Raw genomic sequence first — 227,031 nt, 5'->3', positions numbered from 1 at the left:
AGTCCGGCATCCACGGGCCCACCGACATCTCTCCCGTCGGCATGGCTGCGGCGCTGCACCTCGACCTCGCCATCCACAACTTCGGCATCCAGGAGTACATGCCGCACAGCGAGACGACGCTGGACGTGTTCCAGACCTCTTTCACGTTCGAACGCGGCTTCCTGCACCCTGGCGACACACCGGGCCTCGGTGTCGAGCTCGATGAGGAGGCGGCCTCCGCCTTCGAGTACACGAAGGCCTACCTGCCCGCGAACCGGCTGACCGACGGCACCGTCCACGACTGGTGAGCGGAGCGGATGCCGGCGGGCGAGGCAGGCATCCGCTCAACCCTCGGCGAGCACCGAAAGGACGTTGCCGGCCGGGTCCGTGAACCAGGCGATGTCCGGCCCTCGGCCCGGTCCTCCGCGGACGATGCCCTTCTCGTCGGTGCCGAGCTCGGGGTATGACGCCATCGTGACTCCGCGCGCGGCGAGATCGTCGACGGCCGCCTCCACGTCGGCGACCGGGAAGTTCAGGATCGTGAAGCTCGCCGGCGTGTGGTTCGGCTTCGAGTACACGAGGATCGAGCCGCCCTGCGGCAGCGCGATGTCGAGGAAGCCCATCGGATTGTCGGAGACCTTCAGACCGAGAGTCTTGCCGTAGAAGTCTCTGGCCTTGTCGATGTCGTCGACGCTGAAGCCGCTGTACGCGTGGGTGATCTGGAATGCGCTCATGGGTCCAGCCTGCGCTCCTCGCGCCGGAGTTTCCAGGGGACGCGGCGTCAGAGCCCGGTGACGAGGGCGAGCGAGGTGTCGCCGCAGGACAGCACCCGCACGTCCCCGGGGAGCGCGATGTCGACGGCGCCGGGCTGTGCCTCGCGCAGCGGGGCCAGGGCGTCGGCGAGGCCGTCGAGCCGCAGGATCGCCCCCGTCTCCAGGCGGGCGTCGGTCGCCGTGACGACGCGGCTCGAGGCGTTCACGATCGCGGCGCCGCCGTGCGCGACGATCGGCGGCCGCAGCTCTCGCTCGAGCCGGTCGACGAGGCAGTCCACGCCGACGACGCCGAGCATCTCCCCGTCTTCGATGACGGGGGAGGTGATCGTCACCGTGTAGTCGTCGGTGCACACGTAGTCGACGTACGGTCCGGTGAGGTGCCGTGCGTGCGTGCGCGCGGGCACCCGCCACCACTCCAGCGCGGTGTGGTCGCGGAACATGTCGCTCGACGGATCGGACACCGTCGCCAGGCGGCGAGGGCCGGATGCCGCGGCATCCGCCAGCCACCAGGCGAGATGCCATTCCGCGTCGGAGAGCAGGCCGGGAGCGGCGACGAAGCCGGCGCCGGTGATCAGCCCGTCCTCGAGCGCAGGGAGCACCAGCCGATGGGTGATCGGGTCGGTGAGCTCGGCCGTCCGGGCCGCCGGGTCGGCGAGCGCCTCGTGCAGACTGTCGCGCCAGCCGTCGATGACGGCGAAGATGCGATCGAGGGTGGCGGCGACGCCGTCGGCGATCTGCGGCGCGGCCGTGGCGGTTGTGGTCATCTCGGTGTCTCCTTCGACACGGCGGAGGCGGGTGCTGCGGGTGAGGACTCGAGGCGCAGCTTCTGATCGACGAGCCATGCCAGGGCGTCTTCGATGGGGGCGACGGCCGCCGCACGGGCGCCGGCCGGGTCGACGTCGCGGATGGCGTCGATGACCCGGCGGCGCGCGCCCGACTGGCGTTCGCGCATGTCAGGATCGCGCAGCGACATCCACAGCAGGGGGCCGGCCTCGGCCTGGAGGCGCACCTCCTCGCGGACCAGCCGCGGCGACTGGCTGACCGCCGCCACCTCGAGCTGGAACTGCCCGGCGGTGCGGCGCGCGCCGCCCACGGTGGAGAGGTCCGCTCCTTCGTGCAGCTGTTCGAGGCTCTCCAGGTCGTCTTCGCTCGCCCGGTCCGCGGCGACCTCTGCCGCCATGCCGGCGATCGCCGCCGCGTGCAGGGCGAGGTCGCGCAGCTCGATCCGGGAGTGTCCGTGCAGCCTCTGGTCGAGCAGCCGCGCCGCGGTGTCGCGGTCGTAGGTCACGAAGCTGCCGCCGTCGCGGCCGCGCCGGGTGCGTACGAGGCCGTGGCTGCGCAGCGCGTCGAGAGCCTCGCGCGCCGTGACGAGCGCCACGCCGAGGCTCCGTGAGAGCTCGGACTCGCTGGGGAGCCGCTCGCCGTCGTGCAGGACGCCGCTCACTATCGCGTCGGTGAGCCGCTGTTCGACGAGCTCCGCTCGCCCGGCTCCCTCCAGGGGGGCGAACACGACGGAGCGCGCGGCATCCCGATGACCTGATGCGCGACGTGGCACGGTGCTCCTTCCCGACCCTGCGAAGAGCCTGCCGATCCGGGGGCGATCGGCCGTGACAGAACCGTAACACGATTACCCCCTTTTGAACATATGGATCCATATGATTAAATGCCATCGGCATCGAAGGAGATCCCATGGCAGAGCAGAGCAGCACCAGACCACCCGCCATCCGGCTGACCGGACTCACGAAGGAGTTCGGCTCCGTGACGGCCGTCGACCACGTCGACCTCGAGATCGCCGAGGGGGAGTTCTTCTCCATGCTCGGCCCGTCCGGATCGGGCAAGACGACCGTCCTCCGGCTCATCGCCGGGTTCGAGCAGCCCACCAGCGGCACCATCGAGCTCTTCGGCGAGGACGTCACCGCCAAGGCCCCGTTCGACCGTCAGGTCAACACGGTCTTCCAGGACTACGCACTCTTCCCGCACATGAGCGTGCTCGACAACGTCGCCTACGGCCTTCGGGTGCGCGGCGTCCCGCGCGCCGAGCGCCGGGAGAAGGCGATGAAGGCGCTCGCCGCGGTCCGGCTCGAGCAGATGGCGGGGCGCCGCCCCTCGCAGCTCTCCGGCGGCCAGCGGCAGCGGGTCGCCCTGGCCAGGGCCACCGTCGTGCAGCCGAAGGTGCTGCTGCTCGACGAGCCCCTCGGCGCCCTCGACCTCAAGCTCCGCGAGCAGATGCAGGTCGAGCTCAAGCAGCTGCAGCGCGACCTCGGCATCACCTTCATCTTCGTCACGCACGACCAGGAGGAGGCGCTGACGCTCTCCGACCGCATCGCCGTATTCAGCAACGGGCGGATCGAGCAGCTCGGCACGCCCCAGGACCTCTACGAGCGTCCGGCCTCCCGGTTCGTCGCGGACTTCGTCGGCACCTCGAACCTCTTCTCGGATGCCGAGTCCGCCGCGATCCTCGGGCGTGCAGGCGAGAACTCGATCCGTCCCGAGAAGCTCTCGCTCGCGGGTCTCTCCGCCGCTGCGCCCGGCGCCCGCTCGGCCCGCGGCGTGGTCGTCGAATCGATCTACGTCGGCAGCGGCATCCGCCGTGTCGTCGACCTCGAGGCCGGCCCCCGCGTGACGGTCCTCGAACGCAACGACCGTTCCGGCTCCGGCGACGCCGAGCGCGGACGGGTCGTCGATGTGACGTGGCACGACGACGACGTCGTGTCGCTGACCCCGCCCGGCGCATGACCGGGTCGGAGGCCGGGCGCGCCCGGCCGCTTTCTCCGCAGTATCCACAGCAGAACCGAGAGGAATCCTCATGTTGAATCTCACCCGCGGACGGCGTGCTGTCGCAGGCGCCGCCCTGGCGATCGGATCGATCGTCGCCCTGTCCGCCTGCGGCACCTCGTCCGGAGGCGGCGGCGCCCCCACCCCCGAGACCGAGGAGCTCGGCGAGTTCGAAGGCTCGGTGTCGATCCTCGCGTGGCCCGGCTACGTCGAGGACGGCAGCAACGACCCCGAGGTCGACTGGGTCAGCGGCTTCGAGGAGCTCACCGGCTGCGAGGTCGTCTCCAAGTCGTACGGCACCTCCGATGAGGCCGTGAACCTGATGAAGACCGGCGACTACGACGTCGTCGCGGCCTCCGGAGACGCGACGCTGCGCCTCATCGCCGCCGAGGATGTCGCGCCGGTGAACACCGACCTCATCCCGAACTACGACGGCATCTTCGACTTCCTCAAGGACAAGGCGTGGAACTCCGTCGACGGGCAGTCGTACGGAGTCCCCCACGGCTACGGCGCCAACCTCCTGATGTACAACACCGATGTCTTCCCGGAGGCGCCCACCTCGTGGAGCGCGGTCTTCGACGACGCCGCCGCGAACACCGGCAAGGTGACCGCCTACGACTCGCCGATCTACATCGCCGACGCCGCGCTGTACCTGATGAAGCACCAGCCCGACCTGGGCATCGAGAACCCGTACGCGCTGGACCAGGAGCAGTTCGACGCGGCAGTGGCCCTGCTCAAGGAGCAGCGTCAGCACGTCGGCGAGTACTGGTCGGACTACCTGAAGGAGATCCAGGCGTTCGAGAGCGGCGACTCCGTCGTCGGCACCACCTGGCAGGTCATCCAGAACGTGCTCGAGGGCTCCGGCGCCAAGACCGCCGTCACCCTGCCCGAGGAGGGCGCGACCGGATGGTCGGACACCTGGATGATCGCGTCCGAGGCGAAGAGCCCGAACTGCGCCTACGCATGGCTCGACTGGATCGCAAGCCCCGAGGCGAACGCCCAGGCCACGTCGTACTTCGGCGAGGCGCCTTCCAGCCAGGAGGCGTGCGACTTCCGCGACGACTGCGAGGCCTACCACGCCGGTGACGCCTCGTACGCCGAGCAGATCTGGTACTGGACGACGCCGATCGCCGAATGCGTCGACGGTCGCACCGACGTCGAGTGCGTCGACTACGCGAAGTGGACGGAGGCCTGGCAGGAGATCAAGGGCTGATGCACGACGGATGCCGGGGCGGAGCCCCCGCCCCGGCATCCGCTGCCCGCCCCTCCTGACCCGGCATCCGCTCACTCCGTCCGCCAACGAGAGAGAACCATGAACGCCATCTCCGTCCCCCCGGCCACCCGCGCGGTGCCCGTGCCGAAGCGCACGCCGGCCCGCCAGGTGTCGTCCTTCCTGACCACGCACCCGCGGGCGCGCCTCGCGCTGCTCCTGAGCGCGCCGCTGTTCTGGCTCGTGCTTGTCTACATCGTCGCGCTCGTGCTGCTGCTGATCACCGCCTTCTGGACCGTGGACAGCTTCACGGGCGAGATCCGGATCGACTGGACGCTCGACAACATCGTCACGGTGCTCACCGGATCGCTGTATCAGGCGGTCACCCTGCGCACCGTCGGCGTCGCCCTGCTGGTCACGCTGGTCGACGTGGCGCTCGCGCTGCCGATCGCGTTCTACATGGCCAAGGTCGCCTCGCCGCGGATGCAGCGGATCCTGCTGATCGCGGTGCTGATGCCGCTGTGGGCGAGCTACCTCGTCAAGGCTTACGCCTGGCGGAGCGTGCTGTCGCAGGACGGCATCCTGGAGTGGCTGCTGTCGCCTCTGGGCCTGCACACCCCCGGCTACGGACTCACCGCCACCGTGATCACGCTGTCGTACCTGTGGCTCCCGTACGTGATCCTGCCGATCTACGCCGGTCTCGAGCGGGTGCCGGACTCGCTGCTCGAGGCCTCGGCCGACCTCGGCGGCAAGACCTGGCGGACCCTGGCCAGCGTCGTCTGGCCGCTCGCCTTCCCCGCCGTGATCGCCGGCACCATCTTCAGCTTCTCGCTGTCCCTCGGCGACTACATCACCGTGAACATCGTCGGCGGCGCGAGCCAGATGCTCGGCAACCTCGTCTACACGAACGTCGGTGCCGCCAACAACCTGCCGCTCGCGGCGGCCATCGCGCTGATCCCGATCCTCATCATCTTCGGCTACCTCGCCCTCGTGCGTCGCACGGGTGCGCTCGACAACCTCTAGGAGCACCCGCATGCGACTCTCCCGTGGCGCACGGCTCACGCTCGCCGCCCTGACCGGCGTGATCCTGGTGGCGGTCTACCTGCCGCTCGTGGTCGTGCTGCTGAACTCGTTCTCGACCTCCACCTCGCTGTCCTGGCCGCCACCCGGCTTCACGCTGGAATGGTGGGCCCGCGCCTTCCAGAGCCAGGGCGCACTGAACGCGATCGGCACCAGCGTGCTGGTGGCGGTGATCTCGACCGTGATCGCGCTGGTGCTCGGCACGCTCATCTCGCTCGCGCTGCAGCGGTTCGCCTTCTTCGGCCGGGATGCCGTCTCGCTGCTGGTGATCCTCCCGATCGCGCTCCCCGGCATCATCACCGGCATCGCCCTGAACAACTTCTTCCGCACGATCATGGGCGTGCCGCTGTCCATCTGGACGGTCGTGATCGCGCACGCGACGTTCTGCATCGTGACGGTGTTCAACAACGTGATCGCCCGGCTGCGCCGGATGGGGCTGAATCTCGAGGAGGCCTCCGCCGACCTCGGCGCCGGCGTCTGGACGACGTTCCGGCTGGTGACCTTCCCGCAGCTGCGCTCGGCGCTGCTCGCCGGCGGGCTGCTCGCCTTCGCGCTCAGCTTCGACGAGATCATCGTCACCACCTTCACGGCCGGATCCGGAGTGACGACGCTGCCGATCTTCATCCTGAACAACATGTTCCGGCCGAACCAGGCGCCCATCGTCGCCGTGATCGCCGTGGTGCTCGTCATCGTCTCGATCGTGCCGATCTACCTCGCACAGCGGCTCTCCGGCTCGGAGCAGACCCGGCGCTGACCGCGATGCGGCATCCGCTCTCCGACGCGAAGAAGGTGAGCGGATGCCGACGCGAGTAGGGTCGTAGGCATGTCCTCAGCGACCTCTCAGACTCCCCAGCGCGAGGCGTTCGGCTCCCGCAACGTGTTCATCCTGTCCGCCATCGGCTCGGCCGTCGGGCTCGGCAACATCTGGCGCTTCCCGTACGTCGCTTACGAGGGCGGCGGCGGCGCGTTCCTCATCCCGTACCTGTGCGCGCTGCTGACGGCCGGCATCCCGCTGCTGTTCTTCGACTACGCGATCGGCCACCGCTTCCGCGGCTCGGCTCCGCTCGCCTTCCGGCGGCTGCACCGCAGGGCCGAGCCCCTGGGCTGGTGGCAGGTGCTGATCTGCGTCGTGATCGCCGCCTACTACGCGGTCATCATCGCGTGGGCGGGCATGTACACCTGGTTCTCCGCGCAGCTCACCTGGGGGCCGGGCAACGAGAACGACTTCTTCTTCACCGACTTCCTGCAGATGGCCGACGTCGCCGAGGCCGGGCTCTCCACGGCCTTCGTGCCGCAGGTCGGAATCCCGCTCGCCGTCGTCTGGGTCGTCGTCATCGTCATCATGGGTCTCGGCGTGAAGCGCGGCATCGGCCGGGCGAACATGATCCTCATGCCGCTGCTGACGGTGATGTTCGCGATCCTCGTCGTGCAGTCGCTGTTCCTCCCGGGGGCGCTGGACGGCCTGAACGCGTTCTTCACGCCGAACTGGGAAGCACTCGCGGACCCTGCCGTCTGGGCATCCGCCTACGGGCACATCTTCTTCTCGCTGTCGGTCGCCTTCGGCATCATGGTGACCTACGCCTCGTACCTGAAGCGAAAGACCGACCTCACCGGCTCCGGACTCGTCGTGGCCTTCGCGAACTCCGGCTTCGAGATCCTCGCCGGCATCGGCGTGTTCGCCGCTCTCGGATTCATGGCGCAGGCGCAGGGCACCGAGGTGTCCGGCGTCGCGTCCTCCGGCATCGGCCTCGCCTTCATCGCCTTCCCGACGATCGTCTCGCAGGCGACCGGCGGCTCGATCATCGGCGTGCTGTTCTTCGGGGCCCTGGTGTTCGCCGGCGTCACCTCGCTCATCTCGATCCTCGAGGTCATCGTCGCGGCCCTGCAGGACAAGCTCGGCTGGGGGCGCATCCGCACCACCCTGATCGTGTCGATCCCGCTCGCGGTGATCTCGATGGCGCTCTTCTCGACGACCACCGCGCTGGCAGTGCTCGACACGACCGACGCGTTCGTCAACGCCTTCGGGATCATGGCCGTCGCGCTCGTGGCGGTGATCGTCGTGGCGTGGCTGCTGCGCCGTCTGCCGGCGCTGCGGGAGCACCTCAACCGGCGTTCGAGCTTCGGCGTCGGCCGGTTCTGGATGCTGCTGGTCGGGGCGCTCGCTCCGCTGGTGCTCGGCTATCTCTTCGTCAGCGAGCTCATCTCGAAGCTCTCCGAGCCCTACGGCGGCTATCCGTCCTGGTTCCTCGGGGTGTTCGGGTGGGGCATGGTCATCGCCCTCGTGATCCTCGCGGTGCTGCTGTCGCTGCTGCCGTGGGGCGGGCGCTCCCACGCGAAGGACGATCCCGACTACGACGCCTTCCTCGCGTCCGAGCACTATGACGCGGATCCGGAGACCACGGCGACGCCGGTCGTCGGCGGCGAGCAGAGGGGAGCAGGCGCATGAGCACCACCGCCGTCATCATGATGATCATCGCGATGGTCACGGTCTGGGGCGGCCTCGTCGCCGCGATCGTCAACCTCGCCCGCCATCCCGAGGTCGCCGACGCCGAGCCGCAGCCGCCGGTCGAGCTGTAGCGGCCGCATCCGCTGGTCCCTGACGCTTCGAAGGAGAAGGTGTGGGCATGACCGCGAACGGCGGGGTGTCGTTCTGGTGGCAGCAGCTCGGGATGCCGGAGCCGCGCACGGCGCTGCCCGGCGACCGTGACGCCGACGTGGCGATCGTCGGCGGCGGGTACACGGGACTGTGGGCCGCGTACTACCTGAAGAAGGCGCAGCCCGACCTGCGGGTCATCGTGCTCGAACGGCGGTTCGCCGGGTTCGGCGCGTCCGGCCGCAACGGCGGCTGGCTCACGAACTCCGTCACCGGCGGTCGCGCCCGGTACGTGCGGACCCACGGCCGTGACGCCGCGATCGCCCAGCAGCGCGCGCTCGACGCGACGGTCGACGAGGTCATCGCGGTCGCCGCGGCCGAGGGCATCGACGCCGGCATCGTGAAGGGCGGAGAGCTCGAGGTGGCACGCACCCCCGCGCAGCTGGCCAGGGCGCGGGCGTTCGCCTCGGCGGAGCAGGCCTGGCCGGACTCCGGTGTCGAGCTGCTGGATGCCGCGGCGACGCGGGCGCGCATCGGCGTCGTCGGCGCGCTGGGCGGCACCTGGCATCCGCACTGCGCGCGGGTGAATCCGGCTCGGCTCGTGCGCGGGCTCGCCGCCGCGGTGGAACGGCTGGGCGTCGTGATCCACGAGGACACCGAGGTGCTCGAGATCCGGCCGGGACAGGCCCGCACCGCCCGCGGCGTGGTCCGTGCCGCCCACGTGCTGCGCGCCACCGAGGGATTCACCGCGGACCTCCGCGGGGAGCACCGCACCTGGCTGCCGATGAACTCCTCCCTCATCGTCACGGAGCCGCTCGACGACGCGACCTGGGCCGAGATCGGCTGGGAGGGCAGGGAGACCCTGGGCGACCACGCGCACATCTACATGTACGCGCAGCGCACCGCCGACGACCGCATCGCCTTCGGCGGGCGCGGCGTGCCCTATCGGTACGGCTCGCGCGTCGACTCCGACGGTGCGACGCAGCCGCGCACGATCGAGAGCCTCACCGCGCTGCTGCGCGACTTCTTCCCCGCCGCGGCGCGTGCGGAGATCGCGCACGCGTGGTCGGGCGTGCTCGGTGTCCCGCGGGACTGGGCGGCCACGGTCGGACACGACCGGACCACGGGGCTCGGCTGGGCGGGCGGCTACGTCGGCACCGGGGTCACCGCCACGAACCTCGCCGGCCGGACGCTGGCGGATCTCGTGCTCGGCCGCGACACCGCCGTCACGCGGCTCCCGTGGGTCGGACACCGCGCCAGGCGCTGGGAGATCGAACCGCTGCGATGGCTCGCCGTGAACGCGATCTACGCGGCATACGGCGCCGCGGACCGGGCGGAGGCGCGCACCCGCCGGGAGAGCACGGCGCCGGTCGCCCGGCTCGCCGATCTCGTCGCAGGGCGCTGACCGGGCCGCGCATTCCGGGCGTTCGGGCGCCGCTCGCGCCTCTGCCGTCGTGTCGCGCGAAGCGGTGTTCGCCGCGCCCGGAAGAAAATACTTCCACATGGAGGTTTTCTCCGCTAATCTGGGAACGGGCAGCAACGGATGCCCCTCGTCAGGATGTGGAAGGAAGCAACGTGGCCCTGCCGGAAACCTCGGTTCAGCTGTACACCCTCGCGGCGGAGTTCTCCGCCGACATGGGGAGTTCTCTCGACAAGCTCGCGGCGATCGGCCTGCGCAACGTCGAGGCATTCGACTTCGTGCGCCGCCCCGAGGAGATCCGCGCGGCCCTCGACGCCGCAGGCCTCGTCTCGCCCACCGGCCACGCGCCGCTCCTCTCGGACGAGCTGTGGACGCCGGACGGCTCCATCCCGACCCCTGCTCCCGAGGTCGTCTTCGAAGCCGCCGCGACCGTCGGCATCAAGACCGTCATCGACCCGTTCGTGCCGACCGAGCGGTGGCTGACCCTCGACGGCGTCACCGACATCGCCGACCGCCTGAACGCGCTCGCCGACACGGCGGCCACCTTCGGTCTCGAGGTCGGCTACCACAACCACGCGCAGGAGTTCATCGCGGACTTCGACGGGCAGAGCGCCTACGAGCGCTTCGTCGCCCTCACCGACGAGCGCGTCGTGCTCGAGCTCGACCTCTACTGGGCGCTCGTCGGCGGGCAGGACGTGCCCGGCCTCGTCTCGCGCCTCGGAGACCGTCTCGTCGCCGTGCACGTCAAGGACGGCATCGCCCCGGCGAGCAACCCGTTCGCCCCCGACGCCGGCGAGTTCGGCTCCGACAGCCTCGATCAGCGCCACGCCGGCACCGGCGACGTGCCCCTGGCGGACGCGCTGCAGGCGGCATCCGCTCTGCAGTACGCGATCATCGAGTACGACAACGCGCCCGGCGACGTCTTCGCCGACATCGCGGCGAGCTACGCGTTCCTCACCGAGAACGGCCTCGCCCGATGAGCGCCGTCGGCATCGGGATCATCGGCGTCGGCGTCATCAGCGACACCTACCTCGAGAACCTCTCCGCGTTCCCCGACGTGGAGGTCCTCATCGTCGGCGATCTGCTGCTCGACCGGGCGCAGTCCCAGGCCGAGAAGCACGGCGTCCCGGCGTTCGGATCCGCCGACGACGTCCTCGCCCACCCGGGCGTCGACTTCGTCATCAACCTGACGACGCCGGACGCGCACATCGAGGTCTCGCGCGCGGCGGTCGCCGCCGGCAAGCACGTGTGGACGGAGAAGCCGCTCGGTCTCGACCGGGACGCCGCCGCCGAGCTGCTGCGCGAAGCGGAGGCGGCGGGGGTCCGCATCGGCTCCGCACCCGACACGCTGCTCGGCCCTGGCTTCCAGGCCGCACGCCGCGCCATCGAGGACGGCATCATCGGCCGGCCCCTCTTCGCGCAGACCGTGTTCCAGACGCAGGGTCCCGACATGTGGCACCCGAACCCGGGGTTCCTCTTCGCCAACGGCGCCGGCCCGCTGCTCGACATGGGCCCGTACTACTTCTCCGCGCTGGTGAGCCTGCTCGGTCCGGTCGACCGCGTGGCCGCGGTGGGCACGAAGGCGCGCGAGGAGCGCGAGATCCGCACCGGTCCGAACGCGGGGACCACGTTCCCCGTCGAGGTGCCGTCCACGATCCAGATCGTGACCGCCTTCGAGCAGGGACTGTCGGCGCAGAGCCTGCTGAGCTTCGACTCCTCGCTCGAGCGCCACGGCGTGCTTGAGATCCACGGCACCGAGGGCAGCATCGTGATCCCGGACCCGAACCAGTTCGCGGGACGTATCGCCTACGTGAAGCCGCTGGGCGTCATCCGCGACGGCATGAAGTTCGAGCAGGAGTGGATCGAGATCGAGCACGCCGACATCAAGGTCGGCCGTGGCCTCGGCGCCCTCGACATGGTGCGCGCCATCGCCGAGGGGCGCCCGCACGTCGCGTCGGGCGAGCTGGGCTTCCACGTCCTCGACATCCTGCTCTCCGCGCAGGAGTCGGCGGCCACCGGTCAGACGGTGGCCGTGGAGAGCACCGTCGCGCCGGTGCCGCTCCTTCCGGAGGGCTTCGACCCGTTCGCCGCGACCCTCTGAGGTCCCGCGCGCGTCGCCTGAGCGCATCCAGGCCGCGGGCCCGGCAGCTGTCACGCTGCCGGGCCCGCGGCCTTCTGCCGTCCGGATGCCGTCAGGCGGCGCCGCCGGCGAGCAGGCGGTCGAGCATCTCGAGCGCGCCCTCGTGGTCGACGGCCGGGTCGAGCAGCCACTGCGTCTGCAGGCCGTCGGATGCCGCGATCACGAGCGCCGCGACGAGGCCGGGGTCGAGGTCGGAGCGCAGCCGCCCGGAGGCCTGGAGCTCGCGCACCTGTGCGGAGATCTCCGCCCGGAGGCGGGCGAAGCGCGCGGTGATGAACTCCTGCGCGGGCTGCGGCTCGCTCTCCTCGAGGGCGGTCGCCACGAGGGTCGAGTACAGCTGCACGAGGCCGGGGATGTCGCGGTTCTTCTCGGCCGCCAGTCGCATCCCCATCGCAGGGGTCAAGCCCGGCTCGTCGGGTTCGGTCTCGTCGGAGCGACGCTCCGATTCGCGGTACACCGCCACCAGCAGCTCCTCGAGCGAGCCGAAGTAGTGCGTGAGGGCCGCGTGCGTCACGCCCACCTCCTGCGCGATCGCGCGCAGGCTCGTCTTCTTCGCCCCGCGCTGTGCGAACACCTCGATCGCCTTGTCGAGGATCTCCTGGCGCCGCGCGATGCCCTTCGGGTAGCGGCCCTGGGGGCGAGGCGCGTCGGCGGGCGAATCGGTCATGACCCGATGATACCGACCGGCCATAAAAAACCTCCGATTGGAGGTTCTATCGCCGGACCTCGTTGACGAGCGGATCGCCGGCGAGGAGCCGCGCCACGTTCGCATCGACGAGGTCCGCGCCTCCGACGGGCCGGTTGCCGGCGACGTGCGGCGTGAGCACCAGGCCCGGAGTCGTCCACAGCGGCGAATCCTCCGGGAGCGGCTCGGCCTTCATCACGTCGAGGGCGGCCGTGCGGAGCTGCCCGGTGGCGAGAGCCTCGAGGAGCGCGTCCTCGTCGACGGTCGCCCCTCGGCCCACGTTGACGAAGACTGCCGCCGGCTTGAGCATCCCGAACACCGACGCGTCGAACAGGTCGGTCGTCTCCGCGGTGGCCGGCACCAGGGAGACGAGCACGTCCGTTCCGGCCAGGACCTCGCCGGCATCCGCCTCGGCCGCGACCTCGACGCCCGAGCGGATGCCGGCGGAGCGGGCGATGCCGCGGACCTCGGCTCCGAGCAGCCGCAGCATCGGAGCCAGTCGCGCGGCGATCGAGCCGAAGCCCCAGATCGTCACGCGGGCGCCTGCGAGCGTGTACTGGGCGCGGGTGTCCGGCGCCACCTGGGCGGCCACGAAGTCCCGGTCCCATCGGCGCTCGTGCTGCGCGTCGCGGAGCAGGTCGAGCCGGCGGACCGCCCCGAGGACGAGAGCGAGCGCGTGCTCGGCGACCGGGCCGTCGTGCAGGGATCGGCCCGAGCAGATCGGCACCTCAGGTGCGAAGCCGGCCGCGACGACGACATCCGGCCCCGCCGCGAGCGTCTGGACCAGCCTCGGGGCGGTCAGGTGCTGGGCGGCCCGAGCGAGCTGCGGTGCGGGGTTCTGCCACACCACCAGCACCTCGGCGTCGCGATGCTCCGCCGGGATATCCGCCGCCACGTCGTACACGACGACCTCCGCGTCGCTCCGCAGGGACAGCTCGATGGTGTTCGGGATCAGGATCTTCATGGCGCCTCCGTGACCAGGTAAGCACATGCTGCGCACCGCCGCGCCGAGAGGAACTGATCGGATCGGTCCGGGATCATCGGGTGCGGGGCCCTCCGGGGGCAGGATGCTGGTGGGGAAAGGAAGGACCGCATGATCGGCTCTCTCAACGCCCTGGTCGACCTCGTCGAGCAGCAGGCGGATCAGGACCTGGACGTCGCCGCGTTCGCGCGCCGGCACGGCACGACCGAGTACCACCTGCGCCGCATGTTCTCGGCGCTCGCGGGCATGCCGCTGTCGGAATACGTCCGCCGGCGGCGGATGACGCTCGCCGCGGCGGACCTCGTCGCCGGAGATCCGAACCTGCTCGACGTCGCCGTCCGCTACGGCTACGGGTCGATCGAGGCGTTCGGCCGCGCGTTCCGCGCCGTGCACGGCACGGGCCCGTCGGAGGTGCGCCGTCACGGCGGTCCGCTTCGCACACAACCCACGCTCCGGTTCCGCCTGAGCGTAGAAGGGAGCATCCCCATGCACGTCACCATCACCCGCCTGCCCGCACTCGCTCTCGCCGGTCACGCCGCGAGCGTGCCGCTCATCCACGAGGGCGTCAACCCGCACATCCAGGAGCACATCGCATCGATCCCTCCCGAGGAGCACGTCCGGCTCAAGGCGCTCGGCGACGCCGAGCCGGCCGGCATCCTGGCCGTCACGGCGGATGCCGAGCCCGACGCCCCCGAGGGCACCATGCTCACGTACCTGCACGGCGTCGCGCTGTCGTCCGGCACCCCGGTGCCGGACGACCTCGACAGCATCCCGCTGGTCGAGGGGGAGTGGGCGGTGTTCGCGGCCGAGGGTCCCTTCCCGCAGACCCTGCAGGATCTCTGGGCGGCGACGGCGACCGAGTGGTTCCCGTCGAACCCGTGGCGGCTGCGGCCCGGCCCCTCGATCGTGCGATACCTCTCGTTCACGGGCGACCACGCATCCTGCGAGCTCTGGCTGCCGGTCGAGCGCGGCTGACCGCGCGAGATCACGGCGAAGGGGAGGCGGGCGCAGAGCCCGCCTCCCCGTCATGGCCGCGCCCACGCGAGAACTGCCCCTTGTAACGCTAAACAATCTCGTTGTACAGTGATGAGCACTTTCATCGAGGGTTATTTTTATCCTTGGATTCAGTCTCGACGACGAGACCCTGTCATCCCGCAGAGAGGCGGACGATGCCGAAGCCGCAGACCACCCGACCGCGCGCGAGCGTGTGGCGGAGCCTGGTGCAGAGCAGGATGCTCCTGCTCATGTGCCTGCCCGCGATCGCGTTCTTCCTCGTGTTCAGCTACGCGCCGCTCCCCGGCATCTGGATCGCGTTCACGAACTTCAACTACAACGACGGCATCTTCGGCAGCCCGTTCGTCGGGCTCAAGAACTTCGAGTTCCTCCTGAAGTCCGGCCAGCTCTGGCTCCTCACGCGGAACACGATCCTCTACAACATCGCCTTCATCGTGCTGGGGAACATCCTGCAGATCGCCATCGCCGTGATGATGAACGAGATCCGGCTGAAGTACTTCAAGAAGATCAGCCAGGGCATCATGTTCCTGCCCTACTTCATCTCCGTCGTGCTCGTGGGCGTCATCGCGTTCAACCTGCTCAACTACGACACCGGCGCGCTCAACGCCCTCATCGAACAGACCGGCGGCGACCCGATCAAGATCTACAGCACCGCCGGAGCCTGGCCGCTGATCATCATCCTCGTGCACCTCTGGCAGAGCACCGGATACGGGTCGATCGTCTACTTCGCCGCCATCATGGGCATCGACAAGGGCCTGCTCGAGGCGGCATCCATCGACGGCGCGAACGCCTGGCAGCGCATCCGCCATGTCATCCTGCCCAGCCTCAAGCCGACGTTCATCATCCTGCTGCTGTTCTCGCTCGGCGGCATCATGCACGGCAACTTCGGCCTGTTCTGGAACCTCGTCGGCAACAACGCGGCGCTGTTCTCGACGACGGACATCATCGAGACCTCCGTGTACCGGATGGTCATGTCGCAGAACAACTTCACGACCTCCACCGCGGTCGGCCTCTATCAGTCGCTGTTCGGCTTCGCGATCGTGATGATCGCGAACTGGATCGTACGAAGGGTGAACAAGGAAAATGCCCTCTTCTGACCTCAAGCCGGCCGTGATCGGCGCTCCTGTGACCACCGGTTCCGCCGTCACCGGTCCCGTGACCACCGAGGCGATCGTCCTCGCCGGCCGCCGGCCGGGCCGGCGGGACCGCCGCCCCGCCGGCCGCCCGATCAGGCTCGAGCGCAGCGACTACGTGCTGCGCGGCATCTCCTACGTGACGATCTCGCTCTTCGCCCTGTTCTGCCTGCTGCCGTTCGTGCTCATCGTCTCGGCCTCGTTCTCCAGCGAATCCGAGATCATGAAGAGCGGCTTCGGCCTGCTGCCCAAGGGCTTCACGCTCACCGCCTACGAGTACATCTTCAAGGCGCCGGGGCAGATCATCGGCTCGTACGTCGTCACGATCATCATGACGGTCACCGGCACCGCGGTCGGCCTGCTCATCATCTCGATGACCGGCTATGCGCTCTACCGGCCGGACTTCCGCTTCCGCAACCAGATCTCCTTCTTCATCTACTTCACGACCCTGTTCTCCGCCGGGCTCGCGCCGACCTTCCTCTGGATCGGCCGCACCCTCGACCTCCGCGGCAACTACCTCGCCGTCTGGCTCCCGCTGCTGATGACGCCGTGGCTGATCATCCTCATGAAGAGCTTCATGCGCACGGTGCCGTTCGAGATCATCGAGTCGGGCAAGATCGACGGCGCCGGCGACTTCCGGATCTTCTGGCAGCTGACGCTCCCCATGATGAAGCCGGCCCTCGCGACCGTCGGGCTCTTCCTCGCGCTCGGCTACTGGAACGAGTGGTACCTCTCGTCGCTGTACCTCGGCAGCACCGTCGAGTTCAAGCCGCTGCAGTACCAGCTCTACAACGTGATCAACACCGCGAACGCGCTGCGCAACTCGGTCGCCGGCTCCAACGTGAGCATCACCGACCTGCCCAGCAACACGCTCAAGATGGCGAGCGCGGTCGTCGCGACCGGCCCCATCCTCCTGCTCTATCCGTTCATCCAGAAGTACTTCGTCAGCGGCATCACCGTCGGCGCCGTCAAGGGCTGAACCTCCGAAACCCCACCCACCAGAACCCTCACCAGAAAGAGCCGAAGGAGTCTCACATGAAGAGAAGGATCCTCACGTCCACGGCGGCACTCGTCGCCCTGGGACTGACCACCACGATGCTCGCCTCCTGCACGGGCAGCAGCGACGACGCCGAGGGCGGCGACCCCACCGAGATCACGATGCTCGTGCTCGGCGACAAGCCCACCAACGGCCACCTCGAGGCCATGCTCGACAAGCTCAACGAGCGCCTCGTCGAGAAGGCGAACGCCAAGCTCGACCTGTTCTACGTCGAGTGGGCCGACTGGCAGACGCAGTACAACCTGCAGCTGCTCTCCGGCGACGACAACGTCGATCTCATCACGACCGCCACCGACTGGCTCTACGCGTGGGAGAACGCCGAGAAGGGCGCTTTCCTCCCGCTCAGCGAGGACATGCTCAAGGAGAACGCTCCGAAGACGTGGGAGCAGGTGGATGCCGCCGGCGACTGGGATCTCACGAAGCTCGACGACGGGCAGATCTACTTCATCCCCGAGGACGACTACACCCAGTGGACCAACCACGGCTTCTTCTACCGCGGCGACTGGGCGGCCGCGGCCGGCTTCGAGAACGGCGAGATCACGAAGTTCGAGGACTTCACGACGTACTTCCAGTGGATCAAGGACAACAAGCCCGAGGCCTACCCGTGGGACGTCGCGGGAGCGAACGAGTACCCGCTGACCGGCTATCTGCAGGGCCACACCGACCTCCAGACGATCCAGCAGATCACGGCGGGCAACTACTTCCCGTTCCAGACTCCAGAGGGTGACGAGACCTCCGTCACGTCCTGGTACATGGAGGGCGACGAGCTGCTCGAGGCCGCCGAGCTCGCCAAGGAGTGGAACGACATCGGCGTCTGGCGCGAGGACGCGCTGAACTACGACGGCGACACCCGCGAGCTCTTCTATGCAGGCCTGTCCGGCACGGACCAGCACCACACGCAGACGTTCGTCGGATCGATCGTGAACAACATGGAGACCAAGCAGCCGGGCTCCGACCCGAAGCTGTTCTCGTTCGGATCGGAGAACGGCAACTACTTCCGCGACATCAAGACGCACGGCGCCATGGCCGTGAGCGCGAACTCGGCGCACCCGGAGAAGGCGCTGCAGGTGTACGACCTGCTCCGCAACGACGAGGAGGCCTACCGCCTCATCAACTTCGGCATCGAGGGCACCGACTACATCGTCACCGACGACGGGAAGCTCGGCTTCCCCGACGGCTACGACTCGTCGACCGACGGCCTCGGCGCCAACTTCTGGGCGGGGCGGATGGACGAGTTCGAGCTGCCGCGGACCACGGAGGCCCCGAACAAGCAGGAGATCTACGACGCCCTCGACGCCGAGGCGAAGGACTACCCGTACTCGACCCTCGTGCTCGACAAGACGCCCATCGAGTCGACCCTCGCCGCGATGAGCGGCGTGCTCTCGGAGTACATCCCGCAGCTGCAGTACGGCAAGTTCGACGACCCGGCCGCCGCCATCGCCGAGATGCGTCAGAAGCTGAAGGACGTCGGCTACGAGGATGCCAGGGCGAACGTCGAGGAGCAGATCAAGACCTGGGACGAGTCCCGCTGAGAACACCCGCCGGGTGGGCCGCGCCGCGGCCCACCCGGCACCGACCGGAGGAGGGGAGAGCATGGCTGCCGGCGTCTTCGCACAGGACTCGTCGCTGATGCGGTTCCTGACGCGCATCGCGGATCTGATGATCCTGAACCTGCTGTTCCTCGTCACGTCGGTCCCCGTCGTGACCATCGGCGCCGCGCTGACCGCGCTGAACTTCACCGCCATGCGGATCGCGACCGACACCGACGGGTCGATCGTCCGCGATTACCTCCGGTCCTTCCGCCGGAACCTTCGCCAGGCGAGCATCCTCTGGCTGCTCGTCGTCGTGGCGGGCGCCGGGCTCGCCGCCTGGTACGCGGTGGTGACGCAGTCGTCGCTGCCCTCCCTCGCGACGGTCGCGCTGCTGGCGATCTGGTATCTCCTCGCCTTCATGTCCGTCATGACGGCGCTCTACGTCTTCCCGTACCTCGCGAGGTTCGAGGGCGGCATCCGCGAGGTGCTGCGCAACGCGCGGCTCATGTCGATCCGGCATCCGCTCGCCCCGCTCGTCACGATCGCGCTCGGCGCCCTGTCCGCCGTCGTGACGATCCACTACCCGCAGGCCACCGCGTACGGCCTGCTCTGGCTGATGATCGGCTTCTCCGGCATCGCCTTCCTCGCAGGCTCCCTCTTCGCGCGCGTCTTCGAGAGGTACGCGCCGACCATCCCGACCGACGACCAGGAAGAGGCCTAGAACCCGTGCGCACCCAGTCCATCGACCAGTGGCTCTTCTCCCGGACCGACGACCCAGACGCCTGGGCGAAGGGCTACGCCGACGGCGCCTGGCGCCCGGTGACGGTGCCGCACGACTGGAGCGTCGAGGAGCCCTTCGAGCAGTCGGCCTCCAGCGGCACCGGCTACCTTCCGGGTGGGGTCGGCTGGTACCGCGCGCACGTGCCCGCGGCGCGCCTCGCACCGCCGGACGGCGGCCTGGTGCGTCTCGTGTTCCACGGCGTCTACAAGCGCGCCGATGTGTGGGTCAACGGGTACCACGTGGGCGGGCGGGCCTCCGGCCACGCCCGGTTCTCCTTCGACCTCACCGAGATCCTCTCCTACGCCACCGACGACGACCTCGTGATCAGCGTGCGCGTGGACCACACCGACATCTCCGACTCGCGCTGGTACAACGGCTCCGGCATCACCCGCCGCGTCGATCTCGAGGTGCATCCCGCCGTGCACGTCCGCGAGCATGGCACGGTGTTCACCACCGTCGAGGCGGATGCCGGCGCGGCGGTGGTCCGCATCGCGCAGCGGCTCGGAAGCGTCTCGGCCGAGCCGGTCGCGGTGCACGTCCGTCACACCCTCACGTCGCTCGCCACCGGCCGCGAGCACGTGGTGGAGCTCCCCGCGGTGGTCGGCGCCGAGACCTCGACCATCGCCGAGCTGCGGATCGCCGACCCGGAGCTCTGGTCGGACGCCGACCCGCGGCTGCACCGGCTCACGACGACGCTCCTCTGGGAGGGCGGCCGTGCCGAGTACAGCGAGACCGTCGGCATCCGCATCATCCGCTTCGATGCCGATCAGGGCTTCTCCGTCAACGGCGAGCCGCGCACGCTGAAGGGCGTGTGCCTGCACGAGGACGCCGGGACTCTCGGCACCGCGGTGCCACCCGAGGTGTGGCTGCGCCGCCTGCTGACCCTCAAGGAGATGGGTGCGAACGCGGTGCGGATGGCGCACAACCCGCACGCCCCTGAGCTGTACGCCCTGTGCGACGTCCTCGGGTTCTATGTGATCGACGAGGCCTTCGACGAGTGGGAGAACGCGAAGAACAAGTGGTGGCAGGGGCACAACGTCTACCCGCCACGGCATCAGGGGTACGCCGCGGACTTCGCCGACTGGCACGAGCGCGATCTGCGGGCCATGGTCGAAGCCGGGCGCAACCGCCCGTCGATCATCGCCTGGAGCATCGGCAACGAGATCGACTACCCGAACGATCCGTACGCGAGCCCGCTGTTCGCCGAGATGACCGGCAACAACGACGCGAACAAGCCGGCCCAGGAGCGGGTCTACGACCCGACCCGCCCCGACATCCGCCGCCTGACGACGATCGCACGCTCGCTCGCTCGCATCGTCCGGGAGAGCGACCCCACCCGCCCGGTGACGCTCGCCGCGGCCTTCCCGGAGCTCTCCAGCCGCACCGGGCTGCTCGATCAGGTCGACCTCATCGGCTACAACTACAAGGAGCACCTGTACGGGGAGGACCACGAGCGGTTCTCCGGCAAGCCGTTCGTCGGCAGCGAGAACTCGCACCGCCACGCGGACTGGCTCGCCGTCACCCGCAACGACTTCGTCGCCGGCCAGTTCCTCTGGACGGGCATCGACTACCTCGGCGAGGCGCACGGCTGGCCCATCCACGGGTCCGGCGCCGGGCTGATGACCCTCGCCGGCTTCCCGAAGGACACATGGCACCTGCGCCGCTCCTGGTGGAGCGACGAGCCGGTCGCCCACCTCGTCGTGCGCCCGCACGCCGAGGGCGAGACCTCGTTCTGGAGCCACCCGGTGTCGCGCATGCTCGACACCGCCCCGTCCGGGCCGACCGAGATCCTCTGCTTCGCGAACGGCGACGCCGTGCGGCTCACGGTCGGGGGCGACCCCGTCGAGACGGCCTGGGACGAGGAGATCGGATGCCGGCGCGCCGTCGTCCCCGTGATCGACGGGCCCCTCGTGCTGGAGGTGCTCCGCGACGGCGAGGTCATCGCGACCGACCGGCTCGCTCCCGCGGGGGAGCCGGTCCGACTGGATGCCGTCGTGTGGTCGGCACCAGCGGACGCCTCCTCACGATTCGCGGCCGCCGGACTGGCGGCATCCGGCGTCGTGCAGATCGAATGCACGCTGCGCGACGGCGAGGGCGGCATCGCCCGCGGCGACCTGCTCGTGGAGGCGAGCGTCGAGGGCGGCGAGCTGCTCGGCCTGGAGAACGGCGACCTCGCCGACGTCACGCCCTACGCCCTGCCGCGGCGGCGCACGCTCGACGCGCGGCTGATCGTGTTCGTCCGTGCGGCGGGGGAGGCATCCGTCCGGCTGCGCGCCGCGGGCCTCGAGGATGCCCTGGTGGCCATCGGGTGATGGGATACTGGCGACAGCCGGCGGGCACCGCGCCGGACAGGCGGCACGCGGCCGCGGGGAGCGGTGCGCGTCAACCGAGGGAGTGAGTGAACATGGCTGTGCCGAGGCGGACATCGCGCGACATCCGCAGTGATTCCCGTGTGGAGGTGCTGCACGCGGTCCTCTCGGCAGGGGAGACCACTCGCAACGGCGTCGCACAGTCCACCGGTCTGAGTCCGGCCACCGTCGCGACCGTCGTCGGCGAGCTCATCGACGAGGGCATCATCGCCGAGACGCGCGGCGCCGCCGGCGGCATCGGCCGGCCGACCGCACTCATCGGCATGAACGGGGAGCGCGGCCGCGTCGTCGGCATCGACGTCGCCGAGACCTACGTGCGGACCGTGCTCTTCGACACCGCGCTCAACCAGCTCGCCACCACGGTGTCCGAGCGCGACGAGCACATGCTCGATCCGGCCTCCGTCGTCGAGGAGATCGGCGGGGCGCTGGACCGGATGCTCGCTCAGGAGAGCGTCTCGCGCGACGCGGTCCTCGGCGTCGGCGTCGCCCTCCCCGCCCTCGTGCAGGAGCCCTCCGGCGTCTCGGTGCTGGTGCCGAACTGGACCTGGCACTCGGTCGAGCTGGAGCAGCTGCGCGCGCGGGTGGGGCTGCCGCTCGTCATCGAGAACCCGCTGAAGGCCATGGTCGCCGCCGAGCTCTGGCTCGGGCGAGGCCGCTCGGCCGCCAGCCTCGCCACCGTCAACCTCGGCACCGGCGTCGGCGCCGGCATCGTGCTCGAGGGTCGCATCCTCCGTGGGGCGACGAACTCGGCGGGGGAGTGGGGGCACTCGCTGCTCGTGCTCGACGGGCGCCGCTGCCGCTGCGGGCGCAACGGCTGCGTCGAGGCGTACATCGGCGCTCCCGGCATCCAGCAGACCCTGCGCGAGATCGCGCCGGAGCATCCGCTCGCCGACGTCGCGCTGCAGGCCGACTTCATCGCCGCGCTCGCCGAGGCGGCGAACGCCGAGCTGCACGACCCGGCCGTGACCGAGACGCTCGACCGCACCGCCTACTACCTGGGATCGGCGCTCGCCGATCTCGTCGCGATCGTCAACCCCGAGGTGGTCACCCTCACCGGCTGGACCACCTGGAGCCTCGGCTCGCACCTGCTCGAGCCGACCCGGAGGCATCTGCGGGAGCAGTCACCCGGGCACGCCGGCGGGGACGTCGAACTCGTCGTGTCGACGGTCTCGGCGAACCCGGTCGCCACGGGCGTCGCCCTCATCGCGCTGGAGCGGTTCCTCGTCGACGTGGGCCTGCTCACCACGCACATCCCGGTCGCCCTCTGACCCTCGCGCGCTGTTCGCCCCCTCGGCGCTGCTCCCTGACGGGAGCGGAGTCTCCTCTCCGCGGTCGTTGAGCGAGGGAGCGGAGCGACCGAGACGGAACGCCCCTTCCGTGCCGCGACTGACTCCGGTGTCGGATGCGGCTGGTTCCGTCCGCGTGCATGGGATGCGTCTAGATCCTCCGCTGCGCGGACGGCACGCTGTACGTCGGGAGCACGCGCCATCTCGCATAGCGTCTCGAGCAGCATGACGCCGGGATGGGCAGTGCGTACACGAAGCGCCGGCTGCCGGTCGAGCTCATCTGGAGCGAGGCGTTCGATCGCATAGATGAGGCGTTCGCCTGGGAGAAGCGAATCCAGGGCTGGAGTCACGCGAAGCGGATGGCCTTCATCGAAGGCGGGATGGATGCGGTCATCGGCTGGAGCGCGCGGACCCGCAAGACGGCATCCGCTCGTTGAGCGAGGGAGCGCCAGCGACCGAGACGAAACGCCCCTTCCGTGCCGCGACTGATGTCGTGTCCGTGAAGGGGCGTTTCGTCTCGCTTCGCTCGCTCAACGACCGGGTAGTGGTGTTCGCCTCCTCGGGTGTTTCGACCGGGTGGTGGTGGCCTCCTCGGTCGTTGAGCGAGGGAGCGCCAGCGACCGAGACGAAACGCCCCTTCGATGCCGCGACTGATGTCGTGTCCGTGAAGGGGCGTTTCGTCTCGCTTCGCTCGCTCAACGACCGGGCCGCTTGCTCAATGACCGGGCCGCTTGCTCAATGACCGGGCCGCTCGCTCAACGACCGGGGCGGGTCAGCCTCGGGTCCACTGCTGGGTCGCGGCGGCCGGGTCGCACGCGGCGAGCGACAGTCCCCAGGAATCGGCCGGGGTCGCCAGGCAGAGGGCGGAGTCGGCGCCGCTGCTGATGGTGAGGTCGGCGTTCAGCGTCCACTGCTGTGCGACGTCACCGGTGCAGTCCGCGATCGCCAGCGCGCTTCCTGCGACCGCACCGCCGACCGGCTCGACGCACATGTCGCCGTAGACCGAGAGCTCGCCGGCATCCGTCGCGTGGAACGACTGGTTCCCGCCGCCGTTGCACCACCACAGTCCCAGCTGCGTGCCCGGGGCGGTGGACCCGCCAGGGATGTCGATGCAGACGCCGTGCGCGACGCTCTTCAGCGGCTCGCCCGGAGGCGCCGGCGGCAGGTCGTTGAGCTGCTCCGTCTTCAGGAGGCCCCAGCCCCACTGCAGCTGTGCGAGGCCCGACTCGTTCGTCACCTCGAGCGTGCCCTCGGTGGTCTGCTCGGTGAGCGTGTACGAGTCGCCGGTGCGCAGGCCCGGCCAGTACACGACTCCCATCCCCTTGTCTCGGGTGACCTCGGTGAGCGCACCGAGGTAGGCCGTCGACACGTCGCCTTCGTGGTTGCCGTAGTTCAGGCCGGTGGTCATCGGGGAGCCGGCCTCGGAGACGAGCGTGCGCCAGCCGTACTCGCCGATGCGGGGGAGGAGGTTGGCCTTCCACTCCGCCTCGGTGGTGTGGCTCGCCCAGAAGCCGTAGAAGTGCAGCGAGAGCAGCGTGCCATCCAGCTCCTCGGCGGCGCCGACCCCGGTCACGTCGTCGTTGTACCCGGTGCCCGAGACGATCACGCGCTTGCGCGGCACGTCGTCGTGGTCGTCGAGCCAGCCGGAGGCCAGCGACACCCACTCGTCGAGGGAGTAGCCGAACGGCTCGTTCATCGGCTCGAAGTACACGCGCGGGTTCTTGCCGTACTCGGCGACGACCGTGTCCCACATGGCGTCGAAGGCTGCCGGATCGTCGGCGCGGCCGTCCTTCGCGTCATCCGCCTCCCAGTAGCTGAGGATGACCTTGAACCCGCCGTCGACGGAGGCGTCGATCGCCGCCTGATACGACTCCCACCAGCCGGTGCCCACGCTGGAGGGGTTGATCGGGAGCCGCACGGTGTTCGCGCGCACCTCGTGCTTGAAGCCGCTGATGATCGCGGCCGACTTGTCGTAGGTGGTCTCGTAGTCGTCGGCGACGCTGAGGCCGGAGGGGACGACCTCGTCGTCCGCGTAGTTGTCGCGGGGGTCTGCCCAGTTCACGCCGCGGAACTCGCTCGTGGTCGAGGGTCCTCCGCGACCGGTGCTCGCGGGGCTGTCGGCGGCGATCGCGGGGAGCGGGGCGAGGCCCGCCAGGAGGGCGGCGGCCGCGATGGCGGCTCCGAGCTGTCTCTTCATCGGGATCCGTTCGGTCGGGTGATGCGCGTCTCTGCGCGGTGCCGACGGGGGTATCGGCATGCGCCAGCGTCGCACGCGATCGTCAAGATATCAAGGGTTATTTCAAGGGTAAGAGAAAATGATCGAGGTCGAGAGGGTGAAATCCCTTGCGAGGGCGGCGTTCTTGTTTGTAACGTTAAAGACATGATCACCGCTGCTCATTCGGCATCCGCCCCTCTCCTCGACCGCCGCATCTACGGCCAGTTCGCCGAGCACCTGGGCCGGGGCATCTACGAGGGCCTCTGGGTCGGGGAGTCCTCCGGCATCCCCCACCGCAACGGCCTCCGCACCGACGCGATCCAGGCCCTGCGCGAGATCAAGGTGCCGGTGGTCCGCTGGCCGGGCGGATGCTTCGCCGACGAGTACCACTGGCTGCAGGGCGTGGGCCCCGAGCGCGGCGCGATGGTGAACACCCACTGGGGCGGCGTCGTCGACCCCAACGAGTTCGGCACCCACGAGTTCTTCGAGCTGCTGAACCAGCTCGATGCCGAGGCGTACATCAACGGCAACGTCGGCAGCGGCACCGTCGCCGAGATGCAGGACTGGATCGAGTACATGACGCTCGACAGCCGCACGCCGATGGCCGAGCTGCGCAAGCGCCACGGCCGCGAGCAGCCGTGGAAGGTGCAGTTCTTCGGCGTCGGCAACGAGAGCTGGGGATGCGGCGGCAACATGATGCCGCTGCACTACGCCAACCTGTACCGGCAGTATCAGACCTACGTGCGCGAGTACGGCGACAACCGGATCACCAAGGTCGCCTGCGGCGCGAACGCCGACGACTACGAGTGGACCGACGTGCTGATGGCCCGGGCGACCGACCACATGGACGCGCTGAGCCTGCACTACTACACGCTGCCCACCGGGAACTGGGACGTGAAGGGCGCCGCCCTCGACTTCGACGACGCCGCCTGGTACGAGACCATCCGGCGCACGCTTTTCATGGACACGCTGCTCACCCGGCACGGGCAGATCATGGACCGCTACGACCCGTCGAAGCGCGTCGGCCTTTACGTCGACGAGTGGGGCACCTGGTACGACGTCGAGCAGGGGACGAACCCCGGATTCCTGTACCAGCAGAACACGATGCGGGATGCCGTCGTCGCGGCCCTCAACTTCCACGTGTTCCACCGCCACGCCGCGCGCGTGCGGATGACGAACATCGCGCAGATGGTGAACGTCCTGCAGGCGATGCTGCTCACCGACGGGCCCCGCCTGATCAAGACGCCGACCTACTTCGCCTTCGCGCTGTACACCGACCACCACGACGCCACGCTGCTGCCCGTCACCGGCGCGCTGCCCCCGCACACCGACGTGACGGTCTCGCACAAGGACGGCGCGGTGACGGTGAGCGCGGTCAACTACGCCCTCGACCGCGAAGCCGTGATCGAGGTCGAGCTGCCGGGGGCGATCGGGGCGCTGCGGCGCGGCGAGATCCTCGCCGGCGCCTCGACGGCGCACAACACGTTCGAGGCGCCGGGCGCGGTCGGGCTCGTCCCGTTCGAGGAGGTCGCGGTCACCGGGTCGCGCCTCACGCTCACCCTCCCGCCGTGCAGTATCGTCACGGTGCGGGCCGACGTCGCGGAGGCGTAGCCGCACGGGAAGGGGTCGCGCCGATGGTGACCATGCAGGACGTCGCACGACAGGCGGGCGTCTCGGTGATGACCGTGTCGAACGTCATCAACGGACGTCCGCACGTGCGCGACGCGACCCGCGACCGGGTGCTCACGGCGATCGACGACCTCGGCTACGCGGTCAACGCCGCCGCGCGGAACCTCCGCCAGGGCCGCACCGGCGTGATCGGGCTCGCCATCCCCGACATCGACCGGCCTTATTTCGGCCTGCTGTCGGAGCTCATCATCGAACGGGCGGCTGCCGACGGCTACGAGGTCGTGATCGAGCACACCGGCGCCGACCGCGAGCGCGAGCTCGGCGCGCTGCGGCACTCGCGGCTGCGCAGCTACGACGGGCTCATCATCAGCGCCGTGAACCTCTCCGGGGCGGATGCCGCGCTCTTCCGCGGCGAGCTGCCTGTCGTCGTGCTCGGCGAGCGGTCGTACGACGAGAAGGTCGATCACGTCGTGATGCCGAACGAGGAGGGCGGGGCGATCGTCGCCCGGCATCTCCTGGCCGAGGGCGCGACCTCGCTCGCGATGATCGGCGGCCGGTACGACCCGGAACGTCCGGACTGGGCGGGCAATCTGCGCGCCGCCGGCTTCGTGGAGGCGGCGGCCGAGGCCGGAGTGACGGTCGACGAGCGGCTCATGATCGAGTGCGAGTACTCGATGCCGGGCGGACGGGAGGCGGTCGCGCGGCTGCTGGACACCGGCATCCGCTTCGACGGCCTGTTCTGCGCGACCGACGTGCTGGCGATCGGCGCGATCCGCGGACTGCGCGACCGCGGCATCCGGGTGCCGGACGACGTGCTCGTCGCGGGCTTCGATGACGTGCCCCTCGCGGAGTACACCATTCCCGCGGTGACCTCGCTCGCGCCCGACCACCGCGGCATGGTGGACGCCGCCCTGTCGATGCTGCTGTCGCGCATCGCGGGCGAGCGGTCCGCCGGCGACTACCGCGAGCACATCAGCGCCCCGCGTCTGGTCGCGCGGGAATCGACGAACGGAGCGGCACACTCGTGACCCGGGGCCTCGACGAGTTCTGGGCGCATGACCCGTACATCCTGCCGTTCGAGCCGGAGCAGACCTACTACCTCTACACCGCGGCCCGCGATGAGCCCGTCGTGCTCGCCTACCGGAGTACGGACCTCGAATCGTGGTCGGACGAGCCGATCGAGGTGTTCCGCGTGCCGACCGGGTCGTGGGCGTCGCCGGAGGAGGCGCCGTGGGCGCCCGAGGTGCACGAGCACCGCGGCCGGTTCTACCTGTTCACGACGCTGCACGACTCCGCGCGCCGACTCGACGTTCCCGGGGGCGCGCGGTTCCGCGGAGTCTCCGATGGCACCGGTCACGAGATCGTTCCGACGTCCCGCGGCACGGCGATCGCGGTGGCCGACCACCCCGCCGGGCCGTTCGCGCTGCTGCGCACCGACGGTCCCGTCGCCCCGGCGGACTTCATGACGCTCGACGGCACCCTCTTCGTGGACGACGACGGTCGCCCCTGGATGGTCTATGCGCACGAGTGGGTGCAGATCTTCGACGGCACGATCGAGGCCGTGCCGCTGACGGACGACCTCACGGCGGCATCCGGCGATCCGATCCTGCTGTTCCGCGGGTCGGAGGCGCGGCTGCTGTCGCAGCTGCCGCCGAGCGCGCGGACCCGGATGCCGTACGTCACCGACGGGCCGCAGCTGCGCCGGCTCTCGAGCGGGGACCTGCTCATGATCTGGGCCACGTACCAGCCGCTGCCGGACGGCGGATCGGACTACGTCGAGACGATGGCGGTCTCCCGCAGCGGACGCATCCAGGGCCCCTGGGAGCAGCTCGACGTGCTCGTCGACGGGAACGCCGGGCACGGGATGCTGTTCGAGACCTTCGACGGGCGCCTGATGCTCGTGCTGCACCGCGGCATGAACACGCCGCGGGTGCGCGCCGAGCTGCACGAGGTCGTCGAGGCCGGGGACCGGCTCGCGCTGGCCTGAGGTCGGAGGTCCGTGCGAGACTCGGCCGACGAAGGCAGGGGCGGCATGGCGATCGATCTCAAGAAGACCCTCGACGCGTACCAGGCGAAGCAGGGCGTCATCCGAATCGTCGAGGTGCCGCCGATGCAGTACCTCATGATCGACGGTGCGGGGGACCCGAACACGTCGTCGGCCTTCACGGAGGCGGTCACCGCGCTCATGCCGATCGCCTACGCCCTCAAGTTCGCGAGCCGGAGGGAGCTCGGCATCGACACCGTCGTGATGCCGCTCGAGGGCCTCTGGCATGCCCCCGACATGGCGGCGTTCACCTCCCGGCGCGACAAGTCGTCGTGGCTGTGGACGCTGATGGTCATGGTGCCCGACCACATCACGCCGGAGATGTTCGCGGATGCCGTCACCGCGCTGCAGCGCAGGAAGGACCCGTCTCCGGCCGTGCCGGCGGTGCGCCTCGAGACGCTCGCCGAGGGCACCAGCGTGCAGACCCTGCACGTCGGCTCCTTCGACGACGAGGGGCCGGTGCTCGCCGATCTCCACGACCGGTTCATCCCCGAGCACGGCCTCGTCATGACCGGCCGCCACCACGAGATCTACCTCAGCGACCTCCGCCGCACCGAGGCGTCGAAGCTCCGGACGATCCTCCGTCAGCCGGTCGCGCCGGCGGACTGACCGCTCAGCCGCGCTCCGTCTGCATCCGCTCCCACCGCTCGCGGGTGAGAAAGGCGAGCTGACCGGTCTTGTCCGGCAGCTGCACGCGCGGGCCGAGCTCGAAGCCGCTCTTCACGGCGCGGGCGACCGCCCTCTCGTTGCCGACGTCGGGTTCGATGACGAGCCGGTCGACGGCGGGGTGTGCGAACACGAACCCGGCGACGAGGTCGGCCACGTGGGTCGAGAACCCCGGCACGGGCGCACCGCGGTCGCCGATCAGCAGGTGGACGCCGGCATCCCCTGGGCGCGCGTCGTAGACCTCGCCGACCGGGTCGCTCTCCGGCTCGTAGGTCTGCAGCAGGACGATCGGGAGTCCGTCGCGTCGCACGAGGAAGGCGTGATGACTGGGCAGCGAGTCGACGTGGAGGTAGAGGTCGCGCAGCTCCTCGTGGGTGAGGGCGCCGAGGCCCCAGAACCGGGAGGTGGGCCGGGTCACCCACGTGTGCAGGAGATCGAGCTCGGCGACCGGATCGAGGACCTCGAAGTCGATGCGCCCCAGCGCGGAGGAGCGGATCGTGTGGACGACGGCGCCGGCCGGGCCGCTGAGGAGCCGGCTGGTCGTGGAGGTGGTCATGCTGCTCCGGTGGATCGGTCGATGGCGAGGGCGCGCCAGTCGGTGACGATGCGGGTGGGGTGCACGGCGGCCCAGGCGGCGTGCTGGTCGGCGAAGTGCGGGGATCCGGGGTCGCCGGACGCGCCGAACGGCACACTCCACAGGCTCCGCTCGCGGTCGGAGAGGTCCCACGCCCAGCGGGCGACGGACCCGCGCCAGCCGCGGTCGGTGGAGCCAGGGGTCGAGCCCGTGCAGCACACGGTGTCGCCGTCGCCGGAGAGCGGCGTGTCGAACACGGCGCCCGGGTCCGCGACCCCGGCGACATCGGTGAAGACGTGCAGCGGCAGCATCCGATGGGTCGCGCCCCACTCGCCGGCAGTCGCGGCGATCGTCAGCGCGGACACGACGAGGTCCTGGGCATCCGGCTGCAGAGACGGATGCCGGAGCAGCCGCGGCAGCGCCGCGGCGACCTGCCCCTCCACGTGCAGCCAGGGGTCGAACACGGCTCCGAACGGATGCGGCGCACGAAGTGCGGCGAGGGCAGGGTGGGCGGACAACGCCGTCACCAGCGCGTTGCGCCACGCGGCGAAGAGCCCCGCGGCCGGGGAGTCTGCGTCCATCCGGCCGTCCCAGGCGACCAGAGCATCGCGCACCCGTGCAGCGTCGGCGGGGAGGTCGCCGGTGGGCAGCTGCGGGAGCAGTGCCCGTCGCGTGCCGCTGTCGGTGTCGGCCCAGATCGCTCCGAAGTCCTCGGCGCGATCCGGGCGGAGGGCGTCGACGAGCTCCGCGATCCTCCGCGCACGGTGCCCGGAGGGGTACGCCCAGCCGAGATCGATCTCCGCGCGGGCAGGGCGCTCGTTGGCGTCCACCGCGACATCGGCGACCGGCACCGCCGCGGGCGGTCTCCGGTCCTCGACGGTGCCGGCGTCTGCGGGCAGCGCCCGTCGGCGCCCGCCGCGATCGCGGGACGGCGCGACGCCGACGGTGGCCGAGAGCACCGCTCCGTCGCGGTCGGCGGCGAACACCCGGTTCACCGGGTCGACCCAGGAGCCGAAGGCGTCGATCACCTCGGCGGCGGTGCGAGCGCGCAGCAGCGGGAGCAGGGCGGCGGCACCGAGGTCGGCATCCGTCCGCGCGGGGTGGCGGATGCTCCACGCCTGCAGCTCTCCCTCGTGCACGGGGTGCGGCCGGACGTCCGTCACGACGCAGCCACGCGCGGTCTCCAGCGCCTCGACGATGATGCCGGAGCCGCCGCGGATGCGGACGGCAGAGCGCTGCACGTCGACCGGCGCCCAGCCTTCCGGTCCGAGCGCCTCGTACCCCGAGCCCGTCGCCCGCAGGTGCTCCTCGAACACCTCGACGCTGTGCGCGATCGCGTTCGTGATGCCCCACGCGGCGCTGCCGGCGTGCGCGAAATGCGGGGCCCCAGGCACGCCGGGGAAGGCGAGGCCGACGACGTCGAACTCGTCGCAGGCGAGACGGACCTGCTGATAGACGCCCGGCAGCTCGAACAGCCGGTGCGGATCGCCGGCGAGCAGCGGCATCCCGCTCGCCGTGCGGCTGCCGTGCAGCGCCCAGGCGTTGCTCCCCGAGCGCGGCAGCGTCTCGTCGACGTCGTCGCCCGCGAAGACATCGACCCACTCGTCGCCGAGCGTCATCGCGACGTGCTCGCGCCAGAGCAGGGCCGGGAAGGTGGAGAAGAGGGCGTGCGCGACGTGCAGCACGCTGAGCGGATCGTGATCGTCCCATGGCGTGAGCGGCACCGCATCCCCGAATGCCTCGTCGAGGGTGCGGAACTCGGCGGCGTCAGCGCCGACGGCCTCCATGCCGCGGCGCACGCCTGCCGCATAGTCGCCGACGAACCTCCGTGACTCCGCATCGAGGGCGGCGAAAGCTCGCCGTGCGGTGTCGTCGAGGCGCGCACGGCGGGCGAACACATCCCACGCCACGCCGGCCTCGCCGATCAGCTCGGAGAGCCGCCCCGCGGCGCGGAGCCGGTCGACCTCGATCTGCCAGCCGCGGTCGCGCGCGGTCACCTCGCCCTGAGCGCGGGCGAGGTCCCGCACGTCCGTCGCCCGGATGTGCGGGACGCCCAGCGCGTCACGGAAGACCTCCGCCATCCGCTCAGCCTCCCACAGCGGCGAGCTGCGGGAAGCGGGCGCGCCCGATCGGATTCTCCAGCGTGCCCGCGTACATCAGTGAGGCCGACTGGTTCGCGATGTCGACCATGCGCAGCGTGTTCCGCAGCTGCAGCCGGTTCAGGCAGGAGTGCGCGAAGGCATCAGCCCGCAGGTCCACGAGGGAGTCGAGGTGCGGATGCTCCGCCGCATGCTCGTCGACGATCTCCGCGGCGATCCGCCAGAAATCCTGCTCGGGGAGGGTCCCGGCGACGTGCAGGATGCCGGAGAGGTGGCGGAGCACCCCGTCGAACACGTCCGTGAACACGGCGAGCGCCTTCTCCTCGTCGCCGACGGTCGCCACGACCCGGCGCACCTCGTCCGGCACCGCACGGTCGGCGAGCAGCGCGACCTCCTCACCGATGTCCTTCATGAACACACCTGTCGGCGTGTGGGCCTCGAGGATGAGGATGAGGTTCTCCCCGTGCGGCATGAACGCCAGGTCGTGGGCGAGCAGGCAGTGCACGATCGGGCGCAGGTACGCGCGCAGCAGGGCCCGCACCCACTGCGCGGCGGGGAGGCCGCTGCGTCGCACGAGGGCGGTCGCGACCGACGCCCCGGACGGATCGCGGTGCAGCAGCGAGGCCAGGGTGGCGAGGCGCTGCGTCCCGGAGATCAGCGGCATCGGGCTCTCGCGCCACAGGGCGGCGAGCATCTTGCGGTGGGCGGAGGGCTCGGCGGTGCGGTGGTAGGCGTCTCCGGTGTAGCCGATCGAGGCGCGCTCGCGGAGCACCCGGAAGCCGCTGTCGCGCAGCGTCGCGTCGCCGGCGACGAGGTCGGCGACCCAGTCGTTGATCGCGGGGGTCACGCGCATGTACGCGGGGGAGAGGCCGCGGAGGAAGCCCATGTTCTGCACCGCGAGCGCGGTCTTCACATAGTGCCTGTGCGGCTGGGAGATGTTGAACATGGTCCGCACCGACTGCTGCGCTCGGTACTCGTCCTCGCTCTCGCCGATCAGCACGAGGTCGCGGCGGGCGAGGTCGGGGGCGAAGGTGATCGCGACCCGGTTCTCCCACTGCCACGGATGCACGGGCAGGAGCAGGAAGTCGGCAGGATCCTCGCCGAGGTCGCGCAGCCGGGAGGCGAAGCGGTCGCGCTCGGCCGCGCTCAGCTCGCCCTCGAGCAGCGTCTCCTCGGAGAGCCCGGCGCCGAGCGCGAGGTGCGCGGCGGAGCGGCGTGCGGCGACCCAGACCATCCGGAACGGCCGGCCGGACTCCGGGGAGAAAGCGGCATGATCGGACACGCCGAAGCCGATGCGCCCGTTGTTGGCGACGAAGCCGGGGTGGCCCTCGGTCATCGCGGCCTCGATCGTCTGGAAGTCCGCGTCGGCGAGAGCATCCGCCGTCGGTCCTCCCTGCGCGACCTTGAACATCGCACCCGCAAGGGTCGATGCGATCTCCTCGAGGTACACCGGCAGGAGCTCGTCGGAGAGACCGAGCCGCGGCTGCAGTTCGAGGATGAGCGCCTGCGCGTCCAGCGGCGTCTCGGCGCCGTCGGCGAGGCGGCGGATGCTGTGCTCGTCGACGATCCAGTGCTCGAGCTCTGCGCGCACGGCGCCGAAGCGGTACTCGACTCCGGGCGTGGTGCGCAGCATCCAGGTGCCGTCTGCGAGCGGCTCGGGGGCAATGAGTCGTTCGTGGCTGAACTCGGCCAGCGCCTTCGCGACGAGGTGGCGCTGCGCCTTCTCCAGGGACTCGGGGGTCAGGTGGGCGGCGGGGTTCAGGTGGGCGGTGGGGGTGGTCATGCGCGGGCCTCTCGTTCGCGGGCGATGTCGGATGCCGCGAACGCGGCGCGGGTGCAGACCGACAGCATCGCGGTCTTGACGTGGCCGCCGTCTTCGACGGCCACCTCGCGGAGCTCGGTGAAGCCGGCCCGCACGTTCTTGCGGCGGATGAGGTCGTTCCGCACGTCGGGCTCGACGACCACGCGGTGCGCGCCGAGCCCGTCGAAGCACCAGGCCATGACGCCGGCGAAGACGGCGTCGGTGAAGCCGTGCCGGGGCTCACCGCCGGGCGGGGAGATCAGCACATGCATGCCGAGGTCGCCGGGCAGCGCCTGATGGACGCCGCTCAGCAGCACGCGCGCGGGATCATAGGTCTCCGCATAGAACGCGGGGATGCCGTTCACGAGCCCGAGCCAGGCGTCCTGCGCGGGATGACCCGTGATGCCGACGAGGTAGGCCGCGACGGCGTCCTCGTCGTGGTCGGCCATGCCCCAGAACGCCGAATGCGGGTCGGCGAGCCAGTGCTGCAGCAGCGGGGCGTCGCGCTGCGGGTCGGCGGGGGCGAGGGCGACGGCGAGTCCGGAGGCGTCGCTCATCGGGCGGCCTCCGGGGCGAGCGCGCCGTGCGGGACCCCGAACTCCTGGAAGGCGATGCGGCGCTCGATCGGGTAGACCTCGCGGCCGGTGATCGAGGCGAGGATGGACGAGTTGCGCCAGGCTCCGAACCCGAGGTCGGGTGCGGTGAGCCCGTGGGTGTGCTCCTCGCCGTTCTGCACGAAGACGCGTCCGCGACCGCCGTCGACGCTGTAGTCGCGGGCGACGTCGAGCCGGCCGAGCGCGTCCCAGTCCAGCCGGTCGGCGATGCCGGCGAGGAAGGGCGGCGTCTCGGAGGCGTACCCGGTGGCCAGGATCAGCGAGGCCGTCTCCCGCTCGTGGGTCTCGTCGAGCTGACCGTGGCGCAGGCGCAGCCGGTGTCGGGCGCCGTCCCACTCCGCCGCGATCACCTCGGTGTCGGTGAGCAGGGTCGTGGGGACGGGGCCGTCGGCGCTCAGCCGGTACAGGGTGTCGTAGATGTCGTCGATGAGGTCGGCGGAGATGCCCTTGTAGAGGCTGCGCTGTTCGCGGCCCAGATGCTGGCGCATCGCGATCGGGAGCGCGTGGAAGTGGTCGGTGTACTCCGGGGAGGTCATCTCCAGGGTGAGCTTCGTGTACTCCATCGGGAAGAACCGGGGCGAGCGCGTGATCCAGTCCAGGCGGTAGCCGCCGTCGCGCGCGCCCTCGACGAGGTCGCGATAGATCTCTGCGGCCGACTGCCCGCTGCCGACGATCGTGATCGAGTCGGTGGCGCGCAGCGCGTCGCGGCTGCGGAGGTAGTCCGCGCTGTGCACCGCGGTCTCGGCCACCCCGCGCAGCGCCGGGGGTGCCGTGGGGCGGGTGCCGACGCCGACGACGACGTGGCGGGCGCGCACCGTGCTCTCCTCACCGGTGTCGGTGCGCATCGCGCGCACGACGTAGACGTCCTCCGCGGGGTCGTGCTCGATCGCGATCACCTCGTGATTCCAGCGCAGCCCGGGCAGGCGCTCGGCCGCCCAGCGGCAGTACGCGTCGTACTCGGTGCGCAGGGCGTAGAAGCTCTCGCGGATGTAGAAGGGGTACAGCCGGCCGGTGTGCTTCAGCCAGCGGAGGAAGGAGAACTCCGAGGTGGGGTCGGCCATCGTCACCAGGTCTGCGAGGAACGGCACCTGGATGGTGGCGCCCTCGATCATCATCCCGTGATGCCAGCGGAAGCCGTCGGCCCGGTCGAGGAACACCGCGTCCAGCCCGGTCGGCTGCGCGAGGCACGCGAGCCCCAGGTTGAACGGGCCGATGCCGACGCCGACGAGGTCGTGCACGTGGCCGCTCACGCGCCAGCCCCGATCAGCTCGCGCTCGGGGTTCATGCCGGCCAGCGCCGTGGCGGCATCCTTCACCGTCTCGAGGATGCCCCGCACATCCTCGAGGGAGGTCTCCGGGTTGAGCAGGGTGAGTTTCAGGCAGGGGCGGCCGTCGATGACGGTCTTCGCGACCAGGGCCCGGCCCGATTCGAACAGCACGCGACGGATGCCGGCGACGAGGGCGTCCTGCTCGGCCGGGTCGCTTCCGCCGGGAACCGAGCGGAACAGCACGGTGCTCAGCTGCGTGCGCCCGACGAGCTCCAGTGCCGGATCCGCCTCGACGAGGTCGCCGGCACGGGCGGCCAGGTCGATCACGGCGTCGAACATCTCCCCGATGCGGTCGGCGCCGAGCGCCCGCAGTGACACCCACAGCTTCAGCGCGTCGAATCGCCGCGTCGTCTGCAGGGACTTGTCGACCTGATTCGGCTCCTCGTTCTCGATCGGGTTCAGGTAGTCGGCGTGCCACGCGCCGGCTGCGAGATCGCGGGGCTCGCGCACGAGGATCGCGCTGGAGGAGACCGGCTGGAAGAAGCTCTTGTGGAAGTCGACGGTCACCGAGCGGGCCCTCTCGATGCCGGTGAGCAGATGCCGGCGGCGCCGGGAGACGAGCAGGCCGCAGCCGTAGGCCGCGTCGACATGCAGCCAGACGCCGTGACGGTCGCAGACCTCGGCGATCCGGGCGAGCGGGTCGATCACGCCGCGGTCCGTGGTGCCGGCCGTGGCGACGACCGCCATCGGCAGCCGGCCCGCGGCGCGCGCGGCGGCGACGGCCTCGTCGAGGGCGGCGGGCAGCATCCGTCCTTCGCCGTCGTCCGCCACCTCGATCACGGCGTCCTCGGCGAGGCCGAGCAGCAGGGCGGACTTGCCGACGCTGAAGTGGCTGGACGCCGTCGCGAAGACGACCAGGCGGGGGAGCGATGACGCGCGGGCTGGACCTGCCTCCGCGATCGCGGCCTCCCTGGCGAGGAACAGCGCGTGCAGGTTCGACTGCGTGCCGCCGGAGGTGAACACGCCGTCGCCGGCGGCGAAGCCGACCCAGCCGGCGACGGTGTCGATCAGCCGGCGCTCCATGAGCGTGCCGACCGTGGACTGGTCGTAGGTGTCGACCGAGGGGTTCACGGCCGCGAGCACGCTCTCGGCGGCGACGGCGGGGAGCACGACCGGGCAGTTCAGGTGCGCAGCATAGGCCGGGTGATGGAACCACACCGCGTGGGCGAGGAAGAGCTCGTCGACCTCGCGGATGGCCGACGGGGTTCCGATGCCGGCTGCGTCGAGGTCGACCGCGTCGACGAGGCTCTGCAGCTCCGCACGGGAGGCGCCGGAGGCGGGTTGCGCGACGTCGGCGAACCGCGCGGCGACGTGGGAGGCGGCCTGCGAGACCAGCGAACGGTAGAGGTCGGCTGTGGACGAGGTGAGCAGCTCAGGCACCGGATCGACTCCTTCAAGTTAGGTTTGCCTATCCTACATAGATGATCATTTCGTCATGCAACCTCGCGACGCGCGGGAGCCGCTTCCGCCCGGGAATCAACCCCCTCCGCGAGGCGGTTCCCGTTGGCTACCATTCAGCGGTGAGCACCGCCAAGAACGCCGCACGCGTGGCGAAGGGCTCATCCGCGTTCCGTCGGGTGGCCCGCGCCGGTTTCGTCGTCGTGGGCCTGGTCCATCTCCTCATCGGCGTCATCGCGATCTCCATCGCCTCGGGCGCGGGAGGGGACGCCGACCAGGACGGAGCGATGGAGCAGATCCGTCGGACGCCGATCGGCGGCCTGCTGCTGACCGCCATGGTGGTCGGGCTGGTGGCGCTCGCCGCCTGGCAGATCGCCGGCGTGTTCCTGATGGCCGATCCGCACGAGTCCAGGAAATGGGGCCGTCGGGTCAAGGCCGCTGCCATCTCGCTCGCCTACCTCGTCGTCGCGGGGATGGCTCTGATCTATGCGCTGGGCGGCCGCGCCGACTCGGAGAAGGCGTCGCAGGGCCTGAGCGCCTGGATCCTCTCCGCTCCCGGGGGTGCCGTCATGCTCGTGCTGATCGGTCTGACCGTCGTCGGCGTCGGAGCGGGCTTCGTCATCGGCGGCGTCACGAGGGCGTTCGAGAGGGAGCTCCGGCTCCCTGCCGGAGCCGTACGTCCTGGGGTCCTGACCTTCGGGGTGATCGGATACATCGCGAAGGGCGTCGCGGTGATCGTCACCGGGGTGCTGGTCGTCGCCGCGGCGTGGACACGCGATCCCGAGAAGGCCGCGGGGCTCGACGGGGCGCTGCACAGCCTGATGGCGCTGCCGTACGGGCGCGCGCTGCTCTGGCTCGTCGGCGCCGGGCTCGCGGTGTACGGGATCTTCTGCTTCGTGAGGGCCCGCCTCGCCCGGATGTGACGGCGTTCTCAGGCGGTCGCGGGCTTCTCGCTCCAGACGAGCAGGAACGCGCCGAGCGCGATCATGAGCCCGCCCCCGGTGGCGCCCATCGCCTCGAGCCGTCGCGGGGACCGCCCGAACCACTCGCGGGCCGCGCCCGCCAGCAGCACCCAGACCGCGTCGCACGTCACGCCGATGGCCACGACGACGGCGCCGAGGATGAACAGCTGCACGGGCACGGCGCCCGCATCGAGGTCGACGAACTGCGGGAGGATCGCGAGGAAGAACGCGATCGACTTCGGGTTGCTGACACCGACGACGAACCCCTCGGCGAGCAGGCGGATTCCCGAGCGCCGAGGCTGTGCGCCGGCCATCGCCCGCGCGGCATCCTTGCGGTGCCGGATCGCCTGGACGCCGAGGAAGACCAGGTAGCCGGCACCGAGCACCTTGACGATCGTGAACAGCACCACCGACTGCGCGATCACCGTGCCGACGCCGAGCGCGACCCCGACGACCAGCAGGATCGAGCCGACGGCGGTGCCCAGGATGCTGAGGAACCCGCCGAGCCGCCCGAGAGCCATGGCGCGGCCGATCGTGAACAGGACCGTCGGCCCAGGGATCACGACCATGATGAACGCCGCGATCACGAAGGCGATGAGCGTGTCGGCGCTGAGCATGATGCGAGCCTAGGGCAGGCCGCCTTCCTGCGCGTCCGGGCGCATGCATCGCAGGTGGAGTGCGTCCGGTGTGCGGTCTCGTCCGTCCGAGTGCGCATTGTGGTCGCCCTTTCTCGTGGGGGCGGCGATTTCCCGCACCTCGTTGCGCGGCATCCGCTCCCGTCCAGGGCCGGGTGCGCGTTCTTGTCGCCTCCTCGTGAAGAAGGCGACAAGAACGCGCACCTCACGGACGCGATCGTGCCCGGTCCGGACAGGGCCGGCCTCTGTCGCGCCCACTGAGCGGGGAGCGCCGACCTCGTCGGCCGGGTGGGCCCGGTCCCGACGGTCGTCGACGCGTGACCCGCGCCCTGGGCACCGGGTGGGAGAATCGAAGGATGAGCATGTCCCGCGTCGCCGAATCCACCGCCCCGCTGAGCGAGGCCGAGGTGCAGCGCCTGCGCGCGGACTTCCCGATCCTGGCGCAGGAGGTGAACGGGCATCCGCTCGCCTATCTCGACTCCGGAGCGACCTCGCAGCGCCCTCTGGCGGTCCTGGACGCCGAGCGCGCCTTCGCGTCCACGACGAACTCGGCCGTGCATCGCGGGGCGCACACGCTGGCCGCAGAGGCGACCGAGCTGTTCGAGGACGCCCGCGCCACCGTCGCCCGCTTCGTCGGCGCCGACGAGGACGAGATCGTCTGGACTTCGAACGCGACCGAGGCGATCAACCTCGTCGCGTACTCCCTCTCGAACGCCTCGCTCGGGCGGGGCGGCGCGGCCGCCGAGGGCCTGCGTCTGCGCGAGGGCGACGAGATCGTCACCACGGAGATGGAGCATCACGCGAACCTCATCCCGTGGCAGGAGCTCGCGGCGCGCACCGGCGCGACGCTCAAAGTCGTCCCGCTCGACGACGCCGGTGCCCTCCGCCTTGACGTCGCGGCCGAGCTGATCACCGAGCGCACGAAGCTCGTCGCTTTCACGCACGTGTCCAACGTGCTCGGCGTGATCAACCCGGTCGAGCAGCTCGTGACGCTCGCCCGCCGCGTGGGGGCGCTCGTGCTGCTGGACGCCTGCCAATCGGCGCCGCACCTGCCGCTCGACGTGAAGGCGCTCGACGTCGACTTCGCCGTGCTGTCCGGCCACAAGATGCTCGGCCCGACCGGTATCGGCGCCCTCTACGGCCGCAGGGAGCTGCTCGAGGCGATGCCGCCCTTCCTCACCGGCGGCTCGATGATCACGACCGTCACCACCACCGAGGCCGAGTACCTGCCGCCGCCGCAGCGCTTCGAAGCGGGCACGCAGCGGGTGTCGCAGGCGATCGCGCTCGCCGCCGCCGTCGACTACCTCACCGCCGTGGGGATGCCCCGGATCGCCGCGCACGAGGCCGCGTTCGGCCGCCGCCTCGTCGAGGGGCTCAGCGCCATCGACGGGGTGCGGGTGCTCGGCGCCGGCATCGACCTGCCGCGCGTGGGCCTCGCGAGTTTCGATGTGGCCGGCATCCATTCGCACGACGTGGGCCAGTACCTCGACGACCTCGGGATCGCCGTGCGCGTCGGGCACCACTGCGCGCAGCCGCTGCACCGCCGCCTCGGCGTCACCTCCTCGACCAGGGCGAGCACCTATCTCTACACGACGGATGCCGAGGTCGAGGCCGTCATCGCCGGCGTCGCCGGAGCCATCGACTTCTTCCGGAGGGGCGCATGAGCGACCTGCAGAACCTGTATCAGGAGCTGATCCTCGACCACTCCCGCACCCCGCACGGCTACGGACTGCGCGGCGAGATCGCGGCGCAGTCGCACCAGGTGAACCCCACCTGCGGCGACGAGGTCACCCTCCAGGTGCACCGGGCCGCCGACGGCAGCGTCGAGGCGATCGCCTGGGAGGGGCACGGCTGCGCGATCTCGCAGGCATCCGCATCGCTGCTCGCCGAGCTCGCCGAGGGCCTCTCCGTCGATGATCTCGAGGTGCGCATCGCCGCCTTCCGCGAGGCGATGCGCTCCCGCGGGAGGATCCAGCCCGACGAGGAGCTGCTCGGCGACGCCGCCGCCCTCGGCGGGGTGTCGAAGTACGTCGCCCGCGTGAAGTGCGCGATGCTCGCCTGGGTCGCCGCCGAGGACGCGCTCGCCAAGTCCTGAGCATCCGCTTGCCTGCGTCACACCTGTCAGGTCGGGAGAACGGATGTCGGGTCATTCGGCCACATCGACCTGACAGGTGTGCATCCGACCTGACAGGTGTCTGGGCGGATGCCGCGCACCGCCGCCCCGGTCCGGGGGAGGATGGACCCATGTCCGTCCGCCTCGCCCCGCTGCCCGCCGATCGCTTCGACGCCTGGCGCGCCGCGACGAGGGAGCGGCTCATCGCCGTGCTCCGGGAATCGGGCCGGCGACCCGGTGCGGATGCTCCGGCGTACGCCGACGCGTTCCTCGAGGAGCTCCTCCCCGTCGGGGCGGCGACGCCGACCGCCCGCCTCCTCGTGATCTCGCAGGACGGTGCGGAGGCAGGCACCGTCTGGCTCGGCGTCAACGCCGGGAAGATGTTCCTCGTCTCCGTGGATGCCGGCGAGGCGGTCGCCGGTTCCGACGAGCTGTTCGACGCGATCCTCGCGATCGCGCAGGGCGAGGGGGTGCGCCGGATCAGCGCCGGCGTGCTGAGCGCGGACCGCGCGGTGCGGAGTCTCATCGAGGGCCGCGGCTTCACGGTGTCATCCATCCAGATGCTGCTCGAGCCCCTGCCTGACGAGAGGGAGACCGTCCCCGACGTCGTCGTCGCCCCGATGACCCCCGGGCGCTTCCCCTCCTACGCTGCGCACGCGGAGGCGGCGTTCGCCGTGGACCTCGTGGACTCCGGCCGGTACACCGCGGAGGAGGCGGAGGCGGAGTCGCACCGGCAGATGCTGATGGAGCTCCCCGACGGTCTGCGCACCGAGGGGCAGAGCTTCTTCACGGCATCCGTCGGCGGCGAGGAGGTCGGAACCCTGTGGATCGGGATGCGGGAGCGGGACGGACGTCCGCACGCCTTCGTCCTCGACATCGAGGTCGCGGAGGAGCATCGCCGCAGGGGATACGGCCGGGTGCTGATGCACGCCGCCGAACGGGAGGGCAGGGCGCTCGGTGCCGAGTCGATCGGTCTGCATGTCTTCGGCTTCAACACCGGCGCGATCGACCTGTACGAACGGCTCGGCTATCGCCGCATCGAGGAGACCTGCGTCCTCGATCTCTGAGGCGCTCGCCTTTGCGGGAATACACCCCGGAGGGGTATCGTTGTCGGTAGGCAGATACCCCCAGGGGGTATCCATCCGAAGTCCGGAGCAAGCCGAGAGGAACGCACGATGAACACCACCACCTACGCCGTCACCGGAATGACCTGCGGGCACTGCGAGGGCTCGGTCCGCAGCGAGGTCGCCAAGGTCGAGGGCGTGACCGGCATCCAGGTCAGCGCCGCATCGGGCAGTCTCGTGGTCACGTCGGACACCGTGCTCGACGACGCCGCCGTGCTCGCGGCCGTCGACGAGGCCGGCTACCGCGCCGTCCGCGCCTGAGGAGGCGGGTCATGGCAGGTGCAGGAGCCGTCTACGACCTCGAGATCGGCGGGATGACGTGCGCGTCATGCGCGTCGCGCATCGAGAAGCGACTCAACCGCATGGAGGGCGTGACGGCCGCCGTGAACTACGCGACCGAGAAGGCGCACGTCGAGGTCGCCCCCGGGGTGGCCGTCGACGACCTCATCTCGGAGGTCGTGCGCACCGGGTATACGGCATCCGTCCCCCGGGATGAGGAGGTCGCGGAGAGCGACCCCGCTTACCGGCTCCTGCGCCTGCGGCTCATCGTGGCTGCTGCGCTCGCGATCCCCGTGATCGCGCTCGCCATGGCCGAGCCGCTGCAGTTCCCGGGCTGGCAGTGGGCGTCCCTCGTCCTGGCCGTGCCGGTGGTGACCTGGGCGGCCTGGCCGTTCCACCGCGCGGCGTGGCTGAACGCCCGCCACCGCGCCGTGACCATGGACACGCTGATCTCCGTCGGTGTGACCGCCGCGTCGCTCTGGTCGTTGTACGCGCTGTTCTTCGGCACGGCCGGCATGTGGGGGATGACCCACCCGTTCCGGTTCACGATCGAACGCGGCGACGGGCTGGGCAGCATCTACCTCGAGGTCGCCGCAGGCGTCACGATGTTCCTGCTGCTCGGGCGCTTCCTCGAGCAGCGCTCCAAGCGCCGGGCGGGAGCCGCCCTGCGCGCGCTCGGCGCACTGGGTGCGAAGGACGTCGCGATCCTGCGCGACGGCGGCGAGGAGCGGATGCCGCTCGACCGGCTCGTGGTCGGAGACGTGTTCGTGGTGCGTCCGGGGGAGAAGATCGCCACCGACGGCATCGTGCGCGAGGGCTCGTCGGCGATCGACGCCTCGATGATCACCGGGGAGTCGGTGCCGGTCGAGGTCGCCGCGGGGGACGCCGTCACCGGCGCCACCGTCAACGTCGGCGGGCGCCTGCTCGTGACCGCGACGCGCGTCGGCGCCGACACCCAGCTCGCCCGCATGGCGCAGCTCGTGGAGGAGGCGCAGTCCGGCAAGGCCGAGGCGCAGCGCCTGGCCGACCGGCTGTCGGCCGTGTTCGTGCCGATCGTGTTCGGCATCGCGATCGTGACGCTCGCCGCCTGGCTCCTCGCCGGCGGAGGAGCAGCCGCCGCCTTCACCGCCGCGGTCGCGGTGCTCATCATCGCCTGCCCCTGCGCGCTCGGCCTCGCGACGCCCATGGCTCTGCTGGTCGGCACCGGCCGCGGCGCGCAGCTCGGCGTGCTCATCAAAGGCCCGGAGGTGCTGGAGTCGACCCGCCGCGCCGACACGATCGTGCTCGACAAGACCGGCACCGTCACCTCCGGACGCATGACGCTCACCGATGTCGTCCCTGCGGAGGGCGAGGACGCCGACGAGGTGCTGCGGCTCGCGGCCGCGCTCGAGGACGCCTCGGAGCATCCGATCGCGCAGGCGATCGTCCGGGGCGGCACCGAGCGGTTCGGCGAACTGCCGCCCGTCGCCGAGTTCCAGAACGTGCAGGGTCGCGGCGTCTCCGGTGTCGTCGAATCGCACGCGGTGATCGCCGGCCGCCCCTCGCTGCTCGCCGACTGGGCGCTGCACCTCGACGAGGCGCTCGCCGCCGCGTTCGAGAGGGCCGAGGACGACGCCCGCACCGCGGTCGCCGTCGCCTGGGACGGTCGCGTGCGTGGCGTGCTGGTGGTCGCCGACCAGGTGAAGCCGACCAGCCGCGATGCGATCGCCGCGCTCCGGGGGCTCGGGCTCACGCCGGTGCTGCTCACCGGCGACAACGAGCGGGCCGCGCGCCGGGTGGCCGCGCAGGTCGGCATCGACGAGGTCAGCGCCGGAGTCCTGCCGGAGGGCAAGGTCGAGGTCGTCACGGCCCTGCAGCGGCAGGGTCGGGTGGTCGCGATGGTCGGCGACGGCGTCAACGACGCCGCGGCGCTCGCGCAGTCCGACCTCGGCATCGCGATGGGCACGGGCACGGATGCCGCCATCGAGGCATCCGACCTCACCCTCGTCCGCGGCGACCTGTGGGGCGCGGTCGACGCGATCCGTCTCGCCCGCCGGACGCTCGGCACCATCCGCGGCAACCTGTTCTGGGCCCTCGCCTACAACGTCGCCGCCCTCCCCCTGGCGGCCCTCGGGCTGCTGAACCCGATGCTCGCAGGGGCGGCCATGGCCTTCTCCAGCGTGTTCGTCGTGCTGAACAGCCTGCGCCTGCGGCGGTTCCGCAGCGCGGCGCCCGGCGTGCGGGTCTGAGACGCCTCCCGGGCCGACATCGACGGATTCTCACCCACCGGGAGAAGGCGCGATACCGGTACGCTCGTGGGAAGGAGGTAGCGGTGGGACGAACTGCGGATGCCATCGCCGAAGGCGTCGCGATCGCGACCGCTGCCGCGCGCCTCGCCGTGAAGAACCACATCCTCGTGGGCACCATCGCCGAGGGCGGCAGCTTCGACCGCGAGAAGTACATCGACGACACCCGTGAGGCGCTCCGCGCGATGGCGGAGGAGTCGGAAGAGGCCGAGAAGACCCTCGCGGCCCTCTGGAAGCGCGCCCGCAGCAGGCACTCCGACCCGCAGGGCACCCACGACTATCGTGACCGGGACGTGCGCAACCTGAAGAAGCGCGCCAAGCAGGCGCGGGGCGTGGCGGCGAGGCTGCGGGAGATCATGGACGACCGCGAGGCGCTCGGCGTGATCGAGGAGGAGGCGCGCGAGGCGGCCTGGGCGGACGTGCGCCACAACCTCGACCGCCGTCTCCGCGTCGAGGGCATGCGGCCCGACCAGGATCCCGATTACGAGCAGATGCGCGAGGCGCGGATGCAGGCGCTGCGGCTCGTCGACCTGCAGGCGCTGTCGTCGTCGCAGAAGGCCAAGGCGAAGAGCAGGAAGAAGCTGGCCAAGGCCGCGGCGAAGGCCGAGGCGAAGGGTCGCTGACGCGCTCGATTCGCGCGAGCGCGAAGTCTGTTGTAGGCTGTTCCACGGCCCGCTGAGCGGGCCAGGAGCGCCCCTAGCTCAATGGATAGAGCATCTGACTACGGATCAGAAGGTTGGGGGTTCGAGTCCCTCGGGGCGCACCACTGAGAAGATCCCCGTCGCGGAAGCGGCGGGGATCTTCTTCGTTTCGCCCGTGCGCCGATCAGGTTGCGGTCGTGCCCGGTCGTCGCTCGAACCAAACCCTTTCCCGTTACGGTTTTCCTCGCTACGCTGGGCGCGACGAGGAGGAGCCGACATGGACGTCGAAGAGCTCACCGAGCGCGAGCGGATGATCGCGGGGCGCACGTACCGGTCCACCGACCCGGAGCTCACCGCGGCGCGGGCCCTGACGAAACGCATCCTGTTCGAGTACAACGGCTCGCATCCCGACGACGAGGAGCGGCGTGCGGAACTGCTGAACGGCCTCCTGGGATCCGTCGGCGGGCCGTTGTGGATCGAGCCGCCGTTCCGCTGCGACTACGGGGCGCAGATCTCGATGGGCGCCTACGTCTTCGCGAACTACGACCTCACGATCCTCGACTGCGCGCCCGTGACGATCGGCGACTTCGTGCTGTTCGGCCCGCGGATCACCCTCGCGACGGCGAGCCACCCGATCGACTTCCGGCAGCGCACGGCCGACATGTACGAGTACGCGCGGCCGATCACGATCGGCGAGGGGGCCTGGCTGGGTGCGCACGTCGTCGTCGGCCCCGGCGTGACCATCGGGGCCAGGGCGGTGATCGGCGCGGGGAGCATCGTCACCAAGGACATCCCGCCCGACGTGGTCGCCGTGGGCAACCCGTGCCGGGTCGTTCGCGAGATCACCGAGGCCGATCGGGCCGGGTACCTGGACGCCTACGGGGCGGCGCGCCCGGCCTGACCTCTCCGCTAGTCCAGCAGACTGCGGATCGCCGGGTCACGGCGCGCGACCTCGGCGGCCGTGGACACGATCACCTGGCGCATCGCGGCGACCGCCGCGGCCGGGGTGACGTCGGAACGGTGCGCAAGGCTCACGGTGCGTGTCATCTGCGGATGCGCGAGCCGCGTCGCACGCAGCTCCGGCCGGTCGAGGAGCACCATCGCCGGCACCACGGCGACGCCGACGCCGCGCTCGACGAAGCGGAGCACGGCGTCCATCTCGGCCCCCTGCAGCACCTGGGTCGGCGTGAGGCCCGCGGCCCGGAAGGCGGCATCCGTCGTCGCGCGGAGCTCGTAGGTCTCGTCGAGGGCGATGAGTGGGAGCTGCGACAGGCGCTCGAGGTCGATCACGGGATCGGCGGCGATCGGCGGCTCGGCGGCGGATGACACCACCACGAGCTCCTCGCTGAGCAGCGGCACCCGGGTGAGGCTGAAGCCGGACGGCGGGGGGCCAGCCGATTCGGTGATGATCGCGATGTCGACGGCGCCGACGGCGAGCTGGTCGACGAGCAGCCGGGAGCCGCTCTCTGTGAGGTGCAGGTCGACGCCGGGGTGCGCGGTGTGGAATGCGCTGATCGCCTCGGCCACGAGGCTGATGCAGAGGGTCGGTGGCGCGCCGAGGCGCACGCGGCCGCGGCGGAGTCCGCGGAGCTCGCCCATCTCCTCCTTGATGGACTCCGCTTCGCCGAGCATCCGCTGTGCGCGGGGGAGCAGCATCTCGCCGGCGGCGGTGAGTGCGATATGCCCGCGGGCGCGATGGAAGAGCTCGATGCCCAGCTCGCGCTCGAGAGTGGAGATCTGCCGGCTCAGCGACGGCTGGGCGAGGTGCAGGCTCTCGGAGGCGCGGGTGAAGTGGCCGAGGCGGGCGACCTCGACGAAACCGCGCAGCTGCTCCAGATTCATTCCCAGAGTGTATCGAATCAAGCAGGACAATGCATTGGAGTTATCGGACGCCGCTTCTTAGCGTGGAGGACATGAACGAACGTCAGATCTCCACCACCGTCCTCGTGATCGGGACGGGAGGATCCGGGCTGCGCGCGGCCATCGAGGTCGCCGAGCACGGCGTCGACGTGCTCGCCGTCGGCAAGCGCCCCCGCAACGATGCCCACACCGCGCTCGCCGCCGGCGGCATCAACGCCGCTCTCGGCACCATGGACGCCGAGGACTCCTGGCAGCAGCACGCCGCCGACACCCTCAAGGAGAGCTACCTGCTCGCCCACCCGCACACCGTCGAGATCGTCACACGGGGCGCCGAGCGGGGCATCCGCGATCTCGAGCGCTGGGGCATGGGCTTCGCCCGGGAGGACGACGGCCGCATCTCGCAGCGATTCTTCGGGGCGCACACCTTCCGGCGCACCGCCTTCGCCGGCGACTACACGGGCCTCGAGATCCAGCGCACCCTCGTCGCCCGCGCCGAGCAGCTCGCCGTCCCGATCCTCGACGACGTGTACATCACGCGCCTGCTCGTGCGCGACAACGTCGTCTTCGGCGCCTACGGCTTCGATCAGGCCGACGGAACCTGCCTCCTCATCCACGCGGATGCCGTCATCCTCGCCGCCGGCGGTCACAACCGCATCTGGCGGCGCACCTCCTCCCGCCGCGACGAGAACACCGGCGACTCGTTCCGTCTCGCCGTCGACGCCGGCGCCCGGCTGCGCGACCCCGAGCTCGTGCAGTTCCACCCCTCGGGCATCCTCGAACCGGAGAACGCGGCGGGCACGCTCATCTCGGAGGCGGCACGCGGCGAGGGCGGCATCCTCACCAACGCTCTCGGCGAGCGTTTCATGGCGAAGTACGACCCCGAGCGGATGGAGCTCTCCACCCGCGACCGCGTCGCGCTCGCCGCGTACACCGAGATCGCGGAGGGCCGCGGCACCGCGAACGGCGGGGTCTGGCTCGACGTCTCGCACCTCCCGCGCGAGACGATCATGACGCGCCTGCCGCGCGTGTACCAGACGATGATGGAGCTGCAGATGCTCGACATCACCACCGATCCGATCGAGATCGCGCCCACCGCGCACTACTCGATGGGCGGCGTGTGGGTGCGTCCCGAGGACCACCGGACCGACGTCGACGGCCTCTACGCGATCGGCGAGGCCTCCAGCGGCCTGCACGGCGCCAACCGGCTCGGCGGCAACTCGCTCATCGAGCTGCTCGTCTACGGCCGCATCGTCGGTCAGGCGGCGATGGCGCATGCGGCCGGCCTCGACGCGCACTGCCGGTCGGCGGATGCCGTGGCCGAGGCGCGCGCCGAGATCGACGATCTCCTCGCCGCCGACGGGCGCGAGAACGTCCGCGCGCTGCAGCGCGCGATCCGCGACACGATGACCGCGTACGCCGGCGTCGTGCGCTCCGACGAGGGGCTCCGCGCCGGCCTCGCCGAGCTCGACCTCATCGAGGAGCGGATGCAGGACGTCGGCATCCATCCCGACATCGCCGGGTTCCAGGACCTCGCGCACGCCTTCGATCTGAAGGCGTCGGCGCTCGCGGCACGGGCGACCCTCGAGGCGGCGCGGGAGCGGCGGGAGACCCGCGGATGCCACAACCGCAGCGACTACCCCGACCTCGACCCGGCGCTGCAGGTGAACCTCGTGTGGAGCCCGCGCGACGGCGTGACCCGTGAGGAGATCCCGGCGATCCCCGAGGAGATCGCGGGGCTCATGCGCGAGGTCGACACCACCGGCAAGCTCGTCGAATGAGTCCCGTCAGGGGTTGAGGCCCGACTGCGGGTCGTTGATGACTCCGATCCCGATCGCCTCATGGTCGGGCTCGGGGTCGTCCCGCTTCGGCGCCGGGGGCTCCTCGGAGGGCTCCTTCTCGGTGCTCGGCTCCTCGAGCTCTTCATCGGCGGGGACCTCGGACTCCGGCGCGCTCTCCGCGGATTCGCCGGGCGCCTGCGCGGTGCCGGCAGCGTCGCCGGGCGCAGGGGCGGTGGAGGTCACCTCCCCGGCATCCTCTCCCGACGCGGGCGACGGCGTCGGGGTCTGCGCCTCCGGATCGAGATCGGCTGCGGGGTCGTGGGGCGTGCTGTCGGACATGATGGCTCCTTCGTCGGCGTCAGGACAGGATGACGGCCGGCGGCGGCCGGGGAACAGGGGCTTGACTCCGGACCGGAGAAGCCTCTGCGCGGCGTAGGCTTGTCTGGTGACAGCGTACGTCTCGGCCTTCGACCTCTTCTCCATCGGAGTGGGGCCTTCGAGCTCCCATACGGTCGGACCGATGCGGGCAGCGCTCGAGTTCGCCCGGCGCCTCGGCGCGAGCGGTGACGTCACCCGCGTCGCGCGAGTGGGGAGCACGCTGTACGGCTCGCTCGGCGCCACCGGCATCGGCCACGGCACCCCGGATGCCGTCGTCGCGGGTCTCTGCGGACTCGCGCCGGAGACCTGCGACCCGGCCGACGTCCGCGCCGCCTGGTCCGACCTGCCGGAGGGCGCCGTGCTTCGCCTGAACGGCACCCACGACGTGCCGTTCGCGAAGGACGACATCGTGTTCGCCCCGCGCACGCGGCTCCCCGGGCACCCGAACGCCATGACCATCACCGCGTGGGACGCCGCCGGCGACGTCGTCGCGGAGGAGACCTACTACTCGATCGGCGGCGGATTCATCCGCCGCGACGGAGAAGAGGCGAAGCTCGCCACGGCTCCGCTGCCGTACTCCTATGCCGACGCCGCCTCCCTGCTCGCGCTCTGCGACGAGCACGGCCTCACCATCGCCGAACTGGCCCGGCTCAATGAGACCGCGATGCGCCCCGAGGAAGAGGTCGCCGCCGGCCTCGACGCCATCTGGGACGCGATGGCGGGATGCGTGGACGCCGGCCTGCATGCCGACGGCGTGCTCCCCGGCATCCTGAAGGTGAAGCGCCGGGCGGGCGCGATCCGCGAGCAGCTGGAGTCGTCCGAGGCCGAGGGGCACCGCGAACTCCCGGGGGAGTGGCTCGGAGCATTCGCGCTCGCGGTGAACGAGGAGAACGCCGCGGGCGGACGCGTGGTCACCGCCCCGACGAACGGCGCGGCCGGCATCCTGCCTGCCGTCGCGATGTACTGGTGGCGCTTCCTCGCGGACTCCGGCCTCGGCGCGGGGAACGCGGTCACGCCCTACGGCGAACTGGTCGGCAGCGCCCTGCTCGGCTTCGGGGCGGAGGCCTCGCTCGTGGCCGTCGGGGCGATCGAGGATCCCGTCGCCGTCGCCGAGGCGAACCGCCGCCGCGGCATCCGTCGCTTCCTGCTCACCGCCACCGCCCTGGGGTCGCTGTTCAAGGCGAACGCCTCGATCTCGGGTGCCGAGGGCGGCTGCCAGGCCGAGGTCGGCTCGGCCTGCGCCATGGCCGCCGGCGGGCTCACCGCCGTGATGGGCGGCACCAACCGGCAGATCGAGAACGCCGCCGAGATCGCCATGGAGCACCATCTCGGCCTCACCTGCGATCCGATCGGCGGGCTCGTGCAGATCCCGTGCATCGAGCGCAACGCGATCGCCGCGTCCACCGCGGTGACCGCCGCGCGCCTCGCGCTGCGCGGCGACGGCAGCCACTACGTCTCCCTCGATGCCGTGGTGGAGACCATGCGCCAGACCGGCATGGACATGTCGACGAAGTACAAGGAGACCAGCGAGGGCGGGCTCGCGGTGAACGTCATCGAGTGCTGAGCGGATGCCGGCCGGGTGGGAGACCACCCTCGTGGTGAGACCACCCAGGCGGACGTATGTCTCCCGCACGAAGTGATCTCTCGGCGGGTGCCGCACGACGTACTCGACGGCTGATCGGCGCGAGGTCGTAGGCTGACGGGCATGACCGAGCATGCCGCACCGAGGCGCCGGGGTCGCCCGCGGGGCGGATCCGACTCGCGGGAGCGCATCATCGGCGCGGCCGTGGACGAGTTCGGCGAGCACGGCTACGACGGCTCCACGATCCGCTCGATCGCGGCCCGCGCCGGGGTGGACTCCGCCCTCGTGCACCATTATTTCGGCACCAAGGCCGACCTCTTCGCCGAGGCCGTCGGCATCCCGCTCCGCCCCGACATCGACGTGCCCGGCATCCTGGACGGCCCCCGAGACCAGGTGGGCGAACGACTCGTCCGCTACGTCCTGGAGGCGTTCGAGCAGCCCGACGTGCGCCGCCGCGGCGTGATGCTCATGCGCACCGCGATCGGCAGCCGGCTCACCACCCCGCTGCTCGCCGGCTTCCTCTCCCGCGAGCTCATCGGGCGCATCGCCAAGCGGCTGGGCGTCGAGGACGCCGAGCTGCGAGCAACGCTCGTCGCCTCGCAGATCGCCGGCATGCTGCTCACGCGCTACGTGCTGAAGCTCGGGCCCATCGCCGCGGCGCCGGTCGACGAGCTCGTCGCACGCATCGCGCCGACGGTGCAGCGGTACCTGTTCGCCTGACGGCTTCTGCCTGCCGGCATCCGGCAGCGCGTGTCCCCGCATCGGGTGTCTCGGGTAGGCAGGCCCGCATCGACGGTGCGAGAAGTCGGAGTCCGGGCGCGACGCGCCGTGCGGAGCGGCCTCCCATCGGCGTGTCGTGGGGAGGCTCCGAATTTTCGCACATCGAGAGGCTCCGACCTTTCGCGCGGAGGACGCGCAAATGTCGCGCGAGAGCGCATCCCGCGACATCCTCTTGTGCCGCCGACCGCCCGAGCGCATAATTCATCACATGATGAATAACTCGGCGGTGGAGATCTCGCAGCTCAGGGTGCGGCGCGGGAAGACCGACGTGTTCGACGGCATCGACCTGACGATCCCGCGCGGCGAGATCACCGGACTGCTCGGGCCGTCCGGCTGCGGCAAGACCACGCTGATGCGCTCGATCGTGGGCGTGCAGCGGATCGCCTCGGGGGACGTGACGGTGCTCGGGCACCCCGGCGGCTCGCGGATGCTGAGGGACAGGGTCGCCTACGGCACGCAGGGCGCTGCGGTCTACGGGGACCTCAGCGTCCGGCAGAACCTCGCCTACGTCGCGGCTCTCCTCAAGGCTCCGAAGGGTGACGTCGACCGGGTCCTCGACGACGTCGGCCTCCGCCCGCAGGCGGGGCAGCTCGTCGAGTCGCTGAGCGGCGGCCAGGAGTCGCGGGTGTCCCTCGCGATGGCGCTGATCGGATCCCCGGAGGTCGTCGTCCTCGACGAGCCCACCGTCGGACTCGACCCCGTGCTGCGCGCAGAGCTGTGGGGCCTGTTCCGAGAGCTCGCCGATCGGGGCGTGACGATGATCGTGTCGAGCCACGTCATGGACGAGGCGCTGCGCTGCGATCGGCTGCTGCTCCTGCGCGACGGACGCATCATCGCCGACACCACACCGCAGGAACTGCTCGACGACACCGGCACGGCCGACCCCGAAGAGGCGTTCCTGGCCCTCATCGAACGCGACAGGCAGATCATGGGCGACACCCGGCGATCTCGGCGCGCGAAGCGCGAGGAGGCCCCGGAATGAACGGACGACGGATGCTCGCCACAGCGGGCCGCGTGATCGGACAGCTTCGCCACGACCACCGCTCCGTCGCGCTCATGCTCATCGCTCCGAGCCTGCTGGTCGGCCTCTTCGCCTGGCTGTTCAGCGACCAGGAGGGCGTGTTCGACCGCTTCGGGGGCGCGATCCTCGCGCTGTTCCCGTTCATCGTGATGTTCCTCATCACCTCGATCACGACGCTGCGCGAGCGCCGCTCCGGCACCCTCGAGCGGCTGATGACGACCCCGCTGGGCAAGGCCGACTTCATCCTCGGCTACGCGCTCGCCTTCGGCCTGATGGCCGTGCTGCAGGCCGCGATCACCGTGTCCTTCGCGGTCGGCGTCTGCGGTCTCGACGTCGACGGGCCGCTCTGGCAACTGGGTCTCGTCGCCGTCGTCGACGCGCTCCTCGGCACGGCGCTCGGCCTGCTCGCCAGTGCCTTCGCGCAGACCGAGTTCCAGGCCGTGCAGTTCATGCCCGTGCTCGTGTTCCCGCAGATCATCCTCGGCGGCCTCTTCATGCCCCGCGATCAGATGCCCGACGTCCTGCACGCGATCTCGGACTGGCTGCCGCTCAGCTACGCGATCGACACGATCAACGCGGTGGCCGCCGGAGACGAGGGGTGGGACGTGTTCGGCCCGCTGCTCGTCGTGGTGGCGTTCGCGGTCGGCGCACTGGTGCTGGCTTCGCTGACCCTGCGCCGGCGCACGCCGTGACGGACTGATTCAGGCCTGCGCCCGCCGTGCCGTGTGCCGGGTGGGCGGCGCCTGCCACGGGTCCTCGGGCCACGGATGCTTCGGATAGCGGCCGCGCATCTCGGCGCGCACCTGCGCGTAGGGGCCCGACCAGAACGAGGCGAGGTCCCCGGTGACCGCCAGCGGACGGCCCGCGGGCGACAGCAGATGGAACAGCACCGGGACCCGGCCGCCGACCAGGCGCGGAGTATCGGACCAGCCGAAGCACTCCTGCAGCTTCACCGCGACCACCGGCCGTGCCGCCGGGTCGTCGAGCGGCGGATAGGCGATCCGCACACGTGAACCGCTCGGCACCTCGAGACGCTCCGGCACGAGGGCGTCGAACTCGGATGCCGCGGGCCACGGCAGCATCCTGCGCAGTGCCGGCGCCAGCTCGATGCGCTCGGCTCGGGCACCGGTCGCAAGGGCATCGAGCTCGGGTCCGAGCCAGTCGTCGACCGCATCGAGCAGGGCGCCGTCCGACACATCCGGCCAAGGCGCGCCCAGCTCGCGGTGCAGGAGGGTCAGCCGGCGGCGCAGATCCTCGGCGGCATCCGACCAGGTGAGCACGTCGAGACCGCGGGAGCGGATCGCCCGGCGCAGCGCGTCGTGACCCTCCTCAGCGGTCACGCGCACCGGCACCGACGATCGCACGATGGCGCCGACGCGGCGCTCGCGACGGGCGACCACCCGGTCGCCGGCGAACTCCGCCTCCACGCGGTCGGTGAGGAGGTGGCCGGCCGCGCGCTCCACCTGGCTCTCCGAGATGACAGCGGCCGCGCGGATCATCGCGCCGGAGCCGGCGGCCGCCCGCCCGGACGCCCGCGCGACGTCTGCGACCGCCAGCCACTCGGCATCCGCCAGCGGGGCGCCCACGCCGGCTCGGGTACCGGATGCCAGCAGGAACGTCGCGCCCTCGGCGGAACGCTCCACCCGCTGGGCGATCCGCTCCGGGAACGCGAGGGCGATGACGAGCCCGGCGTCGTCGGGGCCGCCCTGCCGAGATGCGGCTGCGTCGGACGGGGCGTGACGGAGGAGACGAGCGACCTCGCGCGCCCAGCGCTGAGCATCCGGTCCGCGCCGGTTGCGCAGCGCGACGATCGCGCTCGCGACATCGGCCTCGACGATGCGGATGTCGCCGCTGAGCAGAGCCACCACCTCGGCCGCGAGCCGTGCGCCGACCAGTGCGCTGCCGTCTCGCAGCGCACGGGCGAGACGAGGATCGGCGGGGATGCGCGCCAGCGAGCGCCCGTCCGGAGTCGCGCGCCCGTCGGCGTCGATCGCGCCGAGCGCGCGCAGCACGGCGTGGGCTTCGCGCAGGCTGTCGGCGGGCGGCGGGTCGATCATCCGCAGGCCCGTGCCGCCGGGGGCGCCCCAGCAGGCCAGCAGCAGGGCGGCATCCGCGAGGTCCGTCGTCGCGATCTCCGGGGCGGGCCTGGCCGGAGCCGCCGCGAACGTGCGCTCGTCGACGCAGCGGATCACGGTGCCGGGGCCCTGGCGGGTGGCGCGCCCTGCGCGCTGGACGGCCGAGGAGCGTGGCGAGCCCGTGGTGACGAGGCCGCTCATGCCGCGTGCCGCATCGCGCTGCGGATGCCGGGAGAGGCAGCTGTCGACGACGAGGCGCACCCCCGGGACCGTGAGCGACGACTCCGCCAGCGACGTGGTGACGATGATGCGCGGCGGCTCCTCGGCGCCGCGGCCCCGGATCACGGCATCCTGTTCAGCCGCCGGGATCTGCCCGTGCAGCTCGCGGACGTCGAACTCGCCGGCCTGCTGCCGGAGGCGGCGCGCGATCTCGGACACCTCGCGGGCTCCGGGGGCGAACACCAGGACGTCGGCCGACGGGACGTCGCGTACCAGCTGCCGTCCGGCGGACGCCGCCGTGTCCGCGACGTGGTCGAGGAAGCTCCGGGTGACGCCGCGCTCATCGAGTCGCGGGGATGCGCTCGGTGCCCAGCGCTCTTCGAGGGGGTATGCCGGGACGGTGTGGGAGACGACCGGGGCGGGGCCGTCATCGGTGCCGATCACGGCGGCGATGCGTTCCGCGTCGATCGTGGCCGACATCGCGACGAGCACGAGGTCGTCGCGCAGTTCGCGCACCTCGCCGAGCAGCCCGATCAGGAGGTCGGTCTCGAGGGCGCGCTCGTGCACCTCGTCGATGATGACCGCGGCGACGCCGTCGAGGCCGGGGTCGTCGAGCATCCGCCGCAGCAGCACGCCCGCGGTGACGAACTCGACCTGCGTCTCGGCGCCGGTGACCCGCTCGCCGCGGACGGTGAAGCCGACGCGTTCCCCGAGCGGCGATCCGTCGAGCTCGGCGAGTCGGCGGGCCGCGGCGCGTGCGGCGACCCGGCGCGGCTGCGTGACGATCACGCGGCCGGGGGAGCGGGACGCGAGCAGCGGCGGCACGAGCGTGGTCTTCCCGGTGCCGGGCGGTGCGCTGACGACGGCCGCCGTGCTCGCGTCGAGAGCGGTGCGGAGGTCGTCGAGTGCCGCCGCGAAGGAGAGCCCCGCGCCGATGCGGGCGAGGTCGAAGGCGGCGGACGGCATGCCTCCAGTCTGCCGGGTCGCCGACCGTGCGTTCACAACTCCTCAGATCCGTGGCCGATACGACGCGAAGGCCGTGCCGGCCGGTCGGGGAGTGCCGATTCTGAGGAGTTGTGAACCGAAGGGGAGGCGGAACGACCGGCGACGAGAAAGCGGATGCCGCGACCGGTCCGGCCGCGGCATCCGCCGTTCTGTCGTGCTTACTCCGCGACGGGCGCGGCGGGAGCCGGCGGGACCGCCGGCGGCGGCGTCGTGGGGTGCGGTACGCGCGCCGGTGCGGCGGCCTGGGCGACGCCCTCGCCGATGCCGCGGCCGACGGCCTGCCCCTGGATGATCGCGGCGAGGTCGAGGCCTGTCGCCGAGCTCACGCTGTCGAAGACCGAGCGCAGCGCCTTCGCGCTGTCGGCGCCGACGACGTTCGAGGCGCCGTCCTCACCGGAACCGCCGATGATCGAGACGCTGCCGATCGCGGCGTAGCCCTTCGAGAACTCCGCCATGATCGACGGCAGCACGTCGAGGACGCGCTGCGACAGGAAGGCGTCCTGGTTGGAGGCGATGGCCTTCGCCTCGGCCTCGACCGCGGCGGCCCGGGCTTCACCCTCGGCGCGGATCGCGTCGGCCTCGGCGTTCGCGCGCAGGCGGCGGGCCTCGGCCTCGGCCTCTGCCTGGGCGCGCAGCGCGTTCGCCTCACCGGTCGCGCGGGCGATCGCCGCTGCGGCCTCACCGTCGGCCTTCGCCTTGTCGGCCTGGGCCTGCTGCTCGGCGATGCGGGTGCGGGCCTCGGCCTGCTTGACCTGCTCGATCGCGGCGGCCTCGGCCGCCTTCTCGCGGGTGTACAGCTCGGCCTGCGCGCGGGTCTCCGCCTCGTAGCGCTGCGCGTCGGCGACGCGCTTCACGTCGGCATCCAGCTGGGCCTGCTTGTTCTCGGCCTGCTGCTGGAGCACGGCCTGCTCGGCCTGGGCGCGGGCGAGCTGCTCCGCCTGCTCCGCCTCGGCGCGCGCCCGGCCGATGCCGGCGTTCGCGTTCGCGGTGTTCGTGTCCAGGGCCGTCTGCTCGACGAGGTTCGCCTCCTGGTTGGCGATGTTCTTCTGGTTGATCGCGCGGTCGGCGTTCGTCTGCGAGATCTCCGCAGCCTGGCGCTTCGCCTGGATCTCAGGGGCGCCGAGCGACTGGATGTAGCCGACCTTGTCGGTGATGCCCTTGATCTGGAACGAGTCGAGGATGAGACCCTGCTCGGCGAGCTCCTGGGAGACGTCGGCGGCGATCTGGTCGGAGAACTTCTTTCGCTCCCGCATCAGCTCGACGACGGAGAGGGTGGCGACGATGCCGCGGAGGGCACCCTCGAGCTGCTCGGTCGTGAACTGCTCGATGGCCTTGTCCTGGGAGGCGAAGCGCTCGGCGGCGCGGCGCACGTACAGCGGGTCGGAGCCGATCTTCACGATCGCGACGCCGTCGACGTTGAGGGTGACGCTGTCGAGCGACTGGGCCTCGGCGTTGAGCGAGACCTGGCGCGAGCGCAGCGAGATGATCTCGTGGCGCTGCGTGATCGGGTTCACCAGCGACTTGCCGTTCACGATGACCGTGACGGGCGACTCCTCGGTCTCCCCGCGCGTGGTGCCGTCCGCCGCGAGCACGGTTCGCTGCACCTTCTGCTTGCGGCCCGAGATGACGAGGGCCTCGTCGGCGCGGGCCACCTTGATCCAGCTGCGTGCGAACAGCAGCAGGACGAGCAGCAGGACGACGGCGACGGCGAGAGCGATTCCGACGATGACGAGGATGCCGACGATTCCGGCGATCTCCATGAATGACCTCCCTGGTTCCCCCCGAGGGGGCGGTCTGCGGCGCGCGTGCGGTTGCACGGGCGTTCAGGCTCCACCCTGCCAGATGGGTGCGGACGCCGACGACGATCGGGGCGGTGAGAGGTGCCCATGCCGAGGCGGGGCGCCGGGTGCCGAGCCCGGCGATCGGATGCCGGCGGCGCACCGCGATCCGCGTTCCGGTCGCAGTCCGGCACAGTCTGACGCGGTCGGACCGTGCCGAACTGCGACCGGAGCCGGTCAGAACGGTCAGCCGCGGCGGAGTTTCTCGGCGAGGTCGCGGAGCGTGCGAAGCTCGTCGTCGTCGAGGTGCGACATGCGCTGCGCGATGGAGCGTCCGTGCACGGTGGCGAGGGTGCGGAACGCCCTGGCGCCGGCATCCGTCGCCGTGATCAGGGCGCCGCGCCCGTCGTCGGGATCGGCGCACTTGGACACCAGCCCGCGGGTGACCATGCGATCGATCAGCCGGGAGACGCTGGGCTGGCTGATCAGCATGTTCGCGGTGACATCGCGCAGCCGCGAGGTCATGCCAGGGGCGCGCGTGACGGTGAGCAGCACGTCGTACTCGGCCTGCGACAGATGCGCGTCGTCGAAGTCCTGGACCATCTCGGTGAACAGCTCGTGCTGGGCACGGAAAAGGCTCTCCCAGGCCTCCAGGGCGAGCTTGCGATCGGTCATGTCCTCCAGCGTAGTGCGAACGTCCGACGCGGGAACCGTGCAGTAAGGGCCGGTCGGAGAGGCTCCCGACCGGCCCTTGTCCCTTGCACCAAGAGTGTCCTGCAATCACATGAGGTGGATGCCACAGCAAACATTCACCGTGCGATCACTCTATAACGGCGAGATAACGAATGCAACGGTTTGGTCACGAAGATCTTCGAGAGATCACCGCGGCCACCGACCTCGCACGACCGCTGATCACCTCCGGGTCATCGTCGAGTCGTAGCCGCCGCCACCGGGGTAGACCCAGGCGCCGTCCATCACCCGGTCGTCGTCGCGGAACTCCCCGCGGAAGTAGGCGGGGCTGCCCTTCGGGCCTCCCCAGATGGTGAGCGTGTCGCCCTCCAGTTCGTAGGTGTAGTCGAGCGTGTTCCCCAGCGAATCGTAGAACCGGGAGACCACATCGGCACCCACCGGTTCGCCGAACGGATGCAGGTGCCCGATGACCTCGAGCCCGGTGATCTGCTCTCCGAACTGCTCCAGCTCGACATGCTGCAGGAGGAAATGGCGGCCGGTCATTCCGGGGGGAGACGACGGCCGGCGGCTGGAAGGGGATCGCGGCAGCCGGCCGTCGTTGCGACGGCCGCGCCCCGAATGATGGCCTGCGCCCTCGAGTGGCCATGCGAGGCCGCCGCGGTGACGACGCTAAGAGCCTCTCGTCCGGGGTGACAAGGGGGTTGCGACCCCGCAGGCGGGTGCGGTACATCGGGACCGGAGCGGATGCCGGCACCGCGACTCCCGCGCCCTTGAAGTCCCCCGCCACGACGAGGAAGGCAGCGGTATGGCAACAGCTGAAGTGAGTCCCGGTGCGCTCCTGCTCGAACTCGTCATGGTCCCGGTGAGCGACATCGACCGGGCGAAGTCCTTCTACGCCGATCAGGTCGGCTTCGAGGTCGATCTCGACGTCAGCCCCGCCGAGGGCGTCCGGCTCGTGCAGCTCACCCCGCCGGGCTCGTACTGCTCGATCATGCTCTCCTCGGGGATTCCGCATGCCGACATGCCCGCGGGGTCGCTGCGGTCCCTGCACCTCGTGGTCGCCGACATCGAGGAGGCCCGCTCTCGGCTCATCGCCCGCGGCGTCGATGCCGGGGAGGTCGAGGACCTCGGCGGCGTCCTGTACGTCGGGTTCGCCGACCCGGACGGCAACACGTGGACCCTGCAACACATGCCCTGGCGCACCTGAGTCGGGCTCCGGGGATGCTCTCGTGACGCGCGCGGCCGTCGTGTACAACCCCGTCCAGGGCTCCCTGGACGCTCTCCGCCTCGCCGTCGCGGAGCAGGAGCGGAAAGCCGGCTGGGCCGCCACGCGATGGTACGAGACCAGCCGGGAGGACGCCGGCACGAGCGCGGCGAACGCCGCGGCGGCCGACGACCCGGCCGTCGTGATCGTCGCCGGTGGCGACGGCACGGTCCGCGCGGTCGCAGAAGTGCTGCACGGCACCGGTATCCCCGTCGCCCTCGTGCCGACCGGCACCGGCAACCTGCTGGCGCGCAACCTCGGCATTCCCCGGGGCGATCTCGACCGGTGCATCGCAGCGGCGTTCTCGGGGGAGACCAGGGCCGTCGACGTCGGCGTCGCCGAGCTGGAGGACGAGGAGGGCCGGCGTCGGACGAGCGTGTTCGTGGTGATGGCGGGCATCGGCCTGGATGCGGAGATGGCGGAGCGCACGAGCGCCCTCGCCAAGCGGCATCTCGGCTGGTTCGCGTACGTCACCCCGATCGCCCGCTCGATCATCGCCAACCGGCTCTTCCATCTCGACTACCGGATCGACGAGGGCCGGGTGAGGTCGGCACGCGCGCACACGATCATCGTCGGCAACTGCGGCACCCTCACCGGCAACATGCTGCTGATCCCGGATGCCGTCGTCGACGACGGACTCCTCGATGTCGTGATGATGCGGCCCACGGGGCGATTCGGCTGGGCGCGCATCGGCACCCGCCTCACGATCCAGGGGATCGCGCGGCGGTCACGTCTCAGCCGGCGCCTGCTCAGGGATGCGCCGGACCTGCGCATGCTCGCCTATGCGCAGGGCACCCGGCTCGAGGCGCGCTTCGAGTCGCCGCACGGCATCGAGCTCGACGGAGACGGCTTCGGGCTCGTGGTCCGGGTGCGGATCGGCATCCGCCCGAAGGCTCTCCTCGTCTGCGTCGGTCACCCTCCGGTCGACGAAGCGCCGATGAAGCTGCGCTGATCCGCGAGCGGGCACGAGAACACGTCGCGCTCGCCGAGGCCCACCCGGTTGATGTATCGCACCACGATCACGTACGAGGCGAGCAGCCGCACCGACGTGTACGGCACCTCGTGCTCGCGGCAGTACGCCTCGATTATGGGCGCCGCCCGGCGCAGGTGCGGGCGGGGCATCGACGGGAACAGGTGGTGCTCGATCTGGTAGTTCAGCCCTCCCATGGCGACGTCGAGGAATCGCGTCCCGCGGATGTTGCGGCTCATCATCACCTGCCGGCGGAGGAAGTCCAGCGTCATGTCCCGAGGCACGACCGGCATCCCCTTGTGGTTCGGTGCGAACGCGATGCCCATGTAGAACCCGAACAGCCCGAGCTGCACCGCGAGGAACACGAAGGCGATGCCCGGGGACAGCACGATGAACACGAGCACGAGGTAGCCGATCATCCGGATGCTGAGGAAGGCGATCTCCGCCCATCTCCGCTCCAGCCGTCCCCGCGTGAACACGCGCCGCACGCTCGAGGCGTGCAGCGAGAGGCCCTCGAAGAGCAGGATCGGGAAGAACAGCAGCCCCTGGTGCGAGCGCAGCCACGTGAAGACTGGGCCCCGATGCTTCGACGCCGTCTCCGCGGTGACCGCGATGACAGGGAGCTCGATGTCGGGATCGGAGCCCAGCTTGTTCGGGTTGGCGTGGTGGCGGGTGTGCTTGTGCTGCCACCATCCGTAGCTCATGCCGACGAGCAGATCGCCGAGCACGATGCTGATCCAGTCGTTCCAGCGGCCGGACACGAAGATCTGCCGGTGCGCGGCGTCGTGCCCGAGGAACGCGATCTGGGTGAAGACCACGGCGAGGACGGCGGCGGTGAACAGCTGCCACCAGGTGTCGCCGATCCAGATGAACGCGACCAGGCAGACCGCGACGGCGAGCGGCGCGGCGATGAGCTTCGTCCAGTAGTAGCCGTAGCGGCGGCGCATCAGCCCCCGCGCGCGGACCTGCTGAGCGAGTTCGGTGAAGGTGCTCGATCCGCGTGCGGCCCCGTCACGGGGACGGGTGCGGATCGTCGGACGGATGTCGTCCATGATGACTTCTCTCCGGCGGGCCCTACGTGCGGAGGGCACCGCCTTCTTCGACCCAGTCGTCCAGCCGTGCGGTGTCGTCGGAGGCGGCATCCGCGGGGCGACGGGTGAACGTCACGGATTCGGCGAGGGCGGCGACGGAAGCCGTGCGCTCGTGCTCGCGATCCGAGGCATCCTGGAATCGGTGCGCTGCGATCTCGCGCTCCGCGATGAGCGCGGCGCTGATCTGGGCGAGCCGTTCCGCGATGACGGCAGCGAGGCCGTCGCGGAGTTCCTCCAGGTTGGTGTTCGCGATCTCCAGACGACGATCGGCGACGTGCAGCTCGACGGTCGGGTATCCGTTCGCGGACAGATGGGCGCGCGTCTCGCTGCCCTGGATCGCGGCGACCTCGTCGCGATCGGTCTTGCGCGTGAACACCGCTTCGACGGTGTAGCGGTCCGGAGCGTCATCCGTCATCAGCGTCGCGGGAAGCGAGCCGACCAGGACGGATCCGAGACCCAGCAGTTCAGGGTTTTCCCCTGCGATCTTCAGTTGTGCGTTCATGTCCTGACGGTACGCCCCCAACCTGGGCGTGCTCACAGCTTGACGGGCCCCGGTCGCTACAGATCGGGGCCCTTTCCGGCGGCATCCGTGACAGAGTGGATGTCACCACCGGCGATCATCCGGATCGCGCCTCTTGGCACGGGTTCCGTGGCAGAACAGAGGATTTCTCATGGGCAGGTTCATCTATGAGGGTGGCGTCAAGACCGAGATCGAGGATCGGGCTCTCACCCATCTGCAGCTGGTGATGACGGCGAAACTCCGCCGCGGCGAGCCGTTCGGCCTGACGTGGCGGGAAGACGCCAGCGTCGGCGGCGGCCGCACGACCGTCTGGGTGCACGCGGGCAGCTCGCTGGTGTTCAAGTACAGCGGAAGTCGCGCCCCGTCGATCAACCGCGACTGGATCGAGGCGCTGGCGTTCACGGCCAGCTCCCCGGGCGGGCTCTATCTGGTTCCGGAGCCGACGCGGGTGCCCCCGCTGCGGCTCGCGGAGGAGGCCGCCCTCATCTGATCGAGATCAGCATCGCGCTCGCCGCGCAACCCCTTCCGCGGCGACGGAGCGAGGCATACCGTGAGGAACATGACGAGCGCAGCAGCGGAGACCAGCACGCACGTCGAGATCGACGGCCAGCGCTTCCTGCTGGATCGTGATCGGGACCTCGTCGATCTCATGGCCGAGATCGAGGAGGCCGCGCGGTCGGAACCACGGTTCGTGCATCTCTCCGACGGCGAGGAGCTCGTGAGCGTGCTCGTCTCGGCGAGATCGCGGATCGTCATCACCGTCGAGCACGAGAGCAGGGCCCGGATGCCGGACAGCATGCCGATCCAGCTCCCCGCCGACTGGGACTACCGCGACTGACGGTCGGCGTCGCCGTCCGCGATGCTCTCGTCCGCCAGCGGCCTGCTCACGCCCAGCAGCAGCGCGGGCAGGGTCTGCCGGACGTACGGGGACTCGGAGAACGACTGCTCGTTGCCGCCGGCCAGCACCCACGACTCGAACGAGCGCTCGTAGGTGAGGATCACGACACGCACGCCGAGCGCCGGCTGCCACGCGAAGCACCGGCCGATGCGCGCGAGGAGCAGTTCGAACGCCTCCAGCAGTGCAGGCAGGAACGCCTTCTCGGAGGCGATGACGTCTTCGCTGCGGATGCCCGTCGAGGTCGCCAGCTGGCGCTCGCGGAGACGGATGGTCAGGGAGTTCCAGTCCAGCGGCCGGGCCTCGGCGAGAGCCACGGAGAGGGCGACCTCGGGTTCCTCGTCGCCGTGCGCGGCCGGGTCGAAGTGCTCGGCCGCGGAACGCAGGCGCTGCGCGCACTCCTCGAGAAGCTCCCGGTCCACAGCGCGCAGGAGGTCGCGGTCCTCCGGGAAGAGGGCGCGGAAGGCGACCTCGCGGATGCCGGCCTCCCGGCTCAGCTCCGCGGTCAGTGCGCTCAGCGAGCCGTCCCAGGTGGGCAGGAGGATGCGGGCCAGCGTGATGACGCGGGCCCTGCCTGCCTCGCGGGCGGATTCGGGGCGCTGCGAGGGAGCGTCGGCAGTCATCTCAGGATCGGTCCTTTCCTGAGATCGAGGCTAGCGCGAGGGGGGACCCGCCGTCGCACGGTCACTCGGGGAGCGCGACGCCGGTCTGGGCCTCCAGCAGATCGATCAGGGCCCGCTGGAAGCCGGGATCCGTCGCCGCGGGGTGCGCGCGGCGCGGTGTGCGGTGGTGCCAGTAGCCGCCGGACCGGGGAAGGATCTCGGATTCAGGCGCGGTCGCGAGCCAGGCCTGCGTGCGGTTCCCGTCCTCCAGGTCGTCCGGCGCGGAGGGGCCTCCCATCCGGGTCGGCACCCAGCCCGGGTCGACGGCGTGCGCCAGCAGGTCGGGGTACCGGCCGTCCAGCGCCATCGCCAGCGCGGTGAGATACAGCTTCGAGTCGTCGTAGGCCCGGCTCCGGCGCGCGGCTGTCGCGAAGTCGAGGCCGTTCAGTTCGGTCGATCCGTTCAGGTGCATCGAGCTGCTCAGCACGATCAGCCGTCTCGGCAGCGGCATCAGCGCCGTCAGCAGGTACGGTGCGACGAGGTTGACCGCGAACACGTCCGGACCCTCGAGTACTCCGGCGTTGTGGATGACCGCGTCGAAGCGGCCGAAAGCGGCGAGATCGCCGGCGAGACCCCCGACCTGCCGTGCGTCCCCGAGATCCGCGAACACCGTCGCGCGGGCACCCTCGCGGAGGGCGGAATCGACCGGCCGGTCCGGTCTGCGGGAGTGGACCACGACCTGGTGCCCGTCGCGGATGAGCGCCTCGGCGGTGGCGCGGCCGAGGCCCGCGGATGCTCCGGTGACGAGGACGAGCGCCATGCGACCCACCGTACGGGGTCCGGACGCGCCGCCGTGGTGCACGCGCGGCACGAGCGCATGTCGGCCCGATGTCAAGCCCGGTGACGGAGCGGCATCCGGGACCTAGCGTCTCCTCTGAGCGCGGGGAAGCCCGCGCGGAAGGGTGACCCAGGATGCTCACCGAGGAGGCCCCCACGTCCGAGGCGCTGCTCGACGGAAGGTACCGTCTGATCACGTGCATCGGACGGGGCGGCGCGGCATCCGTCTACGAGGCGGAGGACACCCTGCTCGAGCGCACGGTGGCGGTCAAGCTCTTCCGCAGCGAGTCCGAGACCAGGTTCCCCGCCGGGCAGGCGAACACCGAGAAGGCGCTGCTCGCGCCGCTGAGCCATCCGGCGCTCGTGACGCTGTTCGACGCGAAGGTCGACCCCGGTCCGGTGCGCTACCTCGTCATGGAGTACGTGGACGGGCCGACGCTGGCCGCGCAGCTCACGTACGGCGCCCTGCCGTCCGACGCCGTCGCCCGGATCGGGCGCGATCTGGCGGAGGGGCTGGCGGTCGTGCACCGCGCGGGCATCGTGCACTGCGATGTGAAACCGTCCAACGTGCTGCTGATCAGGCCGGAGCGGCCGGGGAAGCACTGGCACGCGAAGCTCGCCGACTTCGGGATCGCCTGCGCCGTCGAGTCGGCCGGGCCGGTGGACTCGTCTCCGGAGACGAAGCCGGAGATGATCGTGGGCACGGCCGCGTACATGGCGCCCGAACAGCTCCGCCACGCGGAGCTCGGCCCGGCCGTCGACATCTACGCGCTCGGCCTCGTGCTCATCGAGGCGCTCCGCGGCCGCGCGGCGTATCCGCTGAGCAACAGCGTCGAGTCGGCCCTGGTGCGGCTCTCCGCACCGCCTGCCGTGCCGGAGAGCCTGGGGCCGGACTGGGTGCGACTGCTCACGTCGATGACGCGCATCGACCCCGCGGAGCGCCCCTCGGCGGAGGAGGTGGCCGCCGCGCTGCGGGCGATTCCGCCGGCCGGTGAGGCGGTGCCGGCGCAGATCGAGGCGGGGTCATCCGGGGAGGAACCGGGCGCGCGCTCGGGAGCGACGCTGGTCTTCCCGACGGCATCCGGCCCTGCGTCCGCACCGCCCACCCGACGACGGATGCTCGTCGCGGCGTTCGCCGCGCTTCTCCTCGCGGGCGCCGGCGTCGCCGGAGCCTGGGCGGTTGCCGCCCCGGACCCGCCTGCCGCGAAGGCGGCGATCGTGCTCCCCTTCGAGCGTGTGCCGCCGCCGCAGGCGGATCCCGCGCCGCCCGCCCCCGTGGAGCAGGTCCCGGTGGATGTCATCGAACAGCAGGACGACAGCGGGCCCGGGAACTCCGACCGGGGGAACTCGGAGGGGAACAGCGGCAAGGGCGATGAGAGGAAGGGCCAGAAGGACGACTCCGGGAAGGGCGGCGGAGGCTAGCCCGCTGTGCTCAGGCGCCGGCGAACGCGGTCCGCACTTCGTCGTGCGGCAGCGCGAAACTCGTGTGCCCCTCGCGGCCGATCGTGTCGCGCGCGGCGACGAGCGCGTTGACCACGGCCTCCTCCGTGGCCTCGACGACGGCCGCGAAGAACGGATCGATGCTGCCCCAGGACACGTGCTCCAGGCGATCGACCTCGATCTCGTCCGCGCCCATCCGGGATGCCAGCGCCTCGGCGTTCGCCGTGGAGAACGCGAGGAAGATGTCGCCGGAGAAATGGCTGCCGGTGGTGCCGGTGCGGGCGAGCCCCAGCGGCACACGACGCGCGAGGGCGCGGCACTGATCCGGAAGGAGCGGCGCATCGGTGGCGACGATCACGATGACGCTGCCGGCCCCCGCCACCGCTTTCGCCCCGGACGCCGTGTCGCGCTGGAACCAGTCCGTGGTCTCCATCGGGTTCGGCGCCGCCGACTCCGGCCCGAGACGACGGCCGGCGATCCGCAGCTCCGCGCGGGACCCGAAGTTCGCCTGCAGCAGCACGCCGACGGTCCAGGAGCGCTCGCCGGAGCGCACCACGCGGGAGGCGGTGCCGGTGCCGCCCTTGAAGCCGTAGCAGTTCATGCCGGTGCCGCCGCCGACGTTCCCCTCGGCGATCGGTCCTGAGGCCGCACCGCTCAGCGCCCGCATGGCGTGCTCGGGCGTCACCGCATCCGCGTTGATCGAGTTGAGGTAGCCGTCCCAGGTCTCGCCGACGACCGGCAGCATCCACTGGGCCGCCGTGACGGGGTCGTTCTCCGCCATCCAGGCGTCGATCCCGCGGTGCACAGCGCCGACGGCGTGCGAGTTGGTGATCGCGATCGGCGTCTGGAACTGACCGGCCTCGTCGATCCAGCTGCGGCCGGTGAGCTCGCCGTTGCCGTTGAGCACGGCGATCCCGGCCGCGCAGGCGCCACCGGGATTCGCCCTGCCGCGGGGGAGGATCGCCGTGACGCCGGTGCGCACGACGACCGGCTCGTCCGCGACGATCGTCTCGTAGCCGACCTCGAGGCCCGGCACATCCGTGATCGCGTTCCAGGGGCCGGGTTCGCCGTCGAAGGGCACGCCGAGGTCGCGGGCGCGGACGGGAGCGGTCATGCGGAGTCCTTTCCGGCCTCGCCGTCGGATTCCGTGAGAGCGCAGTCGAGTGCGACCTCGGCGAAGGCGAGGGTGTTGCGGAGGTAACGGTCGCGGTGGCGGCCGTTCTCCGGGGTGAGCAGATACAGGTCGTAGGCGTCCTCGAGGGCGACGAGGTTCGTGGCCAGGGCGAGCACGTCCATCCGCGGCCGGAACACCCCCAGCGCGGCGCCGACCTCGATCGTCGTCTCGTACAGGGCGACCTGCCGTTCGCTGAGCAGCTCCATGAGCGGCTGATAGCGCGGCTGGACGCGGACCGAGGCGGAGGCCTCGTAGACGACCTTGAGATCGTCGCTGATCTTCGTCGGGATGCCTGCCTCGATGAACGCACGGATCCGGGTGACCGGATCGCTGTGCTCCTGGGCGATCTTCCGGCGGCGGTCGATGAACTCGTCGATCGCGCCGCGGATCGCGGACTCCACGAGGTTGTCGAAGTTCTCGAAGTGGTAGAGCACGCTGCCGAAGCTCACGTCGGCCTTCTCCGCGACGGCGCGCACGCTCACGCCGGAGAGGCCCTTCTCGCTGATCACCCGGCTCGTCGCGTGCACGAGGTCGCGCTTGCGCTGTTCGCTCTTCGCCGCCATCAGTCGCTCTCCTCATCGGATGCCACGACCCTGATGCTCTGGGTCAGGGCCGCGTAGCGCTCGGGCGAGCGCCGTCTCATGACGATACCGACCGTGATCCCGGCGGCGAAGACGAGCGGGACGGTGGCGAGCAGGATGCCGTTGACCGGTCCGGTCATGCCGGACACGAGCTCGAAGTTGGCTGCGATGACGATGAAGGCCGTGAGCAGCCCGATCGCCCCGAGCACGGGAGCGATGAGCACGGTCCACACGCCGTGGCCGCGCCGATCCCGCCGGAAGAAGCCGATCACGGAGATCGCGGCGACGCCCTGGGCGAAGATGAGGCCCGCGGTGCCGATCGCGTACGCCCACAGCCCCAGGCCGGTGAAAGGATCGGCGCCGGCGAGCGCGGCGACCACGATCGCGACCAGGCAGACGACGGTGAGGGTGAGGCTCGCGACATGCGGAGACCGCATCCGCTCGTGGGTCCGCGCGAGAGGCGCGGGAAGCAGGCGTTCGCGGCCGAGGGAGAAGAGGTACCGCGAGCACGCGTTGTGGAATGCCAGGGTGCAGGCGAAGAAGCTCGTGACGATGAGGATCTCCAACACCACCGCCGCCCAGGCGCCGAGCGCGTTCTCGCCCGCGACGAACATCATCTCCTCGAAGTTCTCGGAGTTCGCCATCTCGATGACTCCCTCGGCGCCGAAGGCGACCGTGAGCGACCAGAAGGTGAACGCGTAGAAGACGGCGAGGAACGCGATGGCGATGTATGTGGCCCGGGGGACGGTGCGCGACGGCCGCTTGGCCTCCTCGGCATAGATGACGGTGCCCTCGAACCCGAGGAACGCGCCGAAGCCGAACACGAACAGGGCGCTCGCCCCGCCGGCGAGGAACACGTTGCGCGGATCGAAGGAGGCGACGGTCGCCTCGCCGATCGCCGGGCCGTTCTGCAGGATCACCGCGATCGAGATGATCAGCAGGATCGTGATCTCGGCGGTGAGCAGCACCGCGAGCACCTTCGCGCCGACGTCGATGCGCCGGTAGCCGAGGAATCCGATGACGAGCACGGAGACGGCGGCCCAGACGCCCCAGGGCAGGTCGATGCCGAGGAGGTGCGCTGCGGTGAGGTTCGCGTAGAAGCCCAGCAGGGCGTAGAAGCAGATGCAGAGGAACGCATAGGCGACGATCGTCACGAACGCGACGCCGACGCCGATCGGCTTGCCGAGCCCGGCGGCGGCGTAGGCGTAGAACGCGCCGGTGTTGCGCACGTAGCGTGACATCGCGGTGAAGCCGATCGCGAACAGGATCAGCACCACGCCGCTGGCGAGCATTGCTCCGGGGGCGCCGATGCCGCCGACGAGGAAGGCGAGGGGCGCGGAGCTCGCGGCGACCGTGAGCGGGGCGGCGGCCGACACCACGAAGAACACGATGTCGAAGGTGCCGAGCCGTCCCTTCGCGAGCGTGTCGGGGCGGGTGGTCGTCTCCAGGGTCTCGCTCATCGATGAGCCTCCGTCGCACGTTGTCGTTGTCGTTGTCGTTGTCGTTGTCGTTGTCGTTGCCGATAGGAGAAAGCTGTACAAACGTAGCGTTAACACGTCCGTTGTCAAGCGTTTGTTCGGCAACACTGACGCTGAGCACCTGATCAGCTGATCAGTTTTCAGATCCGGGCGAGGATGGACCCATGAGCGATGAGCCTCGGAGCATCCGCCCGCCCGTTCTCGGCGCCGTGATCGACGGCATGACGCGCTGCGTCCATTACCGGACGCCGGTGGACATCGTTGCGATCCGCTTCGCCTGCTGCGGGGACTACTACCCGTGCCACCGGTGCCACGAGGAGGCGGCAGGCCATCCGGCTCGTCAGTGGCCGGTCGCCGAGCGCGGCACGAGGGCCGTGCTGTGCGGGGCCTGCGGTGCGGAGCTCGCGATCGTGGAGTACCTCGGCGCGAGCGGATGCCCACGATGCGGCGCGGCCTTCAACGAGAGGTGCGCGCTGCACGCGCACCTCTACTTCGAGCCGTCCGCCTGAGCCGCGGCCCGGGTCCTGGACAGGCGGGGTTCGCCGTGGAGGAACACCCCGAGCAGGATCATGGCCGCTGCGAGGCCCAGGTGCAGCCAGTTGTCGGCATGGTTGACGGGGAGGAGGTTCAGCGCCTCGTTGGCCACCGCGAGCAGCCCGTACACCCAGACGAGCAGGTAGACGACGCCGCCGAGCACCAGATAGATCCGGGACGCCGCGACGCGCACCGCCGATGCGATGCCGGCGACGCCGTAGGCGAGATGCACGACATTGTGCAGGACCGACACCTGGAAGAGACCGAACAGGTGTGCCTCCGAGGCCGCGCCCGCGCCGGCGAGGTGCTCCGCCGAGGTGGTGAGTCCGGGTATGAATCCAGCGACGCCGACGATCAGGAAGGCGATCCCGGCCAGGAGGGCGCCCTTCTGCAGGGCGCTTCCGGCATATGACGTGTACTCGCCGTGCTGCACGGTGTTCCTGCTGTCCATGTCCCGCTCCTTCGGTGGTTCCGTCCGGCTGGATGCGTCGAAGCTACGGGCGGACGCCGTCTGCGGGGGAGGGCGTTGACGTGAGCGCGGCTGATGTCTAGGAGGTGAGACGCCTCTCAGATCGCGCGGAGCGATGCGGCGGCGGCGTCCATGGCGCCCTCGGCGATCGCGAAGTACGCCCACTTGCCACGCTGCTCGCGCGTCACCAGCCCGGCCTCGGCGAGCAGCTTCATGTGATGCGACACCGTGCCCTGCGACAGGCCCACCGGCTCGGTGAGATCGCAGATGCACGCCTCGCCGTTCTCCCCGGCCGCGATGAGCGAGAGGAGCTTGACCCGTGTCGGCTCGCCCAGGGCCTTGAAGACGTGCGCGATGCGTTCGGCGTCGTCGTCGGCGATCCGCGGGGCGGGCGGCGTCGTGCAGCAGCCGGCGCCGGTCTCGATGGTCGCGAGGAGGTTCACCCCCTCAGTCTCGCACGTATTGACATTCTTCGATAGATGCCCGACAGTGTTCGTATCGAAGAACTTCAATCCGAGGAGTGTCATGTCCGATCTTCCCGTGGCCGTCATCGGCGCCGGTCCGCAGGGCCTCGCCGCCGCCGCCCATCTCGTCGAGCGCGGCGTCGACGTCGTCGTCCTCGAGCAGGGTGCGGATGCCGCCGCCGCAGTGTCCGAGTGGGGTCACGTCCGCCTGTTCTCCGGATGGCCGGAATTGACCGACGCCGCCGCCCGGCGGCTCCTCGAGCCGACCGGATGGACCGCGCCGGCATCCGGCTACCCCACCGGAGGCGAGTGGGTGCGCGACTATCTCGCGCCGCTCGCTGCGGCTCTCGGTGACCGGATCCGCCTGGGCGTGACGGTCACCGGCGTGTCCCGGCAGGGGCGGGACAAGGTGGTCGACGTCGGACGCAGGGCGCAGCCTTTCGTCGTGCACACGAGGGACGCCGAGGGCGGCGAAGGCCGCCTGCCGGCGCGCGCGGTGATCGATGCGAGCGGCACCTGGGAGAGTCCGAACCCGGCCGGCGCCGACGGGCATCCCGCGATCGGGGAGCGTGCGGCCGCCGATCGCGTCTCCTACCGCATTCCGGACGACGTCTCCCACCTGGCCGGCTCGCACGTCGCCGTCGTCGGCGCGGGGCACTCCGCGACGCACGCGGTGCTCCGGCTCAGCGAGCTCGCTCGCCGCGCTCCCGGCACGCGCGTGACCTGGCTGCTGCGCCGCGGCAGCGCCGCGAACGTGTTCGGCGGCGGCGCGGGCGACGGCCTGCCCGAGCGGGCCGCTCTCGGGGCACGGGCGCGCAAGGCGATCGAGTCCGGCGTGGTCGAGGTCGTCACCGGCTTCCGGATCGCGGAGTTCCGGGAGCAGGGAGACAGGCTCGGCATCTGCGCGGAGGACGGGCGCGAGATCGCCGGCATCGACCACGTCTACGCGCTCACCGGCTTCCGCCCTGACACCGGTATCCTCCGCGAGCTGCGCACCGAACTCGACGCTTCGCTCGAGGCCGTGGCGGGGATCGCGGCCGACATCGACCCGAACATCCACTCCTGCGGCTCCGTCGGGGCGACCGGGGCGCGGCAGCTCGCGCAGCCGGAGGAGGGTCTCTTCATCGTCGGCGCGAAGTCGTACGGCCGGGCGCCGACCTTCCTCGCGCTGACGGGGTTCGAGCAGGTCCGCAGCGTCGCAGCGCATCTCGCCGGCGACCATGAGGCGGCCGCGCGCAACGAGCTCGAACTCCCCGCGACCGGGGTGTGCGGCGGCGCGGGCGACTTCGACTCCGCGGCGGGCGGATGCTGCGCCGTGCCGTCCGTCCTCCAGATCGGCAGGGCTCCGGTGAACATCGGGTGAACACATCCGCGCTCCGTTCTCCGCTGCTTCGGTGTGTGTCAATATAGAAGCACATCGAAGCAAGAAGGATCCGGAGGTCTGGACATGAGCACGCTCACCGCCGTCACCGACGCCTCGTTCCAGGCGGAGGTGCTCGACTCGGAGGTCCCCGTCGTCGTCGACATCTGGGCGACCTGGTGCGGCCCCTGCCGCCAGGTGGCGCCGCTGCTGGAGCAGCTCGCCTCGGAGTACGAAGGCCGGGTCAGGATCGTGAAGGTCGACGCCGACCAGAACCCGGAGACGGTCGCCGCTGCCGGTGTGACGTCCATCCCCACTCTCGGTTTCTACCGCGACGGGGCGCTCGTGGACGCGCTCATCGGAGCTCATCCCCGGCCGGTCATCGCCGGCCGGATCGAGTCGCTCCTCGCCTGAGCATCGCCGACCCGCCCCGAGAGGATTCCACATGAACGCTCTGCCGGCCGCGCCGGAGCAGTGCAGCCCCGTCGCCACCCACGCCATCGGCCAAGACGCGGCCCGGCAGGTGGCCGAGACCCTCAAGGCCCTCTCGGATCCGCTGAGGCTCCGGATGCTCTCCGCCATCGCCGCCGACCCCCGCGGCGAGTCGTGCGTGTGCGATCTGGCCGAGCTGTCCGAGGTGTCCCAGCCCACGGTGTCGCACCATCTGAAGGTCCTCAAAGAGGTCGAGGTGCTGACCTCCGAGCGGCGCGGAACGTGGGTCTGGTATCGGATCAACCCCGGCCTCCGTGGCGCCGTCACGGCGCTGCTGGACTCGTTCGCCCCGGCGACGCTGGCCGCGCCCTGGCGCAGGGACGAGCCGGCCGGCGCGCGACCGGATTTCGACGCGCGGATCACGCGGCTGGCGGAGGAGCTCGCGGCGGAGATCCCCGAGCTCGACCGGGCCACGGTGCTCGGTGTGGTGCGTGAGTCGTACACCGCTCTGGCCAGGACCGCGAAGGCGACAGGGGCGCTCGTCCCGCTCACCGAGCGATTCGCGCGTCAGCGGCTCGCCGATCTCACCCGCGATCGTGAGAGCTCCGCGCCGCAGGTGCTCTTCGTCTGCGTCGCGAACGCCGGACGATCACAGCTCGCGGCGGCGCTGGTGAACCGGCTGGCGAACGGGAAGGTCGTCGCACGTTCGGCGGGATCGAGTCCGGCCGACATCATCCATCCGCACGTCAGATCGATCCTCGCTGAGATCGAGGGGGATCGCGCCGTGGATCGCTTCCCGAAGCCCCTCACGGATGATGCCGTGCGCGCCGCCGACGTCGTCGTCACGATGGGGTGCGGCGACGTCTGCCCGGTGATCCCCGGAGTGCGCTACGAAGACTGGGCCGTCGGGGATCCCGCCCTCGCCTCCCGTGAGGGCGTCGAGGCGATCCGAGACGACATCGCAGCCCGTGTCCGAGTCCTCCTCGACGACCTCATCCGCTGACTCACCGACCATCAGATCGACAAGGAGCATCATGTCCGAAGCATCCGCCAAGCCCTCCGTCCTCTTCGTCTGCGTGCACAACGCCGGTCGCTCCCAGATGGCCGCCGGGTTCCTCCGCGACATCGCCGGCGACCGCATCGAGGTGCGCTCAGCGGGGTCCATGCCCGCGGACCGGATCAACCCGATCGCCGTCGAGGCGATGAGCGAGCTCGGCATCGACATCACCGCCGAGCAGCCGAAGGTGCTGACCACCGAGGCCGTGCAGGCCTCCGACGTCGTCATCACGATGGGATGCGGCGACGCCTGCCCGTTCTTCCCCGGCAAGCGCTACGAGGACTGGAAGCTCGACGACCCGGCAGGGCAGGGGATCGACGCCGTCCGCCCGATCCGCGACGAGATCCGCGCGCGCATCGAGAAGCTGGTCGGCGAGCTGGTCTGATCGGGCGCGGCGACGGTCAGCGTCCGGGCTTCTCGTTCTCGTCGCCGAGGCCGAACGGGAGATCCTTCTCGCTGAACGGGAGATCCTTCCCGGCGAACGCGGTGGGGAGCAGACCGTCCAGCCCGGGAGGCGCGTCGGCGGGTTCGGTCGGCGGTCCGGCGGCACCCGCCGTCGAGCCTTCAGCGGACCACGGCGGCGGCCCCGCCTCCGATGCGGAGGGCGCGATCCTCGCCGGGTCCATGTCGCTCCCGACCGTGTCCGCGGTGATCGCCACGCTCAGCGTCATGGTCGCGACGTCCTCCCATGCGTTCGACGTCTTCGCGGCGTTCATGGAGGGGAAGGGGCCGCCGGCCTCGTCCTCCGCGTCGGCTGACCCTTCGGCGAAGGCGAAGGCCTCGATGAGGGATTCGTCGACGGCGTAGGGGCTGAACCTCTCATCGTCCGTCTTCGCGGAAGGCGCGTCCGCCACACCGTGCAGCAGGTCCTCGACGAAGGACGGCACGCCGACGGGGTGCGTCGGGATCGTCTTCGCCTTTCGCTGCGGCTTCGGGGCGGGAGGCTGCGTCGGCGCGACGACGGCCGGCGGCGTGACGGCATCCTGCGTCACGGGATCGGACTCGTGAACAGGGTCGGGCACGGTGGCCGGAGGCGCCGGTGAAGGCAGCACCAGGGCCGGGCGCAGCGCCTCGAGGGCGACCGGCTCCGACGGCGGGCGCACGAACATGCTTCCGCTCACAGACAGGGCGACGGCCGCCGCGGCGGCGACCGGCCAGAGCAGCGGGTTCGCGTGCCCGGCGGCATCCGCCGCGGGTTGCAGCATCGGAGCGTGTACGCCCATCCAGCCGGTCACACCCGGAGCGGCCGTGAGCGTGGTCGCCGCGACCTGATCCGCGGGGAACAGCAGAGGTGCGATCACCAGGCCGGTGCCGCCGGCCAGGAGCGGGCCGAGCGTCATGGCGCGGGCGAGATGACGCGCCTCGCCGGCGGCCGCGCGGCAGTCGGCGCAGCCGCCGAGATGGGCCGTCACGAGCCGCTCGGAGCGAGGAGACAGATCGTCGTGCGCGTAGGATCCGAGCAGCTCGATGACACGGGCGTGCTCGGTACCCGCAGGCGCCTGGCGCAGATGAGCCCGGATCCACGCCTTGCGGAGCGCGTCGCGGGCTCGATAGGTCAGGGCGGCCGCCGAGTTGGGCCGCAGATCGAGCACCTCCGCGATCGTGCGCGGCGGCAGCTGCTCGACCGCGCTCAGCCACAGGGCGTGCTGCCAGCGCTCGGGAAGCGAGCTGAACGCCTCGGCGATGGTCGCGGAGTTCGCCATCGCCTCGATGTCGATCGCGCCCACGCTCGACACCGGATGCTCCGCGTCGTCGATCGACAGCGTCACCGGCGCGCGCCGCGAGGCGGAGACCCAGGTGTTCCGCACGGTCGTGAGCAGGTACGGACGGAAGCGGTCCTCCGGTCCCTTGCCCGTGCGCAGCAGGTGGAGGATGCGGAGGAACACCTCGGAGACCACATCCTCCGGGTCCGGCGGTGCAGCGCCGAGGCTGCGCGCGTAGGCCACCGCGATGGGGGCGTGCCGTCGCCACAGCTCCGAGAACGCGTGGCGGTCTCCGTGACGGCTGCGGCGCAGCAGCTGAGCGTCGTTCAGCTCGCCGGAATCGTCCATGGAGTGCTCTGCTTCCTGTCGCCGGATCCGTGGAGCCGGTGGGTAGTGAGACTACCTCAGACGGAGCGGCATCCGTGAGTTCTCGGGGATCAGTGGATCGCGTACACCGCGCCGCCGATGATGATCGCGACCAGGGTCGTCCAGCCGATGATGGCGATCGCCTGCCAGAAGAGGATCCGCGCGCGGCCGACGCCGGCGGCGGCGAGCATCGTGGCGGTGAACTGCGTGGGCAGCAGGAGCGGGCCGAGCAGGCTCACCCCGGGGACGCCGTATCGCTCGAAGGCGCGCTGGAACCTCTCGCGCCGCGCCGCGCCGCGGCCGGAGTCCTCCGCAGGGACGGAGGTGCTTCCGGCGGCGCCGGCGAGCACAGGCCGGCCTGCGCGGCTGCGGTTCACGATCGCGGCTCGTGCTCCCGAGCTCGCGAGCACGAGGACGGCGACGCACAGGAAGTTGCCCGCCATCGCCGCCACCGCAGCGATCACGGGGTGGATGCCGCCGATCACGCCGATGGCCACCGCGCCCTCTCCTTCGATGAACGGCACGGCCCCGGCGAGGGCCACGATGAGCGGCTGCACGAGGTCGGGGACCTGAGCGACGAGGTTCTGGAAGGTGTCGATGAGGTTCATGAGGGCTCCTGGTGTGTGCGGCACGAGCGGTGTCTCCGTCGCGTGGCTCCAGTCCATCGGAGCGACGTGGTCGCCGGCAGTGCCGGGGCGTCACCGGATTCCAGGGGGAACGCACGGCGCATCCGTGACATCTGTCACGCCCGTATGGTGGTGCGGGTGAGCAGAACCCCCTCGACGATCCCGGCGGCCGAGCCGGCACCCGGAGCACGGCAGCTGGCTCGCGGCATCACCGCGACCTGGTGGTACACGGCGTCGGCGGTGATGTTCTTCGAGGCCTTCCTTCTCCTCGTCTGGGCGCTCGGCGTGCTCGCGACGAACACCGCAGCCACGGTGCCGCTCGTCCTCGGCGCGGGCGGGATCGTGTGGTGGCTGTCGACGCTGCTCCTCCTCGCCGACTACCGGCACCGCATCGATGCGGAGCCGGGTGTTCCCTGGACCCGCATCGCCCTGCCGATGATCATCGCCCTCGGCTTCGGCGTGGTGGGCGGCCTGGTCTCCGGGAGCTGGCTGTTCGCGGTCATGCCCGTGGTGCAGTCGACGGTGCTGCTGAACTGGCCCTCCGGCGTGCGTGCCCGCGTGGTGGTCCTGCTGACCGCGGCGCTCGTCGGCCTCGCGTTCGTCGACGGATCCCGCGACGTGTACGAGGCCGGCACCCCGTGGTGGCTGCCCGCCGTCTACACGGTTCTGCTTCCGGTGATGACGGTGAGCACTCTCTGGTGGTGGGACGTGCTGGTCGCCCTGGATCGTGCACGGGCATCGGAGGCGCGGCTCGCCGCGACCCAGGAGCGCCTGAGGGTCGCGACGGACGTGCACGATCTGCAGGGGCACCACCTGCAGGTGATCGCTCTTCAGCTCGAACTGGCGGAACGGCTGATGGAGCGGGATCCGGCTGCGGCGCTCGAGCAGCTGCGGGCGGCGCGCGGCAGTGTCGACGACGCCCGCCAGGGCACCCGCGACCTCGCGATGCGCTTCCGCTCCGTGCCGCTCGGCGATGAGCTCGCCAACGCGCGAGACCTGCTCGCGGCGGCCGGACTCGAGGTCGAGGCGGCGATCGCCGCCGACGCCGATGAGGCGCCGGCGGCGGCGCTGGGCCCGGTCATCCGGGAGACCACGACCAACGTCCTCCGGCACGGCGGCGGACGCCGCGCCCGCCTCGCGCTGACTCGGTCGGCGGATGCCTGGCGCTACGAGATCGACAACGACGCCGTGCCGGGGGCGGAGGAGAGGGCGGACGGCTCCGGGCTCGAGGGCGTCGGGCGGCGGATCGCCGAGGTCGGCGGGACGCTGGACGTGCAGCGAGGCGGCGACGACTTCACGGTGGTCGTCACGGTTCCCGTGCGAGACGGGGAGACGCGATGATCCGGGTGCTGCTCGCGGACGACGAGGGGATGATCCGCTCCGCCCTCGCCGCGCTGCTGCGGCTGGAGGACGACATCGAGGTCGTCGCGGAGTGCGCGGACGGCGAGCAGGCGGTGGCCGAGGCCCTCCGCCTCCGGCCCGACATCTGTCTTCTCGATCTCGAGATGCCGGGGCTCGACGGCGTCCAGGTCGCCGAGCGGCTCCATCGGGCGATCGCGACGCGCTGCGTCGTGGTCACCCGGCACGCGCGTCCCGGCGTGCTGCGCCGCGCCCTGGCATCCGGGGTGTCGGGTTTCCTGCCCAAATCACGCGGTGCCGACGAGGTGGCCGCCGTCATCCGCCGGGTCGCGGCGGGCGCCCGCTACGTCGACCCGGAGATCGCCGCGGATGCGCTGAGCGACGAGCGCCCGCCGCTGACCGATCGGGAGCTCGACGTGCTGCGGGCCGGCCGCCGGGGTGAGACGACAGGGCAGATCGCCCGGACGCTCTCGCTCGCCCCCGGCACGGTGCGCAACCACATCTCGGCCGTCCTCGCCAAACTCGCTGTCGGCACGAGACAGCAGGCTGTGCTGCTCGCGGAGGAACGCGGCTGGATCTGAGCGGCTCGGAGCCGCGGCGCCGGGGGAGAAGGCGGGTGGGGCCTGGGAGGGGGCCCCACCCGCGAGCCGCGCCATGGAGGGGGGTGGCGGCTCAGACGCCGGAGCGAAGGTGTTGTCCCCACGGTTCGCTCTTCGTCACACTTGCAAGACTCCGGACGACGCGGATCATGACGCGGGTTCGCCGAATTCCGTCTCGCTCCGCACTTCCGCGTAATGAAATCCGAGATCGCACGTCTCTTCCTCGGACGCTCATGGCCATGGGCGGCGGACCTTTGGGGGGTCCCGGGAAGAGGTGGAGGATTGTCGATCCGGAAAGGCGGCGGCGCGTGGGGCGCCGGCGAACCCTCCGACGAATCACAGGGGAGGAAGAGGTACCACGCGCCCTCTCTGGGGCCGGCGTGGTCGATCCGCGTGATCGCCGCGGCCGTCGAGGCGGAGGAGCAGGCGGCGGCCGCGCAACTCGCAGCCGCCGATGCGCAGGTGACGGACGAGGAAGCGGATGCTGCGGACAGGGCGGAGCCGTCCGAGGGGACGCGAGATGGCGGGGGCCGCTAGGCTGACACCATGGGAACGATATGCGCAGCGCCCGTGATGGGGCGCAACCTCGTGTTCCGCGACCGCCGCGCCTGACGGCGGGCAGCCTCGCACACGTCTGCGCGCCGTCCACCGAGATGCCCTCGCACCTCGGGACGGGCGATCCTCTCGATGCCTCAGCGCGTCCTCTCCCTCGTCCGGGGTGCTCCGACTCTCCTCAGGAGCGCACCCATGCCTCGATCCCTTCACGGCGGCCGACACGAACTCGGTCAGAACTTCCTCACCCACCGGCCCACACTGGGCCGCATCCTCACCCTCGTCCGGCAGACGCCCGGCTCGATCCTCGAACTCGGTGCGGGCGACGGCGCGCTCACCCGCGGCCTCGCCGGCCTCGGGCGCCCGCTCACCGCGCTCGAGATCGATGAGCACCGCGCGCGACGGCTGCAGGCTGCACTGCCCACGGTGACGGTGCGGGCGGCGGACGCCCTGCGTCATCCACTCGACGCCGATGTCGTCGTCGGCAACATCCCCTTCCATCTCACGACGCCGATCCTCCGCCGGCTGCTGGCGTCGCGCACGTGGCATCACGCCGTCCTCCTGACGCAGTGGGAGGTCGCGCGCAAGCGGGCAGGGATCGGCGGTGGCACGATGCTGACCGCTCAGCTCGCTCCCTGGTTCGAGTTCGGGCTCGAGGGGCGGGTGCCGTCGTGGGGGTTCGCGCCGCAGCCCGCCGTCGACGGCGGGCTGCTCACCATCAGCCGGCGCGAGGATCCGCTCGTCGCGGCATCCGATCGGCGGCGATACGAGGCCTTCGTCGGCGCGGCCTTCACGGCGCGAGGATCCGGACTCCCGGCGATCATCGCCCGCGCGGCTTCGACCAGTCCGTCGCGGGCGCGCGCGGCGCTCCACGCCGCCGGCGCGGCCGGATGCCGGCTTCCGCGCGAGCTTCGCGCGCAGCACTGGGCGGGGCTGTGGCGTGAGCTGGGACGAGCGCGGTGACCCGGTGTCCTGCCCCGGAGGTAACCTCGGCTCATGCCCTCCTTCGGAACGATCGAGTCGCCGGTCGGCGTCATCGGGGTCGTCAGCGACGGGGCGGCCGTCACGCGCGTGACGTGGCGCTCCGTCGCGCCCGCCGGGGCGGATGCCGAGCCGGACGCGCTGCTGCGTGAGGCGCTCGCCCAGCTCCGCGCGTACTTCGACGGCGCTCTGCGGCGCTTCGACCTGCCGATCGATCTGGGGGCGCAGACCGCGGCCACCAGCGCCGTGCTCTCTGCGCTCCACGACACGGTCGGTCACGGCGAGACCGTCACCTACGGCGGGCTCGCGGCGCGCAGCGGCACCACCGTGCCCGCCCGCGGGATCGGCGCCATCATGGGGGCGAACCCGGTGCCGCTGATCGTGCCCTGCCACCGGGTGGTCGCCGGCGACGGCCTCGGCGGGTACTCCGGCGGCGATCCCGGTCGCGGTCTGGAGACCAAGCGCTGGCTGCTCGAGCACGAGGGCGCGCTGCCGGCCGGCCTGTTCTGAGGGCCGAGCACCGCTTCGCGTCATCCGGCACCCGGCAACTGAGAGAATGGAATCCCGCGCCGAGTCCGAAGCAAGGAGCCCCCCTGTGCAGTACATCTCCACCCGAGGCGGCATGCAGCCGCTGCCGTACTGCGAGACGCTGCTCGAAGGGCTGGCACCAGACGGAGGCCTGGCCGTCCCCGAGGTGATGCCGACGGTCGACGGCGAGACGCTGGAGCGCTGGCGCGCCCTCACCTATCCGCAGCTCGCGGCCGAGGTGCTGGGGCTGTTCGCCACCGACATCCCGCGGGCGGATCTCGCCCGGATGACGGCGGCGGCCTACACGGACTTCCCCGAGGAGGTCGTTCCGCTGCGCGAGATCGACGGCGGCATCACGCTCGTCGGCCTGTCCGAAGGGCCGACGCTGGCGTTCAAGGACATGGCGATGCAGTTCCTCGGTCAGGTCGTCGAGTACGCCCTGGAGCGCAAGGGCTCGACGCTGAACATCCTGGGCGCGACCTCCGGAGACACCGGTTCCGCCGCTGAGCATGCGCTTCGCGGCAAGGAGCGCATCTCGGTCTTCATGCTGTCGCCGCAGGGGCGCATGAGCGCCTTCCAGCGGGCGCAGATGTTCTCCCTCGACGACGAGAACATCCACAACATCGCCGTCGACGGCGTCTTCGACGACTGCCAGAACCTGGTCAAGGAGCTCGCCGGCGACCTCGACTTCAAGCGCACCCAGCACCTCGGCGCGGTGAACTCGATCAACCTCGCGCGCATCACCGCCCAGGTCGTCTACTACTTCTGGGCGTGGCTGCGGGCGACGGATGCCGGCGGCTGGACCGAGCTCTCGTTCACCGTGCCGTCCGGCAACTTCGGCAACATCCTCTCCGGCTTCTACGCCAAGGAGATGGGGCTGCCGATCCGCCGCCTCGTCCTCGCCGCGAACGAGAACAACGTCCTCGACGAGTTCTTCCGCACCGGCGTGTACCGCCCGCGCAGTGCGGAGCAGACGCTCGCGACCTCCAGCCCGTCGATGGACATCTCCAAGGCGTCGAACCTCGAGCGCTTCATCTTCGAGCTCGTCGACCGCGACCCCGCCCGGGTCACGGCCGCCTGGCGCGAGCTCGACGAGCAGGGCTTCTTCGACTTCACCGCCGACCTCGCGCGCTTCGAGGACGAGTTCGGCATCGTCAGCGGCACGTCCACGCACGCCGACCGGCTCGAGACGATCCGTGCTGTGCACGAGGCGTCGGGCGAGATCATCGACCCGCACACCGCCGACGGCGTGAAGGTCGCGCGCGAGTACGTCGAGTCCGGCGTCCCCATGCTGGTGCTCGAGACCGCGAAGCCGCAGAAGTTCGCCGAGACGATCCGCGAGGCGATCGACGTCGAGCTCGAGTACTCGGCCGAGCTGCGAGCGATGCTCGATGCGCCGCAGCACGTCACCGAGATGGCGGACGACGCGGCGGCTCTCCGCGCGTTCATCGAGACGCACGCGCTGCACTGACGTCGAGCGCTGTGCGAATGTGCAATGTGCGCATTCGGAGCTGACATTCGTGCGAAATGCACATGTCGGCGGGAATCTGCCGTGGCTACTGTGGCCACAACCCGTTCCCTCCTCTCGAAGGATCCCTCATGGCACGCATGGCGCACACCGACGATTTCGCGCTCTCCCGAGTGACGCCCGAGGCACGCAAGCCCTGGTTCGGAATCGCAGTGCAGCGATTCGGTCAGGTCTCGGCGCTCTCGCAGTTCCTCCTCGGAGCCACTCTCGGCTACAGCATGACCTTCGGCGAGGCCGTCCTCGCCTTCCTCTTCGGCTCGATCATCCTCGAGGTGATCATGTGCGTGGTCGGCTTCATCGGCCAGCGCGAGGGCCTCAACACCGCGCTGCTCGCGCGCTGGACCGGCTTCGGCGAGATCGGCGCCTCCCTCGTGGGCCTCGCCATCGGCATCAGCCTCATCGGCTGGTTCGGCATCCAGTCCGCCATCTCCGCACAGTCCCTCGACGCCCTCATGCCCGGTGCCCTCCCGGTCTGGGCATGGAGCCTGATCTTCGGACTCGCCGTGACCGCCATCGTGGCATTCGGCTTCGTCGGGATGCAGTGGCTGGCGAACGTCACCGTCCCCCTGTTCCTCATCCTCGTCGGCTGGTCGGTGATCACCGAACTCAGCCGCCACGACCTCGGCGAGCTGCTCACCGGTCCCGCGCCCGGTCCGGCGATGAGCGTCTGGGCCGGCACCGGCATCGTCGCCGGCGGACTCATCGTCGGCGCGATCATCACCGGCGACATGACCCGCTACAACCGCTCGCGCGCCGACGTCGTCAAGCAGACCGTGGTGGGAGTCTCGCTCGGTGAGTTCGTGATCGGCCTCGCCGGCGTGCTCCTCGCCCACGCAGCCGGCACCGGCGACATCGTCGCGATCGTCACCTCGTCGGTCGGCTTCATCGGCCTGTTCATCGTGCTCACCGGCACGCTGAAGATCAACGACTGGAACCTCTACTCGTCCTCGCTGGGACTGGTGAACTTCATCTCCACGGCGTTCGGGAAGAACCTCCACCGGGTCAGCACCACCATCGTGCTGGGCGTCGTCGGCTCGGTGCTGGCCGCCGTCGGCATCCTGGGGCAGTTCACGTCGTTCCTGATCATCCTCAGCGTCGCCTTCCCGCCCATCGCCGGCATCATGGTCGCCGAGTACTACATCGTGCGCCGGTGGCGTCCCGAGCTCGACGCGACCCGTCCGGCCGGGACGCTCCCCGCGACCGCTCCGCGCATCGTTCCCGCGACGATCGTCGTCTGGCTGGTCTCCTCCCTGGTCGGCTACTTCGTCACCTGGGGGATCCCGTCCCTGCTGAGCCTGTTCCTCTCGATGGCGCTCTACGTGATCGCCGGCAAGCTCGGCCTCGTCCGCGGCGTCGGCGTCGCCACCACCCGGCAGGCCCCTGCGTCCGACTCCGCGCCCGTCGGCGCCTGACCCTCCCACACAGGAAGCGAGAATCATGCACATCGGCATCGACGTCGGCGGGACGAACACCGACGCCGTCCTGATGGACGGCACGCGCACCCTCGCGGGCGTGAAGCACTCCACGACCCCGGATGTCACGAGCGGCATCGTGCACGCGATCGAGGACCTGCGGGCGCGGCATCCGTTCGAGGGGACGGACGTGGACGCGGTGATGATCGGCACCACGCACTTCATCAACGCGCTCGTGCAGGCGAGCCGGCTGGCTCCGACCGCCGCGCTCCGGCTCGGTCTGCCGGCGACCCGCGCGCTCCCGCCCCTCGTCGACTGGCCCGAGGTGCTCCTCGAGGCGACGAAGGCGCGCAGTTATCTCGCCCACGGCGGCTACGAGTTCGACGGCCGTCCGATCTCCCCGCTCGATCCCGACGAGCTGCGCGCGCACGCCGAGGACATGAAGGCGAACGGCATCCGCTCCGTCGCGATCTCCTCGGTCTTCAGCCCGGTCAACCACGACCTGGAGGTCCAGGCCGCCGAGATCGTCGGCGACGTGCTCGGTCCCGACGTCGCGATCTCGCTGTCGCACGAGATCGGCCGGATCGGCCTGCTCGAGCGCGAGAACGCGACCATCATCAACGCCGCGCTGCGCGAGCTCGCCGCCGAGATCGTCGACGGCCTGACCTCCGCCGTGCGCGCGCAGGGCATCGAGGCGCCGATCTTCCTCAGCCAGAACGACGGCACTCTCATGGATGAGGAGTACGTGCGCCGCTACCCGGTGGCGACCTTCGCGTCCGGCCCCACCAACTCGATGCGCGGGGCGGCCGCCACCAGCGGTCTGAGCGACTGCGCCGTGATCGACGTGGGCGGCACCACGGCGGACATCGGCCTGCTCATCAACGGATTCCCGCGGGAGACCGCGAACGAGGTGAAGGTGGCCGGCATCCGCACCAACTTCCGGATGCCGGACGTGCTGTCGCTCGGCATCGGCGGCGGCAGCATCGTCGACGAGGAGACCGCGGAGGTCGGTCCCGCATCGGTCGGCTACCGACTCACCACGGAAGCGCTCGTCTTCGGCGGGTCGACGCTGACCGCCACCGACATCGCGGTCGCCGCAGGGCGCGCGCAGGTCGGCGACCCCTCGAAGGTCGCGCACCTGGACCCTGCCTTCGTCGCCCGGGTGCTGGACCGCATCGCGGAGCGCGTCTCGGAGGCCGTCGACCGGATGCGCACGTCGCCGGAGCCGATCGCCGTCGTGGCCGTCGGCGGCGGGTCGATCCTGCTGCCCGACGAACTCCCGATGTTCGGCACCGTGCATCGCCCGGAGAACTACGCCGTCGCGAACGCGATCGGAGCCTCGATCGCCCAGGTCGGCGGCGAGATCGACAAGGTGTACGCGATCGCGCCGGGGCGCCGCGACGAGACCATCGCCGAGGTGCGCGCAGAGGCGATCGACAAGGCCGTCGCGGCGGGAGCCAAGCCCTCGACCGTGGCGATCATCGACTTCGATGAGGTCCCGATCCCGTACCTGCCGGGCAACGCCACGCGCATCCGCGTCAAGGCGGTCGGCGACCTGCACATGGGGGTGTGACATGGGCTGGACGATCGACTCCTCGCACATCGAGCCCCTGGCCCGCGGCGCGGCCGTGCTCGGCACGGGCGGCGGCGGGGACCCGTACATCGGGGCGCTGCTCGCACGCCAGGCGCTCGCCGCGGGCGCCGTCACCGTGCTCGATCTCGACGAGGTGCCCGACGACGCGCACGTGCTGTTCGTGGCGATGATGGGGGCGCCGACCGTGATGGTCGAGAAGCTCCCCAGCCTCGACGAGGTCATCAAGCCCGTGCAGGCGCTCGGCGCCCAGCTGGGCCGCCCGGTGACCCACATCGCGTGCGCCGAGGTCGGCGGCGTGAACTCCACGATCCCGATCGCCGCCGCGGCCGCGCTCGGACTCCCGCTGCTGGATGCCGACGGGATGGGCCGGGCGTTCCCCGAACTCCAGATGGTGCTGCCCACGCTCTACGGCATCACGGCTTCTCCCTTCGCCTTCGGCGACGAGAAGGGGAACATCGGGGTGCTGCAGACCGCCGACAACTCCTGGACCGAGCGCATCGCGCGCGTCGCCTGCGTCGAGATGGGGTGCTCGGTGATGATCGCCGGCTTCTCCATGTCCGGCGCCGCCGCCCGCGAATCGCTGGTCAGCGGCTCGCTGTCGCGCTGCATCGCCATCGGCGAGCGCATCGAGGCGGCGCGCGAGGAGAAGACCGATCCGGTTGCGGCGGCGGTCGAGCTCCTCGGGGGCCGTGAGCTGTTCGACGGCAAGGTCGTCGACGTGCAGCGGGCCACCACGACCGGGTTCGCCCGGGGACGCGCGCGGATCGACGGTGACGACGGCGTCTCCCTGACGCTGCAGTTCCAGAACGAGCATCTGGTCGCCGAGTCGGAGGGGCGGATCCTCGCGACCACCCCCGACCTGATCATGGTGCTCGAGGGCGAGTCGGGCGAGCCGATCACGACCGAGGGCCTCCGCTACGGTCAGCGTGTGCGCGTGATCGCTGCCCCCGCCGACGAGCGCTGGCACTCGTCCGCGGCGCTCGCCATGGTGGGCCCGGGGTACTTCGGCTACGACATGCCCGCGCATCGCTTCGACGGCACGGTCTCGACGGGCGCAGCGGCATGAGCTGGCAGCTCACCGCCGCCGACCTCCCCGACCTCGCCCGCGGGGCGACCCTGCTCGGCACGGGAGGAGGAGGCGATCCGTACATCGGCAAGATGCTCGTCGAGCGCGTGCTCGGCGATCGCTCGATCACGATCCTCGACCCCGACGAGATCGCCGACGACCTCTTCGTCATCCCGACCGCGCAGATGGGCGCCCCGACGGTGATGGTCGAGAAGATCCCCGCCGGCACCGAGCCCACCCTCGCGCTGCGCACCCTGGAGGAGCACCTGGGGCGCACGGCCGGTGCGACCATGCCGATCGAATGCGGCGGGATCAACTCGATGATCCCGCTCGTGGTCGCGGCAGAGACCGGGCTTCCGGTGGTGGACGCCGACGGGATGGGGCGGGCATTCCCCGAGCTCTCCATGGAGACCTTCGCGGTGTACGGCGTGCACGGCTCGCCGCTGGCGCTCGCGGGAGAGCGCGGCGAGAAGGTGATCATCGACACCGGCGACGACGACCGCCAGATGGAGTGGCTCGCGCGCGGCATCACGATCCGCCTGGGCGGCGTGGGGCACATCGCCGAGTACGCGATGACGGGAGCCGACGTGCGCCGCACGGCGGTGCCGCGCACCCTCTCGATGGCGCTCGCCCTCGGACGCGCCATCCGCATCGCACGCGAGGAGAAACGGTCGCCGTTCGACGCGATCGCGGCCACGCTCGCGACCACGCTGTACCCGCACATGCGCGAGCTGTGCGTCGGCAAGGTCGTCGACGTCGAGCGCCGCACCACAGACGGCTTCGCGAAGGGCCGGGCCGTGATCGCTCCGCTGGACGCAGACGCGGACGCGGACGAGTCGTTCGAGATCGTCTTCCAGAACGAGAACCTCACGGCACACCGGGACGGACGGCTGGTGGCGATCGTGCCCGATCTCATCTGCGTCGTCGATCATGAGACGGCCGAGCCGATCACCACGGAGGGCCTCCGCTACGGACAGCGCGTCCGGGTGCTCGGCATCTCGACGCCCGACATGATGCGCACGACCGCGGCGCTCGCCGCCTTCGGCCCGTCCGCGTTCGGGATCGACGCGGACTTCCGCCCGGTGGAGACGCTCTTCCGGTCCTAGGCTGGAGCGCATGGAGCTGGTGCGCGAGGACCTGACGGCGCTCGCCCGCGGATACGCCCTCCTGGGATCGGGCGGCGGAGGCGCGACGACGATGCTCGAGCTCATACTCGCTCGTGCCGACGTCTGGCCGGTGCGCGTCGAGACGGCGTCCGCCCTCGACCCTGCGACACCGTGCCTCGGCGCGGCCTTCGTCGGCTCGACGATGCTCCTCAGGGAGCGGATGCCGGGCGCTGATCCGTTCTCCCCGCTTCTCGCCGCGATCGAGCGATGGCTCGGGCACCCGGTGCAGGCCGTCTGCTCGCTGGAGGGCGGGGGGATGAACGGTCTCGCTCCGCTCACGCTCGCCGGCAGTCACACGGTCATCGATGCCGACTGCTCCGGTCGTGCGGTGCCGAGCCTCGATCAGATGTCCCTGTTCGTCGATCGGGTGCCCGGTCTCGTCTTCGCGTGCGACACGGGCGCCGGAGGCGTCGCCATGGTGGAGCCGGCAAGGGCCGTCGATGCGGAGCGCGTGGTCCGCTCCGCGATCATCCAGGCCGGCGGCGTCGGATGCGCCGTGCTCGGCGGGTTCACCGTGGGCGACCTCCGGGAGCACGCGATCGAGGGACATCTCGCGCACGCGCTGCAGCTCGGCCAGGCGTTCCTCCGGCACGCCGCCGACCCCGTTCCCGTGCTCGCCGCCGCACTGGGCGGCGAGGTCCTGGCGGAGGGGCGCATCGTGTCCGCCTCGCCGTCCTCCGATGATCCGCACGTGAACGCCGTGGAGATCGCCGGCCTCAGCGGCGTGGTCCACCGGGTCGTCACCAGGTCGGAGACGCTGGCGGTGCTCAGCGACGGCCTGCTCGTCGCCGCGGCGCCGACGGTGATCGTGATCCTCGACGCCGTGTCACGGGAGATCCTCGAGGTCACTGACCTCCGGCTCGCCCGTAACGTGCTCGTCCTCGGCATCCCCGCTCCGGCATGGTGGAGCGCGCGTCCGGATCGCCTCGCACAGGTGGTCCCCTCGGCCTACGGACTCACCGGGCTGGATGCCGCATGAGCGAGAGGCTTCAGCTCGGCGCGCTCCTCGCGCAGACGGAGAACGGCGGGCTGCGCCGGGTCGCCGGTCCTGACACGGCCGCGTGGGATGCCGTCGCCGTCGAAGGGGAGGAAGCCGATCTCCCGGAAGACGGGAGGGGATCCTTGGCGGTGCTGACCACGCGCGTGCCGGGAGCGACCTGGCAGCAGGACGCGATGCTGAGACGGGTGCGGGACAGGGGCTTCACCGGATTGGCCATGCCGGGGGCGGCCGCGATGGATGCCGGGGCGCTCCGGCTCGCCGATTGGATCGGCCTCTGCCTGATCGACGTCGAGCGCCCTGTGCAGCTCGCGAGGGCCTGCTGGATGCTCATCGAATCGCGCGATGCGCTCACGTTGCACCTGGTCCGGAAGGTCGCGCAGTCATTCGAGTACTCGGCGGAGGGCCTCGCCGACCTGCTGCGGCACATCGCCGCGAACCTCGGCGTCGGGGTCGCCCTCGTCGACGCGGGCGGGGTGATCCACGAAGCGGGCGGCCATCTCGACGAGCATCTGTTCGCGATGATCGGCTTCGATTCGTGGATCGACCGGGCCAGAGCGGGCGATGACGCCGCCGCATCCGTGCGCGTCGACAGCCCCGGCCGGAGCGGACTGCGCCTGGCGCTCTTCGGGAGTGGGGTCAGCGAAGTGCAGCTGCAGGCGCTGACCGTCGCGGCGGAGATCGCCATGCCGGCGGTCGCGGCGCGGATCCTCATCGACGAGGTCGCCGCCGTGAACGACGTCGCAGTCTCGTCGGGTCTGCTTCGCGACTTCGTCGATCTGGGCGGGGTGACCGATGCGGAGGTCGAGCGCCGGATGTCCGAGCGCGGATGGCGGACCGGGGGCCACCACCTCGGGTTCCGCATGGTGGCGCGAGGGCGACTCGACTCCTTCTCGCTGCTGCGCTCCGTCAGTGCAGGCCTGAACGGGATCGACGTGGAGGGGCACGCGACGACGACCGGGCGCGGGATCAGCGGCTGGCTGACCTTCCCCGAGCTGCCCTCGCCGGAGCGGGTCGAGCGGGTGGTCGCGGCGCTGCGGGACCTGCACCTGGGCGCCCTTCGCGATTTCACCGTGGCGACAGGTGTGGGATCGCTGCAGAGCGGCTCCGAGGGCCTGGCCCGCACGCTCGACGAGGCGGGTGATGCCGCGCGCATCGCCGCCGCGCGGTCCGCCACGGGCTGGTTCGTCCGTGTGGACAGCCTCGGGCTGGAACAGCTCCTGCTCGCCTGGACGGGGAACGACACGTTCGTCCCCGCCGCGCAGTCGCTTCTGGCGCCGCTGCAGGACGCGGGAGGCGAGCTGCTCGTCACGCTGTCGGCGTATCTCGACAACGAGTCCGGCATCGCGGCGACCGCGGCCGCGCTCGGCCTGCATCGCAACACGGTGATGGTCCGGATCCGACGGGTGCAGGAGCTCCTCGGGATCGACATGGCCGACCCCGAGGCGCGCCTCGCCCTTCACCTCGCCTGCCGCGCGGTGCAGCCGGCGTGAGCCGGGTCGTCTACTCGGGGTCGCCGTTGAGCATCCAGGAGACCCCGAAGCGGTCGACGAGCATCCCGAACAGCCCGCCCCACGGCGCGTTGTCGAGCGGCATCGTGACCGTGCCGCCCTCGGACAGCTTCGCCCAGACGTCGCGGGTGGTGGCGGCATCCGTCCCGCTCAGCGAGACAGAGAAGCCCTGCGGCTTCTCGTAGGTCATCATGCTCGGGGTGTCCGAAGCCATCAGCACGAGACCGTCGGGTGTCGTCAGCTGGGCATGCATGACGAGGTCGGCCTGGCTCGGGTCCTGCACCATGTCGGGGAACTCCGAGAACACGTTGATGTCGAGCTCACCGCCCAGCACGCTCTGGTAGAACTCCATCGCCTGACGCGCGTCGTCGCGGAACGAGAGATACGGGTTGAGATTCGCCATTGCTGCTCCTGAGTGTGTGGATGTGTGGGCCGGCCCCGCATTGCAGGCTCATTCTGCGCCGGGGGTGGGACATCCGCAAGGGAGTTCGTTGGTACTCTCCTGCGCATGAGGATCTCCGCCGGGCCGGTGCTCACGCAACGTGCGCTCAACCGTGCGCTGCTCTCCCGCCAGCTGCTCCTGGAACGCGCCGAGCTGACGGTGCCGGAGGCCGTCGCCCACCTCGCCGGCGTGCAGGCGCAGGTGCCCGGGGCGCCGTACCTCGGGCTCTGGTCGCGCGTGTCGGGCTTCGACCCGCACGACCTGGCGCGCCGCATCTCCGAGATGTCGATGGTGCGGCTGGTGCTGCAGCGAGCCACCGTGCACCTGCACACGGTCGAGGACGCACTCGCCTGGCGCCCGCTCGTGCAGCCCACGCTCGACCAGGCGCTGCGCAACGGGTTCCGCGGGGAGCTCGACGGCCTCGACGTCGCCGAGATCGCGGAAGCCGGTGCGCAGCTGCTCATCGAGCACCCGCGTCCGCTCGCCGAGGTGGGCCGCAAGCTCGCCGAGCGGTGGCCGGGTCGGGCGCCGGCCGCCCTCGGCGCCGCCGTCGCGTACGCCGCACCCGTGATGCAGCTGCCGCCGCGGGGTGTGTGGGGCGAGACGGGCAGGGCGCTGCTCGCACCCGTGACGCACGCGCTCGGGCGCGAGTTGGGGACCGACCTCGCCCCGGACGAGTTCGTGCTGCGCTACCTCCGCGCCTTCGGTCCCGCGAGCACGTCCGACATCCGCACGTTCACCGGTCTCGCGGGCATCCGCGATGTCGTGAGGCGTCTCGACCTCCGGCGCTTCGCCGACGAACGCGGCCGGGAGCTGCTCGACGTGCCGGATGGGCCGCTTCCCGATCCGGACACCCCTGCACCGCCGCGCTTCCTCGGCGAGTTCGACAACGTGCTGCTCGGCCACGACGACCGCACCCGCGTGCTGCCGACGGAGCACCGCTCGAAGGTGCTGCTGCTTCCGGCGCGCCCTCTCCTCGTCGACGGCTTCGCGGCCGGCATCTGGAAGTCGGGTCCGGAAGGGATCACGGTGCGCGCCTTCGCGCCGATCCCCGATGAGGAGGCGGTCGTCGCGGAGGGCGAGCGGATGCTGGCGGCCCTCTGGCCGGAGTCGGAGCGCGCCGTGCGGATCGAGCCGCACTAGGCCGGGTCAGGCCCGCTTCTTCGGCGCCCGCGGATGGAGCAGTCCGGATGCCGCCCCCAGGGCGGCGCCGGCCAGGGTGTCCACGATCCGCTCCCCGGCCACCTGCATCGATCCGATGTCGCCGGTCGCCGCTCCGAGCAGGAGCAGCACCAGCGGGGTGATGAAGGCCAGGGCGAGGGCGTAGTGGCGCACCACGACCAGCTCGATCGCGAACTGCAGCACGCCGAGCAGGAGCGCCAGCCACAGTCCCGACGGATGCAGCAGAGCGAGGAGCGCGTAGACCCCGGCACCCACGACGGTGCCGAGCATCCGATGCAGCCCGCGCTGGAAGGCCGCCCTCCGCGCGGCCGCGACGCCCACCACGGCCACCGCGGACCCCACGACCCAGTAGGTGCGCGCCGGATCGATGACGAGGCCGAGGAGCACTCCGAGCACCGAGACGATCGCCACGCGGAGAAGGAGGATGCGTGAGGCCGCGTCGAGCGAGGGACCGGGGAAGAGGTCACGCAGCGGGCGGGCCGAGACGGCCCGCGTCCGGGGGAGGAGCAGCGGCGCCATCGCCACGAGGTACGAGAACACGCATCCGGCCGCGAGGGCGACGACGTAGACGAGCGGGCTCATCGTCGTGGTCGCCACGACGTGCGCCGAGAGGCCGAAGACGAGGACGAAGAACAGCGGTCCCGGCGGGCCGAGCCGGAATCCGAAGGCGAGCGCGGCGCCCGCGACGGCGATCGCCACGATGCCGATGCTCACCAGCAGGTCGCTCCCCGCGGCGAGCACGCCGAAGACCGCGCTGGCGACGAGGCCCGCGGCCACGAACGGCAGCACGCGCGCCCGGTCGACGGCCGGTGCCCTCCCTGCGAAGAGCACCGTGAACGCTCCCGAGGCTGCCACGTACCCGAGAGGAGCCTGCCCGAGCAGGGTCATCAGCGCGATCGGCGCCGAGATGCCGATCGCCGCCTGCAGCGCCAGCGGCCAGCGCGGGCCGTGAGACGGGGCGAAGGAGAACAGGCTCACGGCATCCATTCTCCCGTCTCGACCGTGCGGGTCAGCCCCTGGGGTTGTGCATGAACTCCAGGCGGATGCCGTTCGCGTCCTCGACGAACGCGGCGTAGTACCGGGCGCTGAAGCGCGGGTACTCCTTCGGGCCGCGCACCTCGGTCCAGCCGGCGTCGAGGGCGATGTCGTGCAGCCGGTCGACCTCCTCGCGGGAGTCGACGGCGTAGGCGAGGTGCTGCCAGCCGACCCGGCCGTGCTCGTGCGGGCCGTCGGCGTTGTCGCGCGCCGGATAGAGCAGCACCTCGGGTTCGTCGTCCTTGCGCCAGTACGCGTGGTCTTCGGCGTCGCGCGCGCGCACGTAGCCCAGCGCCTCGAAGACGGGATGGAACTGCGCGGATGCCGCCGGGACGGATTCGACGGAGATGCCGATGTGATCGAAGGTCGCCATCCTCCCAGTCTGGGGGATGGTGCCGACATCACTCCGTCAGGACTCCCGCGGCGGGTTGTACATGAACTCGAAGCGGATGCCGTTGTCGTCCTCGACGAAGGAGGCGTAGTACCGCTCGTTGAAGCGCGGGTAGAGCTTCGGCTCGCGGACCGCCGTCCAGCCGGCGTCGACGGCCACCCGGTGCAGCCGGTCGACCTCCTCCGGCGAATCGATCGAGAACGCGAGATGCTGCCAGCCGACGCGGCCGTGCACGTGCGGACCGCTGCTCTCCTCGCGCGGAGCGAAGACGATGATCTCGGTGTCGTCGCCGCGATGCCAGGACAGTCCACCCTCCGCCTCGCTGCCGAACTCGTAGCCCAGCGCGGTCAGGACGGGGTGGAACTGGGCGCGTCCCCGCTCCAGGTCGGCGACGGTGATGCCCAGGTGATCGACGAATGCCATGCGTCCCAGTCTTGCGCACGGCGGCGGCGGCGCGTCTCAGTGCGGGGCGTGGTACTCGGCCTCGCCGCGCTTCCAGTACCCCTTCACGACGGCGTGCGCAGTGTCGACACCCCAGCGCTCCAGCAGCGCGCGGCCAGGCTTCACGATCGACTGCTCTGCTGCGATGAAGACGAACGGGTCGTCGCCGACTGGATCCGCCAGCCCGCCGAGGAAGCCGATGAGCGCGGAGCCTGCGGGGGCGTCGCCTCGGTGCAGCCACTCGATGCCGACCGGGGCGTCGATCGCGACCTCGCCGGCCGCTTCGGAGGTCTCGATGGCGATGCGCGCCGGAGCGCCCTCGGGGATGAGGGCGGCGAATCGGCGGATGGCCGGGATCGCGGTCTCGTCACCCGCGAGGAACCAGGAGTCGGGAGCGCCTGTGATCACGGCCGATCCGCGAGGACCGCCGACGCCGACGGGCGAGCCGAGAGGCGCGTTCGCGGCCCAGGGGGCGGCGACGCCCTCGTCGCCGTGCACGGCGAACTCGACGTCGAGCCAGTCCTCGCCCCAGGCGAGTGGGGTGTACTCGCGGTTCGGGGCGGCGCGGAGCTCCTCAGGGGAGTCCACGGGCCCGGTCGGGAAGAACAGGCGCATGTGGTCGTCGCAGCCGAGCGAGTCGAAACCGGCGAGGCCGCTTCCGCTCAGGCGGACGCGGACGTAATCGGGTGCCAGCCATTCGCGCGATGCGAGGGTCGCCATGCGGAAGCGCAGCTCGAGGCCGCGGCGCTCGATCGAGAAGCCGGATTCGGGTCGGATCATGGATTCAGGCTAGTCACCGTGGCGGGTGCCGCGGCGAGTTCGCGGGAAGTCGGCGAATGGACGGCTCGTCGACCTCGGGACGCCGTGCACGCGGCGACATCCCGTGCACTCGACGAGATCCCGTGAAGTCGACGCGCGTGCCGCAGGAGCCGCCGCGTGCGGCCTCAGAGCTCGATGCCGTGATCCTCGTCGTTCACGCCCTGGTTGTGCCCGCGACGCGACTCGAAGCCGAGGAACCAGCCGAACCATGCGATCGCGGCGAGCAGCACGCCGAGCCAGACGTTCTCGAAGATCAGCCCGATGACGATGCCGAGGACGAGGAGTCCTGCGGTGATGAGGAGGCGGAGCACGAGCCGGGGCATGGGCTCAGCCTAGAGCCTCACCGGCGGCGGTGGTCCTCGGGGGCGAGACGGGGACCGCGACGCGGCTCACGCACTCCGCTCGCCAGGATCAGGCGGATGACGCGCTGGCGCTGACCCGCCCACGGGGCGAGGAGCTCGAGCATCCCGTCGTCATCCGTGCGGTGCCCGGTCAAGGCGTAGCCGACCTCGTGCGCGAGGTGGTAGTCGCCCACGCTCACGGCATCCGGATCGCCGAGGGCGCGGATGCGGGTCTCCGCCGCCGTCCACACGCCGATGCCGGGAAGGCTGGTGAGCACACGGTCGCGGTCGGGCCCGGTGGAGGCGGCGAGGACGGCGCGATGGATGCGGTCGCCGCGCTCTGCCGCGCGCACGAGGGTCTTCGACTGCGGCGGCTGCACGCCGGCGCGGTGCCACGCCCAGGAGGGGATGCGGCGCCAGGCGTCGGGGGAGGGCGCCGCGGACATCGGCCGCGGTGTCGGGCCGGGCGCGCGTTCGCCGAACCGCGAGACGAGCAGGCGCCACGCGCGGAACGCCTCCAGTCCGGTGACCTTCTGCTCGATGACGGCGCACGCGAGCGCGTCGAAGACCTCGCCCGTGCGGGTCAGCCGCAGCCCGGGATTGCGCCGGGCGGCCTCGGCTACGAGCGGATGCCGTGTCGCGTCGAATCCCGCAGGGTCGTCGCCCGCGCCGCACAGATCGGGCACGCGCTCGAGGGCGTGCGCGGCGCCGGCGCCCCAGGCCGTCGCCCTGACCTCACCGGGTGAGGCGCGCAGCGCGAGCGTCGCGGCGCCGAGCGGCGTGCGCAGTGCCCGCCAGATGACCGGCCCGTCGACGACGGTCGTCGGATCGCCGGGACCGCGACGCAGCATCCCCACGGTGCTGCCGAGATCGACCGCTGCGGAGGGGCGGTAGACCGTCTCCAGCGGCGCAGCCGGAGGTGCGGCATCGGCCGCGCCGGCATCCGCTGTCAGGGTCATGCGCCCACCCTACGCGGGGAGGCTGACAGTGGGGATCTCTCGTCCGTCGAGACCCCGCTCTGTCGTCCAGACCCCGCCCTGCCGACGCCGGCAGCTGGGGGTCTCGGCGGGAGCCTGGGGTCTCGGGAGCCCGGGCTGGGATCAGAAGCGGTCGGGCGAGGGGGTGCCGTGGCCGTAGCGGATGACGACGTCGGCGTGACGGTCGAACCGGTAGCCGATGCCGCGCACGGTGCGCACGATGTCCTCGTAGCGGCCGAGCTTGGCGCGGAGGCGGCGGACGTGCACGTCGATGGTGCGCTCGCCGGGGGTCTCGTCGTCCTGCGCCTGCCAGAGGGCGGAGACGAGCTCGCTGCGCTCGATGGTACGGCCCTCGCGGAGCACGAGGTACTGCAGGAGCTCGAACTCCTTGTACGTGAAGGAGGAGTTCTCGCCGTCGATGAGGACGCGCTTGCGGGAGATGTCGACGACGACTCCGCCCTCGTCGACAGCGGTCTCCTCCTCGGCCGCGGCCTTGGTGCGGGCGATCGCGCCGGGCTCGTGCAGGGCCAGGCGCACGACGTCGAGGTCGCGGCCGCCGGAGCCGTGCGGGGCGAGCGCCACGGTCGCGTGGGTCTCTGCGGCCGGTGCGAGCTCGGCGAGCGTGCGGCGCAGGGCGTCGACGAGGAGGGGGAGGCTCACTCCGGCTTCGGCGGCCTTGATCTCGTCGAGGCCGACGTAGAGGGCGAAGCCGCGCGGCGAGCGGACGGCGGGGAGGTCTGCGGCCACGGGAGCGGCGGCGGCTGCCTGCGGGCGAACGGTGCGGACGGTGGCGGAGGCGGCGGGACGCTCGAGGAGTGCGGTGTTCGACATGATGATGGAGTCCTTGAAGACGGTGAGCCGACGGGCTCTGGCGCGTTGCATGAATGACCGGCGGAGCCGGTGGAAGCGAGCAAGGGTGGATGCTCGATGACGCCGATCTCGCAGATCGCGAGAGTCAGGTCAGGCGGGGTGGCTGTTCGTTCAGCGACACATTCGGCAACACATGCCAACGCGACCGGGCATCATCATCCCGGCAGTCCCGTTCGCCTCCTGGGCGGACAAAGGGCGTGCGTTGGTGGTCATGGGGGGATTATGTCGTAATAAATCCCTGCGTGTCAAAACGGCCCGGATGCTCATCTGCGCGCGTAGCCTTGCTCGAATGACGATCTCCCACACCGTCGGAGGCTTCATCCTGACCGATGAGAAGGATGCCTCGCGCTACACCCTGACCCGTGACGGACACCTGATCAGCGTGCTCGACTACCGCGACGACGGGCGCACGATCGCCCTCACCAGGGCCTACACGGTCCCGAGTTTCCGCGGTCACGGCTATGCGGCCAGGGTCGTGGAGGGGGCCGTCGCCGACATCGAGCGGCGCGGCGATCGGAAGGTCGACCCGGTCTGCTGGTACGTCGCGGACTGGTTCGCGGCGAACCCGGAGCACCGCTCACTGCTGCGTACACGATGACGAGATCTCTGTGACGCACTGTTACGACGCGCGCCTGCCGACCTGAGGCTCCCGCGGCACGCCTGGCGGCCGATGTCGGAGGCCCTTCGTACCGTGTGAACATGCGAATCCTGCACACGTCCGACTGGCACATCGGCCGCACCTTCCATGGCACCTCGACCATGGACGCGCTGGCCGAGGTGCTCGGCGCGGTCACCGTGCAGGTTCGCGAGCACGACGTCGACGTCGTGCTCGTCGCGGGAGACGTCTTCGACTCCGCGACCCCGTCCGGCGCCGCGTACACGCTGCTCGGCGACGCGCTGGTCGCCCTGCACGAGACGGGGGCGCGCGTCATCGTCACGAGCGGCAACCACGACTCCGCCGCGCGGCTCGGCTTCCAGGCGCGGCTCCTGCGCGACGGCATCCACGTCCTCACCGATCCGCGGGCCATCGGCGAGCCGGTGACGGTGGCGGATGCCGACGGCCCCGTGCACTTCTACGGCATCCCTTACCTCGAACCGGCGATCGTGCGGCAGCACTGGCCGGAGGCCACGCTGCGCACGCAGGCGCAGACGATGGCGCACGCGATGGAGCTGGTCCGTGACGGCATGCGGCAGCATGCCGGACGCTCGGTCGCGATCGCCCACTGCTTCGCGGCCGGCGTCGAGGCGACGGCGGGCCTGGAGCGCGAGGTGCGCCAGGGCGGGCTCGACGTCGTGCCGCTGAGCGTGTTCGACGGTCCCGACTATGTCGCCCTCGGCCACATCCACGGCCGACAGCAGCTCAGCGAGCGCGTGCGGTACGCCGGCGCTCCGCTGCACTACAGCTTCGGCGAGCAGCACAAGCCGCGCGGCTCGTGGCTGGTCGAGCTCGACGCCGACGGCTTCGCGTCGGCCGAGTGGCTGGACCTCCCCGTCCCCCGTCGGCTGGTGACTCTCACGGGCACGCTGGACGAGATCCTCTCCGCCGACAACGTCGTCGCGCACGCCGACGACTGGGTGTGCGCGATCTACACCGACACGCTGCCGCAGACGGAGCCGATGCGGCGGCTGCGTGAGCGGTACCCGCATTGCGCGATGGTCCAGCACCAGCCTGCGGCGACCTCGGCCGCCGACGTGCGCTCCTATTCCGAGCGCCTGCGCACCGCCGCGACCGACACGGATCGCATCGAGGCGTTCCTCGAGCACGTGCGCGCGGGTCACGGGCCCACCGAGCGCGAGGCCGAGCTCATCCGCGAGGTGCTCGACGACGCCGTCCGCGCGGAGGCGCTCGTCTAGTGCGGCTGCACCGTCTGGAGGTCGAGGGATTCGGCCCGTTCCGCGCACGCCAGGTCGTCGACTTCGACGCCTTCGCCGACGACGGAATCTTCCTCATCGCGGGGCGCACGGGCGCCGGAAAGTCGAGCATCCTCGACGCCGTCTGCTTCGGCCTGTACGGCGGGGTTCCCCGCTACGACACCGGGGAGAAGCGGCTGCGCAGCGACCACTGTCAGCCCGACGACGTGTCCGAGGTCGTCGTCGAGTTCAGCACCCCCGCCGGCCGGTACCGCGTGACGCGATCGCCGGAGTACCTCCGCCCGGCGAAGCGCGGCGGCGGCATGACCAAGCAGGCGCCGGCGGTCGCGCTCGACGAATGGACCGAGCTCGGCTGGGTCGGGCGTGCGGCCAGGGCCGTCGACGTCGGGAACGAGCTCGACGAGATCCTGCAGCTCAGCCGGGAGCAGTTCCTGCAGGTGATCCTCCTCGCCCAGAACCGCTTCTCGGAGTTCCTCCTCGCGAACAGCAAGGACCGGCAGGCGCTGCTGCGCCGGCTCTTCGGCACCGAGCGCTTCGAAGACGTGCAAGCTCGGTTCGAGGAGAGGCGTCGTGTCGCCGAGAACGTGCTCGGCGCCCGGCTCGCGACCGTCACCGCGCGGATCGAGGAGGCGGAGCGGCTCGTGGCCGATGCCTCCCTGCACGCCGATCCCTCCGCCGACGGCGCCGAGGCTCCGGCTCCGGTCACCACAGAGGAGCGACTCGAGGAGCTGCGCCGGGCGCGATCCCGCGCGGACTACCGCGCCGAACGCCGGGAGGCCGAGCGCAGGGATGCCGAGAAGCGCTCGGCCGAGGCCGACGAGGCCCTCGCCACCACGCGGGAGGAGCGGCGCGCCCAGCAGGAGCGCGATCGGGCCCGCGCCGCCCTCGACCGCCTCGACGCGGAAGCGCCGCAGATCGCGGCCGCGCGCACCGAGCTCGAACGCGCTCGTGCGGCGGAGGGGCTGCGCGCGATCATCACGTCTGCCTCCCGAGCCGGCATCGCACTGAAGGCGGCCGAGGAGAGCGAGCGGGCGGCGCGAGCCGCGTGGGAGGCCCTCGCCCTCGACGTCGACCCCGTCACCGAGGACTCGCTCGAGAACTGGGCCACCGCGCGCACCAGGGAGAGCGGCGCCTGGGAGCGCGCCCGCGATCTCGAGAGCCAGGCGCCCGCGCTGGCGGCGCAGGTGCTCGCCGCCGAGGAGCGGCTCGCCGCGGCATCCGCTCGCCTGGAGAAGGGGGAGGCGGAGCGAACCGCCCTGCCCGCGCAGGTCGCTTCGCTCACCGCAGAGCGCGACGAGGCGCGGCGACGCGCCGACCGCGTGCCGGACCTCACCGCATCCCGTGCGGCCGCCGAAGCGCGGAGGGCGGGTGCGGAGGAGGTGGCACGACTCGGTGCGGAGCAGGAGGCCGCGGAGCGGAACCTGCTCGCCGCCACCGACGCGCACTCCGAGGTGCAGAGCGCTCTCGCCCGGCTGCGCAAGCGGCGGCTGGAGGGCTTCGCCGGCGAACTCGCCACCGGGCTGCTCGAGGGCGAGGCCTGCCCCGTCTGCGGTTCCGTGGAGCATCCCGCGCCGGCCGAGCACGCGGATCCGGTGTCGGCGGAGGACGTCGAGGAGGCCGAGCGCACCCGCGACGCCGCCTCGGCGGTCGAGCGCACCGCATCCGAACGCGTCTCCTCTTTGCGTGCGGCCCTCGCGGCCGCGGAGGCCCGCGCCGACGGCCGCACCGCAGAGCAGGCGGCCGCCGATCTCGACGCTGCGGATGCCGAGCTCGCCGAAGCGGTCAGGGCCGCCGAGACCGTGAAGAGCCTCGACGCCCGGCTGCGGGAGCTCGCCGAGCGTGGCGAGCAGCTCGACCGCGCGCACGCCGAGGACACGGCGGCGGTCGCCGCCGCGCGGGAGGAGCTCGCGCTCGTCACCCAGCGTCGTGCCGAGGCGGACACGCAGATCGCCGAAGCCCGTGGCTCCTTCGACACCGTCGCCGCACGCCTCGCCGACATCACCGCCCAGGTGGCGGCGGCGCGCACCCTCGCGGCCGCCATCGCCGAGGTGTCCCGCCGCGCCGTCGCCGCGACGGACGCCACGATGGAGCAGGACGCCGCGCTGGCGGCATCCGACTTCGACGAGGTCGCGGATGCGGAGCTGGCGCTGCGCTCGCCCGCCGCGCAGGAGGCGATCGACGCCCGGATCGCGGCCCACGCCGGGCAGCGCGAGAAGGAGCGGTCGATCCTCTTCGACCTGGAGCTTCGGACTCTGCCGGAGGACCCCATCGACACCGCCCCGGCGGAGCAGGCCGCGGCCGAGGCCCGGGCTGCCTGGTCGACGGCGGTCGACGAGGCGAGCCGTGCCGCAGCCGCCGCCGAGCGCCTCGCGGGTCTCATCGACTCGGCCGCCGCCGAGCATGCGCGCACCGCAGAGGACGCGGCGGACTTCGAGGTGCTCCGAGGGCTCGCCGACACCATCGCGGGGCGCGGCGAGAACACCCGCAAGATGACCCTGGAGACCTTCGTGCTCGCCGCCGAGCTCGAGGAGATCGTCGAGGCCGCCAACCGGCGTCTCGCCGACATGTCCGCCGGTCGCTATCGGCTGCAGCACTCCGACGCCCTCGCGGCGCGCGGAGCGGCCTCCGGTCTCGGCATCGTCGTGTTCGACGCCTTCACCGGACAGACCCGTCCGGCGCAGTCGCTCTCCGGCGGTGAGACGTTCCTCAGCTCCCTCGCGCTCGCCCTCGGCCTCGCGGAGGTGGTCACGGCGCGCGCCGGCGGCATCCGCCTCGACACGCTCTTCATCGACGAGGGGTTCGGCTCGCTCGACGGCGACACGCTGGACGTCGCCATGCGCACCCTCGACGAGCTGCGTCAGGGCGGGCGGACTGTCGGGGTGATCAGCCACGTGGAGGCGATGCAGGAGCAGATCCCCGCGCAGCTGACGGTGCGCGCGACCGACAGCGGTCCGAGCGTGATCGAGGCGCGCTGAGAGCGGCCCGGCGGACCTCAGACCCCGTACTCCTCCAGGATGAAGGCGCGCAGCTGGGCGCTGCACCGGGCGACGGCGTCGCGCCAGTCGGTGAGGGCGCCGTCCTCCGCGCTGTCGGACACGGCGCGGAAGACCCGGATCGGCACGTCGAACTGTCCGGCCACCCAGATGTACGCGTAGGTCTCCATGTCGACGAGGGACGCGCCGGTGGGGCGGATCACCGCGGTGACCTCGGCATCGTCGACGAAGTGGTCGCCGGTGGCGATCAGCACCCCGTCGCGGCCGGTGGCGACGCGGGCGGGCAGCGAGACGTGCTGACCGGAGATGCCGTCGAGATCGGTGACGTCGTGCTGGAACGCGGTGCCCACCTCGTGCACGCGATGCTCGAGGGCGGGGTCGATACCGCCGGCGGTGCCGACCACGACGATCTCCTCGTAGGCGTTCGCGTCGAGTGCGCGGGTCAGTGCGTACGTCGCCTGCAGCTTCCCCGGTCCGGTCACGAGCCGGTCGAAGCCGGGGAGGGTCGCGGGAAAGGCGGAGAGCTCGGATTCGAGAGCGGCGACGAGAAGTTTCACTGCCTCATCCTCTCAGGCGTCACCTGAGCGGACGATGTGTCATCCCCGCGTAACACTCTCGGGTGATACTGGGTCGAGGAAGAGTGGAGGAGCCCCCGTGACCCTGCAGCAGCAGATCTCTGAAGCGCTCGGCGTGAAGGCCGAGATCGATCCCGCAGCCGAGGTGGAGCGCCGTGTGCAGTTCCTCGTCGACTACCTGCGCGCCACCGGAGCGAGGGGGTACATCCTCGGCATCTCCGGCGGGCAGGACTCGACGCTCGCCGGGCGTCTGGCCCAGCTCGCCGTGGAGCGGGTGCGCGCCGAAGGCGGTGACGCGAAGTTCCTCGCCGTGCGGCTGCCGTACCGGGTGCAGAAGGACGCCGCGGACGCCGAGGCCGCGCTCGCCTTCATCGCCGCGGACTCCTCCGTCGAGGTGAACATCCAGAACGGCGTCGACGGCGTCGAGGAGGACATCGAGTTCGCCGTCACCAGCGACATCAGCGACTTCAATCGCGGGAACATCAAGGCGCGGGTGCGCATGGTCACGCAGTACGCGCTCGCCGGTCATGACCGTCTCCTCGTGATCGGCACCGACCACGCCGCCGAGGCCGTGACCGGCTTCTACACGAAGTTCGGCGACGGTGCGGCGGACATCCTGCCGCTGTCCGGCCTCACGAAGCGTCAGGGACGCTCGCTGCTGCTGCTGCTCGGGGCGCCGGACCGGCTCGCCTACAAGGTCCCCACCGCCGACCTCCTGGACGGCCAGCCCGGCCGTGCCGACGAGGACGAGCTCGGGCTCACCTACGAGCAGATCGACGGCTTCCTCGAGGGTGAGCAGGTGGACCCGGAGGTCGCGGGACGCATCGAGGCGAAGTACCTGGCCACGCAGCACAAGCGGCACCTCCCGGTGACCCCCGACGACACCTGGTGGCGCTGACCGCGGCGGCTCCCGAGGACGCCTCGGCACGCTGACGGCGGCGGATCGTGTCGGATGCCGCGGCTAGTGTCGAAGCATCCGAGAGAACGGGAGCATCGTGCGGATCGACACTCAGGCGCAGCGCGTCATCTGGAGCGCCAGCGACCTCAAGGCCGCAGCCGAGTGCGAGTTCGCGTGGTGCCGGGCGATCGACGCCAAGCTCGGCCGGGTCCCGGCTGTCGAGGAGCCGGAGGACGCGACGCTCAAGCGCGCCGCCGAGCTCGGCGACGTGCACGAGCAGAACGTGCTCGCCCGCTATGTCGCCGACCTCGGCGAGCAGGCCGTGCACCGCATCGCCAAGGTCGCCTCGAGCGACGCCGCGGCGCTCGCCGCCGTCGTCGCCGAGACCGAGGAGGCGCTCCGCTCCGACGCGCGGGTCGTCTTCCAGGCGGCGTTCGCGACCGACGAGTTCGTCGGCTTCGCCGACTTCCTCCGTCGGGACGGCGACGGCCGGTGGCGCGTCGAGGACTCCAAGCTCGCCCGCAGGGCGAAGGTCACCGCGCTCATGCAGCTCGCGGCATATGTCGATCAGCTCGACCGGCTCGGAGTTCCGCGCTCCGACGAGGTCGACCTCATCCTCGGCGACGGCAGCCGCAGCACGCACAGCGTCGACGACCTCCTGCCTCTGTTCCACGTGCGTCGCGCCCGGCTGCGCGCCCTGATCGCCGACCGGCGCATCGACGAGGGCGCCGCCGGCGCCGCTCTGGCGTGGGGCGATGACCGTGGGGACCTCGAGGTCGTCGCCTGCGGCCGGTGCGCGACCTGCGAGGAGCAGGTGGTCGCGCACCGCGATCTGCTCATGGTCGCGCGGATGCGCCCGGTGCAGCGCGCCCGGCTCCGCGGCGCCGGCATCGAGACGATCGACGCGCTGGCGACGGCATCAGCCGCACCCGAGGGCATGAATCCCGACACCTTCGAGACGCTGCGCGCGCAGGCGCGGCTGCAGCTGCGGGCGGATGCCGAGGGCGCCCCGACCTACGATGTGCACTACGCGGCCGCGATCCACACCCTGCCGGTGCCGAGCCACGGCGACATCTTCTTCGACTTCGAGGGCGATCCGCTGTACACGGAGCCCGCACCGGACGGCGAGGCGCACTGGGGCCTCGACTACCTGTTCGGCTGGGTGGACAACGCCGATCAGTACACGGCGCTGTGGGCGCACGACTTCGCCGCAGAGCGCGAGGCGTTCGAGACCTTCCTCGATTTCGTGAAGGTGCGCAGGGCCGCGCATCCCGGCATGCACATCTACCACTACGCGCCCTACGAGACGTCGCATCTTGTGGCGATGGCCGCCCGGCACGGCATCCGCGAGGGCGAGGTCGACCGGCTGCTCCGCGAGGGGGTCTTCGTGGATCTCTATCCGCTCGTGCTGCGCACCGTCCGCGTCGGGTCGCGGTCGTACTCGATCAAGAAGCTCGAGCCGCTGTACATGGGCGAGGACGTCCGCACCAGCGACGTGCAGAAGGGCGACGATTCGATCGTGCAGTACGTCGCGGCGCGTGAGCTCGCCGCCGCGGGGGAGCAGGCCGAGGCGGATGCGGTGCTCGCCGACCTCGCCGACTACAACCGCTACGACTGCGTGTCCACGCGCCGGCTGCGCAACTGGCTCATCGACATCGCCCGCCGCGAGGGCGTGAATCCGGCGCCGCCGGATGAGGCGGATGACGTGATCTACGAGCCGTCCCCGCGATCGGTCGCGTTGCTCGCCGACGCCGAGCGAGCCGTCGAGGCCGGCGGCGACGGGCAGGTGCACCGCATCGCGGCCGCAGCGATCGACTACTTCCCGCGGGAGGCGAAGAGCTTCTGGGTCTCCCACTTCCAGCGGCTGCGCGAACCCGTGACCATGTGGGAGGGCACGCGTGACGTCGTGCGCGTCGACCGTCTCGCCTCGGAGGTCCGCCGTCACTGGAGCATCGGCGAGGGCCGCCGCGTGATGTCGCGCGACATCGAGATCCGCGGGGAGGTGTCTCCGGGCACCACGCTCGGCGAAGGCGCGCAGCCGTTCGCGCTGTACGAGGTGCCGGCGCCGTTCGACACCGATGCTCCGTCCCGGGCCGTGCACGTCCCGCACACCGTGACGATCGCCGCGGTCCTCGACGACGGCTATCTCGTGACGGAGACCGCGATCCAGGGGCAGACGTGGGACGAGCTGCCGCTCGCGCTCACGCCGGCGGCTCCGCCGCGGGTGGTGTCCCTGCAGGGAGCGATCGACGAATGGGCGGATGCCGTGCACGCCGCCGCGCCCGGCTTCCCGGCGGATGCCGCCACCGACATCCTCCGACGGCTCCCGCCGCGCACGCTGTCCGGCGAGTCGCTGCCTCCGAAGGGCGACGACACGATCGAGGCCATCGTGCGCGCCGTGCTGGACCTCGACCGCAGTTACGTCGCGGTGCAGGGCCCGCCCGGCACCGGGAAGACGTACACCGGCTCGCGCGTGATCGCGCGGCTGGTGGGCGAGCACGGCTTCAAGGTCGGCGTGGTCGCCCAGTCGCACGCGATCATCGAGACCCTTCTCGAGCGCGTGGTGGCCGACGGCGTGCCGGCCGCGCAGGTCGCGAAGGCGCCGAAGGACGGCGGGGCCGAGCCGTCGTACACCGTGATCCCGAAGAACGGGATGGCGTCGTTCCTCGCCGAGCACCGCGACGAAGGGGTCGTCGTGGGCGGCACCGCGTGGGACTTCAGCAACACCCAGCGGGTGGAGCGCGGAGGGCTCGACCTGCTGGTCATCGACGAGGCCGGGCAGTTCTCCCTCGCCTCGACGATCGCGGTCGCCGCCGGAGCGAAGAACCTGCTGCTGCTCGGCGACCCGCAGCAGCTCCCGCAGGTCAGCCAGGGCGCGCATCCCGAACCGGTGGACACCTCGGCCCTGGGCTGGGTGATGGACGGCGACGCCGTGGTCCGGCCGGAGTACGGGTACTTCCTGGAGCGCTCGTGGCGGATGCATCCGTTCGTCGCCGCGCCCGTCTCCCGCCTCGCCTACGCGGGGCAGCTGGCGTCGGCTCCCGGTGCGGAGCGCCGTTCGGTCGAGGGCATCGCCCCCGGGCTGCACGTGGTTCCCCTCCGGCACCGCGGCAACGCCACCCAGTCGCCCGAGGAGGCGGCCGAGGTGGTGCGCATCGTGAGCGACCTCGTCGGCCGCGCCTTCACGGACTGCGACGATCCGGCGACCGTCAGGCCGATGGTGCAGAGCGACATCATCGTCGTCACCCCCTACAACGCTCAGCGCCAGCTCGTCCGCGATGCGCTCGCCTCGGCCGGGTTCCCCGACGTGCCGGTGGGCACGGTCGACAACTTCCAGGGCAAGGAGGCGGTCGTCTCAATCACCTCCCTCGCGGCCTCCAGCGGCCGGGACGCCCCGCGCGGACCCGAGTTCCTGCTGCTGCAGAACCGGCTGAACGTCGCGATCTCCCGCGCGCAGGTCGCGGCGTACCTGATCCACTCGCCGGCACTGCTGGATGACTTGCCGCACACCCCCGAGGGCGTCATCAGGCTCAGCGCGTTCGCGCGGCTCGTCGGCGCGGCGAGCTGAGGAGCAACCGATGCACACGACCGAAGACATCCTGCGCGCATCCGCGGCGTGGGTCTGGTTTCCGCGTGACAGCGCGCAGGAGAAGTCCGACCTGCAGCTCGTCCGCTATCCGGCGCGCTTCGGCGGGGGAGTGCGCGGATCCCAGGTGGACTCGACGGCGGATGCCGCGGCGGTGCTCGACCGGGCGGTGGAGCGCACGAAGGCGTGGAGCGAGACGCGGCTCACGATCTGGACCAGCGGCTCCGACCGGCCCGATCTCGAGGACGAGCTGCGACGGCGCGGCGCGGAGCACTTCGACACGGTCGCCGTGCTCGCGCTCCCGCTCGAGGACGCACGGATCGAGGTGCCGGAGGGCGTGACGGCCGAGGTCGTGCGAACGCTCGCGCAGGTGCGCGAGGTGGACTCCGTGAACGTCCCCGTCTGGGAGCAGCAGCCCCTCGACGAGGAGGGGCTGCGCGCGGAGCTGGCGGAGATCCAGACCGCGCTGGCCGCGGGCGCCGGGTTCCGCGTGCTCGGCCGGCTGGACGGGCGAGCGGTCAGCACCGGCGGCTGCACCGTCGTCGACGGCTTCACCCGGCTGTGGGGCGCGGCGACGCTGGAGGCCGCTCGCGGCCGCGGGGCGTACCGGACCGTGCTCGCCGAGCGCCTGCGTGTCAGCGCGGAGCTCGGCGCGCGCACCGCGCTCGTGAAGGGACGCGTCTCCACATCGGCTCCGATCCTGGAGAGAGCCGGATTCAGGCACTTCGGCGACGAGCGCGGCTATCGCCTGACGGTCTGACGCGGAAGCCCGTCGCGTGGTGCGACGCCGGGTCGGAGCATCCGCCGGTGCCCTCGTGGCCGGCAGGCGGATGCCGAAGCGAAGCTCAGACGGTGCCGTACAGCCGGTCGCCGGCGTCGCCGAGACCGGGCACGATGTAGCCCTTCTCGTTGAGGCGCTCGTCGAGCGCGCCCAGCACGAGGGTCACGTCGCGGTCGCCGGCCATGGCCTCGATCGCGGCGACGCCCTCGGGGGTCCCGAGCAGGCAGATGGCGGTGACGTCCTTCGCACCGCGGTCGAACAGGAACTGGATCGCCGCGGCCAGCGAGCCGCCGGTCGCCAGCATCGGGTCGATCGCGAAGCACTGCCGGTCGCTGAGGTCGTCGGGGAGGCGCTCGGCGTAGGTCGTGGGCTCGAAGGTCTCCTCGTCGCGGACCATGCCGAGGAATCCGACCTCTGCGGTCGGGAGGAGCTTGACGAGGCCCTCGAGCATGCCGAGGCCGGCGCGCAGGATCGGCACCACGATCGGACGAGGCTCGGAGATCTTCACGCCCATCGTCTTCGTCACCGGGGTGGTGATCTCGATGGGGCTGACCTTGACGTTGCGCGTCGCCTCGTAGGCGAGCAGCGTCACGAGCTCCTCGGTCAGCTGACGGAACACCGGCGAGGGGGTGCGCTCGTCGCGCAGCACCGAGAGCTTGTGGGTGATGAGGGGGTGGTCGGCGACGTGAACACGCATGGATACAGGCTAGTGCGCCGACCGTCTCGGCACGACATCGGATGCCGGGGCCTCTAGGCTCGATCCATGACCGCTGCCGATGACCTCGCGATGCGGCGTGCGCTCGCCCTCGCCGCCGAAGCGGCGGCGGCGGACGAGATCCCCGTGGGGGCGGTCGTCCTCGACCCTGAGGGCCGGATCGTGGCTGAGGGTCGCAACCACCGCGAGGAGACCCACGACCCGACGGGTCACGCCGAGGTCGCCGCCCTGCGCCGCGCCGCGGCATCCGCCGGTTCCTGGAACCTCGAGGGGCACACGCTCGTGGTCACCCTCGAGCCGTGCGTCATGTGCGCGGGGGCGATCCTGCAGGCGCGCATCGGACGCGTCGTCTTCGGCGCCTGGGACGACAAGGCGGGTGCCGCCGGCTCCATGTACGACGTGCTGCGCGATCGCCGCCTGCCCTACCGGGCCGAGGTCGTCGGCGGGATCCAGGCGGATGCCGCGACGGCGCTGCTGCGCGACTTCTTCGAGAAGCGCCGCTGACATCGGCGGGATGGCGCTGACGTCAGCCCCTCCGCGGCCGCCGGTTCAGTCCGCGGACTTGAGGACGAAGACGTCGGTCGACGGCGTCGGGTCCATCGAGGGACGGTAGATGTCCGGTTCGACGTAGAGCGCCTGCACGCGGGGGACGGCGCCGCGGATGCTCTCCTTGACCGCTGCGATGTCCTCCGCGGCCTCGACGAGCGTGCGGTCGGCGGCGAGGGCGACGCGGGCCGCGACGAAGAGGTCCTCGGGGCTGAGGTGGACGGCGCGCAGGTGCACGATCTTCTCGACCGCGGCGACCGAGTCGATCGCGGTCGTGATGCGATCGAGGATCGCCCTGCTCGCGCTCTCTCCGGGGACGCCCGCGCTGGCACCTGTTGCACTCATGCTCCGAGTCTAGATCGGTTCACCGAAGACCGCTGGCGGTCCGCCGTAGGATGACGACATGGCTGACTCTCTCCCCTCCCTCGCATTCCTCGGTGCCGGTTCGATGGGCGGAGCGATCCTCCGCGGCGTCGTCGCCTCCGGGATCTCCGTCGACGGAGGGATCACGGCGACCAATCGCTCCGCGGGCAGCGCCGAGAGCCTCGCCGGCCTTCCCGGGGTCACCAGCATCGCTCTCGAGCAGCAGCCGGACGGCAACCTGGAAGCAGCGGCATCCGCGGGCATCGTGCTCGTCGGCGTCAAGCCCGGGATGGTCCCCGATCTGCTCCGTGAGATCGCTCCTCGCCTCGCCCCCGAGACGATCGTCGTCAGCCTTGCAGCCGGCGTGACGATCGCGACCTTCGCCGAGGCGCTCGGCTCCGAGGCCCGCGTCATCCGCTCGATGCCGAACACTCCGGCCACGGTCGGCAAGGCCGTCACCGGGCTCGCCGCGGGACCTGGGGCCACTCCGGACGATCTCGCCGTCGTCCGGCGCCTCTTTGAGACCGTCGGCGCGGTGATCGAGGTCCCCGAATCGCAGATCGACGCCCTGTCCACCATCTCCGGTTCCGGCCCGGCCTACGTGTACCTCCTCATCGAGGAGTTCACGAAGGCGGCGATCGGCATGGGATTCGCGGAGGCCGACGCGCGCCTCATGGTGGAGCAGACCTTCATCGGCGCGACCGCGCTGCTGGGCGCCTCGGGGGAGGACCCGGCGGAGCTGCGCCGCCGTGTCACCAGCCCGAAGGGCACCACGGAACGTGCCATCGCGGTGCTGCAGGACGCCCACCTGGAGCGGACGTTCGCGGATGCCGCCGCTGCCGCCCTCGCCCGCGCCTGGGAGCTCGCGGCCGGAGCATGAGGGCATGCGTCTGAGCTTCTCCGGTGAGATCTGGTACTGGCGCGGACCCGCGCCGTTCCATTTCGTCACGGTGCCGCCGGCCGAGAGCGAGTTGATCGGAGGGGTGTCCTCGATCGTCACCTACGGCTGGGGCATGATCCCGGCATCCGTCACGGTCGGGGAGACGACGGTCACGACGTCCCTGTGGCCGAAGGACGGCGGCTACATCGTGCCGATCAAGAAAGCCCTGCAGGATCGCGAGGGTATCGGCGTCGGAGACGTCGTCGAGGTCGCCCTCGACATCGGCGCCTGAAGCTCCGCCTGCGGCGTCAGCGGTCGAGGGCGGCGAAGCGCTCGATGTCGCTGTTCGTGCCGGAGACGATGATGAGGTCGTGGTTCGTGACGATGGTCGTCGCCTCGGCATAGCGGAACGGCTTGCCCGGGCTCTTCACCCCGACGACGGTGACGTTGTACTTCGAGCGGACGCCGGACTCGTTCAGGCCGACGCCGCGGATGAACTTCGGGGGGTACATCTTCGCCAGCACGAAGTCGTCGTCGAAGCGGATGAAGTCCAGCATCCGCCCTGAGACGAGGTGTGCGACGCGCTCGCCGGCCTCGCGCTCGGGGTAGATGACGTGGTTGGCGCCGACGCGGGCGAGGATCTTGCCGTGCGACTGCGAGACGGCCTTCGCCCAGATCTGCGGGACCTTGAGGTCGACGAGGTTCGCGGTGATGAGCACCGACGCCTCGATCGACGAGCCGACCGCGACGACGGCGACCTGGAAGTCCTGGGCGCCGATCTGCTGCAGCGCCTCGATGTTCTTCGCGTCGGCCTGCACGGTGTGGGTGACGCGATCCGACCACTTCTGCACGAGCTCGAGGTTGTCGTCGATCGCGAGGACCTCGCGGTCGAGGCGGTCGAGCTCACCCGCGCACGCGGCGCCGAAGCGGCCGAGGCCGATGACGAGGACGGGAGCGTCGCCCCGGAGGACTTCAACCAACGATCGGCCTTTCCACGGGCAGTGAGTAATACTGCGATCGGGAGGTCGCGGCGACTGCCGCGGCGAGAGTCACTGTACCAACGCGCCCCATGAAGATCGTCAGGGCCATCACGTAGCTGGCGGAGTCGGGGAGCTCCCCGGTGAGGCCGGTGGAGAGGCCCACGGTCGCGAAGGCCGAGATCACGTCGAAGAGGACGAAGCTGATGTCGGCCTTGGTGATCTGGGCGATGATGATCGTCGACAGCGCCACGATCGTCGCGCCCCAGGCGACGACGCTGAGCGCCACGCGCTGCACGTCGCTGGGGATGCGGCGGCCGAAGACCTCGACCGAGCTGCGTCCCTTCGCCTCCGACCACACGGCGATGGCGAGCACGGCGAGCGTGGTCACCTTGATGCCGCCGGCCGTCGAGGCCGAGCCGCCGCCGACGAACATGAGCATGCACGCGGCCAGGAGAGAGGAGCCGTTGAGGTCGGCCATGTCGATGACGTTGAACCCGCCCGAGCGCGTCATCGCAGACAGGAAGAAGGCCTGGAACGTGGTGTCCCACGCGTCCATCGAGCCGAAGGTCTTCGGGTTCAGGTACTCGAGGATGATGAACACCCCGGCGCCGATCACGAACAGGAGGACAGTCGTGACGAGCGTGAGCTTGGTGTGCAGCGACCACTTCTTCACATGCCAGACGTGCTTCGCGAGCGTGAAGATCACCGGGAAGCCGATGCTGCCGAGGAAGACGCTGATCATCAGGAGGGTGAGCACGAGGTAGTCATCGGCGAAGACCGCGACGCCGCCGACGTTCGGCGTGAATCCGGTGTTCGTGAACGACATCGCCGCGTAGTACGGCGCCTCCCACAGAGCCACAAGAGGGTCGATGCCGGCCATGACGAGGGCGGGGTACAGGAGCACAGTGATGGCGCCCTCGATCACGAGGGTCGACAGTGCGACGGTCGTGAGGAGCTGTCCGACCTCGCCGAGACGGACCGTCTGGCTCTCGTTGACGGGGCCGCCGTGCGCCCGCAGGGGGTTCGTGTCTCCCGCCGCCATGAGCTTGGCGCGCAGACCGAGACGCTTCGAGATCACCATGCCCATGAGGGAGGCGAGGGTGAGCACGCCCATCGCCCCGATGTTCACGCCGATGAAGATCACCACGTTGCCGAACGGCGACCAGTGGGTGGCCATGTCGACGGTCGTCAGGCCCGTGACGCAGATCGTCGACATCGCGGTGAACAGCGCATCCGACAGCGGGGTCACCTCTCCGGATGCCGACGCTATCGGCAGCGACAGGAGAACGGTGAAGACGAGGATGAGCAGCGCGAAGACGACGATCGCGAAGCGCGACGGCGAGGAGGTGACGATGTGCTTCAGTCCGTTGCCGAAGCCCTGGAGCCGCTGCCGAGGGGACGACGCCGAAACGATGCCCGACATCGCGTCCTCCTCAGTTACTCCACCACGAGTGGTGGCGGCCGGCGCCGTTCGCCGAGCCTTCGTCATGGTACTCCGTGCCGGGGACGACTACCCTGATCTCATGACGGACATCTTCGACGTGATCGCAGACGGTACGAGGCGCGACATCCTCCAGCTCCTCCTGCGGCGCACCTCGGAAGGTGAGACCGGCACCAGCGTGAGCCACATCGTGGCCGACCTCGGCATCAGCCAGCCGACCGTCTCGAAGCACCTCAAGGTGCTGCGCGACGCCGAGCTCGTCACCGTCCGGGAAGACGGACAGCGCCGCTTCTACAGCCTCGCCGTCGCGCCGCTCGAAGCCGTGGACGACTGGCTGGTCCCGTTCCTCGTCGACGCCTACGGCGACGAGGCGCCGGACATCGACTACCCCGGTCAGCCCCTGCCGGACGGCGCCGCGCACGCGGCCGAGGTCGTCGGCCGCGCCGCGGCATCCGCCAAGCACGTCGTCGCCACCGCGCTCAAGCGCCTCGGCGCCTGATCTGGAGCGCCCGGCCTCCGCCTCAGCGGCGCCCCGACTTCCGCCGGAACAGCCAGGACCCCCAGCCGACGGCGATCGCCAGGATCACGAGGCACCAGCCGACCGCCCACCACGGCTCAGACTCCAGGGAAGCATCGGTCAGCAGGCCGCGGATCGTGTCGACCACCGGGGTGATCGGCTGGTTGCGCGCGATCGGCTGAAGCCACCCCGGCATGCTCGCGACGGGGACGAAGGCGCTGGAGAGGTAGGGAAGGAACAGCAGCGCGAAACCGTAGCCGTTCGCACTCTCCGGGCTGCCCGCCGCCAGCCCGATCGCGGCGAACAGATAGGTGATCGCGAGGATGTACAGCGCGATGAGGGCGGCCACCCCTATCCAGTCCGTGAGGCTCGCCTCGGGGCGGAATCCGACGAGCACGCCCACGCCGATCACGATCGCGGTCGCGACGAGGTTGCGCAGCAGGCTCGCGACGACGTGACCGGTGAGCACGGCGCTCGCCCGCAGCGGCATGGTGCGGAAGCGATCGATGATGCCGGTGCGCATGTCGTCTGCGACGTAGACCGCGGTCGACGAGGCACCGAAGCCGGCGCAGATGAGGATGATCCCGGGGACGACGTAGTCGACGTAGGCGCCGGAAGGGTCGATGGCCCCGCCGAACACCCAGGTGAACAGGAGCATGAGGATCACGGGCAGCAGGATCGCCATGAGCAGCGATTCGCCGTCGCGCAGCGAATGCCGCATGCTCCGCGCCACGAAGACGGACTCGGCTGTCAGCCCGCGCACGGCGGAGCGGGACGGGAGGCCGGATGCCACGGCAGGCGCGGCGGCGGATACGACGTTCATGCGTGCTCCTTCAGGGGACGGGCGGTGACGGCGAGGAAGACGTCCTCGAGGCTGGGGCGGCGGAGGGAGACGACGCCGTCGAGGCCCTCCTCGTCGAGTCGGTCGAGCGCTCGCCGCAGCTGGGCGACCCCGCCATCGGTGGGGATCTCGCGGAGCAGCTCGCCCTGCCGGTCGTGCAGTTCGACCGTGTCCCCGCCGATGCGCGCCTTGAGCTCGGCCGCGGTGCCGAGGGCGGCGACGCGGCCATCGTGGAGAACCGCGATACGGTCGGCGAGCTGATCCGCCTCCTCGAGGTACTGAGTCGTGAGGAAGACCGTCGTGCCGGCGGCGGCGACCGCGCGGATGAGCTCCCACAGCTCCCGGCGGCTCCGCGTGTCGAGGCCGGTCGTCGGCTCGTCGAGGAAGAGCACCTCGGGAGTCGCGACGAAGCTGAGCGCGAGGTCGAGTCGCCGGCGCATGCCGCCGGAGAAGGTGCGGACCGCACGGCCTGCGGCATCCGCGAGGTCGAACGCCGCGATGAGCGCGGTGGCGCGCTCTCGTGCTGCCGTGCGGCCGAGTCCTGCGAGCCTCGCGAACATCACCACGTTCTCGGTGGCGGTGAGCGCGTCGTCCACGGCGGCGGACTGACCCGTGAGGCTGATCCGCTGCTGGACCTCGCTGCGCTGCGTCACGACGTCGAAGCCGGCCACGCGGGCCGTGCCGGCGTCCGGGACGATGAGCGTGGTCAGGATGCTGATGGTCGTCGTCTTGCCGGCGCCGTTGGGTCCGAGCAGCGCGAAGACCTCGCCGCGCGCCACCTCGAAGTCGAGGCCGTCGACCACGGCCTTCCCTCCGAAGGACTTGCGCAGCCCGGTCACGTCGATGGCCGTGTTCATCTTTCCGTCCTCTCCTCGTCTTCTGTGTACGTGGAAAACTGTGTATCAGCCACGCAACTGTGTATGACGGTAACACACTGTTTACGAAATAAACAGAAGTAGGATGGCGGAATGACCGACAACGAACCTCCGGAGCTGCCGCGGGGGATCGCACTGGCCTGGGGCGTCGCCGCCAACCCGCAGCGCGGGCCCAAACGCGAGATGAGCGTCGAGAAGATCGTCGAGGCGGCTGTCGAGCTTGCGGACGCCGAAGGCCTCGGCGCCGTGTCGATGGCGGCGGTGGCCGCGAAGCTCGGGTTCACGCCGATGTCGCTGTACCGGTACGTCACAGCGAAGGACGATCTGCTGCTGCTCATGCAGGAGGAGGCCACCGGGATTCCTCCTGAGGACCATCGGGAGGCGGAGGGGTGGCTCGAGCGGCTGCGCGCCCTCTTCGAGGCTCAGGTTCGCGTCTACCTGAGGCACCCGTGGATCCTCTCGCTCCCGATCACCGGCTCCCCGATCACTCCGAACAGCTCCGCCTGGCTCGATGCTGCGCTCGCGAGCCTCGAGCCGACGCCGCTCACCGCAGAAGAGCGCCTCGCGGTCGCGCTCGCAGTCACGGGGCACGCACGGTGGTACGGGATGGTGCTCGCCGGGTATGCCGAGCAGGGGCGCTCGAGCGGTCTCTCACCTGAGGAGGTCACGGCGATGGAGGCATCCCTCTTCGACCGGGTCATCACCGTCGATGAGTTCCCAGCGCTGCGGCGAGCGATCGATGAAGGCGTGTTCCTGTCCGCCGCCGATCCTTTCCGGTTCGGGGTGGATCGCGTGCTCGACGGCGTCGAGAGCTACATCGCCGGCCTCGAGCGCGGGGAGCCCCACGTCAGCAGGCAGGAGTGGGTGGTCGTCGACCCGGCGGAGCTCTCGGGGGACAAGCGTCTCCGGGAGGCGCAGAAGGCCGTCCGCGAGGCGGAGAAGGCGCTGCGCGACGCGCGCAGGAACGAGCGACAGGCCCTCCGTGACGCGCGGGAGAGGGTGGCCAAGGCGCAGAAGCCGAGCTGAGCCAGATCGTGGACCGGCGCGCTTTGCCATGATGTGGACATGACGACGGCATCCCCGCAGCACCGCGCCCACTTCGATTTCACGATCTCGTTCGCCAACGGCGGCGACATGAGCGGACGGGGATTCCGGCTCGACCTCCCGCGGCCGGACCTGTCGGCCGATGAGGTCGGCCTCCTTCTGATCAGGCACCTCGGCCTTGCGCTGGTGTCCGATGTGGAGCTGCGGGGCCTGCGCATCGTCGAGGAGGCGCATCGGGGGAGCCGCGGTGTCGAGACGCCCGCCGGCGAGGCTGATCGCGTGATCGATCTGAGCCATCCGATCGAGGCGGGCCTGGTCACCTATCCGGGACTTCCGGCTCCGATGATCGTGCCGCACCTCACCCGCGAGGACTCGCGGGCCCGGTACGCCCCGGGGACGGAGTTCGCGATGGACGTGATCACCATGATCGGCAACACCGGCACGTATCTGGATGCGCCCTATCACCGCTACGCGGACGGCGGTGACCTGGCGTCCCTCGACCTCTCCACCCTGGTCGGCCTCCGCGCCGAGGTCTTCCACCTGCGCGACTCCTGGAGCGCCGAACGGCGCGGCATCGGCGCGGCCGTCCTGGCAGACCGGGAGCTCGCCGGCTCCGCCGTGCTCCTCGACACCGGCTGGAGTCGTCACTTCGGAACGCCCGGGTACGCGCACGGCGCTCCCTTCCTCACCGCGGAAGGAGCGCGCTTCCTCGTCTCCGAGGGGGTGCGGCTGGTCGGGATCGACTCCCTGAACATCGACGACACCGAGAGCGGCGGAGAGCGCCCGGCGCACAGCATCCTGCTCGCGGCCGGCATCCACGTCGTCGAGCACCTGACGAATCTCGACGCCGTCCCCGCCCGCGGTGCACGCTTCACGGCGGCGCCGCCGGCTGTGCGCGGATTCGGGACGTTCCCGGTGCGGGCGTTCGCGACAACCTCGTCTCAGTGATCACACGAGCCACACGGGTTTACACGTGTCCCACGTTGCCCCTAGAGTGTGCACATCGAGAAAGGGGTACGTGGGATGCCCGAGGTTCCTGATGTCCGGTTCCTGACGGTGGCTGAAGTCGCCGAGATCATGCGTGTGTCGAAGATGACCGTCTACCGGCTCGTGCACTCCGGCGAGCTGCCCGCGATCCGCTTCGGCCGCAGCTTCCGCGTCCCCGAGTCCGCCGTCGCCGACGCTCTCAAGCGCCCCATCGCCGACGCGGGCTGAACGGGGAGAGGGGGCGCCGTGGATCTCAACACCTTCTACGCGCTGTTCTCCGCGACATGCTTCACGCTCACCGGCCTGTGGTGGAACGTCGTGCGCGCCCGCACGGACTGGACCTCCGACCCGGCGGTGCGCCGGACCATCGGCGGCATCTACCTCTCCTTCCTGCTTCCCGCGCTGATGGGGCTGTTCGCGCAGGTGGGTGGGACCGAGAACCCCTTCGTGTGGCGCGCCTCCTTCGTCGTGATCGCGATCGTCGGCGGCATCTCGATGCTGCGGCTGGTCTCGCAGGCCCGCGGCGACGGCACGCACCGCGCCGTTCGCTGGACGCAGGCGGGGACCGTGGTCGTCTACGCCGCGATCGCCGTGATGGGCGTCGCACCGCAGCTCGCGACGCCGCTCGGCATCAAGCCGATCCAGGTCGAGGCGCTGCTCCTCATCGTGCTGATCGCCCTCGGGCACGCCCTGGTCTGGCGCTTCATGGTGGCCGACGGCGACGGGGAATGACGCCGTGCGGGGCAGCCGTCACGGTTTGCTAGACTGATCCGAGGCATTTTTCCGTGCCCGTACCCGGGTGTCCGTCACCGTGCGACGCCCAGCCCCTGACTTAGTGAGGTTTCCGTGGGTTCTGTCATCAAGAAGCGCCGCAAGCGCATGGCGAAGAAGAAGCACCGCAAGCTGCTTCGCAAGACTCGCCACCAGCGCCGCAACAAGAAGTAAGCGGCCGGACACCGAGCGCCTGTCTTCGGACGGGCGCTTTGTGTCTCTGCCCGCGTTTCCGCGATTTCGCCGTAGGAGGATGCATTGAAGTCGATCACCGTCGCCGAGCTCGCCGCCCGCGAGAACACCCCGCTCATCGATGTGCGCGAGGCGGATGAGTTCATCGGAGGGCATGTGCCCGGTGCCGTGAACATCCCCATGTCCGAGATCGGCAGCCGCCTGGAGGAGCTGCCGGCCGAGGCCTTCGACGTGATCTGCCAGCTGGGTGGTCGCTCAGCCCGCGTGGTCGAGGCGCTCGAGGCGCGTGGCTACGACGTCACCAACGTCGAGGGCGGCACCGGCGAGTGGATCGCCCAGGGCCGCGAGGTGCAGGTGCCGTCGGCGTGACCACGCTGACCCTCATCGGCAAGCCGGACTGCCATCTCTGCGAGGTGGCCTCCGAGGTCGTCGACGCCGTCGTGGCGGAGCTGCCGGATGCTGCCGCCGAGCGCATCGAGATCGTCGAGGCGTCCATCCAGGACGACCCGGCCCTGTACGAGCTGTGGTGGGAGAAGATCCCGGTCGTCCTCATAGACGGCGCGCTGCACGCGCACTGGCGGGTCTCGCCCGACCGCCTGCGTTCCGCACTGGAAGAAGCCGTCCGCAAGGATGACCTGGAAGAGAGGGAGTTGACGTGAGCATCCGACATGTCGTCACGTGGAAGCTCGCCGCGGAGGACGCGGCCGAGCGCGCTGAGCAGGCGGCCGAGGTCGCCCGACGCCTGAACGCGCTCGACGGCGTCGTGCCCCAGTTGCTGTCCATCTCCGCCGGCGCGAACTCCGTCTATCCCGACGCGAACTGGGATGTCACGCTCGTCGCCGACTTCGCCTCGGTGGCTGCGCTCGAGGAGTACCAGGTGCACCCGGCGCACGAGGAGGTGGCGGTGTACATCCGCTCTGTCGTCGCGTCCCGCGTCGCCGTCGACTTCGAGGTCTGAGCGGGTCCGCGCGGGTTCCAGGTGGGTGCATCGGGTCGAAGGTGCACTTGCAACACAAATGTGATCCGGGGAGGCGCTCTCCGGCCTTCGAGTCCTGAGCCTGCGTGTCAAGATGTTCACCTACCCGTTCGGTGGGGGCCCACCGGCCCTCGACAACCAGGAGCTGATCATGCAGCGTCGCAACATCATCGCCGGGATCGCAATCGCGGCCACCGCCACCCTCGCTCTCGCCGGCTGCTCCGGCGGAACCGACTCCGGGTCCGGCGCCGGCGACGAGTACGGCCTGGTCGAGGCGGGCACCCTCACGGTCTGCTCCGACATCCCCTACCCGCCCTTCGAGTTCGAGGGCGGCGACAACGGCACCGGCTACACCGGCTTCGACATCGACCTGCTCGACGCGATCGCCAAGAAGCTCGACCTCAAGCTGGCCGTGCAGGATGTGGGCTTCGACGCGCTGCAGTCGGGAACGACGCTCCAGTCGGGCACCTGCGACCTCGGCGCCTCCGCCATGACGATCACCGAGGAGCGCAAGGCCAACATCGACTTCTCCGAGCCGTACTACGACTCGCTGCAGTCGCTCCTCGTCCGCACCGACTCCGGCATCGAGTCCATCGACGACCTCGCAGGCAAGAACGTCGGCGTGCAGCAGGGCACCACCGGCGAGTCCTACGCGCAGGAGAACGCTCCGGACGCCCAGCTTGTGCAGTACCCGTCGGACGGCGAGCTCTGGCCCGCGATCCAGGCCGGCCAGATCGACGCCATCCTGCAGGACCAGCCGGTGAACCTCGAGCACGAGAAGGCCGACAGCGCCTACAAGATCGTCGAGACCTACAACACCGACGAGTCCTACGGCTTCGCCTTCGCCAAGGGCGAGAAGAAGGAGCTGCTGGACGCGGTCAACGAGGCTCTGAAGGAGCTGCGCGACAGCGGCGACTACCAGACGATCTACGACACCTACTTCACCGCGAACTGACCGGCGAGAGACGTAGGTCGGGAGGACCTTGACGATGGCGTTGAGGCGCGCAACAAGACAGAAGCTGTACCGCTACACCGTCTACGCGGTGCTGATCGCGATCCTGGCCTGGGTCGTCTTCGGCACCAACTGGGCGAAGATCGGACCGCTGTTCTTCAATCCTGAGGTCGCGGCGAAGATGTTCCCCGGGATCATCACCGTCGCACTGGTGAACACGCTGTGGTTCACCGCGGTGGCCTTCATCGGCGGACTGCTGCTCGGCATCGTGCTGGCGCTGCTGAAGATGTCCAGCATCGGACCGTTCCGCTGGATCGCGACCGCGTGGATCGAGCTCTTCCGGGGGCTCCCCGCGATCCTCACCATCTTCGCGGTGGCCTTCATCGTGCCGATCGCCTCGGGGGTGCCGGGTCAGAAGCTCGGCGGCCCCGTGGTGCTCGGCCTGATCGGTCTGATCCTGGTGGCTTCGGCGTACATGGCGGAGACCATCCGCGCCGGCCTTCAGGCGGTGCCGAAGGGGCAGACGGAGGCCGCTCGGTCGCTGGGCATGTCGCCGATGAAGACGACCTTCTGGATCGTCGTCCCGCAGGGCTTCCGGATCATCATCCCGCCGCTCACGAACGAGTTCGTGCTGCTGCTGAAGGACACCTCGCTGCTGTTCGTCGCGGGAACGCTCATCTGGTCGAAGGAACTCACCAACTTCGCGAAGGATGCGACGACGGTGAACTCGAACGCCACGCCGCTCATCATGGCGGCGATCCTGTACCTGATCGTGACGATCCCCCTCACGCGGTTCACCGCGTACCTGGAGCGACGGATGGCGAAGCAGCGATGATCACCGAACTGATTGACCTGTCGGCCCCCGCGATCGACGTGCAGGGGCTCGTCAAGACATACGGCGACAACGAGGTGCTCAAGGGCATCGATCTCACGGTCACCAAGGGCGAGGTCGTCTGCGTCATCGGCCCGTCCGGCTCGGGGAAGTCGACGCTGCTTCGCTCGGTGAACCTCCTGGAGGAGCCCACCGGCGGCAGGATCCTCATCGAGGGGATCGACATCACCGACCCCGAGACGGACATCGACCGGCTGCGGACCCGCATCGGCATGGTGTTCCAGAGCTTCAACCTCTTCCCGCACATGAGCGTCCTCGGCAATCTCACGATCGCCCAGCGCCGCGTGAAGAAGCGCGGCAAGGCGGAATCCGAGAAGATCGCGCACGAGATGCTCGCCCGGGTCGGCATGGCCCACAAAGCGGATGCCTACCCCGGTCACCTGTCCGGCGGGCAGCAGCAGCGTGTGGCGATCGCCAGGGCGCTGTGCATGAACCCGGACATGATGCTGTTCGACGAGCCGACCTCCGCGCTCGACCCCGAGCTCGTCGGCGAGGTGCTCCAGGTGATGCGCGCGCTGGCGGATGAGGGGATGACGATGCTCGTCGTCACCCACGAGATGGGCTTCGCCCGGGAGGTCGGCTCGCGCCTGATCTTCATGGACGGCGGTCACATCGTCGAGGAGGGCGACCCGCGCGAGGTGCTCGGGAATCCGCAGCACGAGCGGACGAAGAACTTCCTCTCCCGCGTCCTGTAGGGCCCGCCGAGACCCCGGACAACCGCCGAGACCCCGGCCTGCTGACGTCAGCAGGCCGGGGTCTCGGCGTGAAGCAGGGGTGTCGGGTCAGTCGACCTCGACGACCTCCGAGTCGGCATTGCGGCGGATCGACTCGATGCCGTTCAACGCGCTCGCCTTGGACGCGTAGCCCTCGCTGGAGAGGGCGATGACCTCGCCGTTGCCGGCCTTCAGGCGGAACCGGTACTCACCGGACTTGTCGGTGTACAGCTCGAACTTGCCTGCCATGAGGCGTCCTTTCTCTTCGGATCGAGGGACGCACGCCCTCCCCGGAACACGCTAGCGCCGGAGGCCCGTCCGGAGGAAGGGCGAGCGGGGAAACGGCCGGATCAGGCCGATTCGCGGAGGACGAGACGGTGGGACACGACGCGCTGCAGGTCGGCGCCGGGACTCGCGTCGGAGAGTGCCGCCGCCAGTTCGAGGGTGTGCCTCGCCACCTCGTCGAAGTCCACTGCGAGGGTTGTGAGCGTCGGGGCGACGAGCGTGCCGATCGCGAGGCCGTCGACCCCGGCCACGCGGATGTCGCCGGGCACGTCGAGACCCGCGTGGCGGCACGCCGAGAGCACGCCGAAGGCCATCAGGTCGTTGAAGGCGAGGAGGGCGTCTGGTCGGGCCGAGCGGCGGATGATCTGGGCGGCGACGGCTGCAGCGTGTTCGGGGCTCGATGCGGCCACGTGGACGACCTCGGGCCGCAGCCCCCGCCGCTCGAGAGCGTCGAGGATGGCGATGCCCCGGCTGCTCGTGGCGTGCGGCTCCGAGGCGTCGAGCACCACGGGGCGGCGGGTGCCCACGGTGACGAGATGGGCCGCGAGGTCCTCGATGGCGGCCGCCGGATCGAGACGCACCCCCGCATGCTCGGACTCCGCGTCCGCGTCGAGGAGGATGAGCGGCGTCGCACCGAAGCGGCTCTCCCAGCCGAGCGCCCACTCGCCGAGGTAGCCGACCACCACGTCGACCTGGGCGTGCAGGGAATGCAGCAGCCGGTCCGCGGATCCGGCGAGCCCGATGTCGACGAGGGACACGCTCCACCCGTCGGCGGCGGCGCGGCGCACGATGGCGGCGGCCAGCTCCGGGGAGTACGGGTTGCGCAGGTCGCTGACGACGAGGCCGAGCTGCGGATCGCCGCCGGTGACCAGGCCGCGGCCGAACCGCGAGGGGCGGTATGAGAGGGCGCTCGCGGCATCCAGCACCCGGCGCCGGGTCTCCGCGCTGATCCCCGGCATGTCGTTGATCGCCCTGGTCACGGTCTGCCGCGAGACCCCCGCGGCCGCGGCGACGTCGAGGATGGTCGCGCGACGACGGCTGGCGGGCGATCCCGAGCGGTCGGGTTCGCCCGCCCCGGTCAGCTGCGCAGGTTCAGCCATGCCACCTCTTCGGGCGTGAGATCGACGGTGAGCCCCCGCATCGACGAGCGGGTCTCCTCGATCGTACGCGGTCCGAAGAGGGGGAACGTGGGGAACGGCTGCGCGAGGACGTAGGCGAGGGCGATCGCGGTGGTCGGCACTCCGCGATCGGCGCCGAGGAGCTCGGCGCGGCGCAGACGCTCGAAGTTGTCGTCGCTGTAGTAGCAGCGCACGAGCTCCGCATCGCTCAGGTCGTCGCGCCGCGCACGGCCGGCGAAGAAGCCGCGCGCCTGTGACGACCACGGCAGGAGCGGGATCCGGCGCTCCTCGAGCCAGCGCCGCGAGGCGGCATCCGTCACCTGCACGCAGCCTTCCCAGGGCACGTCGTAGGCCTCTGCGAGACCGAAGTGGTCGCTGACCACCGCGAAGCCCCGCCGTCCGTTCGCCTCCGCGTAGGCGTTGGCCTCGTCGATGCGCTCCGGGGTCCAGTTCGACCCTCCGAACACGCGGATGCGGCCGGCGCGGGCGTGCTCGTCGAGGACGTCGACGAACTCGCCGACGGGCACCTCGGGGTTGTCGCGGTGGAGCATGTAGATGTCGGCGTACTCCGTCCCCAGGCGTTCGAGGCTCTCCCGCAGCTGGCGGGACACGGACTCCGGGTCGCAGTCCGGGGTGTGCCCTCCCTTGGCGATGACGACGACCTCCTCGCGCATCCCGCGGTTCGCCATCCACCGGCCGAGGCGCTTCTCGAGCTCGCCGTCGCCGTAGATGTAGGCGGTGTCGAAGACGTTCCCGCCCTGCTCCGCGTACACGTCGAAGATCGCCGAGGCGTGCGCGAGATCGGGCTGATTGTCGACGCCCATCACCAGGCGGGCGACCCGCTTGCCGACGCCGGGGATCTCGCCGTACCGCATGGCGGGGGAGGAGGCGGGGGAAGTGCCGCGCACGGGCGGGATGTCGGCATCCTCCGCCTCGAACGCGTAGCGCAGGCCGATCGCCGCGCGCCAGCGGTCGAGGGTCCGCGCGGTGGCGAGCGTCTCCGCAGCCGTCATCTCCTCCGCGTCCTGCCGTCCTTCGCGCAGCGCCGTGACAGTCGCGTCCGCCTCCAGGCCGTAGGCGTCGGCCGCTTGGATCGGGATGGTCCGCACGCCGTCCACGGTGGCGAGCTCGATCTCCGTGTCGCCGGCGGGCACCCAGGGGTCGGCGATGCGGATGCTGCCCCTCTCGCCGAGGACAGTGACCGTGTTCGCGGCCGGCGCCATGACCCCGGTGGTGAGGGTGGCGGTGATGCCGCTGCGATAGGTCGCCCTCGCGACCGTCCACTCGTCGACGCCCGTGGGGCCGAGGACGCCGCCGGCCGTCAGCTCGACGGGCTCGGACGCGTGGACGCCGTCGGCCGCGTCGACGATGGCGGCTGCCATCGTGACCGGGTAGCCGCCGACGTCGAGGATGCCGCCACCGGCCACGGACGGGTCGAACAGGCGACCGTGACGCTCCCCGACGCGGAAGGCGAACGAGGCGTCGATGTGGAGGATGCGGCCGATCGCGCCTTCGCGGATGAGCTCGAGGAACCGGCGCGTCTGCGGGTGGAAGCGGTACATGTACGCCTCGACCAGTGGCACGCCGGCCTGACGCGCCGCGTCGACCAGGGCCATCGCCGTGCCGTGGTTCACGGCGAGCGGCTTCTCGCACAGCACGGCCTTGCCGGCGTCGATCGCGGCGAGGGCGAGCTCGGCGTGCGCGGTGTGCACGCTGGAGACGTAGACCGCCTCCACCCGCGGGTCGGCGAGAGCTTCCGCGTAGGCGCCTGCGGTGACGTCGGCTGCGCCCCGCTGCTGCGCGTCGTCGGCGAAGGCCCGGGCGCGACCGGCATCCGAGCTGCCGACCGCGACGACCTCCCCGGCGCTGGAGGAGAGGCCGGCGAGGAACCGGCGTGCGATCCCGCCCGGGCCGAGCACCGCCCATCCGGCCGTGCGGGTCTGGGTCTCTTCGACTGCGAGCTGAGGGGTCACCATCGTCCTTTCGTGCCGAGTCCGTGAACGTTCACGAGCTTGTCACGATAGTCCTCATACGCATTCATGGTCAAGAGTGTCGTGAACGCTCACGGACTGGTCGCGCATCCGCCGCCGGACGTACCGGCGACGGACGCGATCGCGCGGCCTCAGCCGCGCGGATGCACGGCGACGGGCACGTCGGCGAGGGTGATCCGCACGCGGTCGCCGAAGGCGGGACGGATGCCGGGGGCGTGCTGCAGTCGCACGAGCTCCCCTGACTCCGTGCGCACGAGCGTGCGCCTCATGCTCCCGAGGAAGGTGCTCTCCTCGACGAGAGCGTCGGTGGCGGCATCCGCCTCGGAGGCGAAGTGCACGTTCTCCGGCCGGAGATAGACGTCCACGGGGCCGTCCGCGGGTGACTGCAGCGGGAGTCGCCGCCCCCACACCACCACGTGGTCGCCCTCCGCGACCCCGGAGACGACACTGGAGAGACCGACGAACGCCGCCACTCCGACGGTCGACGGTGCGGTGTACAGCTGCTCAGGGGAGCCGATCTGCTCGATGCGCCCCGCGTTCATCACCGCGATCCGGTCGGAGACGGCCAGAGCCTCCTCCTGATCGTGCGTCACGAACACGGTCGTGATGCCGAGGCGCAGCTGGATCCGGCGGATCTCGTCGCGCAGCTGCACCCGCACCTTCGCGTCGAGCGCCGAGAGCGGCTCGTCCAGCAGCAGCACCTTCGGCTCGGTGACGAGCGCACGGGCGAGGGCCACGCGCTGCTGCTGCCCGCCGGAGAGCTGGTGCGGGAAGCGATCGGCGAAGTCGGCCAGGCCGACGAGGGCGAGGGCGTCGAGCGCGCGCCTGGCAGCATCCGCCCTCCCGGCTCCGCGCCGGCGCAGCCCGAAGGCCGTGTTGTCGACGACGCGCAGGTGCGGGAACAGCGAGTACGACTGGAAGACCATGCCGATGTCGCGCCTGTTCGTGGCGATCCGCGAGACGTCGGTGCCGTCGAGCAGCACGGCGCCGGCATCTGCGGCCTCGAGTCCGGCGAGCACCCGCAGCAGGGTCGTCTTGCCGCAGCCCGACGGGCCGAGCAGTGACACGAACTCGCCGGGAGCGATGTCGAGGTCGACGCCGTGCAGCACGGTGCTCGCGCCGTAGCGCTTCACGATGCCCTGCAGCTGGACGCGGGTGCCCTCGCCGGCCTCGGCGAGGAGCAGGTTGTCGGCGGTGCGGGGGAGGGTCACGAGCGGGCCTTTCCTGTGCCGCGGGCGGCGCGGCCGATGACGAGGAGCAGGGCGAAGCAGAACAGCAGTGCCAGCAGGGTGAAGATCGCGGGGGCGTACGGGTCCTGCTTCTGGACGACCACCATGGCCGTCTGGAACACCTGGCGGTTCAGGAGCGAGGCGATCGTGAACTCGCCGAGGACGACCGCGATGGAGAGGAGGGATGCCGCGAGCAGACCCTGCCGCAGGTTCGGCGCGAGCACCTTCAGCACCACGACGGGCCAGCTCGCCCCGAGCGACCGGGCGGCCTCGGAGAGCGTGCGCAGATCGGCGGCGTCGATGGAGGCCTGGATCGAGCGGTAGGCGAACGGCAGGACGGTGACGCCGTAGGCGAAGGCGAGAGTCCAGGTGCCGGTGCCGAGGGTGCGCCCGATCTGCAGGTAGATCGGAGTGAGGCCGACGACGAGGACGATCGCCGGGATCGAGATCGGCAGCAGCGCCGCGAACTCGAACGCGGGCCTGATCCTCGGGAACCGGAGGTTCACGAGGATCATCGTCGGCGCCAGGAGCAGCAGCACGATCGCCACCGTGACGAGCGCGAGCACGAGCGAGTTTCCGAGGCCGATCCAGATCGGCCTGATCGCCGCGGACTGCGCGGGGTCGAACAGGGCGATCCACCGTGCGAAGGAGAGTCCGCCCTCCGGATCGCGGAGCGTGTACAGGAGCGTGGAGAGCAGCGGGATCGCGAAGAGGGCGCAGACGACGACGCCGATGACCCAGCGCATCGCGAGGGAGGGGCCGAGACGGTTCATGCCTGCCACCTCGCGGCCCGACGCTGGATGAGGGAGTACAGGGCCATCACGACGCCGACGATGACGATCATGCCCAGCGCCAGGGCGCCGGCGAGGTTCTCGCGGCCGAGGACCGTCTCGCTGGTCAGCGCGGTGCGGATCTGGAGCGGCACGATCTGGGATCCCTGGCTGGCGAGCGCGGCGGCGGTCGCATACGACGAGAACGCGTTCGCGAACAGGAGCAGGAGGCTGGCGAGGAACGATGGGGCGAGCACCGGGATGCCGATGCGCAGCCAGAAGCTCGCGCGGGTGCCGCCGAGGGTGAGGTTCGCCTCCGCCCACTGCGGCTTCAGCGCGGCGAGGGCGGGCATGAAAGTGATCACCATGAGCGGGATCTGGAAGTAGACGTACGGCAGGAACAGGCCGGGGAGCTCGTAGAGCCAGGTGCCGTTCTCGTAGATGTTCACGGCGAGGACGTCCTTGAGGAACGAGGTGACGACCCCCTGGATGCCGATGGTCGCGATGAACGCGAAGGCGAGCATCACGCCGCCGAACTGGGCGAGCACTCCGGCCGCCGCATCGACGGCGGAGCGGACCGCGCCCTCCGGGTTCAGGCCGAGCAGGGCGTAGCAGACGACGGCGCCGACGACTCCCCCGACGATCGCGGTCAGCAGCGACAGTCCGGCGGAGTTCGCGAAGGTGCCGAGGACCACCGGGTCCCCGAGCGCAGACAGGTTCGCCCAGGTGAACGAGCCGTCCTCGGTGAACAACCCGGATCCGACGGCGAGGATCGTCGGCACCGCCAGGAACAGCAGCACGTAGGCGGCGAACGGCACCAGGCCCAGCCAGGCGAAGGATGGCGCCGTGCGCCGGGTCCGCGCACGCGGCGCGGACCCGGCGGCGGGGGCGGGGGCGGATGCCGCGGCATCCGCCCCCGCGTGTGCGACGACCGTCACTGGACGGCCGCTGCCCACTTCTCGCCGAGCAGGGTGCCGGCGTTCGCCGACTGCTCCTCGGTGGGGACGACCGTCTCGGCCGGGACCTCCGGCAGGGCGGCGGCGAGGTCGGCGTCGATCGTGCCGGCCTCGGTCATGGCCTCCATGCGCGCCGGGCGGGCGCCGCCCTTGAGCCACAGGTTCTGCACCTCGTCGCTGTAGAGGAACTCCTGCCACAGGCGCGCGGCGGCGGGGTGTGGAGCATCCTTGTTGATGGCCTGGTTGTAGTAGCCGGCGTAGCCGGTGCCGTCGAGCACGACGACCTCCCAGTTCTCGTTGTCGGCGCTGTGGGCCGCGTTGAGGTAGTCCCAGTCGAAGACGACGGGGGTCTCGCCGCTCGCCACGGTCGCCGTGGTGACGTCGACCTTGAGGAGGTTGCCGGCCTTCTGCAGCTCGGCGAAGAAGTCGATGCCCGGCTGGAAGTCGTCGAGGGTGCCTTCGGACTGCACGGTCGCGAGGCCCACCGCGGCGAAGGCCGCTCCGGCCTGGGTCGGGTCGCCGTTGATCGCGACGGCGCCCTTGTAGTCGGCGTCGAGCAGGTCGTCGAGGGAGGCCGGGGCGTCGAACTTCGAGGAGTCGTAGCCGATCGACATGTATCCGCCGTAGTCGCCCACGAACAGGCCGGTGGGCTCCTTGAGCGCGTCCGGGATCTCGTCCCAGGTCTGCACCTGGTACGGCGCGAAGACGTCGGTGTTCTGCAGCGCGACGGTGAGGCCGAGGTCGAAGACGTCGGGGGCCGTGTCCAGGCCCTGGTTGGTCTCGGCGGCCTGGATCTCCTCGGCGCTGGAGATGTCGGGGGAGGCCTCGTTGATCGTGATCTCCGGGTACTTCTCCGCGAACAGGTCGAGGATCTCGCCGTAGTTCGCCCAGTCGCGCGGCAGAGCGATCACGTTCAGCTGGCCCTCGGCCTTCGCAGCCGCCTCCAGGTCGGCGAAGGTGCCGAAGTCCTCGACCGAGGTGGCGGTCGCGGCGTCCACGGTTCCCTCGCCGCCGGCGGCGGGCGTCTCGGCGCCGGCGCAGGCGGTCAGGGCGAGTGCGGCCGTGGTGGCCAGGGCGATGCCGGCGCCGATGCGCGCGCGGCGGGTGAAGCGTGCCATGAGTGTCCTCTCGGTGTCCGGCGATTGCCGGGTCGGGTTGCGAGAGGACGCTACGGGGCGGAGGTTGCCGACCGGTCCGGTCCGGGTGAACGGGAGGTGTCGGGACGGGGACCGGATGCCCGGAGCTCAGCCCCGGGGGATGCGGAGCTTGAACCCGATGTGCGAGCCGGTGTAGCCGAGACGCTCGTAGAAGCGGTGCGCGTCGGTGCGTGCGGCATCCGAGGTCAGCTGGACCAGGGCCGCGCCGAGTGCCGGCGCCGCGGGATCGGCCACCCAGCGCATGACCGCCGAGCCGATGCCGGAGGAGCGCAGGTCGCTGCGCACGCGCACGGCCTCCACGAGGAGTCGTTTCGCGCCCCTGCGCGCCATGCCCGGGATCAGGGTGAGCTGCAGCGTGCCGACGATCGCGCCGCCGTGCTCGACGACGAGCAGGTCGTTCGACGGGTCGGCGAGGATCTCCGCGAGGGCGGCGGTGTAGGCGGGGCGGTCCTCCTCGGCCGCCCGGTCGCCGCGGGCGGCGCTGATCGGATCGTCGGCGAGCAGTGCGATCACGGCATCCGCGTCCGCGGGGGTCGCGCGGCGCAGCAGCGCCTCGCCCGCGCGGCTCTCGAACGGATGCGGAAGGGGGAGGGCGTCGAGCATGTCCTCAGTCTGCCAGCGGCCGGCGGCGGCCCGTCCGTCTGGCATCCTGGACGTGATGGACATCGGCGCATTCCTCGGGCTCGAGCACCTCACCTGGGGGATGCTGATCCTCGTCGTCCTCGCCGCGTTCGGCGCGGGATGGATCGATGCGGTCGTGGGCGGCGGCGGGCTGCTGCAGCTGCCGGCGCTGCTGCTGATCCCGGGGATCACGCCCGTGCAGGCCCTCGCCACCAACAAGCTCGGCTCGGTGTTCGGCACGGCCACGAGCAGCGTGACCTACTACCGGCGGGTGAAGCCCGACATCCGCACCGCCCTGCCGATGGCGGCGATCGCCCTCGCCGGCTCGATCGGCGGCGCGGCGGTCGCCACCGTGCTCCCCGCGGCGGCGTTCAAGCCGATCATCGTCGTCGCCCTGCTCGCCGTGGTGCTGTTCACCGCGTTCCGGCCGCAGATGGGGGCGGCCACCCGGCTGCGCTTCAGCGGCCACAGGCACCACGTCATGGCCGGGGCGGCAGGTCTCGGCATCGGGTTCTACGACGGCATGATCGGGCCGGGCACCGGCACGTTCCTCGTGATCACGCTCGTCGCCCTGCTCGGCTACGACTTCCTGCAGGCCAGCGCGAAGGCGAAGATCGTGAACTTCGCCACCAACGCCGGGGCGCTGATCCTGTTCATCCCGCACGGCTCGGTGCTGTGGCTTCTGGGCCTCCTCCTCGGCGTCGCGAACTTCGCCGGCAGCTACCTCGGGTCGCGGATGGCGATCTCCCGCGGCACCGGGTTCATCCGCATCATCTTCCTGCTCGTCGTGGTCGCGCTCATCGGCAAGCTCGGTCTCGACGTGTGGAACGAGAACCTCGCTCCCCTGCTCTCCGGTCGTTGAGCGAGGGAGCGGAGCGACCGAGACGAAACGCCCCTTCAGAGACGTGACCAGGGGTCATGCTCCTCGAAGGGGCGTTTCGACTCGCGGAGACCCGCGCTGAGCGAGCGCCAGCGAGTCGAAGTGTCGCTCAACGAGCGGAGATGGCTCAGGCCTCGTCGTCCTCCGGCTCGTAGTCGACGCCGGCCTCGGCGCGCTGTTCCGCGGTGATCGGAGCGGGCGCGGAGGTCAGCGGGTCGAAGCCGTTGCCCGACTTCGGGAACGCGATCACCTCGCGGATCGACTCCGTCTTCGACAGGTGCTGCAGCACGCGGTCCATGCCGAGCGCGATGCCGCCGTGCGGCGGGGCGCCGAACTTGAACGCGTCGAGCAGGAAGCCGAACTGCTCCTGCGCGAACTCGTCGCTGATGCCCATGACCTCGAAGACGCGCTTCTGGACGTCCTCGCGGTGGATGCGGATCGAGCCGCCGCCGAGCTCCGAGCCGTTGCAGACGATGTCGTACGCGTAGGCGAGAGCCGAACCCGGGTCGGTGTCGAAGGTGTCCTCGAACTCCGGCTTCGGACCGGTGAACGCGTGGTGCACGGCGGTCCAGGCGCCGGCGCCGACGGCGACGTCGCCCGAGGCCACGGCATCCGCCGCAGGCTCGAACATCGGCGCGTCGACGACCCAGGTGAAGGCGAACTCGTCGGGGTTCAGGTAGCCGAGGCGGCGGCCGATCTCGACGCGCGCCGCGCCGAGCAGCGCGCGCGACTCCTTCGCGGAGCCCGCAGCGAAGAACACGCAGTCGCCGGGCTCGGCGCCGACGAAGGCCGCGAGGCCGGCCTGCTCCGCCTCGGACAGGTTCTTCGCGGCGGGGCCGCCGAGCGTGCCGTCCTCGTTGAACAGGACGTAGGCGAGGCCGCGCGCGCCGCGCTGCTTGGCCCAGTCCTGCCAGGCGTCGAGCTGCTTGCGGGGCTGCGAGGCGCCGCCCGGCATCCGCACGGCGCCGACGTACTCGGCCTGGAAGACGCGGAACGGGGTGTCCTTGAAGTACTCGGTCGCCTCGACGAGCTCGAGACCGAAGCGCAGGTCGGGCTTGTCGGAGCCGTACTTCGCCATCGCGTCGGCGTAGGTGATGCGGGGCAGCGGCGTCTGCACCTCGACGCCGATCGTCTGCCACATGGCGACGACGAGGCGCTCCATGAGGGCGATGACGTCCTCCTGGTCGACGAAGCTCATCTCGATGTCGAGCTGCGTGAACTCCGGCTGGCGGTCTGCGCGGAAGTCCTCGTCGCGATAGCAGCGGGCGATCTGGAAGTACTTCTCGACGCCGCCGACCATGAGCAGCTGCTTGAACAGCTGCGGCGACTGCGGCAGGGCGTACCAGCTGCCCGGGTGCAGGCGCGCGGGCACGACGAAGTCGCGGGCGCCCTCCGGGGTCGAGCGGGTGAGGGTCGGGGTCTCCACCTCGGTGAAGTCCTCGGCGTGCAGCACGTCGCGGATGGCCTTGTACACGTCGGAGCGCAGGCGCAGAGCGGATGCCGCAGCCGGACGGCGCAGGTCGAGGTAGCGGTACTTGAGTCGCGCCTCCTCGCCGACGGTCTCGCTGTCCGCCAGGGCGGTCGACACCTGGAACGGAAGCGGGGCGGACTCGTTGAGCACCTCGACCTCGGCGGCGATGAGCTCGATCTCGCCCGTGGGCAGGTTCGGGTTCTCGTTGCCGTCGGGGCGACGCGACACCTCGCCGGTGACCTTCAAGACGAACTCGTTGCGCAGCGGGTGCGCGATCTCCTCGTCGCGGATGACGACCTGCGCGATGCCCGAGGCATCCCGAAGATCGATGAACGCGACTCCTCCGTGGTCACGACGACGATCGACCCACCCGGAGAGGGTGACGGTCTGACCGATGTTCTCTGCTCGCAGGGAGCCTGCGGAGTGAGTGCGAAGCACGGAGGATTCCTCCTGATCTGGGAAATGTGGAACCCGCCCATTCTACGGGGGAGGGCGAGGCCGCCCTGCCCGGGGCCGATCGGTCAGTAGGATGCCGTCGAATGCGAACACTCCCACCGGAAGGCATCCTCATGAACCTCGCCATCAGCGACTCGAACGGCATCTCCGATCTCTTCGCCTCGATCTTCTCGGGCACGGCCGGCGTGGTCGCGCTGATCTTCTACATCGTGGTCGTCATCGGTCTCTGGAAGGTCTTCACCAAGGCCGGATACGCAGGCATCCTCGCGATCATCCCGATCGTGAACGTCGTGATCCTCGTGCGCATCGCGGGGCTGAACGGCTGGCTGGCGCTGCTGTACCTGATCCCGGTCGTGAACTTCGTCTTCGGCATCGTCGTGGCGATCAAGCTGGGCGAGCGCTTCGGCAAGGGCGGGCTCTTCTCGTTCTTCCTCCTCTTCGTCTTCCCGTACATCGGCTACCTGATCCTCGGCTTCGGCGACGCCCGCTACACCAAGGCCTGACGTGCCGGCATCCCGTCTGCACCTCGTCCGGCACGGCGAGGTCCACAACCCGTCGCGCGTGCTCTACGGCAGGCTGCCGGACTACCACCTGAGCGCGGACGGACGCGGAATGGCGAGGGCGGCGGCCGATCACGTCGCCGCTCTCGGACGCCCGGTGAGCGGGCTGTACTCCTCGCCCCTGGAGCGCGCGCAGGAGTCGGCCGAGCCCTTCGCCGAGATGCTCGGGTTCGCCCCCGACGTCGACATCCGCCTGATCGAGCCCACGAACGTGTTCGAGGGCACGCAGATGCGCCGGTCGCTGATGAATCCGCTCAACTGGTGGCACCTGCGCCGGCCTTCTCAGCCCAGCTGGGGCGAGCCCTATGCGTCGATCGCCGAGCGGATGCTCGGGATGATGGACGAGGCCTGGGATGCGGCCGGCGAAGGTGACCTCGTCATGGTCTCCCACCAGGCGCCGATCTGGATCACGCACCTCCGGGTCGCGGGGCTCCCGCTGCGTCACGACCCGCGGACCCGGCGCTGCGCGCTGTCGAGCGTCACCTCTTTCGAGCGCGTCGGCGACGTGTGGCGCGAGGTCGCGTACGCGGAACCGGCTTCGACCGCCGGGGCTGTCGACGTCGGCGCCGTCTGAAGCCGTTCGAATCGCGCGAATGGCCCCGAAACGGGCTCGGAAGCAGCCGTTCGCGCGATTCGAACGGCCTGGAGGCCTCAGCTCAGAGGGACCTGATGACACCGACCGCGGCGAGCTGACCCGCCGCGGCGGCGAGGAGCACCGACGCCATCGGTCCCGGCAGCGCGGCGCGGTGTGCCAGGTCGCCGGCGGCGAGGATGCCCGGCGCGGAGGTCGCGCCGAAGTCGTCGATCTCGATAGCCCCGGAGGGGAGCATCCGCAGTCCGAGCTCCGTGGCGAGCGGGGCGCGCTGACGCAGCGCGACGGAGGCGACGAACACCCCGGCGACAGACGCGGACTCGTCCCCCGCTGTCACGCGGACCTCTGCGCCCTCGCCGGCGACCTCGCTCACGGGCACGGGGCTCACGCGGGCACCGCGCTCCTCGAGCATCCGCCGGTCCTCCTCGCCGAACGGCGCTCCGACCGGGTACACGGTGATCGCGCCCACGATGCGCCCGAGGAGGGAGACGAGGTGCTCCGTGCGGGCCGCCTCGCCGAGGATCGCGATCGGCTTCCCCGCGTGCTCGTGCCCGTCGCAGAAGGGGCAGCTGAAGGCGCGGATGCCCCACAGCTCGCCCAGACCCGGGACAGCGGGGAGGTCGTCAGCCACGCCGGTCGCCAGCACCACCCGGCGGGCTGCGACCTCCGTGCCGTCGGCGAGCAGCACGGTGAAGTCGTCGATCGCGCCGGCGATGCGCTCCGCCGCGACCTCGCGCACCTCCACGTCGGCGTAGGCGGCAAGCTGCTCTCTCGCAGTGGCACGGAACTCGGCCGGCGGGGTGCCGTCGGCGGCGATGACGTTGTGCATGTGCAGCACGGTGCCGTTCCGGTACTCGCCGGAGTCGAGCAGCAGGGTCGAGCGGTGCATCCGCCCCAGGGTCAGAGCCGCCTGCAGGCCGGCGGGGCCTGCTCCGATCACGATCGCGTCGTACATGTCTGGTCCTCTCCTCTTGTGTTTCCGTTCAGTCTGTGACTTCATGTCGACATGAAGTCAAGTGCGCATCCGTGGTCGGTCGGGGAGGTGGCAGCCCGGTTCGATCTGCCCACCAACGTGCTGCGTCACTGGGAGTCGGTCGGACTGCTCAGCCCCGAGCGGGATGCCGCAGGCCGGCGCCGCTACGGGGAGGACGAGATCGTGCGCATCGCCGTCATCCAGCGCAGCAAGGCGGCCGGCATGAGCCTGGAGCAGATCGGGGCGCTGCTGGACGACGGGAGGGCCGGACGGCATCTGGTGCTGCAGCAGCATCTGGACGATCTCGACCGCCGCATGGAGGAGATGCGGCGGTCGAAGGAGATGACCGCGCACGCCCTGCAGTGCAGCGCGCCCGACATCACCGCGTGCCCGAAGTTCCGGCAGAGCGTGGCCGACGTGCTCGCCGGGTTCTGAGCGGCTGCGTTCGAATCGCGCGGATGGCCCCGAATCCGGCGCAGAAGCCGCCGTCTGCGCGACTCGAAGGAGCCCTCCGCGTCCGGCCGACGCATAGGAACCCCTGCGTAGACTGAGAATCGTGCCACTCGCCTCGACGGTTCGCCCGATCCGCAGCGGCCGCCGCTCCCGCACCCGCCTGTCCCGCGGTGCGGCCGGAGTCGCGCTCGCCGCGGTGTTCGCCATCGGCCTGAGCGCCTGCGCGCCCGACCCGGTCAGCGACTCCTTCCTGAGCGGGGAGAACACCGGCTACGTCGCCGCCGACGGGGCGATCGTCGAGATCCCCGTCGCCGACCGCGGTGAACCCGTCGCATTCGGCGGCGTCACCGAGTCGGGCGAGGAGTTCGACAGCGCCGACATCGCCGGCAAGGTCACCGTCGTCAACTTCTGGTACGCGGGCTGCGCTCCGTGCCGCGTCGAGGCGAAGGACCTCGAGAGCGTCTGGCAGGAGCAGGGCGGCGACGAGGTCGCCTTCGTCGGCATCAACACCCGCGATCAGGCCGACACCGCCAGGGCCTTCTCCGACGAGTTCGGCATCACCTACCCGAGCCTCATCGACGTCGACACGGCCGAGGCCAAGCTCGCCTTCGCCGAGGCCGTCCCCATCCAGGCCACCCCGACGACGCTCGTGCTCGACAAGCAGGGACGCGTCGCCGCCCGCATCATCGGGCCGATCGAGGGCACTTCGATCCTGTCGACGCTCGTCAAGGACGCTCTCGCGGAGACCCCGTGAACACCGACGCCATCATCGGCTCCGGTGCGCTGTGGCTCGCGATCCCGGTCGCGATGCTCGCCGGGCTCGTCTCCTTCCTCTCACCCTGCGTGCTCCCGCTCGTGCCCGGCTACCTGGGCTTCCTCGGCGGGGCGGTCGCACCGCGTGCGCAGGGCGGTGCGACGGATGCCGCGGCCCCGGGCCGCCGTCAGCTCGTGCTCGGCGTGCTGCTATTCATCCTCGGCTTCAGCCTCGTGTTCGTCCTCATCACCGCACTCGGCGGCACCGCCGGGGCGTTCTTCCTGCGCTGGGGGGACGTGGTCACGCGCATCCTCGGCGTCGTCGTGATCCTGATGGGGCTCGTCTTCCTCGGTCTCTTCCGCTTCGCCCAGCGCGAGTTCCGGTTCCACGTCGACTCCAAGGCGGGCATCATCGGAGCTCCGCTGCTCGGCGTCGCGCTCGGCATCGGCTGGGCGCCCTGCATGGGCCCGACGCTCGCCGCGATCATCGCCCTGTCCTTCAACGCCGGCGACCCGGTGCGCGCGGGCTTCCTGGGCCTCGCATACTCCCTCGGGCTGGGCATCCCGTTCCTCCTCGTGGCGCTCGGCTTCGGCTGGGCGGCGAAGACGATCGGGTTCCTGCGCCGGCACATCCGCATCGTGAACATCGTCGGCGGCGTGCTGCTCATCGCGCTCGGCATCCTCATGGTGACCGGGCTGTGGACCGACATCATGTCCAGGCTGACGGCGGTGATCGGCAGTGTCTTCCTCCCGCTCTGAGATCAACGAGAACAAGGATGCCGTGAGCCACGACTCCAGCGACCCCCTCCGTCCGTCCGACCACGTCGACGGAGACGACTCCGTCACGCAGCCGCGGCTCGGCGTCGTCGGCTGGCTCCGCTGGGGCTGGCGCCAGCTGACCTCGATGCGCACTGCGCTGATCCTGCTGCTCGTGCTCGCCATCGCGGCGATCCCCGGCTCGATCTTCCCGCAGCGGATGGCCGACCCGAACGGCGTCACGCAGTGGGAGCGCGACAACCCCGACCTCTTCCCGGTGCTCGACGCCCTGAAGCTGTTCGACGTGTACCTGTCGCCGTGGTTCTCGGCGATCTACCTGCTGCTGTTCACGTCGCTCGTCGGCTGCGTGATCCCGCGCATCAAGCACCACGCGAAGGCGCTGCAGGCGCGCCCGCCGCGCACCCCGGCCCGGCTGAAGCGGCTCGCGGACTTCCGCGCGGTCGAGCGCGCGACCACGGATGCCGCCACCGACGCCGCCGCGACGATCGACATCGCGCAGAAGCAGCTGAAGGCCCTCGGCTACCGGGTCGAGCGCTACGACTCCGGCCGCACCTTCTCGGTCTCGGCGGAGCGCGGCTACTGGCGTGAGACCGGCAACCTCGTGTTCCACATCGCCCTCGTCGGCGTGCTCATCACCGTCGGCGTCGGCGGCGGTTTCGCCTACACCGGGCAGCGCGTGCTCGTCGAGGGGGAGACGTTCGCGAACACCCTGCTCGACTACGACTCGATGAACAGGGGGCGCTTCGTCGGCGACGGCGCGCTCACCCCCTACTCGATGCGTCTCGACAGCTTCGATGTCACCTACCAGCCGTTCGGCGAGCCCGGCTCCGGGCAGGCGGGCGACTTCTCGGCCAATGTCACCGTCGGCGAGAACGGGCAGGAGCGCTCCGGCGCCGTCAAGGTGAACCACCCGCTCGACGTCGCCGGCGACAAGATCTATCTGCTCGGCAACGGCTACGCCCCGACCATCACGGTCCGCAACGCGGACGGCGACGTCGTCTACAAGAACAGCGTCCCGTTCCTCCCGCAGGACAACAACCTCACCTCGCTCGGCGTCATCAAGGTGACCGACGGGATGCCGGAGCAGCTGGGCCTTCTCGGGTTCTTCTACCCGACGACCGGCGTGCTGGAATCGGGGGCCTTCTTCTCGGCCTATGGCGACCTGACGAACCCGACCCTGACCCTGGACGTCTACCAGGGCGACCTCGGCATCGACGAGGGCACTCCTCGTTCGGTGTACGTGCTCGACACCACCGGGATGACCAAGCTCACCGGACGCACGACCGACGTCGAGTCCATCGAGCTCACTCCCGGAGAGACCGCCGATCTTCCGAACGGCCTCGGCACCGTGACCTTCGAGGACGAGTCGCCCGAGGGCGCCGCCGACGCCTCCCAGTCGGTCAAGCGCTTCGCCTCGCTGCAGATCCACCACGACGCGTCCTCCGTGTGGGTGCTCGTCTTCGCGCTGCTGGCGCTGGGTGGCCTCATGCTCGCGCTGTTCGTGCCGCGGCGCCGCGTCTGGGTCAAGGCGCAGGCGCAGGGCGACGCGGTCGCCCTCGAGTACGCGGGCCTCGCCCGCGGCGAGGATCCGACCCTCGGGGCCGCGGTCGACGACCTCGTGGCCGGCCACGCGCGGCTGCTCGACGCCGCCGGCATCACGACGGCCGTCGAGCCCGACGCGGATGCGGCGCCCGATGAGGTCGCCGTGCCCGAAGAGGCTGCCGTGCACGATGCGGAAGCCGGCGCCGCGCCCGACTCTGCCGCAGACCCCGAGGAACCCGGCCCCTCGGCATCCGACACCCCGAAAGTAGACTGACACCATGTTCGAGCTCACCGTGATCTCGCCTGTCCTGCTGTGGACCGCGATCGCGATCTACGCGGCGTCCTTCGTGGCGTTCGCCTTCGATCTCGCACGACGCTCGCAGGTGTCGGCCGATGCGCAGACGGTACGCGAGGCGGAGCTGGTGGGCGTCGGCGGTCGCGGGGGAGCTGCCCTGCCGGCATCCGGCACCGGACTCGTCGCCGACGCTCCCCGACGCTTCGTGATGGCCCGCATCGGCACCTCGCTGATGGTGCTCGGGTTCCTGTTCCACTTCGCGGCGACCCTGACCCGCGGCATCCACGCGGGCCGCGTGCCGTGGGCGAATCTGTACGAGTTCGCCATGATCGGCACGCTGCTGATCCTCGCCGTCTACCTCGTGGTGCTGACCCGGATCGACCTCCGCTACCTCGGCACGTTCGTCACCGGACTCGTCGTGGTGCTGCTCGGCCTCTCGGCGACGAACTTCTACGTCGACGTCACGCCGCTGATGGATCCGCTGAAGAGCATCTGGCTCGTCATCCACGTCTTCGTGGCCTCGCTGGGCACCGCGTTCTTCGCCCTCGCCTTCGCCCTCTCGCTGCTCCAGCTCCTGCAGTCCCGCCGCGAGCACCGGCTCGCCGACGGTGCGGAGAAGACCGGCCCCGGGTTCCTCCGCACGCTCCCGGCATCCGATCGCCTGGAGAGCATGGCGTACCGCTTCGCGATCATCGGCTTCATCCTGTGGACCTTCACCCTCATCGCCGGTGCGATCTGGGCGCAGGACGCCTGGGGGCGCTACTGGGGCTTCGACGTCAAGGAGACCTGGACCTTCGTGATCTGGGTCATCTACGCCGGCTACATCCACGCGCGCGCAACCCGCGGCTGGCGCGGCAACCCGTCGGCGTGGCTGTCCATCGTCGGCTTCACCGCCGTGATGTTCAACTTCACGATCGTGAACGTCTTCTTCAAGGGCCTGCACGCGTACTCCGGCCTCAGCTGAGCCCGGGCTGCCGGCTCAGCCGCCGAACGGGATGATCTCGGCGTGCTCGACGCCGTCCTCGTACCAGACGAACTCGGCCTGGGACACCCTCTCGGCGGGGCGCGATCCGAGCGAGCGCCGTGAGGTGTGCGCCAGCTCCGTCCATTTCGCCGGGAGGAGCGTCTTGCCGTAGATGACGGACATGTGGAAGGTCCAGTCATCCAGGGCGAGCTCGCCGAGGCGGCGGAGATCGGTGCGCTCGAGGGCGGCGGTGAGCCGTGCGTAGGCCGAGGTCAGGGCGGGCGTGCGGGAGAGGCGCAGGATCAGAATCTGCCAGGGCGCGGGGAACACGTCGACCGCTTCGGCGACCACGTCGATCGGTCGCTGGGCGGCAGCCCACTCCCGGATCAGCGCAGCCAATTGATCGCGGCGCTCCGGCTCCGCGAAGCCGCGGAGCGTGACGTGACCGGTGTGCGGATGCGGGACGTCGGCGCGGACGAGGGCCGACGCCTGCTCCCTCCGGAACCGATCGGAGACGGCGGCGGCCGGCCGCAGCACGAGGTACTGCTGTCCCTCGAGCGAGGCGAGCTGCTCGGGGGTGTTCATGAACGGTCGACGCATCTCTTGAGCGTACGGCCCCTCGGCATCCTCCCGTTACCGCATCCGCCGATCGGTCAGGTCGTGGCCAGCACCGCCTTCGCGGACGTCGTGCGACGCAGCGCGATCGCGAGCGTCGTGACGACCAGTGACAGCACGCCCCACGCGACCAGTCCGGCGGCCGCGGCGCCGTTCGCGGAGATGAGGCCGGCGAACGTCGGAGCGGTCGGCAGGGCGCCGCCGAGGGCGGCGAGCCAGCCGGGCACGGTGGAGATCAGCCCGGTCGACACGGCGAGCACGCCGACGAGCGCGCCGATCCAGCGGCCGACGCCGCCGAAGACGGCGACCAGCGCCTGGTTCACCGCGGCGAACACGACTCCGGCGAGCACAGCGGTGCCTGCGAACGCCCACCACGTCGCGGCGTCGTAGCTCGCCACGATCTGGACGATGAGCGCGACGAGCACGCCCTGACCGGCGCCGATCAGCGCGGCCGGTGCGAAGGCGCGCAGCGCGAGTCCGGCGGACGGCCGGCGAGAGGTGAGGGTGTGGGCGGTGTGCGCGCGCATCACGATGAAGGAGGCGAGGCCGCCGAACCACAGCACGACCGCCGCGAGCAGCGGGATCGCGGTGGGCCCGAAGATCGTGCTCGCCGTCGCCGAGCCGGCCGAGACCGGGTCGGCCATCACCTCGGCGAGCGAGGCGGACTCCTCGTCGGTGAACGAGGGGAGCGAGTTGGATGCCGTGCGCAGACCGCCGGCGAGGTCGCCGGTGCCCGTGGCGAGGGTGTCCAGGCCCGCCGCGAGCTCGGTGGCGCCTGTCGCGAGCTCGGTGGCGCCTCCGGAGAGCTGACCGGCACCTGCGGCGAGGTCGCGGGCGCCCGCGGCGGACGGGTCGATGCCCTCGGCGGCGAGCTGGTTCAGCCCTCCTGCGAGGTCGCTCGCGCCCGTGCCGGCCGCCCCCATCTGGGAGGCGAGGGTCGACGCGGCGGCCGGAAGGCCCTGGGTCACGGGGGTGAGGTAGGCGGATGCCGTGCCCGCCGCCGTGGCCGCGTCCCCGGCCTTGCCGGCGGCTGCCGCGACCTGGGCGCAGAACTCGGCCGACGCGCCGGAGGCGGCGCAGGTCTGGGCCAGAGCACCGAGATCTGTCGCGACGGATGCCGTTCCGCTCGCGGCGCTCGTGAGGAACGGCGCTCCGGCGGAGGCGGCTCCGACGAGTTTCCCGAACTGGCCGTTCGGGTCCTGCAGCGCGGCCGCGCCGGACGTGAGACCCGATCCGAGCTGGGCGGCGCCGGAGGCCGCCTCACGCGTCTTGGCGGCGACGGTGTCGAGTCCCGAGGCGAGGGCGGACGCTCCGGAGCCGAGCTCGGAGGCGCCCGACGCCAGCTGCGTCGCCCCGTTGGGGACAGCGGCGGCGCCGGTGGCGGCATCCCGGGCGCCCGAGGCGAGCTGCACGGCGCCGTCCGCCGCCTCGCCGATCTGGTCGCCGATCGTCGTGAAGCCGACGAGGACGTTGCCCATCGTCGCCTCGGAGATCGTGGAGCCCATCGTGGAGGCTGCGACCGAGGCGATCTGCCCGGTGATGAGGTCGTCGGCGACGAGCCCGTCGTCAGGGGTGGTGACCGTGATCGTCGCCTGCTCGGCCTCCTGCGACGTGTCGCCGCCGCCGTCGGAGATCGCCTGGCCGGCCGAGGTGGCGGCGGCGGAGAAGTCCTCGGGGATCGTGATGACCGCCTGGTACGAGCCGTCTGCGAGGCCCTCCTTCGCATCCTCCTCGTTGGAGATGACCCAGGTGAGATTGGAGTCCATGTCGTCGGAGCCCTCGACGAGACCTGCCGCGAGCTGGCGCCCCAGCGGGGTGAGCTGACCGTCGATCGTGACGGGCTCGTCGAGATTGACGATCGCCGCGGTCATCGAGTCCAGCCGCTCGGCCGGGTTCTGCAGTGCGGCGACGAGGATCCCGCCGACCGCCGCGGGGAGCAGCAGGATGCCGAGGATCGTGAGCCAGGTGATCGGCTTGCGGGAGCGTGCGCGCTCGATGGGGAGGGTCATGCGTTCACCTCGGTCGTGTGGTCGGAGCGCTGAGACCCCGTGCTGTCGTCGAGACCCCCGGCTGCCGGCGTCGGCAGGGCGGGGTCTCGACGGGAGGGTGGGGTCTCGACGGTGTCGAGGGAGATCACGTCGGCGGGGGTGCGGCCGGCGTCGGAGAGGATCGCCAGGGCGGGGCCGGCGGCGACCGCGGTGAGCAGGACCGCGGTGGCGGCATCCGCGTCGCGCAGGCGTGCGGCGAGCTGGTCGCGCTCGGCCGGCGAGAGCCGGTCAGCGCCGTCGATGACGACGAGGGCGGGGCGACCGCGCAGCGCTTCGGCGAACTCGGATGCCGTGGCCCCGGCATCCGTCGCGATCACGGCGCCGACGTGCGCCCGCACCCAGGCCGCCCGTCCGGGGAGCAGGTGCCCCGCGACCCGGAGCCGGCCGTCGTCGGGCGTGACGCGTCCGGCGATCGCGAGAGCGAGCGTGCGCAGGGTGCCGGCTGCGGCGCCGGTGAGCACGGCGGTGCCGCCGGGGGCGAGGCGCAGGCGCAGCCCGTCGATGCCGGCATCCGCGATCACGAGCTCGTCGGCCGCGACGACGGAATCGTCTCCCGGCCAGGCGGCGAGGTGACGCTCGCGCTCCACGGCCTCGCCCTCGACGTCGACGCTCGGGAGGATCCGCTCCAGCCAGGCGGGGATCTGCCAGGCGCGCTCGCCGAGGATCGCCATCAGGGCGGGGATCAGCGTCATCCGCACGAGGAAGGCGTCGATCGCGATGCCCGCGGCGAGGCCGAGCGCGATCGGCTTGAGCGAGGAGTCGCCCTCGGGGACGAACGCCACGAACACGGCGAACATGATGAGGCCTGCGGCGGTGACGACCTTGGCGGAGCCGGTGAACCCGCTCCGCACGGCGCGCAGCGCGGCGGCTCGGCGGGTGGCGCGATCGGGGCTCTTCGCATCCCTGTCGTGCACGTAGTCCTCGCGCATGCGCGAGACGAGGAACACCTGGTAGTCCATGGCCAGGCCGAACAGCACGCCCATCAGGATGATCGGCATGAAGCTGATGATCGGGCCGACCTTGGCGACGTGCAGCAGATCGGCGAACCAGCCCCACTCGAACACGGCGCCGACGATGCCGAACGCGGCGACGATCGACAGCAGGTAGCCGAGGGCGGCGGTGACCGGCACCCAGACGGAGCGGAACACGATCGTGAGCAGGATCAGGGAGAGACCGATCACGAACACGCCGAACGGCAGCAGCGCCTTGCCGAGCTGGTCGGAGATGTCGATCGCGACCGCTGTGAAGCCGGTGACCTTCAGGTCGATGCCGAACTCGTCGAGCCACTCGTCGTGGTGCGAGCGGAGCTCGCGCACGAGCTCGGCCGTCGCCGGGTCGTCGGGCGCGGTCTCCGGGATGATCTGGACGATGCCGGTGTCGGCGGACTCGTTCGGCGTCGCGAGGGCGACCTCCTTCACGCCGTCGATCTTCGCGACGGCATCACCGAGGTCCTCCATGAGGCCCAGAGGATCGGTCGAGGTGACGATCGTGCCGGTGAGGATGAGCGGGCCGTTGAACCCGGCGCCGAACTCCTCCCCGACGAGGTCGTAGCTCTGGCGCGCCTCGGAGTCCTTCGGCAGCACGCCCGCGTTCGGCAGGGCGAGGTTCAGGCTGAGCGCAGGGACGGCGAGGATGCCGAGGCCGAGGACGATCGCGAGGGAGACGAGGATCGGGCGCTTCGTGACGCCGGAGACCCAGCGCTCAGAGAAACCGCGGCGCTCCTTCGGAGCCCGGCCCTTGCGTGGCTTCGGAGCCCTCCGGGGGCGGCCGACGATGCGGCCCTTCATGAATCCGAGCAGAGCCGGGGTGAGGGTGACCGCGATCGCGACGGCGATGGCGACGGCGACGGATGCGGCGATGCCCATGGTCGTGAGGAACGGGATGCCGGCGAAGCCGAGGCCGATGAGGGCGATGAGCACCGTCACGCCCGCGAACACCACGGCCGAACCGGCGGTGCCCACGGAACGGGCGGCGGACTCCTCGGGGTCGACGCCGTCGCGCACCTGGTCCTGGTGCCGGGCCATGATGAACAGCGCGTAGTCGATGCCGACGGCGAGCCCGAGCATGAGGGCGAGCAGCGGGGTGGTCGAGGAGACGGTCGCGAAGGCTGTCGCGGTGAAGATGCCCGCGATCGAGATCCCGACGCCGAGGACCGCCGTGAGCAGGGGGAGGCCCGCGACGACGAACGACCGGAAGGTGACGATCAGCACGAGCAGGGCGATCAGAAGGCCGACGGCCTCCGTCAGCGTCACGCCCGGGATGGACATCGCGAACAGGTCGCCGCCCAGCGCGGTCTGCGAGCCGTCCGGAAGGGCGGCGGCGAGGTCGTCGACGACGGCGTTGAGAGCGTTCTTGGTCTCGATTGAGACGTCGGACGCCTGGCCGTCGAACTGGAGGCGGACGATCGCTGCGGTCTCGTCCTCGTTGACCATGCCGCTGACCATCTCGTCGTAGGGCGAGGTCGCGGCGAGCACGCCGTCGAGATCGGCGAGCTCGCTGACCGCATCCTCGATCCGATCGCGATAGGCCTCGTCGGTGACCTCGTCGCCGTCGGCGGCGACGACGATGAACTGGGCGTTGGTTCCGCTGACCTGGGGGAACGAGCGGGACAGCTGCTCGAGGCCCGCCTGGGACTCGGTGCCCGGGATGGTGAAGGTGTTGTCGGTGCCCGCGCCGAGCAGCACGGCGCCCGAGCCGGCGATGCCTAGGGCGAGCAGCCAGGACACGAGGACGCGCCAGGGATGACGGTACGACCAGCGCCCGAGCGAGGACAGGAGTGTGGACACGCGGCTCCTTCAGGATCCCAGTTGGATACACGGATGTATCCGATACATAGATGTATCGTAAAGGGATCCGGGCGCGAAAGTCTGTGTGCCGGGTGTGAGAATGAAGGGGGCAGGAGGATTCGATGACGACACCCGCAACGCGCAGCCGCGAGAACACGCGCGCCCGGCTGCTCGACGCCGCCGCGCAGGTGTTCGCGGAGGTCGGCCTGGACGGCGCCTCCGTGGAGGCCGTCTGCGAGCGCGCCGGTTTCACGCGGGGCGCGTTCTATTCGAACTTCGACTCCAAGGACGAGCTCTTCCTCATGCTCGCCGGCAGCGTGGCCGAGCAGCGGGTCAGTGCGGTTCGCGCCCGGGTCGAGGAGATGGCCGCCGACGGTGCACTGGCCGAAGGGTGCGATCCCGTCGAGCTCGTTCAGCAGGTGATGGATTCCGGCGGAGACGACCGGCTCGGTGTGATGCTGATGAGCGAGATCCGCATCCGCGCGCTGCGGGATCTCGCCTTCGGAGAGGCGTACCTCGCGCAGGAGCGGGAGATGGTCGCCAGCATCGCCGGCATCATCACGGACATCAGCGCCCAGGGCCTGCTGGAACTGCGGGTGCCCGCCGAGGCCGCGGCGCGGATGCTCATGATCGTCTGGGAGGGCATGACCGTGCGCGGTGCGATGGCCGGGAAGGACGCAGGGCAGCTGCGCCACTCCGGCAGCGAGGAGCTCGGCCGGCTGGTGGAGCTGCTCATCGCGAAGTAGCGCTCGCGGGGTTTCTCGTGGGTCGGCCCGGCGGGTTTCTCGTCGGGTCTTCTTGCGGTTTCCTGTGGGGCGCTGCGCGATGGATGCCGTGGGGAAGACATGCCCTCGCTCGCCTTCGGCGTGCTCCCGCCAGACCCGGTGCCAGCTTCCCCACGGCATCCATCGCTCCGCTCGGCACCCGAACACACCACCGCGCGGTCGTAGAGTCGGTCGTTGAGCGAGCGGAGCGAGTCGAAACGCCCTGCCGGAGGGGTTCGCCTCGCGGTCGTTGAGCGAGCGGAGCGAGTCGAAACGCCCCTTCCGAAACACGGTCGAAAAGGTCATTCGACCTGGGGGAAACTGGCCCCTCAATGTCGGTGGCCCTCGGCAGAATTGAGGTATGAACAGCCCCGCAGACACCATCGCTCAGGTCGCTTCCGGCCTGCGTGAGCTGCTGTCTGGCGACACGCTGGCGGGGCTGTCGGATGCCGACCGGGCGGCCGTCCTGGTGGGTCTCGGTGAGGTGTCCCGTCTGGCGGATGCCGGCATTGTGGAGGCGGTGGCGACGGCGGATGTGGAGTTCGGTCACCGGTTCGGATGCCGCGGGATGAACGAACTTCTCCGCCGCGCCACCCTGGTCGATGCGCCGACGGCGGGGAGGATCATCCGTGCCGCGGACGCGGTCGCTCGGGATGTGAGCCTGGTGTCGGGGGAGCGGATGCCGTCCCGCTGGCCCGCCATGCGGGAAGCACTCCTAGACGGCGCCGTCGGGGTGACCGGTCTGCTCGCTGCGGTGGGGCCGGTGGAGCGGGCGCGGGACCGGATCGCGCTCGAGGAGCGACTGTGGGCGGACGCCAATCTCGCGGCGTTCGCGCGGGGCGAGGAACTCCCCGACGCGGACGCGGATGCGGATGCGGATGTGGACGCCGACGGCGCGGAGGCTGACTCGGCCGGGGCAAGCGTAAGCGCCGATGTCGAAGACGATGCAGATGCAGATGCAGATGCAGATGCAGATGCAGATGGTGACGCGCCCGGCCCGGGTCCGCGGGCGTCGGCCGAGGACTTGAAGATGTTCGCGAGTGCTCTTGCGGTGGGGTTGGATCCTGATGGCGCGGAGCCGTCGGACTTGGAGGCGCAGTCGCGCCGGTGCTTCACCGTCGGGCGACTCCGGAACGGCGTGCATCCGGTGCGGGGAAACCTGACCCCGGAGGTCGCCGCGGCGTGGCAGCTGATCACTGACGCGTACAACAACCCGAAGGTCGGGGGTGCTCCGGCACCGGGGGTGCGGTTCGAGCCCGCCCCGGATGATGACGGCGAGATCGAGGGGGAGGATCGGTTCAATATCGATCCGCGGAACCTGATCGATTCCCGCACGCCCGGGCAGAAGCGCCACGACGCCCTGGCCGCGGCGCTGGGCATCGCCGCCCGCCACGAGGAGATGCCGTCGCTGGGTGGTGCGGCGCCGACGCTGGTGGTGCATGTGGATGCGAAGGATCTCGCCACCGGGACGGGGTGGGCCAGCATCCCGGGCGCCGAAACTCCGGTGCCGTTGTCAGTGGCCGCGCACACTGCCTGTACGGGTGCGGTTCAGCGGGTGTTGTTCGACGAGGGCCGGATCATCGGGATCACGACTACCGATCGGGTGTTCACGGTGCATCAGCGGCGGGCGATCGTCGCTCGCGACCGGGAGTGCCTGATTCCGGGCTGTCATGTCCCGGCGTCGTGGTGTGAGATCCATCACGTGACCGAGCACGCGAAGGGCGGCCCGACGCATACCGATAACGGGGTGCCGTTGTGCTGGTGGCATCACCGGTCGCTGGATCATTCCGGGTGGGAGATCCGGATGAACGGTGGTGTCCCGCAGATCCGGGGACCGGAGTGGTGGGATCGGGAACAGCGATGGCGCACCCCACGGCACTCACTCCCGGTGAAACTTCCCCGGGGGATGGTGCTGCGTACCTGAACAGCATCCGCACTATCCGCGCGTACGTGTCGTGCTCCGGAAGGGGCGTCTCGACTCGCTCCGCTCGCTCAACGACCGGGGCGAGACAGGGCGTTTCGACTCGCTTCGCTCGCTCAACGACCGGGTGGGTGCTCGTTCCACGACCGGCGGCAACGACCGGGGTACCGAGCGGAGCGATGGATGTCGTGGGGAAGCTGGCACCGGGTCTGGCGGGAGCACGCCGAAGGCGAGCGAGGGCATGTCTTCCCCACGGCATCCATCGCGCAGCGACCCACAAGCAACCCCCGCAGTGACCCACCACCAACCCACGTAGCGACCCCACAAGAAACCACAGGACACCGCGCGCTCACCGCCGCACGAGGAGACACTTCCCCCGTGGAGTCAGCGCGCGGCGAGCACCTCGTGGCACCGTGCGAGTCGCGCCATCCACCAGTCCCGACGTTCGTCCGATGCGGCGAGGCGGTCGATTGTGGCGGCACCCGGCGTCACCCGACCCGCGGGAATCGACCCGTCCACCGGCCGCCGGTCGGCGACGTCGTCGAGGAACAGCGATGCCGTCCCCAGCCCGCAGTCGTACTCGAGCGAGGGCAGTGCGGCTGCGAGCGCCGCGCCCTGCGAGAGTCCGACGGCCGTGTCGAGGGCGCTGGACACGACGGCCGGCAGCCCTGCGGCGGTCACGATCTGCAGGGCGTGGGTGACTCCGCCGAGCGGCTGGGCCTTGATCACGATCAGATCTGCGGCACCGGCGCGCGCCACTGCGAGCGGGTCAGAGGACTTGCGGATGCTCTCGTCCGCCGCCACCGGGATGCCCATGTACTTCACGCGCCTGCGGAGCTCGGCCAGCTCCGGGACGGTCGCGCACGGCTGCTCGACGTACTCGAGGTCGTACTCGGCCAGGGCGTGCACGGCGTGCTCGGCCTCGTCGACGTTCCATGCTCCGTTCGCATCGACGCGGATCCGGCCCTCCGGCCCCATCGCCTCCCGCACCGCCCGCACGCGAGCGACGTCGTCGGCGAGCGTCTGACCGGGCTCGGCGACCTTGACCTTCGCCGTGCGGCATCCGGCGAACCGGGCCAGCACCGCGGCGACCTGCGATGCCGGAACCGCGGGAACCGTCGCGTTCACGCCGATGCGGTCGCGCACGGGCGCCGGCTGCGGGCTCCAGGCGAAGTCGATCGCCGCCGCGAGCCACGTCGCCGCCTCGGCATCCTCGTATTCGATGAAGGGCGAGAACTCCGCCCAGCCCTCTGGCCCCTCGAACAGCAGGGCCTCGCGGACGTCGACGCCCCGGAATCGGGCGGCCATCGGGAGGGCGACGACTCGTGCCGAGTCGACCAGGTCTGCGAGCGGCGGGAGCATGTGCCCATTCTGCTCCGCGAAGAGCGGATGCCGCGGCATCCGCTCAGGCGCTTCGCTCGGCCAGGTGCGCTTCGCTCGGCCGGATCGGGGGATTCTGGCCGGGCGAGGCGTATTCGGCCGAAGTTCGCGCACGTCCGCACGCGCGAAAAGCTCTGAAACACCGCCGATCGCGCCCCTAGGCTGGGAGGATGCCCGCACCCCGCTTCGCCCTCGACGTCGAGGCCTTCGAACGTCCCGCCCGCTCGCAGGCCCTGCTCGACGCCGTGCACTCCCGCGTCGTCATCGCCGACGGGGCCATGGGCACGATGCTGCAGCAGCACGACCTCTCGATCGAGACGGACTTCGAGGGCCACGAGGGCTGCAACGAGATCCTCAACGTCACCCGTCCCGACGTCATCGCCGGCATCCACGACGCCTACTTCGCCACCGGCATCGACGCCGTCGAGACCAACACCTTCGGGGCGAACTGGTCGAACCTCTCCGACTACGGCATCGACGACCGCATCTACGAGCTCGCGGAGGTGGGCGCCCGGATCGCTCGCGAGCGCGCCGAGGCGGCGGAGGCCGCCGACGGGCGGATGCGCTGGGTGCTCGGGTCCATGGGCCCGGGCACGAAGCTCCCCAGCCTCGGGCACACCACCTACGACCACCTCAAGCAGACCTTCGCTCTGCAGGCCGAGGGGCTCATCGACGGCGGCGCCGACGCGTTCCTCATCGAGACCAGCCAGGACCTCCTGCAGACGAAGGCGGCCGTGAACGGATGCCGGCAGGCGATCGTCGCGCGCGGCATCCGCCTGCCGATCCTCGTGGAGGTGACCGTCGAGACCACCGGCACGATGCTGATGGGATCCGAGATCGGCGCCGCCCTCACCGCGCTGGAGCCGCTCGGCGTCGACGCGATCGGCCTCAACTGCGCCACCGGCCCGGCTGAGATGAGCGAGCACCTGCGGCACCTGTCGAAGCACTCGACGGTGCCGATCGCCTGTATGCCGAACGCCGGCCTGCCGGTGCTCGGCCCGAACGGCGCGCACTATCCGCTCACTCCCGCGGAGCTCGCCACCGCCCACGAGCAGTTCGTGCGCGAGTTCGGGCTCGGCCTGGTCGGCGGATGCTGCGGCACGACACCCGAGCATATGGCCGCCGTGGTCGAACGCCTCGAGCCGTACCGCACTCGCGCCCTCGCCGTGCGCACGCCCGAGATCGAGTCCGGGGTCGCCTCGCTGTACCAGCACGTCGCTTTCGACCAGGACGCCTCGTACCTCGCGATCGGCGAGCGCACCAACGCGAACGGCTCCAAGGCGTTCCGTGAGGCGATGCTCGAGGAGCGCTGGGACGACTGCGTCGAGATCGCCCGCAACCAGATCCGCGTCGGCGCGCACCTGCTCGACGTCTGCGTCGACTACGTGGGCCGCGACGGCGTCGCCGACATCCGCGAGGTCGTCTCCCGGTTCGCCTCGCAGTCCACCCTGCCGCTCGTGATCGACTCGACCGAGCCGCCCGTCATCCAGGCGGGTCTCGAGCTCATCGGCGGGCGTCCGGTCGTGAACTCCGTGAACTACGAAGACGGCGACGGCCCGGACAGCCGCTTCGGCCGCATCATGCCGCTCGTCAAGGAGCACGGCACCGCGGTCGTCGCGCTCACGATCGACGAGGACGGGCAGGCGCGCACCACCGAGGGCAAGGTCGCGATCGCCTCGCGTCTCATCGACGAGCTCACCGGCACCTGGGGGATGCGGGTCGAGGACATCATCGTCGACGCGCTCACCTTCCCGATCGCCACCGGTCAGGAGGAGACCCGTCGCGACGGGATCGAGACCATCGAGGCGATCCGGCAGATCACGCAGAAGTACCCCGGCATCCACACCACCCTCGGCGTCTCGAACGTGTCCTTCGGACTCAACCCGGCCGCGCGCATCGTGCTGAACTCGGTCTTCCTGCACGAGGCCTCGGAGGCGGGACTCTCCAGCGGCATCATCGACGCCGCGAAGATCGTGCCGCTGGCGTCCCTGCCCGAGGAGCAGCGCAAGGTCGCCCTCGACCTCGTCTGGGACCGCCGCGAGTACGACGCCGACGGCAACGTCACCTACGATCCGCTGGCCTCGATGCTCGATCTCTTCGCGGGCGTCGACACCGCCGCGCTCCGGGACCAGCGTGCCGCCGAGCTCGCCGCCCTCCCGGTGGGCGAGCGCCTGCAGCGCCGCATCATCGACGGCGAGGGCAAGGGTCTCGAAGAGGATCTCGACCTCGCCCGCGCCGAGGGGATGACGGCGCTCGGCATCATCAACGACCACCTGCTCGAGGGCATGAAGGTCGTCGGTGAGCGCTTCGGGGCCGGTGAGATGCAGCTCCCCTTCGTGCTGCAGTCGGCCGAGGTCATGAAGACCGCCGTGGCCCTGCTCGAGCCGCACATGGAGAAGTCGGATGCCTCCGGCAAGGGCACCATGGTCATCGCCACGGTCCGCGGCGACGTGCACGACATCGGCAAGAACCTCGTCGACATCATCCTCACCAACAACGGCTACAAGGTCATCAACCTGGGCATCAAGCAGCCGATCGCCGACATCATCGCTGCCGCCGAGGAGCACGACGCCGACGTGATCGGCATGTCCGGACTGCTCGTGAAGTCCACGGTCGTGATGAAGGAGAACCTGCTCGAGCTCCAGTCCAGAGGGCTGGCGAAGAGATGGCCGGTGATCCTCGGCGGAGCCGCCCTCACCCGGGCGTACGTCGAGGACGACCTGGCCGGCATGTTCGACGGCGAGGTCCGCTACGCCAAGGACGCCTTCGAAGGCCTCGCCCTCATGGAGCCGCTGGTCCGCGTCGCCCGCGGCGAGGACCCGGCATCCGTCGGCCTTCCTCCGCTCAAGAAGCGCATCCATGCGCGCGGGGCGAAGCTCACGCTCACCGAGCCGGAGGATCTTCCGGCCCGGTCGGATGTGGCATCCGACAACGAGGTGCCCGCGCCGCCGTTCTGGGGCACCCGCATCGTGCGCGGCATCGCGCTCGCCGACTACGCCGCCTACCTCGACGAGCGGGCCACCTTCATGGGGCAGTGGGGCCTCAAGCCCGGCCGAGGCGAGGACGGCGCGTCATACGAGCAGCTCGTGGAGACCGAGGGGCGCCCGCGCCTGCGGTACTGGCTCGACCGCATCCTCGCCGAGGGGATGCTGGACGCCTCGGTCGCCTACGGATACTTCCCGGTCGTCTCCGAGGGCGACGACGTCGTGGTCCTGCACCACGGCGACGACCCCACCGGCATCCTCGGCGCGCCGGGCCTGCTCGCCCCCGACGGCGGCTCCGGCGGCCCGCTCGGCGCCGACCGTCTGCGCTTCACCTTCCCGCGTCAGCGCCGTGACCGGCACCTCGACCTCGCCGACTTCGTCCGCTCGCGGGAGTCCGGCCAGGTCGACGTGCTGCCCGTGCAGCTCGTCACCGCCGGCGCCGCGATCGACAAGGTCACCGCCAAGCTCTTCGCCGAGGACAGGTACCGCGACTACTACGAGCTCAACGGCCTCGTCATGCAGCTCACCGAGGCGCTCGCCGAGTTCTGGCACGCCCGCATCCGCTCCGAGCTCGGGTTCTCCGCGGAGGACCCTGCCGACACCGCCGGGCTCTTCAAGCTCGAGTACCGCGGAGCCCGCTTCTCACTGGGCTACCCGGCGTGCCCGGACATGGAGGACCGCCGCAAAGTGGTCGAGCTGCTGCGCCCCGAGCGCATGGGCGTGGAGCTCAGCGAGGAGCTGCAACTGCACCCCGAGCAGTCCACGGACGCCTTCGTGTTCCACCACCCCGAGGCGAAGTACTTCTCGGTCTGACCGACGCCTGCTGCCCGCGCGTCCGGAGCGCCCACGCCCCACCGGAGCGCCCACGCCCCACCGGGCTGACGTCAGCGACGGGGGGCGTCGGCGGCCAGGTGGGGCGTCGGCGGTTCTGCGAACGCGGTCGCCCGTGCCGACGTCAGCGGCTTCGCGCGACGCAGCGCGGCGAGCACGGGGCGTCCGATCACGATCACGCCGACGACTGTGGTGATCGCGCGCAGCGTGTCCCACCCGGCGGTCGAGGTGACCAGGGAGTACAGCAGGAAGCTGCCGACGTTCTGACTCAGCGGGGCGCCGGGCACATAGGAGATCGCGGTGCCCGTGCCCACCGCGAACGGCCAGAACCAGATGTTCATGAGCAGCCCGAACACGTACGAGGCCACCACGCCGTACACGCAGAGGCTCGCGAGCTCGATGCGACCGCTCAGGCGCCGGGGGAGGAGCCCGGCTCCCGCGCCGACCCACGCGCACGCGAACATCTGGAAGGGCGTCCACGGCCCGTACCCGCCGAACACGGTGGACGACAGCGCGATGGTGGCGACTCCGAGCAGCATCCCGAACCGCGCCCCGAAGGCGCGGCCGGCGAGGATCAGCAGGATGAACACGGCTTCGACCCCGCCCACTCCCGTGCTGGCGATGCGCACGGCGGTGCCGATCGCCGCGAGGACGCTGAGATAGGCGAGGGTGTGCGCCGATCGCACGCTCTCGTCGAGCGCAGCGATGACGACGAGAGCCGCGATGGGCACGAGCGCGAGCGCCGCCCAGGGCGCTGCGGCCTCCGCCTGCCCGGGGAGCGCGGACGCGACCAGCGGCCAGGTGAAGGATGCCAGGGCGACGAGATTCGCGACGACCAGAGCCACGGGGAGCAGGCGCCGGCGCCAGGCGGGTACGGGCACCGCGGTCGTCGAGCGTGCGATGCGAGCGGAGACGCCACCGTGGACGTCAGCCCCGCGGACCTCACCGCGTCTCGTCTCGCTCGCTGCGCTCCCTCGCTCGACGACCGGCGAGGGGGTGCTCTCGGGGAACGGCGCGACCGCCGGCACGATCCCGTCCCGCATCGGCAGCACCCGGGCGCCGAGGGCTGCGGCGAAGTCCGCGTCGTGCGTCGCGAGCAGCACGGCGGCGCCGGCATCCGCCGTCTGCTGCAGCGCCGCGCGCACCTGCTCACGGGCGGCGGCGTCGAGCCCGCGGGTGGGCTCATCGATCAGCAGCGCGCCCGGTGAGCGTGTCAGCTGCAGCGCGATCGCCAGGCAGCGGCGCTCGCCGAGGGACAGATCCAGCGGATGCCGCCCCAGGCGCTCCCCGAGCGCGGCCGCGTCGAGTCCGAGGAAGGCCGCGAAGCGCTCCGCCGCTGGCATGAGCGCCGGTGCCGCGGACCGGCGCGCCACGCGGTCGGCGCGGGCGCACTCCGCGGCGACGGTGTCGCGGGTGAAGAGGTCGTCCGAGCAGTCGGGCACCAGTACCGGCCGCCCTGAGACGGAGGCTCCTTTCGGGGGGAGTGCGAGCGCGAGGAGCAGGGACGACTTGCCGGCCCCGTTCGGCCCGATCAGCGCGGCGATCTCGCCCGCGGCGATGGAGAGCGTCGCGTCGTGCACCGCCACCGTGTCGCCATGCACGATGCGCACAGCGGATGCCGCCAATGCGGGAGCATCCGCGGTGGGCGCCGTGCGCGTGGCCGGCGCCGGCACCGGGACGTCGAGCGCGGCGGGGCTGCCGGGCTGCACGACGAGCTGCCGGGCGTCGGTGTCGATGCGCCACCAGGAGTCGGCGGCGTCGCCGAACGCCGCCCAGCGGTGCTCGGCGACGATGACGCACACGCCGGCCGAGTGCGCGAGGGCGTCGAGCGCGGCGACGACGCGGAGACGCGCGTCGGCGTCGAGGTCGGCGAGCGGCTCGTCGACGAGCAGCAGCACGGGCCGCTCGACGACCGCTGCGGCGATCGCGACGAGAGTCGCCTCGCCCGCTGACAGGGTCGCCACCGAACGGTCGAGCAGCTCCGTGATCCCCAGATGGACAGCGACCTCGCTGACCCGAGCGGAGACGATCAGCGGTGCCACTCCGCGCAGCTGCAGCGCGAGGCCGATCTCGTCGCGCACCCGCTCGGTGCAGAACCCCTCGCGGGGGTTCTGCAGCACGACCCCGACCAGCCGGGAGGCGTCGCGCGGCGGCGTCAGACGCCGATCACGGCCGGCGACGACGACCGCACCCGTGGACCAGCCGCCGTCGACGTGATCGAGGAGTCCCGCGAGGGCGCGGAGGAAAGTCGACTTCCCGGAGCCCGTGGGTCCGGTCACCACGGCGAGCGTCCCGTGCGTGAGGGCGAAGCGGATGACGGTGAGAACGCGGCGCGCACCGAAGCCGAGCACGGCATGGCTGACCGCCACCGGATGCTCGCACTCGCCCTCCACCGGGGCGCCGCCGAACCCGCGCAGCTCCAGGCCGTTCGCGATCGCGGCCGCCCGCTCCAGGGTGCGCTCGAGCACCGGCACCAGCATCCTCGGTCCGGGCCTCTCCCCGCGCAGCCGCTGGGCGGTGCGCACCCGGCGCACCGCCGCGCCGAGAGCCGGCAGGGTCGACCAGGCGACCGCGAGCGCCCGGGCGATCCCCCGCAGCGGACCGCGACGGGCGAGCAGGCCGAACAGGCGGGACACGTCGAACAGCGCGTTCAGCAGGCCGAACAGCAGGATGACGGATGCCACGGGCACGGCCGAGAACACGGCATCCCACAGGCCGTCGGCCGTCACGGGGCCGAGAAGGGTCACCCAGCTGTACGGGGGCGGCAGCGGGATGCGCGGCAGCGGGAGCAGCACGGGGCCGGTGCCGGAGGCGCCGTCGAACAGCACGCGGTAGGCGACGCGGGCGACGACGAAGATCGCCGCCAGCCCCGCCGCCGCGCGCAGCGGGCCGGGTCTCAGGGTGAGCCGGCCCGCTCGTGTCACGAGGTCGGCGCGGGCGCGGCCGGCTCGCCGTTGAGGGTGAACAGCAGCTCGACGCTGTCGCCGGGGTTGAGCTCCAGGCCGGAGAGGCCGGTCTGGGCGTAGTCCCACTCGCCCTCGGCGGGCTTGACCCACAGCGACCAGTACGCGTTCGCCGAGGGCATGTCGGCGCAGGTCTCGTGGTACGCGGCGCCGTCCGCTCCCGGCAGCTCCGTCTCCTCGGAGGGGACGCCGTTCACGCGGCAGACGACGTCGTCGGGGTAGGTGACGGTGCCGACCGTCGTCAGCTCGGCCTCGGCGAGGGCGTCCGGCCCGCTGATCGGCTCGTCGGTCTCCACGCAGGTCTCCAGCGACGGGTCGTCCTCCACCTCGAGGTTCCCCGTGTCGACGATCACGGTCACGCCGGCACAGGAGCCGTCGGAGGCCTCAGAGGTCTCCGGTGCGGGAGAGGAGGTCGGCTCCGCGGCGGGGGAGCAGGCGGCGAGCGACAGCGAGAGCGCGGCCGCGGCGGCGAGAATCAGGGCGAGATTGCGGGTCTTCAGGGTCACCGTTACACATTACGGAATCGGATGCCGGGGCCTCGCCCTGTGTCGTCACATTCCGCTCGCCGAGACCCCGTGCTCTCGCCGACACCCCGTGCTGCCGTCGTCTGCAGCCGGGGGTCTCGGCGGCAGGGCGGGGTCTCGGCGACAGGTGCGTCAGCGCAGGCGCTTCTGCAGCTCGCCCATCCGCTCGACCGGGCGGAAGCCGAGCAGCGCGTTGACGGCGAGCATGTGGGCGTTCGACTCGGCGTTGTACGTGTAGACCGCGGGCGTCTGCGGGGCCTCGTGCTGCAGTATCCGCAGGTTCGCCACTTTCACCGCGATGCCGAGCCGGTGGCCGCGGTCGGCGGCGCGCACGAGCGTGCCCCACTGGTAGGCGTTGCCGTCGTCGGCCGACACGACGAGCTGCGTGTATGCGGCCGCCGTGCCGTCGGTGGCCAGGGCGATGGTGCCGAACGACGTGCGTCGCTGGCTCTCGAGGAGCTCCTCGACCTCGCGGATGCTGCGGACATCGGGCGTCTGCGGCTCGATGTCGAGGTCCCCGGTCGGCGCCTCGGTCTCCAGCGTCGCATCGAGGACCGTCCAGCTCTCCACGACGTCGTCGGGGATGCGACCTGCCCAGCTACGGATCTCGTAGCCGGCGATCGCCGACGCGATGTCCTCGTCGATGCGATCGAGGAGCGCCGGGTCGACCGGGAGGGCGAGGCGGTTCTGCACGTCGCCGAGCGCGAGCGCGTAGCCGTGCCGACGGGCGAACTCGCGCCCAGGGCTTCCCGCACCCTCAGGGCCGAGCTCGTACGGCCAGCTCGTGCTGCCCTGAGCCGTGGTGCGCCCCGCGCTACGGGCCTCCTGCTCGAGGAAGGCGAGCGCATCGCCGCCGTGGCCGCGGCGGCGATGGCGCGGCGGCACGCCGATGCCGATGTGGGCGACATGGGTGTTGTCCTTCAGCGGAAGCCCGAGGCTCGCGCATCCGACCACCGCGCCGCGGTCCCGCAGCAGGTAGGCGCGTCGCTCGGAGACCGACGAGTCCTGCTGGAGCTCCTTGCGGGTCTCCTCACGGCTCCAGATCACGGCATCCCGCCCGCGGTCCGCGCGCTCGGCCTCCGCATAGGCGTCCCACCACGCGTCGACCGCGTCGTCGTCGAACGGGTCGATGCGGCTGATCTCGAGCGTCATGGTTTCACGCTAGCGCCCGCGATCGGCCATCCCCCCGCTCCCGTCGCTCGAGCTGTCGAGTCGGGGGCCGGTGAGTCGACAGTTCGAGCGACGGGAGCGGATTACTCGGACACACATGTCTGCGCGATTGACAATGGTGTGTGACACACAGTAATGTGATCGACATGAACGAGACGCTCGACACGCACCTGCAGGAGCTGCGGCGCGGCACCGCGGTGCTGGCCTGCCTGCAGCTGCTGCGCACAGCGGGCTACGGCTACGGACTGCTCGAGCAGCTCGAGAGCCGCGGCTTCGCCACCGACGCGAACACGCTGTACCCGCTGCTGCGGCGGCTCGAGAAGCAGGGGTACCTCACCAGCGAGTGGAACACCGACGAGGCCCGTCCCCGCAAGTTCTACCGCACCTCCGACGACGGCATCCGCCTCGCCGGCACCCTCACCGACGAATGGCGCGCGCTGACCATCGCCATCGCCTCTCTCACCGCAGAGGAGAACTGACATGACCGCAACGGCCACCCTCACCGAGCGTTACATCGGCGCGACCATCCGCAGCCTGAAGCCCGAGATGCAGGACGACGTCCGTGCGGAGCTCGAGGCCTCCATCGCCGATGCGATCGAAGCCCGGCTCGAACAGGGCGAGTCGGGGGCGGATGCCGAGCGCGCCGTGCTCACCGAGCTCGGTGATCCCGGCGTCCTCGCCGCGAGCTATGCTGACCGGCCGCTGCACCTGCTGGGGCCGAAGTACTACCTCACCTGGTGGCGGCTGCTGAAGCTGCTGCTGTGGATCGTGCCGGTGAGCGTCGTCGGCGCCCTCGTGCTCGGGCTTCTGCTCTCCGGGGCGGCCGTCGGGGAGACCATCGGCCAGGCGGTGTCCGTCGGGCTCACTGTCGCGGTGCACGTGTGCTTCTGGACCACGCTGGTGTTCGTCGTGCTGGAGCGCACCGGCGCCGACACCGGCGTGAGATGGGATGTCGATCAGCTGCCCGAGGCGCAGGAGGACGGCGCGGGGCGCAGCGAGCTGATCGCCTCCCTCGTGTTCCTCGGCATCTCCGCCGCGGCGCTGCTGTGGGACCGTCTCCGCGGCTTCGTCGTCGCCGACGGCGAAGGCCTGTCGATCCTCGACCCGCAGCTGTGGCCGTGGTGGATCGGGCTGCTGTTCGCGCTCCTCGTCGCCGAGGCGGTCTTCGCCGTGTTCGTCTTCCGCAGGGGAGGCTGGAGCACAGGCGCGGCCGTCGTGAACACCGTCCTCGCCCTGGCGTTCCTCGCCTGGGTGATCGTGCCGCTGGTGCGCGGCGAGCTCGTCAACCCGGAGTTCCTCGCTCACGTGACGGCGGCCGGCGGGGAGGGCTTCGCGGCCGGCGACGCCGAGGCCGCGGGCGAGGGAGGCATCCTCCGCATCCTCGCCGTCCTCCTCGGCTTCGGTGTCGCGGCAGGCGTCGCCTGGGACGTCATCGACGGCTGGCGCAAGGCCGTGCGCGCCCGTCGCGCCTGAAGGCGTCCGCGCATGAGGGCGCAGCTCCGCGCGGCATCGCCCTCATGTCGGACGCACCGGAACCCGGCGCGGGAATAGGCTGGATGCCGTGGCCAGCGCATTCGTCTCAGACCTGTTCGACCCCGCCGAATGGGTGCTCGCGCCCGGCGCGGAGGACTACACCGACATCACGTCGCACGTCTCGGTCGACGGGGGCGTCGCGCGCATCGCGTTCGATCGTCCGGAGGTGCGCAACGCCTTCCGGCCGCACACGGTCGACGAGCTGTACCGCGCCCTCGACATGGCCCGGCAGGACCCGCGCATCGGCGCCGTGCTGCTCACCGGCAACGGACCGAGCCCGAAGGACGGCGGCTGGGCGTTCTGCTCCGGCGGCGATCAGCGCATCCGCGGACGTGACGGCTACAAGTACTCCGACGCCGTCGACTCCGTGGCGGATCCGGCGCGTGCCGGTCGCCTGCACATCCTCGAGGTGCAGCGGCTGATCCGCTTCATGCCCAAGGTCGTGATCGCGGTCGTCCCCGGCTGGGCGGCCGGAGGAGGCCACTCCCTGCACGTCGTCTGCGACCTCACCATCGCCTCCGCCGAGGAGGCCCGCTTCAAGCAGACGGATGCCGATGTCGGCAGCTTCGACGCCGGATACGGCTCCGCGTACATGGCCCGGCAGACCGGCCAGAAGATCGCCCGCGAGGTGTTCTTCCTCGCCGAGGAGTACTCCGCGCAGCGCGCCTACGAGATGGGCGCGGTGAACCGTGTGGTGCCGCACGCCGAGCTCGAGCGCGAGGCACTGAAGATGGCCCGCACCGTGCTCACCAAGTCGCCGACCGCGATCAGGATGCTCAAGTTCGCGTTCAACGCCGTCGACGACGGACTCGTCGGCCAGCAGGTGTTCGCCGGCGAGGCCACCCGCCTCGCCTACGGCACCGACGAGGCGGTCGAGGGGCGCGACTCCTTCCTCGAGAAGCGCGCGCCCGACTGGTCTTCCTTCCCCTACCACTACTGACCCGGAGCCTGCCATGGTGGCGCTGATCCCGACGGATGCCGAGGACGCCGCTGCGCTGCGCGAGGCCCTGGTCCGCGCCCTCGACGGCGGCCCGGCGCTCGGATTCGGGATGCTCGCCGGTGCCCCGGAGCACGTGCCGGAAGGCACCGCCGCCGTGATCGCGACGTCCGGCTCGAGCGGCGTCCCCAAGCAGGTGGTGCTGAGCGGCGAGGCGCTGCGCGCGAGCGCGGAGGCGACGGCCGCCCGGATCGGCAGCGGCCGGTGGCTGCTCGCCCTTCCCGCGAGCTATGTCGCGGGACTCCAGGTGATCGTGCGCTCGGTGGTCGCCGGCACCCATCCCGCGGTGCTGGACGGCCGGTTCTCCCCGGAGTCGTTCGCCGAGGCGACGCTGTCGATGGTCCGCACCGGAGGGGACCCGCTGTTCACCTCGCTCGTGCCTGCGCAGCTCGCGACGCTGCTCGACGCCTCCGGCGATGCGGCCGCGCGCGCCGCGCTGCAGGCGTACCGTGCCATCCTCGTCGGCGGGCAGGCGCTCCCCGAGCCGCTGCGGGACCGGGCGGCCGACCTCGGCGTGCGGCTGGTGCGGACCTACGGCTCCACAGAGACCAGCGGCGGGTGCGTCTACGACGGCGTGCCGCTCGACACGGTCGGCGTCCGCGTCGTCGACGGCGAGCTGCGCATCGCCGGTCCCATGCTCGCAGACGGATACCTCGGCGACGGCGAGCTCACCGCGCGCACGTTCTCCCGCGACGAGCACGGCATCCGCTGGTACCGCACCGGCGACCTCGGTCTCATCGAGAACGGCGTCGTTCGGGTGCACGGCCGTGCCGACAACGTCATCGTCTCCGGGGGCATCAACATCTCCCTCGACCGGGTGGAGCGCTTGGTGCGCCGCGTGCCCGGCCTGCACGAGGCGGTCGTCGTCGGCGTCGACGACGAGCGCTGGGGGGAGGCCTCGGTGATCGTCGTGACACGCGGGGAGTCGCTGCGGCGCAGCGAGTCCGAGCAGCTCGAGCACGCGCGCGAGATCGTCGCGGCTGAGCTCGGCAAGCACGCCCGCCCCGCGCGGCTCGTGGTCGTGGACGAGCTGGACGTGCTGGCATCCGGCAAGCCCGATCGGGAGGCGATCCGCCGGGCGGTGGCAGACCTGCGCTGAGCGTCGCCCGTGCGCGGCCGCCACCGGACCGACTGCCAGACTGAACCATGGCCTCCTACACGCACGGACACCACGAGTCCGTCCTCCGATCGCACAACACCCGGGACATCGCGAACTCGGCCGCATACCTGCGGCCGCATCTGACCTCCGAGACGCGGCTGCTCGACGTCGGGGCGGGTCCCGGCACGATCACGGCGGACTTCGCCGGAGTGGTCGCTCACGTCACCGCCACGGAGATCGACGACGCCGCCCTGTCCCTCTCCCGCGACCTCACGACATCCCGCGGCCTGACGAACCTCGACTTCTCCGTCGAGGACGTGCATACGCTGAGCTTCCCCGATGACAGCTTCGACGTCGTGCACGCGCACCAGGTGCTGCAGCATGTCGGCGATCCGGTGCAGGCGCTCCGCGAGATGCGCCGAGTCGCCGCGCCCGGCGGCATCGTCGCCGCGCGCGACGCCGACTACGCCGGCTTCCTCTGGTTCCCGCTCCTGCCGGAGCTCGACCGCTGGCTCGACCTGTACCGGCGGGCGGCACGCGCCAACGGCGGCGAGCCGGATGCCGGACGGCGGCTGCTCGCCTGGGCGCGCGCCGCCGGCTTCGAGGACATCACGGCGACGGCATCCACCTGGTGCTACTCGACGCCGGAGCAGCGCGCATGGTGGGGAGGCATGTGGGCCGACCGCATCCTGGAATCCGCCCTCGCCCGCCAGCTCACCGACAGCGGCATGGCGAGCGCCGCCGATCTGCGGGCGATCAGCGACGCGTGGAAGCGCTGGGCCGACGACGGGGACGGCTGGTACCTCGTGCCGCACGGGGAGATCCTCGCCCGCGCCTGATCCGCGCGGATACATCTCCAGACGGATGCTCTCCGCGCGGCCGCTCGCGTAGCGTGGGGGAGTGATCCGGCCGCTGTCCCGCACGGCGCTCGCCCTCGACATCCTGGGCGCAGCGCTGCTCTTCGTCATCCTGACGCCCATGTCGGTCGTCTTCTACGGCCCCGGCGTGGGGGGACCGGAGATCTCCGGCGTCTCGGTCGCGGCGGTCGTCGTGGCCGGCATCGTGATGTTCGGCGGCGTGGCGATCGGCAGGCTGGCGCCGGGGCTCGCCTTGGCGGCCGCCTGGGTGGGCGCGGTGCTGCAGATGCTGGCCGGGTTCGGGCCGCTGCCGATCGACTTCGCGATCCTGCTCGTGCTGTACGCGACCTCCGCGTGGGGTACGCGCACAGTGCTCTGGTGGGGGTTCGGCTCGACGCTGCTCGGCGGCGTCGTCGCCGCCGCGTACATGGTGCTCGTGAGCGGGGTCGCCTTCGGCTCGGGGACGGGGTGGGAGCAGCTGACCGCAGGCACCCTGCTGCTGGCGGTCTCGATCCTCTCGCTCGGCTTCGCCTGGGTGAGCGGGCTGCTCTGGCGGGTCGTGCTGCGGTCGCGCCGCACGAGGGCGGCCCAGGTGCAGGCGGAGCTGCAGGCGGCGGAGGAGCAGGAGCGGGTGCGGATCGCCCGCGACATGCACGACATCGTCGCGCATTCGCTCGCCGTCGTCATCGCGCAGGCCGACGGCGCCCGCTACGCGGCGGCCGCGAAGCCCGAGCTCGCCACAGAGGCGCTCGGCACCATCGCGCAGACCGCCCGCGGCGCGCTGTCCGACGTGCGGCTGCTGCTCACGCAGCTGCGCCACCGGCAGGGCGACGGACCGCAGCCGACGCTCGCCGACCTGGAGACCCTGTTCGCACAGGTGCGGAAGGCGGGCATCGAGCCGCGCATCACGGTCGACCCGATGCCGCCGGGGGAGCCACCGGGGGCGATCCAGCTCGCCGTGTACCGCATCCTGCAGGAGGCGCTGACCAACGCCCTCCGCCACGGCGACGGTGCAGTGGACGTGCACCTGGCCTGGCTGGACGACCGCGTCGACATCCAGGTGCGTAACATTGCCGGCTCCGGGCAGGCCCAGACCCCCGGCGGACACGGTCTGATCGGAATGCGCGAACGCGCGCAGCTCGTGGGCGGTAGCCTTTCGGCGGAGCGCCAGGGCGAGCAGTTCGTCGTCCGCGCCTCGCTCCCCATCGGAGCATCGGACCGCGATTGAGCCCCGCACGGGCCGGAGGGTCGGTGGCTCGCGCGCGCAGATTCAGGAGAAGTGAATGATCAGGGTCGTACTCGTCGATGACCAGGCGCTGTTCCGCGCCGGCATCCGGATGCTCGTCGCCTCGCAGCCCGACCTCGATGTGGTCGGCGAGGCGGGCGACGGCCGTGAGGCGATCGACCTGGTCCGCACCACGCGACCCGACGTCGTGCTGATGGACATCCGGATGCCGGTGATGGACGGCCTCACCGCCACCGCCGAGATCCTGTCTCAGCCCGACCCTCCGCGGATCGTCATGCTGACGACATTCGACCTCGACGAGGCGGCGGCGCGCGCGATCCGTCAGGGGGCGAGCGGCTTCCTGCTGAAGGACGCCGACCCGGAGTTCCTCCTCGCCGCGATCCGCACCGTGCACTCCGGCTCCAGCGTCATCGCGGCCTCCGCGACGCGCGACCTCTTCGAGCACTTCGCCGAGGCGCCCAAGCCGGTGCCCGCGCAGTACGGCGACCTGACCGACCGCGAGCGGGAGATCTTCGCCCTCGCCGCCCGGGGGCTGTCGAACTCGGAGATCGCGGCGCGCGAATACCTCAGCGAGGCGACCGTGAAGACGCACATCAGCCGCATCCTCACCAAGCTCGCGCTGCGCGATCGCGTGCAGCTGGTGGTCTTCGCGTTCGAGCACGGGCTCGCCTGAGACCGAACTCGAGGAACGGGGCGTCAGAGCCCCTGGCCGGCATCCCACAGGCGCTCGGTCCGGCCTGCCAGCATCGCGTCGAGCGACACCGCCTGGGCGTCGGTGAGCGATGCGATGTAGTCGATGATGCCGCGTCCGCGGGCGAGCGCGTCGAGCTCGTCCGCGGTGCGCGAGGCGACCCGCTCCGGTGACTCCGCCCGCAGCCGGCGGTGGTCGTCCGTGGCGAGCTCCACGAGATCGAGCAGGCGTCGCGGCGCCCGGCGGGCGTCTTGAGGATCGTCGAGCCACGCCGTGAACCCGTCGACGAGCCGCTCCAGCACGCTGGCCTGCCCGCGCTGGTAGACGGTGAGGTCGGGGCGCTCGAGGATGAACCTCTCGTGCAGGAACTTCAGCACGGCGACCTCATGCCACGCCTGCCGGTTCAGGCTGACGTGGCCGGAGCGGGGATCCGGATGCCGGTGCACCTCGATCGATGACTGCAGGCGCGCGATCCACGCCGTCGTGAACCTCGCGAGCGACCGTTCGCTGGCGAGGGAGCCGTCGAACGGCTCCGCGACGAGTCCGTCGATCACCTCGGCGCCGACCTTGGACACGGCCTCGGCGAAGGCATCCGCATCCGCGATCCAGCCGTCCTTGCTGCGCAGACGCCTCCAGAGCAGCTCCAGCGCGTGACCCGGGGTCCTGGTGCCGGCGGCGAGGACCTCGGCATCCTCTCCGCGCAGTCGGGCGACGTCGCGATGCCATGCCCGGAACTCGGCCGAGAGCGTCGCCGGGTTCAGCAGCCCCGCGCGATAGAAGTCGTCGAGGTCGTGCAGCGAGTAGGCGATGTCGTCGGAGATGTCCATGATGGAGCACTCGACGGTCTGCTGACCCTGCTCGATCAGCGGGTAGGCGGCGAGGGCCTGACGCGCGTCCTGCTCGTCGACGGCGTAGTAGTTGAACTTGCTCGCACCTCCCCGCCGGCTGCCGCCTTCTCCGCGGCGCCACGGGTACTTCAGCACGGCGGCGCGCACCGCCGCCGTGAGGTTGAGCCCGACCCCGGGGCGGTCGTGCTCGTCGAGGCGGGTGAGGATGCGGTACGTCTGCGCGTTCCCCTCGAAGCCCTCGGCCAGGCCGAAGCGGGCGCGGGCCAGCCTGTCGAGCGTCTGCTCGCCCAGGTGCCCGAACGGCGGATGACCGAGGTCGTGCGCTGCGGCCGCGGCCTGGACCACGACAGGATGCGCCCCGCCGAGCTCGGCCACGATCCGGCTCGGCTCGTCGGTGCGCGTCGACAGGTGCGTGGCGATCGCCCGTGCCACCGCGGCGACCTTGATCGAATGCGTGAGCCGGTTGTGCACGGCCAGCCCCGCGCCGGTCTGCGAGATCACCTGGGTGACCGCGGAGAGCCGGGAGTAGAAGGGGGAGAAGCGGATGCGCTCCACATCCACCCGGAAGTGCGGGTGCCCTTCGGCGCGCTGGAACTCGTCGAGCGTCTCGGGCAGGCGTCGGGTCTGGCGGGGGTCGAGTCCGTCGTGGAGCATGAGGTCAGTGTGTCATCCGCGTCGCCGTTTCGCGGATCATCCTTCCGATGTACGAGCATGCGCCGTCAGGGCGACGCGCCGGGCGCACCCCCGGAAATAGCGTCGAAGGCATGGAGATCACGACCACCGACCTCGGGCTCGCCGCCCGCGTCCAGCACCTGAAGAAGACCTACGGCGCCGGCGAGGGAACCGTCCACGCCCTCGACGACGTGAGCGTCGGCATCCGCCGGGCCCAGTTCACCGCGATCATGGGGCCGTCCGGCTCCGGCAAGTCCACGCTCATGCACATCATGGCGGGGCTCGACACCCCCACCGAGGGGCGCGCCTGGATCGGCGACACCGAGATCACCGGCCTCGGCGACCTCGACCTCACGATCCTGCGCCGCCGCCGCGTGGGGTTCATCTTCCAGGCGTTCAACCTCGTGCCGACGCTCACGGCGCTCGGCAACATCATGCTGCCGTTCGAGCTCGACGGACGCCGCCCCAGCGCGATCGAGAAGGCCCGCATCGACGGGCTGATCGAGACCCTCGGACTCGGCGCGCGCCTGCACCACCGCCCGCACGAGCTCTCCGGCGGGCAGCAGCAGCGCGTCGCCATCGCCAGAGCGCTGGCCACGGCGCCTGACCTCGTCTTCGCCGACGAGCCCACCGGCAACCTCGACTCCCGCACCGGACGCGAGGTGCTGCAGCTGCTCGCCACGGCGAGTCGCGAGCACGGCCAGTCCATCGCCATGGTGACGCACGACGCGATCGCCGCGAGCCACGCCGACCGCGTGCTCTTCCTCGGCGACGGCCGCATCGTCGCCGACCACCCGCGCCAGAGCGCCGAGGAGATCGCGGCGTACATGCTCGCCGCCGAGGTGGCGGCATGAGCGCCGCGGCTCCCGCGCTGTTCGACACCGTCGTCCCCGAGACGGCGGCCACCGCGCCGCGCCTGTCGTGGCTGCGTGACCGCGGCATGGGGGCGAGCATCCTCGTCGCCGCGCTGTCGGCCGCGTTCGGCGTCATCCTCGTCGAGACGACCGCGTACATCGGGGCCGTCCTCCAGGCGGACCCGTTCATCGGCGACAGCGAGACGCTCGCGTTCGTCGTCGCCCTGCTCTCGGTGCTGCTCACCGCCGTCGCGATGTACGTGGCGGCCATCGTCACCGCGAACACCTTCTCGACGATCATCGCCGGCCGCACCCGGCAGATCGCCCTCATGCGGCTGATCGGCGCGACCGCGCGCTCGCAGCGCGCCGAGGTCGGCCGCCAGGGCCTCGTCGTCGGCGTGATAGGCGCCGTCATCGGCCTGCTCGCCGGGCTCGGCGTCGCCGCGATCGGCGTGCAGGTGGGGAGCGCGCTGATCGAGAACGATCCCGTCGGCTTCACGCTCGCCCAGCCGTTCCTCGTGCTGCCCGCGCTCGGCGTCGCCCTGACCACCTGGGCCGCGGCCTGGGTCGGCTCCCGCCGGGTGCTCGCGGTCACTCCGCTGCAGGCGATCGGCGGCTCCGTGGAGCGCACCCATGAGGAGGTCTCCCGTCCGGGTCGCCACGTCGGAGCGTGGGTGCTGCTCGTCACGGGTGCGCTGCTGCTCGCGGCGGGCGTCGTGGTCGGGCTCGCGTCTCCGCTCGGCGTCGTCGTCGCGTTCTTCGGCGGCCTGCTCTCGTTCACGGGGCTCGCGCTCGGCGCCGTGCTGTTCATGCCGCCGGTCCTTCGGATCGTCGGCCGCCTGTTCGGCTCGAGCGCCACCGCGCGCCTCGCCGCCGAGAACGCGCTGCGCTACCCCGAGCGCTCCTCCCGGATGGCGATCGGCGTCGTGATGGGCGTCACTCTCGTGACGATGTTCGCCGTGGCGCTGGAGTCGGTCAAGCAGATGATGGTCGCACAGGTCGAGGGGGAGGTGCCAGCGGAGTTCTTCGCCCCGTACGACGCGTTCGGCGCGGTCATGATGGTGCTCGTCGCGGTGTCCGCCGTGATCGCCGCCGTCGGGCTGGTGAACCTGCTGACGATCGGCGTCGTGCAGCGCCGGCGCGAGCTCGGCCTGCTCCGCTCGATCGGTCTGTCGAACGGGCAGGTGCGCCGGATGGTGCTGCTCGAGGCCACGCACATCACGGTCGCGGCGACGCTCACCGGTCTCGTGCTCGGCGTCGTCTACGGCTGGATCGCCGCGCAGTCGCTGCTCGGCTCGGTGCCGACGCTCCCGGACTTCACTCCGGCCGGTCTGGTCGCCCCCCACGTGCCGTGGCTGCCGGTGGTCATCATCGTCGCGGCGACCGCGGCGCTGACGCTGGTCGCCGCAGCGACTCCGACTCGCCTCGCCACCCGCGTGGCGCCGGTCGAGGCGCTCGCCGCGGACTGACGACATCGCACGGAGGCCCTGTCGCCCTCGGGGACGACGGGGCCTCGGTGCGCAGGCTCAGACCACCTCGACCCAGGCCGACCGCCACTCGGGAGGGTCGAACGGCTCGCTCCAGTACGCCGTCTCCCGCTCGATGCGGCCGTCGCGGAACTCGAACACGAACACCGTCGCGTAGACGGGGCCGCCGTAGTCGAGCCGAGCCTCCGCGACGACGAGGTCTCCGGCGCTCAGCATCCGCCGAGGGGTGATGGTCGGCAGCTGCGGGAACGCGCCGTAGATCGCTCTGCGGTTCTCCGCGCCGTGCACCTGCTCGCCGGACTGCGGCCAGTCCATGACCGCGTCATCGTGGAACAGCTCGTCCATGACGCCGATGTCGCGCGCGTTGATCGCGTCGATCAGCCGGCGAACGACGGCTTCGTTCTCCATGCTCACCGCACAGCCTCCGTTCCGAGGGGGCGGTCCGTCCGGTTCGGGCCGGCAGGCCGCTGAGGAGTGACGATCTCAGGATCCTCCGTCGTCGCACGCGCCACAAGAGCATGCGTCGCGGGAGCCTAGGCTGGACGGATGCCGTCTCCGTTCGACCAGTCCGCCTATCAGGTCCGCCTCGAATGGGGCGTCGACGGGCTCGCCCGCCTGGCGCCCGCCGACGTCGTCGTGGTCGTCGACGTGCTCCGCTTCTCCTCGACGCTGCCCGACACCGTCGCCGCGGGCGTCGTCGTCCCGCTGGCGGACGCGGTGGAGTGGTCGTCGAACGGCGCGGTCGTGGTCTCCGCCGCCGCGCCGGCGGCGACCGTGCTCGTGGGCGGCATCCGCAACGCCGCAGCCGTGGCGCGGTCGATCGCGACGATCCAGGAGCGGCGGCAGGCGCGCACGTCCGTCTCCGTGATCGCCGCCGGCGAGGTCGCCGCGGAGGGCGGTCTGCGCTTCGCAGTGGAGGATCAGCTCGGCGCCGGCGCGATCATCGCCGCGCTCACCGACCTGGGCATCGATCACACGGCACCGGACGCCGCCGTCGCGGCAGAGGGCTTCCGTGCGCTGCGCGGTGCTCTCCGGCATCTGCTCACCGCCAGCGGATCAGGGCGCGAGCTCGAGATCGGCGTCGCATCGACGGCGCGGATGGCCCGCTCCGGCATCACGCCGGCGAGCGTGGCGGATGCCGCGGCCCTGGACGCCGTCGACGTCGTCCCGATGCTCGCGGACGGCGTCTTCGTCGCGTTCGAGTGAGGGCGCCGGGTACTGGGCCGGTGCATTCGTCCTGGACCCGCACCCGGGATGGATCCGGTCGCTTCCGCGGTGTCGACGGCGGCGAGAAGCGTCCCTGAGGAGTGCGGGCGCGCAACAGGCCGCACGCCCGCAGTCGAATCCGCACGCGCCGACGTAGGGTCATGGCATGAGATACCTCCCCGCTCTCATCCTCGATGCCGTCCTGGTGCTTGTCTTCGCGGTGATCGGCCGCGCCTCCCACAGCGAGGACCCGGCGGGCTTCCTCCTCACCGCCTGGCCCTTCCTCATCGCGCTCGTCGTCGGGCACGGTGTGGCCGCGCTGCTGAGCCGGCGCCCGCGGCGGCCCTGGTCGCCGGTCTGGGGCGCGGTCGTCTGGATCGTCACGGTGGCCGGCGGCATGCTGCTGCGGGTGCTCTCCGGCGACACGGCGCAGCTGCCGTTCATCATCGTCGCGACGATCGTCCTCGGCGTGTTCCTGCTCGGGTGGCGGGCGCTCGCCGCAGTGCTGCGCAGGCGCCGGGCCGGAGCGGGTGCCGGGTCGGCCGCGGATGCCGGAGCGGCGCCGGTCGTCGCTGCGGACGCGGGCGACCGCCCCGAGCGACGCACGGAGCACGACAGCGGCGCGGATGCCGATGGCAGCGGTTCCGAATCCGGTGGTGGCGCGGACTGACGTTCGCGCGGCAGACACTCGCGCGGCCGGCACTCGCGCGGTTCAGCGCGGAGACTGCGCGGCGAGACGCTCGTCCGCGGTGATCTCCCGGCGGGTCCAGGCGAACAGGTGCCGGGCGTCGAAGGTGCGTGAGCAGCGGGCGCAGGAGGTGGCTCGCGACGGGCGGCGGTGACGGTATGTCACGTGGCCGGCGGGGCAGCGTCCGACCCAGGGGGCGAGTTCGACGGCGGTCTCGCCGCGATGGGTCGTGCCGCCGACGTAGCCGAGGTCACGGGCGATGCGCTTCCAGGAGGGACCGTGCGCGGCCTCATGTCCGGCCAGCGCGTGCGCGACCTCGTGCAGCAGCACCTGGTGGATCTCGTCGTCGTCGAAGCGGGCCGCGAGATAGCGGGACACCGTGATGCGCTTCTTCGTGTAGTCGCACTGCCCGGCGCGCCGCTTCGCATGGTCGAAACCGAAGGACCAGCTCTCGTCGAGATGCAGCGCGATCAGCGCCTCGCCCCAGATGCGCACACGGTCGAGTTCCGCCATGCGAACAGGCTAAGGCATACCGCGGACATCGCGGCGGGCGGCCTCAGCCTGCGACGAGCTGTGAGGATCGGCGGCGTTCCACGGCCTCGATCGCCAGCAGCGCGGTCTCCAGCTCGCGGTCCTCCGCGCCCGACTCGCGCCGCAGGAACAGCGAGCGCTTGAAGCTCTCGCGCGCCGTCTCGTAGTCGCCGGCGTCGTATGCGTTCTTGCCGTGGTGCTGGTGGGCGAAGGCGGCGATCGACCGCCACCCCTGGCCCTCCGCCTCGTCGGCGCAGGTGGCGAGCTCCTGCTCGGCGGCGGCGTGCGCCCCCCGGTACTGCAGGATCGTGGCGTGCAGCACGCGGGCGCGCAGCACGTCCTTGCGGGTGCCAGCCATGCGGGCCTGGCGGACGGTCTCGTCGGCGAGCGTCAGCGCCTCGTCGAGGCGATTCAGCACCTTCAGCAGCCAGACGCGCTCCAGCAGAGCGGGGAGGCTGCGCTGGTTCTCGATCTCCGCGAGCCGTGCCGCGCACTCATCGAGATCGACCAGTTCGCGGAGGTTCTCCTGGTCGTACCCCCGGATGAAACTCATTGCTCTCCTTCCGCAGCGTCCCCCGTCCAGTGTGCATGGCGGTGTCCGGGTCCCGGTCGAGGCACGCCCCGAGTCGCCGCATCCGGATTCACGGCCGCGGCCTCAGCGCAGGAACAGCGAGGCGTCGGGGCGCGGGGAGGCCACGGCATCCGCATCCGTCACGATCCGGGCCCCCTGCACGAAGGCGCGGACTTCGGCGCCCTGCGCGATCTTCGCCGGATGCGGGCCTGCCGCCAGCATCCGCGGCAGCCATTCCGTCGGCAGCGGGGCGGCGGATGCGGCGATCACGAGGTTGCCGAAACGGCGCCCCTTGAGCACCTGCGTGTCGGCGAGGATGCCGAGCTCCGGCAGCACCTCCCCGATCGTCGCGACCTGACGACGCGCGAAGGCGAGCCCTGGCCCGTCCGCCACGTTGACGAGGAGCACCCCGCCGGGGCCGAGCAGCTCCGCGACCTCCCGGTAGAACTCCACGCTCGTCAGATGCGCAGGCGTCTGAGCGCCGGAGTACACATCGGACACGACGAGGTCGCAGCTGCCCGCGATCGCCGCGGGCAGCCGGTGCACGCCCTCGCGGGCGTCGCCGATCCGGATGCGGATCGAGGCGCCCCTCGGCAGGGGGAGATGCTCGCGGACGAGGGCGGCGAGCGGGCCCTCGAGCTCGATCACCTGCTGCCGCGATCCGGGGCGGGTGGCCTCGATGTAGCGGGGGATGGTGAGCGCGCCGGCGCCGAGGTGCACGGCCGTGAGCGGTCCTTCCGGGAGCTGGTCGATGACGGCGCCCATCCGCACGATGTATTCGAAGTGCAGGTGCGTCGGGTCGCTGAGGTCGACGTGCGACTGGGGAGTGCCGTCGACGACGAGCTCGAACCCGCTGGTGAACTCGGAGGGCACGATGCTCGCGATGCCGCCGTGGTCCAGCCGGGCCTGAGGATGCTCGGTGTCGCGCGCTCTGGTCCTGCCCATGCTCTGAGACTACGCGCCCGCGGCGGAGGTCAGTTCAGCTGCCCGACCGCGCAGGTCTCCTGGTCGACGCTCTGTCCGGAGATGTCGGGCGGCAGGGTGGCCCGCGGTGCCGGGGTGGCCGTCGACCCCGGCACGGGTGTCGGCGTCGGCGCGGGGGACACGAGCTCGACGCCGTCGTGCGTCGCCACGTCGCCGGTGAGCTGCAGGGGCTGCCCGGACTTCACGGCCGCCCAGAGCGCGGCGGCGGCGTTCTCGTCCGGCACGACCTTGTCGTCGTCATCCGGGTCGGTCAGGTTCGGGAACTGCACGAACACGAAGTCGCTGAACGGCACGTCGTTCAGGGCGAGGGCCAGCTGCGCGAGCCGCAGCGGATCCTTGAGCTGCTCGCTCGGCACGATGTTGTCGGCGATGGCGCTGGCCAGCCGCAGCACCTTCGGCACGTCGGTGAGCGTCTCCTCGCTGAGCACCTTCTTCGCCAGCCGCGACATGTACTGCTGCTGATTGGAGATGCGGGCCAGATCGCTGCCGTCGCCCACGCCGTGCCGGGTGCGGATGAACTGCAGCGCCTCCGTGCCTGAGACCGTGCGGAGTCCGGGCGGCCAGTCGATTCCGGTGTGCTCGTCGCGGATGCCGTCGCCGGCGATGCAGACCTCGACGCCCCCGATCGCATCGGTGACCGCCATGACGCCGTCGAAGCTGATCTTCGCCGCGAACTCGATCGGGATGTCCGCGAGATCGGAGACGGTCTTCACCACGCAGGAGAGTCCGGCGTGCTCGTAGACGGCGTTGATGGAGGCCTTGCGCATCGCGGAGGCGGTCGACCCGTCTTCGCGCTCGCACTCGGGCACGGGGATGCCGAGGTCGCGGGGGAGGGAGACCACGGTGACGTTGCGCGGCGCCGCGGACACGTGCACGAGCAGGTTCACGTCGTTCCGCTGCAGCCCGTCCGCCTCGCTGCACCGCTTGCCGAACAGGCTCGTGGAGACCTCGCCGCACTCGTCGGTCCCGACGATGAGGATGCTGAAGGCCTTGTCCGCCGGGTAGGCGCCGAGCGATGGCGGATCCACGTCGGGGGCGTCCTCGAGGGTGACGGCGCCGTCGCCCACCCTGTTGACGACATCGAAGACGATGAACGACGCGACCGCGATCGCGGAGACGACGAGCACGCCGAGGGCGATTCCGAGGAACCGGAGCAGAGAGCCCAGGGCGCTCGGCGTGGGCAGCGTCGCATGTCGTGCGACTGTCGAGCGGACTCCGTCTTCCTGGGGGCGGCTCATGCCGTGAGCCTACCTCTGGAAGTTTGTGTCACGACGAGGTGACGATTCCGGGAATAACTTGCAGGGTATTAGTTAGTCGTGGATACTTATTCCCAAGTGGCGGGCACCCGGTGCCGCCAGGACGTTTCAAAGAGGAGATCCCTGATGCACAAGCGCATTCTTCCGGCCGTGGCGCTCGGCGCCGCAGCCACCCTCGGCCTCGCGGCCTGCGCGGGCGGAAGCACCGGCAGCGGCGACGAACCCGTCGACGGCAAGGGGCAGGAGCTCACCGTCTGGATCATGAAGGGCACCAACCCCGACTCCACCGCCTTCTACGACGCCGTCTCCGAGGCGTTCGAGGAGGAGACCGGCGCCACGGTCACCATCGAAGAGGTGCAGTGGGCCGACGCGCACGACCGCTTCGTGACCTCGATCGCGGGCGGCACCACTCCCGACATCGCCGAGACCGGCACGACCTGGACTGCGGAGTTCGCCGATGCCGGTGCGCTGCTGCCGATCGACGAGTACGTCGACGCCGAGAAGGGCCTGCGCGACGACCTCGTCGAGGGACTCGAGGTCGCGGGCACCTACGACGAGGAGCTGTACGGCATGCCCTGGTACGCCGGCGTCCGCTCGCTCGTGTACCGCACCGACGTCTTCGAGGAGCTCGGCCTCGAGGCCCCGAAGTCCTGGGACGACATCGTCGCGGCCGGCGAGGCGATCAAGGCCGCCAAGCCCGACATGCTCCCGTTCCCGGTCCCCGGCGACGCCGAGTTCCAGGTGTACCCCTGGGTCTGGGGCGCGGGCGGCGAGGTCGCGACCCTCGACGGCGACGAGTGGACGAGCGAGCTGGACAGCGAGGAGTCGCAGGAGGGCATCGAGTTCTACACCGGGCTCGCCACCGAGCACGGCTTCTCGTCCGCCGGCGCGACCACCTGGAAGGAGACCGACCTCCGCGACGCCTTCACCCAGGGCAACGTCGCGATGATGCTCTCCGGCTCGTGGACCCCGAAGGCGCTCGTCGAGGCCAACCCCGAGCTCGAGGGAAAGATCGGCGCCGCCGTGATCCCCGGCAAGGACGGCGGCATCGCCCCCTCCGTGCTCGGCGGCTCGCACCTCTCCGTCTTCAACACGACGAAGAACGCCGACCTCGCGTGGGAGTTCGTCAAGCTCATGACCACCGGCGAGTTCGCCGAGAAGTGGGCCGACGAGACCGGCTACTTCCCGGGCGTCCAGTCCGCGATGGAGGAGGCGCTCGCCTCGACCGACCCGCTCGTCGCCCCGTTCGCGCAGCAGATGGTCGAGGGCGGAGCATCCGTGCCGGTGACCCCGAACTTCGGCGCCGTCCAGGCGAAGAAGACGACCAACTCGATGATCCAGGCCATCCTCGGCGGGCAGAAGGACGTCGCCACCGCGACGAAGGATGCCGCCGCCGAGATGACCGAACTGCTCAACCAGTAAGGCAGCATCCCCTCCATGTCGACGGTGCACGCGCCACTGCCGGCCACGGAGGCGGAGTCCCCCTCCGCCTCCGTGGCCGGCGGGCGGCCCACCCAGGGCCTCTCCCTGGTGAAGGCCCGCCCCTGGCTCCTCCTCGCCCCCGGGCTGATCATCCTCGCGGTGCTCATGCTCTGGCCGCTCGTGCAGGTGTTCCTCTACTCGCTGCAGGACTACGGCCTGCGTGAGATCAACACCGGCGAGAGCAACTGGATCGGCCTCGGCAACTACGTCGAGGCGCTCACGGACTCGGCTCTGTGGACAGTGGTGCTGCCGAACACCGTCGGCTTCGCGGCCGTCGCCGTGTTCGTCACGGTCGCCGTCGGCACCCTCGTCGCGCTCCTGCTGGCACGGCTGGGCACCCTCTGGCGCACCGTCGTCTCCAGCTGCATCATGGTCGCGTGGGCGATGCCCGCGGTGACCGGCACCTACGTCTGGACCTTCATCTTCGATGCCGACCGCGGCATCTTCAACACCGTGCTGAAGGACGCCGGGCTCATGGACCAGTCCGTGAACTGGTTCACCAACCAGTGGTCGTTCTACGCGATCGTCCTGCTCAACGTCGTGCACCACGGGTTCCCGTTCGTCGCGATCACCGTGCTCGCCGGTCTCCTCGGCGTCTCCAGGGAGATGCTCGAGGCTGCGGCGCTCGACGGCGCGAACGCGTGGCGCCGCTTCTGGCAGATCGTGTTCCCGACGCTCAGGCCGGTCTTCTCCGTCGTCATCATCCTGTCCACGATCTGGGACTTCAAGGTGTTCGCGCAGGTGTACCTGATGCCCGGCGGCAACGGCGGCAACCGATCGGTGCTGAACCTCGGCGTCTGGTCGTACGTGGAGTCCTTCGGACAGAACCGGTACGGCTTCGGCGCGGCCCTCGCCGTGCTGCTCACGATCGTGCTGATCGGCATCACGATCGTGTACATCCGCTCGCTCATGAAGGAGGACGAACTGTGAACCCCCGTCCGTCCGTCCTCTCCCGCGTCGGCGTCGGCATCGCCGTCGCGGCCGTCCTGATCTTCACCCTGTTCCCGGTGTACTGGATGGTCTCCAGCGCGCTCGACGCGAAGGCGTCCAGCGGCGGGCAGTCGCTGCTCCCGCAGGAGTTCACCTTCGACAACTTCGCCTACGTCCTCACCGACGGCGGCTTCGGCACCTACCTCCGCAACTCGGCGATCGTGGCCCTCGTCACGGTGCTGGTGAGCGCGCTGGTGTGCCTGCTCGCGGCCGTCGCCGTCGCGCGCTTCCGGTTCCGGTTCCGCACCACGATCCTCATGCTGATCCTCGTCGTGCAGATGGTGCCGCTCGAGGCGCTGGTCATCCCGCTGTTCCTCCAGGTGAAGAGCCTCGGGCTGCTGAACAGCATCCTCGGCCTCATGGTCGTGTACGTCGCGCTCTCGCTGGCCTTCGGCATCTGGATGCTGCGCGGATTCGTCGCGGCCGTGCCGGTCGAGCTCGAGGAGGCCGCGTACATCGACGGCGCGAGCTGGTGGCGCATGTTCCGCTCGATCCTGCTGCCGCTGGTGATGCCCGGCCTCGTCGCCACGAGCATCTTCAGCTTCATCACGGCATGGAACGAGTTCATCTTCGCGATGACGATCCTCGGCAGCGCGACGGACCAGTACACGGTGTCCATCGGGCTCAAGTCGTTCTTCGGCCTGCACTCGAACGACTGGGGCAGCATCATGGCCGCGTCGACGATCATCACGATCCCCGTCATGATCTTCTTCGTCATCGTGCAGCGGCGCCTCTCTGCCGGCATGGTCGCCGGCGCGGTGAAGGGATGAGCGACGAGCTCACCCGGCTCGCGAACGGCGTGCTCTGGCCGGGCTTCCTCGGGACCTCGGCGCCGGAGTGGCTGCTGGCCGAGCTGCGCGACGGGCTCGCCGGGGTGGTCTACTTCGGGCAGAACGTCGGCGGCGATCTCCCCGCACTCAGCGCGGAGATCCTCGCAGCGAACCCGGCGGCGCTGATCGGCATCGACGAGGAGGGCGGCAGCGTCACCCGGCTGGAGTCGGCGACCGGCTCCACGCTCCCCGGCGCGGCGCAGCTCGGCGCCCTCGACGACGCGGACGCCACCCGGGCCACGGGCGCCGAGCTCGCCCGCCGCGTGCGCGCCGTCGGCGGCAACGTGATCCTCGGACCGGTCGCCGACGTGAACACAGACCCCCGCAACCCGGTGATCGGCGTGCGCTCCTTCGGAGACGAGGAGGCTCTCGTCTCCCGTCATGTGGTGGCCGCGGTCGACGGCATCCAGCGCGGCGGCGTCGCCGCCTGCGTGAAGCACTTCCCCGGCCACGGTGACACGCACCTCGACTCGCATCACGCGCTGCCGGAGATCGCGCTGCCCCTCGACGAGTACGAGCGGGTGCACCTCGCACCGTTCCGCGCTGCGATCGAGGCGGGTGCGGACAGCATCATGACCGCGCACATCGTCGTCCCCGGGTGGGGGACGGCGCCGGCCACGCTGAACGCCCGGGTGCTCGGGATGCTGCGCGGGTGGGGGTTCGACGGCGTGATCATCACCGACGCGCTGGACATGGCGGCGATCCGCGAGACCGTCGGCATCGGCGGGGGAGCGGCACGGGCGCTCGCCGCGGGCGCCGACCTGCTCTGCATCGGCAACCCGACGAACCCGGGCGAGGCCGCGCACGCCGACCAGGACGTCCGCGACTTCCGGGCCGCACGGGACGGTATCGTCGCGGCGCTCCGCGACGGCACGCTCTCCCGGGAGCGGGTGGCGGAGGCGGCGGCGCGTGTCGCCGCGCTGTCGGCGAAGCTCCATGCGGCTCCGGATGCCGGGGATGGGGAGCCGCTCGACGCCGCCGACGTCGTGCGCAGAGCGGTCGAGATCCCCGAGGGACTGCCCGCCGGAGCATCCGCCCTCGCCGTCGTCGACGCCCGCCGACGGTCCTCTCTCGCGGTGGACAGCGCCGCCGGCTACGTCGCCGGAGCCCTCGCAGGGGGCGGCCACCGGGCGCGCCTGGACGTCGCAGGCAGCACCGCGGAGGAGCAGGACGCGGTGCTCGCCGAGGCCGTCGCCGCCGACGGGATCACCGTGCTCCTCGTCGACCGCCCTGATTCGGATGCCGCGCAGCGCGCGCTCGTCGAGCGTGCGGCGCAGCGGGATCCGTGGGCCGTCGTCGTGAACGTCGGACTGGCCCCCCAGCGGCCGCTGCCGCTGCCGACCGTGCAGGTGCGCGCGGCCAGCAGGATCGGCGCCGAGATCGCCAGGGAGGCGCTGCTCGGCGCGTCCTCGTCCTCGGATCGCACGGAGTCGCCCGGCTGAGGCAGGATGGCACCGTGGACGCAGACGTTCTCGCACTGGTGCGCCGCTCGGTCCCGCGGCTGAGCGCTGCGGAGGCCCGGGTCGCCGAGACGATCCTCGGCGACCCGACGCTCGTCGTCGATCTCGCGATCAACGACCTCGCGAAGCTCTGCCGGACCTCGCTCTCGACGGTCGCCCGGTTCGCCCAGTCCCTCGGATTCAGCGGGTACCGCGAGTTCCGGGTCGCGGTCGCCCGCACCGTCACGCTGGCTCAGGCGCAGCAGGCGCGCTTCGGTCTCGACACCACCGCGATCGACCCGGGGGACGAGCCGGCGACGGTCGCCGCGAAGCTCGCCGCGCAGGAGATCGACGCGATCGAGAAGACGGCACGCGGGCTGGACGCGGACGCCCTGGACCGGGTCGCGCGCGCGGTCGTCGCCGCGCGTCACATCGATCTGTTCGGCCAGGGGGCTTCCTCCCTCACCGCGCAGGACCTGCAGCAGAAGCTCGCACGCATCGGCTGCTCCGTCGCTCACTCCGCCGACCCGCACCTCGCCCTCACCACGGCGTCGCTGCGCACCGCGGGGGACGTCGCGATCGCCTTCTCGCACGGCGGTGAGACGCTCGAGGTGGTGCGCGCCGTCGAGGTGGCACGGGACGCCGGGGCGCTGACCGTGGCGGTCACGAGCGTGGCGGAGTCGGCCCTCGCGCTCGCCGCCGACGTCGTGCTGCTCACCCACGCGCACGAGTCCCCGTTCCGGATGGCGGCGATGTCGAGCCGCATCGCGCAGCTCGCGCTCGTCGACATCCTCTTCGTCCGCGTCGTCCAGCATCGCGGCGAGCCGGTCGCGGTGCCGCTCCAGCTCACGCACGACGCCGCGGCACCCCGTCACCGCCGCTGACCGCGCTCAGTCCACGTGGTCGCGGGTGCTGGCGAGGGCGCGGGCCCCCCGGTCGTTGAGCGAGGGAGCGCAGCGACCGAGACGAAACGCGGTGCAGGAACGGTGGTTGCGGGCGTTTCGTCTCGCTGCGCTCGCTCAACGACCGGGGGCGCTCAGTCCACGTGGTCGCGGGTGCTGGCGAGGGCGCGGGTGGCGATGCGGTGCGCGCGGGCGAGGGCGCCGGTGAGGGACAGCCCGGTGAGGATGCCGGCGAGGAACCCGGCGGCGAACGCGTCTCCGGCTCCGATGGTCTCGACGACCGGCACCGCCAGCGCCTCGCTCTCCGTGCGCTCGTCGCCGTCGAAGGCGATCGCCCCCGCCGGGCTGGTCACGACGAGGCGTCGCGGCTCGGGGAACGTCGCGCGGAGGGCATCCGGGTCCGCCGTGCCGAACGCGGCCTCGGCGTCCGCACGCGTGCAGAAGAGCACATCCGCCCGGCGCGCATACCCGGTGAGGAGCCGCCGCGCCTCGTCCTCGCGCCCTCGCCAGAGAGCAGGGCGCCAGTTCAGGTCGAAGCTCAGCATCCGCCCCTCGCGGGGAGCCGCGAACAGCTCGTCCTGCACGGCGCGCGCGCCGGGGGAGAGGGCCGGGGTGATCCCCGAGGTGTGCACCAGCGCGGCCTCCGCGAGCAGGGCGGATGCCGCGGGGGCGGAGAGCAGCGCGGGGGTCATCGCCGCGGCGGCGGAGCCCGTGCGGTAGTAGTGCATGGTGCCGCCGATCGACCCGTCCGGCAGCGGCGACAGCTCCTTCACGTAGAGGCCGGTCGGCGCCTCGTCGTCGATCTCCACCGCGCTGTCGTCGACGTCGTGGCGGCGCAGCTCCGCGGCGAGGAAGCGCCCGAAGCCGTCGTCGCCGACCCGGGACACGACGGCGGTGCGGATGCCGGCGGACGCCAGCGCGATCGCGGTGTTCCACTCTGCTCCGGCGAGGGAGCGGTGGAAGGTGCGGGCGTCCTCGAGCGGCACCGCCGAGGCGGGGATGAGGGCGACCATGCCCTCGCCGACGCAGACGGCGAGCGGAGACGTGTCGGGCACGTCCTGGACACTACCCGATCGCCACGACGACGTGTTGATACCGGATCGCAACACGGATGGGTTTGGATTCCGGGGGCGTGCTGGGTAGCGTCTAGGCATCACCGTGACCGGCGGCGACGAGGCCGCCGGTACGCGCATGGAAGCGCCCCAACAGGGAAGGTCAACAATGCACCACACAGTCACGCGTCGGCGAGGTCTCCTCGCCGTCACCGGAACCGCACTCGCGGCTCTCGTCCTGTCCGGCTGCGTCGCGAGCGAGCGCGGCGACGACGGCGGCGAGGGCTCCGGCGACGTCGACAGCACCTTCGTCTTCGCCGCATCCTCCGACCCGGCGAGCCTCGACCCCGCCTTCGCCCAGGACGGTGAGACCTTCCGCGTCTCGCGCCAGATCTTCGAGGGTCTCGTCGGCACCGAGCCCGGCACGGCTGACCCCGCCCCGCTGCTCGCGGAGAGCTGGGAGTCCTCCGAGGACGGCATGTCCCACACCTTCGCGCTGAAGGAGGGCGTGACGTTCCACGACGGCACCCCGTTCAACGCCGAGGCCGTCTGCGTCAACTTCGACCGCTGGTACAACTGGACGGGCCTGGCAGCCTCCGAGGCTCTCGGCTACTACTACAACAAGCTGTTCCACGGCTACGCGTCCGACCCGGCCAACGCCGTCTACAAGTCGTGCACGCCCGACGGAGACCTCTCGGTCACGATCGAGCTCAACAAGCCGTTCGCCGGCTTCATCCCTTCGCTGTCCCTGCCCGCGTTCGGCATGCAGAGCCCGTCGGCCCTGCAGGAGTTCAGCGCCGACGAGGTCGGCGGCACGGCGGAGGCCCCGCAGCTCTCCGAGTACGCCACGGCGCACCCGACCGGCACCGGGCCGTTCCAGTTCGAGGAGTGGGCGCCGGGCGAGCAGGTCACGCTGAAGGCCTACCCCGACTACTGGGGTGAGACGGGCCAGATCGAGGAGATCATCTTCCGCACGATCGACGACCCGACCGCCCGCCGCCAGGCACTCGAGGCCGGCGACATCGACGGCTACGACCTCGTCGGCCCCGCCGACAGCGCGGCCCTCGAGGAGGACGGCTTCCGGATGGTCTCCCGTCCGCCGTTCACCGTCCTCTACCTCGCCTTCAACCAGGCCGTCCCCGAGCTGCAGGACATCCGGGTCCGCGAGGCGCTCTCCTACGCCGTCGACAAGGACGCCCTGATCAAGCAGGTCCTCCCCGAGGGCACCGAGAAGGCGACCCAGTTCGTGCCGCCCGTCGTCAACGGCTACAACGAGGACGTCACGACGTACGACTACGACCCGGAGAAGGCGAAGGCGCTGCTCGAGGAGGCCGGCTTCACCGCCGACAACCCGCTCACCCTGACCTTCAACTACCCGGTCAACGTCTCGCGTCCGTACATGCCGGACCCCGAGCAGATCTTCACCGTGCTGTCCACGCAGCTCGCCGAGGTCGGCGTGAAGGTCAACCCGGTCACCGACGCCTGGTCGCCTGACTACCTCGACAAGATCACCGGCACCGCCGACCACGGCATCCACCTGCTCGGCTGGACCGGCGACTACAACGACACCGACAACTTCGTCGGCGTCTTCTTCGGGGCGCAGAGCTCCGAGTGGGGCTTCGACAACCCCGAGCTGTTCCAGAAGCTCGCCGACGCCCGCGGCGTCTCGAGCCTCGAGGAGCAGACTCCGCTGTACGAGGAGATCAACGAGGACATCGCGCAGTTCATCCCCGGTGTCCCGCTCGCGCACCCGGCGCCGACCCTGGCGTTCGACCCGCGTGTGGAGAGCTACCCGGCCAGCCCGGTGAACGACGAGGTCTTCACGGACATCGTCCTCACCAAGTGACGGCCACCGGTCGTTGAGCGAAGAGCGAAGCGACGAGACGAAACGCGGTTTCCGCTGAGAGGCTGCGTTTCGTCTCGCTTCGCTCGCTCGACGACCGGGTGACATACGGAGATCTTCGTGCTGCGCACCATCGGCAGGCGACTGCTGTTCCTCATCCCCACTCTCATCGGCCTGAGCATCCTTCTCTTCGCCTGGGTCAGGGCCCTCCCCGGCGGCCCGGCCGTCGCGCTCCTCGGCGACAGGGCGACCCCCGAGTCCGTCGCCAGGATCAACGAGCTGTTCGGCTTCAACCGGCCCCTCATCGAGCAGTACTTCACCTGGATCGGCCGGCTGCTCCAGGGCGATTTCGGCTCGTCCATCGTGACGTCCCGTCCGGTCGTCGAGGAGTTCTTCCGGAGGTTCCCGGCGACCATCGAGCTCAGCGTGATGGCGCTGATCTTCGCGATCGGCGTCGGCATCCCGCTCGGCTACTGGGCGGCCCGCCGCCATGGCAGGCTCACCGATCACGCCTCGGTCGTGCTGAGCCTCATCGGCATCACCATCCCGGTGTTCTTCCTCGCGTTCATCCTGAAGTACGTCTTCGCCGTGCAGCTGGGCTGGCTGCCGTCGGACGGCCGGCAGAACCCGCGGATCGACGCCACGCATCCCACCGGCTTCTACGTGTGGGACGGCATCATCACCGGCGAGTTCGACGCGGCCTGGGATGCGATCGTGCATCTCATCCTGCCGGCGCTCGCGCTGGGCACGATCCCGCTCGCGATCATCGTGCGCATCACGCGGGCCAGCGTGCTCGAGGTGCAGAACGCGGACTACGTCCGCACCGGCCGCGCGAAGGGCGTCGGCGCGTCGACGCTGCGCAACCGGTTCATCCTGCGCAACGCCATGCTGCCCGTGATCACCACGATCGGACTGCAGACGGGACTCCTGATCTCCGGCGCGGTGCTCACCGAGACGGTGTTCGCCTTCCCCGGGATCGGATCCTTCCTCGCGCGCGCCATCTTCGCCCGCGACTTCCCGGTGCTGCAGGGCTTCATCATCTTCATCGCGATCGCCTACGCCCTGATCAACCTCGCGGTGGACGTGTCGTACAGCTTCATCGACCCGAGAGTGCGGGTGCAGTGATGGAACTCACTCCGACCGCACGCACTGCCCGAAAGGAGGTGGCGCCATGAGCGTCGCACTCCCACCCGCTCAGGGCCCGGAGACGATCGACACCGTCGCCATCGCCCAGGCCGGCCTCAAGGAGGGTCCCGGCGGCTTCTGGCGCGACGTGTTCCGCCGTCTGCGCCGCAACCCCACCGCCTGGATCGGCGCGGCCATCGTGCTGGTGTTCATCCTCGTCGCCATCCTCGCGCCGCTGCTCGCCCCGTATCCGGAGACGGCGCTGCCCGGGGCGAAGAACATCACGCCCACGCACATCCCCGGTCCGGGCGAGCTGCCGGAGTTCCCGCTGGGGCTCGACCGGTTCGGCGGCGACGTGCTGTCCAAGCTGATCTGGGGTGCGCAGGCCTCGCTGCTCGTCGGCGTCGTGTCCACGACGCTCGGCCTCATCGGCGGCATGCTCCTCGGCCTGCTGGCCGGCACGTTCGGCGGCTGGGTCGACACGATCATCATGCGCTTCGTCGACATCATCCTGTCGGTGCCGAACCTGCTGCTCGCCGTGTCCATCGCGGCGATCCTCGGGCAGACGCCGTTCGCGGTGATGATCGCGATCGGCGCCTCGAGCGTGCCGATCTTCGCCCGCCTGCTGCGCGCCTCCATGCTGCAGCAGCGCTCCAGCGACTACGTGCTCTCCGCGCAGACCCTCGGCCTCGGCCGCGGCCGGATCACGATGTCGCACGTGCTGCCGAACGCGATCGGCCCGGTCATCGTGCAGGGCACTCTGACGCTCGCCACCGCCGTCATCGACGCCGCGGCCCTCTCCTTCCTCGGCCTCGGCGGCGGGCGCCCCGAGACGGCGGAGTGGGGCCGCATGCTGACCTACGCGCAGAACGAACTGGCCATCGCGCCGCAGCTGGCCTTCCTCCCCGGTATCTGCATCGCCGTCACCGCCCTCGGCTTCACGCTGTTCGGCGAGGCGCTGCGTGAGGCCATGGACCCGAGGACGAGAGCGCGATGAACGTGGAGAAGGAGAACCGGATGCCGGGCGCACCCCTGCTGTCCGTCGAGGGACTGGCCGTCGACTTCGCGACCATGGACGGAGTCGTGCACGCCGTCGAGGGCGTCGACCTGGAGATCGCCGAGGGCGAGACCGTCGCGATCGTCGGCGAGTCCGGCTCGGGCAAGTCGACCACCGCGATGGCCATCATCGGCCTGCTCGCCGGCGGCGGCAGGGTCGCGGCCGGCAGCATCCGCCTGGACGGCCGGGAGATCGCCCACGCGCCGGAGCAGGAGCTGCGGACCATCCGCGGACGCGACATCGGCCTCGTCCCGCAGGACCCGATGTCGAACCTCAACCCGGTCGCCAAGATCGGCACGCAGGTCGCCGAGACGCTGCTCGCGCACGGGCTCGCGAACCGGCAGAACGTGCAGGAGAGGGTCGTCGAGGCGCTGAGCGCGGCGGGCCTTCCCGACCCGGAGCGACGGGCGAAGCAGTACCCGCACGAGTTCTCCGGCGGCATGCGCCAGCGCGCCCTGATCGCGATCGGCCTCGCCTGCAAGCCGCGCCTGCTCATCGCCGATGAGCCGACCAGCGCGCTCGACGTCACCGTGCAGCAGACGATCCTCGATCAGATCGGTGCGATGACCAGGGAGCTCGGCACCGCCGTGCTGCTGATCACGCACGACCTCGGACTCGCCGCAGAGCGCGCCGAGCGGGTCGTGGTCATGCACCGCGGCAAGGTCGTCGAGCAGGGGCCGGCGCGCCAGATCCTGGAGAACCCGCAGCACCCCTACACCCAGTCCCTGGTGAAGGCGGCGCCCTCCGTGGCGGCCGCGCGCCTGCGGCCGGAGGCGTTCACCGCTCCCCGCTCCGAAGACCCCCGGTCGTTGAGCGAGCGAAGCGAGACGAAACGCACCGAACCCGCCAGCGCCGACAACATCGTCGAGATCGAGCACCTGACGAAGGTGTACCCGGTCCGCGGGCGCGGCGAGGACTTCGTCGCCGTGGACGACGTGTCGCTGGCGATCCCGCGCGGGGAGACGGTCGCGATCGTCGGAGAGTCCGGTTCGGGCAAGACGACGACGGCCCGGATGCTGCTGAAGGTGATCGAGCCGACGAGCGGGCTGATCCGCTTCGAGGGCAAGGACATCTCCTCGCTCACGAAGGCGGAGACCCGCGACTTCCGTCAGCGGGTGCAGCCGATCTTCCAGGATCCGTACTCGAGCCTCAACCCGATGTTCACGATCGAGCGCCTCATCTCCGAGCCTCTGGACTTCTACCGGCGCGGGAGCGGCGCCGACCGGCGAAAGCGGGTCAGCCAGCTCCTCGACGACGTGGCGCTGCCGCAGTCGATGCTCACCCGGTACCCGTCGGAGCTGTCCGGAGGGCAGCGCCAGCGTGTGGCGATCGCGAGGGCGCTCGCGCTCTCGCCGGACCTCATCGTGTGCGACGAGCCGGTCTCCGCGCTCGACGTGCTCGTGCAGGACCAGGTGCTCACGCTGCTGCGCGACCTGCAGAGCGAGTACGGGCTGAGCTATCTGTTCATCTCGCACGACCTCGCCGTGGTCCGCCTGATCAGCGACTACGTGTGCGTGATGAAGGACGGGAAGCTGGTCGAAGCGGCCTCCTCGGAGGAGATCTTCACCAACCCGCGCGATCCGTACACGCGCCGGCTCCTCGCCTCCATCCCCGGCAACGAGCTCGACATCGCCTCCTGAGCGTCCCGCCCCGCACAGCCTCTTGTGCGGGGCGGGACGGAGGACTAGCTTCCTAGTCGTGCGGCGACGTCGCCGCACCCGAGTCGCCGTGGGCGACGACCCGGTGTTCCTCTGGGGTTAGGAAGACCATGAAGAAGACGATGCTGACGTGTGCGCTCGCACTGGGCCTGGTGCTCGGCAGCGGCGGTGCCGCGATGGCGGGGGAGTACAACGGCCAGGGCGGCGACGTGCGCGGCGGGGACAAAGCGCACTCCGCGTGCCACTTCTCCGGACGCGATCTGCCGGACGACGTGGAGATGAACCCGTTCCCGTGGATGGACGACGACGCCGTGACCGGCGGGCACGTGCAGTCTTACGGGATGTATGTGAAGGCGGACATGAAGGGGATGGTGCCGAGTCCTGGAGACGAATGCCGCGGCAACGTCGCGCACGAGGAGTAGCCCGCCGAAGTGGTGGATGCGGATGCTTTTACCGCAGCATCCGGAATTGGTCAAGGATTTGACTTGCCATGTCGCAGAATCGCGTCTATAGTTGGTAGTTGCGCTCGCTTCTCCGTGCCCTCATATGGTGGTCGGCATTCGTTTGAGCTTCTGAGCGCGCACTCCACCTGACGACAAAGGAATCGAGAAGCCCTGCGGGGCTCACGGAGGTTATTCCCTTGGCTGCTGCTCCCAACGCATCCACATCCACCACCACCAAGAACGGACGCGGAGCATCCCGCCTCTCGTTCGCCAAGATCTCCGACACGCTGACGGTCCCTGACCTTCTCGCCCTGCAGACCGAGTCCTTCGGCTGGCTCGTCGGCAACGACGCGTGGAAGGCGCGCGTCGCGGAGGCGAAGGCCGCCGGCCGCACCGACGTCAGCGAGGTCTCCGGCCTCGGCGAGATCTTCGAGGAGATCTCCCCGATCGAGGACCTCGGCGAGACGATGCAGCTCTCGTTCACGAACCCGTACCTCGAGCCGGAGAAGTACTCGATCGAGGAGTGCAAGGAGCGCGGCAAGACGTACGCGGCTCCGCTGTACGTCGAGGCCGAGTTCATGAACCACCTCACGGGTGAGATCAAGACCCAGACGGTCTTCATGGGCGACTTCCCGCTGCAGACCGACAAGGGCACGTTCATCATCAACGGCTCCGAGCGCGTCGTCGTCTCGCAGCTCGTGCGCTCGCCCGGCGTCTACTTCGACAAGACCCCGGACAAGACCTCCGACAAGGACATCGTCTCCGCTCGCGTCATCCCGAGCCGTGGCGCCTGGCTCGAGTTCGAGATCGACAAGCGCGACCAGGTCGGCGTGCGCATCGACCGCAAGCGCAAGCAGTCCGTCACCGTCTTCCTCAAGGCCCTGGGCCTGACCAGCGAGGAGATCCTCGCCGAGTTCGCCGGCTTCCCCTCCATCGAGGAGACCCTGGCGAAGGACACCATCGTCACCAAGGAAGACGCGCTCCGCGACATCTACCGCAAGCTCCGTCCGGGCGAGCAGGTCGCCGCCGAGGCCGCCCGCGCGCTGCTGGACAACTTCTACTTCAACCCGAAGCGCTACGACCTGGCCAAGGTGGGTCGCTACAAGATCAACCACAAGCTCGGCCTGGACGCGCCGCTGACCGACTCGGTCCTGACCGTCCAGGACATCGTCGCGACGATCAAGTACCTGGTCCGCATCCACGCGGGCGTCGAGAGCTTCGACGGCATCCGCGGCGGCAAGCAGACCGAGATCCGCATCGCCACGGACGACATCGACAACTTCGGCAACCGTCGCATCCGCGCGGTGGGCGAGCTCATCCAGAACCAGGTCCGCACCGGCCTGTCCCGCATGGAGCGCGTCGTCCGCGAGCGCATGACCACGCAGGACATCGAGGCGATCACCCCGCAGACCCTGATCAACGTGCGCCCCGTCGTCGCCGCGATCAAGGAGTTCTTCGGAACGTCGCAGCTGTCGCAGTTCATGGACCAGAACAACCCGCTCGCGGGTCTGACCAACAAGCGCCGTCTCTCGGCTCTCGGCCCCGGTGGTCTGAGCCGCGACCGCGCCGGCGTCGAGGTCCGTGACGTCCACCCCTCGCACTACGGCCGCATGTGCCCGATCGAGACGCCGGAAGGCCCGAACATCGGTCTGATCGGTGCGCTCGCGACCTTCGCGCGCATCAACTCGTTCGGCTTCATCGAGACCCCGTACCGCAAGGTCGTCGACGGCGTCGTCACCGAGCACATCGACTACCTGACCGCCTCCGAGGAGGTGGACTTCAACATCGCGCAGGCGAACGCCCCGCTCGACAAGAACGGCCGCTTCCGCGAGAGCCACGTCCTCGCGCGCCCCAAGGGCGGCAGCGGTGAGGTGGACCTCTTCCTGCCGGAGGAGATCGGCTACATCGACGTCTCGCCGCGCCAGATGGTGTCGGTCGCGACCTCGCTCGTGCCCTTCCTCGAGCACGACGACGCGCAGCGCGCGCTCATGGGCGCCAACATGCAGCGTCAGGCCGTGCCGCTGCTGCGCAGCGACTCGCCGCTCGTCGGAACCGGTATGGAGGGCTACACCGCCATCGACGCGGGTGACGTGCTCACCGCCGAGAAGGCCGGTGTCGTCACCGAGGTCTCCGCCGACCGCGTCGTCGTGATGCTCGACGAGGGCGGCACGCAGGAGTACCACCTGCGCAAGTTCGACCGCTCGAACCAGGGCACGTCGTACAACCAGAAGGTCGTCGTCAACGCCGGTGAGCGCGTCGAGGTCGGCGAGGTCATCGCCGACGGTCCCGCCACCGAGAACGGCGAGCTCGCCCTCGGCAAGAACCTCCTCGTCGCCTTCATGACGTGGGAGGGCTACAACTTCGAGGACGCGATCATCCTCAGCCAGGACCTGGTGAAGGACGACACCCTCTCCTCGATCCACATCGAGGAGTACGAGGTCGACGCCCGCGACACGAAGCTGGGCAAGGAGGAGATCACCCGTGACCTCCCCAACGTCAGCCCCGAGCTGCTGAAGGACCTCGACGAGCGCGGCATCATCCGCATCGGCGCCGAGGTCCGCCCCGGCGACATCCTCGTCGGCAAGGTCACGCCGAAGGGCGAGACCGAGCTGTCGGCGGAGGAGCGCCTGCTCCGCGCGATCTTCAACGAGAAGAGCCGCGAGGTCCGTGACACCTCCCTGAAGGTGCCCCACGGCGAGCAGGGCACGATCATCGCCGTCAAGGAGTTCAACGCCGAGGACGGCGACGACGAGCTCGGCTCCGGCGTGAACCGCCGCGTCGTGGTCTACATCGCCCAGAAGCGCAAGATCACCGAGGGCGACAAGCTCGCCGGCCGTCACGGCAACAAGGGCGTCATCGCGAAGATCCTCCCGATCGAGGACATGCCGTTCCTCGCGGACGGCACCCCGGTCGACATCGTCCTCAACCCGCTCGGCATCCCGGGTCGAATGAACTTCGGCCAGGTCCTCGAGACCCACCTCGGGTGGATCGCGAAGCAGGGCTGGAAGGTCGAGGGCACCCCGGAGTGGGCTGCGAAGCTCCCGAAGGAGGCCTTCGAGGCCGCCCCCGGCACCAAGGTCGCCACCCCGGTGTTCGACGGTGCGAGCGAGGAGGAGATCTCCGGTCTCCTCGACTCGACGCTCCCGACCCGCGACGGCGTGCGCCTGATCGACTCGAGCGGCAAGACCCAGCTGTTCGACGGTCGCTCGGGCGAGCCGTTCCCGGCGCCGATCTCCGTGGGCTACATGTACATCCTGAAGCTCCACCACCTGGTCGACGACAAGATCCACGCGCGCTCGACGGGCCCGTACTCGATGATCACCCAGCAGCCGCTCGGTGGTAAGGCGCAGTTCGGCGGTCAGCGCTTCGGTGAGATGGAGGTGTGGGCCCTCGAGGCCTACGGCGCCGCGTACGCCCTCCAGGAGCTCCTCACGATCAAGTCCGACGACATCCTCGGCCGCGTCAAGGTCTACGAGGCGATCGTCAAGGGCGAGAACATCCAGGAGCCCGGCATCCCCGAGTCGTTCAAGGTGCTCATGAAGGAGATGCAGTCGCTCTGCCTGAACGTCGAGGTCCTCTCGGCCGATGGCACCGCGGTGAACCTCCGCGACACCGACGACGAGGCCTTCCGCGCAGCGGAGGAGCTCGGAATCAACATCTCCAGCCGCTTCGAGGCCGCCTCGATCGACGAGATCTGATCCCTTCGACGGGCTCAGCACGCCTGAGCCCGTCGAAGCCCTGATTTCTCACAAAAGAATTCCGACACAGGAGAACTAGTGCTCGACGCAACAACCTTCGATGAGCTTCGCATCGGCCTGGCCACCGCAGACCACATCCGCGCGTGGTCGTACGGCGAGGTCAAGAAGCCTGAGACCATCAACTACCGCACGCTGAAGCCGGAGAAGGACGGCCTCTTCGGTGAGCAGATCTTCGGCCCCTCCCGCGACTGGGAGTGCGCCTGTGGCAAGTACAAGCGCGTCCGCTTCAAGGGCATCGTCTGCGAGCGCTGCGGCGTGGAGGTCACCAAGAGCTCCGTCCGCCGTGAGCGCATGGGCCACATCGAGCTCGCCGCACCCGTCACCCACATCTGGTACTTCAAGGGCGTGCCCTCGCGCCTGGGCTACCTGCTCGACATGGCGCCGAAGGACCTCGAGAAGGTCATCTACTTCGCCGCGTACATGGTCATCTCGGTCGACGAGGAGGCTCGTCACCGCGACCTGGCCACGCAGGAGAACAACATCCGTCTCGAGCTGAAGACGCTCGGCGACCGCCGCGACGCCAAGATCGCGGACCGCCTGGCGAAGCTGGAGGAGGAGCTCGCGGCTCTCGAGGCCGAGGGCGCCAAGGCCGACCAGAAGAAGAAGGTCAAGGACGCCGCCGAGAAGGAGATGTCGCTCATCCGCAAGGGTGCCGACGAGGCGATCGCCAAGCTCGAGCGCGTGTGGGAGGACTTCCGCACGCTCGAGGTCGGCGCCCTCCGTCCCGAGGACGACGTCTTCCACGAGCTGCAGGACCGGTTCGGCCAGTACTTCGAGGCCTACATGGGCGCGGAGTCGATCCAGCGCCGCCTGGCTGCCTTCGACCTGCAGGCCGAGGCGGAGAGCCTGCACCTGCAGATCTCCGAGGGCAAGGGTCAGCGCAAGATCCGCGCGATCAAGCGCCTGAAGGTCGTCAACTCGTTCCTGGAGACCGGCATGAGCCCGGCCGCCATGGTCCTCGACGTCGTCCCGGTGATCCCGCCGGAGCTGCGCCCGATGGTCCAGCTCGACGGTGGCCGCTTCGCGACCTCCGACCTGAACGACCTCTACCGTCGCGTGATCAACCGCAACAACCGTCTTCGTCGTCTGATCGACCTCGGCGCCCCCGAGATCATCGTCAACAACGAGAAGCGGATGCTGCAGGAGGCCGTCGACGCGCTGTTCGACAACGGCCGCCGTGGCCGCCCCGTCACCGGTACCGGCAACCGCGCCCTGAAGTCCCTCAGCGACATGCTGAAGGGAAAGCAGGGTCGCTTCCGCCAGAACCTGCTCGGCAAGCGCGTCGACTACTCCGGCCGTTCGGTCATCATCGTCGGCCCGCAGCTGAAGCTGCACCAGTGCGGTCTGCCCAAGCAGATGGCCCTGGAGCTCTTCAAGCCGTTCGTGATCAAGCGCCTGATCGACCTCGGTCACTCGCAGAACATCAAGGCCGCGAAGCGCGCCGTCGAGCGCACCCGTCCCGAGGTCTGGGACGTGCTCGAGGAGATCATCCGCGAGCGTCCGGTGCTGCTGAACCGTGCACCCACCCTGCACCGTCTCGGCATCCAGGCCTTCGAGCCGCAGCTCGTCGAGGGCAAGGCCATCCAGCTGCACCCGCTCGTCTGCGCGGCGTTCAACGCCGACTTCGACGGTGACCAGATGGCCGTGCACCTGCCGCTGTCGGTCGAGGCCCAGGCCGAGGCCCGCGTGCTCATGCTCGCGTCGAACAACATCCTGAAGCCGTCCGACGGCCGTCCGGTCACCCTGCCCTCGCAGGACATGATCATCGGTCTGCACCACCTGACCACGGTCAAGCCCGGTGCGCTCGGCGAGGGCCGCGCGTTCGGCTCGGTGGGCGAGGCGATCCTGGCGAAGGACGAGGGCACCCTCGACCTGCAGGCGAAGATCCGCATCCGCATCCCCGGCCTGACCTTCCTCGAGGGCGAGGCTCCCGAGGGCTACGAGCGTCACGGTCTCGTCGACGCCTCGCTCGGCCAGGCGATCTTCAACGACGCGCTGCCGAAGGGCTACCCCTTCGTCCGCGAGCAGGCCGACAAGGGCAAGCTGTCGCAGATCGTCAACAAGCTGGCCGAGGAGTACCCCAAGGTCGAGACGGCTGCGTCGCTGGACCGCATCAAGGACGCCGGCTTCTACTGGGCCACGCGCTCCGGTGTGACCGTCGCCCTGAGCGACATCCTCACCCCGCCGAACAAGGCGGAGATCGTCGCCGGCTACGAGAAGCAGGCCGCGAAGGTCCAGTCCCAGTACGAGAAGGGTCTCACCACCGACGCCGAGCGTCGTCAGGAGCTCATCAAGATCTGGACCGAGGCGACCGACGAGGTCCAGGCCGCGATGAAGGCGCACTTCCCGGAGGACAACACCATCAACCGCATGGTGTCCTCGGGCGCCCGTGGTAACTGGCTGCAGATCCGGAACATCGCCGGTATGCGCGGTCTGGTGAACAACCCGAAGGGTGAGATCATCCCGCGTCCGATCATCTCCTCGTACCGCGAGGGCCTGTCGGTGGCGGAGTACTTCATCGCGACGCACGGTACCCGCAAGGGTCTCGCCGACACCGCTCTGCGCACCGCCGACTCGGGTTACCTGACCCGTCGTCTGGTGGACGTCTCGCAGGATGTCATCATCCGCGAGGAGGACTGCGGCACGTCGAAGGGCCTCGAGCTCCCGATCGCCGCGCCGAACTCGCAGGGCGAGCTCGTCCGCGACGCGAACGTCGAGAACTCGGTGTTCGCCCGCACCCTGGCGGCCGACGTCGTCGACAGCAAGGGCGAGGTCCTCGCCGCTGCCGGTGACGACGTGGGCGACGTGCTCATCGACAAGCTGGTCGAGGCGGGTGTCGAGACCATCAAGGTGCGCTCGGTCCTCACCTGCGACTCCGCCGTCGGCGTCTGCGCGCAGTGCTACGGCCGTTCGCTCGCGACCGGCAAGACGGTCGACATCGGCGAGGCCGTCGGCATCATCGCGGCCCAGTCGATCGGTGAGCCCGGTACCCAGCTGACGATGCGCACGTTCCACACCGGTGGTTCGGCATCGGCGGATGACATCACCCAGGGTCTGCCGCGTGTCCAGGAGCTCTTCGAGGCCCGCACCCCCAAGGGCGCGTCGCCGATCGCAGAGGCCGACGGCCGCATCACGATCGACGAGACCGAGAAGGCCAAGAAGGTCATCCTCACGCCCGACAACGGCGACGAGCCGGTCGTGTACCCGGTGCTGAAGCGTGCGACGCTTCTCGTCGAGGACGGCCAGCACGTCACCGTCGGTCAGCCCCTGCAGGTCGGAACGCTCGACCCCAAGGAGGTCATGCGCGTCATGGGTGCCCGCGAGGTGCAGCGTTACCTCGTCGGCGGCGTGCAGGGCGTCTACCGCTCGCAGGGTGTGCCGATCCACGACAAGCACATCGAGGTCATCGTCCGCCAGATGCTCCGCAAGGTCACCGTCGTCGACCACGCCGACACGACCCTGCTGCCGGGTGAGATGGTCGACCTGAAGCGCTACCAGCAGATCAACCGCGAGGCCGTGGCCGAGGGCAAGCGCCCCGCGTCGGGTCGCCCGGAGCTGATGGGTATCACGAAGGCGTCGCTCGCGACCGAGTCGTGGCTGTCCGCCGCGTCCTTCCAGGAGACGACCCGCGTGCTCACGCAGGCCGCCATGGAGGGCAAGCGCGACCCGCTGGTCGGTCTCAAGGAGAACGTCATCATCGGTAAGCTCATCCCCGCCGGAACCGGTCTCTCGAAGTACCGCGACGTCACGGTCGAGGCCACCGAGGAGGCCAAGAGCGAGCGCTACCCGAACCGGATCTTCGCATCCGACGGGGCGTACGCCGACGGCGACTTCGGCTACGTCGACTTCGACGCGTTCTCGACGGACGACATCACGCCGGGCACCTACAACTGAGTGAGGCGACAGCCGCGCTCACGTGCTGAGTGAGTGAGAAGGCCCCGGGCAATCAGCCCGGGGCCTTCTTCGTGTCCGGATGCCGGCGAGGCGGCATCCGCTCCCGTTCCCGTATGAGTTGTTGTCGTGGAAACGCCGTTTCGACCACGACAACTCATACGGGAACTGAGGTCAGTCGAAGAGGCTCTTCACGATGCTCGAGGTGTAGCCGTTCGGGGCGAGGTTCGAGTAGCGGGTGTCGATGAGGATGTCGTCGCGCCAGAACAGCGTGCGCCCGTCGGTGACCGGATACTGCTCGTTCTGCCAGGTCTTCTCGCATCGGGTGCCGCCGTCGGGGGTGAAGCAGGTGAACCCCTCGTTCGCGACCAGTGCGTTGAGCATGTCGAGCGCCGGACCGCGGTTCATCGCGGAGATCTTCGTGACGAGATTGGTCGTGTCGGCCTGCGGGTCGCCCCAGATGCAGGTGAGCGTCCCGTCGTCGCCGACTCCCGAGGGGCCGAAGGCCTTGTCGTTCAGCGGGATATCGTCGAGCTGCGAGAGCACGTCCTCGGAGAGGATCGCGCGGCAGTCGGTGGGCAGCACCACGCCCTTCGTCGTCGGGGTCGGCGACGGCGAAGGGGAGGGATCCGACGTGTCTTCCGGCTCCGGCGTGGAGCCGGTCGAGGGCTTCTCGGTGCCGCCCGCGCCCTGCCCGCCGCCGGATGACGCAGGACCGCACCCTGCCAGCACCGCGATGAGCAGGAGAGCGGATGCCGCCGCCGCGAGTCGTGCGTTCATGGCCACACCGTACTCCTCTCCTCGGCCGGATCAGGGATCCCGCCTCCGGGTTTCGACGGCTGGCAGCACAGCGGTGTCGAAATCGCGGTTGACGCGCGTAAGTAACTCGGGTAAGTTGATCGGAGCATCCCCGATCCGGATGCCAGACGAAGGAGTCCCCATGTCCACCGCGCGCGCGAGGGCCGTCACGATGGCCGACATCGCCAAGGAGGCGGGCGTCAGCCGCGCGACGGTGTCCTTCGTGCTGAACGAGCGCGAGGACGTCGCGATCCCGGAGCGCACCCGCGAGCGCATCCGCGGCATCGCCGCCGGGCTCGGGTACCGCCCCAACCTCGCGGCCCGCGGCCTCGCTCTGCAGCGCAGCGGCTCCTACGGGCTCGTGACCGAGATCGTCACCTCCCCTCTCGCGGTGCAGGTCATCCTCGGGGCGCAGGAGCAGGCGTGGGCGGAGGAGCGGTTCCTCCTCATCGCGCCGAGCGACGACGAATGGCAGATGGAGCCCGCAGCGATCGAGAAGCTGCTCGAACAGCGCATCGAAGGCCTCATCATCGCAGCGACCTGGCACCGAGCCGTCGTCGTCCCGCCGAACGCGTACGACGTGCCGTGCGTGCTGGTGAACTGCTTCGACGCCAACGGCATCCTGCCGAGCATCGTCCCCGACGAGGTCGGCGGCGGGCGCACGGCAGCCCGGGTGCTCATCGAGGCCGGTCACCGTCGCATCGGGCATGTCACCCTGGAGCCCGGCATCCCCGCCCAGGTCGGCCGCCTCGAGGGCTTCCGCGCCGCGCTCGCGGAGGAGGGGATCGTCCTCGAGGACGCCCTCGTCATCGCCGGCGACGGATCGACCGAGAGCGGCTACCGGGGAGCGGTCGAGCTCCTCGAGCTCGACGACCGGCCGACGGCGATCTTCTGCGGCAACGACCGCATGGCCATGGGCGTCTACGACGCCGCGAAGGAGCGCGGCATCCGCATCCCCGAGGACCTCTCGATCGTCGGTTTCGACGACCAGAGGTTCCTGGCGGAGGCCCTGCGCCCCGGCCTCACGACTGTCGCCCTTCCCTTCGAGGAGATGGGCGCCCGTGGGGTGAGCATGCTCACCTCATTGACAGCGGGCAGCACGATCGAGAACCCGAAGGTCGTGATCGACTGCCCGCTGCGTTTGCGTTCATCAGTTGGACTGGTACTCCGCTGATGAGCTTCCCCACCCTGCACCGACAAGTCCAAGGAAGGACTCATCCATGCTATCCGTACGATTCCCTCGCCGTCGGGCGACCTTCGCGCTCGGGGCCGCCGCCGTCTCCGCGGCGCTCCTGCTGAGCGGCTGCACGGCCGGCGACACCGCCGGCGGCGACGCTGCTGCGCTGCTCACCATCCCGCGTGAGGACATGGGCACGTTCACGCAGAACTTCAATCCGTTCTCCCCGAACGCGGCGCCGATGACACAGCAGGCCGTCTACGAGTCGATGCTCGTCTACAACCCGGCCGACGGCTCCACGGTGCCGTGGCTCGCGGAGGAGTGGACCGCCTCTGACGACGGGCTGAGCCTGACGTTCACGCTGCGCGACGGCGTGAAGTGGTCCGACGGCGAGCCGCTCACCGCGGACGACGTGGTGACGACCTTCGACCTGCAGCGCGAGCTCTTCGAGGGGAGCTTCGCCTACCTCGCCGGCGTGGAGGCGGCGGATGCGAGGACCGTCGTGTTCACCTTCGCCGAGGCCTTCTCGCCCGCGCTCTACGAGATCGGCCAGCAGATCATCGTCCCCGATCACATCTGGGCGGACCAGAAGGACCCGGCGAAGTTCGAGAACGAGGAGCCCGTCGGAACCGGCCCCTTCACCGAGGTCTCCAACTTCCAGGCGCAGTCGTTCGACCTGCTGCCGAACCCCGAGTACTGGGGCGAGGCGAAGATCCCCGGCATCCGGATGCTCGCGTTCGCGGGCAACGACGGCGCGAACCTCGCCGCGATCAACGGCGACGTGGACTGGGCGCCGCAGTACATGCCGGACATCCAGAAGACCTACGTCGACAAGGACCCGGAGCACCGCACCTACTGGTTCCCGCCCACCGGCTCGGAGATCCACCTCCAGCTCAACACGACCCTGCCTGAGTTCAGCGACCCCGACGTGCGCAAGGCGCTCAGCATGGCGATCGACCGCGAGCAGGTCGTCGAGGTCGGCATGTCCGGCTACACCGAGCCGGCCGACTGCACCGGCCTCTCCGGGAACTACGACGAGTGGCGCGACCCCGCGGTCGCCGACGCGTGCACCTGGACCGAGCGGGACCTCGAGGGCGCGGCCGCGCTGCTCGACGCCGCCGGCTACGTCGAAGGGGCCGACGGCCTCCGCGTCACTCCCGAGGGCGAGCCCTTCGCCTTCGACATCTCCGTCGGGTCGACCTCGACCGACTGGCTCTCGGTCGCCAACGTGATCTCGCAGAACCTCGAGGACATCGGCGTGACGGCGACGGTGGATGCTCCGGACTGGGCCGCCGTCGTGGCCGGCTACGAGACCGGCGAGTTCGAGAGCGGCATCGTCTGGAGCGACAACGCCCCGACCCCGTTCCAGTACTACCGCGCCGTGATGGGATCGTCGACCGTCAAGCCGGTCGGCGAGCAGACCTTCTCGAACTACCACCGCTTCAGCGACCCGCGCGCCGACGAGCTGCTGGCCCGCTTCGCCGCGACGGCCGACGAGGCCGAGCAGCACGACATCGTGAACCAGCTCCAGTCGATCTACGACGAGACCGCCCCGGTCATCCCGCTGTTCCCCGGCCCGGAGTGGGGCGCCTACACCGACGTCCGGTTCACGGGCTGGCCCACCGAGGAGAACCCGTACGCGACGCTGGCGACGCGCTCGCCGACGACCGTCCTCGTGCTCACCACGCTCGAGCCCGTCGAGAACTGATCGCCCCGGCGATCGCCTGACCCTGGGGGCCGGACCGAGTCCGGTCCCCAGGCACCACCCTCCTGACGCGAAAGGGCTCGTCATGGGCTTCATCCTGCGCCGTCTCGGCTTCTACGTGGTCGCCTTCTGGCTGTCCATCACCCTCAACTTCCTGCTTCCCCGGCTGATGCCGGGCGACCCGGTGTCGCGGATGCTGTCGCGCTCACAGGGCCGGCTCGACCCGGATCAGATCGAGTCGCTGCGCCGGCTGCTCGGCGTCGACGCGCGGCCCTGGTGGGAGCAGTACCCCGAGTACCTGGGCCGCATCCTCAGCGGCGACTTCGGCATCTCGATCTCCCGCTTCCCGACCCCGGTGACCGAGGTGATCGGCAGCCAGCTCGGCTGGACGCTGCTGCTGGGGGCCACCTCGCTGCTGTTCGCGGTGGTCATCGGCAACCTGCTCGGCATCCTCGCCGCCTGGCGTCGGGGCAGCTTCCTCGACTCGTTCGTCCCGCCCTTCCTCGTGTTCATCGGCTCGTTCCCCTACTTCTGGCTCGCGATGGGGCTGCTCTGGCTCTTCGGCGTGACCCTGGGCTGGGCCCCGCTCCGGCATGCGTTCTCCGTCGGTCTCGTCCCCGGGTGGAACCTCGCCTTCATCGGCGACGTCGCGGCGCACCTCGTGCTCCCCGCCCTGTCGATCGTGCTCGTCTCGGTCGGCGGATGGATGCTGGCGATGCGCAACACGATGATCGCGACCAACAGCGAGGACTACATCCTCATGGCCGAGGCGAAGGGCCTGCGGCCGTCGCGGATCATGCTCCGCTACGCGGCCCGCAACGCCATGCTCCCGGCCGTCACGAACATCGGCATGAGCATCGGGTTCATCGTCGGCGGGGCGCTGCTGACCGAGGTCGTGTTCGCCTACCCGGGTGTCGGGTACCAGCTGATGGCCGCCGTGCAGGGGCTGGACTACCCGCTCATGCAGGGCATGTTCCTGACCATCACGGCGGCTGTGCTCATCGCCAACTTCCTCATCGACATCATCTACGTCCGCCTCGACCCGCGCGTGCGGGTCTCCTGAGAGGAGCGGGATCATCGCCATCTCCCAGACCCAGGCGCTCCTCACGGGGCGTCCGCCGGCTCGCGGCCGATCGCTGCTGCGACTGCTGCGCGCGCTCGGCCGCAACGGCAAGGCCGTCGCCGGCCTGATCATCATCGTCGCGTTCATCGCCCTCGCGCTCCTGGCGCCGGCGATGTTCCCCGGCGATCCCTCCCGCATCGGCTCGGGGGGTGCGACGCCGCCGAGCCTCGAGCATCTCCTCGGCACCACCTCGAAGGGACAGGACGTGCTCGCGCTCACGCTCTGGGGCTCGCGCTCCTCGCTGCTCGTCGGCCTCGTCGCCGGCATCCTGGCCACGATCATCGCGATCCTCGTCGGACTCGCGAGCGCCTACTTCGGTCGCGTGGCCGATGACGTCCTCAGCCTGCTCACCAACGTGTTCCTGCTCATCCCCGGTCTGCCGCTCCTCGTCATCCTCGCCGCGTTCCTGCCTCCGGGCCTCGGAACGGTGATCATCGTGCTCGCCATCACCGGCTGGGCGGGTGGCGCCCGGGTGCTCCGCGCGCAGGCGATGTCGATCCGCGGCAAGGACTATGTCGCCGCCTCCATCGTCACGGGCGAGCCGGCGCTGAGGATCATGCTCCGCGACATCCTGCCGAACATGGCGTCGATCGTGATGATGACGCTGCTGGGCAGCATCATCGGCGCGATCGGCGCCCAGGCCGGGCTCGAGTTCCTCGGCCTCGGCGACTCCAACACGATCTCCTGGGGCACCAACCTGTTCTGGGCGACCAGCGACGGCGCGCTCATGCTCGGGCAGTGGTGGATCTTCTTCCCGTCGGGTCTCGCCATCGCCCTGATCGCGTTCGCCCTCGCCCTGTGCAACTACGCGGTGGACGAGATCACCAACCCGCGCCTGCGCACGCCCCGTCGCGCCGCGAGCGCGACCGCGCCGACCGCGGTGGATATCGGCGGCACCGCCGCCGGAGAGGACGGTGCCCGATGAGTGCGCTGCTGGAGATCGAGGACCTCGTCGTCGACTACGTGAGCGACGAGCGCGCGGTCCGCGGCGCCGACCGTGTGAGCGTGTCGATAGCGCCGGGGGAGATCCTGGGGCTGGCCGGCGAATCGGGATGCGGCAAGTCCACCGTCGCGAACGCGGTGATGCGCCTGCTCAAGGATCCGGCGCGGATCAGCGGCGGAGCGATCCGCTTCGACGGGCAGGACGTGCTGCGGATGGATGCCGATCGGCTGCGCGACTGGCGCTGGCGCGAGGCGGCGATGGTGTTCCAGTCGGCGATGAACTCGCTGAACCCGGTGATGCGCATCGGAGATCAGCTCGCTGACGTGTTCACCACGCACGAGCGGATGCCGCGGCGCAGAGCGCTCGACGAGGCGCAGAGGCTCCTGGAGCTGGTGCGCATCGACCCCGCGCGCATGAGGGCGTACCCGCATCAGCTCTCCGGGGGCCAGCGGCAGCGGGTCGTGATCGCGATGGCCTGCGCGCTCCGGCCGAAGCTGCTCATCCTCGACGAGCCGACCACGGCGCTCGACGTCGTCGTGCAGCAGGAGATCCTCGCGCAGATCAAGGAGCTGCAGTCCGAGCTGGGGTTCTCGGTGCTGTTCATCACCCACGACATGTCCCTGATGCTCGAGCTCTCCGACCGCATCGGCGTGATGTACTCCGGCCGGATCGTGGAGCTGGCGCCGGCGCATGTGCTGCGGCACGGGGCACGGCATCCGTACACGAGGGCGCTCCTCGGCGCCTTCCCCTCGATCACCGGCCCGCGCACGAGGCTCACCGGCCTCGCCGAGGGCACCCGGTTCACCGACATCGGCGATCTCGTCGAGGTGGCGCCGGGGCACTTCGTCGCCCCGGGCGAGACCGTGCTGCGAACGGAGGAGGCATGATGTCCCAGGGACGCGACGTCCCGGCGATCAGGATCGCCGGGCTGGACAAGACGTTCACGCAGGGGAGCTGGCGCTCCCGTCGGCGCGTCTCCGCGCTGAAGTCCGTCGACCTCGAGATCGGCCGCGGCGAGATCGTCGCCCTGGTCGGGGAGTCCGGGTCGGGGAAGTCGACCCTGGCGCGGTGCATCGCCCGCCTGGAGACACCGGATGCCGGTGTGCTCGAGGTGCTCGGGGAGGATGTGCTCCGCACCCAGCCGCGGCGGGCGACGAAGGCCTACCGGCGCACGGTGCAGATGGTGTTCCAGGATCCGTTCGGATCGCTGAACCCGACCCAGCGGGTCGAGCACGTGCTCGCCCGGCCGCTGCTGCTCCACGGCGGCGTGCGGGGCGACCTGCGTGCGCGGCTCGAAGAGCTCGTGACCTCGGTCGGCCTGCCCGTCGACGTGCTCGGATCCTTCCCGCACGAGCTGTCAGGAGGACAGCGTCAGCGCATCGCCATCGCGCGGGTGCTGGCCGTCGAGCCGGACATCATCGTCGCCGACGAACCGACATCGATGCTCGATGTGTCTGTGCGGATCGGGGTGCTCAACCTGCTCGCGCGCCTGCGCGACGAGCGCGGCATCGCCATCCTGTACGTCACGCACGACCTGGCCTCGGCGCGCTATCTCGCCGACCGCATCGTCGTGATGCACCAAGGGGTCCTCGTGGAGGGCGGGGATGCCGTCGCGCTGCTCGCCGAGCCTCAGCATCCCTACATGCGGATGCTGGTCGGCGCGGTGCCTGACCCGGACCGGCGCGCGCCGTACGACCCGGCGGCGCGTGCCAGGCAGCGGACCGAGATCTGGGAGTGGGCGGAGTCGGAATCCGCCCGCGTGCACGTGAACGAGAGCGCCGGCCACTGGGTGTGGGCGCCGAAGGAGAGGAAGACCTCATGACGGACAAGGAACAGGATCACGGCATGTCACGCAGGACGCTGCTCACGGGAGCCGGCATCGCGGCCGTTGGGACCATCTGCGCTCCGGCCGCGACGGCCGCTGCCGCACCGGCCCCCGCCGCTGCCGTGCCGGCGGCGAATCCGTCGGCGCGGCAGCGGAGCCGCCCCGCGTATCACTTCAGCGTCCCGGACAACTGGAAGAACGATCCCCAGCGCCCGATCTTCGTGAACGGCGAGTACCTGTACTACTACCTGTACAACGCCGACTACATCGACGGGGGTGCGGGGACGGCGTGGCGGCTGGCCACGACGACCGACCATGTGAGGTTCCTCGACCGCGGGGTCGCCATCCCCAAGTTCTCCAACGCGAACGGCGACTGCTGGTCGGGCAGCGTGGTGGTCGACGAGCACGACACCGCCGGGTACGGGAAGGGGGCCGTGATCGCCCTCGTCACGCAGGCGCCCGAGGGCCGGCAGGCGCAGTTCCTCTGGTACTCCACCGACGGCGGGCGCACGTTCGCCCCCGGTGACGCGGCTCCGGCGCTGCCGAACCCCGGCGTGCACGACTTCCGCGACCCGAAGGTGATGTGGGACGCCGACCGGTCGCGCTGGTCGATGGCGAACGCCGAGGGGAACCGCATCGGCTTCTACGCCTCCGCGGACCTGAAGTCGTGGATCCGCACCGGCGAGTTCGTCCGCACCGACATCGGCCTGCTCGAGTGCCCCGACGTGTTCCGGATGACCGCGGACGACGGAACCTCGCAGTGGGTGCTCGGGGTCAGCGCGAACGGCAAGGGGAGGGGGCTGCCGGCGACCTACGCCTATTGGACGGGACGCTTCGACGGCGCCGCGTTCACCCCCGACCGGGATGAGCCGCGCTGGCTGGACTGGGGCTTCGACTTCTACGGTGCTGTGACGTACCCGGATCACGACGAGTCAGGGGCGGAGAACCCGGCTCTGCGCAGGGCCATCGGCTGGGCGAACTTCTGGGACTACCCGCACAACACCCCGACCCTCGCGACCGACGGCTACAACGGCGACGACATGATCGTGCGCGAGCTGACGCTGGTCGCCGCGGACGCCGGGTATCGTCTGCACTCGGCGCCACCGGCGGCGCTCGCCGGATACGCGACGCGGACGCATCGGCTCGGCGACGTCACGGTGCAGGGGACGCGCGATCTCGACATCCGCTCTGGCGCGTACGACCTCAGCGCCGAGCTGGTGTGGGATCCGGCCGCACCGCCGGTGAACATCGGCTTCGAGGTGTGCCGCGCGCCCGGCGGCGGGCGTCACGTGGCTGCGGGTGCCTACCTGCGCGGGCCGTTCGCGTACGTCAACCGGCGGCCCACCATCAACCCGACGGGAGGGGAGTCCCAGACTCCGGTCGACCCGGCCGCGGGCCGGCTGAAGGTGAGGCTGCTCGTCGACCGCACCAGCGTGGAGCTGTTCCTCGACGACGGCCGCGCCGTGCACTCGCACCGCGTGTTCCCGCTCGAGGGCGACGACGGCATCCGCCTGTACGCGCACGAGGGCACAGCCGTGTTCCGCGATCTGACGATCCGCGAGATCGCGCTGTGACCTCGGCCGTCCCGCCGGGTCCGCGCGGCGGGACGACCGGTCGTAACGCCCGGCGGCGGCGGTCGCCAGGGCGATAGAGTGCAGACCCGGGGCGCGATCCGCGTCGCGGAAGAAGGAGGCGCTGGACGCAGCGCGAGGTGAGCAGAGGAGCGGATGATGGTCCGTGAAGCAGTCGTCATCGGCGATGCCCTGATCGACGAGATCCGCGACGAGTCGGGCGTGCGCGAGCTCGTCGGCGGCGCCGCGCTGAACGTCGCCGTCGGCCTGCGCCGTCTCGGCGTGCCGACGACGCTGATCGCGATGGTCGGCGACGACGAACCAGGGGCGCACATCCGCGAGTACCTGGCCGACCATGACGTGCGGCTGATCGCCAGCGAATCTCCGCTCGGCTCCTCGCGTGCCATCGTCACGCGCGCGGCGAACGGCGAGCCCGAGTACGTGTTCAACGAGGCGGCCCAGCGGCGCAGCATCCGCTACTCCGAGGAGGCGCGTGCGGCGATCGCCGATGCCGCGCTCGTGGTGACGAGCTGCTTCCCGTTCGACCGGTCGGAGGAGGTCGACGCCCTGGCCGACGCGCTCGGCGAGGCACGCATCGCGATCGACCCCAACCCGCGCACCGGCATGCTGAGCTCGCGTGAGGAGTTCGTCCGCGGATTCGAGCGGCTCGCGGCGCACAGCGCGATCGTGAAGGTCGGCGCCGACGACGCGGCCATCCTCTACGACGGCGACCTCGACGCCCTGCGTCTGCGCCTGCGGTCGCTGGGAGTCGGTGCCGTGCTCGCCACGGCCGGTGCCGACGGCGCGATCCTCGAGTCGGATGCCGGCGTCGTCACGGCCCCGATCTCGGACCTGCCGGGCCGCGTCATCGACACCGTCGGAGCGGGCGACGCGACCCTCTCCGCCGTGGCGGCGTCGCTCGTCGAGGGGCAGCCGGCGACGGCGGCGGAGTGGGAGGCGCTGCTCGTCCGGGCGATGGACATCGCCGCTGCGACCTGCCGCGCGGAGGGCGGACTGCTGCGCACGCCGGAGTCGCTCGCCGACGCCGAACGCGGCGTGTACGGCAGCTGAACCGTCGATTTCTCGTGCCCGCCGCAGACGGGTATGATTGATACTCGTGCCCCCGGTTGGCTGTTCAAGTCGGACGGGTGCGCTCTGGCGAGTTACCCAAGTGGCCAAAGGGATCTGACTGTAAATCAGCCGTCTTCGACTTCGGGGGTTCGAATCCCTCACTCGCCACCACATGACTGAAGGCCCCGCGACGCGGGGCCTTCAGTCGTTGATCAGCGGAACGGGATCCATGGAGGCTGCGCGACCTCGTCTCGGTTCCCCAGCCCGGGCGCCGCACAGATGCCGGATCGAGATCACACCTGTCGGGCCTGATCGCGGATCTGATCTGACATCCGTGCCGGCGGCCCGGCATCCGTGCGGCGGCCGGGTGCCGGACCCTGGTCAGCCCAGCGTCCGCACCGACTCCCGCACGATGAGCGGCATCGGCACGAGCTCGTGCGCCGGCTCGCTCTCGCCCAGCAGCATCCGCACGCCACGGCGCCCCATCTCCTCGTAGGGGAGGCGGGCCGTGGTGAGGCCGGGGCGGTGGTACTCCGCGAGCTCCTCGTCGTCGAACGAGATGACCGAGATGTCATCGGGCACGCGGATGCCGCGCTCGCCGAGCGCCTGGTACACGCCGAAGGCGACGTTGTCGTTGCAGGCGAGGATCGCCGTGAGGTCGGGATGCGCGTCGAGGATGCGGTGCGCGCCGGAGTACCCGGCCGAGGGGTTCCACTCGTCGACCTCGACGCGCTCGGGGACGACCCCGGCCTCGTCGAACGCCGCCATCATGCCGGCGAACCGGTCGGGGATCGTCGCGGATCCTCGGGGGTCGTTCATCAGCCGGGGGATGTCGCCGACGATGCCGATCCGCCGATGTCCGGCGTCGACGAGGTGCTTCGCGACGGTGTAGCCGGCCGTCCGCTCCTCGGGGAGCACGCTGGGGTGATCGCGTGAGGTCGTGCCGTTCACGACGACCAGTGGCACGTCGCGGGGGAGTTGCGGCACGTCGATCAGTCGCGCGACCATCTGCCCGACGAGCAGGCCGTCCACGCGGCGGTCGAGCATGGCGTCCACGGCGCGGGCGAGCTCCGCCGGATCGCCGCGCGTCTCCGCGATCAGCACGGTGCGATCGTGAGCCTTGGCCTCGTCGAGCACCCCGCTGATCATGGCCGACGCGTAGCGGGTCAGCGTGACCTGGTCGGAGATGAAGCCGATGGACTTCGTGCGCCCGAGACGCAGGCTCTGCGCCTGGGGATCCGGCCGGTAGCCGAGCTCCTCGGCGGCTGCCCGCACCCGCTTCACGGCTTCCTCGGAGAGTCGGGTTCCCGGCCGCTCGTTGAGGATCATGCTCACCGCGGACTTCGACATGCCGGCTGCCTGCGCGACGTCGGCCAGGGTGACTCTCCGGGCCTTCGGCTCCGCCATCGGACTTCCTTTCCCCCACTGATGCTGAACCATTTCAGCACAAACTCTTGTGCAGCGGGGGAGCGGATGCTAACTTCAATCTGCTGAATCAATTCAGCACCCGTTCACCAAGGCCGGCGGACGGGCAGGACGACAAGAGGACGACACAGTGGTTGAGCTCAGTCGGAGGGCGATGATCGCCCTTCTCGGCCTCGGTGCGATCGGCACCGCGGTCTCGTGGCCGCGACTCACCGGCGGCGACATCCCGGGGCGCGGAGACGACGCCCTCACCATCGCCCTGTTCGGGACGGCGCAGGATGCCGCGGCACGGCAGGGTCTCGTCGACGGCTTCCAGCGGAAGCATCCGGACATCCCCGTGCGCATCGTCGCCATCCAGGGGCAGGACTGGAGCAACTTCTTCGCGAAGATCCTGACCATGGTCGCCGCGGGCAACCCGCCGGACGTCGTGATGGTCGCCACCGAGGGCACGCAGCTGTTCGCGTCCCGCATGGCGCACCCGCTCGACGAGTTCGTGCAGCGCGACGCCGCCGAGATGAAGGAGTACTTCGACGACGTGCATCCGTCGCTCGTCGAGGCCTTCATGTACAAGGGGAGCCTCTACCAGCTGCCCGACAACTTCAACGCGCCGAACATCTTCTACAACACCCGCTCGCTGGAGCGCGCCGGCCTCGAGCGCCCGAGCGACAACTGGACGCTCGACGAGTTCCTGAACGTCGCGCGCACGATGAAGAAGTCGGCGGAGGGGAACTTCCTGCCCTACTTCTGGAACAACCGCCTCTGGGGCGGCGTCGTGCCCTGGCTCTACGTGAACGAGACCAGCTTCCTCACCGAGGAGAAGGCGAAGGGCGGCGACTGGCTCTGGAAGGAGTTCTACCCGAACGAGAAGCCCCGAGGCGGCGGCTTCCTCTGGGAGAACGCGGATGCTCTGAACGACCGCACCATCGAGAGCTTCGAGGTGCTGCAGGGCATGGTCTCCGAAGGCCTCGCCGCGAACCCCGCGCAGGGCGGCGGCAACGAGCTCGTCGCGCTGTTCTCCAGCGGCGGCGTCGGCATGACGCCCGCCGGCGGCTACTGGGTGCAGGGCCTCAACGAGGCGGGCTTCGCGAACGACGACTACGACGTCACCTACTTCCCGAAGATGCGCGGCCAGCGCCACCAGTTCGGCACCGCGGGCTACGCGATCATGTCGACCTCGCAGCGCAAGGACGAGGCCTGGGAGTGGCTGAAGTACACCTCGACCGTGGAGGGCATGCGCATCGCGCACAACAAGCCGGACTCCAACGTCGCGCGACGCTCGGTGAACGACGAGCTCTACGGCGCCGGGGTCGGACCGAAGCACTGGAACGTGTTCTACGACACCCTCGAGAAGTTCCCGACCACGGCGCCGATGCCCGCGCCGCCCCAGCAGGCGGCCGTCGAGTCCGCGCTGCTCAAGAACGTGGTCTCGACCATCACCAACGGCCCCGGCGGAGTCAAGCGGGGGCTGGAGACGATGCAGCGTGACCTCGAAGTCGCACTGAAGGGACGATGATGTCTACCACCGCCATCGACAGCACGCGCGCCGTGACCGTGCCCAAGGGCGTCAAGCCCACGCCGGAGAAGCGCCGCGGCAACCGCCTGCTCATCTGGGTGTTCCTGGCCCCGACCGTCATCGGTCTCGGTCTGTTCAGCTTCGTGCCGATCATCGGCTCGTTCCTCCTGGCCTTCTTCCGCTGGGACATCATCACCGCTCCGGAGTTCATCGGGTTCGGCAACTTCGTCGACCTCGCCACGAACCCCACCGTGCGGGTGTCGTTCCTCAACACGATCGGCTTCGTCATCGTCGCGGTGACGCTGCAGATCGCCGTGGCGCTGCTGCTCGCGGTGCTCGTGCAGTCGAAGATGCCGAACTGGCTGCGCACCTTCTTCCGGTCGGCGCTGTTCTTCCCGCTCATCCTGTCGGCGGCATCCGTGTCGCTGGTGATGGCCTACCTGTTCAACCAGGAGTTCGGCCTGATCAACCAGATCCTCGGCTGGGTCGGCATCGGCAAGGTCGGCTGGCTCACCACCGGGTTCGGCGCGAAGATCGTCGTGCTCCTCGTCTACGTGTGGCAGAACTTCGGCTTCACCTTCCTGCTGTTCCTCGGCGGCGTCTCGGCGATCCCGAAGGAGGTCTACGAGGCCTCCTCGCTCGACGGGGCCACCGGCTGGACGCAGTTCCGCCAGATCACGCTCCCGCTGGTCAGCCCGACGATGCTCGTCGCCAGCGTGATGGCGATCATCGGCGCCCTGCAGATCTTCGACCAGCCGTACGTCCTCACCAGGGGCGGACCCGGGGACGAGACCCGGACCGCCGTCATGGTGATCTACGAATCCGCCTTCCAGCAGCTCGACTTCGGCCTCGCCTCGGCGATCGGAATCGTGCTCACGGTGCTGATCATGCTGGTCACCGCCGCCCAGTTCCAGCTCAGCAAGCGCTACGTCTTCTACGGGTGAGGTCAGAGATGTCCATCGAAGCAGTCGCAACACACTCCCTGAAGGCCCGCGCGGGCTCGATCGGGAAGTTCGTCCTCCTCGGCCTCGCCGCCTTCTTCACGCTGGCGCCGGTGGTCTGGACCCTCATCACGGCACTCACCGTGACGGACACCGAGACCGGCGTCACCTCGTTCGGTCTCGGATCCTTCGCCGATGTGTTCGCCCAGATCCCGGTCTGGCTGTACACCTGGAACAGCGCTCTCGTGACGCTGCTGATCGCGGTCTGCCAGATGCTCACCGCCGCGATGGCCGGCTACGTGTTCGCCAGGTTCGAGTTCCGCAGCAAGAAGGTCCTGTTCGGCCTCATCCTCGCCACGATGATGGTGCCCATGCAGGTCACGATCGTGCCGGTGTTCATGCTGGTCCGCGGCATGGGCCTCGCCGACACGCTGCTCGCGCTGATCGTGCCGATGATCCCGACCGCGTTCGGCACGTTCCTCATGCGGCAGTACTTCATGGGCCTGCCGGCGGAGCTCGCCGAGGCGGCGGAGATCGACGGCGCGGGACCCTGGCGGGTGTTCTTCGGGGTGTACCTGCCCCTGGCGACGCCCGGACTCGCGATCGTCGGCATCCTCGCCTTCAACTACCACTGGAACGAGTTCTTCCGGCCGCTGATCATGACGATCAGCGAGGAGAACTTCACGCTTCCGCTCGGCCTGGTGACGCTGCAGGGCAACCTCGGCGGCGGCAGCGTCGCGACCGTCCTCGCGGGCGTCGTGCTGTCGATGATCCCCGCGCTGCTGGTCTTCATCTTCGGACAGAAGCCGCTGCGCGAGGGCCTCACCGCCGGCGCCGGCAAGTGACCCCGACCCCCACGAGAAGCACAAGGAACCGCACGTGACCGACGCCCCCGCACCCCGCCCTCTGCTGCACTTCGCACCGGAGCGGAACTGGATCAACGACCCGAACGGGCTCGTCTTCCACAAGGGTCGCTACCACCTCTACTACCAGTGCAATCCGGACGGGGTGATCCACGATCACCTCAGCTGGGGACACGCGTCCAGCACGGATCTCGTCGAGTGGGACCACCATCCGGTGGCGATCCGCAACGACGAGGCGGGGGAGATCTACTCGGGCTCGGCGGTCGTCGACCGGGGCAACACCTCGGGACTGGGGTCGGCGGATGCCCCGGCGCTCGTCGCCCTGTACACGCAGGCGTCGAAGCATCCGAACCACCAGGCCCAGGCTCTCGCGCACAGCGTGGACGACGGCCTGACCTGGACGAAGTACGCGGGCAACCCCGTGCTCGACCGCGGCACGGGCGAGTTCCGGGACCCGAAGGTCTTCCGCTACGAGGGTCCGGCGGGAAGCTACTGGGTGATGGTGGCGGTCGAGGCGACCGACCGGCAGGTGCTGCTGCACCGCTCCGACGACCTCACCCGGTGGACCTTCCTTTCGTCCTTCGGGCCGGAGCGTGCCGTCGACGGCGTGTGGGAATGCCCCGATCTCTTCCCGCTCGCCGTCGACGGCGATCCGTCGGACGTGCGCTGGGTGCTGCTGATCAGCCTCAACCCTGGCGGCATCGCCGGCGGGTCGGGCACCCAGTACGTGATCGGGCGGTTCGACGGGGTGACCTTCACGGCGGATGCCGACGCGACGGGCGAGGCGATCGACTGGCTCGACTTCGGCCGGGACTGCTACGCGGGCGTCACCTTCGACGGGCTCGCCCGAGAGGACCGCACCCTCATCGCCTGGATGTCCAACTGGGACTACGCCCGCTACCTGCCCTTCACCGAGGGGACGCTGCAGCACGGCATGATGGCGCTCCCGCGCCGGCTCTCCCTGGTGCGCGTCGATGGGCGCCTGCGCCTGCGGCAGCAGCCGATCACGGCATCCCCGGGAGAGGAGCAGGTCACCCAGGGCGTCCTCGTCGACGCGCCCCGGGCGATCGGCGAGCTGCCGGATGCCGGACGGATCACGGTGCGCATCGACACGCAGGAAGCCTCCGGCTTCAGGCTCCGGCTGAACGGCGACTCCCCGGAAGGAGGCGGCGTCGTGCTCGCGTACGACCGCGGCGCTCGCCGGCTGACTCTCGACCGACGGCACGGCGCCGACGGCATCCACGAGAGCTTCGGCAGCGTCGAGAGCATGCCGGTCTCCGGAGGGCACGTGATCGAGCTGGTGATCTGGATCGACCGCGCCTCGGTCGAGGTCTTCGCCGACGGCGGCACTCGCGTGCTCACCGACCTCATCGCGCCGCAGCAGGGGCGTGTGCTCGCCGTCGAGGGGATCGGGGGCGAGGTGCGGGTCGACCGCATCGCGGTGGCGCCCGCGGGGTGATCGCGCTGCGGCGCTCGCCGAGACAGCTGTAGGTTCAGATCACGGATGCAGGCTCAGAACGGCTTTCTGGGCCTGCATCCGTGTGTTCGGGCCTGCAGGTGCAGGAGGCGCCGCGGATCATCTCCGGCGAATCGCGTAATGAACACGGGATCTGCGCGTCTCCCAGGTATGACGGCCATCGAATCGCGCCCGTTCCGCGCGCGCGACACCGCCCAGACGCCGGTGCCAGGAGGCACCCGGCTGGAGCGTCGTGCGGCCCTGGACCTGAGCATCGACGAGGAGATCCTGCGAGGGGAGCTGCGGGGCGAGGCCCTTTCGGAGGCGCTCCGCGCCGACCTCTCGCTGCTCGTGCAGCACGAGATGAGGGAGATCGAGCCCCTCCTCGAGAGCAGGTTCCTCGCGGCGGCGCCGCGGCACGGCCTGTTCACCGCCGGCCGCCGCCGGCGGAACCTGGAGGCGCTCATCGGGATGAGCCTCGCCCGCCGGGACGGCTCGACCGTGCATGCGACCGTCGCCGGCATCGCCGCGATCCTGCGCCACTCCACGGATGCCGAGGCGGCGCCGCCGTCCCGGGGGCTGCTGCGCGCGCTCCGGCGCGCCGAGATCAGCGGTCTCCTGCCCTGAGCCGGCGGATGCCGTTCCCGTCGGGGGAGAACCGCGGGGGCGGTGTCCGTCCTGCACGGACGCCGCGAGGGCGGCATCCTTCCTGCCTAGACTGGTCGGATGCGAGCGCTCACCGAAGCCGACGTCCGCGCGTCTTTCATCAACGCGGACGCCGACGAGCTGCGTGTCATGGAGATGCCGCACGACTTCCTCCTCGTCGACTGGGACTACCTCGACTTCTTCGCCTGGAGGGACCCGGGTGCGGGGCGGCGCGGCTATGTGCTGGTCCAGCACGAGGGCGGCGTCACCGGGGTGGTGCTGCGGGCGTCTGATCCGGGCCGGGCGCGATCGGGCATGTGCAACATCTGCCACACCATGCAGCCCGGCAACCAGGTGCTGCTGTTCTCCGCGCGTCGCGCCGGAGAGGCCGGGCAGCGCGGCGACTCGGTCGGCACGTACATGTGCGCCGACCTCTCCTGCCATGAGAGCGTGCGCCTCGCGCATCCGCTGGCCCCCAACGAGGTCCGCGCCGCCGGCCAGGTGGACTTCCGCCTGGACGGGACCCGGCGCCGGATGGAGGCCTTCGTCTCCCGCGTCCGGGGCGGCGACTGATTACCCTGGAGGTATACGTCCTGTGCTCGAAGGAGAAGCCATGAGCGATGCCATCCTGTTCTCTGTCGATGAGGGGATGGCACGGCTGACGCTGAACCGTCCGGCCCGCCTCAACGCCTTCAACGCCGATCTCGCCTACGCCTGGCGAGAGGTCACGGCGGAGGCGGTCTCCCGTTCCGACGTGAAGGCGATCCTCCTCGACGCGACCGGGCCCGCGTTCTGCGCCGGCGGCGACGTCATCGAGATGTCGGCGACCATGGGCTCCGGAGCGGACATCACGGCGCTCGCGGAGGTCATCAACGCCGGCATCCGCTCGCTGACGGAGTCGTCGATCCCGGTCGTCGCCGCCGCGCACGGCACCACCGCCGGCGGCGGGCTCGGCATCCTCCTCAGCACCGACTACGCCGTGATCGGGTCGCGCTCCCGCATCGGCAGCCTGTACGCGAACATCGGGCTCACCCCGGATCTTTCCGTCTCCGCGCAGCTCGCCCGCGCGATCGGGCAGCGCCGCGCGCTGCAGCTCGTGCTCCAGGACCGTCTCCTCACCGCCGCCGAGGCCGTGGAGTGGGGACTGGTCGCCGAGGCGGTGGACGGAGCGGATGCCGCGGCCGAGGCCGAGGCCGTGCGCGCCAGGGCCGAGGAGGTCGCCCGGTTCTGGCTGGCCGGAGCGGCGGACGCCTACGGGCAGGCGAAGAGACTCGTCCGCAGCCAGCCGGAGCGCACCTTCGCCGAGCAACTGAGCGAGGAGGCCCGCTCGATCGGCGCGTCCATGGAGACCGCCGACGCCAGGGCGCGCATCGCCGCGTTCGCGGCGGCGTCCACGACGAAGGGCTGACCCTCTCCACAGGGTGTGGTGATCGCTCGGCATCGTCGGCGCCGCGTGCGAGGATGAGGGCAGAGCCGCACAACGGGAGGAACGTCATGTCGCAGATGGAGTTCGGGAGCGCCGACGCAAGGCCGGGCGGTGCTCCGGTTCCGGTCGGTCCCGCCGACCGGAAGAACATGTCCCTCCTCATCAGAGGCGCGATCTGGATCGCGATCGGGGCGCTCATCGCCGCGGCGCTCGTCTGCGTCGTCTGGGTGCTGATCGGCGATCAGGACGGCCTGATCGGGCGCGCGTTCCTCACGATCCTGCTGCTCGCGGGCTTCGCCGGCATCGCCATCGCCGAAGCCGGACTGGCGCCGAACCGCCCGGACTGGCTCGCGCTGTCGAGCATGGTGTCCTGGATCCTCGCCCTTCTCGTGGGCGCGGTGAAGATCTGGCTCCCCGAGGACGGCGAGTTCTTCACCGGTGCGGAGCGGTTCTTCCAGCTGCTGCTCGTGGTCGGCATCCTCCAGCTCGCGCTGCTGCACTTGCGGCTGTTCACGCCGGCGGCCCAGCGGCATGTGACCGTCTTCACGCGCATCATCTACATCGCGACGCTGGTGTTCCTCGGAGCGCTCGTCGGGATGCTCGTGTTCTTCCTCACGTTCCCGCACACCTTCGACTACGACGAGCTGTACTGGAGGATCGTCGTCGCGCTGACGATCCTCGCCGCGGTGGGCACGACGCTGATCCCGCTGCTGAACGCGCTGTTCGCGCCGAAGAAGCAGGCCCCGGCGCCGCTGGCACCCGCACCGGCCTGGCCGACGTACGCCGACGGCGTCACCCCGCTCCCGCCGCTCCCGGACGGGACGCCGGACTGGAACGCCTACTACACCGGGCGTCCGTCCGCGGCGCAGCAGATCGCCGCGCCGGCCTCGTTCCCGGTCGCGCCGGTGCCGCAGGCTCCCGCGGCCGCGCCGCAGGCTCCGGTCTCCGCTCCGCCGGCCCCGCAGGCCGAGCCGACACCGCCTCCGCAGCCGGCACCGCCGTCCCCCGCGACGCCCCCGGTCTTCCCGCCCGCGCCGCCGCTCCCGCCGCAGTGACCAGCGAACTCGAGCTCGCCGCACTCGCCTCCGACGTGGCCCGCGAGGCGGGCGAGCTCGCGCGCCGGCGGCGGGAGGAGGGCGTGCACCTCGCCGCCACGAAGTCGACGCTCGCCGACATCGTCACGGAGGCCGACCGCGAGGTGGAGGAGCTCATCCGCGCCCGCCTGCGAGAGGCGCGTCCCGGTGACGGATTCCTCGGAGAGGAGTCGGATGCCGCAGACGGGGAGACGGGCATCACCTGGATCGTGGACCCGATCGACGGCACCGTGAACTACGCGTACGGCATCCCGGCGTACTGCGTGAGCATCGCGGCGGTCCGCGGCGACGCCGTGCCGCTGCGCTGGGAGGCGCTGACCGCGGCGGTGTTCGCCCCCGCGGCCGGCGAGCTCTTCACCGCCAGCCGAGGCCACGGCGCCTGGTTGGGGGAGCGACCTCTGGCCGTGACCACGGAGTCGCCGGCCGGCGCGCTGCTGGCCACTGGCTTCGGGTACGACCCGTCGACGCACGACGGCGACCTCGCCACCGTGCGCCGCGTGATGACGATGGCGAGGGACCTCAGACGCGCCGGTTCTGCGGCGCTCGACCTCGCCTACGTCGCCGCCGGGCGCCTGGACGGCTACTTCGAGCGGGGCCTGAAGTCCTGGGATCTCGCGGCCGGGGCGCTGCTCGTGAGCGAGGCCGGCGGCACCGTGTCCCTGCTCGATGAAGACTCCGTGCGCCCGATGCTGATCGCCGGCGGAGCAGCGGTGCACGGGCGCCTGAATGAGATCCTGGGGCAGGAAACGTGACGGACTCATGGCTTTCCCAGGTGGATCACGCTAGTGTTTATCCGATCGTTACTTTCATCGGCCCGAATTCGATGGAAGTCGTAAGCGCCCCCCAGCTTGACGTCTGAACCCGAGAGAACCGTTTTGCCCTTCGATAACACCCCGGCTGCCCCTGCGCCCACGCGCCGCTCCAGCCGTATCCGCAGTGCGGCCTTCGAGGCCCCCGCGGCGGGAGCGACGGCAGCTGTCTCCGAAGCAGCGGCCCCCGCGTTCGAGGCCCCGCTTTCGCGCCGCGCCGCCCGCCAGCGTTTCGCCCCCACCGTGATCCCCGAGGCATCCGAGCCCATCGTCGAGGCCGAGCCTGTCGTCGAGGCCGGGCCGTCGGCATCTGCGGCTCCGGCTGTCGACGCCTTCGAGGAGGCTTCGCGCGCCTTCCGTGCCGTCGTTTCCGAGGCCGTCCCGGCCCCGGAGCCCGCGGAGGCCGTCGCCGAGGCCGAGGCGCCTGTCGTCGAGCACGTGGCCCCGCGTCGTCCGCGTCCGCGTCTGCGCAAGGCCGTCACTCTCGGCGCCACCGTCGGCGTGATGGGTCTCGCCGGTCTCCTCACCGTCTCCATGACCCTGCCCGCCGAGGCCGTCGCCGCCGGTCAGGGCCCGCAGGCGTTCGCCGCGACGTCGCTGGTGGCCGCATCCGGCGCCTCCGGCTCCGACAGGGCCGAGGGTGAGATCCAGGCCTTCGTCACCTCCTCCGACGTGCAGAACTCCACGCTGGTGCGATCCGACAGCTTCTCGACCGTCTCGCTGATCCAGGTGGCCGCCGAGGAGGGCATCGACTACTCGAACGAGGTCTTCACGAACGACCCCGACGCGGCCATCCAGTGGCCGTTCAAGGTCGGCGTGGGGATGAGCTCGGGCTACGGCATGCGCTGGGGCCGCCTGCACGAGGGCATCGACTTCGTGCCCGGTGAGGGCGCTCCGATCCAGGCCATCGCCGACGGCACCGTGCGCATCGCGACCGAGCAGGGCGGCGCCTACGGCGTGACCGTGTACATCGATCACGTGATCGACGGCCAGGTCGTCACCAGCCACTACTCGCACATGCAGTACGGCTCCCTGCAGGTCCAGGCGGGTCAGACCGTGAAGGTCGGCGACATCGTGGGCAAGACCGGCAACACCGGCCGCTCCTACGGCGCGCACCTCCACTTCGAGATCATCGTCAACGGCGGAACCATCGACCCGATGCCGTGGTTGCGCGAGAACGCGGGCCGGTACTCGTACTGACCGGCTCGATTTCATGAGAAGCCCATTGTGATGGTATTCTCGTCTGGTTGCCCCGCGAGGGGCAGCGCGCCCCGATAGCTCAGTGGCAGAGCACTTCCATGGTAAGGAAGGGGTCGTCAGTTCAATCCTGACTCGGGGCTCACAGTGTCTGCATCTGCGATGCGGATGCAGTGCGGCAGGGTAGCTCAGCTGGTCAGAGCGCACGACTCATAATCGTGAGGTCGCGGGTTCAAGCCCCGCTCCTGCTACCGTATGAAACCCCCGGGATTCCGGGGGTTTTGTCGTATCCGGCTCGGTCGCTACCGAGCCGGACGGTTCCCGAGGAGAACGATGATCACCGCCGCCGCCCTGCGTCAGCGTCTGCACACCGAGACCCCGATCGTGCTCGACGGCGCACTCGCGACAGAGCTCGAGCGGCGCGGCTGCGATCTCGCCGATGCGCTGTGGTCGGCGAAGACGCTGCTCGAGCAGCCGGAGACGATCGAGGCCGTGCATCGTGACTACTTCGGTGCGGGTGCGCAGGTGGCGACGACGGCCAGTTATCAGGCGACGCCGGCCGGATATGCGGCGCGCGGCATGGACGAGGCCGCTGCGCTCGACCTCATCGCGCTGAGCGTCCGGCTGGCGGCATCCGCCCGTGACGGCGGGGGAGCCGCCGACGGGCTGGTGGCAGGCTCGGTCGGACCCTACGGAGCGTTCCTCGCCGACGGCTCGGAGTACCGCGGCGACTACGACCTGTCCCGTGAGGAGTTCGTCGACTTCCATCGCCCTCGTGCCGCGGCGCTCGTCGACGCAGGTGCGGACCTGCTCGCGTTCGAGACCCTGCCGAAGCTCACCGAGGCGCTCGCCCTCGCCGATCTCGCTGAGGAACTGGGCGTGCCGGCGTGGATCTCCTTCTCGCTCCGCGACGCTGCGAGCATCAGCGACGGCACGCCTCTCGCCGAGGTGGCGCGTGCGCTGGACGGCCGCGCGGGTGTGATCGCGCTCGGGGTGAACTGCGTGCCCCTCGAGGTGGTGGCGCCCGCGCTCGAGGAGCTCGCTGCGCACACCAGCCTGCCTCTCGTCGCCTACCCGAACTCGGGGGAGACCTACGACCCGGTCACCAAGACCTGGGGTCCGGGTGTCCAGGGAGCATCCACCCTGGCTGAGCTGGCGCCACGCTGGCGCGACAGCGGAGCGCGGCTCATCGGCGGATGCTGCCGCACCACGCCGGCCGACATCGCCGCGCTCGTGGAGGCGCTGCGCGCCTGAACCCGGTTCCGGTCGCACGTGGGCACGGTGCGAGCCCGCGCGACTGTGCTCAAGTGCGACCGGAGCGGGCTCCGCCTCCGCGTCACGGGCCCCTGGATGTGACCACCGGATCCTCCGGTGGAAAGACCGGTGGAAAAGCATCCGATTCCCCGGAAGGCGGTTCGTTCGCCACCGAGAGTGGAAGAGTCGCCGCGCGCCTGCGCTGCGACTCGGCACACCACAGGAGGGCGAGCGATGCACACGGCAGAGGAGACGACGGTCGGGACGACGACGGAGGCGGGGTGGTCGCGGCGGACGGTGCTCCGCGGAGCCGCGTGGTCTGTGCCGGTGATCGCCGTCGCCGTCGCCACGCCACTGGCATCGGCCAGCGTCGCCCCGTCGGCATCCGTCCGGATCGACGGCCTGCCCGAGACGGTGGTGATCGGGGCGGACGTCTCCGGGGCGATGGTCTCGACCGATGGGACGGACGACGTTACGGTCACGCTGCCCGAGGGATTCGAGTGGGTGGACGGAGGGGGCACCGCCGGCATCCCGCGCGTCATCGGCTCCGGTCCGGGGACGGTGGCGGTGCCCCCGTTCCGGGCGGTCGAGCCGTCGTCGGCATCGACCGTGGTCGCGGATGTCGCGGGCACCACGGTCGCCGCGACCGTGCGCGCAGAGCGCGCCTATGCGCTGTCCCTCCTGGGAGGGACCACCGCGATCGGCGACGGGCCCGACGAGTTCCGTGCCGACTTCTGCGTCATCGTGCCGGCCGGCGTCCGGCCGACCCGGCTCGAGTATGCGTTCTACCCGCTCACCGCGTCCGGCTGGACCCGGCTCGCCCCCGTCGCCGACGTGCAGTCCTCGATCGGGGAGGCCTATGGCGTCGCGCATGTGCAGGACGTCGGCAGCGGCTTCGAGCGTCTCTGGATCTCCGCCCGCGGAGACGCGGACGTGCCGAACGCGCCGCACGGCTCGCATACGTGGCCGGTGCGGGCCACCTGGCCGGACGGATCGCGCACGCAGCTGGACATGCCCTTCACTCTGGTGCACTTCGGCGACGACGGCCGCCCGCTGGCGATCAACGCCTGGGACACCGTCACCGCGCGCGTACCCGGTTACCCCGGCCCGAACTCGCAGACCGGATGGGGGAACGTCGTCCCCGCCGGGGGTGCGACCCTCAGCGGCGACCGGTTCTTCGTCGGGGCGAAGACCTCTGGACGGTCCGCCGCGATCGGCAACGACCTCACGACCGAGGTGCTGTTCCAGTTCGTCGACGAGTCGGGGCGCCCCGCCTCGGTGACCCCGACGCCGCGTCGCCTCACCGTGCCGAACTACGTGAACGATGCCTCCGGGGTGTACCTCGGTGCGGTCCTCGGCGACTTCTCCCTCGACCACGCGGGCTATTGGAGGCTCCTGGTGTGGCCGCAGACGAGCAGCTCCGCTCCCGGGAGCGCGGCGAGCCCGGACGGCGTCGCCTGGAATCCCGCCCTCGATCAGGGGCACCAGGTCGGCTCGGTCTTCTACCGCCTCCCCGCGAACGGCTGATCCGGCCGCCACGAGGAGAGAGGTCTGAGTACAATCCTGGGAAGCGCTTCGGGGAGGGGGAGGGGATGCTGCTCGCTGCCGCCACCGCTCTCATCGAATCCTCCCTGCAGGGAGGCTGCCCGCCCAGTCAGCGCCAGCTGGACGCCCTGCGGGCGGCTCCCGTCTCCGACGTCCGTGCCCTGCCCCGCGCGGAGGCCGGGTACATCGGCGCGGCGATGATCATGGCGCTCTCGCGCACCGACCGCTTCGCCGAGGCGCTGGATCTCGCCGCGATCCTCGTCGACGGCGAGCCCTTCCCCGGAGACCGGGACCTCCCCCTCGATGTGCTGCTCGCGGGCGGCGCGGCGCTCGCGGAGCTGTACATCGGCGTCGCCGACGGCGTGCGTGCCCTCGAGTACGCCCTGCGGCTCGAGGCGCGCGCACGGGAGGCCGGCGACCCGCGCTGGCGCTATCGGGCCCTCGGCCTCCTCGCAGCGGCGCACGCCGTGAACGGGGAGTTCGCGGATGCCGCCACCGCCCGCGCCGCCATGCGCGAACTCGCACGGGACGAGGCCTGGGACGGCGATCGCGCCGAGTTCATGGCGGCGGTCGCCGAGGGCATCGAAGTCTTCACGCGGATGGACGCGGAGGCCGCAGCCGCGCTCGTCCCGCGGGTCCGCAGTCTCGTCGAGGCCGAGCCCAACGCGCGGTCGCTCGCCGACCTGCTCGAGGCGGTGGCGCTGGCGCTCGCCGGCGAGCCGACGCGGTCCATGGCGCTGGCGACGAAGGTCGTGCAGGGCGTCACCCACCCGGACGGACCGGGACTCGTGCGCAGTCAGGCGCTCGCGCTGCAGGCGTTCCTCCTCCTCGGCGAGAGGGAGCCGCTGCGCGCGCTGAGCCTGCTCCAGGGCGCTGAGCCTTCGCGGAACCACTTCATCTGCCCGGCGAGCCTTCGCGCCGTCGCGTTCCTGCAGCTTCACGAGGACCGGCAGGCGCTGAAGGCGACCAGCGCCTGCAAGCGCCGGAGGGTCGAGCACAACCTGTGGAGCCTGCCGCTGGTGCTGCTCACGCGTGCGATCGCGCACATGCGGCTGGGGCACGCTGCCGCGGCGCTGCGCAACGCCGGGGAGGCCCTCGCCCATGCGGAGGGGAGCCGGCTCCGCTCCGTCATCGCGCTGTTCCCCGGTGGCGAGCTGCAGGAGCTGATGGCGTTCGCGCAGAAGAGGGTCCCACGTATCGCCGACGGCATCCGCCTCTCGGGCGCTGACGGGGAGCCGAGTGCACCGGGGGAGGCTGATCCGCGCATCCCGCCGTCGCTGACGGACCGCGAGCGCGTCGTCGCGCTGCAACTGCGCACCACGCTGTCGATCGCGCAGATCGCCGAGCTCCTCTTCGTCGCGCCGAGCACGGTCAAGTCGCAGACGCTCTCGATCTATCGCAAGCTCGGCGTGCGATCCCGTGCCGACGCCGTGCGGATGCTGGAGCAGGTCGGCTTCTACGAGCTCTGACTCGGGCGCGTACCGGAGCCGGGTGTCGACGGCGGATGCCGCGGGTCAGCGTGCGGGTGCGGCCACCGAGCCCCGCTCCACCAGGCGCTGGGCGAGCAGGGTGGTCTCGGGCGGGCGGGCGTCGCCGGCGATGCGGCGCAGCAGCATCCGCGTCGCCTGTGCGCCGATCTCGTGGATCGGCTGCTCGACCACCGTGATGCCCGGGGTGGTAAGGCTCATCCAGTCGGCGTCGTCGAAGCCGACGAGGGAGAGCTGATCGGGGATCGACACCGAGCGCTCCCTGGCCGCGCGGAAGGCGGCCAGGGCGATGAGGCTGTCGGAGGCGATGATCGCGGTGACGGGATCGGCGCCGCCCAGCAGGCGTGCGGCGAGCACCTCGACGCCGTCGCGCCGCGCGTTCAGGTGTACGAAGGACTCCGGGTGCGGAACCCCCGCTTCAGTCAGCGTCTCGAGGAAGCCGAGGACGCGGTCGCCGACGGCGGAGGAGGAGAGGACCTCGCCGGCGCGGAACCCGCCCTCGTGTGCGAGCGTCGAGATGAAGGCGATGCGCCGGTGCCCGGCCTTCAGCAGCAGCTCGGTCAGCTGCCGAGCGCCGGCGCGGTTGTCGGTGATGACGGCGTCGACCTCGACGCCGGGGACGGTGCGGTCGAACAGCACCAGCGGGCGGCGGGCGTCGAGCACGGACTGCAGGTTGCCCGGGGCGAGGGAGGAGGCCGGGGCGATCAGGAGGCCGTCCACGCGCTTCGCGAGCTGCACGGCGACGGCCTTCGCCTCCGCGGCCAGCTCCTCGTCGGAGTTGGAGAGGATGAGGTCGTACCCTGCCTCGGCGGCCACGTCCGCGGCGCCGCGGGTGGCCTTGGCGAAGAACGGGTTCTCGATGTCGCCGATGACGATGCCGAGCGTGTGCGACCGGCCCGTGCTCATCGTGCGGGCGAGCGCATTCGGGCGGTAGCCGAGCTCGTCGGCGGCCTTCTGCACGCGGTCGCGCACGCCGTCGCTGACGGCGCCGTAGTCGCCGAGCGCCCGTGCCGCCGTGGCCTTGGACACGCGGGCGAGCCGAGCGACGTCGCTGACGGTCGCCTCTCGGCGGCCGATGCCGGTCTCGGTCATGTCACCCCCTTCGGTGTCTCCGCTGATGCGGAGGATCGCAGATTCGAACCTATCGGTTGACGTCGCGTCCGGAGACGTGTATCGTCCGATGAAACGAATTGAGACCGGTCTCAATCTAGCACGTTGAGACCGGTCTCAACCACAGTCGCCCTACCCGCACCCTTGCACCAGCAGTTCAGAGAGGAACACCATGAGCATCCGCTCCACACTCCGCCGCACGGCCATCGCCGCCGTCGTAGCCACCGCCGCGATCGCGCTCGCCGCGTGCTCGCCGTCCGCGTCGAACGGCGGCGACTCCGGCGACGAGCCGACCGACAACCCGTACGGCCTGATCACCCCCGGTGAGATCCGCGTGGCCAGCCTCGGCGACGCCAAGCCGTACACGTTCACCGACGAGTCGGGCGAGTTCACCGGCTTCGACGTCGAGCTGTTCACCGATGTGGCGAACCGCATCGGCATCGAGAAGGTCGTCTTCACCGGCCAGGACTTCTCCGGCCTGCTCGCCGCCGTCGCCAACGGCCAGTTCGACGTCGGCGTCGCCGCGATCGGCATCACCGAGGAGCGCAAGGAGACCGTCGACTTCTCCGACGGCTACCTCGCCGGCTACCTCACCGTGATGGCGAGCCCCGAGAGCGACATCACCGACGAGGACAGCCTCGCCGGCAAGCGCCTCGGCGTCGTGCAGGGCACCCTGCAGGAGGCGTACGCGGTGAAGAACTTCACCGACACCGAGCTGGTCCGCTTCCCGGACAACAACTCGGCGATCTCGGCCGTCAACAGCGGCTCGATCGACGCGCACTTCCTCGACTACGAGGCGGCCAAGGAGTACGCCGCGCAGTACGGCCTCGAGAACGCGATCGACATCCCGTCGTTCGACGCGCCGGCAGGCTTCGCGATCGCGAAGGGCAAGGACGAGTTCAAGGACGCACTGAACGAGGCCCTGCACGCCGCGATGGAGGACGGCACCTGGAAGGAGCTCTACGAGAAGTGGTTCCCGGGCTCCCCGATGCCCGACCAGTACCTGCCCAGCGACGAGCAGGGCGAGGGCGACGGCGAGTAATCGCCTCGTCGGTGCGGGCCCTCGGCCGACCGAGGCCCCGCACCTCGAACAGGAGATCCCATGGACTGGCTCGACAAGCTCATCAAGACGTTCCTCGACTTCGAGGCGATGTGGAAGGTCCTTCCGCAGCTGCTCGGCACCGGGCTGGTGAACACGCTGATCATCTCGGTCGCCGCCACCGTGCTCGGCATCGTGATCGGCATGATCCTCGCGGTCATGGGCGTGGCCCGCACCGCGTGGCTGCGCGTCCCCGCTCGCATCTACACCGACATCTTCCGCGGCCTGCCCGCGATCCTCACCATCCTCCTCATCGGGCAGGGCTTCGCCTCGATCAGCCGGCAGGTCTTCGGCCCCTCGCCGTACCCGCTCGGCATCCTCGCCCTGAGCCTGATCGCGGGCGCCTACATCGGCGAGATCTTCCGCGCGGGCATCCAGAGCGTCGAGCGCGGCCAGCTCGAGGCGTGCCGCGCGCTGGGCATGACCTACGGCAGCGCCATGCGCCTGGTCGTGGTCCCGCAGGGCATCCGCCGGGTCCTTCCTGCGCTGGTGAACCAGTTCATCGCGATCGTGAAGGACTCCTCGCTGGTGTACTTCCTCGGCCTGCTGGTCTCCGAGCGCGAGCTGTTCCGCGTCGGGCAGGACGCCGCCGTGCTCACCGGCAACCTGTCGCCCCTGGTGATGGCCGGCATCTTCTACCTCGTGATCACCGTGCCGCTGACGCACCTGGTCAACTACTTCGACAACCGGTTCCGCACCGGACGGCGCAAGCCCACCCCGCCCAAGAGCGGCCTCGAAGAGGTCGCCGAGCAGTCCCTCAGCCCGGTCTACACCCGTGGAGAGAACACATGACCTACACCTCGCCCCAGCCCGTCACCGAGGGCCGCTTCTACGAGGGGTCCCGCCTCCAGATCGAGGACCTCGCCATGGCGTACGGCGACATCGACGTCATCAAGGGCGTCTCGATCACCGTCGAGCCCGGCACCACGACCTGCATCATCGGCCCGTCCGGCTCCGGCAAGTCCACGCTTCTGCGCGGCGTGAACCGCCTGCACGAGCCGAAGGCGGGGCGGGTGCAGCTCGCCGACGACGACGCGCTCACCCTGAAGCCCGACGTGCTGCGCCGCAGGGTCGGGCTCGTCTTCCAGCACTTCAACCTCTTCCCCGACCACACCGCGCTGCAGAACGTGGCGCTCGCGCTGCGCAACGTGAAGCGGATGCCGAAGGGCGAGGCCGAGCGCATCGCCCTCGCCCGTCTCACCGAGGTCGGCCTCGCCGAGCGCGCCGACCACCGCCCCCGCGACCTCTCCGGCGGACAGCAGCAGCGCGTCGCGATCGCCAGGGCGCTGGCGATGGAACCCGAGGTCATGCTCTTCGACGAGGCCACCAGCGCGCTCGACCCGGAGCTCGTCAAGGGCGTCCTGAACCTCATGGCCGAGCTCGCGCAGCGCGGCATGACGATGCTCGTCGTCACCCACGAGATGGGCTTCGCCCGCAAGGTCGCCGACCAGGTCGTCTTCATGGACGAGGGCCGCGTCGTCGAAGCCGGCACCCCCGAGCAGATCTTCGACGACCCGCAGAGCGACCGCCTGCGGCTGTTCCTCTCCGAGGTCCTGTGATGACGGATGCTGTGACGACGGATGCCGCCGCGCGGCCGATCCGTGCCGCCGTCGTCGGCTTCGGGGTCTCCGGTCGGGTGTTCCACACGCCGTTCCTCGACGCGGACCCGGCGTACTCGCTCGATGTGATCGTCACGGGTGACCCTGAGCGGGCGGCAGCCGCGGGGGAGCGGTACCCGTCGGCATCCGTCCTCGGGTCCGTCGATGAGCTGCTCGATCGCGCCGCCGAGCTCGACCTCGTCGTGATCGGCACCCCGCCGGCCACGCATGCGGACATCGCCACCGCGGCGCTCGACGCCGGCCTCGACGTGGTCGTGGACAAGCCGTTCACGGTGACGTCCGCCGAGGGCCGCGCGCTGATCGCGCACGCCGAGCGGCTCGGCCGCCGGCTGACGGTGTTCCAGAACCGGCGCTGGGACGGGGACTTCCTCACCATCCGCGACCTCGTCGCGTCCGGCCGGCTCGGCGCCGTGCGGCGCTTCGAATCGCGGTTCGAGTGGTACAAGCCCGAGATCCGCGCCAGCTGGAAGGCCGAGGCGACGGCTGCGCAGGGCGGCGGCATCCTGTTCGATCTCGGCACGCACCTCATCGACCAGGCCGTGCAGCTGTTCGGCTCGATCGCCGAGGTCCGCGCCGAACTCGCCGTGAACCGGCCGGGCGGCCTCGCCGACGACGATGCGTTCGTCGCGCTGCGGCACGAGTCGGGCACGATCTCGCACCTGTGGATGAACTCGCTCGCCCCGCAGTTCGGCCCGCGATTCCACGTGCTGGGCTCCGAGAGCGGCTACACCTCCTACGGCCTGGACGGGCAGGAGGCCGCGCTCGCCGCAGGCGCCTCGCCCTCCGACGAGGACTACGGCGACACTCCGGCCGAGCACTGGGGCGTGTTCGGCGTGGAGGGCTCTCTGGAGCCGCTGCCCACTGTCCGCGGTGACTACGGCGCGTTCTACCGCGCTCTCGCCGACAGCATCCGCACGGACGCCCCGCCCCCCGTCGACCCGGCCGACTCCGTCGCGGTGCTCGAGCTCATCGAGCGCCTGCACGCCGAGACGCCGCTGCGTCGACCCGAAACCTCCGATCTGAATGAAGGACCACGATGACCACCTCGCAGCCTCTTCACGTCGCCGTCATCGGCGCCGGCATCCTCGGCACCTCGACCGCCGCGCACCTCGCGCGTGGCGGCGCCCGGGTGACGCTCGTCACCGCGGGAAAGCCCGCCGACGGAGCATCCGGTCGCTCGATCGCCTGGCTGAACTCCTCGGGCGCCCGGTCGACCGAGTACCGCTACCTGCGCCTCATCGGCATCGACCGCTACCGCACCTGGCGGGAGCGACACCCGGAGAGCGCGAGCTACCTCCGCTTCGACGGCGCGCTGAAGTGGGGCGGCGAGGACGAGAGCTTCCGCGAGACGTTCGCGTACGAGCGGGACGGCGGGTACGACTCGCTCTGGCTCTCGCGTGAGCAGGTGGCGGCATTGACGCCGGATGTCGCGGCCGAGGCCGTCGCGGAGGAGGGCGCCATCTACAACCGGGGTGAGGGCTGGGTGAACCTGCCCGACCTCATCGCCGCGCTCCTCTCCGAGGCCGCAGCCGACGGCGCCGAGCTGATCGAGGACGCGGGAGACGTGCGCGTCGACGTGCAGGACGGCAGGGCCGTCGGGGTCGTCCTCGGCGACGGCACGCGCCTCGCGGCCGATCGTGTCGTGCTCGCGACCGGAGGGCAGGTTCCGGTTCAGCTCGAGGCGCTCGGCGTGAAGGTGCCGGACGCCACTCCCGCGGCCTTCGTCGTGATCACAGAGCCGGTCGAGCCGCGCGTGCGCACGGTGCTGAACACCCCGCGGGTGGCCGTGCGCCCCATGCCCGACGGGCGGCTCGTGCTCGACGCCGACTGGGCGGAGAAGTCGATCGTGGTCGAGTCCGACGGTTCGCTCACCGTGCCGGACGCCTCGGTGCAGGGTCTGCTCGACGAGGGGTCGCGCGTGCTCGCCGGGCATCCTGTGCTGACTGCGGCGCGGGTCGCCGCAGGTCTCAAGCCGATCCCCGGCGACGGCGAGCCGGTCGTCGGCGCGGTCTCCGCGATCGACGGGCTGTACACGCTGTTCACGCACTCGGGCGCCACTCTCGGCCTGATCCTCGGCGAGCTCGTCGCCGAGGAGATCCTCACCGGACGCCCGTCTCCCGTGCTGGACGCGTTCCGCCTCGACCGCTTCGAGGCCGGCGCCGAGCTCGGCGAGGTCGGCATCGGCGCCTGGGCCCCCGTCACGCAGTAGCCGCACACACCCCGCTCCCGTATGAGTTCTTGTGGCTTTCCGCCCGGAAAAGCGACAAGAACTCATACGGGAGCTCAGCGCGTCGGGGCGGGTCAGGCGGCGGCGATCGCGGCGAGCGAGCGCTCGAGCGCGGGGCGCGGGTCGAGCGCATAGGTGCCGTCGCCGAACAGCTCGACAGTCGCGAGTCCCGCGTAGCCGTTGCGGGCGAATGCGGACACGATCTCGCTGAGCGGAAGGATGCCGTCGCCCCAGGCGAGGTGCCCGGTCGGCGTCCCGTCGATCAGGTGCACGTGCCGCACCCGGTCGCCGAGCGCCGCGAAGTACGCGTCGACCGTGTCGCCGGCTGCGTACGCCGCCACCGTGTCGAGAGCGACGCCGAGGTTCGGCGCGGCGATCTCGTCGAGCATCCGCTGGGCGTCGGCCGCCGTGGTCACGAGGTTCGACTCGACGCGCTGCAGCGGCTCCAGCACGCATGTCAGGCCGAGGCGGCCGGCGTACGCGGCGATCTCGCCGACGGCATCCACCGCCCGCGTCCAGGCCGCGGACCGCGGCTCGTCTTCGCCGCCGCGTCCCGCAGTGAGGAACAGCATCCCGGCTCCCAGCTCGGCTGCGAGCTCCGCCGCACGCCGGAACATCGCGACGCTCGCGGCGCGCAGCCGAGCATCCGGCGACGCGACGTTCACCGGGTACGCCACCTGCTCGGGTGTGAAGCAGGCGACCGACAGGCCGCGGGCGGCGGCCGAGCGACGGATGCCGCGGGCCTCGGCATCCGTCATCCACGGCACGTGCGCGTGCGGGGCGACGCCCCACAGCTCCACGTCCGTCCGCCCGAGCGCGGCCAGGTCGTCGAAGCAGCTCTCCAGCGCGTGGTGCTGGTAGGAGAAGTTCGAGCCGGTGACCCGGTCGATGAGGGGCGGGACGCTCACTTGCCCATGCCCTCGGCGAGTCCCTTCACGAAGTGCCGCTGGCTGACGAAGAACAGCACGATGACGGGCAGGGCCGCGACCGCCATGCCGGCGAACACCACCGGGTAGTCGGTGCCGTGCTTGCTCATCAGGCTGGTGAGGCCGACCGGCAGCGTCTGGATCGTCGTGCCGCTGGTGAACACCATCGCGAACAGGTACTCGTTCCAGGCGAACAGCACGTGGAGCAGGATCGTCGAGATGATGATCGGCCGGCACATCGGCAGGATGATCCGCCAGAACGTCGTCCACCGGCTCGCGCCGTCGACCTCGGCCGCTTCGTCGACCTCGCGCGGCAGGTCGATCATGTACGAGCGGATGAGGAAGGTCGTGAACGGGATCCGGAACGCGGTATACAGGATGAGCAGGGCCCAGAAGGTGTTGTACAGCCCCATCGCCTGGAACATCCGCACCAGCGGGACGAGGGCGACGGCCGGCGCGAGCATGAGCCCGCCGAGGATGATGCCGGAGATCGTCCGTCCGAACGGCATCCGCACCCTGGTCAGGCCGTAGGCCGCCCATGCGCTGATGAACACCGTCGTTACGGTCGACGTGATGGTGACCAGGATGCTCGCGGTGAGGTAGTCGCTGACGCCGCGGTTCCAGGCGTCGACGTAGTTCTGCCACCCGAACTGCAGGGGGAGGGCGAACGGGTTGCCGAACAGCTCGGCGTTGGTCTTGAAGCCGTTCAGCACCATCCAGAGCAGCGGGTAGAGAACGACCAGGACGAGGCCGATCAGGAAGGACCAGACGAAGATGCGCCCGACGGCGCCGACGAATCCGATGCGGTTCATCAGAACTCCACTCTTCTGCGACGGGTGTACCAGAGCTGGGCGAGCGCGATGAGCATCGTCACGATGAACAGCACGGTCGCGATGGCGGCGGCGTAGCCGAAGTCGTTGCGGACGAATCCGCTGCGGTACAGCCACGTGGCGAGGACCTGCGTGGAGTTGTTCGGGCCACCCGAGGTCATCACCATGACCTCGTTGAACACCTGGAAGGCCCCGGACATCGTGACGATCATCATGAGACCCGTCATCTCCCGCACGAGAGGGATGGTGATGTGGAAGAAGCGCCCGAACGCCCCGATGCCGTCGAGGCTCGCCGCCTCGTACAGCTCGGCGGGGATGCGCTGGATGGCGACGGCGAACAGCAGGGTCGAGTAGCCGAAGCCCTGCCACTGGCTCATCGCGATGATCGACACCATCGCCGTGGACTCCTGGCCGAGCCACGGCTGGGCGAGGTCGCCGAGTCCGATCGCGCTCAGGGCATGGTTCAGCATGCCGAGCTTCGGCTCGTAGATGAAGTAGAACAGCAGGCCTGCGACGGTCAGCGAGATCGCCGAGGGGATGAAGTAGATCGCGCGCAGCGCCTTGCGCCAGCGCGAGCTGCGCAGGCTCTCGATCAGTGCGGCGAGGATCAGCGCGCCGCCGACCTGGAAGACGATCGACAGCACCGCGTAGAGGACGTTGTTGCCGAGCGCCGACCAGAAGATCGGATCGCCGAGCAGCTTCTCGTAGTTCTCGAGCCCGACGAACTCCTGCGTGCCGGTGTAGATGTCCGACTCCTGCGTGGAGAACACGAAGTTCTGCACGAGCGGCAGGTAGACGAACACGCCGAGGACGACGAGCGCCGGCAGCACCCAGGCCAGGCCGGCGATCCGGCTGAGGCGCGAGCGGCCGGGACGTGGGACGGGCCGCCGCCCGCCCGGGGTGGTGACGACCGCCTCGGTCACGGTCGGGGGCAGGCGATAGCCCGCCCCCGACCGCGCCTCACTTCGCGTCGTCGTTCGCTGCGCGAACACTCTCGAGCACTTCCTCGGGGGTGGCACTGCCGCTGATCAGGGCCTCTCCGCCGGCGAGCCAGGCGTCGGCGACCTCCGGAACGGTGACGGTGTCGAGCCACACCACGAGCTGGGAC

Annotated in this window: 214 protein-coding genes, 4 tRNA genes and 1 pseudogene (2 of these 219 running past the window's edge); 143 read left to right on the top strand and 76 right to left on the bottom strand. The window is 70.7% G+C overall.

The annotated features are described in order from the left end of the window. Positions 1-287, top strand: partial view of a D-mannonate dehydratase ManD gene (gene manD, locus G6G98_RS08230; RefSeq protein WP_067348635.1) — the 3' end only. Its footprint begins 955 nt before the window's first position; the window shows 287 of its 1,242 coding nt (coding positions 956-1,242); its start codon lies off the left edge, out of view; its stop codon occupies positions 285-287. 36 nt (positions 288-323) lie between these two features. Here manD and G6G98_RS08225 read toward each other — a convergent pair whose 3' ends face one another. The 3 genes from G6G98_RS08225 to G6G98_RS08215 are packed head-to-tail and all read right to left on the bottom strand — an operon-like array spanning position 324 to position 2,307. Then, complete coding sequence (locus tag G6G98_RS08225) at positions 324-713, bottom strand: VOC family protein (RefSeq protein WP_164232690.1); 390 nt, start codon at positions 711-713, stop codon at positions 324-326. Positions 714-760: 47 nt separating this feature from the next. Then, positions 761-1,516, bottom strand: coding sequence for a cache domain-containing protein (locus tag G6G98_RS08220; protein WP_164232692.1), 756 nt, complete (start codon positions 1,514-1,516; stop codon positions 761-763). Beyond that, entirely contained in the window at positions 1,513-2,307 is a 795-nt protein-coding gene (locus tag G6G98_RS08215; protein ID WP_067348644.1) for a FadR/GntR family transcriptional regulator, read from the bottom strand. Before G6G98_RS08215 ends, G6G98_RS08220 begins: the two co-directional genes overlap by 4 nt. 134 nt (positions 2,308-2,441) lie before the next feature. Between G6G98_RS08215 and G6G98_RS08210 the strand changes: the two genes are divergently transcribed. From G6G98_RS08210 to G6G98_RS08170, 9 genes are all read left to right on the top strand, one after another. Then, the gene (locus G6G98_RS08210) at positions 2,442-3,488 is read left to right on the top strand and encodes an ABC transporter ATP-binding protein (RefSeq protein ID WP_067348649.1); all 1,047 of its coding nucleotides are present in this window, start codon (positions 2,442-2,444) and stop codon (positions 3,486-3,488) included. Positions 3,489-3,558: 70 nt separating this feature from the next. Beyond that, complete coding sequence (locus G6G98_RS08205) at positions 3,559-4,740, top strand: ABC transporter substrate-binding protein (protein WP_067348652.1); 1,182 nt, start codon at positions 3,559-3,561, stop codon at positions 4,738-4,740. A 99-nt stretch (positions 4,741-4,839) separates the two neighbouring features. Beyond that, positions 4,840-5,760 carry an ABC transporter permease gene (locus tag G6G98_RS08200; protein WP_164232694.1) on the top strand — a complete coding sequence of 307 codons (921 nt, stop codon included), beginning with the start codon at positions 4,840-4,842 and terminating at the stop codon, positions 5,758-5,760. A 10-nt stretch (positions 5,761-5,770) separates the two neighbouring features. Continuing rightward, on the top strand, positions 5,771-6,571 hold the full coding sequence (locus G6G98_RS08195; protein ID WP_164232696.1) for an ABC transporter permease: 801 nt from the start codon (positions 5,771-5,773) through the stop codon (positions 6,569-6,571). 69 nt (positions 6,572-6,640) lie between these two features. Further along, positions 6,641-8,263 (top strand): sodium-dependent transporter, encoded by a 1,623-nt coding sequence (locus tag G6G98_RS08190; RefSeq protein WP_067348658.1) that lies wholly within the window; start codon positions 6,641-6,643, stop codon positions 8,261-8,263. After that, the gene (locus tag G6G98_RS08185) at positions 8,260-8,394 is read left to right on the top strand and encodes a methionine/alanine import family NSS transporter small subunit (RefSeq protein WP_084788170.1); all 135 of its coding nucleotides are present in this window, start codon (positions 8,260-8,262) and stop codon (positions 8,392-8,394) included. The genes G6G98_RS08190 and G6G98_RS08185 overlap by 4 nt, the downstream gene beginning before the upstream one ends. 47 nt (positions 8,395-8,441) lie before the next feature. After that, the gene (locus tag G6G98_RS08180) at positions 8,442-9,815 is read left to right on the top strand and encodes an NAD(P)/FAD-dependent oxidoreductase (protein WP_164232698.1); all 1,374 of its coding nucleotides are present in this window, start codon (positions 8,442-8,444) and stop codon (positions 9,813-9,815) included. 170 nt (positions 9,816-9,985) lie between these two features. After that, a complete protein-coding gene (locus G6G98_RS08175) occupies positions 9,986-10,810 on the top strand; it encodes a sugar phosphate isomerase/epimerase family protein (RefSeq protein ID WP_164232700.1) in 825 nt (274 codons plus the stop codon). Further along, on the top strand, positions 10,807-11,931 hold the full coding sequence (locus G6G98_RS08170) for a Gfo/Idh/MocA family protein (RefSeq protein WP_067348663.1): 1,125 nt from the start codon (positions 10,807-10,809) through the stop codon (positions 11,929-11,931). Before G6G98_RS08175 ends, G6G98_RS08170 begins: the two co-directional genes overlap by 4 nt. Before the next feature lie 91 nt (positions 11,932-12,022). Here G6G98_RS08170 and G6G98_RS08165 read toward each other — a convergent pair whose 3' ends face one another. Together G6G98_RS08165 and G6G98_RS08160 are read right to left on the bottom strand one after the other, a co-directional pair. Continuing rightward, entirely contained in the window at positions 12,023-12,637 is a 615-nt protein-coding gene (locus G6G98_RS08165; RefSeq protein ID WP_067353326.1) for a TetR/AcrR family transcriptional regulator, read from the bottom strand. 46 nt (positions 12,638-12,683) lie between these two features. Then, positions 12,684-13,619, bottom strand: a complete 936-nt coding sequence (locus G6G98_RS08160) for an NAD(P)-dependent oxidoreductase (RefSeq protein ID WP_067348667.1) — start codon at positions 13,617-13,619, stop codon at positions 12,684-12,686. 129 nt (positions 13,620-13,748) lie between these two features. On the opposite strand from G6G98_RS08160, the gene G6G98_RS08155 reads away from it, so the two are divergent. The 8 genes and pseudogenes from G6G98_RS08155 to G6G98_RS08120 all read left to right on the top strand — a co-directional run. Next, the gene (locus G6G98_RS08155; RefSeq protein ID WP_164232702.1) at positions 13,749-14,612 is read left to right on the top strand and encodes an AraC family transcriptional regulator; all 864 of its coding nucleotides are present in this window, start codon (positions 13,749-13,751) and stop codon (positions 14,610-14,612) included. Between the two features lie 194 nt (positions 14,613-14,806). Next, complete coding sequence (locus G6G98_RS08150) at positions 14,807-15,748, top strand: ABC transporter permease (protein WP_067348673.1); 942 nt, start codon at positions 14,807-14,809, stop codon at positions 15,746-15,748. Then, the gene (locus G6G98_RS08145) at positions 15,735-16,763 is read left to right on the top strand and encodes a carbohydrate ABC transporter permease (protein WP_084788171.1); all 1,029 of its coding nucleotides are present in this window, start codon (positions 15,735-15,737) and stop codon (positions 16,761-16,763) included. The genes G6G98_RS08150 and G6G98_RS08145 overlap by 14 nt, the downstream gene beginning before the upstream one ends. Positions 16,764-16,819: 56 nt before the next feature. Further along, the gene (locus tag G6G98_RS08140) at positions 16,820-18,373 is read left to right on the top strand and encodes an ABC transporter substrate-binding protein (RefSeq protein ID WP_067348677.1); all 1,554 of its coding nucleotides are present in this window, start codon (positions 16,820-16,822) and stop codon (positions 18,371-18,373) included. 61 nt (positions 18,374-18,434) lie between these two features. Continuing rightward, positions 18,435-19,094, top strand: a complete 660-nt coding sequence (locus G6G98_RS08135; protein WP_067348680.1) for a YesL family protein — start codon at positions 18,435-18,437, stop codon at positions 19,092-19,094. A 5-nt stretch (positions 19,095-19,099) separates the two neighbouring features. After that, a complete protein-coding gene (locus G6G98_RS08130; RefSeq protein ID WP_164232704.1) occupies positions 19,100-21,466 on the top strand; it encodes a glycoside hydrolase family 2 TIM barrel-domain containing protein in 2,367 nt (788 codons plus the stop codon). 92 nt (positions 21,467-21,558) lie between these two features. Beyond that, positions 21,559-22,791 carry an ROK family transcriptional regulator gene (locus tag G6G98_RS08125; RefSeq protein ID WP_164232706.1) on the top strand — a complete coding sequence of 411 codons (1,233 nt, stop codon included), beginning with the start codon at positions 21,559-21,561 and terminating at the stop codon, positions 22,789-22,791. Positions 22,792-23,033: 242 nt separating this feature from the next. Beyond that, positions 23,034-23,246 (top strand): annotated as a pseudogene (locus G6G98_RS08120) (GIY-YIG nuclease family protein); the annotation flags it as partial. Positions 23,247-23,581: 335 nt separating this feature from the next. On the opposite strand, the gene G6G98_RS08115 reads toward G6G98_RS08120, so the two are convergent. Beyond that, a complete protein-coding gene (locus G6G98_RS08115) occupies positions 23,582-25,006 on the bottom strand; it encodes a ricin-type beta-trefoil lectin domain protein (protein WP_164232708.1) in 1,425 nt (474 codons plus the stop codon). 183 nt (positions 25,007-25,189) lie between these two features. Between G6G98_RS08115 and G6G98_RS08110 the strand changes: the two genes are divergently transcribed. The 4 genes from G6G98_RS08110 to G6G98_RS08095 are packed head-to-tail and all read left to right on the top strand — an operon-like array spanning position 25,190 to position 29,306. Continuing rightward, a complete protein-coding gene (locus G6G98_RS08110; protein ID WP_164232710.1) occupies positions 25,190-26,635 on the top strand; it encodes an alpha-N-arabinofuranosidase in 1,446 nt (481 codons plus the stop codon). 23 nt (positions 26,636-26,658) lie between these two features. Then, entirely contained in the window at positions 26,659-27,681 is a 1,023-nt protein-coding gene (locus tag G6G98_RS08105; protein WP_164232712.1) for a LacI family DNA-binding transcriptional regulator, read from the top strand. Further along, on the top strand, positions 27,678-28,640 hold the full coding sequence (locus G6G98_RS08100; RefSeq protein ID WP_164232715.1) for a glycoside hydrolase family 43 protein: 963 nt from the start codon (positions 27,678-27,680) through the stop codon (positions 28,638-28,640). Before G6G98_RS08105 ends, G6G98_RS08100 begins: the two co-directional genes overlap by 4 nt. 45 nt (positions 28,641-28,685) lie before the next feature. Further along, positions 28,686-29,306, top strand: coding sequence for a GyrI-like domain-containing protein (locus G6G98_RS08095; protein WP_164232716.1), 621 nt, complete (start codon positions 28,686-28,688; stop codon positions 29,304-29,306). Between the two features lie 4 nt (positions 29,307-29,310). On the opposite strand, the gene G6G98_RS08090 is transcribed toward G6G98_RS08095, so the two are convergent. From G6G98_RS08090 to G6G98_RS08065, 6 genes are read right to left on the bottom strand one after another with little or no spacing between them, the layout of a single operon-like run. After that, entirely contained in the window at positions 29,311-29,919 is a 609-nt protein-coding gene (locus tag G6G98_RS08090; RefSeq protein ID WP_164232718.1) for a GNAT family N-acetyltransferase, read from the bottom strand. After that, positions 29,916-32,018, bottom strand: a complete 2,103-nt coding sequence (locus tag G6G98_RS08085) for a penicillin acylase family protein (RefSeq protein ID WP_164232720.1) — start codon at positions 32,016-32,018, stop codon at positions 29,916-29,918. Before G6G98_RS08085 ends, G6G98_RS08090 begins: the two co-directional genes overlap by 4 nt. A gap of 4 nt (positions 32,019-32,022) precedes the next feature. After that, complete coding sequence (locus G6G98_RS08080; protein ID WP_164232722.1) at positions 32,023-33,819, bottom strand: IucA/IucC family protein; 1,797 nt, start codon at positions 33,817-33,819, stop codon at positions 32,023-32,025. Continuing rightward, complete coding sequence (locus G6G98_RS08075; RefSeq protein WP_164232724.1) at positions 33,816-34,394, bottom strand: GNAT family N-acetyltransferase; 579 nt, start codon at positions 34,392-34,394, stop codon at positions 33,816-33,818. The genes G6G98_RS08080 and G6G98_RS08075 overlap by 4 nt, the downstream gene beginning before the upstream one ends. Continuing rightward, positions 34,391-35,701 (bottom strand): lysine N(6)-hydroxylase/L-ornithine N(5)-oxygenase family protein, encoded by a 1,311-nt coding sequence (locus G6G98_RS08070; protein WP_164232726.1) that lies wholly within the window; start codon positions 35,699-35,701, stop codon positions 34,391-34,393. The genes G6G98_RS08075 and G6G98_RS08070 overlap by 4 nt, the downstream gene beginning before the upstream one ends. Beyond that, positions 35,698-37,158, bottom strand: coding sequence for a pyridoxal phosphate-dependent decarboxylase family protein (locus G6G98_RS08065; RefSeq protein WP_164232728.1), 1,461 nt, complete (start codon positions 37,156-37,158; stop codon positions 35,698-35,700). The genes G6G98_RS08070 and G6G98_RS08065 overlap by 4 nt, the downstream gene beginning before the upstream one ends. A gap of 140 nt (positions 37,159-37,298) precedes the next feature. Between G6G98_RS08065 and G6G98_RS08060 the strand changes: the two genes are divergently transcribed. Next, positions 37,299-38,099, top strand: coding sequence for a DUF1206 domain-containing protein (locus G6G98_RS08060; RefSeq protein WP_164232730.1), 801 nt, complete (start codon positions 37,299-37,301; stop codon positions 38,097-38,099). Positions 38,100-38,107: 8 nt separating this feature from the next. Here G6G98_RS08060 and G6G98_RS08055 read toward each other — a convergent pair whose 3' ends face one another. Beyond that, positions 38,108-38,755: a LysE family translocator gene (locus tag G6G98_RS08055; protein ID WP_164232732.1), complete on the bottom strand. Its 648-nt coding sequence runs from the start codon at positions 38,753-38,755 to the stop codon at positions 38,108-38,110. Between the two features lie 374 nt (positions 38,756-39,129). Between G6G98_RS08055 and G6G98_RS08050 the strand changes: the two genes are divergently transcribed. From G6G98_RS08050 to G6G98_RS08015, 8 genes are all read left to right on the top strand, one after another. Beyond that, positions 39,130-40,437: an aminotransferase class V-fold PLP-dependent enzyme gene (locus G6G98_RS08050; protein ID WP_164232735.1), complete on the top strand. Its 1,308-nt coding sequence runs from the start codon at positions 39,130-39,132 to the stop codon at positions 40,435-40,437. Further along, positions 40,434-40,868: a Fe-S cluster assembly sulfur transfer protein SufU gene (sufU, locus tag G6G98_RS08045; protein ID WP_067348735.1), complete on the top strand. Its 435-nt coding sequence runs from the start codon at positions 40,434-40,436 to the stop codon at positions 40,866-40,868. Before G6G98_RS08050 ends, sufU begins: the two co-directional genes overlap by 4 nt. Before the next feature lie 149 nt (positions 40,869-41,017). Further along, the gene (locus G6G98_RS08040) at positions 41,018-41,953 is read left to right on the top strand and encodes a GNAT family N-acetyltransferase (protein ID WP_164232737.1); all 936 of its coding nucleotides are present in this window, start codon (positions 41,018-41,020) and stop codon (positions 41,951-41,953) included. 108 nt (positions 41,954-42,061) lie between these two features. Continuing rightward, a complete protein-coding gene (locus G6G98_RS08035) occupies positions 42,062-42,271 on the top strand; it encodes a heavy-metal-associated domain-containing protein (protein WP_067348742.1) in 210 nt (69 codons plus the stop codon). An 11-nt stretch (positions 42,272-42,282) separates the two neighbouring features. Further along, positions 42,283-44,517 (top strand): heavy metal translocating P-type ATPase, encoded by a 2,235-nt coding sequence (locus G6G98_RS08030; RefSeq protein WP_164232739.1) that lies wholly within the window; start codon positions 42,283-42,285, stop codon positions 44,515-44,517. 83 nt (positions 44,518-44,600) lie between these two features. Next, positions 44,601-45,197 carry an asparagine synthase gene (locus G6G98_RS08025; protein WP_067348748.1) on the top strand — a complete coding sequence of 199 codons (597 nt, stop codon included), beginning with the start codon at positions 44,601-44,603 and terminating at the stop codon, positions 45,195-45,197. 67 nt (positions 45,198-45,264) lie between these two features. Then, positions 45,265-45,340 (top strand) — tRNA-Arg (locus G6G98_RS08020). A 152-nt stretch (positions 45,341-45,492) separates the two neighbouring features. Then, a complete protein-coding gene (locus G6G98_RS08015; RefSeq protein ID WP_164232741.1) occupies positions 45,493-46,116 on the top strand; it encodes a sugar O-acetyltransferase in 624 nt (207 codons plus the stop codon). Positions 46,117-46,124: 8 nt separating this feature from the next. Here the strand turns inward: G6G98_RS08015 and G6G98_RS08010 are convergent, their stop codons facing one another. Further along, a complete protein-coding gene (locus G6G98_RS08010) occupies positions 46,125-47,057 on the bottom strand; it encodes a LysR family transcriptional regulator (protein WP_164232743.1) in 933 nt (310 codons plus the stop codon). A 71-nt stretch (positions 47,058-47,128) separates the two neighbouring features. On the opposite strand from G6G98_RS08010, the gene G6G98_RS08005 reads away from it, so the two are divergent. Next, positions 47,129-48,853 (top strand): L-aspartate oxidase, encoded by a 1,725-nt coding sequence (locus G6G98_RS08005; RefSeq protein ID WP_067348757.1) that lies wholly within the window; start codon positions 47,129-47,131, stop codon positions 48,851-48,853. A gap of 6 nt (positions 48,854-48,859) precedes the next feature. Here G6G98_RS08005 and G6G98_RS08000 read toward each other — a convergent pair whose 3' ends face one another. Next, the gene (locus tag G6G98_RS08000) at positions 48,860-49,192 is read right to left on the bottom strand and encodes a hypothetical protein (protein ID WP_067348760.1); all 333 of its coding nucleotides are present in this window, start codon (positions 49,190-49,192) and stop codon (positions 48,860-48,862) included. Positions 49,193-49,298: 106 nt separating this feature from the next. On the opposite strand from G6G98_RS08000, the gene G6G98_RS07995 reads away from it, so the two are divergent. The 4 genes from G6G98_RS07995 to G6G98_RS07980 all read left to right on the top strand — a co-directional run bounded on the left by G6G98_RS07995 (position 49,299) and on the right by G6G98_RS07980 (position 53,306). Beyond that, positions 49,299-50,795, top strand: a complete 1,497-nt coding sequence (locus tag G6G98_RS07995) for an L-serine ammonia-lyase, iron-sulfur-dependent, subunit alpha (RefSeq protein ID WP_067348763.1) — start codon at positions 49,299-49,301, stop codon at positions 50,793-50,795. 141 nt (positions 50,796-50,936) lie between these two features. Then, the gene (locus G6G98_RS07990) at positions 50,937-51,533 is read left to right on the top strand and encodes a TetR family transcriptional regulator (protein ID WP_164232745.1); all 597 of its coding nucleotides are present in this window, start codon (positions 50,937-50,939) and stop codon (positions 51,531-51,533) included. A gap of 268 nt (positions 51,534-51,801) precedes the next feature. Continuing rightward, positions 51,802-52,575: an ABC transporter ATP-binding protein gene (locus tag G6G98_RS07985; RefSeq protein ID WP_067348769.1), complete on the top strand. Its 774-nt coding sequence runs from the start codon at positions 51,802-51,804 to the stop codon at positions 52,573-52,575. Then, a complete protein-coding gene (locus G6G98_RS07980; RefSeq protein ID WP_164232747.1) occupies positions 52,572-53,306 on the top strand; it encodes an ABC transporter permease in 735 nt (244 codons plus the stop codon). Before G6G98_RS07985 ends, G6G98_RS07980 begins: the two co-directional genes overlap by 4 nt. A 9-nt stretch (positions 53,307-53,315) precedes the next feature. On the opposite strand, the gene hrpB is transcribed toward G6G98_RS07980, so the two are convergent. The 4 genes from hrpB to G6G98_RS07960 all read right to left on the bottom strand — a co-directional run bounded on the left by hrpB (position 53,316) and on the right by G6G98_RS07960 (position 58,924). Next, positions 53,316-55,874, bottom strand: coding sequence for an ATP-dependent helicase HrpB (hrpB, locus tag G6G98_RS07975; protein WP_164232749.1), 2,559 nt, complete (start codon positions 55,872-55,874; stop codon positions 53,316-53,318). 197 nt (positions 55,875-56,071) lie between these two features. Beyond that, positions 56,072-57,673, bottom strand: a complete 1,602-nt coding sequence (locus G6G98_RS07970; protein ID WP_067348778.1) for a flotillin domain-containing protein — start codon at positions 57,671-57,673, stop codon at positions 56,072-56,074. A 264-nt stretch (positions 57,674-57,937) separates the two neighbouring features. Further along, a complete protein-coding gene (locus tag G6G98_RS07965) occupies positions 57,938-58,366 on the bottom strand; it encodes a MarR family winged helix-turn-helix transcriptional regulator (RefSeq protein ID WP_067348782.1) in 429 nt (142 codons plus the stop codon). A gap of 237 nt (positions 58,367-58,603) precedes the next feature. After that, positions 58,604-58,924, bottom strand: coding sequence for a hypothetical protein (locus G6G98_RS07960; protein WP_208321438.1), 321 nt, complete (start codon positions 58,922-58,924; stop codon positions 58,604-58,606). Between the two features lie 262 nt (positions 58,925-59,186). Between G6G98_RS07960 and G6G98_RS07955 the strand changes: the two genes are divergently transcribed. Further along, positions 59,187-59,588 carry a VOC family protein gene (locus tag G6G98_RS07955; RefSeq protein ID WP_067348788.1) on the top strand — a complete coding sequence of 134 codons (402 nt, stop codon included), beginning with the start codon at positions 59,187-59,189 and terminating at the stop codon, positions 59,586-59,588. A gap of 22 nt (positions 59,589-59,610) precedes the next feature. After that, a complete protein-coding gene (locus G6G98_RS07950; protein ID WP_243842040.1) occupies positions 59,611-60,597 on the top strand; it encodes a diacylglycerol/lipid kinase family protein in 987 nt (328 codons plus the stop codon). Here the strand turns inward: G6G98_RS07950 and G6G98_RS07945 are convergent. Both G6G98_RS07945 and G6G98_RS07940 read right to left on the bottom strand, forming a co-directional pair. Continuing rightward, positions 60,558-61,667 (bottom strand): fatty acid desaturase family protein, encoded by a 1,110-nt coding sequence (locus tag G6G98_RS07945; RefSeq protein ID WP_164232751.1) that lies wholly within the window; start codon positions 61,665-61,667, stop codon positions 60,558-60,560. The genes G6G98_RS07950 and G6G98_RS07945 overlap by 40 nt on opposite strands. Positions 61,668-61,689: 22 nt before the next feature. Continuing rightward, positions 61,690-62,208 (bottom strand): hypothetical protein, encoded by a 519-nt coding sequence (locus tag G6G98_RS07940; RefSeq protein ID WP_067348798.1) that lies wholly within the window; start codon positions 62,206-62,208, stop codon positions 61,690-61,692. A 169-nt stretch (positions 62,209-62,377) separates the two neighbouring features. On the opposite strand from G6G98_RS07940, the gene G6G98_RS07935 reads away from it, so the two are divergent. Together G6G98_RS07935 and G6G98_RS07930 are read left to right on the top strand one after the other, a co-directional pair. Then, the gene (locus G6G98_RS07935; RefSeq protein ID WP_067348801.1) at positions 62,378-62,716 is read left to right on the top strand and encodes an ATP-dependent DNA ligase; all 339 of its coding nucleotides are present in this window, start codon (positions 62,378-62,380) and stop codon (positions 62,714-62,716) included. Positions 62,717-62,785: 69 nt separating this feature from the next. Beyond that, a complete protein-coding gene (locus G6G98_RS07930; protein ID WP_067348804.1) occupies positions 62,786-63,064 on the top strand; it encodes a hypothetical protein in 279 nt (92 codons plus the stop codon). Here G6G98_RS07930 and G6G98_RS07925 read toward each other — a convergent pair. Both G6G98_RS07925 and G6G98_RS07920 read right to left on the bottom strand, forming a co-directional pair. Further along, positions 63,052-63,744, bottom strand: a complete 693-nt coding sequence (locus G6G98_RS07925; RefSeq protein ID WP_067348808.1) for a hypothetical protein — start codon at positions 63,742-63,744, stop codon at positions 63,052-63,054. The two genes, G6G98_RS07930 and G6G98_RS07925, sit on opposite strands and share 13 nt — an antisense overlap. Before the next feature lie 61 nt (positions 63,745-63,805). Further along, entirely contained in the window at positions 63,806-64,543 is a 738-nt protein-coding gene (locus tag G6G98_RS07920) for an SDR family NAD(P)-dependent oxidoreductase (protein WP_067348812.1), read from the bottom strand. A gap of 152 nt (positions 64,544-64,695) precedes the next feature. Between G6G98_RS07920 and G6G98_RS07915 the strand changes: the two genes are divergently transcribed. Further along, positions 64,696-65,982 carry a serine/threonine-protein kinase gene (locus G6G98_RS07915; protein ID WP_164232753.1) on the top strand — a complete coding sequence of 429 codons (1,287 nt, stop codon included), beginning with the start codon at positions 64,696-64,698 and terminating at the stop codon, positions 65,980-65,982. A gap of 10 nt (positions 65,983-65,992) precedes the next feature. Here G6G98_RS07915 and G6G98_RS07910 read toward each other — a convergent pair whose 3' ends face one another. From G6G98_RS07910 to G6G98_RS07900, 3 genes are read right to left on the bottom strand one after another with little or no spacing between them, the layout of a single operon-like run. Continuing rightward, a complete protein-coding gene (locus tag G6G98_RS07910) occupies positions 65,993-67,114 on the bottom strand; it encodes a P1 family peptidase (protein ID WP_164232755.1) in 1,122 nt (373 codons plus the stop codon). After that, positions 67,111-67,737, bottom strand: a complete 627-nt coding sequence (locus G6G98_RS07905) for a TetR/AcrR family transcriptional regulator (protein WP_067348823.1) — start codon at positions 67,735-67,737, stop codon at positions 67,111-67,113. Before G6G98_RS07905 ends, G6G98_RS07910 begins: the two co-directional genes overlap by 4 nt. Next, on the bottom strand, positions 67,737-69,215 hold the full coding sequence (locus G6G98_RS07900) for an APC family permease (RefSeq protein WP_164232757.1): 1,479 nt from the start codon (positions 69,213-69,215) through the stop codon (positions 67,737-67,739). Before G6G98_RS07900 ends, G6G98_RS07905 begins: the two co-directional genes overlap by 1 nt. Before the next feature lie 182 nt (positions 69,216-69,397). Here G6G98_RS07900 and G6G98_RS07895 point away from each other — a divergent pair, with 182 nt between their 5' ends. After that, positions 69,398-69,742 carry a CHY zinc finger protein gene (locus tag G6G98_RS07895; protein ID WP_164232759.1) on the top strand — a complete coding sequence of 115 codons (345 nt, stop codon included), beginning with the start codon at positions 69,398-69,400 and terminating at the stop codon, positions 69,740-69,742. Here G6G98_RS07895 and G6G98_RS07890 read toward each other — a convergent pair. Continuing rightward, positions 69,721-70,218: a DUF4383 domain-containing protein gene (locus G6G98_RS07890; RefSeq protein WP_067348834.1), complete on the bottom strand. Its 498-nt coding sequence runs from the start codon at positions 70,216-70,218 to the stop codon at positions 69,721-69,723. The two genes, G6G98_RS07895 and G6G98_RS07890, sit on opposite strands and share 22 nt — an antisense overlap. Before the next feature lie 116 nt (positions 70,219-70,334). Then, positions 70,335-70,679 (bottom strand): ArsR/SmtB family transcription factor, encoded by a 345-nt coding sequence (locus G6G98_RS07885; protein ID WP_243842039.1) that lies wholly within the window; start codon positions 70,677-70,679, stop codon positions 70,335-70,337. Between the two features lie 82 nt (positions 70,680-70,761). Between G6G98_RS07885 and G6G98_RS07880 the strand changes: the two genes are divergently transcribed. The 4 genes from G6G98_RS07880 (at position 70,762) to G6G98_RS07865 (ending at position 73,934) form a co-directional block, all read left to right on the top strand. Next, positions 70,762-72,063 (top strand): FAD-dependent oxidoreductase, encoded by a 1,302-nt coding sequence (locus G6G98_RS07880; protein WP_067348837.1) that lies wholly within the window; start codon positions 70,762-70,764, stop codon positions 72,061-72,063. A gap of 84 nt (positions 72,064-72,147) precedes the next feature. Beyond that, on the top strand, positions 72,148-72,474 hold the full coding sequence (gene trxA / locus G6G98_RS07875; RefSeq protein ID WP_067348840.1) for a thioredoxin: 327 nt from the start codon (positions 72,148-72,150) through the stop codon (positions 72,472-72,474). Positions 72,475-72,505: 31 nt separating this feature from the next. Beyond that, positions 72,506-73,495, top strand: coding sequence for a metalloregulator ArsR/SmtB family transcription factor (locus G6G98_RS07870; protein ID WP_067348843.1), 990 nt, complete (start codon positions 72,506-72,508; stop codon positions 73,493-73,495). A gap of 31 nt (positions 73,496-73,526) precedes the next feature. Further along, positions 73,527-73,934 carry an arsenate reductase ArsC gene (locus tag G6G98_RS07865; RefSeq protein ID WP_067348848.1) on the top strand — a complete coding sequence of 136 codons (408 nt, stop codon included), beginning with the start codon at positions 73,527-73,529 and terminating at the stop codon, positions 73,932-73,934. A gap of 16 nt (positions 73,935-73,950) precedes the next feature. Here G6G98_RS07865 and G6G98_RS07860 read toward each other — a convergent pair whose 3' ends face one another. Both G6G98_RS07860 and G6G98_RS07855 read right to left on the bottom strand, forming a co-directional pair. Continuing rightward, positions 73,951-75,600, bottom strand: a complete 1,650-nt coding sequence (locus tag G6G98_RS07860) for a sigma-70 family RNA polymerase sigma factor (protein ID WP_164232763.1) — start codon at positions 75,598-75,600, stop codon at positions 73,951-73,953. Positions 75,601-75,689: 89 nt separating this feature from the next. Then, positions 75,690-76,226, bottom strand: a complete 537-nt coding sequence (locus tag G6G98_RS07855; protein ID WP_164232765.1) for a small multidrug efflux protein — start codon at positions 76,224-76,226, stop codon at positions 75,690-75,692. Between the two features lie 156 nt (positions 76,227-76,382). On the opposite strand from G6G98_RS07855, the gene G6G98_RS07850 reads away from it, so the two are divergent. The 12 genes from G6G98_RS07850 to G6G98_RS07795 all read left to right on the top strand — a co-directional run bounded on the left by G6G98_RS07850 (position 76,383) and on the right by G6G98_RS07795 (position 89,519). After that, positions 76,383-77,585: a sensor histidine kinase gene (locus G6G98_RS07850; protein ID WP_243842038.1), complete on the top strand. Its 1,203-nt coding sequence runs from the start codon at positions 76,383-76,385 to the stop codon at positions 77,583-77,585. Further along, positions 77,582-78,184 carry a response regulator transcription factor gene (locus tag G6G98_RS07845; protein WP_067348895.1) on the top strand — a complete coding sequence of 201 codons (603 nt, stop codon included), beginning with the start codon at positions 77,582-77,584 and terminating at the stop codon, positions 78,182-78,184. The genes G6G98_RS07850 and G6G98_RS07845 overlap by 4 nt, the downstream gene beginning before the upstream one ends. 300 nt (positions 78,185-78,484) lie before the next feature. Beyond that, positions 78,485-78,739, top strand: a complete 255-nt coding sequence (locus G6G98_RS07840) for a hypothetical protein (protein WP_166706070.1) — start codon at positions 78,485-78,487, stop codon at positions 78,737-78,739. A 210-nt stretch (positions 78,740-78,949) separates the two neighbouring features. After that, positions 78,950-79,717 carry a 23S ribosomal RNA methyltransferase Erm gene (gene erm, locus G6G98_RS07835; protein WP_164232769.1) on the top strand — a complete coding sequence of 256 codons (768 nt, stop codon included), beginning with the start codon at positions 78,950-78,952 and terminating at the stop codon, positions 79,715-79,717. A gap of 33 nt (positions 79,718-79,750) precedes the next feature. Next, positions 79,751-80,245, top strand: coding sequence for a methylated-DNA--[protein]-cysteine S-methyltransferase (locus G6G98_RS07830; RefSeq protein ID WP_164232771.1), 495 nt, complete (start codon positions 79,751-79,753; stop codon positions 80,243-80,245). Between the two features lie 85 nt (positions 80,246-80,330). After that, positions 80,331-81,734 carry a threonine synthase gene (gene thrC, locus G6G98_RS07825; protein ID WP_164232773.1) on the top strand — a complete coding sequence of 468 codons (1,404 nt, stop codon included), beginning with the start codon at positions 80,331-80,333 and terminating at the stop codon, positions 81,732-81,734. A gap of 128 nt (positions 81,735-81,862) precedes the next feature. Further along, entirely contained in the window at positions 81,863-83,203 is a 1,341-nt protein-coding gene (locus G6G98_RS07820; RefSeq protein ID WP_067348912.1) for a purine-cytosine permease family protein, read from the top strand. Between the two features lie 25 nt (positions 83,204-83,228). After that, positions 83,229-84,776: a hydantoinase/oxoprolinase N-terminal domain-containing protein gene (locus G6G98_RS07815; RefSeq protein WP_164232775.1), complete on the top strand. Its 1,548-nt coding sequence runs from the start codon at positions 83,229-83,231 to the stop codon at positions 84,774-84,776. A gap of 1 nt (position 84,777) precedes the next feature. After that, positions 84,778-85,863, top strand: a complete 1,086-nt coding sequence (locus G6G98_RS07810; RefSeq protein WP_164232777.1) for a DUF917 domain-containing protein — start codon at positions 84,778-84,780, stop codon at positions 85,861-85,863. Next, complete coding sequence (locus G6G98_RS07805; RefSeq protein ID WP_067348922.1) at positions 85,860-86,969, top strand: DUF917 domain-containing protein; 1,110 nt, start codon at positions 85,860-85,862, stop codon at positions 86,967-86,969. The genes G6G98_RS07810 and G6G98_RS07805 overlap by 4 nt, the downstream gene beginning before the upstream one ends. Positions 86,970-86,979: 10 nt before the next feature. Next, on the top strand, positions 86,980-88,008 hold the full coding sequence (locus tag G6G98_RS07800) for a DUF917 family protein (RefSeq protein WP_164232779.1): 1,029 nt from the start codon (positions 86,980-86,982) through the stop codon (positions 88,006-88,008). Further along, entirely contained in the window at positions 88,005-89,519 is a 1,515-nt protein-coding gene (locus G6G98_RS07795; RefSeq protein WP_164232781.1) for a PucR family transcriptional regulator, read from the top strand. Before G6G98_RS07800 ends, G6G98_RS07795 begins: the two co-directional genes overlap by 4 nt. A 10-nt stretch (positions 89,520-89,529) precedes the next feature. On the opposite strand, the gene G6G98_RS07790 is transcribed toward G6G98_RS07795, so the two are convergent. After that, complete coding sequence (locus tag G6G98_RS07790) at positions 89,530-89,940, bottom strand: VOC family protein (RefSeq protein ID WP_164232783.1); 411 nt, start codon at positions 89,938-89,940, stop codon at positions 89,530-89,532. 105 nt (positions 89,941-90,045) lie between these two features. Here G6G98_RS07790 and G6G98_RS07785 point away from each other — a divergent pair, with 105 nt between their 5' ends. Next, positions 90,046-91,122, top strand: a complete 1,077-nt coding sequence (locus G6G98_RS07785) for a winged helix DNA-binding domain-containing protein (protein ID WP_164232785.1) — start codon at positions 90,046-90,048, stop codon at positions 91,120-91,122. Between the two features lie 6 nt (positions 91,123-91,128). Here the strand turns inward: G6G98_RS07785 and G6G98_RS07780 are convergent, their stop codons facing one another. From G6G98_RS07780 to G6G98_RS07750, 7 genes are all read right to left on the bottom strand, one after another. Then, complete coding sequence (locus G6G98_RS07780; protein ID WP_164232787.1) at positions 91,129-92,139, bottom strand: FUSC family protein; 1,011 nt, start codon at positions 92,137-92,139, stop codon at positions 91,129-91,131. A gap of 31 nt (positions 92,140-92,170) precedes the next feature. Further along, positions 92,171-92,569, bottom strand: coding sequence for a VOC family protein (locus tag G6G98_RS07775; protein ID WP_164232789.1), 399 nt, complete (start codon positions 92,567-92,569; stop codon positions 92,171-92,173). A 36-nt stretch (positions 92,570-92,605) separates the two neighbouring features. Continuing rightward, positions 92,606-93,010: a VOC family protein gene (locus G6G98_RS07770; RefSeq protein WP_164232791.1), complete on the bottom strand. Its 405-nt coding sequence runs from the start codon at positions 93,008-93,010 to the stop codon at positions 92,606-92,608. Between the two features lie 36 nt (positions 93,011-93,046). Further along, positions 93,047-93,808 carry a siderophore-interacting protein gene (locus G6G98_RS07765; protein WP_164232794.1) on the bottom strand — a complete coding sequence of 254 codons (762 nt, stop codon included), beginning with the start codon at positions 93,806-93,808 and terminating at the stop codon, positions 93,047-93,049. Between the two features lie 164 nt (positions 93,809-93,972). Beyond that, positions 93,973-94,170: a hypothetical protein gene (locus tag G6G98_RS07760; RefSeq protein WP_067348952.1), complete on the bottom strand. Its 198-nt coding sequence runs from the start codon at positions 94,168-94,170 to the stop codon at positions 93,973-93,975. Positions 94,171-94,187: 17 nt separating this feature from the next. Further along, positions 94,188-95,147, bottom strand: a complete 960-nt coding sequence (locus tag G6G98_RS07755) for a DNA-3-methyladenine glycosylase family protein (RefSeq protein WP_208321436.1) — start codon at positions 95,145-95,147, stop codon at positions 94,188-94,190. A gap of 141 nt (positions 95,148-95,288) precedes the next feature. Next, positions 95,289-95,996: a winged helix-turn-helix domain-containing protein gene (locus G6G98_RS07750; RefSeq protein WP_067348958.1), complete on the bottom strand. Its 708-nt coding sequence runs from the start codon at positions 95,994-95,996 to the stop codon at positions 95,289-95,291. A gap of 328 nt (positions 95,997-96,324) precedes the next feature. On the opposite strand from G6G98_RS07750, the gene G6G98_RS07745 reads away from it, so the two are divergent. The 3 genes from G6G98_RS07745 (at position 96,325) to G6G98_RS07735 (ending at position 100,882) form a co-directional block, all read left to right on the top strand. Beyond that, positions 96,325-96,633 carry a GNAT family N-acetyltransferase gene (locus G6G98_RS07745; protein WP_067348962.1) on the top strand — a complete coding sequence of 103 codons (309 nt, stop codon included), beginning with the start codon at positions 96,325-96,327 and terminating at the stop codon, positions 96,631-96,633. A gap of 101 nt (positions 96,634-96,734) precedes the next feature. Next, entirely contained in the window at positions 96,735-97,889 is a 1,155-nt protein-coding gene (locus tag G6G98_RS07740) for an exonuclease SbcCD subunit D (RefSeq protein ID WP_164232796.1), read from the top strand. Beyond that, positions 97,889-100,882, top strand: a complete 2,994-nt coding sequence (locus tag G6G98_RS07735; protein WP_164232798.1) for an AAA family ATPase — start codon at positions 97,889-97,891, stop codon at positions 100,880-100,882. Before G6G98_RS07740 ends, G6G98_RS07735 begins: the two co-directional genes overlap by 1 nt. A 17-nt stretch (positions 100,883-100,899) precedes the next feature. Here G6G98_RS07735 and G6G98_RS07730 read toward each other — a convergent pair whose 3' ends face one another. After that, positions 100,900-101,457, bottom strand: a complete 558-nt coding sequence (locus tag G6G98_RS07730; protein ID WP_067348967.1) for a nucleoside phosphorylase — start codon at positions 101,455-101,457, stop codon at positions 100,900-100,902. Between the two features lie 97 nt (positions 101,458-101,554). Between G6G98_RS07730 and nadE the strand changes: the two genes are divergently transcribed. The 3 genes from nadE (at position 101,555) to G6G98_RS07715 (ending at position 106,719) form a co-directional block, all read left to right on the top strand. Further along, a complete protein-coding gene (gene nadE, locus G6G98_RS07725) occupies positions 101,555-102,373 on the top strand; it encodes an ammonia-dependent NAD(+) synthetase (RefSeq protein WP_067348970.1) in 819 nt (272 codons plus the stop codon). A 97-nt stretch (positions 102,374-102,470) separates the two neighbouring features. Beyond that, positions 102,471-105,941, top strand: a complete 3,471-nt coding sequence (locus G6G98_RS07720; protein ID WP_164232800.1) for a TM0106 family RecB-like putative nuclease — start codon at positions 102,471-102,473, stop codon at positions 105,939-105,941. Positions 105,942-105,951: 10 nt separating this feature from the next. Further along, positions 105,952-106,719 carry a hypothetical protein gene (locus G6G98_RS07715; RefSeq protein WP_164232802.1) on the top strand — a complete coding sequence of 256 codons (768 nt, stop codon included), beginning with the start codon at positions 105,952-105,954 and terminating at the stop codon, positions 106,717-106,719. An 85-nt stretch (positions 106,720-106,804) separates the two neighbouring features. On the opposite strand, the gene upp is transcribed toward G6G98_RS07715, so the two are convergent. Further along, positions 106,805-107,437 carry a uracil phosphoribosyltransferase gene (upp, locus tag G6G98_RS07710; RefSeq protein ID WP_067348981.1) on the bottom strand — a complete coding sequence of 211 codons (633 nt, stop codon included), beginning with the start codon at positions 107,435-107,437 and terminating at the stop codon, positions 106,805-106,807. A 66-nt stretch (positions 107,438-107,503) separates the two neighbouring features. Here upp and tadA point away from each other — a divergent pair, with 66 nt between their 5' ends. Then, complete coding sequence (gene tadA, locus G6G98_RS07705) at positions 107,504-107,959, top strand: tRNA adenosine(34) deaminase TadA (protein ID WP_164232804.1); 456 nt, start codon at positions 107,504-107,506, stop codon at positions 107,957-107,959. A 45-nt stretch (positions 107,960-108,004) separates the two neighbouring features. Here the strand turns inward: tadA and G6G98_RS07700 are convergent, their stop codons facing one another. Then, positions 108,005-108,346, bottom strand: coding sequence for a hypothetical protein (locus G6G98_RS07700; protein WP_164232806.1), 342 nt, complete (start codon positions 108,344-108,346; stop codon positions 108,005-108,007). A 58-nt stretch (positions 108,347-108,404) separates the two neighbouring features. Here G6G98_RS07700 and proC point away from each other — a divergent pair, with 58 nt between their 5' ends. Beyond that, positions 108,405-109,244 (top strand): pyrroline-5-carboxylate reductase, encoded by an 840-nt coding sequence (gene proC / locus G6G98_RS07695; protein ID WP_164232808.1) that lies wholly within the window; start codon positions 108,405-108,407, stop codon positions 109,242-109,244. A 4-nt stretch (positions 109,245-109,248) separates the two neighbouring features. Next, positions 109,249-109,536: a DUF1905 domain-containing protein gene (locus G6G98_RS07690; RefSeq protein ID WP_164232811.1), complete on the top strand. Its 288-nt coding sequence runs from the start codon at positions 109,249-109,251 to the stop codon at positions 109,534-109,536. A gap of 16 nt (positions 109,537-109,552) precedes the next feature. On the opposite strand, the gene G6G98_RS07685 is transcribed toward G6G98_RS07690, so the two are convergent. Beyond that, positions 109,553-110,224 carry a potassium channel family protein gene (locus G6G98_RS07685; RefSeq protein WP_067349000.1) on the bottom strand — a complete coding sequence of 224 codons (672 nt, stop codon included), beginning with the start codon at positions 110,222-110,224 and terminating at the stop codon, positions 109,553-109,555. Continuing rightward, positions 110,217-111,647 carry a TrkH family potassium uptake protein gene (locus tag G6G98_RS07680; protein ID WP_164232813.1) on the bottom strand — a complete coding sequence of 477 codons (1,431 nt, stop codon included), beginning with the start codon at positions 111,645-111,647 and terminating at the stop codon, positions 110,217-110,219. Before G6G98_RS07680 ends, G6G98_RS07685 begins: the two co-directional genes overlap by 8 nt. Before the next feature lie 100 nt (positions 111,648-111,747). Between G6G98_RS07680 and G6G98_RS07675 the strand changes: the two genes are divergently transcribed. Next, positions 111,748-112,164: an ArsR/SmtB family transcription factor gene (locus tag G6G98_RS07675; protein ID WP_067353348.1), complete on the top strand. Its 417-nt coding sequence runs from the start codon at positions 111,748-111,750 to the stop codon at positions 112,162-112,164. A 22-nt stretch (positions 112,165-112,186) separates the two neighbouring features. Here the strand turns inward: G6G98_RS07675 and G6G98_RS07670 are convergent, their stop codons facing one another. Next, positions 112,187-113,005 carry an ABC transporter permease gene (locus G6G98_RS07670; RefSeq protein ID WP_067349007.1) on the bottom strand — a complete coding sequence of 273 codons (819 nt, stop codon included), beginning with the start codon at positions 113,003-113,005 and terminating at the stop codon, positions 112,187-112,189. Then, a complete protein-coding gene (locus tag G6G98_RS07665; RefSeq protein WP_067349012.1) occupies positions 113,002-113,880 on the bottom strand; it encodes an ATP-binding cassette domain-containing protein in 879 nt (292 codons plus the stop codon). The genes G6G98_RS07670 and G6G98_RS07665 overlap by 4 nt, the downstream gene beginning before the upstream one ends. Positions 113,881-113,991: 111 nt before the next feature. Here G6G98_RS07665 and G6G98_RS07660 point away from each other — a divergent pair, with 111 nt between their 5' ends. From G6G98_RS07660 to G6G98_RS07610, 11 genes are all read left to right on the top strand, one after another. After that, complete coding sequence (locus G6G98_RS07660) at positions 113,992-114,924, top strand: TetR/AcrR family transcriptional regulator (RefSeq protein ID WP_067349016.1); 933 nt, start codon at positions 113,992-113,994, stop codon at positions 114,922-114,924. Between the two features lie 39 nt (positions 114,925-114,963). Further along, the gene (locus tag G6G98_RS07655) at positions 114,964-115,890 is read left to right on the top strand and encodes a cyclase family protein (RefSeq protein ID WP_067349020.1); all 927 of its coding nucleotides are present in this window, start codon (positions 114,964-114,966) and stop codon (positions 115,888-115,890) included. Between the two features lie 75 nt (positions 115,891-115,965). Then, entirely contained in the window at positions 115,966-116,157 is a 192-nt protein-coding gene (locus G6G98_RS07650) for a helix-turn-helix domain-containing protein (protein WP_067349024.1), read from the top strand. An 18-nt stretch (positions 116,158-116,175) separates the two neighbouring features. Then, complete coding sequence (locus tag G6G98_RS07645) at positions 116,176-116,661, top strand: hypothetical protein (protein WP_067349028.1); 486 nt, start codon at positions 116,176-116,178, stop codon at positions 116,659-116,661. Between the two features lie 114 nt (positions 116,662-116,775). Next, positions 116,776-116,874, top strand: a complete 99-nt coding sequence (locus tag G6G98_RS07640; protein ID WP_003792170.1) for a 30S ribosomal protein bS22 — start codon at positions 116,776-116,778, stop codon at positions 116,872-116,874. Positions 116,875-116,958: 84 nt separating this feature from the next. After that, on the top strand, positions 116,959-117,261 hold the full coding sequence (locus G6G98_RS07635; RefSeq protein ID WP_067349033.1) for a rhodanese-like domain-containing protein: 303 nt from the start codon (positions 116,959-116,961) through the stop codon (positions 117,259-117,261). Further along, on the top strand, positions 117,258-117,551 hold the full coding sequence (locus G6G98_RS07630; protein WP_067349037.1) for a glutaredoxin family protein: 294 nt from the start codon (positions 117,258-117,260) through the stop codon (positions 117,549-117,551). The genes G6G98_RS07635 and G6G98_RS07630 overlap by 4 nt, the downstream gene beginning before the upstream one ends. Beyond that, a complete protein-coding gene (locus tag G6G98_RS07625) occupies positions 117,548-117,850 on the top strand; it encodes a Dabb family protein (RefSeq protein WP_067349041.1) in 303 nt (100 codons plus the stop codon). Before G6G98_RS07630 ends, G6G98_RS07625 begins: the two co-directional genes overlap by 4 nt. Before the next feature lie 169 nt (positions 117,851-118,019). Continuing rightward, positions 118,020-118,823, top strand: a complete 804-nt coding sequence (locus G6G98_RS07620; protein ID WP_067353351.1) for a basic amino acid ABC transporter substrate-binding protein — start codon at positions 118,020-118,022, stop codon at positions 118,821-118,823. 34 nt (positions 118,824-118,857) lie between these two features. Further along, positions 118,858-119,655, top strand: coding sequence for an amino acid ABC transporter permease (locus G6G98_RS07615; protein WP_067349045.1), 798 nt, complete (start codon positions 118,858-118,860; stop codon positions 119,653-119,655). Beyond that, positions 119,652-120,407 (top strand): amino acid ABC transporter ATP-binding protein, encoded by a 756-nt coding sequence (locus G6G98_RS07610; RefSeq protein ID WP_067349050.1) that lies wholly within the window; start codon positions 119,652-119,654, stop codon positions 120,405-120,407. The genes G6G98_RS07615 and G6G98_RS07610 overlap by 4 nt, the downstream gene beginning before the upstream one ends. 87 nt (positions 120,408-120,494) lie before the next feature. Here G6G98_RS07610 and G6G98_RS07605 read toward each other — a convergent pair whose 3' ends face one another. From G6G98_RS07605 to G6G98_RS07570, 8 genes are all read right to left on the bottom strand, one after another. Continuing rightward, on the bottom strand, positions 120,495-120,674 hold the full coding sequence (locus tag G6G98_RS07605) for a YegP family protein (RefSeq protein WP_067349055.1): 180 nt from the start codon (positions 120,672-120,674) through the stop codon (positions 120,495-120,497). A gap of 101 nt (positions 120,675-120,775) precedes the next feature. Beyond that, the gene (locus G6G98_RS07600) at positions 120,776-121,810 is read right to left on the bottom strand and encodes a LacI family DNA-binding transcriptional regulator (protein ID WP_067349059.1); all 1,035 of its coding nucleotides are present in this window, start codon (positions 121,808-121,810) and stop codon (positions 120,776-120,778) included. Next, positions 121,789-123,804: an aldo/keto reductase gene (locus tag G6G98_RS07595; protein ID WP_067349063.1), complete on the bottom strand. Its 2,016-nt coding sequence runs from the start codon at positions 123,802-123,804 to the stop codon at positions 121,789-121,791. The genes G6G98_RS07600 and G6G98_RS07595 overlap by 22 nt, the downstream gene beginning before the upstream one ends. 146 nt (positions 123,805-123,950) lie before the next feature. Continuing rightward, positions 123,951-125,030 (bottom strand): ABC transporter ATP-binding protein, encoded by a 1,080-nt coding sequence (locus tag G6G98_RS07590; RefSeq protein ID WP_164232815.1) that lies wholly within the window; start codon positions 125,028-125,030, stop codon positions 123,951-123,953. Then, positions 125,027-125,821, bottom strand: a complete 795-nt coding sequence (locus G6G98_RS07585) for an ABC transporter permease (protein ID WP_164232817.1) — start codon at positions 125,819-125,821, stop codon at positions 125,027-125,029. The genes G6G98_RS07590 and G6G98_RS07585 overlap by 4 nt, the downstream gene beginning before the upstream one ends. Further along, positions 125,818-126,756 (bottom strand): ABC transporter permease, encoded by a 939-nt coding sequence (locus tag G6G98_RS07580; RefSeq protein ID WP_164232819.1) that lies wholly within the window; start codon positions 126,754-126,756, stop codon positions 125,818-125,820. The genes G6G98_RS07585 and G6G98_RS07580 overlap by 4 nt, the downstream gene beginning before the upstream one ends. Beyond that, positions 126,753-127,892 (bottom strand): ABC transporter substrate-binding protein, encoded by a 1,140-nt coding sequence (locus G6G98_RS07575; protein ID WP_164232821.1) that lies wholly within the window; start codon positions 127,890-127,892, stop codon positions 126,753-126,755. Before G6G98_RS07575 ends, G6G98_RS07580 begins: the two co-directional genes overlap by 4 nt. Before the next feature lie 126 nt (positions 127,893-128,018). Next, positions 128,019-128,534, bottom strand: a complete 516-nt coding sequence (locus G6G98_RS07570) for a GNAT family N-acetyltransferase (RefSeq protein ID WP_067353355.1) — start codon at positions 128,532-128,534, stop codon at positions 128,019-128,021. Positions 128,535-128,589: 55 nt separating this feature from the next. Here G6G98_RS07570 and G6G98_RS07565 point away from each other — a divergent pair, with 55 nt between their 5' ends. Further along, positions 128,590-129,414 carry a sulfite exporter TauE/SafE family protein gene (locus tag G6G98_RS07565; protein ID WP_164232823.1) on the top strand — a complete coding sequence of 275 codons (825 nt, stop codon included), beginning with the start codon at positions 128,590-128,592 and terminating at the stop codon, positions 129,412-129,414. A 145-nt stretch (positions 129,415-129,559) separates the two neighbouring features. Here the strand turns inward: G6G98_RS07565 and aspS are convergent, their stop codons facing one another. Beyond that, entirely contained in the window at positions 129,560-131,341 is a 1,782-nt protein-coding gene (aspS, locus tag G6G98_RS07560) for an aspartate--tRNA ligase (protein ID WP_067349086.1), read from the bottom strand. Positions 131,342-131,442: 101 nt separating this feature from the next. On the opposite strand from aspS, the gene G6G98_RS07555 reads away from it, so the two are divergent. After that, positions 131,443-131,862: a DUF5684 domain-containing protein gene (locus G6G98_RS07555; protein ID WP_243842037.1), complete on the top strand. Its 420-nt coding sequence runs from the start codon at positions 131,443-131,445 to the stop codon at positions 131,860-131,862. A gap of 1 nt (position 131,863) precedes the next feature. After that, positions 131,864-132,493, top strand: coding sequence for a histidine phosphatase family protein (locus tag G6G98_RS07550; RefSeq protein WP_164232825.1), 630 nt, complete (start codon positions 131,864-131,866; stop codon positions 132,491-132,493). Between the two features lie 82 nt (positions 132,494-132,575). Here G6G98_RS07550 and G6G98_RS07545 read toward each other — a convergent pair whose 3' ends face one another. Next, on the bottom strand, positions 132,576-133,466 hold the full coding sequence (locus G6G98_RS07545) for an NAD(P)/FAD-dependent oxidoreductase (RefSeq protein WP_164232827.1): 891 nt from the start codon (positions 133,464-133,466) through the stop codon (positions 132,576-132,578). A gap of 51 nt (positions 133,467-133,517) precedes the next feature. Here G6G98_RS07545 and G6G98_RS07540 point away from each other — a divergent pair, with 51 nt between their 5' ends. The 5 genes from G6G98_RS07540 (at position 133,518) to ccsB (ending at position 138,268) form a co-directional block, all read left to right on the top strand. Then, complete coding sequence (locus tag G6G98_RS07540; RefSeq protein ID WP_067349099.1) at positions 133,518-133,919, top strand: MerR family transcriptional regulator; 402 nt, start codon at positions 133,518-133,520, stop codon at positions 133,917-133,919. A gap of 121 nt (positions 133,920-134,040) precedes the next feature. Further along, positions 134,041-134,691, top strand: a complete 651-nt coding sequence (locus tag G6G98_RS07535; RefSeq protein ID WP_084788178.1) for a TlpA family protein disulfide reductase — start codon at positions 134,041-134,043, stop codon at positions 134,689-134,691. Beyond that, positions 134,688-135,449 carry a cytochrome c biogenesis CcdA family protein gene (locus G6G98_RS07530; protein WP_067349102.1) on the top strand — a complete coding sequence of 254 codons (762 nt, stop codon included), beginning with the start codon at positions 134,688-134,690 and terminating at the stop codon, positions 135,447-135,449. The genes G6G98_RS07535 and G6G98_RS07530 overlap by 4 nt, the downstream gene beginning before the upstream one ends. Beyond that, positions 135,430-137,283 (top strand): cytochrome c biogenesis protein ResB, encoded by a 1,854-nt coding sequence (gene resB / locus G6G98_RS07525; RefSeq protein WP_243842036.1) that lies wholly within the window; start codon positions 135,430-135,432, stop codon positions 137,281-137,283. Before G6G98_RS07530 ends, resB begins: the two co-directional genes overlap by 20 nt. Positions 137,284-137,287: 4 nt before the next feature. Continuing rightward, entirely contained in the window at positions 137,288-138,268 is a 981-nt protein-coding gene (ccsB, locus tag G6G98_RS07520; RefSeq protein ID WP_067349105.1) for a c-type cytochrome biogenesis protein CcsB, read from the top strand. 15 nt (positions 138,269-138,283) lie between these two features. Here ccsB and G6G98_RS07515 read toward each other — a convergent pair whose 3' ends face one another. Genes G6G98_RS07515 through G6G98_RS07505 form a run of 3 tightly spaced genes read right to left on the bottom strand, consistent with a single transcriptional unit; the run spans position 138,284 to position 143,717 of the window. Next, entirely contained in the window at positions 138,284-138,868 is a 585-nt protein-coding gene (locus tag G6G98_RS07515) for a 2'-5' RNA ligase family protein (protein ID WP_067349109.1), read from the bottom strand. A gap of 53 nt (positions 138,869-138,921) precedes the next feature. Next, positions 138,922-140,892 carry a YhgE/Pip domain-containing protein gene (locus G6G98_RS07510; RefSeq protein WP_164232830.1) on the bottom strand — a complete coding sequence of 657 codons (1,971 nt, stop codon included), beginning with the start codon at positions 140,890-140,892 and terminating at the stop codon, positions 138,922-138,924. Continuing rightward, positions 140,889-143,717: an MMPL family transporter gene (locus G6G98_RS07505; protein WP_164232832.1), complete on the bottom strand. Its 2,829-nt coding sequence runs from the start codon at positions 143,715-143,717 to the stop codon at positions 140,889-140,891. The genes G6G98_RS07510 and G6G98_RS07505 overlap by 4 nt, the downstream gene beginning before the upstream one ends. A 122-nt stretch (positions 143,718-143,839) precedes the next feature. Between G6G98_RS07505 and G6G98_RS07500 the strand changes: the two genes are divergently transcribed. Together G6G98_RS07500 and G6G98_RS07495 are read left to right on the top strand one after the other, a co-directional pair. Beyond that, complete coding sequence (locus G6G98_RS07500) at positions 143,840-144,463, top strand: TetR/AcrR family transcriptional regulator (RefSeq protein WP_067349116.1); 624 nt, start codon at positions 143,840-143,842, stop codon at positions 144,461-144,463. 379 nt (positions 144,464-144,842) lie between these two features. Next, entirely contained in the window at positions 144,843-146,405 is a 1,563-nt protein-coding gene (locus tag G6G98_RS07495) for an HNH endonuclease signature motif containing protein (protein WP_164232834.1), read from the top strand. A gap of 381 nt (positions 146,406-146,786) precedes the next feature. Here G6G98_RS07495 and G6G98_RS07490 read toward each other — a convergent pair whose 3' ends face one another. After that, on the bottom strand, positions 146,787-147,764 hold the full coding sequence (locus G6G98_RS07490; RefSeq protein ID WP_164232836.1) for an o-succinylbenzoate synthase: 978 nt from the start codon (positions 147,762-147,764) through the stop codon (positions 146,787-146,789). 188 nt (positions 147,765-147,952) lie between these two features. Here G6G98_RS07490 and metH point away from each other — a divergent pair, with 188 nt between their 5' ends. Further along, positions 147,953-151,579, top strand: coding sequence for a methionine synthase (gene metH, locus G6G98_RS07485; RefSeq protein ID WP_164232838.1), 3,627 nt, complete (start codon positions 147,953-147,955; stop codon positions 151,577-151,579). Between the two features lie 71 nt (positions 151,580-151,650). Here the strand turns inward: metH and G6G98_RS07480 are convergent, their stop codons facing one another. The 3 genes from G6G98_RS07480 to G6G98_RS07470 form a co-directional block, all read right to left on the bottom strand. Continuing rightward, the gene (locus G6G98_RS07480) at positions 151,651-154,521 is read right to left on the bottom strand and encodes an ATP-binding cassette domain-containing protein (protein WP_164232840.1); all 2,871 of its coding nucleotides are present in this window, start codon (positions 154,519-154,521) and stop codon (positions 151,651-151,653) included. After that, entirely contained in the window at positions 154,518-155,066 is a 549-nt protein-coding gene (locus G6G98_RS07475) for a hypothetical protein (RefSeq protein WP_243842035.1), read from the bottom strand. Before G6G98_RS07475 ends, G6G98_RS07480 begins: the two co-directional genes overlap by 4 nt. Before the next feature lie 150 nt (positions 155,067-155,216). After that, positions 155,217-156,236, bottom strand: a complete 1,020-nt coding sequence (locus G6G98_RS07470; RefSeq protein ID WP_164232841.1) for a GNAT family N-acetyltransferase — start codon at positions 156,234-156,236, stop codon at positions 155,217-155,219. A 164-nt stretch (positions 156,237-156,400) separates the two neighbouring features. Between G6G98_RS07470 and G6G98_RS07465 the strand changes: the two genes are divergently transcribed. From G6G98_RS07465 to G6G98_RS07435, 7 genes are all read left to right on the top strand, one after another. Next, positions 156,401-156,733, top strand: a complete 333-nt coding sequence (locus G6G98_RS07465; protein WP_164232843.1) for a PadR family transcriptional regulator — start codon at positions 156,401-156,403, stop codon at positions 156,731-156,733. Position 156,734: 1 nt separating this feature from the next. Then, a complete protein-coding gene (locus tag G6G98_RS07460) occupies positions 156,735-157,727 on the top strand; it encodes a permease prefix domain 1-containing protein (RefSeq protein ID WP_164232845.1) in 993 nt (330 codons plus the stop codon). An 88-nt stretch (positions 157,728-157,815) separates the two neighbouring features. Then, complete coding sequence (locus G6G98_RS07455) at positions 157,816-158,727, top strand: 1,4-dihydroxy-2-naphthoyl-CoA synthase (RefSeq protein ID WP_164232847.1); 912 nt, start codon at positions 157,816-157,818, stop codon at positions 158,725-158,727. 13 nt (positions 158,728-158,740) lie between these two features. After that, positions 158,741-159,883, top strand: a complete 1,143-nt coding sequence (locus G6G98_RS07450; RefSeq protein WP_164232849.1) for an AMP-binding protein — start codon at positions 158,741-158,743, stop codon at positions 159,881-159,883. A 47-nt stretch (positions 159,884-159,930) separates the two neighbouring features. Continuing rightward, on the top strand, positions 159,931-160,722 hold the full coding sequence (locus tag G6G98_RS07445) for a class I SAM-dependent methyltransferase (protein WP_164232851.1): 792 nt from the start codon (positions 159,931-159,933) through the stop codon (positions 160,720-160,722). Positions 160,723-160,783: 61 nt separating this feature from the next. After that, positions 160,784-161,968 carry a sensor histidine kinase gene (locus tag G6G98_RS07440; protein ID WP_164232854.1) on the top strand — a complete coding sequence of 395 codons (1,185 nt, stop codon included), beginning with the start codon at positions 160,784-160,786 and terminating at the stop codon, positions 161,966-161,968. A 55-nt stretch (positions 161,969-162,023) separates the two neighbouring features. Next, entirely contained in the window at positions 162,024-162,659 is a 636-nt protein-coding gene (locus G6G98_RS07435; RefSeq protein ID WP_164232856.1) for a response regulator, read from the top strand. A gap of 23 nt (positions 162,660-162,682) precedes the next feature. On the opposite strand, the gene G6G98_RS07430 is transcribed toward G6G98_RS07435, so the two are convergent. Continuing rightward, positions 162,683-164,179, bottom strand: a complete 1,497-nt coding sequence (locus G6G98_RS07430; RefSeq protein ID WP_164232858.1) for a deoxyguanosinetriphosphate triphosphohydrolase family protein — start codon at positions 164,177-164,179, stop codon at positions 162,683-162,685. 110 nt (positions 164,180-164,289) lie between these two features. Here G6G98_RS07430 and G6G98_RS07425 point away from each other — a divergent pair, with 110 nt between their 5' ends. Together G6G98_RS07425 and G6G98_RS07420 are read left to right on the top strand one after the other, a co-directional pair. Then, the gene (locus tag G6G98_RS07425; protein ID WP_164232859.1) at positions 164,290-165,051 is read left to right on the top strand and encodes an ABC transporter ATP-binding protein; all 762 of its coding nucleotides are present in this window, start codon (positions 164,290-164,292) and stop codon (positions 165,049-165,051) included. Continuing rightward, the gene (locus G6G98_RS07420) at positions 165,048-166,520 is read left to right on the top strand and encodes an ABC transporter permease (RefSeq protein WP_164232861.1); all 1,473 of its coding nucleotides are present in this window, start codon (positions 165,048-165,050) and stop codon (positions 166,518-166,520) included. Before G6G98_RS07425 ends, G6G98_RS07420 begins: the two co-directional genes overlap by 4 nt. A 57-nt stretch (positions 166,521-166,577) precedes the next feature. Here G6G98_RS07420 and G6G98_RS07415 read toward each other — a convergent pair whose 3' ends face one another. Next, entirely contained in the window at positions 166,578-166,946 is a 369-nt protein-coding gene (locus tag G6G98_RS07415; RefSeq protein ID WP_067349160.1) for a nuclear transport factor 2 family protein, read from the bottom strand. Between the two features lie 138 nt (positions 166,947-167,084). Between G6G98_RS07415 and G6G98_RS07410 the strand changes: the two genes are divergently transcribed. Together G6G98_RS07410 and G6G98_RS07405 are read left to right on the top strand one after the other, a co-directional pair. Beyond that, positions 167,085-167,744 carry a 2-phosphosulfolactate phosphatase gene (locus G6G98_RS07410; RefSeq protein WP_164232864.1) on the top strand — a complete coding sequence of 220 codons (660 nt, stop codon included), beginning with the start codon at positions 167,085-167,087 and terminating at the stop codon, positions 167,742-167,744. A gap of 166 nt (positions 167,745-167,910) precedes the next feature. Next, a complete protein-coding gene (locus G6G98_RS07405; RefSeq protein ID WP_164232866.1) occupies positions 167,911-168,414 on the top strand; it encodes a DUF3054 family protein in 504 nt (167 codons plus the stop codon). A gap of 42 nt (positions 168,415-168,456) precedes the next feature. Here the strand turns inward: G6G98_RS07405 and G6G98_RS07400 are convergent, their stop codons facing one another. The 4 genes from G6G98_RS07400 to G6G98_RS07385 form a co-directional block, all read right to left on the bottom strand. Then, the gene (locus tag G6G98_RS07400) at positions 168,457-168,945 is read right to left on the bottom strand and encodes a SprT-like domain-containing protein (RefSeq protein WP_164232867.1); all 489 of its coding nucleotides are present in this window, start codon (positions 168,943-168,945) and stop codon (positions 168,457-168,459) included. Between the two features lie 43 nt (positions 168,946-168,988). Next, positions 168,989-169,516 (bottom strand): hypothetical protein, encoded by a 528-nt coding sequence (locus G6G98_RS07395; protein WP_164232869.1) that lies wholly within the window; start codon positions 169,514-169,516, stop codon positions 168,989-168,991. A gap of 102 nt (positions 169,517-169,618) precedes the next feature. Then, a complete protein-coding gene (locus G6G98_RS07390; protein WP_164232871.1) occupies positions 169,619-170,479 on the bottom strand; it encodes a spermidine synthase in 861 nt (286 codons plus the stop codon). 29 nt (positions 170,480-170,508) lie between these two features. Beyond that, a complete protein-coding gene (locus G6G98_RS07385; protein WP_164232873.1) occupies positions 170,509-171,756 on the bottom strand; it encodes an LCP family protein in 1,248 nt (415 codons plus the stop codon). 144 nt (positions 171,757-171,900) lie between these two features. Between G6G98_RS07385 and G6G98_RS07380 the strand changes: the two genes are divergently transcribed. From G6G98_RS07380 to G6G98_RS07360, 5 genes are read left to right on the top strand one after another with little or no spacing between them, the layout of a single operon-like run. Further along, positions 171,901-173,196 carry a sugar ABC transporter substrate-binding protein gene (locus G6G98_RS07380; RefSeq protein ID WP_067349174.1) on the top strand — a complete coding sequence of 432 codons (1,296 nt, stop codon included), beginning with the start codon at positions 171,901-171,903 and terminating at the stop codon, positions 173,194-173,196. A 15-nt stretch (positions 173,197-173,211) separates the two neighbouring features. Next, positions 173,212-174,186: a carbohydrate ABC transporter permease gene (locus G6G98_RS07375; protein WP_164232875.1), complete on the top strand. Its 975-nt coding sequence runs from the start codon at positions 173,212-173,214 to the stop codon at positions 174,184-174,186. Next, entirely contained in the window at positions 174,183-175,016 is an 834-nt protein-coding gene (locus G6G98_RS07370) for a carbohydrate ABC transporter permease (protein ID WP_067349178.1), read from the top strand. Before G6G98_RS07375 ends, G6G98_RS07370 begins: the two co-directional genes overlap by 4 nt. Next, positions 175,013-176,518, top strand: a complete 1,506-nt coding sequence (locus G6G98_RS07365; protein ID WP_164232878.1) for a glycoside hydrolase family 3 protein — start codon at positions 175,013-175,015, stop codon at positions 176,516-176,518. Before G6G98_RS07370 ends, G6G98_RS07365 begins: the two co-directional genes overlap by 4 nt. Before the next feature lie 14 nt (positions 176,519-176,532). Then, positions 176,533-177,399 (top strand): MurR/RpiR family transcriptional regulator, encoded by an 867-nt coding sequence (locus tag G6G98_RS07360; RefSeq protein ID WP_164232880.1) that lies wholly within the window; start codon positions 176,533-176,535, stop codon positions 177,397-177,399. 152 nt (positions 177,400-177,551) lie between these two features. Here G6G98_RS07360 and G6G98_RS07355 read toward each other — a convergent pair whose 3' ends face one another. Next, positions 177,552-178,472: a sugar kinase gene (locus G6G98_RS07355; RefSeq protein WP_164232882.1), complete on the bottom strand. Its 921-nt coding sequence runs from the start codon at positions 178,470-178,472 to the stop codon at positions 177,552-177,554. A gap of 166 nt (positions 178,473-178,638) precedes the next feature. Here G6G98_RS07355 and G6G98_RS07350 point away from each other — a divergent pair, with 166 nt between their 5' ends. The 7 genes from G6G98_RS07350 to rpoC all read left to right on the top strand — a co-directional run bounded on the left by G6G98_RS07350 (position 178,639) and on the right by rpoC (position 192,247). After that, positions 178,639-180,315: an ABC transporter substrate-binding protein gene (locus G6G98_RS07350; protein WP_164232884.1), complete on the top strand. Its 1,677-nt coding sequence runs from the start codon at positions 178,639-178,641 to the stop codon at positions 180,313-180,315. Between the two features lie 117 nt (positions 180,316-180,432). Beyond that, positions 180,433-181,437, top strand: coding sequence for an ABC transporter permease (locus G6G98_RS07345; protein ID WP_067349193.1), 1,005 nt, complete (start codon positions 180,433-180,435; stop codon positions 181,435-181,437). Between the two features lie 46 nt (positions 181,438-181,483). Further along, positions 181,484-182,434, top strand: coding sequence for an ABC transporter permease (locus G6G98_RS07340; RefSeq protein ID WP_067349196.1), 951 nt, complete (start codon positions 181,484-181,486; stop codon positions 182,432-182,434). Next, positions 182,431-184,134, top strand: a complete 1,704-nt coding sequence (locus G6G98_RS07335) for an ABC transporter ATP-binding protein (protein WP_164232886.1) — start codon at positions 182,431-182,433, stop codon at positions 184,132-184,134. The genes G6G98_RS07340 and G6G98_RS07335 overlap by 4 nt, the downstream gene beginning before the upstream one ends. Positions 184,135-184,262: 128 nt before the next feature. Beyond that, entirely contained in the window at positions 184,263-184,574 is a 312-nt protein-coding gene (locus G6G98_RS07330) for a hypothetical protein (protein WP_164232888.1), read from the top strand. 218 nt (positions 184,575-184,792) lie between these two features. Then, on the top strand, positions 184,793-188,293 hold the full coding sequence (locus G6G98_RS07325) for a DNA-directed RNA polymerase subunit beta (protein ID WP_067349201.1): 3,501 nt from the start codon (positions 184,793-184,795) through the stop codon (positions 188,291-188,293). Between the two features lie 78 nt (positions 188,294-188,371). After that, positions 188,372-192,247, top strand: a complete 3,876-nt coding sequence (rpoC, locus tag G6G98_RS07320) for a DNA-directed RNA polymerase subunit beta' (RefSeq protein ID WP_067349204.1) — start codon at positions 188,372-188,374, stop codon at positions 192,245-192,247. 171 nt (positions 192,248-192,418) lie between these two features. Here the strand turns inward: rpoC and G6G98_RS07315 are convergent, their stop codons facing one another. Then, a complete protein-coding gene (locus G6G98_RS07315; protein WP_067353372.1) occupies positions 192,419-193,024 on the bottom strand; it encodes a hypothetical protein in 606 nt (201 codons plus the stop codon). A 160-nt stretch (positions 193,025-193,184) separates the two neighbouring features. Between G6G98_RS07315 and G6G98_RS07310 the strand changes: the two genes are divergently transcribed. The 9 genes from G6G98_RS07310 (at position 193,185) to G6G98_RS07270 (ending at position 202,628) form a co-directional block, all read left to right on the top strand. Continuing rightward, a complete protein-coding gene (locus tag G6G98_RS07310; protein ID WP_164232890.1) occupies positions 193,185-194,216 on the top strand; it encodes a LacI family DNA-binding transcriptional regulator in 1,032 nt (343 codons plus the stop codon). 46 nt (positions 194,217-194,262) lie between these two features. Further along, positions 194,263-195,927, top strand: a complete 1,665-nt coding sequence (locus G6G98_RS07305; RefSeq protein WP_164232893.1) for an ABC transporter substrate-binding protein — start codon at positions 194,263-194,265, stop codon at positions 195,925-195,927. A gap of 82 nt (positions 195,928-196,009) precedes the next feature. After that, on the top strand, positions 196,010-196,987 hold the full coding sequence (locus G6G98_RS07300; protein ID WP_067349212.1) for an ABC transporter permease: 978 nt from the start codon (positions 196,010-196,012) through the stop codon (positions 196,985-196,987). Between the two features lie 10 nt (positions 196,988-196,997). Further along, on the top strand, positions 196,998-197,972 hold the full coding sequence (locus G6G98_RS07295) for an ABC transporter permease (RefSeq protein ID WP_432207069.1): 975 nt from the start codon (positions 196,998-197,000) through the stop codon (positions 197,970-197,972). Beyond that, positions 197,969-198,877 carry an ABC transporter ATP-binding protein gene (locus tag G6G98_RS07290; protein ID WP_164232895.1) on the top strand — a complete coding sequence of 303 codons (909 nt, stop codon included), beginning with the start codon at positions 197,969-197,971 and terminating at the stop codon, positions 198,875-198,877. Before G6G98_RS07295 ends, G6G98_RS07290 begins: the two co-directional genes overlap by 4 nt. Next, positions 198,874-199,812 (top strand): ABC transporter ATP-binding protein, encoded by a 939-nt coding sequence (locus tag G6G98_RS07285; protein ID WP_208321434.1) that lies wholly within the window; start codon positions 198,874-198,876, stop codon positions 199,810-199,812. Before G6G98_RS07290 ends, G6G98_RS07285 begins: the two co-directional genes overlap by 4 nt. Continuing rightward, positions 199,809-201,389, top strand: coding sequence for a glycoside hydrolase family 32 protein (locus G6G98_RS07280; protein WP_243842034.1), 1,581 nt, complete (start codon positions 199,809-199,811; stop codon positions 201,387-201,389). Before G6G98_RS07285 ends, G6G98_RS07280 begins: the two co-directional genes overlap by 4 nt. Before the next feature lie 156 nt (positions 201,390-201,545). Continuing rightward, positions 201,546-202,457, top strand: coding sequence for a PfkB family carbohydrate kinase (locus G6G98_RS07275; protein ID WP_347877963.1), 912 nt, complete (start codon positions 201,546-201,548; stop codon positions 202,455-202,457). 86 nt (positions 202,458-202,543) lie between these two features. Continuing rightward, positions 202,544-202,628 (top strand) — tRNA-Tyr (locus tag G6G98_RS07270). 210 nt (positions 202,629-202,838) lie between these two features. Here G6G98_RS07270 and G6G98_RS07265 read toward each other — a convergent pair. Continuing rightward, positions 202,839-203,864 carry a LacI family DNA-binding transcriptional regulator gene (locus G6G98_RS07265; RefSeq protein ID WP_164232899.1) on the bottom strand — a complete coding sequence of 342 codons (1,026 nt, stop codon included), beginning with the start codon at positions 203,862-203,864 and terminating at the stop codon, positions 202,839-202,841. A 148-nt stretch (positions 203,865-204,012) separates the two neighbouring features. Here G6G98_RS07265 and G6G98_RS07260 point away from each other — a divergent pair, with 148 nt between their 5' ends. The 15 genes from G6G98_RS07260 (at position 204,013) to G6G98_RS17135 (ending at position 218,094) form a co-directional block, all read left to right on the top strand. Further along, complete coding sequence (locus G6G98_RS07260; protein WP_243842033.1) at positions 204,013-205,395, top strand: ABC transporter substrate-binding protein; 1,383 nt, start codon at positions 204,013-204,015, stop codon at positions 205,393-205,395. Beyond that, the gene (locus tag G6G98_RS07255) at positions 205,395-206,339 is read left to right on the top strand and encodes a carbohydrate ABC transporter permease (protein WP_084788186.1); all 945 of its coding nucleotides are present in this window, start codon (positions 205,395-205,397) and stop codon (positions 206,337-206,339) included. Before G6G98_RS07260 ends, G6G98_RS07255 begins: the two co-directional genes overlap by 1 nt. A gap of 8 nt (positions 206,340-206,347) precedes the next feature. After that, entirely contained in the window at positions 206,348-207,181 is an 834-nt protein-coding gene (locus G6G98_RS07250; RefSeq protein ID WP_164232903.1) for a carbohydrate ABC transporter permease, read from the top strand. A 34-nt stretch (positions 207,182-207,215) separates the two neighbouring features. Next, on the top strand, positions 207,216-208,658 hold the full coding sequence (locus tag G6G98_RS07245) for a glycoside hydrolase family 32 protein (RefSeq protein WP_067349242.1): 1,443 nt from the start codon (positions 207,216-207,218) through the stop codon (positions 208,656-208,658). A 168-nt stretch (positions 208,659-208,826) separates the two neighbouring features. After that, on the top strand, positions 208,827-209,282 hold the full coding sequence (locus G6G98_RS07240) for a hypothetical protein (RefSeq protein WP_164232905.1): 456 nt from the start codon (positions 208,827-208,829) through the stop codon (positions 209,280-209,282). A gap of 99 nt (positions 209,283-209,381) precedes the next feature. Next, positions 209,382-209,873 carry an FBP domain-containing protein gene (locus G6G98_RS07235; RefSeq protein ID WP_067349248.1) on the top strand — a complete coding sequence of 164 codons (492 nt, stop codon included), beginning with the start codon at positions 209,382-209,384 and terminating at the stop codon, positions 209,871-209,873. Between the two features lie 40 nt (positions 209,874-209,913). Next, positions 209,914-210,708, top strand: coding sequence for an enoyl-CoA hydratase/isomerase family protein (locus G6G98_RS07230; protein ID WP_067349252.1), 795 nt, complete (start codon positions 209,914-209,916; stop codon positions 210,706-210,708). A gap of 86 nt (positions 210,709-210,794) precedes the next feature. Beyond that, positions 210,795-211,781, top strand: a complete 987-nt coding sequence (locus G6G98_RS07225) for a hypothetical protein (protein ID WP_164232907.1) — start codon at positions 210,795-210,797, stop codon at positions 211,779-211,781. Next, a complete protein-coding gene (locus G6G98_RS07220; RefSeq protein WP_067349255.1) occupies positions 211,778-212,572 on the top strand; it encodes an inositol monophosphatase family protein in 795 nt (264 codons plus the stop codon). The genes G6G98_RS07225 and G6G98_RS07220 overlap by 4 nt, the downstream gene beginning before the upstream one ends. Positions 212,573-212,695: 123 nt before the next feature. Beyond that, the gene (locus tag G6G98_RS07215; RefSeq protein ID WP_164232909.1) at positions 212,696-213,829 is read left to right on the top strand and encodes a M23 family metallopeptidase; all 1,134 of its coding nucleotides are present in this window, start codon (positions 212,696-212,698) and stop codon (positions 213,827-213,829) included. 68 nt (positions 213,830-213,897) lie between these two features. After that, a tRNA-Thr gene (locus G6G98_RS07210) sits at positions 213,898-213,969 on the top strand. 34 nt (positions 213,970-214,003) lie between these two features. Continuing rightward, a tRNA-Met gene (locus tag G6G98_RS07205) sits at positions 214,004-214,077 on the top strand. Positions 214,078-214,159: 82 nt separating this feature from the next. Continuing rightward, positions 214,160-215,080 (top strand): homocysteine S-methyltransferase, encoded by a 921-nt coding sequence (gene mmuM / locus G6G98_RS07200; RefSeq protein WP_067349262.1) that lies wholly within the window; start codon positions 214,160-214,162, stop codon positions 215,078-215,080. Positions 215,081-215,314: 234 nt separating this feature from the next. Further along, a complete protein-coding gene (locus G6G98_RS07195; RefSeq protein WP_164232659.1) occupies positions 215,315-216,607 on the top strand; it encodes a hypothetical protein in 1,293 nt (430 codons plus the stop codon). 65 nt (positions 216,608-216,672) lie between these two features. Next, complete coding sequence (locus tag G6G98_RS17135) at positions 216,673-218,094, top strand: helix-turn-helix transcriptional regulator (RefSeq protein WP_164232911.1); 1,422 nt, start codon at positions 216,673-216,675, stop codon at positions 218,092-218,094. A 45-nt stretch (positions 218,095-218,139) separates the two neighbouring features. On the opposite strand, the gene G6G98_RS07185 is transcribed toward G6G98_RS17135, so the two are convergent. Continuing rightward, on the bottom strand, positions 218,140-219,204 hold the full coding sequence (locus G6G98_RS07185) for a LacI family DNA-binding transcriptional regulator (protein WP_067349272.1): 1,065 nt from the start codon (positions 219,202-219,204) through the stop codon (positions 218,140-218,142). Between the two features lie 190 nt (positions 219,205-219,394). On the opposite strand from G6G98_RS07185, the gene G6G98_RS07180 reads away from it, so the two are divergent. Genes G6G98_RS07180 through G6G98_RS07160 form a run of 5 tightly spaced genes read left to right on the top strand, consistent with a single transcriptional unit; the run spans position 219,395 to position 224,149 of the window. Beyond that, the gene (locus G6G98_RS07180; RefSeq protein WP_067349275.1) at positions 219,395-220,264 is read left to right on the top strand and encodes an ABC transporter substrate-binding protein; all 870 of its coding nucleotides are present in this window, start codon (positions 219,395-219,397) and stop codon (positions 220,262-220,264) included. A 60-nt stretch (positions 220,265-220,324) separates the two neighbouring features. Next, on the top strand, positions 220,325-221,113 hold the full coding sequence (locus G6G98_RS07175) for an amino acid ABC transporter permease (protein ID WP_067349279.1): 789 nt from the start codon (positions 220,325-220,327) through the stop codon (positions 221,111-221,113). Continuing rightward, positions 221,110-221,880, top strand: coding sequence for an amino acid ABC transporter ATP-binding protein (locus G6G98_RS07170; protein ID WP_164232913.1), 771 nt, complete (start codon positions 221,110-221,112; stop codon positions 221,878-221,880). Before G6G98_RS07175 ends, G6G98_RS07170 begins: the two co-directional genes overlap by 4 nt. Further along, positions 221,880-222,980 (top strand): Gfo/Idh/MocA family protein, encoded by a 1,101-nt coding sequence (locus tag G6G98_RS07165; protein WP_164232915.1) that lies wholly within the window; start codon positions 221,880-221,882, stop codon positions 222,978-222,980. Before G6G98_RS07170 ends, G6G98_RS07165 begins: the two co-directional genes overlap by 1 nt. Then, positions 222,977-224,149, top strand: a complete 1,173-nt coding sequence (locus G6G98_RS07160) for an NAD(P)/FAD-dependent oxidoreductase (RefSeq protein ID WP_164232917.1) — start codon at positions 222,977-222,979, stop codon at positions 224,147-224,149. Before G6G98_RS07165 ends, G6G98_RS07160 begins: the two co-directional genes overlap by 4 nt. Before the next feature lie 92 nt (positions 224,150-224,241). On the opposite strand, the gene G6G98_RS07155 is transcribed toward G6G98_RS07160, so the two are convergent. The 4 genes in view from G6G98_RS07155 to G6G98_RS07140 are tightly spaced (at most 37 nt apart) and all read right to left on the bottom strand, a layout consistent with a single transcriptional unit that may run on beyond the window. After that, positions 224,242-225,075, bottom strand: a complete 834-nt coding sequence (locus G6G98_RS07155) for a TIM barrel protein (protein ID WP_164232919.1) — start codon at positions 225,073-225,075, stop codon at positions 224,242-224,244. After that, positions 225,072-225,905, bottom strand: a complete 834-nt coding sequence (locus G6G98_RS07150; protein ID WP_164232921.1) for a carbohydrate ABC transporter permease — start codon at positions 225,903-225,905, stop codon at positions 225,072-225,074. The genes G6G98_RS07155 and G6G98_RS07150 overlap by 4 nt, the downstream gene beginning before the upstream one ends. Further along, positions 225,905-226,846: a carbohydrate ABC transporter permease gene (locus G6G98_RS07145; protein ID WP_243842032.1), complete on the bottom strand. Its 942-nt coding sequence runs from the start codon at positions 226,844-226,846 to the stop codon at positions 225,905-225,907. The genes G6G98_RS07150 and G6G98_RS07145 overlap by 1 nt, the downstream gene beginning before the upstream one ends. Before the next feature lie 37 nt (positions 226,847-226,883). After that, positions 226,884-227,031, bottom strand: the 3' portion of a protein-coding gene (locus tag G6G98_RS07140; protein ID WP_164232923.1) for an ABC transporter substrate-binding protein. It continues 1,169 nt past the right edge of the window; the window shows 148 of its 1,317 coding nt (coding positions 1,170-1,317); the start codon falls outside the window, past its right edge; its stop codon occupies positions 226,884-226,886.

Source organism: Microbacterium hydrocarbonoxydans (assembly GCF_011752045.1).
In the GTDB taxonomy this organism is placed as follows: Bacteria; Actinomycetota; Actinomycetes; order Actinomycetales; family Microbacteriaceae; genus Microbacterium.
Note: the sequence above shows the minus strand (reverse complement) of the source record. Positions and strands in the feature narration are given on the sequence as shown.

Coding starts and splice junctions, on each gene's coding strand:
- G6G98_RS07650 (WP_067349024.1), top strand. CDS start 115,966: ATGCCCGAGGTTCCTGATGTCCGGTTCCTGACGGTGGCTGAAGTCGCC.
- G6G98_RS07910 (WP_164232755.1), bottom strand. CDS start 67,114: ATGACCGCTCCCGTCCGCGCCCGCGACCTCGGCGTGCCCTTCGACGGC.
- G6G98_RS07775 (WP_164232789.1), bottom strand. CDS start 92,569: ATGGCGACCTTCGATCACATCGGCATCTCCGTCGAATCCGTCCCGGCG.
- G6G98_RS07915 (WP_164232753.1), top strand. CDS start 64,696: ATGCTCACCGAGGAGGCCCCCACGTCCGAGGCGCTGCTCGACGGAAGG.
- G6G98_RS08145 (WP_084788171.1), top strand. CDS start 15,735: ATGCCCTCTTCTGACCTCAAGCCGGCCGTGATCGGCGCTCCTGTGACC.
- trxA (WP_067348840.1), top strand. CDS start 72,148: ATGAGCACGCTCACCGCCGTCACCGACGCCTCGTTCCAGGCGGAGGTG.
- hrpB (WP_164232749.1), bottom strand. CDS start 55,874: ATGCCGTCCGCCGCCTTCGACCTCGCCCGCATCGGCGCGGGGCTCTCC.
- G6G98_RS07920 (WP_067348812.1), bottom strand. CDS start 64,543: ATGGCGCTCGTCCTCGTCACCGGAGCATCCGCGGGCCTCGGCCGCGCC.
- G6G98_RS08005 (WP_067348757.1), top strand. CDS start 47,129: ATGAACGAACGTCAGATCTCCACCACCGTCCTCGTGATCGGGACGGGA.
- G6G98_RS07855 (WP_164232765.1), bottom strand. CDS start 76,226: ATGAACCTCATCGACACCTTCCAGAACCTCGTCGCTCAGGTCCCCGAC.
- G6G98_RS07420 (WP_164232861.1), top strand. CDS start 165,048: ATGAGCGCCGCGGCTCCCGCGCTGTTCGACACCGTCGTCCCCGAGACG.
- G6G98_RS07235 (WP_067349248.1), top strand. CDS start 209,382: ATGCGAGCGCTCACCGAAGCCGACGTCCGCGCGTCTTTCATCAACGCG.
- G6G98_RS07275 (WP_347877963.1), top strand. CDS start 201,546: ATGGTCCGTGAAGCAGTCGTCATCGGCGATGCCCTGATCGACGAGATC.
- G6G98_RS07500 (WP_067349116.1), top strand. CDS start 143,840: ATGACGACACCCGCAACGCGCAGCCGCGAGAACACGCGCGCCCGGCTG.
- G6G98_RS07785 (WP_164232785.1), top strand. CDS start 90,046: ATGAGGATCTCCGCCGGGCCGGTGCTCACGCAACGTGCGCTCAACCGT.
- G6G98_RS07280 (WP_243842034.1), top strand. CDS start 199,809: ATGACGGACAAGGAACAGGATCACGGCATGTCACGCAGGACGCTGCTC.
- G6G98_RS07540 (WP_067349099.1), top strand. CDS start 133,518: ATGAAGTCAAGTGCGCATCCGTGGTCGGTCGGGGAGGTGGCAGCCCGG.
- G6G98_RS07555 (WP_243842037.1), top strand. CDS start 131,443: ATGCGAACACTCCCACCGGAAGGCATCCTCATGAACCTCGCCATCAGC.
- tadA (WP_164232804.1), top strand. CDS start 107,504: ATGACCGCTGCCGATGACCTCGCGATGCGGCGTGCGCTCGCCCTCGCC.
- G6G98_RS08105 (WP_164232712.1), top strand. CDS start 26,659: ATGGTGACCATGCAGGACGTCGCACGACAGGCGGGCGTCTCGGTGATG.
- G6G98_RS07515 (WP_067349109.1), bottom strand. CDS start 138,868: ATGCGTCGACCGTTCATGAACACCCCCGAGCAGCTCGCCTCGCTCGAG.
- G6G98_RS07340 (WP_067349196.1), top strand. CDS start 181,484: ATGAGCGTCGCACTCCCACCCGCTCAGGGCCCGGAGACGATCGACACC.
- G6G98_RS07490 (WP_164232836.1), bottom strand. CDS start 147,764: ATGCTCCCGCCGCTCGCAGACCTGGTCGACTCGGCACGAGTCGTCGCC.
- G6G98_RS07240 (WP_164232905.1), top strand. CDS start 208,827: ATGACGGCCATCGAATCGCGCCCGTTCCGCGCGCGCGACACCGCCCAG.
- G6G98_RS08225 (WP_164232690.1), bottom strand. CDS start 713: ATGAGCGCATTCCAGATCACCCACGCGTACAGCGGCTTCAGCGTCGAC.
- G6G98_RS08210 (WP_067348649.1), top strand. CDS start 2,442: ATGGCAGAGCAGAGCAGCACCAGACCACCCGCCATCCGGCTGACCGGA.
- G6G98_RS08115 (WP_164232708.1), bottom strand. CDS start 25,006: ATGAAGAGACAGCTCGGAGCCGCCATCGCGGCCGCCGCCCTCCTGGCG.
- G6G98_RS08150 (WP_067348673.1), top strand. CDS start 14,807: ATGCCGAAGCCGCAGACCACCCGACCGCGCGCGAGCGTGTGGCGGAGC.
- G6G98_RS07465 (WP_164232843.1), top strand. CDS start 156,401: ATGAACGAGACGCTCGACACGCACCTGCAGGAGCTGCGGCGCGGCACC.
- G6G98_RS07600 (WP_067349059.1), bottom strand. CDS start 121,810: ATGGCTGAACCTGCGCAGCTGACCGGGGCGGGCGAACCCGACCGCTCG.
- G6G98_RS07170 (WP_164232913.1), top strand. CDS start 221,110: ATGACCTACACCTCGCCCCAGCCCGTCACCGAGGGCCGCTTCTACGAG.
- G6G98_RS08140 (WP_067348677.1), top strand. CDS start 16,820: ATGAAGAGAAGGATCCTCACGTCCACGGCGGCACTCGTCGCCCTGGGA.
- mmuM (WP_067349262.1), top strand. CDS start 214,160: ATGATCACCGCCGCCGCCCTGCGTCAGCGTCTGCACACCGAGACCCCG.
- erm (WP_164232769.1), top strand. CDS start 78,950: ATGCCTCGATCCCTTCACGGCGGCCGACACGAACTCGGTCAGAACTTC.
- G6G98_RS07375 (WP_164232875.1), top strand. CDS start 173,212: ATGTCGACGGTGCACGCGCCACTGCCGGCCACGGAGGCGGAGTCCCCC.
- G6G98_RS08095 (WP_164232716.1), top strand. CDS start 28,686: ATGGCGATCGATCTCAAGAAGACCCTCGACGCGTACCAGGCGAAGCAG.
- G6G98_RS07450 (WP_164232849.1), top strand. CDS start 158,741: ATGGTGGCGCTGATCCCGACGGATGCCGAGGACGCCGCTGCGCTGCGC.
- G6G98_RS08010 (WP_164232743.1), bottom strand. CDS start 47,057: ATGAATCTGGAGCAGCTGCGCGGTTTCGTCGAGGTCGCCCGCCTCGGC.
- G6G98_RS07755 (WP_208321436.1), bottom strand. CDS start 95,147: ATGACCCTGACAGCGGATGCCGGCGCGGCCGATGCCGCACCTCCGGCT.
- G6G98_RS08015 (WP_164232741.1), top strand. CDS start 45,493: ATGGACGTCGAAGAGCTCACCGAGCGCGAGCGGATGATCGCGGGGCGC.
- G6G98_RS07350 (WP_164232884.1), top strand. CDS start 178,639: ATGCACCACACAGTCACGCGTCGGCGAGGTCTCCTCGCCGTCACCGGA.
- metH (WP_164232838.1), top strand. CDS start 147,953: ATGCCCGCACCCCGCTTCGCCCTCGACGTCGAGGCCTTCGAACGTCCC.
- G6G98_RS07655 (WP_067349020.1), top strand. CDS start 114,964: ATGACGACGGCATCCCCGCAGCACCGCGCCCACTTCGATTTCACGATC.
- G6G98_RS07250 (WP_164232903.1), top strand. CDS start 206,348: ATGTCCATCGAAGCAGTCGCAACACACTCCCTGAAGGCCCGCGCGGGC.
- G6G98_RS08155 (WP_164232702.1), top strand. CDS start 13,749: ATGATCGGCTCTCTCAACGCCCTGGTCGACCTCGTCGAGCAGCAGGCG.
- G6G98_RS07620 (WP_067353351.1), top strand. CDS start 118,020: ATGCAGCGTCGCAACATCATCGCCGGGATCGCAATCGCGGCCACCGCC.
- G6G98_RS08160 (WP_067348667.1), bottom strand. CDS start 13,619: ATGAAGATCCTGATCCCGAACACCATCGAGCTGTCCCTGCGGAGCGAC.
- G6G98_RS07445 (WP_164232851.1), top strand. CDS start 159,931: ATGGCCTCCTACACGCACGGACACCACGAGTCCGTCCTCCGATCGCAC.
- G6G98_RS07255 (WP_084788186.1), top strand. CDS start 205,395: ATGTCTACCACCGCCATCGACAGCACGCGCGCCGTGACCGTGCCCAAG.
- G6G98_RS07870 (WP_067348843.1), top strand. CDS start 72,506: ATGAACGCTCTGCCGGCCGCGCCGGAGCAGTGCAGCCCCGTCGCCACC.
- G6G98_RS07965 (WP_067348782.1), bottom strand. CDS start 58,366: ATGACCGATCGCAAGCTCGCCCTGGAGGCCTGGGAGAGCCTTTTCCGT.
- G6G98_RS07565 (WP_164232823.1), top strand. CDS start 128,590: ATGGACATCGGCGCATTCCTCGGGCTCGAGCACCTCACCTGGGGGATG.
- G6G98_RS07405 (WP_164232866.1), top strand. CDS start 167,911: ATGAGATACCTCCCCGCTCTCATCCTCGATGCCGTCCTGGTGCTTGTC.
- G6G98_RS07435 (WP_164232856.1), top strand. CDS start 162,024: ATGATCAGGGTCGTACTCGTCGATGACCAGGCGCTGTTCCGCGCCGGC.
- G6G98_RS07955 (WP_067348788.1), top strand. CDS start 59,187: ATGGCAACAGCTGAAGTGAGTCCCGGTGCGCTCCTGCTCGAACTCGTC.
- G6G98_RS08200 (WP_164232694.1), top strand. CDS start 4,840: ATGAACGCCATCTCCGTCCCCCCGGCCACCCGCGCGGTGCCCGTGCCG.
- G6G98_RS07390 (WP_164232871.1), bottom strand. CDS start 170,479: ATGGGCAGGACCAGAGCGCGCGACACCGAGCATCCTCAGGCCCGGCTG.
- G6G98_RS08205 (WP_067348652.1), top strand. CDS start 3,559: ATGTTGAATCTCACCCGCGGACGGCGTGCTGTCGCAGGCGCCGCCCTG.
- G6G98_RS07935 (WP_067348801.1), top strand. CDS start 62,378: ATGGGCAGGTTCATCTATGAGGGTGGCGTCAAGACCGAGATCGAGGAT.
- G6G98_RS08090 (WP_164232718.1), bottom strand. CDS start 29,919: ATGACCACCTCCACGACCAGCCGGCTCCTCAGCGGCCCGGCCGGCGCC.
- G6G98_RS08165 (WP_067353326.1), bottom strand. CDS start 12,637: ATGACCGATTCGCCCGCCGACGCGCCTCGCCCCCAGGGCCGCTACCCG.
- G6G98_RS07980 (WP_164232747.1), top strand. CDS start 52,572: ATGAACGGACGACGGATGCTCGCCACAGCGGGCCGCGTGATCGGACAG.
- G6G98_RS07795 (WP_164232781.1), top strand. CDS start 88,005: ATGAGCGAGAGGCTTCAGCTCGGCGCGCTCCTCGCGCAGACGGAGAAC.
- G6G98_RS07380 (WP_067349174.1), top strand. CDS start 171,901: ATGCACAAGCGCATTCTTCCGGCCGTGGCGCTCGGCGCCGCAGCCACC.
- G6G98_RS07745 (WP_067348962.1), top strand. CDS start 96,325: ATGACGATCTCCCACACCGTCGGAGGCTTCATCCTGACCGATGAGAAG.
- G6G98_RS07940 (WP_067348798.1), bottom strand. CDS start 62,208: ATGAACGCACAACTGAAGATCGCAGGGGAAAACCCTGAACTGCTGGGT.
- G6G98_RS07615 (WP_067349045.1), top strand. CDS start 118,858: ATGGCGTTGAGGCGCGCAACAAGACAGAAGCTGTACCGCTACACCGTC.
- G6G98_RS08195 (WP_164232696.1), top strand. CDS start 5,771: ATGCGACTCTCCCGTGGCGCACGGCTCACGCTCGCCGCCCTGACCGGC.
- G6G98_RS07575 (WP_164232821.1), bottom strand. CDS start 127,892: ATGGCACGCTTCACCCGCCGCGCGCGCATCGGCGCCGGCATCGCCCTG.
- G6G98_RS07765 (WP_164232794.1), bottom strand. CDS start 93,808: ATGATCCGACCCGAATCCGGCTTCTCGATCGAGCGCCGCGGCCTCGAG.
- G6G98_RS07665 (WP_067349012.1), bottom strand. CDS start 113,880: ATGAACACGGCCATCGACGTGACCGGGCTGCGCAAGTCCTTCGGAGGG.
- G6G98_RS07495 (WP_164232834.1), top strand. CDS start 144,843: ATGAACAGCCCCGCAGACACCATCGCTCAGGTCGCTTCCGGCCTGCGT.
- G6G98_RS07265 (WP_164232899.1), bottom strand. CDS start 203,864: ATGGCGGAGCCGAAGGCCCGGAGAGTCACCCTGGCCGACGTCGCGCAG.
- G6G98_RS08050 (WP_164232735.1), top strand. CDS start 39,130: ATGAGCATGTCCCGCGTCGCCGAATCCACCGCCCCGCTGAGCGAGGCC.
- G6G98_RS08075 (WP_164232724.1), bottom strand. CDS start 34,394: ATGAGCGACGCCTCCGGACTCGCCGTCGCCCTCGCCCCCGCCGACCCG.
- G6G98_RS07570 (WP_067353355.1), bottom strand. CDS start 128,534: ATGCTCGACGCCCTCCCCCTTCCGCATCCGTTCGAGAGCCGCGCGGGC.
- G6G98_RS07845 (WP_067348895.1), top strand. CDS start 77,582: ATGATCCGGGTGCTGCTCGCGGACGACGAGGGGATGATCCGCTCCGCC.
- G6G98_RS07820 (WP_067348912.1), top strand. CDS start 81,863: ATGGCACGCATGGCGCACACCGACGATTTCGCGCTCTCCCGAGTGACG.
- G6G98_RS07680 (WP_164232813.1), bottom strand. CDS start 111,647: ATGTCGGGCATCGTTTCGGCGTCGTCCCCTCGGCAGCGGCTCCAGGGC.
- G6G98_RS07595 (WP_067349063.1), bottom strand. CDS start 123,804: ATGGTGACCCCTCAGCTCGCAGTCGAAGAGACCCAGACCCGCACGGCC.
- G6G98_RS07700 (WP_164232806.1), bottom strand. CDS start 108,346: ATGAGTGCAACAGGTGCCAGCGCGGGCGTCCCCGGAGAGAGCGCGAGC.
- G6G98_RS07880 (WP_067348837.1), top strand. CDS start 70,762: ATGTCCGATCTTCCCGTGGCCGTCATCGGCGCCGGTCCGCAGGGCCTC.
- G6G98_RS07395 (WP_164232869.1), bottom strand. CDS start 169,516: ATGAGTTTCATCCGGGGGTACGACCAGGAGAACCTCCGCGAACTGGTC.
- G6G98_RS07790 (WP_164232783.1), bottom strand. CDS start 89,940: ATGGCGAATCTCAACCCGTATCTCTCGTTCCGCGACGACGCGCGTCAG.
- upp (WP_067348981.1), bottom strand. CDS start 107,437: ATGCGTGTTCACGTCGCCGACCACCCCCTCATCACCCACAAGCTCTCG.
- G6G98_RS07760 (WP_067348952.1), bottom strand. CDS start 94,170: ATGCCCCGGCTCGTGCTCCGCCTCCTCATCACCGCAGGACTCCTCGTC.
- G6G98_RS17135 (WP_164232911.1), top strand. CDS start 216,673: ATGCTGCTCGCTGCCGCCACCGCTCTCATCGAATCCTCCCTGCAGGGA.
- G6G98_RS07770 (WP_164232791.1), bottom strand. CDS start 93,010: ATGGCATTCGTCGATCACCTGGGCATCACCGTCGCCGACCTGGAGCGG.
- G6G98_RS07415 (WP_067349160.1), bottom strand. CDS start 166,946: ATGGAGAACGAAGCCGTCGTTCGCCGGCTGATCGACGCGATCAACGCG.
- G6G98_RS07330 (WP_164232888.1), top strand. CDS start 184,263: ATGAAGAAGACGATGCTGACGTGTGCGCTCGCACTGGGCCTGGTGCTC.
- sufU (WP_067348735.1), top strand. CDS start 40,434: ATGAGCGACCTGCAGAACCTGTATCAGGAGCTGATCCTCGACCACTCC.
- G6G98_RS08185 (WP_084788170.1), top strand. CDS start 8,260: ATGAGCACCACCGCCGTCATCATGATGATCATCGCGATGGTCACGGTC.
- G6G98_RS07300 (WP_067349212.1), top strand. CDS start 196,010: ATGGGCTTCATCCTGCGCCGTCTCGGCTTCTACGTGGTCGCCTTCTGG.
- G6G98_RS08040 (WP_164232737.1), top strand. CDS start 41,018: ATGTCCGTCCGCCTCGCCCCGCTGCCCGCCGATCGCTTCGACGCCTGG.
- G6G98_RS08190 (WP_067348658.1), top strand. CDS start 6,641: ATGTCCTCAGCGACCTCTCAGACTCCCCAGCGCGAGGCGTTCGGCTCC.
- G6G98_RS07545 (WP_164232827.1), bottom strand. CDS start 133,466: ATGTACGACGCGATCGTGATCGGAGCAGGCCCCGCCGGCCTGCAGGCG.
- G6G98_RS07165 (WP_164232915.1), top strand. CDS start 221,880: ATGACGGATGCTGTGACGACGGATGCCGCCGCGCGGCCGATCCGTGCC.
- G6G98_RS07945 (WP_164232751.1), bottom strand. CDS start 61,667: ATGGACGACATCCGTCCGACGATCCGCACCCGTCCCCGTGACGGGGCC.
- G6G98_RS07830 (WP_164232771.1), top strand. CDS start 79,751: ATGCCCTCCTTCGGAACGATCGAGTCGCCGGTCGGCGTCATCGGGGTC.
- G6G98_RS07175 (WP_067349279.1), top strand. CDS start 220,325: ATGGACTGGCTCGACAAGCTCATCAAGACGTTCCTCGACTTCGAGGCG.
- G6G98_RS07810 (WP_164232777.1), top strand. CDS start 84,778: ATGGGCTGGACGATCGACTCCTCGCACATCGAGCCCCTGGCCCGCGGC.
- ccsB (WP_067349105.1), top strand. CDS start 137,288: ATGTTCGAGCTCACCGTGATCTCGCCTGTCCTGCTGTGGACCGCGATC.
- G6G98_RS08170 (WP_067348663.1), top strand. CDS start 10,807: ATGAGCGCCGTCGGCATCGGGATCATCGGCGTCGGCGTCATCAGCGAC.
- G6G98_RS07385 (WP_164232873.1), bottom strand. CDS start 171,756: ATGAGCCGCCCCCAGGAAGACGGAGTCCGCTCGACAGTCGCACGACAT.
- G6G98_RS07150 (WP_164232921.1), bottom strand. CDS start 225,905: ATGAACCGCATCGGATTCGTCGGCGCCGTCGGGCGCATCTTCGTCTGG.
- G6G98_RS07180 (WP_067349275.1), top strand. CDS start 219,395: ATGAGCATCCGCTCCACACTCCGCCGCACGGCCATCGCCGCCGTCGTA.
- G6G98_RS07670 (WP_067349007.1), bottom strand. CDS start 113,005: ATGAACGTCGTATCCGCCGCCGCGCCTGCCGTGGCATCCGGCCTCCCG.
- G6G98_RS07585 (WP_164232817.1), bottom strand. CDS start 125,821: ATGAACCGTCTCGGCCCCTCCCTCGCGATGCGCTGGGTCATCGGCGTC.
- G6G98_RS07610 (WP_067349050.1), top strand. CDS start 119,652: ATGATCACCGAACTGATTGACCTGTCGGCCCCCGCGATCGACGTGCAG.
- G6G98_RS07230 (WP_067349252.1), top strand. CDS start 209,914: ATGAGCGATGCCATCCTGTTCTCTGTCGATGAGGGGATGGCACGGCTG.
- G6G98_RS07930 (WP_067348804.1), top strand. CDS start 62,786: ATGACGAGCGCAGCAGCGGAGACCAGCACGCACGTCGAGATCGACGGC.
- G6G98_RS07900 (WP_164232757.1), bottom strand. CDS start 69,215: ATGAGCGAGACCCTGGAGACGACCACCCGCCCCGACACGCTCGCGAAG.
- G6G98_RS07605 (WP_067349055.1), bottom strand. CDS start 120,674: ATGGCAGGCAAGTTCGAGCTGTACACCGACAAGTCCGGTGAGTACCGG.
- G6G98_RS07815 (WP_164232775.1), top strand. CDS start 83,229: ATGCACATCGGCATCGACGTCGGCGGGACGAACACCGACGCCGTCCTG.
- G6G98_RS07400 (WP_164232867.1), bottom strand. CDS start 168,945: ATGGCGGAACTCGACCGTGTGCGCATCTGGGGCGAGGCGCTGATCGCG.
- G6G98_RS08035 (WP_067348742.1), top strand. CDS start 42,062: ATGAACACCACCACCTACGCCGTCACCGGAATGACCTGCGGGCACTGC.
- G6G98_RS07740 (WP_164232796.1), top strand. CDS start 96,735: ATGCGAATCCTGCACACGTCCGACTGGCACATCGGCCGCACCTTCCAT.
- G6G98_RS07715 (WP_164232802.1), top strand. CDS start 105,952: ATGCACACGACCGAAGACATCCTGCGCGCATCCGCGGCGTGGGTCTGG.
- G6G98_RS07310 (WP_164232890.1), top strand. CDS start 193,185: ATGTCCACCGCGCGCGCGAGGGCCGTCACGATGGCCGACATCGCCAAG.
- G6G98_RS07925 (WP_067348808.1), bottom strand. CDS start 63,744: ATGACTGCCGACGCTCCCTCGCAGCGCCCCGAATCCGCCCGCGAGGCA.
- G6G98_RS07470 (WP_164232841.1), bottom strand. CDS start 156,236: ATGACGCTCGAGATCAGCCGCATCGACCCGTTCGACGACGACGCGGTC.
- G6G98_RS07225 (WP_164232907.1), top strand. CDS start 210,795: ATGTCGCAGATGGAGTTCGGGAGCGCCGACGCAAGGCCGGGCGGTGCT.
- G6G98_RS07970 (WP_067348778.1), bottom strand. CDS start 57,673: ATGGAGATCGCCGGAATCGTCGGCATCCTCGTCATCGTCGGAATCGCT.
- proC (WP_164232808.1), top strand. CDS start 108,405: ATGGCTGACTCTCTCCCCTCCCTCGCATTCCTCGGTGCCGGTTCGATG.
- G6G98_RS07430 (WP_164232858.1), bottom strand. CDS start 164,179: ATGCTCCACGACGGACTCGACCCCCGCCAGACCCGACGCCTGCCCGAG.
- G6G98_RS07660 (WP_067349016.1), top strand. CDS start 113,992: ATGACCGACAACGAACCTCCGGAGCTGCCGCGGGGGATCGCACTGGCC.
- G6G98_RS07750 (WP_067348958.1), bottom strand. CDS start 95,996: ATGTCGAACACCGCACTCCTCGAGCGTCCCGCCGCCTCCGCCACCGTC.
- G6G98_RS07865 (WP_067348848.1), top strand. CDS start 73,527: ATGTCCGAAGCATCCGCCAAGCCCTCCGTCCTCTTCGTCTGCGTGCAC.
- G6G98_RS07985 (WP_067348769.1), top strand. CDS start 51,802: ATGATGAATAACTCGGCGGTGGAGATCTCGCAGCTCAGGGTGCGGCGC.
- G6G98_RS07195 (WP_164232659.1), top strand. CDS start 215,315: ATGCACACGGCAGAGGAGACGACGGTCGGGACGACGACGGAGGCGGGG.
- G6G98_RS08085 (WP_164232720.1), bottom strand. CDS start 32,018: ATGGCGGAGGTCTTCCGTGACGCGCTGGGCGTCCCGCACATCCGGGCG.
- G6G98_RS07960 (WP_208321438.1), bottom strand. CDS start 58,924: ATGACCGGCCGCCATTTCCTCCTGCAGCATGTCGAGCTGGAGCAGTTC.
- G6G98_RS07335 (WP_164232886.1), top strand. CDS start 182,431: ATGAACGTGGAGAAGGAGAACCGGATGCCGGGCGCACCCCTGCTGTCC.
- G6G98_RS07860 (WP_164232763.1), bottom strand. CDS start 75,600: ATGGACGATTCCGGCGAGCTGAACGACGCTCAGCTGCTGCGCCGCAGC.
- G6G98_RS08125 (WP_164232706.1), top strand. CDS start 21,559: ATGGCTGTGCCGAGGCGGACATCGCGCGACATCCGCAGTGATTCCCGT.
- G6G98_RS07690 (WP_164232811.1), top strand. CDS start 109,249: ATGCGTCTGAGCTTCTCCGGTGAGATCTGGTACTGGCGCGGACCCGCG.
- G6G98_RS07365 (WP_164232878.1), top strand. CDS start 175,013: ATGAGCGACGAGCTCACCCGGCTCGCGAACGGCGTGCTCTGGCCGGGC.
- G6G98_RS08180 (WP_164232698.1), top strand. CDS start 8,442: ATGACCGCGAACGGCGGGGTGTCGTTCTGGTGGCAGCAGCTCGGGATG.
- G6G98_RS07800 (WP_164232779.1), top strand. CDS start 86,980: ATGGAGCTGGTGCGCGAGGACCTGACGGCGCTCGCCCGCGGATACGCC.
- G6G98_RS07675 (WP_067353348.1), top strand. CDS start 111,748: ATGACGGACATCTTCGACGTGATCGCAGACGGTACGAGGCGCGACATC.
- G6G98_RS08055 (WP_164232732.1), bottom strand. CDS start 38,755: ATGCTCAGCGCCGACACGCTCATCGCCTTCGTGATCGCGGCGTTCATC.
- G6G98_RS07425 (WP_164232859.1), top strand. CDS start 164,290: ATGGAGATCACGACCACCGACCTCGGGCTCGCCGCCCGCGTCCAGCAC.
- G6G98_RS07290 (WP_164232895.1), top strand. CDS start 197,969: ATGAGTGCGCTGCTGGAGATCGAGGACCTCGTCGTCGACTACGTGAGC.
- G6G98_RS07460 (WP_164232845.1), top strand. CDS start 156,735: ATGACCGCAACGGCCACCCTCACCGAGCGTTACATCGGCGCGACCATC.
- G6G98_RS07285 (WP_208321434.1), top strand. CDS start 198,874: ATGATGTCCCAGGGACGCGACGTCCCGGCGATCAGGATCGCCGGGCTG.
- G6G98_RS07305 (WP_164232893.1), top strand. CDS start 194,263: ATGCTATCCGTACGATTCCCTCGCCGTCGGGCGACCTTCGCGCTCGGG.
- G6G98_RS08000 (WP_067348760.1), bottom strand. CDS start 49,192: ATGTCCGACAGCACGCCCCACGACCCCGCAGCCGATCTCGATCCGGAG.
- G6G98_RS08110 (WP_164232710.1), top strand. CDS start 25,190: ATGATCACCGCTGCTCATTCGGCATCCGCCCCTCTCCTCGACCGCCGC.
- G6G98_RS08220 (WP_164232692.1), bottom strand. CDS start 1,516: ATGACCACAACCGCCACGGCCGCGCCGCAGATCGCCGACGGCGTCGCC.
- G6G98_RS07510 (WP_164232830.1), bottom strand. CDS start 140,892: ATGACCCTCCCCATCGAGCGCGCACGCTCCCGCAAGCCGATCACCTGG.
- G6G98_RS07410 (WP_164232864.1), top strand. CDS start 167,085: ATGCCGTCTCCGTTCGACCAGTCCGCCTATCAGGTCCGCCTCGAATGG.
- G6G98_RS07905 (WP_067348823.1), bottom strand. CDS start 67,737: ATGGCGGCGAAGAGCGAACAGCGCAAGCGCGACCTCGTGCACGCGACG.
- G6G98_RS07185 (WP_067349272.1), bottom strand. CDS start 219,204: ATGACCGAGACCGGCATCGGCCGCCGAGAGGCGACCGTCAGCGACGTC.
- G6G98_RS07315 (WP_067353372.1), bottom strand. CDS start 193,024: ATGAACGCACGACTCGCGGCGGCGGCATCCGCTCTCCTGCTCATCGCG.
- G6G98_RS07160 (WP_164232917.1), top strand. CDS start 222,977: ATGACCACCTCGCAGCCTCTTCACGTCGCCGTCATCGGCGCCGGCATC.
- G6G98_RS07805 (WP_067348922.1), top strand. CDS start 85,860: ATGAGCTGGCAGCTCACCGCCGCCGACCTCCCCGACCTCGCCCGCGGG.
- G6G98_RS08080 (WP_164232722.1), bottom strand. CDS start 33,819: ATGACCACCCCCACCGCCCACCTGAACCCCGCCGCCCACCTGACCCCC.
- G6G98_RS07895 (WP_164232759.1), top strand. CDS start 69,398: ATGAGCGATGAGCCTCGGAGCATCCGCCCGCCCGTTCTCGGCGCCGTG.
- G6G98_RS08030 (WP_164232739.1), top strand. CDS start 42,283: ATGGCAGGTGCAGGAGCCGTCTACGACCTCGAGATCGGCGGGATGACG.
- G6G98_RS07990 (WP_164232745.1), top strand. CDS start 50,937: ATGACCGAGCATGCCGCACCGAGGCGCCGGGGTCGCCCGCGGGGCGGA.
- G6G98_RS07890 (WP_067348834.1), bottom strand. CDS start 70,218: ATGGACAGCAGGAACACCGTGCAGCACGGCGAGTACACGTCATATGCC.
- G6G98_RS08135 (WP_067348680.1), top strand. CDS start 18,435: ATGGCTGCCGGCGTCTTCGCACAGGACTCGTCGCTGATGCGGTTCCTG.